The organism is Nocardia sp. KT25-26, from assembly GCF_056627695.1.
On record NZ_CM152813.1, the window covers coordinates 3,894,729 to 4,125,414 of the forward strand.

Consider the following 230,686-nt stretch of genomic DNA (forward strand, 5'->3'; position numbering starts at 1 on the left):
TGTACCCGGACCCGCGGCACGACCGGCGGGACTACACTGACCGCAGCGCGGCACAACGCAGTTCAGGGGACGGGATCGAGATGACGAACGACGGTCACGGCGATCTGAGGTTGCGCGAGCTCCTCGGTGAGGTGACCGATCGGGTCGAACTGATCATCGGGTCCCGCAACCGGATGGACGGCCTGGTCGAGGCGATGCTGACGGTGACGGCCGGACTCGATCTGGACGAGACGTTGCATGCGATCGTCCGTACCGCAGCCGAACTCGTCGACGCCCGGTACGGTGCGCTGGCGGTCCGCGGCCCGGGAAATCAGGTGGCGCGCTTCGTCGACGAGGGGATGGACGAGCAGACCCGGGAGCGGATCGGTCGGCTGCCGGCCGGGCACGGCGTACTCGGCGCGGTGCTGGCCGACCCGGTCCCGCTGCGTCTCGACGACCTGACGAAACACCCTGCCTCGGTGGGTTTTCCGGAGGGTCACCCACCGATGCACACGTTTCTCGGTGTGCCCGTGCGGATTCGCGAAGAGGTCTTCGGCACGCTCTATCTCACCGAGAAGTCCGGTGGCCGGCGTTTCACGGTGGAGGACGAGATTCTGGTGCAGGCGCTGGCGGCCGCGGCCGGTATCGCGGTCGACAACGCACAGCTCTACGAATCCGCGCGGACCCGGCAGGCCTGGATCGAGGCCACCCGCGATATCGCGACCGAGTTCCTGGCCGGTACCGAATCCGACCGGGTGCTGGGACATGTGGTCGACCACGCCCGCGCCCTCACCGGTTCCCAGCAGGCCTTCCTGGCCTCCGTGCCGGTGCCGGAGGAGGCCGGCGCGCAGATCGGCGAACTCGTGATCACCCAGTGGGCGGGGCCGGATGCCGCGCAGGACTGGGAGACGGTGCCGACCGCGGGTACCGCGGTCGGTGAGGTCTTCACCCGTCGCACTCCGGCGCGGTTCGACCGGCCCGGCGAGATCCCGCTCGGCATCGATCTGCCGGGGTCGGGTCCGGCGCTGGTACTGCCGCTGTGCACGCCCGATGCCACACTGGGGGTGCTCACGGTGGTCCGCCCGGCCGGATTCGAACCGTATTCCGACGAGATGCTCGAGCTGACCGCGGCGTTCTGTGATCAGGCCGCAATGGCGATGCGGCTGGCCGATACCCAGCACCGGATGCGCGAACTCGACCTCATCGCCGACCGGGACCGGATCGCCCGCGATCTGCACGACCATGTCATCCAGCGGCTGTTCGCCATCGGGCTGACCGTGCAGGCGGCGCTGCCGCGGGCGGCGGTCCCGGAAGTACGGCAACGGCTGTCCTCGGTGATCATGGACCTGCAGGAAGTGGTGCAGGAGATCCGTACGTCGATCTTCGACCTGCACAGCGGCGATCCCGGGCACCGGGCCGGGCTGCAGCAGCGCCTGGAGCAGGCGATCCGGCAGCAGACCGCCGATATCGCGTTGCGGGCCACCATGCAGGTCTCCGGGCCGTTGTCGGTAGTGGATGCGCAGCTGGCCGATCATGCCGAGGCGGTGGTCCGGGAGGCGGTGAGCAATGCGGCCCGACATTCCGGCGCCGACACCGTCGCGGTCGTGGTGGAGGTGGCCGACGATCTCACCATCGTCGTCACCGACAACGGCTGGGGAGTTCCGCATCATGTGGTGCGCAGCGGCCTGCGCAACCTCGAACAGCGAGCCGAGGCGGCGGGCGGGCGGCTGACCGTCGGCCCGGCAGCCGCGGCCGAGACGGACCGATTGCCCGGCACCCGGCTGTGCTGGTCGGTCCCGCTCCCCGCCGATGCGACACCGGCGGCGGGTTTCCCGGCGGTACCACAGGCGGCCACCGACACCTACGTCCTGGCGGCGGGACCGGCCGAGACGGGTCCCGGCCGGAGCGAATGAGCCGGGCCGATCAGGCTCCGGCCAGCACCAGCATGGAGTTGTTTCCCCCCATCCCCAGCGACAGCTTGACCGTCACACCCGGTTCCACGGCGGTGGGCCCGTCGAGCAGGCGCGGATGGGCCGGGGCGACGATCGGCGCCGCGGGCACCACACCCCGTTCGTAGGCCAGGGCGGTCACCGCCACCTCGACGCCGGCGGCGGCCCCCTGGCAGTGCCCGACCAGCGGTTTGAGCGCATACACCGCCGGCCGGTCCCGGAACAGCCGGGCCAGCAGGTCCTGTTCCGCCTCGTCGCACTGCCGGGTGCCGGTGCCGTGTGCGTTGTAGTACCGCACCTGTTCGGCCGGCACCCCCGCGACGGCCAGAGCTCGTTGCGCGCACGCCAGGATCTGGTGATGGTCCGGCGCCACCGAGACCACATGGTGTGCGTCGTTGGTCATGGCGCCGCCCAGTACCCGCGCATACGGTTCCGGCGCTGTGCGGCTCAGCACGAAGGCCACCGACGCCTCGGCCATGACGAAACCACGGCTGCCTTCCTGGAACGGGCGGCTGGCCTGGATCGGTTCGGTATCGGAGACCGCGGCGCCCAGCTGGACGAAATGGGCCACCATCTCCGGCGTCGCGGACAGGTCGGTGGTCACGCACACCACGTCGTCGGCCAGGCCGGCGGCCAGCCAGGTCTGCGCAGTGATCAGCGCGACGTTGGCGGAACTGCAGGCCGACGACACGTTCATCGCCGGGCCGTGGAACCCGAATTCCCGCATGACCCCGGCGACCGGTGTCGAGGGCAGCAACCGGAGGAACTCGCGGGAGCGGCGGCGGCCGTCGTCGACGAGGTAGAAGTCGCGCCACTGCCACACATCGCCGAGCACGATGGCATGGACGAGCCCGACCGTGCCGCCGGGCCGCCAGCCGCGGGCGCGGGCGTCGGCGACCGCTTCCCGGACCGATTCGTGGAAGGCACGCCCGTACCGGCCGGAACTCACCTCCGGATCGCCGCCGTCGGGCACCAGGCCGACCCAGCCGTAGCCGTCGCCGTAACCGGGCCGCAGACACGCCGCGGTCTTCCCGCTCAGCAGGCCCTCCCACAGGGCTTCTACGCCCCACCCGTATCCGGTGACCGCCCCGATGCCCGCGATCGACATATGATCGTCTCGATGGGCCGGGCTGTCCGAATGCATAACCGGCATCGATTCATCCTAGGACAATCCACGACCGGAGCATGCGGGATCGAGCGATGATCGGGGGTAGGCAGTGCGAGACGACACGACGAGCGCCGAGCAACTCGCCCAGCGGTACCGCTCGCTGGTCGAGCACACCCCGGATGCACTGTGTGTGCACGAGGGCGGCCGGATCGTCTTCGTGAACCCGGCCATGGTGCGGCTGCTCGGCGCCCGCACGCCGGCCGATCTGATCGGGTTGTCGGTCACCACGTTCGTCCACCCGGCATCGGTTCCGGGGATGCTGGACCGCATCGCCCAGCTCGCCACCGAGGGCGCCGCGTCCCCGCCCGCGGAGATGGACCTGGTGCGGGTGGACGGCCGCACCGTCCCGGTGCAGACGGTTTCGGTGCTGACCGAATGGCAGGACCGGCTGGCCTACCAGGTCGTGGTGCACGATCTGACGGCGCAGCGGGCGGCGGAGGAGGCCGCGCGCCGGGCCGAGGCGCATTTCACCACGGTGGTCTCCCAGCTGGAGGAGGGCGTGGTCGTGCTCGATCCACAGGGCCGGATCGAGTCGATCAACCCCGCGGCCCGGCGGATCTTCGGGGTGTCAGCCAATACGGCGCTGCTCGGGGTGCGGGTGGCCGATCTGAGTCCGGAACTGCTCGACCGCAATGGTGCACCGCTGGCGCCGGACCGGCACCCGATGGCACACACCCTCGCCACCGGCGAACCGGTCACCGGCGCCGTCTTCGGGGTACGGACCGCGGATGGGCGCGAGGTGTGGCTTTCGTGCAATTCCCGGCTGCTCACCCCGAACAGCCCCGAGTCGTCGGCGGTCGCATCGTTCTCCGACATCACCGAGTTCCGGGCCAGCCGCCGCCAGCTCGAATACCAGGCCACCCACGATCCACTCACCGGGCTGGCGAACCGGTCACTGATCCTCTCGCAGCTCAGCGGCGCCCTGGCGACCAGCGAGGAGCAGCAGGTCAGCACGGTGCTGTTCATCGACCTGGACGGCTTCAAGACGATCAACGACACCCTCGGCCACGCCATCGGCGACACCGTCCTGCAGATCGTGGCCCAGCGGTTGCAGCGGGCGCTGCGCGCCGAGGACCTGGTCGGCCGCCTCGGCGGGGACGAGTTCCTGGTCCTGCTGGCCGGGCATCCGCGGCCGGCGGATCTGCCCCGGCTGATGGAACGGGTGTCGACGGCGCTGGCCGAACCGATCCTGGCCCGCGGCCACCGCTTGGAGATCGGTGCCTCGATCGGCGTCACCGAACTGTCCACCGATGACCGGCGCACCCCCGAGGCCGTCCTGCACGACGCGGACCTGGCCATGTACCGTGCGAAACCGCACGGCCGCGGACTCGACCACCGCGACAGCTCGCACGCGTCCTGACAGACTCGGGCGATGATCGTCGAACACGCCCTGCTGCCGATCCGCCCCGGCACCGCCGCCGATTTCGAGGCGGCCTTCGCCGCGGCCCACCCGATCATCGCGGCCATGCCGGGTTTCGCCGGGCTGTCCCTGACGCGCTGCGTGGAACGCCCCGACACCTACCTGCTGCTGGTGCAGTGGCACACCCTCGCCGATCATGTCGAAGGTTTCCGCGGTTCGCCGCAGTATCAGCGCTGGCGAGAACTCCTGCACCCGTTCTACGAGCCGTTTCCCGTGGTCGAGCATTTCGCCCCGGTCGCCGGGACAGCACTGTTCGCGGGCTCGGCCGGCGCTCCGACCGCACCGGCTGCGGAACCGACCAGCTGACCCCAGCGACGAAGTCGCACCACCCCACCCCGGAGCGCCGCGCCTCGGACTCCGAAAGGGCCGCGACCCGAGCGACGAAGTCGCTCGATCCAACACGGAGGCCCCCAGGGGGCCGCGACTCGAGCAGCGGAGCTGCTCCATCCCACACTGTAAACTCGATAGCTCTGTTCTTTTGCCGGGTGCGGTCCCGGCTCGTCGCGCCCGACAAGGAGTTCGTTTTGCCCGACCACCGCGCGATGGAGCCCGGCCCCGAGTTGGCGCGGGAGCAGCAGTACCTGTCGGTGCTGTACGAGCGGCTCGACAGCATGCGCAGCTATGCGCGGGAACGACTACGTACGGTGCTGCTGGAGTCCGGAGGCACCCCGCAGGCCCGCAGTGAGCGGGAGTCGTTCAGCCAGCTCTACAACGAGGATCTGGCGAAGTACGACGCAGCCGAGCACGGGCTGTGTTTCGGCCGGATCGATCTGGCCGGCGAGGAGCGTCGCTATATCGGCCGCCTCGGCATTCTGGACGAAGCCGACGACTACGAGCCGCTGCTGCTGGATTGGCGCGCACCGCTGGCCCGCCCGTTCTATCTGGCGACCACCGCCGCCCCCGAGGGGGTGGTCCGGCGACGGCATATCCGGACCCGTAATCGGACGGTCACCGCGCTGAACGACGAGTTCCTCGACCTGGAGACCGCCCGGGCGGCGGGGGCGACCGACAGCGACGGCGGCGTGGGCAGCGAGAGTGCGCTGCTGGCGGCGCTGAATGCGGCCCGCACCGGCCATATGAACGACATCGTCGAGACGATCCAGAGCGAGCAGGATGCGATCATCCGCTCCGAGCACAAGAGCGTGCTGGTCGTGCAGGGCGGTCCCGGTACCGGCAAGACGGCCGTGGCGCTGCACCGGGCCGCGTATCTGCTGTACACGTACCGGCAGCAGCTGGCCAAGAGCGGTGTGCTGATCATCGGCCCGAATGCGACGTTCCTGGACTACATCGGGCAGGTGCTGCCCTCGCTCGGCGAGACCGGTGTGCTGCTGTCCACCATCGGGGATCTGTATCCCGGTGTGAAGGCTCGGCGGGAGGACAGCCTGCGGGCCGGGCAGATCAAGGGTTCGCTCGCGATGCTGGAGGTGCTGAAGCAGGCCGTGCGGGATCGGCAGCAGGTCCCGGCGCAGCCGATCACGCTGACCTTCGACGGATATCCGGTGACGCTGGACCGCAAGATCGTCAGCAAGGCCCGGGGCCGGGCCCGGTCGTCGCGCCGGCCGCACAATCTGGCCCGGCCGGTGTTCGCGGCGTCGGTGATCGATGCGCTCACCGATCAGCTGGCCGCGACCATGGGCGCGGACCTGTCCGGCGGGCCGAGCCTGCTCAGTTCGGCCGATCTGGCCGAGATCGGTGACGAGATGCGGGCCGATCAGCAGGTGCAGGCGGCGATCGGTGAGCTGTGGCCGATCCTGACGCCGCAGCAGGTACTCGCCGATCTGCTGGCCGATCCGGCGCGGGTGGACCTGGTCGCCAAGTCGCTACCGGAAGCCGACCGGGCGGCGCTGGTCCGCACCGACGACGGTGAGTTCAGTGCCGCGGACGCACCGCTGCTGGACGAGCTCGCCGAACTGCTGGGTGTGGACGACACCGCCGAACGGGAACGTGCCCGCAAGCGGTGGCGGGCACAATTGGCCGAGGCACAGGAGGCACTGGACATCCTGACCGGTTCCGCCCCGCAGGATCTGGAGGACGACCTGGATCCGGAGATCCTGATGGCCTACGACCTGATCGACGCCGGTCAGCTGGCCCAGCGGCAGGATGTGCGGGCCCGCCAGACCACCGCCGAACGCGCCGCCGGGGACCGCACCTGGACCTACGGCCATGTGATCGTCGACGAGGCGCAGGAGTTGTCGGAGATGGCGTGGCGGATGGTGATGCGCCGGATCCCGAACCGCTGGGTGACGGTGGTCGGTGATGTCGCGCAGACCGGCGATCCGGCCGGCGCGTCGTCCTGGCAGGAGATTCTGGAACCGTATGTGGCGCGCCGGTGGAAGCTGACCGAGCTGACGGTGAACTATCGCACCCCGGCCGAGATCATGGCGGTCGCGGCGCCGGTGCTGGCGGCCATCGATCCGGACGCCCCGACCCCGCAGTCGGTCCGGGACAGCGGCCATCCGCCGCGGGCCCACCGGGTGCCGGCCGGGCAGGTGCCGGCCGAACTCTCTCGGCTACTGGCCGATGAGCGCGGCCCCGGGACGGCGGCCGTGCTGGCCCCGGCGGCGCTGGTCCCGGCATTGGCCGAGCAGGCCCGGGAATCGGTGCGGGTACTGACCGTGCACGAGGCGAAGGGCCTGGAGTTCGACGCCGTCTATCTGGCCGAGCCGCAGCAGATCCTGGACGAATCACCACGCGGGATGAACGACCTGTATGTCGCGTTGACCCGCGCCACCCAGCGGCTGGCCGTGGTGCACAGCGATCCGCTGCCGGAAGTCCTGAGCATGTTGGATTGAGAGCCCTCCGGCATCCGAACGCGGTCCACTCCACCCGGAGCGGCCCCCGAAGGGGCCGCGACTCGAGCAGCGGAGCTGCTCGATCCAACACCTCAGCGCACGGTGTGCACGATCAGGACATCCGAACGCGACTTGCGCGCGACGTCGGAGGGGACCGAGCCGAGCAGCCGACCGGTCAGGGTGTTCAGGCCGCGGTTACCGACGACCAGCAGGTCCGCCTCGACCTCCTTGACCAGAGTCAGCAGCGATTCGACCGGTTCGCCGACGACGGCCCGCTCCACGATGTTCTCGGCACCGGCGGCGATCGCCTTGTCCCGGGCGACGTGCAGAATCTCGTTGGTCGGGGCGGAGCCGCGAACCTGGTAGGCCTCGTCCTTGAGCACATCGGCCGCGGCCGCGACGTCGCGGTCGTCGGTCGGGTAATACGCGCAGGCGATCACCAGCGTGGCATCGGACGCGCCCGCCAGGGCGGCCGCCTTCTCGACGGCCTTGTACGACGAGTCCGAGCCATCAGTACCGACGACAACGGTCCGGTAGGCGCTCATCTCTCCTCCAACTTCGGGTCGTATTTCGGGCACGGCAGGCCCGATGCTCGGGCAACCGTGCGGCGATTGGGTCGACCCTAGCGTCAAAACGGGCGGAAATCGCTGAAAACGCACCACATCACACCGGGGGTGTCAGATCGGCCACACCGGTCGCCGCGGCAACCGGAATTGCCCGGCACCGACGACCTGCACGAATACGAAACACCTGCACAACGGCTGTGACCGACAACAAATCCGGTGAACAACCTTGTCGCCGTGGGAGATCGGTCACGTCTCCGGTCCGTGGGTGACGCGGGCGCGCAGTATCGAACGGGTGTAGGCCGCCGGTGATATTCCCACCACATTCGGAAAAGGTCAGTCCAGTCCGGCCGCGTCCATACCGCGCAGCTCCTTTTTCAGGTCGGCGATCTCGTCCCGCAACCGGCCCGCGAGCTCGAATTGCAGCTCGCGGGCCGCGTTCATCATCTGTTCGGTGAGTTCGGTGACCAGGTCGGCCAGTTCGGCCCGGGGCATCGACTTGACGTCCCGGTCGACGACCACGCCGGCGCTGACGGCCCGGCCCGGTTCACCCTGGGCACGGCGGCCACGGCTGGCATTGCGACCGGATCCGCCGACCGCGACCTCGTCCTCGGCCTCCTGATACACCTGGTCGAGGATGTCGGCGATCTTCTTCCGCAGCGGTTGCGGGTCGATGCCGTGTTCGGTGTTGTAGGCAACCTGCTTGGCCCGGCGGCGCTCGGTCTCGTCGATGGCGTGCTGCATCGATTCGGTGACGGTGTCGGCGTACATGTGTACTTCGCCGGAGACATTGCGGGCCGCGCGGCCCATGGTCTGGATCAGGCTCTTGCTGCTGCGCAGGAACCCTTCCTTGTCCGCGTCGAGGATCGCCACCAGGGACACTTCCGGCAGGTCCAGGCCCTCGCGCAGCAGGTTGATACCGACCAGCACGTCGAACTCACCGAGCCGGAGCTGGCGCAGCAGCTCCACCCGGCGCAGGGTGTCGATCTCGGAGTGCAGATAACGCACCCGGATGCCGAGGCCGAGCAGGTAGTCGGTGAGATCCTCGGCCATCTTCTTGGTGAGTGTGGTGACCAGGACGCGTTCGTCGCGCTCGGTCCGCAGCCGGATCTCGTGCACCAGATCGTCGATCTGTCCCTTGGTGGGTTTGACCACCACCCGGGGGTCGACCAGGCCGGTGGGCCGGATGACCTGTTCGACGACCTCACCGCCGGTCTGCCCCAGTTCGTAGTCGCCGGGCGTCGCCGACAGGTACACCGCCTGGCCGATCCGGTCGGCGAACTCCTCCCAGGTGAGCGGCCGGTTGTCGACGGCGGACGGCAGCCGGAACCCGTACTCCACCAGGTTCCGCTTGCGCGACATATCGCCTTCGAACATGCCGCCGATCTGTGGCACGGTGACATGGGATTCGTCGATCACGAGCAGGAAGTCGTCGGGGAAGTAGTCCAGCAGGGTGGCCGGCGCCGAGCCGGCGGGGCGGCCGTCGATATGCCGCGAGTAGTTCTCGATGCCGGAGCAGAAGCCGACCTGCCGGATCATCTCCAGGTCGTAGTCGGTGCGCATGCGCAGCCGCTGCGCTTCGAGGAGTTTGCCCTGCCGTTCCAGCTCGGCCAGCCGCTGGGCCAGCTCGGCCTCGATATCGGTGACCGCGCGGGCCATCCGTTCGGGTCCGGCGACATAGTGGGTGGCCGGGAAGATCCGCAGTGAGTCCACCTGCCGGACGACATCGCCGGTCAGCGGATGCAGATAGTAGAGCGCCTCGATCTCGTCGCCGAAGAATTCGATCCGGACGGCGAGCTCCTCATAGGAGGGAATGATCTCGACGGTGTCGCCCCGCACCCGGAACGAACCGCGGACGAACGCCGTGTCGTTCCGGGTGTACTGGACATCGACCAGGAGCCGCAGCAGGGCGTCGCGGTCGATTTCGGCACCCACCTGCAGCGGTACCGAGCGGTCCAGATACGACTGCGGGGTGCCGAGGCCGTAGATGCACGACACCGACGCGACCACCACCACATCCCGCCGGGACAGCAGGCTCGACGTGGCGGAATGCCGGAGCCGTTCCACGTCGTCGTTGATCGAGCTGTCCTTCTCGATGTAGGTGTCGGTCTGCGCGATGTAGGCCTCCGGCTGGTAGTAGTCGTAGTAGGAGACGAAGTACTCCACCGCGTTGTTCGGCAGCATCTCGCGCAGCTCGTTGGCCAGCTGAGCGGCGAGGGTCTTGTTCGGCGCCATCACCAGGGTCGGCCGCTGCAGCCGTTCGATCAGCCAGGCGGTGGTGGCCGATTTGCCGGTGCCGGTCGCGCCGAGCAGCACCACGTCCTTCTCCCCCGCCGTGATCCGCCGTTCCAGCTCGGCGATCGCGGTCGGCTGGTCACCGGCGGGGCGATGGGGGCTGACCACCTCGAACCGTCCATCGGCCCGCTCGACCGCATCCACCGGCCGGAACTCCGAATGTGCCAGCGGTACGCCGGCCCGGTCGTCGTAGCCCTCGCCGGGGATCTCGGTTGCGAATGCCATGCCCACCAGCGTAGGCGGCACCACCGACATCTTCCGCGCTGCACCGCGCCGGGCATCGGCTCGGACACCCCGGACCGGTCGGGAACGCCGGAACCGGCCCGCCGGGCACGGTAGATTTCCGGCCATGACCGAGGCGACCGCTGTCGATGTCCACCCGCCCAAGGTCGAGGTGTTCGATCTGGCCGCACGGACCAATACCGATCCGAAGGGGTTCGTGCGGCCGGTCGACACCTTCACCGAGCGCCCCTGGGGCCTCTACATGGCACGGCGTTCCGATCATCGGCAGTTCGACTACATCGAATCGTGGTTGCTGCCGGAGCTGTCGGTGCGGATCACCCGGTTCCACGACACTCCGGGGCACGGTCGCGACTACGCCTTCTACCTCGATGTCGGAGCGTTCACCCGGGAGGTGCCGACCCGCTGGCGGTCGGTGGACCACTACCTCGACCTCTTGGTGCGGCCCGGCCGCGGGGTGGAGCTGGTCGATGTCGACGAACTACTGGCGGCCTGTGCGGCCGGGTACCTCGGGGTTGCCGCGGCCCAGCAGGCGGTGCATGCGGCCACGGCCGCGATCGCGGGGATGGCCGAGCACAGGTATTCGATGGACGACTGGCTGGCCACCCACGGCATCACCCTCACCTGGCGTTGACAGCCGCGACCGCCCGGTCCGTGCGGACCGGGCGGTCGGGTGTTGCGCGGGTTCTCGGCCGTCGCGGATCAGCCGGCCGAGAGGCTGGGCAGCAGACCGCCCAGGCCGCCACCGCAGCCCGCACTGCCACTGCCACTACCCTCGGCGACCTCGACCGTGATCGAGTCACTGATCAGCAGCTGACGGGCCACCAGCTTGTGCGTGCCGGTGGTCGACGGTGTCCAGTTGATGCTCACGGTCCCGGACAGCAGCGACGGCGAGACCGGGCTGCCGGGGATGTTCTCCCCGTTGTCGGTGAACTTGACCGAGGTGGCCCGGTCGATCTCGACCGCGGCCGTCAGCTTGTAGGTGCAGCCGACCTTGTGGTCGGTGCCGGAGACGCCGAGATCTCCGACCCAGGCGGAAGCGTGCGGCGCGGTGAGGATCGCGGTGGCCACCATGGCGCCGAACGCGCCCGCCCCGATACCGGACCGACGGAGAAGACGATGCTGTGCAGTCATGCCTTGTGAACTTTCTGTGCGGCAGATCCCACTACGTTGTGGCTGGGGCAGACTGTACGCATCGGGCGGACCACCGACGGTCATTTTTGAAATAATTATGTTTCACTACTGTGCCGCGCGAAGACCTCGTCGAACCACGACTCCTCGACAGCACAATAGGCAGCATCCGGCTCGCCGGACGCCCCGTCGGCCGCCGCCTGCGCTTTACGCTGCACATCGAGGTACTCCTGTCGGAGCGACTCGTCGGCACGCAGCCGGTCCCGAAGTTCGAGCGCGAAACGCTGCCCCGGCGCACCCTCGGCCCGCAGCTGCACCAGCGCCGGGCGGCCGGGGTCGGCATTGCCGTGCACCCGCTTCGCCCAGCGCTCCCGGTCGACCCCCTCGGGGTCATCGGGCGTGGGCTTCGGATTGTCCGAGGTGGTGCCGGTGGCCGGGAATCCCGCCGCCGCGAGCACCTCACGCAGCCCATCCGCGGCCGCCATATCCGCCACGGTGATCTGCACGTCGATCCGATCCTGCGCCGCCAGCCCGGGGACCGCCGTACCGCCGATGTGGTCGATGCGCCGGGCCGCAGCACCGCACACCAGCGACAGCCGTGCGATCAGCCGGGCCGCCTGCACTTCCCAGGCCGGATCCGGATCCACCGGCCGATACGGCGCCCGGGCGCATGCCCCCGCCCGGATATTCCGCTCGTAGGGCACGAGGCGTTCCTGCCACAGCCGATGCACCTGCCGGGTCACCTCCGCCGGCTCCCCGTTGTTGTCGAGCAGCACATCGGCCGCTGCCCGGCGCTGTGCGTCGGTGGCCTGCGCGGCGATCCGGGCCCGCGCATCGGACTCGTCGACACCGCGATGGGCCACCAACCGCCGGACCCGGGTCTCCGACTCCGCCTCGACGACGACCACCAGGTTCATCATCGGCGCCAATCCACCTTCGACCAGCAGCGGAATATCCTGCACCACAATCGCATCCGGATCCGCCGCGGCGATCAGCTCGGCGGTCCGAGCACCGACCAGCGGATGGGTGATCGAATTGAGGGTGGTCCGCGAGGCGTCGTCGGCGAACGCCCGGGCCGCCAGCGCCGGCCGGTCCAGGCTGCCGTCGCCGGCCAGAATCTCCGGACCGAAGGCGTCCACCAGCGCCGCCAGCCCCTCGGTGCCCGGCGCGACCACCTCGCGGGCGATCGCATCGGCATCCACGAGCACCGCCCCGCAATCGACCAGGGCGCGCGCTGCGGTGGACTTACCTGCTCCCATGCCTCCGGTGAGGCCGATCCGTAACATGCCCCAAGTCTCGCATCCGGCCCACGACGCCGCCGCCCGGTCTCGAAACGGCAACTTTTCCGACACACCGTGGAACGCGCGCGCAAAATGCCGGATTCCGGAGTTTGGTTCGGCTAATCTTCGCCGTGGCGAGCACGGCCGGAAGCACGAGTGAACGAAGGAAGACCATTGCGCACCAGAAACCACCAGACGGGTCGCCACCGTTTGGGTATGCCGGGCGGCGTCCACTGCGTCCGGATCCCGGCTGTCGCGGCGACTCTCGCGGAGTACCGTCGCCCCTGGCTGGCCACCGTGCTCAGCCCGGCCCGGCACAGTCTCGCGGCCATGCGCAAACGTTCGCTGATGCCCACCTCCCCCTGGGCGCCCGCCCCCGCCGCCGGCTAGACCCGGCCTCCACGCCCGGACACCACGGCCCGCGTGCTGCATGCACGCGGGCCGATTTGTTCTACGCTGCGCCCGGAGGGGGCGATCAGGCGGGTGGCGGCGGCGGACGGTAGTCCGCCCAGAAGATGCCCAGAATGGCACCGACGATATCCACGATCACTCCTCACTGCTACGGAATCGAGCGCAGTCCGAGATTTCGGCGCTGCCTCGGGATTCGACCCGACCCGGGCTCCGAACCTACCGGAAGCCGGTGCGGCGCGACCCGGATTCACCATCTCGGCAACAACACTGCGGCCCCGCTCCCTTCCGGAGCGGGGCCGCAGTGTTCGAATCAGCTTCGGATCAGCCGATCAGGCGTTGCCGGAGAGCTTCTCCCGCAGCGCGGCCAGCTGTGCGTCGCTGGCCAGCGAGCCGCCGGTCTCGGCCGGAGCAGCCGCCTGCGCGCCGCTCTCGGAGGAGTAGTTGGACGAGCCGCCACCGTTGGCCGCCTCCGCGGCAGCGTCGGCCGCCATCTTCTCCATCTGAGCGGTGTGCATCTTGTGACGACGCTCCGCCTCGGCGTAGCGGTTCTCCCACTCTTCCCGCTGCTTGTCGTAGCCCTCGAGCCATTCGTTGGTCTCGGGGTCGAAGCCCTCGGGGAAGATGTAGTTGCCCTGCTCGTCGTAGCTGTCGGCCATACCGTACTTCGAGGGGTCGAAGTCGGCGTGGTAGTCCTCGTTGGCCTGCTTCAGCGACAGCGAGATCCGGCGACGCTCCAGGTCGATGTCGATGACCTTGACCATCGCGTCGTCGCCCACGGCCACCACCTGGTCCGGCACCTCGACGTGGCGCTCGGCCAGCTCGGAGATGTGCACCAGGCCCTCGATGCCTTCTTCGACGCGGACGAACGCGCCGAACGGCACCAGCTTGGTGACCTTGCCCGGCACGATCTGGCCGATGGCGTGGGTGCGGGCGAACTGCCGCCACGGGTCTTCCTGGGTCGCCTTGAGCGACAGCGAGACGCGCTCGCGGTCCAGATCGACGTCGAGAACCTCGACGGTGACCTCGTTGCCCACCTCGACGACCTCGGACGGGTGATCGATGTGCTTCCAGGACAGCTCGGAGACGTGCACCAGGCCGTCGACGCCACCCAGGTCCACGAAGGCACCGAAGTTGACGATCGAGGAGACCTGGCCCTTGCGGACCTGGCCCTTCTGCAGCTGGTGCAGGAACTCGCTGCGCACCTCGGACTGGGTCTGCTCCAGCCAGGCGCGCCGGGACAGGACCACGTTGTTGCGGTTCTTGTCCAGCTCGATGATCTTGGCCTCGATCTCCTTGCCGACGTACGGCTGCAGATCGCGGACCCGGCGCATCTCGACCAGGGAGGCCGGGAGGAAGCCACGCAGGCCGATGTCGAGGATCAGGCCGCCCTTGACGACCTCGATGACGGTGCCCTTGACGGCCTCGTCCTTCTCCTTGAGCTCCTCGATCGTGCCCCAGGCGCGCTCGTACTGCGCACGCTTCTTGGACAGGATCAGGCGGCCTTCCTTGTCCTCCTTGGTGAGAACAAGGGCCTCCACCTCGTCGCCCACGGAAACGACCTCGTTCGGGTCGACATCGTGTTTGATGGACAGCTCGCGGGACGGGATGACACCTTCGGTCTTGTAACCGATGTCGAGCAGGACCTCGTCGCGATCGACCTTGACGATGGTTCCTTCGACGATGTCGCCATCGTTGAAGTACTTGATCGTGGCGTCGATGGCGGCGAGGAAGTCCTCGGCGGAGCCGATGTCGTTGACGGCTACCTGCGGCGAGGTGACGGTGGTGGGCATATGTCGGTGTGCTCCGGACGGATTGTGGTCGGTTGCGGACATTGGATCTTTCGGTACGCTGCGAGATCACCGCGCGGACGCGGTATGACCACGCTGACGCGACGACGGATACTCTTCCAGTATCGCATCGCCGGACATGCAGCGGCAGACACTCGCGTGGGTCAGCGTACGCGACCCGATCCCGGCCGGGCAAACCGGACCCGAGGCAGCCCGGATACCCTGGTCGCCGTGCCGCACGACGAACGCCATGCGCAGGCCGAGGCGCTGCTCGGAGCCTCCGCACCGGCCCGGGTCCGCCTCGATACGCCGGCCAGTCAGCGCGCCAGCCGCCGCTGGTGGGACGCCGACGCCGACGACTACCACCGCACCCATGCCGAATTCCTCGGCGTGGATTCGCCCGGCGGCGAGTTCGTCTGGTGCCCGGAAGGCCTGCACGAGGGTGATCACCGGCTGCTCGGCGAGGTCGCCGGTCGGCGGATCCTGGAGGTCGGGTGCGGTTCGGCGCCCTGTTCGCGCTGGCTGGCCGGCGCCGGAGCGCAGCCGGTGGGCCTGGACCTGTCGATGGGCATGCTGCGCCGCGGACAGCAGGCGATGGCAGCCGGCGGCCCGCAGGTCCCGCTGGTGCAGGCGGGTGCGGAGGCGCTGCCGTTCGCCGACGAGTCCTTCGATCTGGCGTGCTCGGCCTTCGGGGCGGTGCCGTTCGTCGCCGACTCCGCACAGGTGATGCGCGAGGTGGCCCGGGTGCTGCGCCCGGGCGGCCGCTGGGTGTTCTCGGTGAATCACCCGATGCGGTGGATCTTCCCGGACGACCCCGGGCCGGATGGGTTGCGCGCGGGGATCCCCTATTTCGACCGCACGCCCTATGTGGAGACCGATGCCGCGGGTGAGCCCACCTACGTGGAGCACCACCGCACCATCGGCGACCGGGTCCGTGAAGTGGTCGCCGCGGGTCTGGCCCTGGTCGACATCGTCGAACCCGACTGGCCGGAGTGGCTGGACCGCGAGTGGGGCCAGTGGAGCCCGTTGCGCGGTCAGATCTTCCCCGGCACGGCGATTTTCGTCACGGTGAAGCCACCGGCCTGACCGCACCGCGGAAGGGCGGCAGGGCGGCGAAGTCCGGATGGACCCGCACTCGTGGGACGGTCGCCGCGGTCCACCGCCGGGCCCGGGTGAGCGGGTGGTCGGGAAACATGTCGTCGTAGTGCAGTTCGTCGGCCGCCGAGTACGGCAGTCGACCACGCAGCCCGGGTGCGTACGGATGCGCGGGAAACATCGCGGCGGGCCCCAGCTGCGCACGCACCACTGTCTCCCGTTCCCCGGGGATCCCGGTTTCGGGACAGATGATCTGGAACACGGCGCTACCGCGGTCCCGGGGCACCACGATGGACGCCGCGAACACCGTGCCGGCTCCCGCACCGGGCATCGGGGTCTTCTCCACCCGCAGCAGCGCGGGCAGCCGGTCGACCCACACCACGAAGGCCTCGATCAGGCAGCCGCGGGCGGCGTGATGCTCGGCGAGGCGACGGCGCAGGGTCGGGACGTCTTCCAGCCTGGCCGGCAGATCCGGCGGTCCGGCAACGTAGTTCAGCGCGACGACGTCGCGGGTGGTCGGATCCCCCCAGGTCGTGCTGTCCAGCTGCCGCATTCCACGAATGTCGAACGTTATGGGCACGTGGACAATTTACCGTCCGGCGGGCGAACCCTCCGCCACCCCACTACCGTCCACGCGCCGGACCGGCCGAGCGCTCCGGCCGCACCCGGCCGCACGGGTGCGTCGTCGCGAGCCGACCGCTCGAGTGCCGAGATCAGGCTGGCCGACGGCCGGTTCTCATCTGAACCGCGGGGCCTCGGGGCCGCTCGCCCGCCGGCCCCGGTCCCGAACTACAGCAGGCGGGCGAGGAACGCCCGGGTGCGCTCGTGTTCGGGGGCGGTGAGCAGGCGTTCGGGTTCCCCGGCCTCCACCACCCGGCCACCGTCCATGAACACCAGCTGGTCGGCGACCTCGCGCGCGAATCCCATTTCGTGGGTCACGACGACCATGGTCATCCCGGAATCGGCCAGTTCCCGCATCACGGTCAGTACCTCGCCGACGAGTTCCGGGTCCAGCGCCGAGGTCGGCTCGTCGAACAGCATCAGTTTGGGGTCCATCGCCAGCGCCCGGGCGATCGCCACCCGCTGCTGCTGGCCGCCGGACAGCTGCGCCGGGTAGGCGTTGAACTTCGCACCGAGCCCCACCCGCTCCAGCAGGTCCCGCCCGCGCGCCAGGGCGTCCGCCTTGCGCATCTTCTTCACCTGGATCGGTGCCTCGATCACGTTCTCCAGCACGGTGCGGTGCCCGAACAGGTTGAAGTGCTGGAACACCATGCCGATATCGCGGCGCTGGCGAGCGGCCGTGCGCGGATGCATCTCGTAGAGTTTGCCGTTGCGCTCGTGGTAGCCGACCAGCTCGCCGTCCACGTAGAGCCGGCCGGCGCTGACCTGCTCGAGGTGGTTGATGCAGCGCAGGAACGTGGACTTCCCGGATCCCGACGGCCCGATCAGACACATCACCGATCCGGGCGTGACCTCGAGCGAGACGCCCTTCAACACCTGCAGGGCGCCGAAACTCTTGCAGACCCGGTCGGCCCGCACCATCGGCTCGGTCGTCTGCTGGTTCATTTCGCCTTCTCCGCCGCGCTCGCCGCCAATTCCTCCAGTTGTTTGGCCGTCAACTGCCGGCTGGCACCCCGGGAGAAGTACCGTTCCAGATAGAACTGCCCGATCATCAGGATGCTGGTGATCGCCAGGTACCAGGTGGCCGCGACGAGCAGCAACGGAATCGGCTGGAAGTTCACCCCGTAGATATCGCGGGCCCGGCCGAACAGGTCGGTGCTCAACGGGATCGCCGCCACCAGCGATGTGGTCTTGAGCATCCCGATCAGCTCGTTGCCGGTCGGCGGGATGATCACCCGCATCGCCTGGGGCAGCACCGTGCGCCGCATCGTCTGCCACCACGACATCCCGAGCGCGACGGAGGCCTCCCGCTGGCCCTCGCCCACCGAATTGATCCCCGCCCGCACGATCTCGGCCATATAGGCCGCCTCGTTGAGCGCCAGGCCCAGCACCGCGAATGCGAACACCGCCTGCAGGCCCTGCACGTCGATGTGGAACAACTGCGGCCCGAACGGCACCCCGAGGTCGATCTGCTTGTACAGGGACGGCACCAGGCCCCAGAACACCAGCTGCACGTACACCGGGGTGCCGCGGAAGACCCACAGGTAGATCCAGGCCGTCCAGCGCAGCACCGGGTTCGGGGACAGCCGCATCACCGCCAGCACTGCCCCCAGGGCCACGGCCAGCGCCATGGCGAGCACGGTCAGCTCGAGCGTCACCAGGGCGCCCTCGGTGATCCGCTTGTCGAACAGGTACTGGCCGTACACGTCCCAGCGGTACGCCGGGTTGGTGATCGCCCCGTACACGAACAACCCGGCCAGGCCGAGGATCACCGCGGCGGCGATCCAGCGCCCCGGCCGCCGCAGCGGTACGGCCTGGATCGGCTCCGGCTCGTCGGCCACCGGACGTTTCGCCATCGACTCGTTCGTCGTCATCGTCAGCCCTCCGCACCGTTGATCACGGAGGTGCCGATCGCACCCGCCTGGACGCCCCAGTTACGGGTGATCTCCGCATAGGGACCGGTATCGATCAGGTGCTGCACCGCCCGCTGCAGCGCGATCGCCAGCGACGCCCCCTTGGGAACCGCCCAGCCGTACGGCGCGGCGTCGAAGATCGGTCCCGCCGGTTCGATCCGGCCCTCGGTCTGCCGGATCGCGTAGGCGGTCACCGGGGAATCCGCCGACATCGCGTCGACCTGGCCGAGGACCAGCGCATTGGTGGCCCCGCTCTGCTCGTCGAAGGCCTTCATATCGATCGGTGGTTCACCGGCTGCCACGCAGGCCGCGCTCTTGGCCGGGATCTCCTCGATGTGCTCGATCGTGGTGGTCTGCACCGCGACCCGCTTTCCGCAGGCGTGTTCCGGATCGATCGGGCGGCCGACCGGTTGGGCCCACTGGATTCCCGCGCTGAAGTAGGTGACGAAGTCGACCTGCTTCTCCCGTTCGACGGTATCGGTGATCGAGGACATACCCAGGTCGTAGGTGCCGGCCTGGACGGCCGGGATGATCTTCTCGAACGACGACTCGGCGTAGTCGGCATGCACACCGAGGGTGGCGGCCACGGCGTCGAACAGGTCGACGTCGAATCCGACGATCCGGCCCTGCGAGTCCTTGTACTCGTTCGGCTGGTAGGGCACGTTCACCCCGACCACCAGGCGCCCCTGCTCCCGGATCCGATCGGGCAGCAAGGCCGCCAGCTCCGGCACCGGTTCGACGTGCACCTTCGGTACGTCGAGCACTTCGTCGGCCGTGTTGTCGACACAACCGGCCAGCAGCGCCACGGCGCCGGCCAGCGCAGCGACGGCGCGCAGCACCCGGCGACCGGGGACGGGTCCTGGGGTCACCGGGAAACCTCCGCGATCGGATCTCGAGCCCCTGTCGGGGACTTGCGTGGTGCGAGGGTAGCCGACCGGTCGCTGCACCGGGTGCACCGCCCGGCTATCGGCGGTGCACCCGCGCGCGGACCTGTTCGGTGAACTCACTCGTCGAAGCCAGCCCGCCCAGGTCCGCGGTCGCCACGCCCGCGGCCAGCGTGGCCGCCACGGCCCGGTCGATCCGGGCACCGGCGTCGGCCAGATCCGCCCGGGCACTCCGGTCTCCGAGCCACTGCAGCAGCATCGCTGCGGACAGCTGCAGCGCTGCCGGATTTGCCCGATTGTGCCCGGCCAGAGTGGGTGCGGCGCCGTGCACCGCCTGGGCCATCGCCCGGCTCTCCGAACAGTTCAGCGAGGCGCCGAGGCCGAGCGACCCACTCAGCTCACCGGCCAGATCGGACAGGATGTCACCGAACAGATTCTCGGTGACCAGTACGTCGTAGCCACCGGGATCGCGTACCAGGTGGGCGGCCATCGCGTCGACGTGCTCGTCGTCGACCCGGACACCCGGATACCGGGTTGCCACGTCGTAGCACACCTCCCGGAACAACCCCATCGTCATCGGCAGCACATTCGCCTTGTGCACGATGGTCACCCGGCCGCGCCGATTCGCGGCCAGCCGGAACGCGTGGTGCGCGATCCGTTCGCAGGCGGCACGGGTGACCACGCCCACCGAGAGGGCGACATCAGGGGTCGGCGCGAATTCCCCGGAACCGGCGAACATGTTCCGGTCGGCATAGAAGCCTTCGCTGTTCTCCCGCACGATCACCAGATCGATATCCGGTGCGCCAGCCCGTACCCCGGTGAATGCCCGCGCCGGGCGTATGTTGGCGTAGAGCCCGTACCGCTTGCGGATCGCACCGCCCGGCGCGATCCGCAGTTCCGGCGGATACGAGGCGTTGTCGTGCGGACCGAGAATCCACGCATCGAGGGAATCGAGCTGCTCCAGGGTGCAGTCCGGCAACGCCGCCCCGTGCGCCTCGATGGCCACCTGCCCCATCGGCAGCGCTACCCACTCGATGGACCGGCCGCCGGCCGCCGCCACTGCCTCGTCGACGACCGCCCGGGTGGCGGCCACCACTTCCGGGCCGATACCGTCGCCGTCGATCAGTCCCAGCCGCTGCCTCGTCTGCTTCTCGGTCACCCGGCCATCCTGGCAGTTCCGCCGGGCGCCCGGACCGTTCGGGCGGCCGGCGCGTCACTCGAGTGGCCGCCCCGGATCCCCCGGCCGCAGGTCACCATCGCATGTCCCCATCTGCTCGGCCCGGGGCAGCGCGGGACAGGCCATGACGCTCCAGCGGCCGTCCCGGCACATCTGGAAGGCCCCTGGCTCGCACCGGAACGGGCCCCTAAGCTCGGAAAGCATGGTGCAGTCGGTGGAACTGCTGATCGACGACGAGGCCGACGCGGAGATCCGGCGGCAGCGGCAACTGCTGGCGGATGCCGGGATCGGGCGGCCCGGCGCCCCGGAGCATCGACCGCACATCACCCTGGCGGTGGCCCGGGAGATCTGGCCGCGGATCGACCGGGAGCTGACGCGCCTCGCCTTCAGCCCGTTCCCGATCCGGCTGGGTGGACTGGTGGTGTTCGGGGCGCGACGGCCGATTCTGGTTCGTAGCGTGGTCCCGAACGACGAGTTGCTCGCCCTGCATCGGCAGGTGCATCGGGTGGTGCTGCCGTGCCCGGGCATTCCTGCAAATGTGACGCCGGGACTGTGGACCCCGCACGTGACCCTGGCCCGGCGGGTGCCCGCGGAACGGCTGGGCGATGCGATACACGCCGTCGCCGCGGACCACGATTTTCCGGCCGTTGCGGTGGGAATACGCCGTTGGTACGGCGATGAACGCCGCGAGGAGGTTCTCACCCGTGGAAGATAGGAGGACGGCCCGGCGTTACAGTCGGCAAGCCCGCTATTCCAACGAGAGGACGTCATGGCCACCCAGACGCTGACCCAGCAGAATTTCGATGAGGTAGTCACCGGAAACGACGTGGTTCTCGTCGATTTCTGGGCGGACTGGTGCGGTCCGTGCAAGAGTTTCGCACCGACCTTCGAAGCCTCGTCGCAGCAGCATCCCGACGTGGTACACGGCAAGGTCGACACCGAGGCCGAGCAGGGACTCGCCGCCGCGGCGAACATCCGCTCCATCCCGACCATCATGGCCTTCCGGGAGGGTGTGCTGGTCTTCGCTCAGCCCGGTGCCCTGCCACCGGCTGCGCTGGAAGATCTGGTGACCCAGGTCAAGGGCCTGGACATGGACGAGGTGCGCAAGCAGCTCGCCGAACAGCAGGACCAGCCCGCCGAATAACCGGCGAGAGGACGAAAAACCCACGGCCCGTTCGCATACCGGATGCGAACGGGCCGTGGTCTCGGTCGGCCGGGATCAGCCCCGGAGCCGGTTGAGACCGGCGATCATCGCCCGGACGGTCGATTCGGCGCCGTCACCGGCGACGGCCGCGCCCCAGCCGCGCTGCCCGTCGTAATCGCATTGCACGAAGGTGGCGACACCGTCGTTCGTGCGACGCTGATGGAACTGCAGAAGCTCGACCCGGTAGCCCTCCTCGTAGAGGGCGGAGGTCATGGCGGCCACCGGACTGCCGTCGGCGACGACAGTGCGCAGGTGGCCGGGGAATTCGAGGGTGGCGGTGAAGTCGGCGCAGGAGCCCGACTGCGACCATTCACCGATGCGGATCGGGCCGCCGGCGCCGCAGTAGCGGCGCTGGAATTCGGCCGGGGTCAGGTCGGCGCCTTCGGTACGCAGTCCGCGGGGCGCGGCGGCGGTGAAGGCATGCGGATCGATGGCAAGGATTGTCATTGCAGTGGAGGTCTTCCCGAGAATCGAGGGCGGTGGGGACCAGCAGAACAATCAAAGAGCCCGCAGCGGAGGGGCCGGTCCGAATCAGACCCCGCTACGGCGGGTTACTACGACGGTAAGTCGCCGATGTGCCGCCGGCGCGGTGAGCGCGGCTGCCACTGCGCGGTCGCGATCGGCGACCGGATGCGCAGCGCTACGCCCGAGGGCGAGGCGATCGGCAGAATTCGGCACGCCACAGACAATACGGCCGGCCCCGGCCCGCTGCAACCGCGTTCCCCGCGGAACACCCCGTACCGGCGGGTACTGTAACGGAACTCACGCGCGGCCGGGGCGCACGGCCGGTCAGTGCGCGGCCGCGTCCCAGCTGCGGCCCGTTCCCACCGACACATCCAGCGGTACGGACAGCTCGATCGCCGAGGCCATCTGTTCGCGAGCCAGCGCCTCGAGCGCATCGCGTTCCCCCTCGGCGACCTCGAAAACCAGCTCGTCGTGGATCTGCAGCAGCATCCGGGATTGCATGCCGGCCGCCCGGACGGCCCGCTGCACGTTGATCATCGCCACCTTGATGATGTCGGCGGCGGTGCCCTGGATCGGCGCATTCAGCGCCATCCGCTCGGCCGCCTCGCGCCGGTTCCGGTTGCTGGAATCCAGATCGGGCAGGTAACGGCGGCGGCCGAACAGGGTCTCGGTGTAGCCGACCTTCCGGGCGCGGTCCACCACGTCCTGCAGGTAGTCCCGGATTCCACCGAAGCGGGCGAAGTAGACCTCCATCTGCTCTTTGGCCTCGGCGGTGCTGATCTTCAGCTGGGCGGACAGACCGTACGAGCTGAGCCCGTAGGCCAGCCCGTAGGACATCGCCTTGATGCGGCGGCGCTGTTCGGCGGTGACCTCGGCCAACGGGATGTCGAAGGCCTTCGAGGCGACGAAGCTGTGCAGATCCTCCCCCGAATTGAAGGCCTCGATCAGGCCTTCGTCACCGGACAGGTGCGCCATGATCCGCATCTCGATCTGGCTGTAGTCGGCGGTCATCAGTTCGCGGTAGCCGGGACCCACGACGAAGGTGTCCCGGATCATCCGCCCGGTATCGGTGCGGATCGGGATGTTCTGCAGATTCGGCTCGGTCGAGGACAGCCGCCCGGTCGCCGCGATCGTCTGGTTGAAGGTGGTGTGGATGCGGCCGTCCGAGGCGATCGATTTGAGCAGTCCGTCCACGGTCACCTTGAGCCGGGTGGCATCGCGGTGCGCCAGCAGATGTTCCAGGAACGGATGCCCGGTCTTGGCGAACAGCGATTCGAGGGCATCGGCGTCGGTCGTGTAGCCGGTCTTGGTGCGTTTGGTCTTGGGCATGTCGAGCTCGTCGAACAGCACCACCTGCAGCTGTTTGGGCGAACCGAGGTTGATCTGCTTGCCGATCACGTCATAGGCGGCGTTCGCGGCCGCGGTCACCCGGTCGGCGAACTGCCGCTGCAGGTTCTCCAGCCGGTCCACGTCGACGGCGATACCGGCCTCCTCCAGGCCGGCGAGGACGCCGAGCAGCGGGAGTTCCATCTCGTCCAGCAGTGCGGTGGACTCGATCCGGGCCAGTTCGGCATCGAAGGCCGCGGCCAGGTCGAGGACGGCCCGCGCGCGCAGCATCTCCTTGCGCGCCGTCTCGGCGGCGACGGCGTCCTCGTCGTCCAGCAGCGACAGCTGGCCGGCGTCGTCGGACTCGTCACGCAGTTCGCGGTGCAGATAGCGCAGCGACAGATCGTCGAGGTTGAAGCTGCGCTGCCCGGGGCGCACCAGATAGGCGGCCAGCGCGGTGTCGGTGGCCAGGCCGCCGAGGCGCCAGCCGCGACCGCGCAGCGCATGCCCGGCCGCCTTCGCCTCGTGCAGCGCCTTGGGCACCTCCGGGTCGGCCAGCCACGCACCGAGTGCGGCCTCGTCCTCGGGCGTGAGCGTGGTGACGTCGAGGTAGCCGCCCTCGCCGTCGGCAGCCGCGATGGCCAGTGCCCGGACATCACCGTCGACCGGAGTCCCGGTCCCTGCGATCGAGATTCCGTGCCGCACTCCGGCTTTCGCATGGGTAGCCAGCCATTCGGCGACCGCTCCCGGCGGCACCGCAGCACCGCTGATGTCGAAACCGGATTCGGCCTCCGGCTCCGGTGAACCGAGCGTCTCGAACAGTCGGTCCCGCAGCACCCGGAATTCCAGGTCGTCGAACAGCTGGTGGATCCGGCCGCGGTCCCAGGGCCCCTGGGCGAGCTGGTCGGGGGTGTAGGGCAGCGGGACATCGCGCACCATTTCGGTGAGCTGACGGTTGAGCACCACGCTGCTCAGGTTCGCGCGCAGCGCGTCGCCGACCTTGCCACGCACCTGGTCGACCCGGTCCACCAGGGTGGCCAGGTCCCCGTACTCCCGGATCCACTTGGCCGCGGTCTTCTCGCCGACACCGGGGATACCGGGCAGATTGTCACTCGGGTCGCCGCGCAAGGCCGCATAGTCGGGGTACTGGGCGGGGGTCAGCCCGTACTTCTCCGCCACCTGTTCGGGAGTGAACCGGGTCAGATCCGAGACACCCTTGCGCGGGTACAGCACCGTGACGTCGTCACAGACCAACTGCAGCGAGTCCCGGTCGCCGGTGACCACCAGGACCCGGAACCCCTGGTCGACGGCCTGGGTGGTGAGCGTGGCGATGACATCGTCGGCCTCGTAGCCGTCCACCGCCATCACCGGGATGCCGAGCGCGCCGAGGACGTCCTTGGTCAGTTCGACCTGACCGCGGAACTCGTCCGGGGTGGCGCTGCGGTTCGCCTTGTACTCCGGATAGGCCTGGGTGCGGAACGTCTTACGGGAGACGTCGAAGGCGGCGGCCACATGGCTGGGCTTCTCGTCGCGCAGCAGATTGATCAGCATGGCGGTGAAGCCGTAGACCGCATTGGTGGTCTGACCGGTGACGGTCTTGAAGTTCTCCGCCGGCAGTGCGAAGAAGGCGCGATAGGCGAGCGAATGCCCGTCGAGCAGCAACAGGGTCGGGCGCTCACCGGCGGAGGCCGGGTCGGCGGCGGTCGCGGAACGCTGGGCAGTCGTCGGTGAACTCACATCGGTGAGTCTAGGGACCGGTACCGACACCGGTACCGGCCGACACCCGGTCACTGCGGCGTGAGGTTCTCCAGCACGACTTCGGCCACCGCCTTCATGGTCGTCCGCCGGTCCATCGCCGTGCGCTGGATCCATTTGAAGGCCTGCGGCTCGGACAGCCCCTGGGTCTGCATCAGCACACCCTTGGCCCGCTCGATGAGCTTTCGGGTCTCCAGCCGCTCCGACAGGCCGGCGACCTCGTTCTCCAGCGCGGTGATCTCGTGGAAACGGCTGGCGGCCAGCTCGATCGCCGGAACCAGATCGGATTTCGTGAACGGCTTCACCAGGTAGGCCATCGCCCCCGCATCGCGGGCCCGCTCGACCAGGTCCCGTTGACTGAATGCGGTCAGGATCACCACCGGCGCAACCCGTTTCGTGGCGATCTCAGCGGCCGCGTCGATACCGTCCCGGCGCGGCATCTTGACGTCCATGATCACCAGATCCGGCCGGTGCTCCTCGGCCAGCTCCACCGCCTGCTGCCCGTCCCCGGCCTCGCCGACGACCCGGTACCCCTCTTCGGTCAGCATCTCCACCAGATCCATCCGGATGAGCGCCTCGTCCTCGGCGACGATCACGCGCTTCGCCTCCGCCTCGCGCGAAGTTTCCGCGCCCCCTGCTGTTGTACTCATAGGTTCGAACCCCTCTGAATTTCGATGCTTGTCCCGCTGCCGGGTGGGTGCGACAGGTCCCACCGAACACCGCCGGCTGTCGGCCGTGATGATCTGGTGATGTAGAGACTACCGTCCACTACCGCCGCATACGGCACCCACCGAGAACCGGTACAACACCCCGGTGCAGCGCCGTGAACGCCCATTCCTGCGCACGCCCCATCCGCTCGGATTCGGCGAAAAAAGAAATCCCGGCGGATCGTGGTCATACTCACATCCGCCGCTCCCGAAACAGCGGCGCGGAACGCTTCGATTCCGGCACAGCGGACCCCGGATACCCCCGTCCGGGGGTGGCCCCCCATCCGTGATGTGGATCACCATCGGTTCGGTAAGCGAAGAGTTCTGCGGGCGCCGCACGGCGCCGGGAGAGGAACACCGATGAGCACCTACCGGACCGCCTACGCCTCGGGCGCCTGGGATGTCCCCCTGCTCGGCGACACGATCGGCGACAACTTCGACCGCACCGTCGCGGCGTACCCGGACCACGACGCCCTGGTCGATGTCGCCGGTGGCCGCCGCTGGAGCTACCGCGAGCTCGCCGACGAGGTGGCCGACCTCGCCGCCGGTCTGCTGGCCGCGGGCATCACCGCCGGGGATCGGGTCGGCATCTGGGCGCCGAACTGCCCGGAGTGGGTGTTCGTGCAGTACGCCACGGCGAAGATCGGGGCGATCCTGGTCACCGTCAATCCCGCCTACCGGGCGCATGAGCTGCAGTACGTCCTGCAGCAGGCCGGGGTCCGGATGGTGATCGCCGCATCCGAATTCAGAACCTCCGACTACGCCGCGATGCTGGCCGAGGTGCGACCGGACTGCCCGGATCTGGAACGAGTGGTGCTGCTCGGCAGCGACGACTGGCGGGCGCTGACCGCCGCGGGCCGCGCCGCCGGAACCGATGCGGTCGACACCGCGGGAGCAGGCCTGTCCGCGGACGACCCGGTGAACATCCAATACACCTCGGGCACCACCGGCTTCCCGAAGGGCGCGACCCTGAGCCACCACAACATTCTCAACAACGGATTCTTCGTCGGCGAGATCTGCGGTTATACCGAGCGGGACCGGGTCTGCATTCCGGTGCCCTTCTACCATTGCTTCGGCATGGTGATGGGCAATCTGGCCTGCACCAGCCACGGCGCCACCATGGTGATTCCGGGCCCGGCCTTCGACCCGGCTGCCACCCTGGCCGCCGTGCAGGCCGAGGGCTGCACGGCGCTGTACGGGGTCCCCACCATGTTCATCGCCGAACTCGCCGAACCCGATTTCGCCGGTTACCGGCTCGGCACCCTGCGCACCGGAATCATGGCCGGTTCCCCGTGCCCGGTGGAGGTGATGAAGCAGGTCATCGACCGGATGGGGATGACCGAGGTGACCATCTGCTACGGAATGACCGAGACCGCACCCGTTTCGCTGCAGACCCGGCCGGACGACACCATCGATCAGCGCACCGCCACGGTCGGCCGGGTGGGGCCGCATCTGGAGGTCAAGATCGTCGACCCGGACACCGGGCGGACCCTGCCCCGCGGTACCACCGGTGAGCTGTGCACCCGCGGCTATTCGGTGATGCTGGGCTACTGGAATGAACAGGATAAAACGGCCCAGGCCATCGATGCGGCCCGGTGGATGCACACCGGCGACCTCGGCGTGATGGACGACGACGGCTATGTGTCCGTCACCGGCCGCATCAAGGACATGGTGATCCGGGGCGGCGAGAACATCTATCCCCGCGAGATCGAGGAATTCCTCTACACCCACCCGGATATCCTCGACGCACAGGTGATCGGCGTTCCCGACGACCGGTACGGCGAGGAACTGATGGCCTGGCTCCGGCTGCGCACCGGCGCCCGGACACTGAATGCGGAGTCGGTACGCGCTTTCTGTACCGGAAAACTCGCCCATTACAAGATCCCCCGCTATGTGCACGTGGTCGACGAATTCCCGATGACGGTCACCGGAAAGGTGCGGAAAGTGGAAATGCGCGAGCAGGCTCGCGCGATCATCGAACAGCACGTCGATTCCTGAGCAGCTTCCGGCACCGGCGGTCCCGGCCGGGACCGCCACACGCCGACGGTCGACGCCCTCCGGCGAGCACTGTTACCGTTGCCGCCGAGGGCGGTGCCTACGGATCCCGCCGAGATATTCGAGCGGAACGAGGCGATGCCATGCGTGCCGTCGTACAGCCACGGTACGGGGACGCCGACGTGCTGGCGATACAGGAGATCCCGACACCCGCTCCCGGCCCCGGTGAGGTACTCGTCCGGGTGCACGCGTCCTCGCTCCATGCGGATATCTGGCACGTCGTGAGCGGCCGCCCCTATGCGATCCGGCTCCTCGGGGCCGGGCTGCGGGCACCGGCCACCGGCGTGCCCGGTACCGATGCCGCAGGCGTGGTGGCGGCCACCGGGACCGGATGCACCCGGTTCACCGAAGGTGATGCGGTATTCGGTGCGGCCGCCGGGAACCGGTGGCGGCACGGGGGCACCTTCGCCGAGTACGCCGTGCTGCCGGCCGACCGCCTGCTGCACAAGCCGGCGGACGTTTCGTTCGAGAAGGCGGCCGCGGTACCCACATCGGGCATCATCGCGCTGAACAATCTGCTCGCCTCGGACCGCCTCCGGTCCGGCGCCCGGGTGCTGATCAACGGCGCCGGTGGCGCGGTGGGCGCACTCGCCGTACAGATCGCCCGGGCATACGGGGCCACGGTGACCGCCGTGGACGCGCCGGGCAGACAGCAGCTGCTGGCGGACGTGGGCGCCGACCACCGCGTCGACTACACCCGCCGGCCGGTGACCGATCTGCCCGGCCCCTACGACCTCCTGTTCGACGTGGCGTCCACGCTGCCCTTCCCCGGCTGCACGAGCCTGCTCGCCCCCGATGGCCGCTACGTCCGCATCGGGCACGACCACTACGGCGCCGCCGGCAGCACCTGGTTCGGCAACCTGCCCGGATTCTTCGCGCTGCTGGCCCGTACGCCGTTCGACGATCGGCTCCCCCGATTGCGCGCCCCACTCGGCTACGAACGGCTGATGACCGAACTCGCCGAAATGCTCGCCGACGGCCGGATCGACCCGGTGATCGGCCGCACCTACCCGCTGGGCCGGGCCGCGGAGGCCCTGCGTGATCTGCAATCCGGCGGCACCGTCGGCCGGCTGATCCTCACCCCCTGACCGCCTCGACGGCGGTTCGGGCTCCGCGGTCGAGGCCCGGGCGGCACTCTGCCCGCCCGGGCCGTGATCACGGCTCCTGGATATACATCTCCGCGAGGAACCGTGCACGCGGATCCCGCAAGGCCGGATGAGTTCCGTACCAGATCTGTGGGCCGGGGGCATCCTCGATCACGTGCCGGAGCTGCGGCCAGTCGTCGCGCCGCCAGCCTGCGAGGAATTCGGCACCGGCGGTGCGATGGTCGGTACCGGCGTCGACCCGGCAGATGATCAGGGCATCGCGGCGATCACCGAAACACAGCAGCAGGTCGTCGGGCCGGGCGGCATCCAGCAGCCGGCGGGCGCTCGGCGCTCCCCGGCGTGCCGCCGGTTGAGCCAGATGCCACAACACCAGATCACATGCGGCCGCTTTTTCGAATTTGTCGAATACCCCTCCGGCAAAATGTATTTCCGCGGGCTCCGGGTCATTCCACGGGTCGCGAACCCACAGTGCCGTCCACTGTTCGGGCCCGCCATTGCGTCGTGTCGTCGTCACCGGCGCACCACCGCGGCCCCGAATCGGCCGGTGTGCACTGCCTTTTCGTATCTGCTTCCGGACATAGGCAAATCCCCTCGACATCGAGTCCCGAACCACTTGCACACGCGCCCGGACCGCGCCGACCTGCTGCACGTACCGGGCAGACCGATCACGACGACTCCACCCGGTAACGCGCCGGCCGACGGCTGCACCTACTCACACGAACCCGACCCGTGGATCACTCTTACATCGAATCAGAGCTCTATCTTCCGGCCACGCAACCGCATTCATACCGTGTCCCACGGTTGTGCGCCACCCCGAGAGCAGAACCCGCCGTGTAGGTCCATTTCCGAATGCGACGAACGGCGGCACAATGCCAGGATGCCGCAGCCGAGGATCCGAGTAGCCGCCTTTGTCATTCGTCATCGTCGGACTCCGGAGCTCCTGGTATTCGATCACATCGGGATGCCGGATGCGGGCACCCAGGTCCCGGCAGGAGGTGTCGGCCCCGGCGAGGATCTCGGCGCCGCGGTCCGCCGGGAAGTCGCCGAGGAGACCGGGCTGAGCGGCGCCGTGGTCCTCGGGCCGATAGCCGTCTGCGACCGTCCGCATCCGACGACCGGGCAGCCCCGCCGGACCACCTACTTCCATCTGTCGACCGGTCCGGACACCCCGGACGAGTGGACGCATCGGGTCACCGGTGCGGGTGCGGACTCCGGGATGCTCTTCGCCTGCCGTTTCGTGCCGCTGCCGCCGCCCGAACCACTCGCCGACGGGCAGGACCGGTGGCTGCACCGGCTATCGGTTCCGGCCGTCCGCTCCCGGGACACCGATCCGAAACGCGCGCACCCGCCGGAGCACACTTGACCTTGCCACGGTGTGAAGCCGTTCACTGGCGAGCGGAGGTGGTCCCCGATGGACACGACACAGACGAATCAGACCCTGCCCGCGGCCTTGACCGCCGGTACCCCGTCGACCCGGCTGCGGGCGGCCTTGGCGGCCGGGACGGCTGCCGACCCCGGCCTGCTCGAGCTACTGGTGCAGCGGTCCGGCACCGAACCGGACTTCTTCGTCCGCGACATGCTCACCTGGGCGCTGACCCGGTTGCCGGCCCGGATCACGGTGCCCCGGCTGCTCGCCGAGCTCGTTTCGGACCGCGCCCAGGCCCGCAGCCAGGCATTGCACACCCTGTCCAAGATCGGCGATCCGAGTGCCTGGCCGGCGATCACCCGGCCCCTGCTGCACGACCGGGACGACGAAGTGGCCCGCAGCGCCTGGCGCGCCGCCGTCGTTCTGGTGCCGGCCGGCGGGGAGGACGAACTGGCTGCAGAACTGATCACGCAGTTCGGCCGCGGCGACCGGCAGATGCAGCTCAGCCTGAGCAGGGCGATCGTCTCGCTCGGCACGGGTATCGAACCGGCCCTGCACCCGGCCCTGGCGAGTCCGGCGGCCGCGGTCCGTGCACATGCGCGCGCGACGCAACGATTGCTGCACGACCCGGAGGCCGGCTTCGAGCTCGCGGTCGACGACGCTCGCCGGGTCGCTGCCCTGGGCCCGGACCACTGCGAGGAGTAATCGTGTTGATCGGTGAGGTGGCGCGACGCTCGGGAGTGAGCGCCCGGATGCTGCGGCATTACGAGTCGCTCGGTTTGGTGCGGCCGAGCGGCCGGACCGTCGGCGGCTACCGGGAGTACTCCCCGGACGATATCCGGCGGATCTTCCATATCGAGGGGCTGCGGTCGCTCGGGCTCTCACTGCGCCGGATCGGGCAGGCGCTGGCGGATCCCGGATTCGCGCCGGCCGAACTGGTCGCGGACCTCATCCGGGAGGCCGAGCAGCGGGTGCGCCGCGAACAGGAACTTCTCGAACGGCTGCGGGCGGTCGCTTCGGCGGAACCGGCCGACTGGCACGAGGTGTTGCGGATCGCGGAGCTGCTGCACGGGCTCGGGTCGCCGAGCGCCGCGCGGCGCCAGCAGACCGTCCTGGGACCGGACGAGGCCGCGACACCCGCCGAACTGCTCGCGGAGGCGGTCCTGTCCGAACTCGATCCGAACGTGGCGGGCGCCCTGCGGTGGGCGCTCGAACGGGCCGGCGGTGACGGTGTCCCGCGCTTGGCGGCAGGACTGGCTGCCACCGATGTCGAGGTGCGCCGGCGTGCCGTGGTGGCGCTCGCCGAGATGCCGGCCCCGTCGGTGACCGGCCTGCTGGCCGGCGCGCTCGCCGACTCCGATCCGGTCGTCCGGCGGCGGGCGGCACTCGCGGTCGGGGCACGCGGCGACACCCGGGCGGTGCCCGCCCTGGTCGCCACGGTGGTCGACGGCCCCAACGATGTCGAAGCGGCCGAGGTGCTGGGGACGCTGGCCCGGGCGCCGGGCCGAGCGGACCGCATCGTCGCCGCACTGGTCGCCGAATCGGATGCGCACGCCGGCGACTCCGCGGTGCGGGTCCGGGTGACCCAAGCGCTGGCGGAGTTACCGGAAGCGGCGGCCCTGGGCGCTCTGGAACGTTTGGCCGGCGACGACGACCGCACCGTCGCGCTCATCGCCGCCTCCCTGGTCGCAGCGCATCGGCGCCACGGCGGCTGACTTCACCCAGGTGGCGCGGCAGGTTCGCGGTGGCGCTTCCAGATCGCGAGCCCGGCGATCAACGGCTTCACCACCGTCCATTCACCGAATCGGTAATCGGCGCCGCGGACCAGGTGGGCCGCCAGATCCGGCCGTTGCCGGGCGAGGTGACGCCGGGCCTGCTCGGCATGCGGCGGGTTGGAGACGATCACGATCCGGTCCGCGGATTCCAGCAACGGCGCCACGTTCGCGATGTTCTCCCAGGTGGTCCGGGACCGTGTTTCCAGCTCGGCGGGTCCACGGAAACCGAGGCTGCGGGCGTAGGCGGCCATCAGCTCGGCTTCGCTCACCGGCCCGGCCACCGCCCCGCCGGAGAACACCACCCGGCTGTCGGCCGACCGCGGATCCCGCGATCGCAACCCGGCCCGGACCCGCCATCGGTTCACCACATTCGCCGTGGTCTTCCGGTTCCGGTAGCCGAGCACGACCACGACTTCCCGCGGTCCCCGGACTGTGCCGACACCCCGGTGCGAGGACCGCCAGTTGGACCATTCGCCCCACAGCAGCACCGCCACACCCACCGCGGCCCCGATTCGCCACGCCCTCATACTTCGCGACCCTACCCGCGGTGCAGCCCCGGTGCGCCGGCCGACGCACCGGCCACCGATCCGCAGACCGAAGGCAGCCGGGCGCCGGATCCTTCCGCAGTCCGGCGGAAGATTGTGGACCGCCGGTCCACCACCTCGGGCGTCTGTCAGAGGCACTCCCACAGAGCGGGGGTATTCGGCGGGGTCCACCCCGGATCGTGCACCGTATACGCCTGCCGGCACCGGTATTCATCCGGCTGCGGCCGCCGAGGCGGTCAGGGACGCAACGGGGCGAATCGGACGGCCAGAGCCAGCTGCACAGCGGCGAGGGCCAGAGCTGCCACCGGGGACAGCTGCGCCGACAACACGATCGATGCCGCGGCGACGACACCGGCGGCGGCGCGGGGCAGGTTCCAGGCGCCCAGCACCCGGCGCTGCAGCGCGGTCAGGGCGAGCAGGTACACGGCCGGACCACCCTGCAGCAGCGCGGCGGCGAACCAGCCGAGCTGCGCATCATCGAGATGCGCGATCGCCACCTCCACGCCTGTCGCGGTGGTGATGATGCCCACCACCACCGGGAAGTGCAGGAAGGTGAACGCATCGATGGCGAGCTGCACCTGGGTGCGGCCGCGGGCCCGGACGAGAGCATGCTCGACGCGCTCGGCGATCCCGCCGAAGTACAGCCACCACAGGCCGAGCGCGATGAGCATCCCGAGCACGGCGGCCACGAGCAGTGCCGCGTTCATCGGCAGCTCTGCGGAGCCGACACCGATCGCCACGATCGATTCGCCGATGGCGAGAATCAGGAACAGCGCATGCCGCTCTGCGAAGTGCCCGCCGCTGCGGATCCGCCAGCCACCGCCCCGTGAAGTCAGGTAGGTCGCCGCCCAATCGATGGTGAGGCCGGCAGCGAACAACACCGTCTGCGCCCGGCCGCCCAGCAGCGCACCGGCAACCAGCAGCGACGACCCGCACAGCATCGGCGCCAGGGTGAGCGCAAGCTGCCGGACAAGCCCCGAATCACCCTGTGCAGCAACCGCATACACGACAAGATGCACAACCCGCGCCACGATGTAGGCGCCCACCAGCACCAGCGGCGCCGAGAGTTCCCCCGATACGGCATGCCAGGCATCCGGGATCGCCAGGGCCACCACGAAGATCGCGGTCACTGCCACGGCCAGGCCGACTTTCGCCGCCCCGGTGTCGGCGCGTGCCTGATTACCCAGCCAGGCATAGGCGATCCACAGCCACCACAGCAGCCCGAGCAGCAGCGCACCCTGCACCACGCCTTCGACGCTGTGGGCATGGCCGACGAATCCGGTGATCTGGATGAACGCGAAGACGAACACCAGATCGAAGAACAGCTCGAAAGTGGTGGCCCGATGATCTGTTTCGACGGGCGCAATGCGAGTCAGTACCCGGCGGACTCCGGGGGTGGTGAACGAAGACATATCTGGCACAGGCTTCCTCGGTCGGTCGGTGCACCTGTCGGCACCCGGCCGATCCATTAGACAGACAAGACTGTTCACCGTCCAGCCGAGTTCACCCACGGCGGAACAGCCACTCGGGTCAGATGGCGCCCTGCTCCCGCGCCCGGGCGACAGCAGCCGTCCGGGATCGCACCCCGAGCTTGGTGTAGACGTGCGCCAGGTGGGATTTGACCGTGGTCTCGCTGAGGAACAGCTCGCGCGCGATGTCCCGGTTGGACCGACCGGCGGCGACCAGGCGCAGCACCTCGATCTCGCGGGGGCTCAAGGAGGTATCGGGACGGCGCACCCGCGTCATCAAGCGGGAGGCGACCGCCGGCGAGAGCACACTCTCTCCGGCGGCCGCAGTGCGGACGGCGGCAAGGAGTTCGGCCGGCGGGGTGTCCTTGAGGATGTAGCCGCACGCCCCGGCCTCGACGGCGCCGAGAATATCGGCGTCGGTGTCGTAGTTGGTGACCACGAGGACCTCCGGCGGGTCCGGCCGGATGGCCCGCAGTTCCGCGGTCGCGTCGACCCCGGAGCGGCCGTGGCCGAAGCCGAGGTCCATCAGAACGACGTCGACGGGTTCGATCGCGCAGAAGGCGACGGCGGCCTCGGCCGTGGCGACTTCACCCACCACCGTCAGGTCGTCGCCGGCTGCCAGCAGCGCACGCAGCCCGGCCCGGACGATGGCGTGGTCATCGGCCAGCAGCAGGCGGATCACTGCAGCTCCTCCCGATCGCCGGGACGCGTGGCCAGTGGGAACGACACGGTCACCGCGGTGTGACCGGGTTCCGACTCCACCGCCAGCGTGCCGCCTTGCTGTTGTGCCCGTCGACGCATGGCCGCCAGCCCGAACGACCCCGCCGGCGGGCGGTCCAGTATCTCCGGTCCGATACCGACCCCGTCGTCGACGACATCGAGGAGCACCTCGGCATCAGCGTAGGTGAGGGTGAGGCGCATTCGCGTGGCCCGGGCATGCTGCACGACATTTGCCACCGCACCCTGTGCAATCCGGACCAGCGCGGCCTCGACCGGCATCGGCAACCGCTCCGGGACACCCTCGACGACCGATCGGGTGGCCAGCCCCGGCCGTTCGGCCCGGGCGCAGATTCGGTGCAGCGCCTCCGCCAGCGACTGGCCGTCGAGCGCGGCGGGAGCCAGTTCGGCGATCAGCCTGCGAGTTTCGGCGAGGTCCTGTGCGGCGGTGGTCCGGGCCAACCGGATCTGCGGCAGGGCCGGATGGTCGGGAGCCGCCTGTTCGGCGGCGTGCAGCAACAGCTGGATACTGCTCAGGCCCTGTGCCACGGTGTCGTGGATCTCCTGGGCCAATCGTTCGCGTTCGGCGAGTTTACCGGCGGTGCGCTCCTGCGCGGCCAACGAAGCCCGGGTACTGCGTAGTTCGCCGATGAGCCGGTCACGTTCGGCCGATTCCCGGAACAGCATCCGGTAGCCGAGCGCGATGCCGACCGCAACCGCGGCGCCGATCACCGGTCCGATCACACCGGCGACCGTCCAGCCCCGGTGCCCCCCGAAACCGACCACCGCAATACCGGTGGCCGCGACCACCGCCAGGTAGTTCACCGGCGGCGGAAGCAGGTGCAGGTAGAGGAAGAACAGGCCGAAGGCCAGGTAGATCGCGTCCGCGGACACCGTCACGAGCAGCAACCACAGCACAGTCAGAACGCCCAGCCAGATCGCTGCACCACCGAAGCGGCCGCCGAGGCCGGCCCCGGCGAAATACACGCCGACGAAGCCCACACACAGGACGATCACCACGGCCGGATACGCCGCACCCGGCAGCAGGGCCCGGACGACGACGACCGCGACCAGCGCCGTCACCAGCATATGCAGCCCCAGCCGCAGCGCCGTGACGACCGGAGTAAGCGGCGACGGATGCACCCGACCAGCTTATACCTGGCTATCAGCGTGCCATCCATCAAAAGTTGTAGTCACGCACCCACACTCCGTCGGACCGCCGGTGGTCTGCACGGGCGATGTAGGCGGCCACCGCCCACGGCACGGTGGTCCCATGTTCGTTGCACTCCGTGATCTGCGGGCCGCCCGCGGCCGCTTCGCGCTCATCACCTCGGTCGTCGCCCTGGTTGCACTGCTGGTGAGTTTCCTCAGTGGGCTCACCGCGGGTCTGGCCCACCAGAACATTTCGGCAATGCAACGCATCGATGCCGATGCCGTCGTGTTCGCCGACACCGGCGGCACCGCATCGTTCGACAATTCCGTGCTCACCGATGAGCAGATCGCCCAGTGGCAACAGGCCGCAGCGGCGGTCGAGCCGATCGGAATCAGCCGCGGCCGGGCCGACTCCTCGGCGGCACCGGCACCGACACAGGTCGCGCTGATCGGCGCCGCTCCGGAAGTATTCGGCGACCTCGCAGCAACCGACCCCGGCACTGTCGTACTCAGCGATGCGGCTGCCCGCGCGTTGGCGGCCGATGCCGGCGATTCGATCACACTCGGCGACCGAACAGTCGTCGTCGCCGCAGTACGCGGCGACGACTGGTACAGCCACACTCCGGTCGTCTGGATGACACTGTCCGACTGGCATTCGGTGAATCCACGTTCGGGTGCCGCCACTGTGCTGGCAGTGTCGGGCGTCTCCGATGCGGGCACTACGAACACCGCAGCCCGGACGGTAGCCCTCGGCGCAGCGGACGCGGCCGCGGCGATAGGTTCCTATCAGGCCGAGAACGGCTCGCTCACCTTGATGACCGCGCTGTTGTTCGCCATCTCGGCACTGGTGATCGGCGCCTTCTTCACCGTGTGGACCATCCAGCGGCTCCCCGATGTGGCCACTCTCAAGGCCCTCGGTGCTACTTCGTACGCGCTGGTCCGGGACGCACTGGGCCAGGCTGCGATCGTGCTGGCCGCCGGTGTCGCCACCGGCCTCGGGATCACCGTGGTCGCTGCGGGCCTCATCGGCGACACAGTGCCGTTCGTTCTCGATCCCACCACCACACTGCTCCCGGCCGGAGCGCTGATTCTGCTCGGCCTCTGCGGTGCGGCGTTCGCACTGCGCTTCCTGTTCACCACCGACCCGCTCACCGCGCTCGGCGCGGCCCGTTGACAACCGGAGCAACCTCGATGAACACGACCTTGTCAGTAAGCGACCTCACTGTGACCTTCCCCGACGGAATCGATCGGGTCACCGCTGTCGACCAGGTGGATCTCACCGTTCCCGGCGGAACGGTCGCTGCCATCACCGGCCCCTCCGGTTCCGGAAAATCCAGTCTGCTCGCGGCTGTTTCGACTCTCATCCGCCCCGACTCCGGCCGGATAATGCTCGAAACCGCGGCCGGCACGTCCGACCTGGCCGCACTGGGACGCCGGGAGGCGGCAGCAATGCGCCGGCGGTCGGTCGGGATCGTCTTCCAGCAGGCGAACCTGATTCCGGCCCTCACTGCCGTCGAGCAGCTCGAAGCGATGGACCACCTCGGACAACGGCTATCCGTCGGGCGAGCCGGACGCCGCGAAACCCGCCGCCGGGCCATGTCGTTGCTGGATTCGGTCGGCCTCGCCACCCATGCCCGGAAACGCCCTGCCCAGCTCTCGGGTGGTCAACGGCAACGGGTGAACATCGCCCGGGCCCTGATGCACGACCCCGCGCTGCTGGTGATCGACGAACCGACCAGTGCACTCGATTCCGAACGCGGGGCGGCGATCATCGATCTGATCCTGGATGTGGTGCGCACCCACCAAGCGGCCACGCTCCTGGTCACGCACGACTCCACGCACCTGTCACGAATGAACGCGGTGTACCGCATGATCGACGGCCGGCTCGAGCCGGCACCGGATCACATACCTGCGGCTCCGACGGCCCGCTCGGCCTGCTGAACCGGGCATGATCATCCCCGGTGCAACACCGCGGGTGCCGCCTCCACTGCCACCGATACGGCGGCCGGCGCGAACACCGGATTCTCGATCACGAAGATCAGCACCGATTCGTCGTCTGCGGCGACGCGAGCGGCATACCGGCCGATCGTTTCGCCCAGCCGCTGCTTCGCTTCGGCCGTGAAATTCGGCGGTAGCTGCCCGAGCAGCGGGCCGAGGCCGTGTGCCGCGATCACCCGGGCCTCGGCCGGGGCCAATGCGACGACGACTTCGTCGGAGGTCGCGCGGTATTCGGCGGCCGCTGCGGTGCCGCCGCCGAATACGACGGACGCACCGAGGGCGGTGGCGAGGGCAGCGAATGCGGCAGGGGCCTGCTTCATGAGTGATCGTGCTCCGTATCGGTGTCGGGATGTGCACGCCCCTGCCGCGTCGATCGGTTTCTCGGAACCGGGCAGGTGCAGCACACTGATTATCTACTATCTATGTACATAGATAGTAGATACACCGTCAAGGCCACGCCTACACGTTGGCACTGGTAGGGCCAACCGGAGTTATATACGTTCTATGTACGTAGAACGTAGTTTCCGGGCTCGTTGCGGTCGGTCCGGTGTCTGCCGACTGCGTACCCGTCACGCTCCGGCGATGCCCGGGCCGGCGCGCGCCGTTCGTCCCCTCGCCGACGTCCGCCCGCTATCCGGACATCGGTACCCGTACACCGGAGTCGTGACCGCGGCCCTCGGGTGTTGTCAGGTTCACCCGGGGGCCGCGCCACCGCCTCCGAACAGCTGCTGCGTACGTGGATCCTGCGGCAGTGGCGCGCCGCACCCGGTTATAGTTCGTGCCGTGATGCGCGACGGACCAGCGACCCGGCTCCGTCGGATGCTGCCGATCCTCCTCGTCGTCGTGGGAATACTGGCGCTCGGCGCGAGCTACTGCCCGCCCACCGAAGCAGGCACCGGCGCCGCACCGCGGGTCGCTGCCGAATCGGCGCACGGCGGGGCAGTTTCCGCCCCGGCACCCACAACGGTCGGTTCCCCCGACCCCGCATCCGCGCACGACTGCTCCCAGCCCGACGACACCGCGGCCGGTCACGCCGAGCTACGCGCGGGCTCGACGCGAACATCGGACCCGGCTTCGACACCCATCACGGACCGGCACCCCGGCGCACACAGCACCTTCGCCGGAGCCCGTTCCCGGCCTCCCGAGCACCGGACGGAGCCCGGCCGCGACATCCTGCTCCGAATCTGCCGATGCCGGCGCTGATCGGACCGCATCGGCCGGGTGTTCCACACCGGCCCGACGCCGCTGTCCGGATCTTCTGCGGCACTGCACCCGGCAGTGCATACCGAATCGAGATGTCTTGAGTTCCAGCCTTCACCAGCGCCCGATCCCGCGTTCCGGCCGGATCGGGGTGCACGGTTGAGCACCGCCGTCTGCCTGCTCCTGTACGGGTTCGTCCTCACAGTTCTGGCGCCGCCGATCCTGGCGCGGCTCGGCGACGGCTGCGCACCCCCTCGACTCGTCCTCACGCTGTGGTTCGGCGTCCTGGGCTCGGTACTCACCGCGTGGTCACTCGCCGTTGTCGTGCTCACCGTCGCCGTCCTCGACGATCTGCGCCGCAACGGCGCGGCCGGGATCGTCGATTCCTGCCTGTCCGATCTGCACGCCGCCGGTACCGGCGGGCACGGCCTGCTCGCTCAGCTCGTGCTCCTGGTGCTCACCGGTTTCGGGGCCGTGGCCGGGCTCGTCGGGCCGGTCCGGCTGGTGCGTGCACTCACCCTCGCCCGCAGCGCAACCCGGGAACATGCGCGGATGATCCGGCTCGCCGGGCGGCACCACACCGACTGGGACGCCGTCGTGGTGAACTATGACCGGCCGGCCGCCTATTGTGTCGCCGGTAAACCGAACACTGTGGTGGTCACCGAGGGCGCGGTGGCGCTGCTGCAACGAGACGAGCTCGCCGCGGTACTGGCCCATGAGCGGGCACATCTCGCGGGCCGCCACCATCTCGCCCTCGCCGCCACCCGCGCCCTCGCCACCGCGTTCGCCCGCATCCGGATCTTTCCGACGGCAGCCACCGAAGTCGCAGCCCTCATCGAGATGCTCGCGGACGACCGCGCGGCCGAAGCGCACGGCGGCGACACCGTGGTGCGAGCACTGCGGGCGATGTCCGCCGGTGCACGCACCGGCGAACCGGGCACCTCAGCCCTTCGGCACGACCTCCGGATCCGCCGGCTCACCGAGCGGATCCCCGGTACCGGGCCGGCTCGATATCGACATCGGCGGCTCCTGGCTGTCACGACGACAGTGGTCGCGGCCGGTCCGGTGGCGACCGTGCTGATCGGCGCCACCGGGCTCGCGCTCTGCACGCAAGCGCTCACCTGAGCTCCCCCACACCGGTCCCGACCGCGGGGGGCGTTCACCGAGTTGAGGGCGCCTCGCCGCGGTCGTACCATCGAGCCCTACGTAGTAGTGCAGTAGTCGACGCAGTTCGCCCCCGACGGCGATAGACGAGAGGTCCGGCGGTGCGTACACGAGGGTTCGGCGAACTCGAGGCGGTGGTGATGGACCGCGTGTGGAACCGTGACGAGCCCACCACCGTGCGGGACATCTTCGACGAACTCGCCGCCGAACGGGAGATCGCCTACACGACCGTCATGTCGACAATGGACAATCTGCACCGTAAGGGGTGGCTGGACCGGGAGCGCGCCGGCAAGGCCTACCAATACTGGCCGGTGCTGACCCGCGAGGAATACAGTGCGCACCTGATGCGCGAGGCCCTGACCGGCGGCGGCCGGTCCGATCTGATCCTCGCCCATTTCGTCGATCAGATGGACGAGGAACAGTCGGCCGGTCTGCGTGCCGCACTGCGCAGGCTCACCGGACGCCGCGGCCGGCCCGGCGGCGCCTGATCGGCTACCAGTCGAGCTCGGCACAGCCGGACCGGTCGGTCGGTTCGACCTGGAGGGTCGCATGCGCGAGCCCGTGCCCGTCCCGGAGCCGCCGGCGCGCCTCGGCCAGCACGCCCGGCATCGCCTGTTCCGCCGGCACCACGAGATGCGCCGTCGCCACGTTCATTCCGGAGGTGAGCGTCCACAGGTGCAGGTCGTGTACCTCGGCGACGCCCGGGATATCCGCCAGATCGGCTTCGACCGCCACCGGATCCATCCCCTCCGGAACATGCTGGGCGAGGACCGTCAGCACCTGACGGCCGAGCAACATCGCCCGGACGACGACGAAAGCACCGATCGCCAATGCCACCACCGTGTCCCAGACCGGAGCGCCCGTGACGATCACCAGCCAACCGGCGACGATCACACCCACGGACCCGGCGGTGTCGGCCACCACCTCGAGGTAGGCGCCCTTGACGTTCAGGCTCTCCGACGCCCCGGAACGCAACAGCAGCAAGGCCACGATGTTGACCAGCAGACCGAGCGCACCCACAACGAGCATCGGACCGGTCTGCACGTCCGGTGTCGCACCGATCCGGCCGATCGCTCCGACGACGATGTATCCGGACACTCCGAACATCACCAGCACGGCGAATCCGGAGGCGAAGACCTCCGCGCGATACGAACCGTAGGTGCGGCGGCCGGTGGTGTCCGGACGGGTCGCGATCCTGGTCGCCGCCAGTGCGGCCGCCAGGGTCACCACATCGGCCGCCATATGCCCGGCATCCGAGATCAGCGCGAGCGATCCGGACAGCAGGCCGAAGATCAACTCGACGACGAAGAACCCGGCAATCAGCACGAAGGCGACTGCCAGGCGCCATCGATGCCTGCCGCCCGCATGTCCCGCCACCGCACCGCCATGGTCATGCCCCACCGGAGCTCACCTCCCGACCGCTGTTACATATATAATTGCGCATATCTACATATTAACGTAGTGCTCGAGCGTGGTGAAGCGGCACGCCGAGCACCGGCGACAAACTCCCGGCAGTGCAGGCACCCCGCGAGCCCGATCGTGCAACAGAACACCAGATTCGATGTAACATCGCAGACGTCGCATACCCACCGGGAAGGATCGCCGATGGCGAATCCATCGATCGCCGTCATCGGCGCCGGATTCGGTGGGATCGCCGCCGTCATCGCACTGGAACGGCGCGGATTCCACGACATCTCGGTCTTCGAGAAGGCCGACCGGGTCGGCGGAGTCTGGCGTGCGAACACCTACCCGGGCGCCGCATGCGATATCCCCTCCCCCTTCTACAGCTATTCCTTCGCCCCCAATCCGCGCTGGCCCCGCCGGTTCGCCCGGCAGCCCGCGATTCTCGACTATCTGCGTGGCGTCGCCGACACCTACGGTGTGCAACGGCACATCCGTTTCGGCACCGAGGTCGTCGGCCTGCGGTTCGACCGGCCCAGCGGGTCCTGGACGGTCGAGTTCCGGGACGGCACCCGCCGGAGTTTCGACATCGTGGTGTCGGCGGTCGGGCAGCTCTCCCGGCCGGTTGTCCCGGATCTGCCCGGCCGAAGCAAGTTCACCGGCACCGCATTCCACTCGGCCGAATGGGACCACGACTGCGATCTCGCCGGAAAGCGCGTCGCCGTGATCGGCACCGGCGCGAGCGCCGTCCAGTTCGTCCCGGAGATCCGGCGGCAGGCCGCGCACGTCACCGTGTTCCAGCGCAGTGCCCCGTATCTGCTCCCCCGCCCGGATCGGGAATTCACCCGCCGGCATCACGCCGCCTTCACCCGGTTCCCGATCACCGAACTGGCCGAGCGTGCGCTGTGGTACCTCATGGTGGAAGGCCTGTCCGTGGCATGGGTCTATGCACCGCCACTGGCCCGGCTGGTACGCGCTATCTCGTATATCCACATGCGCCGGCAGACCCGGAAGACACCCGGTCTGTTCGACAAGGTGCGACCCGACCACCCGATCGGATGTAAACGGGTCCTCTTCTCCGACGACTATCTACCCGCCCTCACCGAGCCGAACGTCGAGGTGGTCACCGCCCCGATCGATCGGATCACGCCGACCGGCATCGCCACCCGCGACAGCGGGCACCACCGCGCGGATGTGATCATCTGGGCCACCGGATTCGCCACCACCGAGTTCCTCGCACCGATGTCGATCCACGGCACCGACGGCACCGATCTGCGTGCGGAATGGCAGGCCGGCGCGCACGCCTACTACGGCATGACCGTTCCCGGCTTCCCGAACCTGGTCATCATGTACGGGCCGAACACCAATACCGGTGGCGGTTCGATCATCTATTTCCTGGAGGCGCAGGCCGCTTATCTGGCCGACTACGTGGCCCAGGTCGGCCGCATCGGCCGCCCGCTGGACATCAAGCGCTCGGTGGAACACGCCTACGACGAGCAGCTACAGCGCCGGCTCGCCCGCAGCGTCTGGAGCCGATGCTCGTCCTGGTACCGCACGGCTTCCGGCCGAGTAGTGGCGAATTGGCCACTGCTGGGCTTCCAGTACCGCAAACGCGCGGTATTCCGCGCCGCGGACTACGAGGTGCTGCCGCCCCGACCGGTGGCCGTGAACCTCAGTGCCCCGGAAGCGGTTTCGGGAACGGCGGGCTGTTTCGGAACTACCGGCGGCACCATCCGATAGCGGGCTCCCAGCGGCGGCCGGGGGTCCCGGTCACCCCGATTCGGCCAGAACGCCATCGCGCGCTCGGCCTGTGCGGTGATGGTCAGTGAGGGATTCACCCCGAGATTGGCGGTGATGGCACTGCCGTCGGCGATGTGCAGCCCCGGATATCCGTAGACCCGCTGCCACGGGTCGATCACCCCGGTGGCGGGCGAATCACCGATGGTGCAGCCGCCGATGTAGTGCGCCGTCGCCGGTATGTCGAGGATATCGGTGATGACATTGTGGGTATCGCCGTCGATCCGGTCCGCGTACTCCCGTGCGATCCGGTGCGCCAACGGAATCCAGCTGGGATTCGGTTCCCCCGACCCCTGCCTGGTGACCAGCCTGCGGCCGGACAGGTAGGAGGTCAGCGAGTTGTCCAGGGACTGCATCACCAGCAGGATCACCGAACGTTCCGAGGCTCGATAGGAGTTCTGCGAGCGCAGGAATGCGACCGGGTGCCGCAGCGCGGACAGCACGAGACGCAGCGCCCGGAACGCCCCGCCGTCGACCATCGGCACCGTCTGCACGGTCAGGGCATTCTGCCCTTTACCGTACGAGCACACCTCCACGTGTGTCTGCGGCTCCGGATGGATCGACGACGTGATCGCGACCCCCTGTGCGAAGTCGTACCGGTCGCGGCCGGACACGGCGATGATCGCCTCCGAGTTGCTCCGGGTGAGTTCACCGAGTCGCGGGGAGAGCTGCGGGAGCACACCGTCGCGGCGCAGCCGATGCAGCAACCGCTGCGTCCCCAAGGCGGCACCGGCGAAGACGACCTGTTCGGCCGCGAAGGTGCGCCGACCTTTCCGGAGCGTGCGGTCGGCACGCACGGTGTCGACCAGATATCCGCCGCCCGCGGCCGGTCGCACGGCAGTGGCCAGGGTCAGCGGATGTACCTCGGCGCCGTTGCGTTCGGCGAGGTAGAGGTAGTTCAGCGTGGTCGTGTTCTTCGCATTGTGTTTGCACCCGGTGAAGCATTCCGAACAGTGGATACACCCGGACCGCCGCGGGCCCGCGCCGCCGAAATAGGGATCGTCGACCTCGGCGCCCTCACGCCCCTCGTTGAAGAACACGCCCACATCGGTGCGGTGAAAGGTATCGGCCACGCCACGGTCGCGGGCGATCTGCAGCAGCACCTCGTCCTTGGGCCCGATCCTCGGGTTGGTTTCCACGCCCAGCATCCGCTTGGCCTGGTCGTAGAACGGCGCCAGCTCGGTGCGCCAGTCGGTGATACCTGCCCAGGCGCGGTCGGTGTAGAACTCGGGCAGCGGTTCGTAGAGGGTGTTGCCGTAGATCAGCGAACCGCCGCCCACACCGACACCGCTGAAGACGAGACACTTCCCGAGGGCGCTGATCCGTTGCGGGCCGGTCATTCCCAGCCGCGGCGCCCAGATCGACTTGCGGATATTCCAGTTCGTCTTCGGATAGTCCGCGGCGTCCCAGCGCCGACCGGCTTCGATCACCCCGACCCGGTAGCCCTTCTCGGTCAGCCGCAGCGCGGCGACGCTGCCGCCGAATCCGGAGCCGATGACGATCACGTCGTAGTCGCCACTGTTTTCGGTTGCCATCAGACACCACCCGAGACGTTGCAACAATGCCGATGCATCGTCGCACTACCGAAGGTCGCTGACAAGCCCAGTACCGTGAGCAGGTGCCCGCAGTGCAGACAGAGCCCGCGCCGACGCCCACCGAGGCCGATGCCCCGATCCTGGACATCGCCCTCGAACTGTTCGCCGAAGTGGGCATCAAACGAACCTCACCGGACGACATCGCCCGGCGCGCCGGGATCAATCGAGCCACCCTCTACCGCCGGATCGGCGCCAAACCGGATATCGTGCGTGCCGCGATCCTGCGCGAGGTCGGCCTGGAGCGCGACCGGATCACCGACCAGGTCGATCGAGTGGCCGACCCGGCCGAGCGGATCGCCTACGGCTTCGCCTGGACGGTGCTCGCGCTGCGCACCAATCGGATCCTCGTCAAGTCACTGGTCGTCGACCCGCGGGAGATCGTCGAATCCCTGACCCTGGACGCCGGCCGGATCCTGGACAGGGCGACCGAGTTCACGAAGGATTGGCTCCGCAAGGCCGCTCCGGACCTCCGGGACGCCGACGAGATCGCCGGCTTGATCGTCCGACTGATGCACTCCCTGGTGCTCACCCCGGACGCTCCGCCACGCCTCGCGGACACCGCGGAGTTGCACAGCTACGCCACCCGATGGATCTGCCCTCTGGTACTGCCGCGCTTCGTCGCGCACGAGAATCCGTGACGTGTGCCATACTGCCGTGAATTGGTCACCCGACCAAATCAGTGTGCGCGCAGAGGAGCCACGATGAACCTGCCCCGGCGAACCGTTCTGACCGGTGCGGTACTGTCCGCCGCGGCAACGAGTTTCACCGGAACGGCCGCCCGGGCCGATGCGGCATCGGAGCCGGACTATCTGGTCGGCTGCGGTCTCGCGGATATGACCGGTTCGGTCGCCGGTCAGGCGATGATGGGCTACTCCGATGCCGAACAGATCGCCGAGGGCCTGCTGCAGCGCTGCTGGGCACGGGCCTACATCGTGGCCGACCGGGTCAGCGGGGCGCGAGTAGTGTTCGTGACCGCCGACGTCGCCTGCCTGTTCCAGTCGGTCCACCTGGGGGTGGTCGCCGAACTCGGCCGCCGGTTCGGCGACCTCTACACCGAGACCAACGTCAACCTCAATGCCACGCACACGCATGCTTCGTGCGGCGGCACCGCCTGGGACTACGCCTATACCCTGGCGGCCCGGGGTTTCAAGGCACGCTCGTACCGTGCCGAGGTGGACGGCATCGTCGACGCCGTTGTGCGCGCACACGAGTCGCTCGCACCCGGCACGATCACCCTCGGCCGCGGTGAACTGTTCGATGCGAGTGCCAACCGGTCGCGCAGCGCCTTCGACCGCAACCCGGCCGAGGAACGCGAACGGTTCCCGGACGGGATCGATCCCGCGATCACCGTGCTGCGGTTCACCCGCGCCGGCCGGGACATCGGCGCGATCACCTGGTTCGCCACGCACGGCACCTCGCTCACCGACCGCAACCGCCTGATCGCCGGCGACAACAAGGGTTATGCGAGCTATCGCTGGGAGCACGACGAACACGGAGTTCGCCATGCCGCGGGTGCGGCAGCCTTCGTCGCCGCGTTCCCGCAGACCAACGCCGGCGATCTCACACCGAACCTGAACCTCGCCTTCATGCATCCGTCCGGCCCCACCGAGGACAACCGGCTCAACTGCGCAATCATCGGCGAACGCCAATATCGTGCGGGCCGCACCGCATTCGCGGCCACTCGGCCGATGCACCGGTCCGGTGTCGCCGCCGTCACCCACTACATCGATCTGGCCGCGATCGAGATCGACGGCGCCTACACCCCCGACGGGCGGCCCGCCCGGACCGGCCCGGCCATGATGGGGGCCGCCGCCGCGGCCACCAGCACCGAGGACAACTGGCGCTCCCAGTTGGGTTTCCTGCGCGAGGGCACCGCCGATCCGCTGGTGGCCGCCCTGGGCGGCGTGCACGCACCGATTCCGCAGTGGATCCGGGATGTGCAGGCACCCAAGCTGATCGTCGCCCCGCTCGGCCTGCTCCCGGCGGGCCCGTGGATCCCGCAGATCGTCCCGATCCAGCTGCTGCGCATCGGTGACCTGGTCCTGGCCGCGGCACCCGCGGAATTCACTGTGGTGGCCGGACTGCGCGTGCGGCGCACCGTCGCCCGCGCACTCGGCACCACAGTGGAGAACGTGCTCCTGCAGGGCTACGCCAACGGCTACACGCAGTACGTGACCACCCCCGAAGAGTATGCGGCGCAGCAGTACGAGGGCGGGGCGACCCAGTTCGGGCGCTGGACGCTGCCGGCGTATCTCCAGGAGTTCGACCGCCTCGCCCGCGCGCTGGCCGCGGGGGCCACGGTCGACCGCGGGCCCGCCCCGCTGGACAAGTCCGGTTTCCAGCCGGATCTGACACCGCCCGTCCCGGCCGACACACCGCACCCGGGAACGGCCTTCGGCGACGTCCTCACCCAGCCCGCCCCCGCCTGCCGTCCCGGCGACATCGTCGTCGCCGATCTCGTCGGCGCCCACCCGGACAACCACCTCCGGCACGGCGGCACCTACCTGGAAGTGCAGCGCCGCGACGGCGACCGGTGGCACACCGTCTTCGACGACAACGACTGGTGCACCGAATTCCGCTGGACCCGAATCGGTTCCGCCGCCTCCACGGTCACCCTGCGGTGGACCGTGCCCGCCGGCAGCACCGGCACCTTCCGGCTGGTCTACTCCGGCGACGGCAGAGATCCGGCCGGGCGGCTCTTCCCGATCACCGGCACCACGGCCGAGTTCATCGTTTCCTGACCCGCACCGGGGAGTAGCCGGCCCGAACTCGGCAACCCGGCGGCCCGGGTACCGCACCACGCCCTGACACACCCGGCATCCGGGCCGTGACGAAGAGGCCCCGGCGCGGCGTTCGGCCCGGCACCACCGGCGGAGCCCCCGGTACCCGAACACCTGTCGCCGCCCGAAACCTGTACCCGCCACCGGCCGATCTGTTCCGCGGCGCCGGCCAGCGGGGCCAGACACATCGCCACGTTCGGCGATCACCACCCGCCGACCTCGCCCATGCCGCTATATGTTTAGGCCTATTCTTACAATTGCCGGACGCCGACGCCCTTTGTTCAGAATACGGCGGCCGGGTGAATATATTCCAGCAGACACCCGCATTGGCCTGTAGGTTTGTTGACCTATCCGGAGGTGGAGCACAGCCGCATCCAACCTTGAAAAAATCCGGAACACCCTCAAAGGATTGTGCTATGTTACTACCCATTCTTCTCTGTAACACGATTACGCGAGGCAGATCCGACTCGACGAGGAGTGGTCACCATGGATCGACTCAACAGACGCAACGCATTGAAGGTCGGTGGGGCGGTGGGAGCCGTCGGCGCGCTGGCCGTGACGACCCCCGCCCGGGCGCAGCCCTGGACCTGGTCGCCGGAGGGCTCCGTCGCCGGATCCGGATCCGGGGCCGACCCGAGAACCGTGTGGGACCCCGAAGCGGACCCGGTGGTCGCCGACCTGCTCGACAACGGCGACGTCCCCCGCGTCAACGAACTGCTGCGGACCTGGACCGGCAACGGCCAGCCGCTGCCCGCCGGGCTGCCGCCGGACCTGCGCGACTTCATGGAGTATGCCCGCCGGCTCCCGCAATGGACCGACCGCGGCAAGCTGGACACCGCGATCCAGTTCAATAAGAAACGCGGCCTGTACCTCGGCGTACTGTACGGCTTCGCCAGCGGCATGATGAGCACCGTCATTCCCAAAGAGGCCCGGGCGGTCTACTACTCCAAGGGCGGCCACGACCTCGAGGACCGCATCTCCAAGACCGCCAAGCTCGGCTACGACATCGGCAGCAACAACGCCTACGCCCCCGACGGGGAAATGGTCGTCACCTGCGTCAAGACCCGTCTGGTGCACGCCGCGGTGCGGCACCTGTTGCCGCAGTCGCCACACTGGGTGCATTCGGCCGAAGAGGACATCCCGATCAGCCAGAACGACATCATGGTCACCTGGCACAGCCTGCCGACCACGGTGATGAAACACCTGAAATCCTGGAACGTGCCGATCCCGCCGCACGAACAGGAGGCGTTCCTGCATTCGTGGCAGGTGGCCGCGCATCTGCTCGGAGTGCGCCACGAGTACATCCCGAAGTCGTGGCCCGAGGCGAACTCCCAAGCAGCGCAGGTCCTCGACCCGATCATCGCGGCCACCCCCGAGGGCGCGAAACTGGCCCACCGGCTCCTGGGACTGGGCGCGAATATCGACTTCTCGATCCTCACCAGACCGGTACTCGGGTCGTTCACCCGCTTCCTGCTCGGCGACCGGATCGCCGATGAACTGGCCATCCCACGCGAACCCGTCTGGGATCCTCTGCTCCAGTTCAGCTGGGGCCCGTTCATTGCCGTACGGGAGGGTCTGCTCACCGCCGTCCCGCCGACGGCCGAGGTCTACTGGCTGTTCGACGAGTTCCTCCGCAAGGCGGCGCTCACCTACCTCGCCGAGCTCCGGATGCCGATCAGCATCGAGTTGCCGACGATGAACCGTGATATGAGCAAGCCGCCGCGCTGAACCGGCCCTGAGTCCGTGCCGCACTCGGCGGTCCGGAACCATACACCGGCGCTCTCCTACAGCAGATACATCGTGGCCGCGGCATCGGCCGGCGACGCTTCGAACTGGTCGCCGGGCATCTCACCAAGGCCTTGCAGACCGCCGCCGTCCCGGCAGATCTGGTGGCCCGGATCCTGGCCGTCGTCGCCCCACCGGCCGACGACACCGTGTCGACGCCCCGACCGCACCGATTCATCGACCCTCGAGCAAAGGAACCCGACGATGCGTAACCCTGTCCCGCTCGCCGCCACCATGGCAGCAGCGGCAACCCTGCTCGGCACCGCGGCCGCCACCGCCGCTCCACCAGCGGAGCCGGCGCCGGCGGTGATCGCCGAGTCCGGCACCGGCTCGGCCGCCGCCGATTCCGGATCGGCCGCGATCCAGTCGGTGCCGATACTGGTCCAGCGCGGCGACCTCATCGGCATCATCGTGCTGCTCGGCATCACACCGATCCACATGTTCACCGGCGGCGTCTGCGATCTCGCCACCTTCTCGGCCCTACCGAATCCGTGTGCCCCGCAGGTCTATTGACACCCATCGGCAACGAAGTACGCACGCGGGCGCGGCCGGGCCGCTGCCCGGGCCCGCCGCACCGCCGATGCACAGTTCCGGCGCCGGGTGGGACCGGGTGCGGCGGCCCGCACGTCAGCTCAGCCGGACCGGGAAGTTCGCCAGGTCGTTCTGGGTCAGAACCGGCAGGTTGCGGATCTCACCGTCCGGCACCGCGAGCTGCAGCTCCGGGAACCGGTCGAACAGCGCCGGCAGGGCGATGGCGGCCTCCAGCCGGGACAACGCCGCACCCGGGCAGATGTGCGGGCCGTGCCCGAATGCGAGATGCCGGCTCGCGGTGGGCCGGGTGATGTCGAACTCGTCGGATCCGTCGCCGTGTACGGCGGTGTCCCGGCCGATCGCACGGTAGGACATCACCACTCCCTCACCGCGGGTGATCACGGTGTCGGCCACCTCGATGTCCTCGGTCGCGAAGCGCATCAGCAGGTGGGTGACCGGACTGTCCCAGCGCAGTGTCTCCTCGACGGCATCGGCCCAGTCGGCTGTCCCGTCCCGGAGCAGGGCCAGCTGATCCGGGTGCCGCAGCAGCGCCCGCACGGTGTTCAGGATCAACCCGATGGTGGTTTCGTGGCCGGCGGCCACCAATGCCTTCAGATTGCCGACGACCTCCTCCTCGGTGAGCGGGGCGCCGCCCTCGTCGGCCTGGATGAAGGCCGTGGTGAGATCGTCGGTGGGGGTGGCGGTCTTGGCGCGGACGAGGCCGGTGAAGTACTCGTCCATCGCCTCGATCACCCGCAGCCGCTCGTCCTGCGGGGTGAGTACCGAGAAGAACGCCTTGTACCAGTCCAGCAACATCGGATGGTCGGCGCGGTCGACCCCCATCAGTTCACCGATCACCCGCATCGGCAGCGGGTAGGCGAACACCGATTTCAGGTCGACCGGGTCGCCGGCCCGGCCCGCCTCGGCCAGGTCGTCGAGCAGTTCGGCGGTGAGCCGCTCGATCACCGGACGCAATTCGGCCAGGCGCCGGGGTGCCAGTGCCTGGGTGGTCTTGATCCGCAACCGGCGGTGTTCGGCGCCGTCGACGGTGAACATGGACCGGCCGGCATCGATCATGCCGATCAGCGGCCATTCCCGGGTCACCGTGCCCGATTCCCAGAGGCTCCAGGCGTTGATGTCCTTCACCAGGCGGGTATCGGTGAGCAGCCGGCGGGCCACGGTGTGCTCGGTGATCGTCCAGGCGGGCACCCCGAGCAGGTCGATGCGGACCATCGGTCCCGCGGCCCGGAGCCGGTCGGTCTCTGCGGTGAGGTCGGCGACCATGGGGTCGATGGCGAACGGGCATTGCTGACTCACGAGATACCTCCGAGGGGTGCTACCGGTGTGAAACTGACGGGCAAGTCGGTGAGTCCCCGCAGGAACGGCGACGGCCGGCGCACCATCCGGTCCGCCGGTACCGCCGGCTCCAGATCGGGCAGCCGGTCCAGCAGCACTTCGATACCGGTCCGGGCCACGACCTCGGCGATCTGCTGCGCCGCGAACGGGCAGCGGTACTCGCCGTGACTGAACGCGAAGTGGGCGTGGTTACCGGTCGGCACGGATGGCACGGGACCGGTGATCGACTGCCGCACATGCGGATCGGCATTGGCGGCGGCCAGTCCGAGCAGCAGCATGTCGCCTGCCCGGATGGCGCGATCGGCCAGCCGGGTGTCCTGCGCTGCCCACCGTCCGGCCAGGATCTGGGTGGGCGTGTCCTCCCACAGCACCTCGTTCATCGCCTGACCGACGCTGCGCCGGCCGCCGCCCAGCGCCACGGCGAACCGTTCGTCGGTCAGCATCAGCCGCATCGAGTTGCCCAGCCAATCCGCCGTCGGCAGATGCCCGGCGGCGACGATCGCCATCAGATCGAGGATGTACTCCTCGTCGGTGAACGGTTCGGGATGGGTGAGCAGCCCGGAGACCAGATCGGCGCCCGGCCGGGCCTTCTTGTGGGCCAGCAACCGACCCATCAGCTCGCCGAACCGGGCGTGCCCGGCCTGGGCTTCGGCCCCGCCGTCGGCCAGCTGCTTCATGGTCGCCGCCAGTTCCGGACCGTCGGCGTCCGGGAATCCGAGCATCCAGGCCAGCGCCAGAACCGGCAGCGGCTCGGCGAACTCGGCGATCAGGTCGGCCCGGCCGCGACCGCAGAACGCGTCGATCAGCCGATCGGCGAGTTGCTCGACGACATACCGCAGTTCGAACTCGTCGACGGCTTCCAGTGCCGGCTCCACCATGCTCAGATGCCGCCGGTGCTCGGCGCCGGCGGTGAAATAGATCGACGGCATCGGCCGGCCCACCATCGGCAGCAGCGGCCAGTCGTCCGGCACCGCACCCCACTGATTCCACAGCGCCACATCACGCGGAAACCGTTCCGGGTCACTGGTCACCTGATGCAGTTCCCGGTACCCGATCACCAGCCACGCCGGGAACCCGCCCGGCAGTTCCACCGGTACCACCGGCCCGTGCTCCCGGCGCATGCGGTGGTAGAGCCGGTGCGGGTCGTCACCGAATTCCGGTCCGCTCAGCGGGACCGCCGACTGGACCGGGCACGTCGCAGGTGGTGGATTCGTCGTCATGACCTGGTCTCCGCATCCAACTCGGTCGCCGCATCCAGTGCCACGGAATACAGTAGTTCGACGAGCGCGATGAGCACCTGTTTGCTCGAGTCCCGGGATCGGGCGTCGCAGATCAGCAACGGCACCCCGGCGTCCAGGTCCAGTGCCGCACGCAGCTGCGCCGGATCGTGTCCGGTACCGAAGTCGTTGCAGGCCACCACGAACGGAGTTCCGCGCTGTTCGAGGCGGTCGATCGAATGCCACGATTCGGTGATCCGCCGGGGATCCACCAGGACCACCGCACCGAGCGCACCGCTGAACAGGCGATCCCACAGGAACCAGAATCGCGGCTGTCCGGGTGCGCCGAACAGATACAGGACGTGTTCGGCGTCCAGGGTGATCCGGCCGAAGTCGAAGGCCACGGTGGTGGTCGATTTCTCCGGGACCGCGCTCGGGTCGTCCACGCCGGTACCGGCATCGGTGAGGACCGCCTCGGTGTCGAGGGGGCGGATCTCGCTCACCGAACGCACCAGCGTCGTCTTGCCGACCCCGAACCCACCGATCACCACGATCTTCAATGCGTCGGTGGCGGTGCCGGCCAGCGGCCGATCGGCGCGCCGCGGTGAGACGTACTCAGAGTGTGCGGAGTCCAACGAGCACCTTCTCCAGCGTGGCGACATCGACGGCCCGACGATGGCCGTCGACGGGTTCGGATCGAGGATGGCGGACCGTGATCCGGCCGGTGTGCAGCAGATCGGCCAGCAGGATGGTGGCGATCCCGACCGGCAACCGCAGTTCAGCGGCGATCTCCACCACCGCGGTCGGGGCGCGGCACATGTCCAGGATCGCGCGATGCTCCGAGGACATGCCGGCGGCCGGTTCGCATTCGCTCACCACCAGGGTCACCAGGTCGAAGACATCCGTATCGGGCCGGGATCGGCCGCCGGTGACGGTGTAGAGCCGGTCGGGCGTCTCCGCCCGGAGCGGCCCGGTCACGGGGTGTTCCGGGGCGGTGCGGTGAGATGCTCGCCGAGCTGTTCGACCAGTTCGCGCATCATATGCCCGACCAGGCCCGCATCGGAGTCCTCGGCCGCAACCACCGCGATATGGGCGCCGAGCCCGGCTTCCACCACGAACAGGATGCCGCCGTAGAACTCGGTCATCGACTGCCGGACTCCGCCCCGTCCGTCACCGAACTCCGCGGAGGCGCCGTGCGCCAGGCTCTGGATCCCCGCCGCGATCGCGGCCAGCTGATCCGCGCTGTCGACACCGAGTTCCGGGGTGTGGCAGATCTTCAGCCCGTCGCCGGAGAGCAGCAGCGCGTGCCGGGCCCCCGGGGTCCGATCGAGTAGTTGTTCCAGCAACCAGCCGAGTTGCGCGGGTGCGGTACTCGTCATCGATCTTCCTCCGTCGCTGTGGGTGATGAAGCGGCGCCCTGGGGCGCCCGCCCGGAGAGGGCCTGCTGGAACGCCGCGAGCGACGTCGGCCGCGGCGCCGGTGGTGTCCGGTCCGGTGGCGCCTCGTTGCGCACCGGAGCGGCCGGGGGCAGCGTGCTTCCCCGGCGTCGCTTGGGAAGTGCGGCCGGTGTGGTCGCCGCGGCGTCGGATACCGGTTGCGGGGTCGGCCGGCCCGGCGCATCGGGCGACGGTGGCAGCGGCCGGGGCTCGGGCTCGGGTGTCGCCGTGATGAGCTCGCGCGGGATCACCACGATCACCGCGGTACCGCCGATGGCCGAGGGCCGGTAGGACACCGACAGGCCGTGTTTGCGGCCGAGCTGCCCGACCACCGCGAGTCCCAACCGGGTGCCACGCAGCAGGGCCAGCCCGGTGAGTTCGCGGCCGCGTTCGTCGCGACCGGCGACGGCGGCCTCCGCGCGACGCAGTGCCGTTTCGCCCATCACCAGGCCGCTGTCCTCGATCGTCACCACCACACCGGCCGGGACCTCCGCCGCGTACACATGCACTTCGGTGGTGGGTGGCGAGAAGTTGCAGGCGTTGTCGAGCAGTTCGGCCAGCGTGTGCATGACGCCTTCGGCGGCATGCCCCGCCACGTCGGCGGCCGCGATCGCCCGCAACCGGACGCGCTGGTATCCGCCGATCCGCCCCATCGCACCGCGCAGGATCGACTCCATCGCAATGGGTTTGGCCCACCTGCGACCGGATCGGGCGCCGCTGAGCACCGCAATGCTGTCGGCCAGCCGACCGGCCTGTGCCGTGCGGTGGTCCAGTTCCAGCAGATCGGCGAGCACGTCCGGGTTGCCGTGCCGGTTCTCCATCTCCCGCAGTTCGGCCAGCATCGCCGTGGTCATGGCCTGGATGCGGCCGGCCGCGCCGGCGAATGCCGCCCGGGCCGCCGCCTCCCGGCGTTCGACCACCGCCACCGCCCGCACCCGCTCGGCAACGGCCTGCTCCGCGGCATGGGTCCGCGAATCGGCGGCCGCCACCGCATGATCGGCGGCTACCCGGGTATCGTCGGCAGCCTTCGCGGACTGCTCGGCCTCGACCCGGAACAGCCGCGCGGTGAGCACACCGGCGACCACGGCCACCAAAGCCGTGACGATCGCAGTGCCTGCGGTCCGCGCCGCCGCGTTGATCGGTAGCAGTCCGGCCGACGCGACCAGCGCCGCCCCCGAGATACCGACCAGCACGACGGTGGCAACCGCCACCCCGATCGTGCGACGCCCACCCCGAACCGGATACCGGACCTGTGACAACTGCGCTCTTCCGCCGAAACTGCGGGTGGCCCGACCCCCTGGCGAACAACCAGACATCCCGTACGGCAACCCGATTCCGCGCACCAAGGTAGCCCGCTTCACCTTCGGCCGCCACTCGGCGAAACCGGACCGGTGGCGGCGCGCACCGCCACACGCCATCGGCGCTTCGAGCGATTCGAGCCGGACCGCCGTATATGCGGCCGTCCGCTGTCCGCAAATACCGCGAGGCTCGGAGTACCCCACCGAAAGGAGACACCGTGTCCACTTCTCCCGCAGTGCCGCCGGCACCCGCCGGTTCCGCTACCGTCGACCCGTTCGTCTGGACCGATGATGCGGCCGGTCTGATCGACTTCCTGGTCGAGGTATTCGGCGCGGTCGAGGTTCCGGAGGCGCGCACCGCCGATTCCGATGGCCTGGTCCTGCATTCCGAACTGCGGATCGGCGATTCGACGATCACGATCGCCGATCGCAAACCTGGCTGGCTCTACACGCCGGCGTTCATCCGGGTCTATGTCGAAGATCCGGACGCCACATCGGCCCGCGCCGCCGCAGCCGGAGCCCGGATCGTCACCGAGCCGACGGATTTCTGGGGCGATGTCCTCGCCCGATTCGCCGACCCCTTCGGGCATCTGTGGTGGGTCTACCGGCACCATCCGGAGGCGAGTTCCTGGGATACGGATACAGCGGGTTCCTCCGCCGCCACAACGGACGAGCAGTCCTGGGAACAGTTCGCGAATCCCGAGCTGGACAGCATCTACACCTCGCTGATGGAAGCGATGGCGGCACTAAGGGATCCACGACTGCCGTGATCACTGTCCGAGAGTCGCGCGAAGGGCGTGCCGGACGAGTTCGGCCGGCACGTTCTTCGCCGACTCGCGGTCATGGGCATCGCACAGCACGAGCGGACGTGCGCATCCAGATCAGGTGCCGTCCGTACCGCTTCGACGGTGCAGGGCTGTTCGCCGTGGAAGTCGTTGTCCCGCGGCAGCGACCCGATCTGCCCGGCGCAACCGTCAGCTCATCCGGTCGACCACGGCGCGGGTGGACTTCTCGATGTCCTCGGCCGAGAACGGCTCCGCCAGTGCCTCGAACCGGAGGTTCGCCAGTCCACGGCCGACGCGGACGGTCACCACATCCAGCGACACTCCCCGGCCGAGCGGCATCCCGCCCATCGAGAGCTGCATCGTGACGCGATAACCGACGGCTTCGTCCCCGAAGTCGGCCGGATCACGCCGTTCGACGACGAGATCGTCGAGGGTCACCTGCTTCGCCTGCTCACTCGCACCGAGCTGGTCCGCAACGGTCTCCTCCAGGCAGTCCACGTACCGTTGATCGGCCAGCATGTCCATATACCGTTCCGCAGCGGCGACGTCGGGTTTGAAGGCCACCGACGAGGTGATCCCGTCGGCTGCCGCATTGCTGAAACGGGGCGAACGCGCGTGCGGGACGGCCTCATTGGTGAGAAAGTCCTCGGCCACCCCGAGACATTCGGCGATCGCCCGCTGATCCCGCCGCACCTCGGCGGCGACGATCGGCTCCCAGCCCGGCGCAAAGTCGGATTTCACCAGCATCGCCGCGTCGGCCGCCCGCTGATCGGCCGCCCGCTGCGCCGCACTCCCCGGCTCCGGGGCCCCCGTACACCCGGCCACCAGCCCGGCCACCGTCAGGGACAACAGCACTGTCGGCCGCACCCGCATCTGATCCACCTCCCGCCGCCGATCGGCGGCAGCCGAGCGACGCTGTCGCGGCCGAAGCTACCCGGCACGGATCGCCGGCTCGCCGAACGACGACCGCGCTGGTCGGATCCACAACAACGGGTGGCCATGGATGGTGGGATGCCCCCGCGCAGTCAGTCGGCGAGTTCGTCGGCCGATTCGGAACCCGCCGCGCAGGTCCGCTGCAGGAAATCGGCGATCACCGCGAGCTCGGCGTCGGAGTAGCCCTCGCACAGGGCGTCCGTCCGGCTGTTCATCCCGGCCAGCGCGCGATACAGCTCCGGGGTGCGCTCCGGCAGGGCGCGTACCGTCACCGCCCGGCGATCCGCGGCGTCCGGGTCGCGTTCCCGGACGATCCAGCCCGCCCGCTGAAGGCGGTCGAGCACTCCGGTCAAGGTGGCGGGATGCAGGCCCGCACGGTGCGCCAGGGCGCTGGGGGTGAGCGGACCGTACCGATGGATCAGATCCAGGCAGGTCCAGTCGCCGTCCCGGACCTCGACGTGCGAATCACCGTCTTCGGCGCCAACGGCCCCACCGGCCGCCTGCTCACCGGACAGGCACTCGCTGCCGGACACCGGGTCGCCGCCGTCACCCGGAATCCCGATGCGTTCCCGCTGCGCCACACCCACCTGACCGTGCACGGCGCGGACGTACTGGATGCGGATGCCGTCGACACCGCGGTGGCCGGCAGCGAGGCCGTCCTGTCCGTCCTCGGCGTGCCGTTCAGCAAGGAACCGATCACCACGTACTCCCGTGGTGTCGCGAATATCGTCGCCGCGATGCAGGTCCACGGCGCACGACGGCTGGCGGTCGTCAGCTCCAGCGCGGTCGACCCACACCCCTACCCCGGCGCCGGATTCCTGTTCAACCGGGTGTTGCAGCCCTACGTCACCCGTGTCCTGGGCCGCACCCTGTACGACGATATGCGCGCCATGGAGGACCTGGTTCGCGCCACCGATCTGGACTGGACCATCGTGCGACCCAGCGGCCTCTACGACCTGCCCGCCGTCACCGACTACACGATCACCGAAGGCCGCACCGACGGCCGATTCACAGCACGATGCGACCTGGCCGCAAGCCTGCTGCACATCGCCGGCGACGACCGATGGCTGCACACCACCGCCGCCGTCGCCACCACCGTGGACAACCCGACCGTGCTGCAGTTGATCCGGAGGGAGGCATTCGCGAAGAGCTGACGCAGCGCGCACTCGCCGACACAGCCGGCGTGGCCCAATCGACAGTTGCGGAGATCGAGTCCGGCCGACGTCAACCATCGGTCGCAATGCTCGAGCGCCTCCTCGGGGCGGCAGGTTTTCGCCTGCATACCGAGCTGGAGAATCCGTCGCCTGATGGACCTGCGAACGGCCCGAGCGCCGCAGACCTTGCCCGGCTCGGCGAGGAGTGGCTGCAAGCGCACCCCGAAGTACCTTGCCGGCTGATAAAAGGGATGCGCAATCGCCTCGCGCACAACTACTGGACAGTCGACGACGACATCGTCTGGCAGGTTGTCCACGAGCATGCGCCCGCCCTGCACCGTATCCTGGCGACGGAGTTCGCCGATGCTCGCGCCGTGCTGGATTCGGAAGCGCCGGAGACCGGCTCTCCCTCGGATACCCAAAATGACCCGCTCGACCGCGCGGCAGCGGCAACGGGTGAACAGTGACCGCAACCGCAGTGGCGAGCGCGGCAGAACCAGCGAGGGTTGAAGCGGGCACCGTCGCCGCGTAGATCACCGGCGGGTGAGCCCCGCCTGCATACCGAGGGCGGCGGCCTGGCCGCGGGTGGATACGTCGAGTTTCTTCAGCAGCCCGGCGACGTGGAACTTGACGGTGCTTTCGGCGATGCCGAGAGCGGCAGCAATGTCCTTGTTGCGCAGTCCGTCGGCGATCAGAGCCAGTACCTCACTTTCACGTGGGTTCAGGCGCGCGAGCCCGGGCCGGTCGGGCGGGGCAGCGGGTGGGTCGAGGGGAAGCCGGATCGACACCCGGCTCCCCCACCCCGGAAGTACTTCGATCTCCAGCTCGGCGCGCAACGTCCGGGCCCGGCCGTCGAGGCTTTCCCGCAGTGCCGCGAAATCCAGTGTCCCCGCGGCACCGTCGCGGACGTCGACGACGAGTGCGCCGTCGGTACAGTTCCACGCGACCCGTACCCGGTCCAGGTCGGGCTGGGCCAGAAGCGCCAGCACCACGGTCTGGGTCATCGCGCGGGCGCCGTGCGCGACCTCGCCCGGCAGCGGTGGCCCGTCGGCCGGAGGCGCACCGAATTCCGCATCGACCTCCCGGTGGTTCAGGGTCGGCCCGATCTCGCGGCGCAGGCGTTCGAACGCGGCGATCGGTCGTTCTGCGGACAGTTCCTGGTCGGCGGCCTGACCGGAACGGAGTGCGATCAACGCATCCGAGGCCGCCGATGTCGCCAGGGTGCGTGCCCGCCGATCATCCAATCCGGACGAACGCAAGGTGCTGAGCAAGCCCGCGAGGACCGTCTCCTGGGCGGCGGTCAGTTCCGCGATCGTGCGGGCCCGCGCGGTCGACGCCGCCCGCGATTCGGCAAGATAGTCGGGGCTGGCCTGCGCCACCTGCTGCCGAATCGAGGTCGCCACCATGCCGAACCAGGCCGCCAGTTCGGCCGGACGGGGTAGGTCCTCCGAATCCCGGCTGGGAAACAGGGCCAGCAACGTGTCCGAGCGGTCCCGCACCGCCCAGACCCGGCGCCGCTGCCCGGCCACCACGGCCGCACCGGAAAAGCTGTCGCCCGGTTCGAGGGTTCGCTGGATCCGTTCGAGCTCGGCGATCGTGACCCGATCGACGATGTCACGATCACCGGCCACTTTGCGCGGGCGGCCGGTACATTCCCGGGTGAAGATCACCAACGCCCGATGCGGCCACCCGTCACTCAGGAACCGGGAGAATCGGGCCGCGATCTCCACGAGCGGCCCGTCGACCACGGCACGCAGGCCGGCCAACGCTGCCGGGCGTTCCGCTGCCGGGAGCTCTGCCGGGGTCCTCACCACATCGAGTGTAGGACGCCTCTCCGAGTGGATAGGTCGACCCCGCCTTCCGGCCGGGTTCGCGACCACCCGAGGGGTCATAACGTGGTGCGCACATGCGATCGATCGCATGGTTCACACTGTCCACACCCCTCGGAGGATCATCCCGTCATGCCGCAGCAGGTCCGCGGAGTCATCGCCCGTCAGCCGGGCGCTCCGGTCGAACTGACCGATATCGTCATCCCCGACCCCGGGCCGGGTGAGGTCGTCGTCGACATCGCCGCATGCGGCGTCTGCCACACCGACCTCACCTACCGGGAGGGCGGTGTCAACGACGAATTCCCGTTCCTGCTCGGACACGAAGCAGCCGGCACCGTCGAAAGCGTCGGCGACGGAGTCGACTCCGTCGCGGTCGGTGACTTCGTCGTCCTGAACTGGCGCGCCGTCTGCGGCAGCTGCCGCGCCTGCCGGCGAGGCCGACCGCAGTATTGTTTCGACACCTTCAACGCCACCCGGAAGATGACGTTGACCGACGGCACCGAACTGACCCCGGCGCTGGGAATCGGCGCCTTCGCCGACAAGACCCTCGTCCACGCCGGCCAGTGCACCAAGGTCGACCCCGCCGCCGATCCCGCCGTCGCCGGACTCATCGGCTGCGGTGTGATGGCCGGTCTGGGCGCCGCCGTGCATACCGGCAATGTCGGCCGCGGCGACTCGGTGGCCGTGATCGGCTGCGGCGGGGTCGGCGATGCCGCGATCGTCGGGGCCCGGCTGGCCGGCGCCGCCACCATCATCGCCGTGGACCGCGACCCCCGGAAGCTCGACTGGGCCACCGACCTCGGTGCCACCCACACTGTCGACGCCACCGCCACCGACACCGTCACCGCCGTCCAGGAGCTCACCGGTGGATACGGCGCCGATGTCGTGATCGACGCGGTGGGCCGCCCGGAAACCTGGGAGCAGGCATTCTATGCCCGCGACCTCGCCGGCACCGTCGTCCTCGTCGGCGTCCCCACCCCCGAGATGCGCTTGGACATGCCGATGATCGACTTCTTCTCCCGCGGCGGCGCACTCAAATCCTCTTGGTACGGCGACTGCCTCCCCGAACGCGACTTCCCCATGCTGATCGACCTGTACCGGCAAGGCCGGCTGCCGCTGGAGAAGTTCGTCACCGAACGGATCACCCTCGACGACGTGGAACAGGCGTTCCGCACCATGCATCGGGGCGACGTACTGCGGTCGGTGGTCGTGCTGTGAGCGGGGAGCTGAGAATCGACCGGGTCGTCACCTCCGGTGTCTTCGAACTCGACGGCGGCGCCTGGGAGGTCGACAACAACGTCTGGGTGGTCGGTGACGACGACGAGGTCGTCGTGATCGACGCGGCCCACGACGCCGAACCGGTCCTGGCAGCCATCGGCGGCCGTAACGTCAGGGCCGTCGTCTGCACCCACGGCCACAACGACCACGTCACCTTCGCGCCGCAACTCGGTGCGAACACCGACGCGCCCGTCCTGCTCCATCCGGGTGACGACCCGTTGTGGCAGCTCACCCATCCCGGCGTCGGGTACCAGCCGCTCACCGACGACCACCGCATCACCATCGCCGGCACCGAACTACAGGCAATCCACGCACCCGGCCACTCCCCGGGATCGGTGTGCCTGCACCTTCCGGAAGCCGACGCACTGTTCTCCGGCGACACCCTGTTCGCGGGCGGCCCGGGAGCCACCGGCCGGTCCTACTCCGACTTCCCCACCATCATCGGATCCATCCGCGACCGCCTGCTCACCCTCCCCGAACACACCCGCGTGCACACCGGCCACGGCGACCCCACCACCATCGGCACCGAGGCACCACACCTCGCCGAATGGATCGCCCGCGGATACTGACGCCACCCGGCGCCGACGAGCGTGACCGAGTGCGCGGCCGACCGTGCACTCGGTTACCGCACCGCAACGCCGCATCGGCCTCGGACCGGTCCGGGGCCCGGGGTCAACCGCGCAATCCGTCCAGTGACACCGCGCCCGCACCGAACACCGCAACCGCACCGGCCAGGGTGAACAGCATCAGGTCGTACTCCCAGCCCCCTCGGTCGGCCCAGTACGGGCTACGCCATTTGACGATGTGCAAGGTCGTCGTGGCAGCCATGAGCAGCATCGCTCCGACCGCCGCGGCCGGGGCCAGCAGGCCGATCGACAGGCCGAGCGCACCACACGCCTCGGCGACCGCGACGACGTAGGCCACCGGGAGTGGCACCCCGTTGTCGGAGGCGAATTTCTTCATATCCCGGAACTTGTTCCGCGAACTCACGAAGAACGCGACGCTCACCAGAATTCGGGCCAGCAAGAGGACCAGGTCCTGCGCGAGATCGACCATTTCCGCATGGTAGGTGCGCCACGGGTCCGACCACCCGACATCCGAAGTCCGGAAGGCACCGATGCCCGGATCCGGGCCTGTGGGCGGGACCTGTGATGCACCCCGGCGTGTCGCACCGGTCGGCACCCCATCCACGAGAGTGCCCGCCGGCAGATCGCCGGCTGCGCGTTTTCGGCTCTCCCGTCCGGGCACGGCACCGGCAGCCGGCGGACACCCGCGGACACACCGACGGCAGGTCCACCGGTTCCGAGTCCCGGCACGCAACACTGCTGGAGCGGTCCCGCAAAGCGCCACTGCGCGAACTCACCGGTGCTCCGTGTTCTCCCGCACTCTGTGTTCCCCCCCCGGAAAGGATGCTGTGATGGCGGACCCTGACGACAACCGATGCCCGGTACGTACCGGCGCCTTCACCCGCCCGGAAGCGGTGGGTGGTGTCCCCGACTGGTGGCCGGCACAGCTGAACCTGCGTATGCTCCAGCAGAATCCCCCGGCCATCGACCCGATGGACGAGGGGTTCGACTACGGTGCCGCCTTCGAGACCCTGGACCTGGACGAGGTGCGCGCCGACCTCGAAGCCGTGTTCACCGACTCGCAGGACTGGTGGCCCGCCGATTTCGGCCACTACGGGCCGTTCATCATCCGGATGGCCTGGCACGCCGCGGGCACCTACCGGATCGAGGACGGACGCGGCGGCGCCGGACACGGCATGCAACGGTTCACCCCTATCAACAGCTGGCCGGACAACGCCAACCTCGACAAGGCCCGCCGCCTGTTGTGGCCGGTGAAGCAGAAGTACGGCGAGAAACTGTCCTGGGCCGACCTGATGGAGTTCGCGGGTAACTGCGCACTGGAGTCCATGGGCTTCGAGACGATGGGCTTCGGTGGCGGCCGCATCGACTGGTGGCAGGGTGACGACACCTACTGGGGCCCGGAGCGGACCTGGATGGACAACGAACGCTTCTCCGACACCCGCGAACTCGAACAACCCCTGGCGGCGGCCCAGATGGGCTTGATCTACGTCAACCCGGAAGGCCCCGACGGCAACCCCGACCCACAGGCCTCCGCCGTCGACATCCGCGAGACATTCCGCCGGATGGCGATGAACGATATCGAGACCGCGGCGCTGATCGTCGGCGGGCACGCCTTCGGCAAGACCCACGGCGCCGGCCCCCAGGACAAGGTCGGCCCCGCCCCCGCCGCCGCTCCACTGGAGGAGCAGGACCTCGGCTGGAAGAACTCCTTCGGCACCGGCGTCGGCGCCGACGCCACCAGCAGCGGGATCGAAGTCACCTGGACGCAGACTCCCACGCAGTGGGACAACGCCTTCCTGGAGAACCTGTACGGGTTCGACTGGGAGGTGTACCGCGGCCCGGGCGGACTGTGGCAGTGGCGGCCGAAGGACGGCGCCGGTGACGGCACCACACCCGCGCCCGACGACCCGAACCGCAAACACCAGCCGAACATGCTGACCTCCGATATCGCCCTCAAGGTCGACCCGATCTACCAGGAGATCACCCGGCGCTGGCTGGACAACCCCGAAGAGCTGGCCGAGGAGTTCCGCAAGGCCTGGTTCAAACTGATCCACCGCGACCTGGGGCCGCTCACCCGCTACCGTGGCTCCCTCGTCCCGACCACACCGCAGCTGTTCCAGGACCCCATCGAACCGGTGGACCACCCGTTGATCGGCGCCGACGACATCGAACAGCTCAAGGGGGAACTCCTCGCCGCCGGCCCCACCCAGCGGGAGTTGATCTACACCGCATGGTCGGCCGCGTCGACCTTCCGCGGCAGCGATATGCGCGGCGGCGCGAACGGCGGCCGGATCCGGCTCGCCCCGCAACGCAACTGGCAGCGCAACCAGCCCGACCAGCTGGCGCGGGTCATCACCGCCATCGAGGGCGTCCAGCAACGGTTCAACGACAGCCGGACCGACAACGTCCGGGTCTCCTTCGCCGACCTGGTGGTACTCGGCGGCTGCGCCGCCATCGAACAGGCTGCCCGGGCCGCCGGACACGATCTCACGGTCCCGTTCACGCCGGGCCGCGGCGACGCCGTCCAGGAATGGACCGAGATCGAATCCTTCGATGCACTCGAAGGCGTCGCCGACGGCTTCCGCAACTACGTCGCCAAAGGCGCTCCGCTGGAACCGGAATACCTGCTCATCGACAAGGCGAACCTGCTGAACCTGACGGCGCCGGAGATGACCGTCCTGCTCGGCGGATTGCGCGTGCTCGACATGAACTACGAACAGTCCCAGCTCGGAGTGCTGACCGCCACCCCCGGCGCCCTGACCAACGACTTCTTCGTCAACCTGCTCGACATGCGCACCGAATGGAAACCCTCCCCCGCCGACGACGGCACCTATATCGGCGTCGACCGCAGCACCGGGGACCGCCGATGGGTCGCCGGACGCGTCGATCTCGCCTTCGGCTGGGACGCGCAACTCCGGGCGGTCTGCGAGGTCTACGCCGCCCGCGACGCCGCCCCGAAGTTCCTCCGCGATTTCGTGCGGACCTGGGACAGGGTCATGAACCTGGATCGATTCGACCTGCACTCCTGACCTGTCGCACGGAGGGCGTGGGTGCTGCGGCACCCGCGCCCCTCCATGCCTCGGGCCGGACGAACCGGTGCTACCCGGGCCGCGGGGTCCCCGGCCACAGCGGCACGGCGCAAGGGGAGGCTGCGGTGCGCTGGTGCGCGGCGACCGACGGCGTCACGCCACCATCATCCTCGATCTCATGCAGGATTCGGGTCTGCGCCGGTGGGCAGCGCAAGCCGACCTGCAGGGCAACGCCCGCGAAGTGTCGGCCGCCGAGCTGCTCAACGTCGCGTTGACACGGGCCAGACGGCACCTGTGCATCAGCGGCGATCGGGCCTTCGTCCGCCGCACACAAACCCCGGGGATGATGGCACTCGCGACGTTGCACGGGCGCCCAGAGTCCCAACTCAGCACAGCCGCATAGACTCTCGGGAATTCGCCGCACACTCGCCGAGCACTCTGCGCGGTTCGGACGGCCACCCGGGTGGGAGCATCCGATTCCACCGTGCATCGGGGTGTGCGGTCGTGCATCGCGGGCGATGCATGACCGCACGTTCTCGTGAAAGGTTGACCCGGCGCCTGTCGAGTCGGCAGAGCTCCGGGGCCAACCGCAGCCGCCTGGGCTGGCAAGGAGGCGCCGACGGACCGATTCAGGATATGCCGAGCCCCGATATGGTGCCGAGAGTGGGACTCGAACCCACACGTCCTTGCGGACAACGGTTTTTGAGACCGTCGCGTCTGCCAGTTCCGCCATCCCGGCGCACCGCGGACCACTATAACCGGTCACCCTGCCGGACCGCGAACCGGCTGCCCGCCGGGGTTGGGCGGGGCCGGCACCACCTCGGGCCGGACTCCGGCATCCGCCGGGGGCGGACATCCCGCCGGTCACACATTCAGTTGTCGAATCATCGTTCCGCGGTGGAAGTGACCGCGCGCACAATTTCGTGTGATAGCGTTCGGATTCGGCCGACGGAATGATTCACCGGATCGGATACCTTTGTGTACGGAATACGACGTACAGGTGAATAAATGACCGCATCGCCGCGGAATCCACATTTGCGGTCACCACAGCGCATTCGGCGCAACTAACGTATTCGCCATGCACGTCCTGTTCGTCTGCAATGCCAACGTCTGCCGATCGGTTATTGCCGAACGGATCACCCGGGCCTATGCAGCCGAACACCGCCTACCCGGGCTCACCGCCGAGAGCGCCGGCACCCGGGCACTCGTCGGGTTTCCCCCCGATCCCATGGCCGCGCAGACGATTCTCGGACTGGGTGGCGACCCGGAGGGGTTCCGGGCGCAGCGGCTGGCCCCGGAACATGTGGACCGGGCCGATCTGGTGCTGACGATGACCGAACACATCCGCGACGAGGTGAACGAACTGGTTTTGGGCGCAGCACCACGGACGTTCACGCTGGTCGAGGCGCACCGGATCGCGAAGGTCACCGGCGCCCGGACGGTGGCGGAACTGCACCGTTCGCGGCACGACCTGACCATGGTGGGCCGGGAGAACATCGCCGATCCGATCGGGTTGTCCCCCCGGGTGATCCTCGCAGTCGGCGACCGGATCGCGGAAGTGCTCTTTCCGCTGCTGGAGGCACTGGGCCCGCACGAAATCCGGCCCGCCGAACCGAAGCCGGGACGCCCGGGACTGGTCATCGGGCCGGGACATCGCCCGCCGGCGGCCGACTTTCTCGCCGCCCAGCACCGGCGCTGACCGGCCACCCACTACACTCCCCGGCGAAGCTGATCCACTTTCGCCCGTGCCGGTTCGACCGACGACAGGACTTCGAGATGCCGGAACGAATTTCGGATGTATCGCTGCATGTTTTCGTGACGCCGCGAATCCTCGACCGCATCGTCGAGAATGTTCGTTCGATCCTGGATCAATACATTGCCGAACGGGATGTTTTCGCTTGGCAATGTACGGTTCCGGCAGAATCGACGGGACCCATCCAGGAGAACCTCGAAAATTATTGGCGGGCAACGCATGACGATGCCGACCCGGAGGATAGGGCGACGTTCGAGATCGCCCTGAGCCTGGCGGGTGCCGCCGAGGAACTCACCGAATCCGATCTGACGGCCCTGGAGAGCAGGCTGCGCCGCGGACTGCGCAACGCCGCGGACGACACCTCGATCCCGCATGTGCTGCGGGCCAGCCGACGTGACGCACCGGACGTCGAGCACGATCTCGCCCGCCTCACGATGCTCTGAGCGTTCCGAATCCACCCGCCGGCGGGCCGGCCCTCCGGCACCCGGTCTGCCGAACGTCGGCTGCCGCGCCCCCGGGGCGCGGCAGCCGATCTCTCAGCCGCTCTTGCGGGCCGGGAAGTGCCGGATCAGCCCCTCCTGGACGGTGGTCGCCAGCAACTCCCCGTCCCGGGAGTAGAACCGGCCGGTCGCCAGGCCCCGGGACCCGGCGGCGACCGGCGACTCGGTCGCGTACAGGGTCCATTCGTCGAAGCGCAGCGGCCGGTGGAACCAGATCGAATGGTTCACCGTCGCAGCCACGATCCGGTCCAGGCCCCAGGACAGGCCGTGGGTGGTGATGATCGAATCCATGACGGTGGTGTCCGACGAATAGCCCAGGGCCGCGACGTGCAGCAGCGGGTCGTCGGGCAGCGGCCCGTCGGTCCGCATCCAGACCCGGTTGTGGTTCAGGCGTTCCCCGCTGCCTTTGAGAATCCAGGCCGGATCGTTCGCGTACCGCATATCCACCGGATGCGGCGCTTTGATGAACATCTCCAGTTCGTCCTCGAAACCGGCGAAGCTCTCCTCGATCCGCGGCAGGGACTCCGGGTCGGCGACGGCCGGGCCCTCGTGCGCGTGCTCCAGGCCCTTTCCCCAGTCCTGGAAGGCGGCCAGCATGACGAACAGTTCCTGGCCGTCCTGGCTCGCGGTGACCGTCCGGTTGGCCAGCGCGCGACCGTCTCGGTGCCGTTCCACTCGGTATTCGATCGGCTTCTTGACGTCGCCGCCGCGCACGAAGTGTGCGTTCACGGCATGCAGCGGCCGCCCGCCGGCGGTCCGGCCGGCGGCAATGATCCCCTGCGACACCAGCTGCCCGCCGAAGGTCCGGCTCCACACTTTTTCCGGATGCCGGCCGAGGTAGACGTCCTCGCCGATCTGCTCCAGATCGAGCAGATCCAGCAGCACCGCCAGATCCGGTGCGATCGGGCGCTCCCGCTCCGTGGTGCCGACGGGTCCGCCTACCGAGCTGCTCACGACTAGTGGTCCTCCTCACCGATACGGTGCACGTGGATCAGGTTGGTGGAACCGACGGTACCCGGTGGGGAGCCGGCCACGATCACCACCAGGTCACCCTTGCGGTACCGCTCCAGCGACAGTAGCGCCTGATCGACCTGCCGGATCATCGCATCGGTGGATTTCACAGTCGGCACGATGAACGTTTCGGTACCCCAGGTCAGCGCCAGCTGGCTGCGCACCTCGGGCAGCGGGGTGAAGGCCAGCAGCGGCAGCGGGGTGTGCAGCCGGGCGAGCCGGCGCACCGTATCGCCGGACTGGGTGAAGGCGACCAGCGCCTTGGCACCGAGGCGTTCCCCGATATCGCGGGCCGCGTAGGAGATGACGCCGCGCTTGGTGCGGGGCACATGGGTCAGCGGCGGTACCTGCGGGGATTCGGTCTCCACGGCGTGCACGATGCGGGCCATGGTGCGCACCGTCTCGATCGGATACCGGCCGACCGAGGTCTCCCCGGACAGCATCACCGCATCCGCACCGTCGAGCACCGCATTGGCGACGTCGGAGGCCTCGGCGCGGGTCGGCCGGGAGTTCTCGATCATCGATTCGAGCATCTGGGTGGCGACGATGACCGGCTTGGCGTTCTCCCGGGCCATCTGGATGGCCCGCTTCTGCACGATCGGGACCTGCTCGAGGGGCAGTTCCACGCCGAGGTCGCCGCGGGCGACCATGACGGCGTCGAAGGCCAGCACCACGGCCTCGAGATTGTCGATCGCTTCGGGCTTCTCCAGCTTCGCGATCACCGGCACCCGGCGGCCCACCCGGTCCATCACGTCGTGGACCAGCTCGACATCGGCCGGGGACCGGACGAACGACAGGGCGATGAAATCGACACCCAGTTTCAGGGCGAACTCGAGATCTTCGATGTCCTTGTCCGACAGCGCCGGCACCGAAACATCCATACCGGGCAGCGAGACGCCCTTGTTGTTGCTGACCGGGCCGCCCTCGGTGACCCGGCAGACGACGTCGTTGCCCTCGACGCGGTCGCAGACCAGACCGACCTTGCCGTCGTCGACCAGCAGCCGGTCGCCCGGTTTGGCGTCGGCGGCCAGCTGCTTGTAGGTGGTGGAGACGCGATCGTGGTCGCCTTCGATATCGTCGACGGTGATCCGCACCTGTTCGCCGGTGGCCCACATGGTCCGGCCTTCGGCGAACCGGCCCAACCGGATCTTCGGCCCCTGCAGATCGGCGAGGACCCCGACCGCGCGGCCGAGGTCGTCCGAGGCCTGGCGCACCTTCTTGTAGTTGTCGGCATGGTCGGAATGCTCACCGTGGCTGAAGTTCAGCCGCGCTACATCCATGCCGCTTTCGACGAGTTCCCGAATCCGCTCCTCGGTGGCGGTAGCCGGCCCGAGGGTGCACACAATCTTCGTCCGTCGCATCACACACCGAGCCTAGCCTGCCCGCCTCTCCGCGTCTTTCGGCCATACCAGTAGCCACGTGCGGATTCGGTCACAGGTCCCACCAGAGTGCCGCGGAAGTCCGGGCGTACCCGGCGAGTTACCCATGTACTCACGAAATCAGTCGTTCCGTGCCGTAGCCACTGGGCAGCTCGCCGGGTGTGCCGTGGTCGTCGACTCAGTCGCGCAGCGGGCGACCCTCGGCGTCGGGGACCTTGCCGGTCAGCATCATGATGCCGTCGATCAGCGCCCAGAAACCGCAGCCACCGCAGGTGACCAGCTGCAGGATGCCGATGGTGGTGTGCCCGGTGTAGAACCGGCCGACACCCAGCGTGCCGACGAACAGCTGCAGCAGGCCCGCGGTCAGCTTCTGCTTGTCCGACAGCGGAACGCCGTACTGGTCACGGCCGTAGGGTGCCTCCGGGTCGGGGTAGCCGGGCGCGCCGGCCGGGTACCCCGGCTGCGGCTGGGCGTAGGGATCCGCGGGGGTGCCGTACTGCGGCTGACCCGGCGCCGGCTGCCCGTACTGCGGCTGACCGTATTGCGGTTGCCCGGGCTGCGGCGGCATACCCGGCTGCTGGCCGTACTGCGGCCCCCCGGCCCCGGGCTGGTTGTGGTACGGGTCGGTCACTCATGTCCTCCATCATTAGTGCGGGCACCCTCGTTTCGGCCCCCGGTCAGGTTGGCGATCGGCCGAACACCGTTGTGCGCCCGTGACGATCGCGACCATTCTTACGGGAGAACATGCGTTGAGGCCAACCGAGATGACCGATTCGCCCGATTATTTCCCGGTCGGCTTCGCGGATTCCGACTCGGCGTCGCCCCGTTCCGCATCCACCGGTCCGGCCTCGGCGGCCGGCTCCGGCGCTGCCGCCGCTGCGGTGTCTTCGCCCGCGTCCGGGCCGGTCGTGGCGGTCGCCGACTCCGTTTCGTCGGAGGATTTCCGCAGTTCCGGCCCGGTGTCGGCCGCGGCCGCGGCTGCAGCGCGCAGCTTGCCGAACTGCCACGGCCAGGGCCGCGGTTCCTCGGCGGGCTGCAGTTGCCCCGGGGCCTCCCGGCCCTTCGTCGCCAGCAGGAAGTAGGCCATCGCGCCCAGGAACACCAGGGCCGAGGTGAACGAGTTGATCCGGATACCCAGCAACTGGGTCGCCTCGTCGTCGCGCATCAGTTCCACGAAGAACCGTCCGAAGCTGTAGCCGGCGACGTAGAGTGCGAACAACCGGCCGTGCCCGATCCGGAAGCGCCGGTCCACCAGCACCAGCAGCACGACGACGAGCAGGTTCCAGATGATCTCGTACAGGAAGGTCGGGTGTACGACGTCCTGAACCTGACCGGTGGAGACGCCGTTCATCATGTCCGGGGCCCCGGTCTCGGGATCGAACCGGTAGTACAGTTCCAGCCCCCAGGGCACGTCGGTGTGGCGCCCGTACAGTTCCTGGTTGAAATAGTTGCCGAGCCGGCCGATCGCCTGCGCCAGCAACACGGCGGGCGCGAGGGCGTCGCCGAGCGCCGGCAGCGGGATCCGGTTCACCCGGCAGCCGATCCAGGCGCCGACACCGCCGAGGAACACCGCACCCCAGATGCCGAGCCCGCCCTGCCAGATGTAGAGCGCCTCGATCGGATTCTTGCCCTCGCCGAAGTATTTCTGCCAGTCCGTGGCCACGTGGTAGAGCCGCCCGCCGATCAGGCCGAACGGCACCGCGAACATCGCCACATCGAGGACCGCGCCGGCCCGGCCGCCCCGGGCCTGCCAACGGCGTTCACCCCAGAACAGGGCGACGATGATGCCGACGATGATGCACAGTGCGTAGGCCCGCAAGGGGAACGGACCGACGTGCCAGACGCCCTGCGGCGGGCTGGGAATGTAGGCCAGAACTGGGTTGGTCACGGCCACCACCGTAGCGGACGGACCAGGCCCCGGCGCGGCCCGCACGACCGGGCCGGTCCGGTCAGACCTGCACCGCGCTCCGCACGCCTTCGGCGAGCTCTGCGGTCAGCTTCCGCACGGCCGGCAATCCGTCGGCGGCGGCGGTCACCAGCGCCGAACCGACGATGACACCGTCGGCGTAGCCGGCGATCTCGGCCGCCTGGGCACCGGACCGCACCCCGAGGCCGACCCCGATCGGGATATCGGAATGCGCGCGCACGCGGGCACACAAGGCCGGTGCCGCCGACGATACGGCGTCCCGGGCCCCGGTGACACCCATGGTGGAGGCCGCGTACACGAATCCCCGGGATGCTTCCAGGGTCTTGACCAGCCGTTCCTCGGTCGAGGACGGGGCCACCAGGAAGATCCGGTCCAGGTTGTGGGTGGCCGAGGCGACGAACCAGTCGTCGGCTTCCTCCGGAATCAGGTTCGGCGTGATCAGGCCCGCACCGCCGGCTGCCGCGAGATCGCGGGCGAAGGTGTCGACACCGTATTTCAGTACCGGGTTCCAGTAGGTCATCACGACGGCCTGGCCGCCGGCCTCGGTGACCGCCTCGACCACCGAGAACACGTCCCGGACCCGTACGCCGCCGCGCAGGGCCTGTTCGGCGGCGACCTGGATGGTCGGGCCGTCCATCACCGGGTCGGAGTAGGCCACGCCGACTTCCACGATGTCGCAACCCGATTCGACCATGGCGCGGCACGCCTCGATCGAACCGGCCAGATCCGGGTACCCCGCCGGCAGATAGCCGATGAGGGCGGCGCGGTTCTCGGCCCGGGCCGCCGCGAAGGTGTTGGCGAGGCGGGACTGCTGACTCACTGCTGCGGCTCCTCGCTCGCGTCGTCGAACAGACCGAACCAGCGGCCCGCGGTATCCATGTCCTTGTCGCCCCGGCCGGACAGGTTAACCAGCACGACGGCGCCCTCGCCGAGTTCGCGGCCCAGTTTCAGGGCGCCGGCCACGGCATGGGCCGATTCGATGGCCGGGATGATGCCCTCGCTGCGGCTGAGCAGCAGCAGCGCATCCATCGCCTCGGTGTCGGTGATCGGGCGGTATTCGGCGCGGCCGGTGTCTTTCAGATAGGCGTGTTCCGGCCCGACGCCCGGGTAGTCCAGGCCCGCGGAGATCGAATGCGATTCGACGGTCTGGCCGTCCTCGTCCTGCAGCAGGTAGGAGTAGGCGCCCTGGAACGCGCCCGGTGTGCCACCGGTGAAGGTAGCCGCATGGCGTCCGGTCTCGACGCCGTCGCCGGCGGCCTCGAAACCGACCAGCCGCACCGCCCGGTCGGCGAGGAACGCATGGAAGATGCCGATGGCATTGGAGCCGCCACCGACGCAGGCCGTCACCGCGTCCGGCAGCCGGCCGATGCGTTCGGTGATCTGCTCCCGGGCCTCCAGACCGACGACCCGCTGGAAATCACGCACCATCAGCGGGAACGGATGCGGACCGGCGGCGGTGCCGAAGCAGTAGTAGGTGTCGTCGGCATTGGTGACCCAATCCCGGAGCGCTTCGTTGATCGCGTCCTTGAGCGTCCGGGAGCCGGTGGTCACCGACACCACCTCGGCGCCCAGCAGCCGCATCCGGGCCACGTTCAGGGCCTGCCGGGCGGTGTCGACAGCACCCATGTAGATGATGCAGTCCAGGCCGAGCAGGGCGCAGGCGGTCGCGGTGGCGACACCGTGCTGCCCGGCGCCGGTCTCGGCGATCACCCGGGTCTTACCCATCCGCTGGGCCAGCAGCGCCTGACCGAGCACGTTGTTGATCTTGTGCGAGCCGGTGTGGTTGAGGTCCTCGCGCTTGAGGAAGATCCGCGCGCCACCGGCGTGCTCGGCGAGCCGGGTGCACTCGAAGATGGGGGACGGTCGGCCGGTGTAGTCGCGCTGCAGCCGGTCCAGCCGGTCCAGGAAGTCGCGGTCGGTGCGGCACTTCTCGTACTCGGCGGTGACCTCCTCGATCACCGCCATCAACGCCTCGGGCACATGCCGGCCGCCGTAGGCGCCGAAGTGGCCGCCGGCGTCGGGCTCGTAGTCGCTGTGCTGGGCGACCCCGGCGCTGGCGGGGGGAAGTGCGTGCGAGCGGGTCACCGGATGCTCCGGCGGGCCGGCTTCGGGCAGGACGGGTGGGTACCGGCGGTCACCAGCTCCGAGACCGCGGCTCGCGGATCACCGCTGGTCACCAGGCCCTCGCCGACGAGTACCGCATCGGCACCGGCGCCGGCGTAGGCCAGCAGGTCGGCGGTACCGCGAATACCGGATTCGGCGACCCGGATCACCTCGGTCGGCAGGCCGGGCGCGATCCGGGCGAAGACGTCCCGATCCACGTCCAGGGTCTTGAGGTCGCGGGCGTTCACGCCGATCACCGAGGCACCGGCTTCGAGGGCGCGGTCGGCTTCCTCCTCGGTGTGCACCTCCACCAGCGCGGTCATCCCGAGCGATTCGGTGCGGTCGATCAGCGAGGCCAGGACGTCCTGCTGCAGCGCCGCGACGATCAGCAGAATCACGTCGGCGCCGTGCGCCCGGGCCTCATGGATCTGGTAGGGGCCCACCACGAAGTCCTTGCGCAGGATCGGGATGTTCACCGCGGCGCGGACCGCGTCCAGATCGGCCAGCGACCCACCGAACCGGCGACCCTCGGTCAGTACGCTGATGATCCGCGCACCGCCGTCGGCATAGGACTTGGCCAGATCAGCCGGATCGGCGATATCGGCCAGCGCCCCCTTCGAGGGGCTGGCGCGCTTCACCTCGGCGATGACACCGATTCCGTCCTCGTGCAACGCAGCGGTCGCGTCGAGCGGGGCCGGGGCGGCGGCCGCCGCAGCCTTGATCGCCGGGAAGTCGAGGCGGGCCTCACGGGCGGCCACATCCGCCCGGACCCCGTCGAGAATCGAGTCGAGTACCGTCATCTGGCTCGAATCCTTTCTGGGGAGACGGACTTCTCACCTGAAGAATCCCCCCAGGCGCTGTCTCACCGATGCTGACAAAGAATAAATGGGCTCACCGCGCCGTCCGGAGGCGGGGTGCCGATCGTCACCTCAGTCCGGCCGGTCGCTCCGGCGACCGGCCGGGCCGTCACCGGCGTCGTCCGCGGCCGGCCCCGGGGCAGGCGGCCGGTCGTCGGCCCGGTCCTCGGTGGGATCGGTGCCGGCGTCGAGCGCATCCCACAGCACCCGCTCCGACAGCGGTTCGGCGCCGGTGCCGGCACCGGCGCGCTGCCGGCCGACCTCTTCGGTGGCCGCTGCCCGGCGGGTCACCGGATTCTCGTAGCGCCCGGACAGGGCTCGGGTACCCGCGGGCATCCGGGCCAGCAGCACCCCGGCGACCAGCGCCAGGGCGGCCGCCAGCACCGACAGCAGGGCCGGTGCGGGCATCGTCTGTACCTCGGTGACCACGGCCCGGCCCGGCAACTCCGCGAGCGAGCCGGCCCGTGCGGCGGGGTCACCGGCGTCCACCAGGATCGCGAACCCGGGCACGGCGGCGACCGCGGCCACCAGCGCCACCAGCCCACCGAGAATCCGGCGCAGGACCCCACGGGTGGCCAGGACCGCGGCGATCGACGCCAGCAGCACGAGGGCCAGCGGTGTGAGCGCGCCGAACCAGACCGACCCGTTCAGGTCGTCGGTCCGGGGCCGGGTGAGCCCGTCTTCGGAAGCGACGCTGACCCAGGTCATCCGGGAGGAGGCCCACAGGCCGGCCGCCGCGAGCGCGAGCAGCACCACCGCACCGACCGGGCGGCTGCGCCGGTCGTTCTCCGGCGCCGGTGTCGCCGGGCCGGAGGACGCTGTCGCGCCGGCTGCCACGTCGTCGGGATCTCCCGGCGCGGCGCCGGCCGGCTCCGTCCCGGTCACGAGGCACCCGCGGCGCCCGGGCCGCCGGTCTCGCCGTCCGCCCCGACGGCGCGCATCGTGCCGGCCGCGGCCACCGCCCGCAGCACCGCCATCGCCTTGTTCTTCGACTCGGTGTCCTCGTAGTCGGGGTCGGAATCGGCGACCACGCCGGCACCGGCCTGGACATAGGCGATGCCGTCCTTGAGTAGCGCGGTGCGGATCGCGATCGCGGTATCGGCATCGCCGGCGAAGTCCAGATAGCCGACCACGCCGCCGTAGACCCCGCGCCGGGTGAGCTCCAGCTCCTCGATCAGCTCCATCGCCCGCACCTTCGGTGCGCCGGAGAGGGTGCCGGCCGGGAAGCAGGCCCGCACCGCGTCCAGGGCGATCTTGCCGGGCGCCAACTGCCCGGACACCGTCGACACCAGATGCATCACGTGGCTGTAGCGCTCGATGTGCCGGTATTCGCCGACCCGCACGGTGCCCGGCCGGCAGACCCGGCCCAGATCGTTGCGCCCCAGATCGACGAGCATCAGATGCTCGGCGTTCTCCTTCTCGTCGGCCAGCAGGTCCTTCTCGAGCAGGATGTCGTCCTCCTCGGTGGCGCCCCGCCATCGGGTGCCGGCGATCGGATGAGTGGTGGCCACCCCGTCGTGCACCGTCACCAGGGCCTCCGGACTGGACCCCACGATCGAGAACGCGGTCGTACCATCGGCGTCCGGGATGTGCATGAGGTACATGTACGGGCTCGGGTTCGAGGCGCGCAGCATCCGGTACACGTCCAGCGGGGAGCCGCTGTAGTCCATTTCGAAGCGCTGGGAGAGCACCACCTGGAAGGCCTCACCGGCCTCGATCTCCTTGACCAGCTGCCGGACGTCGGCCCCGAATTCGGCGGTGGTGCGCTGCCGGCGATAACTCGGATCGGGCCGGTCGTACACCGACACCGTGGACGGCGCGGGCGCGGCCAGTGCGGCGGTCATCCGGTCCAGCCGGGCCACCGCATCGTCGTAGGCCGCATCGACGCCCTCGGTGGTGCCGTTCCAGTTGACCGCGTTCGCGATCAACGTGATCGCGCCCTCGTGATGGTCGAACGCGGCGAGGTCGGTCGCCAGCATCAGCACCATGTCGGGCAGCTGCAGATCGTCGGTGGCCAGTTCCGGGAGCCGCTCGATCCGGCGGACCGCGTCGTAGCCGAGGTAGCCGACCATACCGCCGGTCAGCGGCGGCAGATCGGGCATCCGCTCGGTCCGCAGCAGTTCGAGGGTCCGGTGCAGCACCTCGAGCGGGTCACCCCCGGTGGGTGCGCCGTCGGGGACGGTGCCGAGCCAGGCGGCTTCCCCGGCGGCCACGGTCAGCGCGGACGGACTACCCGCGCCGATGAAGGACCAGCGCGACCAGGAGCGGCCGTTCTCGGCGGATTCGAACAGGAAGGTCCCGGCCCGGTCGCCGGCCAGCTTCCGGTAGGTCGAGAGCGGAGTTTCCGAGTCCGCCAGCACCTTTCGGGTCACCGGGACGACCCGGTGCTCCGCCGCCAGGTGCCGGAACTGTTCGCGGGTCGTGGTGGTGGGTGTCGGCGCGGCGTGCATGTCCCCATCATCCCAGGCGCGTCGAATCCGGCTCCCGCAGGGCCGCCACCCTCACCGCACCGGGCGGTGATCGATATCACTACACTCGCGACGTTCCATGTCGCATGCGGTAATCCATTCGAGAGGAGACCATCGATGTACCCCTCGCACCAGGCCGCGCCGGAAATCCCCCGGCACGTTCCCGGGCAGCAGGCCCCGATCGCCACGAATCCGGTGTCCGCCCCCAGCAGCGCCCTGACCGCCTTCGTCGGTTACGCCCGGGAGCTGCAGACCCTCGACAAGGCCCGGTTCCCCGAGGTCTATGCCTGGAACGCCGACCGGATCCGGGAGCTCGAACCGCTGTTGCGGGTGCACGGCATCCTCGATGTGATGCAGATCCGCAATCCGGAGATCGCGGCGCTGGTCTCGTCCTCCTGATTTCGGGGCACTGCTGTCGGCGGGTTCCGAAGGCATTCGCGCCGGTGACACACCGGCGCAGCCGCCGGGTCGGAGGCGGCGCCCGTCGAACACGGCACCGAGTCCCATGCGGCCGACCGTCCGGACCTGCCGGCATCCGGTCGCTGCGGAGCCGGAACGACCGAGCTCGCCCTGTCCGCAGCGCGGCGGACGGGGCGAGCACGCAGTCCGGCAACCGGACCGGTGCCTGCGGCTCGGTTAGTCTCGGCTCATGCAGCAAGGTCAGCGCGCCCCGCAGTTCGAACTCCCCGATCAGTCCGGAGCCTCCCGCTCCCTCGACGATCTCCTGACCGACGGCCCCCTGGTGCTGTTCTTCTACCCTGCCGCCAACACGCCCGTCTGCACCGCCGAGGCCTGCCATTTCCGCGATCTCAGCGGTGAGTTCGCCGAACTGGGCGCCCGGTGCGCCGGAATCAGCACCGATTCGGTCGACGTCCAGTCCGGTTTCGCGGAGAAACAGCGGCTCGGCTATCCGGTGCTGTCCGATGCCGACGGCACGGTGGCCGCGGCATTCGGCGTGAAGCGCGGCCTGCTGGCCCGCATCGCCCCGGTGAAACGGCAGACCTTCGTGATCGACACCGACCGCACGATTCTGCAGGTGATCTCCGGCGAGTTGCGCGCCGCCGTGCACGCCGACGAGGCGCTGGCCTTCCTCCGCAGCCGCGGCGCCGCCTGATCCGACACGCCTCGGGTTCACGGCCGCTGTGCCCGTCGGCGCCTAGCCTGGCGGTATGACGACCGGCGAAGCTCGACCGGAAGAGAGCAAGCCCGCGATCAGCTGGCGCAACCGCGCGATCGGTGCGGTCGCGGTGGCCGTGGTGCTGGTGATCACCTACTTCATCCTGGCGGCGTTCATCCCTCGCTGGTGGGCGCAGCAGATCGGCCGCACCGTGCACGGCAGCTTCACCCAGGGCATCTGGTGGGGCCTGGTGTACGGACTGGTCTGCACCCTGGTCCCGCTGGTGCTGATCCTGTTCGCGGTACGGGTCTGGAAGAAGCGCGGCGGCAAGTTCCTCGCGGGCGTCGCGGTCCTCGGCGCGGTGGTGTTCGCGATCCCCAACCTGATGACGCTGACCGTCGTCCTCGGCGCCAACAGCGCCTCGCACGCCGGCCAGCGGATCATGGACGTCGATGCCCCGGCCTTCCGCGGCGCCTCCCTCGTCGGTGCGGTGGCCGCGGCGGCGCTGTTCGCGCTCGCGCTGATCTGGCTCGGCCGGCGGGCCCTGCGCCGCCGCCGCGCCACCGAACCACCGGACCAGGCACCGCCGCCGAGCACCGAGTGACGGGCGGATTCCCACCCATCGCCAGCGACGCCGTGGCAAACTCGGATCAGTGAGTGGCGCAGTACCCGACCCGCCGCTGGCTGTGAAGGATGGCATCCGGTGACGAAGTGGCTCGATCCTGTCGAACAACGCGCATGGCAGGCCATGGTGGCGCTGATGACCCGGCTGCCCGGGGCACTCGACACCCGCCTGCAGCGCGATTCCGGGCTGACGCATTTCGAGTTCCGGGTGTTGAGCCTGTTGTCCGAGGAAGCCGGGCACCGGCTGGTGCTGCGGGAACTGGCATACAAAGCAAATGCCTCGCTATCGAGGCTTTCACATGTGGTGTCCAAACTCGAAGGCGTAGGCTGGGTCCGCCGTGAGACGATCACCGGTCGGCGCGGTGTCCACGCGATACTGACCGATGCCGGATTCGCCAAGGTCGTCGAGGCGACGCCGGGATACGTCACCGCGGTCCGGGAGCTGGTCTTCGACGGGCTTACCCCGGCGCAGACCGCCGAACTGGCCGACCTGCACGCCGGGCTGGCCGACCGTCTCGCCCGGGCGCTGGCCGCCGACTCTCGCGGCTGACCCGCCGCGGCGTCAGGGCAGGGGCAGCAGGACGTCGGTGTCGAAACAGGTGTGGGTACCGGTGTGGCAGGCCGCCCCGACCTGGTCCACGACCAGCAGCACGGTGTCACCGTCGCAGTCCAGGCGCACTTCGTGCACGTACTGGGTGTGGCCGGAGGTCTCCCCCTTCACCCAGTACTGCTGCCGGGAGCGCGAGTAGTAGGTCGCCTTCCGGGTGTCCAGGGTCCGGGCCAGCGCCTCGTCGTCCATCCAGGCCATCATCAGCACGGCACCGGTGGCGCGCTCCTGCACGACGGCCGCGATCAGACCGGCTTCGTTGCGCTTCAGGCGGGCGGCGATCGCCGCGTCGAGGCTCATCGGACCGTGATCCCTTCGGTGCGCATGGCATCCTTCACTCCCCCGATGGTCAGATCGCCGAAGTGGAAGACGCTGGCCGCGAGCACGGCATCGGCACCGGCCCGGACGGCGGGCGCGAAATCGCCGACCGTGCCGGCACCGCCGCTGGCGATCACCGGGATCGATACCGCCCGTCGGACCGCCTCGATCATCGGCAGGTCGAAACCGTTCTTGGTGCCGTCGGCGTCCATCGAGTTCAGCAGGATCTCGCCGACACCGAGTTCGGCGCCCCGCACCGCCCATTCGACGGCGTCGATCCCGGTGCCGCGTTTACCGCCGTGCGTGGTCACCTCCCAGCCGGACGGTGTCGCGGACCGTCCTTCGGCCGGCACCACGGTCCGGGCGTCCACCGACAGCACGATGCACTGCGAGCCGAACCGCTGCGACATCTCCCGCAGCACCTCGGGGCGGGCGATCGCGGCGGTATTGACCGACACCTTGTCGGCGCCCGCCCGCAGCAGCCGGTCCACATCGTCGACGGTGCGGACGCCGCCGCCGACGGTGAGCGGGATGAAGATCTGCTCGGCGGTGCGAGTGACCACATCGATCATGGTGCCGCGGTCCCCGGTGGACGCGGTGACGTCGAGGAAGGTCAGTTCGTCGGCGCCCTGGGCGTCGTAGGCGGCGGCCAGGGCGACCGGGTCGCCGGCATCCCTCAGGTTCTGGAAGTTCACGCCCTTGACCACGCGGCCGGCATCGACATCCAGGCACGGAATCACGCGTACGGCCAGTGTCATGTGCTTCGTCCTCGTTCCTCGCTGGTCTCGTCCATCCCGGCGCCGCCCGGGTCGCCGAGTGGGCCGGGCGCGGTCACCGCGCGACCGTGCCGATCATGTCGAGCAGTTCCTCGTGTACACCGGGCGCCGCGGCCAGCACCGAACCGGAGGTGATCGTCCACGGCTCGCCGGCCAAGTCGGTGACGACCCCGCCTGCGGCCCGCACCAGCGCCACCCCGGCGGCGTTGTCCCACGGATGATGTCCGAACACGATCGCCCCGCCCAGCACGCCCGCCGCGGTATAGGCCAGGTCGATCCCGGTGGCGCCGTGCATGCGCACCCGGGAGGACAACCGGCTCAAGGCACCGAGCAGGTCGAACCGGAACTGTCCCGGGATCCGGCCGGCCGAGTCCAGGTTGAACGCACCGAAGCCGATCATGGCGTCGGCGAGCCGCCCCTTCGGCAGCGGCGGCAGCGGTTCCCCGTTGCACAGCAGCGGCCCGTCGGCGACGGCCGCGTACCTCCGGTTCAGCAGCGGCAGCCAGGTCAGGCCGAGCACCGGTGCGCCGTCCCGGACCAGCGCCAGCAGAGTGCCGGACAGCGGATGCCCCGCGGAATAGTTGAAGGTGCCGTCGATCGGATCGAGCACCCAGGCCGTGCCACTGCTCAGCTCGGGGCCGCCGAACTCCTCGCCGTGTACTTCGATCCCGGTGCGCCGCTCCAGCTCCGCGGAGACGAACCGTTCCAGCTCCAGATCGAGTTCGGTGGCGAAATCGTTGCTGCCCTTGGCGACCGCACTGGGCGCACCGACACCTTCGACGAAGCGGGGAACGGTCGCATCGAGCACCCCGCTCGCGATATCGAGCAGGCCGGTCAGGTCATCGGGGCGGGCGAGCGCAGTCACCGAATGCCTCAGCGGACCGCGTCGAGCGCTTCGGGCAGGGTGAACCGGCCCGCGTACAGGGCCTTGCCGATGATGGCACCCTCCACGCCCTCCGGTACCAGCCCGGCGATCGCGACCAGATCGTCGAGTGCGGAGATCCCACCGGAGGCGACCACCGGGGCTTCGGTGGCATTCGCCACCTCGCTCAGCAGGTCGAGGTTGGGCCCGGTGAGCGTGCCGTCCTTGGTGATGTCGGTGACCACGTAGCGGGAGCAGCCGTCGCGTTCCAGACGTTCCAGCACCTCCCACAGGTCGCCGCCGTCGCTCACCCAGCCGCGGCCGCGCAGCCGGTACTCACCGTCGGTGAGCCGCACATCCAGGCCGACCGCGATCCGGTCGCCGTATTCGGCGATGGCCCGCGCGCACCACTGTGGGTTCTCGATGGCGGCGGTGCCGAGATTCACCCGCGCGCATCCGGTGGCCAGGGCGGCTTTCAACGAGTCGTCGTCGCGGATTCCGCCGGACAGCTCCACCTGCACGTCGAGTTCCCCGATCACCCCGGCCAGCAGGTCCCGGTTCGAGCCCCGGCCGAACGCCGCGTCCAGGTCGACCAGATGCACCCACTCGGCGCCGGCCTCCTGCCAGGCGAGTGCGGCATCGCGGGGCGATCCGTAACCGGTTTCGCTACCGGCCTCACCCTGCACGAGGCGCACGGCCTCTCCGTTCGCGACATCGACCGCGGGCAACAGCACAAGACTCACTCCGACCAGGGTAGTCGGCCGCCCGGATCCGGCCGACTCCGGGCGCCGCCGGTGCGAGCTGCACCACGCCCCGCCGACGCCGGGCGGTATACCGCGGGCAACCTGCCGGGACCGGGGCGCCGTAACGCAGGCCACCTCCGCCGCGACGTTCCGGGTGGCGCACGGCCCGTCGGGGGGCCTGCCGAGTCCGGTCGTCGACAGAAACGGAATCTGGACATGGCTCTAGGCGAGTTCGTGGCGCGGCATCGAATTGCCGCCGCCGCGGGTGCATTGGCAGTCCTCGGAACCACCGCGGTGGTCGCCGCCTCGTTCGGCCTGGTGTCAGGACCGCGCACCGAGGAAACCCGGTTGACCACCTCGGTCACCGAATGCCACGACATGGTGACCATCTCGGTCGCCGGACGGCGCGACACACCCGATGCGGCGACGACGAAACTGCTGCTGGACGCGAACGGCAACGAACTGCCCGCGGCACTGTCGGACGACTACAGCAGCGAATGGGTGGACCCGGTGGTGAACGCACCGGACGGCGCCGTCGATCCGGATTCCTACGCCGCGGTGTACATCGCCTACCCCGCGAACATGGCCTCCTACGAGGACGCGGTGAATGCCGGGGTGGCCAACACCCAGCAGGTGATGCGCGAGATCTCGGCCGCCTGCCCGGACACCCGCTTCGCGATCGTCGGCTACAGCGAGGGCTCCGATGTGGTGCGGCGGGTCGCGCAGGAAGTGGGACACCAGGAACCCGCCGCGGACGGCAGTTACGAGACGGTGAATCCCGACCAAGTGGTCGGTGTGGTGATTCTCGCCGACCCGGGCCGTTCGGCCGGTGACGGCACGTTCATCGGCGCCGACGACCCGTTCAGCAACCCGGACAATTTCGATCAGGCCTATCAGGACGGCCGCACACCGGTGTCCGGGCGCGGCGTATCCACCGACACCAGTGGCGGGTTCGGCGCCCTGGACGGCAAGGTCGCCTCGTTCTGCAACGAGGGCGATCTGACCTGCGCGGCGCCGGAGAACATCTCGCTGCTGCAACTGGCCGCCAATGTCGGCCGGCAGCTGAATGTCGATGCGCTCGAAGCGGAGGGACTCACCCCGGCGACCGGCCAGGACGTCGCGGTCACGCTGGCGAATGTCGGATTGGCCGCGCTGGCCGATATCTCGGCGCAGCCGAACTGGATGGCGAGCGACGAGACGTTCCTGGAGGTGCTGCTGCGGGTGTCGAGCCCGTCGTACGACGGACCGCCGGAGACGCCACCGGAAACCGAACCGGCCGACACCGTCGCTGCCGAGGAGCTCTCCGGGCTGGCCTATCTGCCGCAGAAACTGTTCAACGAGGTCGTGGGCCTGATCGTGACCAACCAGAACACCATTCCGGTGATCATGAGCGACCCGTACAACCTGACGCTCGGCCCGAACGCCAGCGGCCACCATTTCGACTACTGGCGCGACGCCGCACCCGAGGACGGCAAGCCGCTGACCTCCGCCGAATACGCTGCCGCATGGCTCACCCACCTGGCGAAGCAGGCTCAGGCGGGTGAGCCGGTCGACACCACCACGGCCCCCGACGAATCCGATGTCGCCACCCTGGCGACGGTGGTCGAGGAGCAGACCCGGCCGGCCCAGGAGAAGTGGGAGGACGATTCGGAGCCCGCGGCGACGAGCACCGCCCCGGCCACCACCTCGGCGTCGACCACGTCGGAGTCGGCCACCTCGGCGACCACCGAAACCTCTGCGACGCCGTCGACGACGACCGAATCCGATGCCGCGGCGGAATCGGCAACCGAGACCGCCACGCCGTCCACCACCCCGGGCACTCCGGCGGCCACGACGACATCCGAATCCGAACCGGCCACCACGGCACCGGAATCCGAACCGGCCACGTCGTCGTCGAGCGCCGTACCGGAGCCGACCGAGACGGAGACCCCGGAATCCGGCACGGATCCCACCCCGGCGTCGACGGTCACCCCGACACCGACCGTGACGACCACGGCGGAGGCCGCACCGGCCCCCGCCGAATAGAAGCCTGCCGTCCGGGTGCTGGGGTAGCGCACCCGGGCGGCGGCACCATCGACCGGCTGTCCCCGATCGGTTGCACCGATTACATTGCGCATACGACGAATACGTGTCACTGCGTACCGGGGTACGGTGGTCCCGGCGCGTACGGTGCGCGTCCGGCATCCACCGGGATGCGGTACGCCCGGGGGTGATCATGCTCGAGTCCGGAGCGGTGTTCGCTGGGCACCGCATCGAACGGCTGCTGGGCCGCGGCGGTATGGGGTCGGTGTACCTCGCCCGGCACCCGCGGCTGCCGCGCCTCACCGCGCTGAAGGTGCTGGACCCGGACGGTTTCGCCGACGAGGTATCCCGGGCCCGGTTCGAGCGGGAAGCCGCGGTCACCGCCCGGCTGGACCATCCGAACATCGTGACGGTTTTCGATCGCGGGTTCGAAAAGCACCGGCTGTGGATCTCGATGCAGTACGTCCGCGGTGCGGATGCGGCCGGTCTCGACCCGGACACCGCCGCGCCGGAACGGATCGGGCGAATCATCACCGATATCGCCCGGGCACTGGACTTCGCTCATCGGCGCGGCATTCTGCACCGCGATGTGAAACCGGCCAATATCCTCATCGCCGCCGAACCGGACGAGCCGGAGCGGGCGCTGCTCACCGATTTCGGAATCGCCTGGCTGCGCGACGGTTCGGCACAGATCACCCGGACCGGGACCGTCGCCGCCACGCTCGCCTACGCCGCACCGGAACGGCTCGGCGGCACCGGTACCGACGCCCGATCCGACCAGTACTCCCTGGCCTGCACCATGTTCCGGATGCTGACCGGCACCACCCCGTTCGCCGCCGACAGCCCGGGCGCAGTGGTCCGTGGCCATCTGGACGCGCCGCCACCGCGGATCACCGAGACCCGCAACGATCTGCCCGCCGCCCTGGACGATATCGTCCTTCGCGCGCTCGCCAAGGACCCCGCCGAACGCTTCCCCACCTGCACCGAATTCGCGAATGCCGCGGTCGCCGCCCTCACCGGGACCGACCCCACCCGGCCGCAGCCGGCCCAGACCCCCGCCTCCCCGGACGGGGATTCCCCGACCCGCCCCTCGCAGGCGATCCGGCACCCGTCCGGCAGCACCCGCGCGCCGGGCACGAACCTCGGCGGTTCCGCCCGCCTCGGCAGTTCTGCTGCCGCTCTGCCCTCCGTATCCGGCGGCCCCGATGTCACGCGAACGCCCCGACGCCCGGAACCCGACGTTCCTTCGCCGACGCGAGACCGCTCGGCACCGGACGGCACCCGGCCCGGGGCTCCCGGCAAGACACCCCGATCGGGCCCCGCGGAACGACAGGGTCACCCCACGGGATTCCGGTCGGCGCCGGATGCACCGCATCCGGGCACCCCGCGGTCGACCGCACCCGAGCGGAGGGCGTCGGGTCAGGCCGGCCCGGCCGCTGTCGGACACCGCGAGTCCGAGCGCGCCCCGGCCGGTCCGGAACAGCACCTACCGGTCCCGGCGACCCCGCCCCGGACCCCAACCGATGCGGTGCCACCCGCCCCGGCTGCTGCGCCGGTTCCACGGGCAACACCGTCCCCGGGTTCCGATACCGGGACGGAACCACCACCTTCCGCGGCACAGCCCAGGCCCGGACCGTTCTCGGTGCGGCTACCGCCGATGTCGGTGGCCCCGGCAGCGGATGTACCGACACCCGGCCCGGCGGTTGCCGAGCGGCCATCACAGGCCGCGGCCGCCGACCGGCCATCGCCGGCAATGGGCGCTGCGCGACGCGGTGCGCCGAACACGGAACGGGGTGGCGCTCGGGCCGGCGGCCTCGGCGAGCCCGGCAGTTGCCGCGCGTTCACCGGCCCGAAGCGCTCGGGACCGCCACCGCGGGCGGACGAGACATCGGCGGGTGCCCGGCGCGGTCGCTCCGAACCGACGTCGCGCCGGGCACCGCAGACCGGTCGCGGCACAGGTGCGGTACAGCCGTTCCGGTCTGCCCCGGAAGCCGCGGCCACCCCGGCACCGACCGATTCGGCCACTGCCCGGCCGGCAGGTTCACCGCGGATGGGAGCGGTCGACCACACCGTCGGCGGGAACGTGAACGATGCCGGGGAACGGGCGCGGAGCGACCGGCTCGCCCGGACCGATCCGGCGCCCGCCCACGCCGCGCTGCAGGTCCGCCCCGGCGCACCGAGCGCGGGCTCCGGCGTGGGCCGATCCACCGGTGCCGACGCAGCACCGCGGCAGCCGAAGCATCCGGATGCTCGCCCGCCGACCGGCCGAGGGCCCGGGGCCTCGGCATCGGTGAGCCTGCCGGTCACTGCACCCGGACCGGATGTCACATCCGGCACCGAGGCCGCACCACAGCCCGCGGCACGCGGCGGACCCGGCCACGGACCGAGCGCGGGGACGCCGGACCCGGCGGTGAACCTGACGAAGGCGGGCGGCGCCGCGCCCGGGCAGTCGTCCGGTCCCACGCGGCACCGGACGCAACCACCGCAGACGAAGCCACTGCCCGAGACCGTCCGGCCACAGCAGCCGCACAAATCCGGCAAGTGGAAATCGAAACGGCGCCGGTTCCGGTCCGCCGCCTGGCTGATCCTGATCGTGCTGGTCACCACCGCCGGAACCGGTGGCTATCTGCTCTACCGTCACCTGTCACCCACCCCGCACGAATTGATCCGAAGCGCCTTCCCCACCCTGATCCCCGCCACCGCCGGCGGATCGGGGTACCAGGGCGCGCAATGCACCCATGCCGCGCCCGGACAGACCTTCCGTGGCCTCGATCTCGGTAATTGGACCGGTGGCTGGCTGTGCGTCCCCCGCCCCGGAACGGACCGGCCGAGGTACGCCATCCTCGCCTATGCGTCGCGGGCCGACCGGGAATCCACCGCAATCGGCCTCGATGCCGACTGGTTCCGGGTCGAGTACGTCGCCGGTGGCTCGTCGGGCTGGGGAACGTCGTACTACGTCGCCGAACCCCGGATCGTGTCCGCACCGCCCGGCAAGGACCGGAACCGGCTGCTGCTCTACGCCGACCACGGCGGAACGGTCGACGACTTGCAGGCATGGTTGTGGGAGCTACCGGTGGGCCCAGGAACCCGACCCGGGTAATACTACCGGTGGTAGCATTAAGTCATGGGTGACACCAAGAAGTACTCGATCAGCATTCCGGAGGCGTTGGCCGAAGCCATCCGGGCCCATGTCGGCCCGGGAGCGTTCTCGGCCTATGTGACCGAGGCGCTCGAACAGCGTGTTGCGATGGAGAAACTGGACGCGCTGGTCGACAGCTATGAGCGCGACCACGACCCCATTACCCAGCAAGAGGTCGACGATGCCGCCGCAATCCTGCGCCATCAGAAGCGAGGCTCTGGCGGGGCTGCTGCCTGATGGGCGGAACACTGCTCCTGGACTGCGAGGGGCTGTCGAAACTGTACTCGGACGACCGCCGAATCCTCACGTTCGTGAAGGCGGCCCGCCACGAGGGCATGCGCGTCGCGACAACCGCCATGACCCGGCTGGAAGCCGAGTACGGCAAAGTCCCCGTTGCACGGGTGCGCTGGGCGCTGTCCCGCTTGGACATGCACGACATCACCCGCGATGTCAGTGATGCTGCGGCAGCACTACTGCGCAGCCACGGCCTCAACGGCCACAAGTACGCCATCGACGCGACCCTCGCCGCTGTTGCCCGGTCTGCCGACCGACCGGTGACCGTATTGACGTCGGACCCCGAGGATCTGACGATGCTGTGTGGACCCGAAATCTCGATAGTCGAGATATAGCCGTCATTACCTGATGCGATCCCCGACCCGACGACAGGGCGCTACAGCACCCCGATCCAGTTGCGCAGCAACTCGGCCCCCGCATCCCCGGACTTCTCCGGGTGGAACTGAGTGGCCGACAATGCCCCGTTCTCGACGGCCGCGAGAAATTTCGAACCGTGCTCGGACCAGGTGAGTTTCGCGGGGGCGATGTGCTCGTTGTCGGGCAGCTGCCACTCCTGGGCAGCGTAGGTGTGCACGAAGTAGAAGCGGGTGTCCGGGGACATGCCGGCGAACAGGACACTGTCGGCGGGGGCGGCGACGGTGTTCCAGCCCATATGTGGCAGCACCGGGGCCTGCAGGCGGGCGACGGTGCCGGGCCACTCCCCGCAGCCCTCGGTTTCGACGTCGAACTCGACGCCGCGGTCGAACATGATCTGCATGCCCACGCAGATGCCGAGGACCGGGCGACCCCCGGCCAGCCGCTGGCCGATGATCCGCTCACCGCGGACGGCACGCAGCCCGGCCATGCAGGCGGCGAAGGCGCCGACACCGGGCACGACGAGGCCGTCGGCGGCCAGCGCGGCCTGCGGGTCGGCGGTGACCTCCACCTCGGCGCCGGCCCGGACCAGGGCCCGCTCCGCGGAGTGCAGGTTGCCGGAGCCGTAGTCCAGCAGGACGACCTTCTTCGCGCTCACAGCACACCTTTCGTGGACGGCACACCACTGGTGCGCGGGTCGATCTCGACGGCGGCGCGCAGGGCCCGGGCCACCGCCTTGAACTCGGCCTCGGTGATGTGGTGCTGGTCGCGGCCGTACAGCACCCGCACATGCAAGGCGATCCGGGCGTTCTGCGCGATCGATTCGAATACGTGTTTGTTCAGCACCGTCGAATACGAGGCACCCGGCCCGGCGCTCGGAATCACCGTGTGCACCAGGTGATCCGGCTCCCCGGTGAATACACAGTAGGGGCGACCGGAGACGTCGACGACCGCGTGCGCGAGGGTTTCGTCCATCGGGATGTAGGCATCACCGAAGCGGCGGATGCCCGCCTTGTCGCCGAGGGCCTTCCCCAGTGCCTGACCGAAGACGATCGCGGTGTCCTCCACGGTGTGGTGGGCCTCGATCTCGATATCGCCCTCGGCCCGCACGGTGAGGTCGAACCCGCCGTGCGCGCCGAGCGCGGTGAGCATGTGATCGTAGAACGGCACACCGGTGCTGATATCGGTTCTGCCGCTGCCGTCGAGATTCAGCTCGACGAGGATATTCGATTCCTTGGTGGCGCGCTCCACCCGCGCAGTTCTCCCGGTCATTGTTCCTCCACAGGCGGATTCGGTGGGCTGGCGAAGTGTCAGTGGGATACGAGTTCGGTGGCCGCGATCTCCCGGCTCACCCGCAGGAACTCGTCGTTCTCGGCGGCCAGGCCGATGGTGGCGCGCAGGTGGCCGGGGATTCCGACGTCCCGGATCAGCACGCCCCGATCGAGATAGTGCTGCCAGGCCCGCGGCGCCTCGGCGAACCGGCCGAACAGTACGAAGTTGGCGTCGCTGGGTACGACGTCGAACCCCAGCTCGGTCAGTTCCGCGATGACCCGGTGCCGCTGCGCCACCAGCGCTGCCACGCTGCCGAGCGTCTCGTCGGCGTGCCGCAGCGCCGCCCGGGCGGCCGCCTGGGTGACCACCGACAGGTGGTACGGCAACCGGACCAGCAGCAGGGCATCGATGACCGCGGGGGCGGCGACCAGGTAGCCCAGTCGGCCCCCGGCGAAGGCGAAGGCCTTGCTCATCGTGCGGCTCACCACGAGTTTGGCCGGGAACCGATCGATCAGCCCGACCGCGCTGGGTGCGGCCGAGAATTCACCGTAGGCCTCGTCCACCACCACGATGCCGGGCGCAGCTTCGAGCAGCCGGGCCAGATCGGCCGCCGGGATGCTGTGCCCGGTGGGGTTGTTCGGGCTGGTCACGAACACCACATCGGGCCGGCGTTCCCGGATCGCCGCGACGGCGTGGTCGATGTCCAGGGAGAAGTCGGCGCTGCGTTTCGCCTCGATCCATTCGGTGTCGATGCCCTCGGAGATGATCGGATGCATCGAATACGAGGGCACGAACCCCAGCGCGGTCCGGCCCGGCCCGCCGAACGCCTGCAGCAGCTGCTGCAGGATCTCGTTGGAGCCGTTGGCCGCCCACAGATTCGCGGTGCCGACGGCCACCCCGGTCTCCCGGGTCAGGTAGTCGGCCAGGTCGGTACGCAGGGCGACCGCGTCCCGGTCCGGATACCGGTGCAGATCGGCGGCGGCCGCCCGGACCGCCTCGGCGACATCGTCGACCAGCGCCCGGGTCGGCGGGTGCGGATTCTCGTTGGTGTTGAGTTGCACGGGCACACTCAGCTGCGGGGCGCCGTATGGAGATTTGCCGCGCAGGTTCTCCCGCAACGGCAGATCGGCCAGGGTGGCGCCGGCGCCGGGCAGCGTATCCGACGCGGCGGTCACGACAGTGCCTCGAACCGTGCGCGGACGGCCTGCCCGTGTGCAGGCAGGTCCTCGGCATCGGCGAGCGCCACCACATGCCCGGAGACATCCTTCAGCGCCGCTTCGCTGTATTCGACGATGTGGATGCCGCGCAGGAAGGTCTGCACGCTCAGCCCGGACGAGTGCCGGGCACAGCCGGCCGTCGGCAGTACGTGGTTGGAACCGGCGCAGTAGTCACCGAGGCTGACCGGGGCGTACGGGCCGACGAAGATGGCGCCGGCGCTGCGCACCCGGGCCGCCACGGCGGCGGCGTCGGCGGTCTGGATCTCCAGGTGTTCGGCGGCGTAGGCATCGACCACCCGCAGGCCCTGGGTGAGGTCGTCGACCAGTACCGTCCCGGACTGCTTCCCGGTCAGCGCGGTGCGGACCCGTTCGTCGTGCTTCACGACGGCGAGCTGCCGGGTGAGCGCGGTATCGACCGCATCAGCCAGTTCGGCACTGTCGGTGACCAGCACGCTGGCGGCGAGCACATCGTGCTCGGCCTGGCTGATCAGGTCGGCGGCCACATGCACCGGGTCGGCGGTGGCGTCGGCCAGGATGGCGATCTCGGTCGGGCCCGCCTCGGCATCGATGCCGACCAGGCCGCGGCACAGCCGTTTGGCGGCGGTGACGTAGATGTTGCCGGGCCCGGTGATCATGTCCACCGGTGCGAGCGGTGCCGCGTCGGTGTCGGTACCGCCGTAGGACAGCAGTGCCACCGCCTGGGCACCGCCGACCGCCCACACCTCGTCCACGCCGAGCAGTTTCGCCGCGGCCAGCACCGTCGGGTGCGGCAGCCCGCCGAACTGTTCCTGCGGCGGGGAGGTCACCACCAGGGATTCGACCCCGGCCGCCTGCGCGGGCACCACGTTCATGACGACGCTGGACGGGTAGACGGCGTTACCGCCGGGCACGTACAGGCCGACCCGTTCGACGGGCACCCACTTCTCGGTGACGGTACCGCCCGGAACGACCTCGGTGACGGTATCGGTGCGCCGCTGATCGGCGTGCACCTTCCGGGTGCGCTCGATCGCCACCTCCAGGGCGGACCGCACGGCCGGGTCCAGGTCGGTGAGGGCGCGATCCAGCTCCGCGACCGGCACCCGGACGGTGGTCGGGCGCACCTTGTCGAACCGTTCACCGTACTCGAGGGCGGCCTCGGCACCGCGTTCCGCCACCGCCTCCACCACCGGCCGGACCTGATGCAGCACCGAGTCGACGTCGACTCCCCCGCGCGGCAGCGCGGTGCGCAGCTCGGCAGCGGAAGGAGTACGACCGCGCAGATCGACGCGGGCGAGCTCGAGGCGACTGGTCATATCGGTGTGCAGTCCTGTCTGTGCTGATCGGTTTCACCGCGGCGCGCCGGACCGGCCCGCCTGCACTACCAGCCTATCGGTCCGCGTCCAGCAGTTTCCGGGCAGATCCCCTCGACCGGCGAATCCGCGCGGCCGGTGCCACCGGGCGGCACGGCGACCGGGGTACCGCCCCGAGGGCGCCCCAGCACCGGCACACCGGCGGACTACTCGGCCACCAGGCGTTTCACCACCATAGGCTCGGCCAGTACCTCGTCGAGCACGTCCCGCACCCGCCGGAAGTACTCGGTGCCGAAGTGCTCGTCCAGGGCGGCACCGCCGGTCCACTCCTCCACCAGCACCATCGACGCGGGGTCATTCGGGTCGGCATACGGACGGTAGGCGAGACACCCCGCCTCGGCCAGCGACGGCTCGATCATTGCCTCCAGCGCGGTGCGCAGCCGATCCTCCCGGCCGGGCGCCGCCCGGAATTCGGCCACCACGTGCAGCGTCATCTGTTCTCCTCGAGGGTCGTCCACCGGTCAGGGGCGGATGGGTCCGGTGCCGGCACCGGTCTCGGTCAGGGCGGTGGCGATATCGGCACGGTCCTCGTCGGTGAGGTCGAGGGCGAGCCCGCCGATCCATCCGTCGATCTGTGCCGGGGTGCGGGCTCCGGCGATCGCCCCGGTGACACCGGGCCAGCCGGTGACCCAGGCCAGCGCCACCTCGGCCACCGTGCCGCCGCGCCGCTCGGCGACCGGCCGCAACGCATCGACGAGCGCCAGGTTCGCAACCAGGCCGGTGGTGAAGTCGGGATGGGTCGCGCGCCAATCGCCGTCGGACAGCGAGGCGGCCCGGTCGGCGGTGAAGGCCCCGGTCAACAACCCGGACTGGAGCGGCGAATAGGCGATGACGCCCGTCTCGTGCTCGGCTGCCCAGGCGATCTGCGCGGCAGCCGACCGATTGATCAGCGAGAACGGCGGCTGGATCGCGTCGACATGGGCGATCGCCTCCGCTTCGTCGAGCGCGGCCACGTCGTGGTTGGACAGCCCGATGGCTCGTACCTTGCCCTCCTTCTTCAGGTCGGCCATCACCTGCCAGTACTCGGCCAGCGGGGTGGCCGACTCGGACGGGGCCGCATCCGCGCCGTAGACGAACACCGCGCCGGTGTCCGGCCAGTGCACCTGATACAGGTCGAGATGGTCGACACGCAACCGGCGCAGCGAATCCTCCAACTCGGCGCGCACCGTCTCCGGCCGCATGATCCGGCGCGGTGGACCGCTGCGGTCGTCGCCGTCCGCCCAGATCAGGCCGGTCTTGCTGAACAGGTACGGGCGGTCGGCGGCCGGGAGGTCCGCGAGTGCGGTGCCGACGAGTTCCTCGGCATGCCCCAGGCCGTACGCCGGGGCGGTATCGATCCAGTTCAGGCCACCGGCCACGGCATGCCGGACGGCGGCCACCGACTCGGCGTCGTCGGTGTGCCCCCAGGAGTACTGCCACCCGGCACCGGCGATGACCCAGGTGCCGAGCCCGAGCGGGGTGAGGTCCATCCCGGTCGAGCCCAGCGGACGCGCGCTGTTCACGGCGTCTCCTCTCGCACTGCACCGGAACCGTTCCGGCGCGGAACCGACTCTGCGCCGCGGAGCCGCGACCCGGCAGTGCTGGTCGTTCCTGGTCAGCGCATGACCACCCGTATCGGGACCGCCACAGCGATACTGGACCGGTGCGCCCGAATCGACGTGTCGAACTGGCCGAATTCCTCCGATCCCGCCGCGCCCGGCTTCGGCCCGAGGAAGTGGGGTTGCCCAGCGGGGGCAGCCGGCGCCGGGTGCCGGGACTGCGCCGGGAGGAGCTGGCGCTGGTCGCCGGGGTCAGCGTCGACCACTACATCCGGCTGGAGCAGGGCCGGACGTTGCAGTTCTCCGAATCCGTCCTGGACGCGGTGGCCCAGGCATTACGACTGGATCCGCTGGAACGGGAGCATCTGCATCGGCTGGCCCGCCCGTGGGCGGGGCCGGAGATCCCGGCCGCGCAGCAGGTGCGCCCGGGGCTGCGGCGGCTGCTGGATTCGACGCCCGATGTGCCCGCCTACGTCGTGGGCCGGGCCACCGATGTCCTGGCCTGGAACGATCTCGCTGCGGCCCTGCTCACCGATTTCGGCGCCCTCGCCCCGGCCGAGCGGAATCTGGCCCGGCTGGTCTTCCTCGACGAGGGGATGCGGGCGCTGTTCGCGGACTGGCCGGGTAAGGCCGCCGACGTCGTCGCCTACCTGCGCCTGGACCTCTCCCGCCACCCCGGGGACCCGCGGCTGACCGGACTGCTCACCGAACTCGCCGATGCGGCTCCGGAGTTCCGCCCGCTCTGGGATCGCCACGAACTACGAGACAAGACCCACGGCCGCTACCGCTACCGGCATCCGGTGGTCGGCCCGCTCGAACTCGCCTTCGAGACCCTCCGCCTGCCCGACGACCCGGATCAGGCGCTCATCGCCCAGACTGCCGCAGCCGGTTCGCCTTCGGAAGTGTCCCTGCGGCTGCTGGCCCAGTGGGGCACGAAACGGGTGCCGTCCTGCTGATCGGCAGCGTCGTCAGCGCGTGTCGCCGTCGATCAGCAACCGGCCGCCGCTGTCCACGACCCGCAGCGTCAGGCCCTTGGTGCGGTCGCCGATGGTGATGCTGTAGATCTGCATATCCACCGAACCGTCGGGATTGTTCCCGTTGGAGGCCTGGATGTTGGCGAAGGCGAGCACCTGGTGCTCGCTCCAGTAGTCCCGAAACGCGGACTCACTGCCGTACACCTGTTGCGCGGCGGGGGTGAGCGACGACCACGAGCCGGCCGGGTTGCTGTAGAAATCGGCCAGCAGCTGCCCCGCGGCGCCCCAGTCGACGGTGCCGGTGCTCTCTGCCTGGCCCAGCGTCGCCGGGGTGGCGGCGGTGCTGGTCGACCCGTCGGTGACCTGCACCGTGGTCGGGGTGGCGGCCTGGATATCCGGATTCTCGGATCCGCTGTTGGTCATGGCGCTGATCGATAGCGCCACCACCGCCGCCGCAGCGCCGACACCGGAACCGATCAGGATCGCCCGGCGCTTGCCCGACGCCCCGGACCGGGACGGGGCACGGTGCGCGGCCGTCGCGGGATGGGCCGCGGTGGCCGGATGCGCAGTGGTCGGCGGATGTGCGGGAGCCGGGCGATGCGGTACGGGCGGCCGGGGGGCCGGAGCGGTTTCCGGGTGGGCGGCCGGCCGGGCCGGTGAACGGCGGATCACCTCGGTGGATCCGGCGGCATTGCGGCGTTCCACGGCCTCGTGGGCCGGCACGAATCCGGCGGGCATCGCGTCGGCATCGGCGAAGGCGGCCAGCCGGGCACGGGCCTCCGACATGCTCGGCCGATCCTCCGGCTCCGGGTTGAGCAGCTCGATCAGGAAATCGGTCGCCGGTCCGGCGTTGCGCGGCGTGCGGATCTGTCCGTTCGCCGCGGCGTACAGCACGGCGAGCGGGTTGGCGTTGGCGCCGTAGGGCGGCTCGCCCTCCAGCGCATGGAACAGGGTCGCCCCGAGCGCGAAGACATCCGCAGCGGGCGTCGGATCGGCACCGCGGGCCACCTCGGGGGCCAGGTAGGCGGCAGTGCCGCAGATCAGGCCGGTCTCGGTGAGGGTCACGTCGCCGGTGGCGCGGGAGATCCCGAAGTCGGTGATCTTGACCTCGCCGTGCTCACCCAGGAGCACGTTGCCCGGCTTCACATCGCGATGGACCAGGCCGGCGCGGTGCGCGGCGATCAGCGCGGACGCCACCTGTTCACCGATCCGGACCACATCGTTCACCGGCAGCGGACCGTTGTGGCCCAGCTCGGCGGCCAGGCTGCGGGACTCCAGGTACTCCATCACCAGGCACGGGTCGCCGTTGTGCTCGGTGATGTCGAAGACCACGATCGCGTTCGGATGCTGGAAACGAGCGGCGTTCCGGGCCTCCCGGATCGCCCGCTGGCGCAGCACGTCGCGTTCGCCTTCGGGGAGGCTGGGTTTGATGTGGATCTGCTTGACGGCCACCGACCGCTGCAGGCGCTCGTCGATCGCACGCCAAACCACGCCTGTGCCGCCGCTACCAATACGTTCGACCAGGCGGTAATGCTCCGCGATCATCTGACCGGTATCGATGGCGCCTACTCCGAACCTTCTCGAAATTGTGACATCCCGCGTATTGACCATTTACACGGTCCGCCGACGAGTGTAGCGGGCGGAGGGGACTCCCGGTGCAGCAGCGGGCAGATAGCTCGCCCGCCGGCCCGTGATCTGCGTCATCGACACCACCGCAGCATACGGGCGGGACCGCCGGGGCGCCGCCCCGGGGTTGCGCGGACGGCCCGGCACCGGTTCACCGCCAGGGCAGGGTGACCAGCTCGGCGGCGTCCGCGGATTCCAGTTCGATATCGAATACCGTGGTCAGCACCTCCGGCAGGGCATCCGCCGTGATCTCCCGGGTCTCGGCGGAACCGTCCGGGTACTCGGTGATCAGGGTGAGGTCGTCGAGGATGTGGTGCGCCGGACCGGTGAACCGCTGCACGAACGGCCGGGAGGTGAACGGCGAGCGCGGCGAGGTGGACACGAAATGGTTGCCGACGGCGTAGTCGATTTGGTACTGCGGTTCCAGGGTGAAGGTGTACCGGTCGAGCCAGCCCTGCCGGGCGAACTGATGCAGCACCCAGATATCGGAGCCGAGCGCCCCTGTGGTGCGTTCCAGCCGGAACCGCCAGCCACCCAGGGTGAGTTCCCCGCGCCCGGCGGCGAGCTGGAACGGTTCGGCCGGGCCGGCGCCGAAGCCGACATCGCAGATCCACACCCGGTCGTCGTCGCCGGTGGTGACGCGCAGCAGCGCATGGGTGGCCGGCAGCAGTTTGCCCGCGCGGTAGGCACCCATGGTCACCCGGCCGCTGAGCCCGGTCACGCCGAATCCCAGCCGTTCCAGGGCCGCGGCGAACAACCCGACGTTCTCGTAGCAGTAGCCGCCCCGGCGACGCCGGATCAGTTTGTCCTGCAACACCTCCAGGTCCAGCGGCACCCCGCGCCCGAGCACCACCTCCAGGTTCTCGAACGGGATCGTGGTGGTGTGCCGCCGCACCAGCTCCCTCAGCACCGCAACGGTCGCCGCGCGCGGCCCGACATACCCGATCCGGGTCAGGTACGCCTCCAGATCCAGCGCATCGGACTGCCAGCCCTGGACCGGAGCCATCTGCCGAGTAGACATCGATCCTCACTTCCGTCGGGTCCTGCGGTATCCAACTCCGCTGCCACCGATCTTGTTCCTGCAGCCCGTGATCCGCGCCGGGTCAGCTCGGATCGGTCCGTGATCCCGACCGGGTCCGCCACGATCTGCCACAGGTGGCCGTCAGGATCGGCACAAATGGCCGAGTAGCCCCAGGACACCGCAGCGGGCGGCGCGTGAACCGTCCCACCGGCCCGCTCGACCGCGGCCGCCGCCCGGTCCACGGCCGCGGTGCCGGTCACCGACGGGACCGGTGCGCCGCGATCATCGCAATCGTTTCGGGTCGCTCCGCTAGGATTCGCATATGCGTTCGATCGACAGCGCGCAGCGGCGGGCACGGCTGGCGTCCCGGCATCGGCTCGCCCCGGCCGCCCGGGGCACCGACCCCACCGAAATCGCCCGGTCGATGGTCGTGTTGCACGCGACCGATCCGGCGACCGTGTTCCTCTCGGTGGCCGCGCGCAGCATCGGCCTGGATGCCGGTGCTGTCGAGCGGGCGCTGTACCGGGACCGGACGCTGCTTCGGATGCTGGCGATGCGACGGACGATGTTCGTCGCACCGGTGGATCTGGTACCGGCTCTGCAGGCATCGTGCGCCGATGCGCTGGCCGACAAGCAGCGCCGCACCTACGGCAGGTTCCTGGAACAGGCCGGCATCGGCGACGGCGATATCCGGGCCTGGCTGGCCGACGTCGAAGAGCGCACCCACGCGGCGCTGCTGGCGCGCGGTGCCGCCACCGGCGCCCAGTTGAGCAAGGCGGTGCCGCTGTTGCGGACCCAGGTGGACACGGCGCCCGGTAAGGCGTATTCCCGGCCCACCAACATCACCACCTGGGTGCTGACCATACTCGGCGCGGAGGGCCGGATCGCCCGCGGCCGACCCGACGGTAGCTGGGCGAGCAGCCGATACACCTGGGTGCCCATGCAATCCTGGCTGCCGGACGAGCTCGTCTCGATGCCCGCCGAGGCAGCCCGCGACGACATTGTCCGGCAGTGGCTGTATGCCTTCGGACCGGCACCGATCGGTGATCTCAAATGGTGGACCGGTTGGACGCTCGGTGAGGTCCGCAAGACCCTGGCCCGTCTGCCGGTGGCCGAAGTCGAACTCGACTCCGGGACCGGGGTGGTTCTCGCCGACGACCTGGACCCGGTGCCGGACCCCGAACCGTGGGCGGCGCTGCTACCCGCGCTGGACCCGACCCCGATGGGCTGGCAGTCCCGCGACTGGTTTCTCGGCGAGCATGCGCCCAGGCTGTTCGACCGGAACGGCAATATCGGCCCGAGTATCTGGGTGGACGGCCGGATCGTGGGCGGCTGGGCCCAGCGCCCGGACGGTGAAATCGTCACCCGGCTGCTCGAGGATGTCGGCGCCGCCTCCCGCGAGCTGATCGACGCCGAGGTCGCGCGGCTCGCCGCCTGGTACGGCGACGTCCGCGCCGTACCGCGATTCCGCACGCCGCTGGAGCGGGAGCTCACCTCTTGATTCCGGTCTACATGTCCAGCCCCAGGTCGAGCACCTGCACCGAATGGGTGAGCGCACCGACCGCGAGGTAGTCGACGCCGGTGCGGGCGTAGTCGGCTGCGACGTCGAGGGTCAGGCCGCCGGAGGATTCGAGTTTCGTGGCGGGCGATTTCGCGTCGCGCCGCTGCACCGCGGCCTGGGTCTGCCAGAGCGGGAAGTTGTCCAGGAGCACCAGATCGGCCTGTTCGGCGAGCACCGCGTCGAGCTGTTCGAGGCTGTCGACTTCCACCTCGCAGGTGATGCCGGGCGCGTATTCGCGCACGGCCCGCAGTGCCGCCGCCACCGAACCGGCGGCGACGACGTGATTGTCCTTGATGAGGGCCTCGTCACCGAGCCCCATCCGGTGGTTGACCCCGCCGCCGGCCCGTACCGCGTATTTCTGCAGGGCCCGCAGGCCGGGCAGCGTCTTGCGGCTGTCCCGGATCCGGCATTCGGTGCCGGATACGGCATCCACCCAGGCCGCGGTGGCCGTCGCGATACCGGACAGGTGGCACATCAGGTTGAGCATGGTCCGCTCGGCGGTGAGCAGCCCTCGGGTGGGGGCCACGATGTCGAGAACCACGGTCCCGGGCGTCACCCGGGTGCCGTCGTCGACGCGCGCGGTGACCTGGTAACCGTTGCTGCCCAGCACCTCGTCGAGGGCCAGCAGGCCGACGTCGATTCCGGCGACGGTGCCGGCCTGCCGGGATACCACCGCGGCCCGGCCCACCGCGGCCGGGGGCACGGTCGCCAGCGTGGTGATGTCGGGTCCGAACCGCAGATCCTCGACGAGCGCGGTACGGATGAGCGCCAGCGCCTCGTCACGGTCCAGCACGGAATCCAGGGCCATCAAACGTTCTCCTCGTTCACTGCGTGCCTCGTGCACGCAGTACTTCCAACTCCGGTCCGCACGGACACACCGGATTCGCGGGGCGTACTCCTGCACCCGCGCTTTTCGACTTGCCGGCGCGGCGGCACCGCGGCCGGGTCCCGGCTCCGCTACTCGGCGGCTACGGGTCTTGTTCAGGCACGATAGTGGGCGCGACCGGGTACTGCAGGTTCCGGGTCACGGCAGCCGGGCGACCGTCCCGGGCTCGGGCATCTCGGCAGGCACCGGCCGGCCATCGATCAACCGGAGGGTCCGGCTGTATTGCTGTCCCGGGTCCGCATCCGGGTGGTCGGCCCGCGTATGACAGCCACGGCTCTCGGTGCGCGAGGCCGCGGCGGTGAGCAGTACCCGGGCAGTCGCCGTGATCGCGGCGTCCTCGATCCGCCGAATCCGCTCCGCCGCCGAACTTCCCGATCCGCCGCTGCACCGATCGGCGGCGGATGCCGCAACGGCACCGCTCGGGTCGCCGTCCCCGAGTTGCCGCGGTTCCCCGCCGTGCACCCGGTATCCGGCGGACTCCGGTCGTGGTCCGGTGACCGGCCGCTGCACGGGTACACCGGCTGCCGCCGGACTCGTGCCGGCCTGCAGGCGGCGCAGCGCCGAGGCGAGTCCGGCGCCGTCACGCACCACCGACGCGTGCTCGGTCAGCAACTGCTGAACGAGGGCGCGGTCGGCGATCGGGCGAATCGGCAGTTCGGCCGCCGCGACCCGGGCGCGCACGGCCTGCCGTTCGGCAGCGGCGACACCGGCCCGCTCCCCCACGACCAACCCTTCCAGCAGGCTGTTGGATGCCAGCCGGTTGGCACCGTGCAGACCGGTTCGGGCGACCTCACCGGCCGCATACAGCCCGGGAACCGCAGTGCGCCCGTGTGGGTCGGTCACCACACCGCCGCACTGGTAGTGCGCGGCAGGCGCGACCGGGATCAGCTCGCGGACCGGATCGATACCGGCGATCCGGCAGGAGGCGGTGATGGTCGGGAACCGGCGGGCGAACCCGTCGACCGCTCGGGCATCGAGATACACGTGATCGGTGCCGGATTCGCGCATCCGCAGGGCGATGGCCCGCGAGACGACATCACGCGGCGCGAGGTCACCACGCGGATGCACTCCGGCGGTGATCGAGCGGCCGTCCCGGTCGACCAGGACGGCACCCTCGCCGCGGACCGCTTCACTGATCAGCGGCCGCCGGCCCAGACCGCCGGGTGTGTGCAACACGGTCGGGTGGAACTGGACGAACTCCAGGTCCGCCACCTCGGCACCGGCCCACAAGGCCACCGCAACGCCATCCGCCGTCGCCCCGGGCGGATTGGTACTCAGCGCGTAGAGCTGTCCGAGCCCGCCGGTGGCGAGCAGCACCGCCGGCGCATGGACGACACCGAACCCGCGCTCGGAGACCGCAATGACCCCCTGGACTCCGGTGGGCCCGGTGACCACCCGGCAGACCGCCGTGCCGAACAGCACGGGCAGCCCGGCCGCCTGCAAGGCGCGCTGCACCTCGGCGCCGGTGGCATCGCCGCCGGCGTGGATGATCCGCCGGATACTGTGCCCGCCTTCACGAGTGCGGGCGATCTGCCCGTCCCGGCCACGATCGAACACCGCACCGAGTCCGGTGAGCGCCGAGACGGCTTCCTGCCCGCCCGCGACGATGGAATGCACCGCGCCCGGATCGCACAGGCCGGCACCGGCCATCACGGTGTCCTGCAGATGCGAATCCACCGAGTCACCGTGCGGCGCCACCACGGCGATCCCGCCCTGGGCGTACTGGGTGGCGGTATCGGCCGGTCCGCCCTTGCTGAGCGTGAGCACCCGCAGACCGAGCTGCGCTGCGGTCCGCGCCGCGGTCAGGCCGGCGACCCCACCACCGACGACGACCAGGTCGGCCGCCGCCTCCCAGCCGACCGGCACCGTGTCGGTCATCGCCGGCTGCCGATCACGGCTGCCATACTCGGCCGGTGAACGGAACCGTCGCTTTCTTCCGGCCGGACGAGGGCTGGGGCGCGCTCGACTCCCCGGACCTGCCGGACGGGCACCGGGCCTGGGTGCACTACAGCGAGATCGAGGGCACCGGCTTCCGGATGCCGGCCGCCGGTGAGCATGTCACGTTCGACGCCGAACCCGCCGACCAGGACTGCTTCCGGTACCGGGCCCTGCGGGTACGCCGGCACGCGGGTCCGGCGTAGTCCGGTCATTCCCCGCCGCCGGGGTTACCGATCTCGATCATCCGCTGCACCGATGCCCGGCCCGCCGCCGCCATCTCGGGGTCCACATGTACTTCGTCGGCGCCCTCGGCCAGACAGCGCAGCAGGGCGGCCGGAGTGATCATCTTCATGTACTTGCAGGACGCCCGGTCGTTGACCGCCTGGAAGTCCACGCCCGGCGCGGCCTTGCGCAGCTGGTGCAGCATGCCGACCTCGGTCGCCACCAGGACCTCGGTGGACTTGGCCGCCTTGGCGGCGTCGATCATGCCGCCGGTGGACAGGATGTGCACCCGGTCGGCCGGGAACGCGCCCTCGCCCGCGAGATACAGCGCCGAGGTGGCACAGCCGCATTCGGGGTGCACGAACAGCTCGGCATCCGGGTGCGAGCGCGCCTGCTCGGTGAGTTCATCACCGTTGATTCCGGCGTGCACATGGCATTCACCGGCCCAGACGTGCATGTTCTCCCGGCCGGTGACCCGCTTGACGTGGGCGCCGAGGAACTGGTCGGGCAGGAAGAGCACCTCGCGATCGGGGTCGATGGAGGCGACCACGTCCACGGCGTTGGAGGAGGTGCAGCAGATGTCGGTGAGCGCCTTCACCTCGGCGGTGGTGTTGACGTACGACACGACCAGCGCCTCCGGGTGCTCGTCCTTCCATGCCTGCAGCTCGGCGGCCGAGATCGAGTCCGCGAGCGAGCAGCCCGCGCGCTGATCCGGGATGAGCACCGTCTTGGCCGGGCTGAGGATCTTGGCCGTTTCGGCCATGAAGTGCACCCCGCAGAACACGATGGTGTCCTCGGGCGCCTCCGCAGCGATGCGGGACAGCGCCAGGGAATCCCCGACGTGATCGGCAACGTCCTGGATCTCGGGCAGCTGGTAGTTGTGCGCCAGGATCGTGGCATTACGCAGCTCGGCCAGCCGGCGCACTTCCTGCGCCCATTCCGGTGTCGCCTCGACGCCGAAGTAACCGCCCGGCCCGTCGTAGACCTGTTCGGACAGCGGCTGTGCGCTCGTCGTCGCCATGATGGCTCCTTCCTCATGCGAGCCGGCCACTCCACCGATTCGCACCAAACCTGGTTTTCGACTTATGATCGAAAACGTGCCCCATAGTATCACCATCCACGAATCGCTCACCGCGGTGTTCCAGGTTCGCCGCTTCCCCGCCGACGTTTCCGCAGGTGATGACGCCGCCGCCGGACAAAGACCGGGCGGCCGGGGCTCCCATCGCCGGCGGGAACTGGCCGTACTGCTGTGGCAGCGGGCCCTGCCACCCCAGGAGGGCACCTGGTCGCTACCGGGTGGCCGGCTGCGCGACGACGAGGACCTCGACACTTCGGCCCGCCGCCAGCTGGCCGAGAAGGTCGATGTCCGCGAACTCGCCCACCTGGAGCAGCTGTCGGTGTTCAGCGCCCCGGATCGCGTGCCCGGACCCCGCCGGATCGCCTCCGCCTATCTCGGCCTGGTGCCACTGACCACCGAACCGGAGCTGCCGTCGGACACCACCTGGCATCCGGTATCGGCACTGCCGGAGATGTCGTTCGATCACCGCACCGTCGTCGACCACGCCCGCACCCGGCTGGCCGCGAAACTCTCCTACACCAACATCGCCTTCGCGCTGGCCCCGGACACCTTCACCATGTCCACCCTGCGGGCCATCTATTGCGCCGCACTGGGCTACGAGGTCGACACGACGAACCTGCAACGCGTACTGACTCGGCGGCGGGTGATCACCCCGACCGGCGACACCGCCGCACCCGGCCGCACCGGCGGCCGCCCCGCCGCCCTGTACCGGTTCACCGATTCCGGGCTGCGCGTCACCGACGAATTCGCCGCCCTGCGTCCCCCCGGCTGAGCCACCGGGCGCCGCCGGGATCATCGGATGTGGCAGGTGTTGCGTACCGGCGGCCGGACGGGCATCGTCACACCCGGAAGGGGAAGCCGTTCAGCTCCGCCGAGGAGGTACCGAATGCATTCCGTGTTCCGCCGTGGTTTCGCCGCCGCTGCCGTCACGCTGGCGGCACTCGCCGGGTTCGCGCCGGGTGCAGCCGCCCGGCCCACGTACTACGACCCGGTACTCACACCGTGCAACCACCTGTTCCGCACCCCGCTGGAGGCACCCCGGCCGGGGACGAACGTGTACTGGAGTCCGTTCGGCACCTCGGACATCGCCTGTTACGACGACGGAATCGGCGGGCCGTCCTTCTTTCAGCGCGATCCCTGGGGCAGCTGGCATCCGATGAACGAGCTGACTCCCGGACACTTCTTCTACGTGATCTTCCGGTCCCTGGTACCCGATCAGGCCACCTGGCAGTAGGCGAACCGGCTCCGGATCAGCGTTCCACGAACCGATCCCGGTGTTTCGGGCGGCGCCGATAGTCGCGGCCGCTGCGCACCGGGACGGCAGCATTCGACCGCCGCAACTCGTGGCGGCGGCGCCAGGCGGCGAGCTCCGGACGCTCGGCCGGCGTCTCCGGTGGTTTCGGCTGTCGGCGGCGCATGGAATCCCTCCCCGGGTCGGTGACCGAGCCACGGTAACGGCCGGAAGCACCGGCGGGCGAACGGTTTTTCACCCACCGCTGGAACCTGTTGCAGTATGGTGCCCGCCATGCGCGTTCCCGGCACCGGTGCCCGATTCGCCCTACCGCTCCTTGCGGCTGCGCTGCTGGCCGGCCCGGCGCCCGCGACTGCGGCCCCGGCCTGGGGCCCGCCCGCGGCACCGAACCCGTTCCTGGGGCCGGACGGCACCGCGGCGATGCACGGGGATGCCGCTTCCTCGGATACGACTCCGCTGGCGGGCCCGGGCAGCGGGCCGGTACAGGTGTCCGCGGTGCCCCTGCCGGCCGCCTGCCCCACCGTCCTGCAGGCCGCCGACGGGCTGGTCCTCGCGGTGTGCACTGCGATCGCCGGCCGCACCCCGACCGTCTACCTGCTCGATCCGGACCGGACCGGTCCGCATGCAGTCCTGGCGTCCCTGCCACTGGCTCGAGGCAGCCTGCTCGGTGGGGTCTACGCCTACCTCGATCAGGCGGACCGGCTCGTGGTCGTGGACGGGGACCGCCGGTTGCTGCGCATCGCACACCCGGTGGACGAGACCGGCGGGCGGCGACTGGAGGTCGTGTCGACTACCGACCTGTCGGCGGCCGTTCCGGACGACGACGCCGTGACCGGGCTGGTTCCGGACCACACCGGAAACGTCTGGTTCGCCACGGGGGCCGGACTCGTGGGTACGGTGACACCGGACGGCGCCGTTGCCACCCTCGGCTTGCCCGAAGGCGAACGGATCGCCAACACCATCGCCGCGTCCCCGGCCACCGTATCGGTGGCCTCGACGCACGCCCTGTACGAGTTCCGCGCCGACGCCACGGGCGCGCCCCGGCCGATCTGGCGGGCGGTCTACGATCGCGGACCGGCCCGCAAACCGGGACAGCTCAGCTGGGGTACCGGCTCCACGCCGACCTACTTCGGTCCCGGCAACGGTGCCGAGTACCTGACGATCGTCGACAATGCCGCCGACCGGGTGAACCTGCTCGTCTTCCGTTCCGGCACCGGCGAACGCGTCTGCCGCGAACCGGTTCTCGGCAGCGGCGGCCCGGGCAGCGAGAATTCGCCCATCGCCATCGGCCGATCGGTCTTCGTGGCGAGCACCTACGGCTATCCCTATCCGGCGGTGCCCGACGATGCCGGACCGGCCGTGCCCGCCACCGCACCGTTCACCGGCGGAATGACCCGGGTGGACGTCGAACCGGACGGCTGCCGTGTCGTATGGGACAACGGCGTCCGCAGTGCGGCGGTTCCGCAACTGTCCCGCGCCGACGGCATGATCTACACCGTCGTGCGGCTCGGCGCCGACCACACCACCCCGCTGGACGGTTTCGCCTACGGCGTCGTCGATCCCGATACCGGCGAGCTGCGCACCCGGCGGCCGATCGCCGCCACCCTGGCCGCCGATACGCTGCAGACGGCCGGGCTGGTGACCGCGGCGGGCCGGCTCTGGCAGGGCACGGTCACCGGACTCCTGCGGATCGAGCGGGGGCGGCTCACTCCATCCTGAGATGCGGGCGCGGCACCGGACTCGACCGCATCCGCAGCACCCGGCCCACTCCCCAGAACAGGATTTCGACCAGCCAGAACAGCATCTGGAAGAACAGCACCACGACGACCGGGACCGCCAGGAACAGCACCGCCGGTACGGCGATCGCCAGCCAGCGGAGCAGAAATCCGGGGCTGATCCCCGCCCAGCGGGTGCCCAGCCGCACCGCAGCCCACATCAGCCATCGACGGGTCCCGGAGACGCCCAGTTCGCGCATGCTGCGGCGGAAGATCCCGTCGGCGTCCGCCGGGGTGACCGCCCCGCTGCGCAACAGATGGTCGTGCAGAATCGCGGCTCGGGTATAGATTCCGTACCGCGGAATGAGCCAGATGAGTGCACTGGGCACCGAGGCGAAGTCGGTGCGGAATCCTTCCGGCACCGTGAACTCCTCGGTGGCCCCCTGGTACACCAGCGGCTGGGCCAGCCGCCAGAACTCCGCGTCGTCCTGGCGGACCACCGGTCCGGCACCGACGAATGGCATCTTCGATTCCTCCCCCGCGCCCCACCGCGCGCTGCTCGTCGTCCTGTCGACGACGCGCAGCCTACCGGTCGGTGCCGACGACGAAAACGCTACGCCCGAACTCGATCCGGATCGCTCGCTCCGGCCCGGATCAGTCCCGGCGTGGTGGTGCGTCCGACGGACCGGGTGGTGTGACGAGGTAACCGGCCTCCGCCACCGTGGCATCCGGAACAGGGGCCATCGGATCCGGCGGGTACGGCTCGTCCATCCCGTCCGGGAACCGGTCCCCCAGCAGCCCGGCCGCACCGGAACGCAGATCTGCGGCCGGATTGAGACCGGCGAACAGCACCAGCAGCATCGCGGCCAGCAGGGGCTGCACCAGCAGCGCGAGTCCGGTGCCCACCTCGGCCGGCAGCGTGACCACCACGGCGATCGGCGGATCGTCGGGGCGCGGAAAACGAGCGGCGGAAACGGCTTCCCCGACCACCACCATGGCGGCCGCCCCGGCACCCGAGGCGAGCACCAGCGCAACCGCCAGGGCCGGACCGCGGGCATACCGGACGCGCCAGGCGGCCACCACCGTCAGCAATGCGACCAGAGCGGCGAGGCAGACGAAGATGGCCAGCGAATCGAACTCGTGCAGGCTCTCCCCGGTCAGCGGGATCCCGCGCCCGGGCGCGGTCACCCGCACCCGTTCGGGCGGTGCCAGCAGGCCCCAGGCCACCCCGGCGATACCGCTCGCCACCAGCACCGCCGCCGCGAGCAGCAGCACCCCACGCAGTTCCCGCCGCAGCACCTCCGGACGGTCCGGGACGGTCCGGACCGCCACTAGCGGCGTTCCAGTTCGGCCGATTCGGTGACCCCGTGCCGGGAGCACTTGGCCCACCAGCCGTCCGGGCTCACCTGCACGATCATCCGGCGGCCGCACTGCGCGCAGTACCGCGGCGGCTCCAGCCCGAGCGCGGCGGCGGCCGGCAACGGTTCGTCGCCGCCCGGCACGACCGGTTTGCCGGTGAACGGGTTGTAGAGGGTGTGCATATCCATAATGTACTGGTCGCCGACCGCTCAGATCGTTTCGTTGAGCGCCTTGATCGGCATCTTCAGCTCGCCGAGCAGATCCAGATCGGATTCGGCGGGGCGGCCCAGAGTGGTCAGGTAGTTGCCGACGATGACCGCATTGATGCCGCCCAGGATGCCCTGCTTCGCACCGAGATCGCCGAGGGTGATCTCCCGGCCGCCGGCGAACCGCAGGATGGTCCGCGGCAGCGCCAGCCGGAACGCGGCAACCGCCTTCAGCGCCTCCGCGGCCGGCAGCACCTCCAGGTCCCCGAACGGGGTACCGGGCCGCGGGTTCAGGAAGTTCAGTGGCACCTCGTCCGGCTCCAGGGCGGCCAGGTCGGCGGCGAATTCGGCGCGCTGTTCCAGGGTTTCGCCCATGCCGAGGATGCCGCCGCAGCACACCTCCATCCCGGCCTCGCGCACCATCTTCAGTGTTCCCCAGCGCTCTTCCCAGGTGTGCGTGGTGACCACGTTCGGGAAGTGCGACTTCGAGGTCTCCAGGTTGTGGTTGTAGCGGTGCACCCCCATCGCCGCGAGCTGGTCGACCTGCTCCTGGGTGAGCATGCCGAGCGAACAGGCCACCTGGATGTCGACCTCGTTGCGGATCGCCTCGACACCGGCGGCCACCTGCGCCATCAGCCGCTCATCCGGGCCGCGCACCGCGGCCACGATGCAGAATTCGGTGGCACCGGTCTTGGCGGTCTGCTTGGCCGCCTCCACCAGGCTCGGAATATCGAGCCAGGCCGCCCGGACGGGCGATTCGAACAAGCCCGACTGGGAGCAGAAGTGGCAGTCCTCCGGGCAGCCGCCGGTCTTCAGGCTGATGATGCCCTCGACCTCGACCTCCGGGCCACACCACTTCATCCGCACGTCGTGGGCCAGCTGCAGCAGTTCCTCGAGGCGGTCGTCACCGACCTGCAGCACCGCGAGGGTCTGCTCCTGGGTCAGCCCCTCACCGCGCTCGAGCACCTGCTCACGCGCGATGGCCAGAATGTCGGTCCGGGCGGGTGCCTGCGTCACGTTCGGAGTCCCTTCTCCTGATCGGCGCCGTACTGCATCGACGAATCGGCAGCCGGGCGATGCGGGCCGCACCCCGGCTCCCGGGGTGCACGGCCGTGCAACTTGAACGGTGTTCAGGCTAGGGTAGCGACCGAGAGTGAGTCAAAGCACGCCGCGGTGGCGGGCCGGATACGGATGTGGAGGGTGACGGGTGCAGTTGCGCAGGGCCGACGTCGTGGCGGCGGCGATGCAGATCCTCGACGAGTACGGTCTGGCCGATCTGACCATGCGGCGGCTGGCCACCTCGCTGCACGTCCAGCCGGGGGCGCTGTACTGGCATTTCCCGAACAAGCAGGCGCTGCTCGGCGCCGTCGCGGACCGCATTCTGGCGCCGATGGACGAACCCGTCCCCGCCGCCGAGTGGGCCGATCAACTCGGCGCGCTGGCCCATCGCCTGCGCAACTGCCTGCTCACCTACCGGGACGGCGCCGAACTGGTGTCGGCGACCTACGCCTCCCGGCTCACCACCAGCAAGGCCCGGGAACGTTTGGCCGGAACGGTGATCCGGGCCGGGATGAATCGGCGCGAGGCCGAATACACCGCGTCCACCCTGCTGTACTACGTCCTCGGCCACACAGTGGACGAACAGTCCCGGATGCAGCTGGACTCGGCGGGGGCCCTGACCGCGGAGAACTCACCCCTCACCGAGGCCCCGGATGCCACCGACCGGTTCGATTTCGGCCTGCAGTTGTTCGTCGGCGGCGTCCGGCATCGGCTCGGCAGCCGGGTGCGCTGATCGCTGGAGCCGCGACACCGGCAGATCAGTGTTCCGGGCTACCGGCGCGGTGTTCGGCGGCCAGCACGGTCAAACCGTGCCGGACCCGGCGGAAATAGGTGGCCCGGCTCAGATGCCGTCGCGCCGCCACCTGCCGGTGCGTGGTGGACGGGCGCAGGAAGTAGGCGCCCAGCACGGCTCCCGATTCGGCGGTGACCGGATCCGAATGGGCAGCAAGGCGTTCGAGGGCGGAATGCAGCCAGCCGCGCAGTTCGGCCGGTCCCGCGGTATGCGGCGCGGTGCACAGCGGGCTTGCCGCCAGCGCGGCCGGATCGCCGAGATGGCGCAGGGCCCAGCCGATCTGCTGGGCGGTCGCCCCGCCGAGCGCATCGGCCCCGGCCAACCGGTCGGCCCATCGGGTGGCGGCGTCGGCACCGAAGTCGTTGCTGTATATCTCCGGATGCCGCCCGCACCGGTACACATCTTCCGCCAGCCGGCCGTGTGGCCGGAACCGCAGTGCGCGCAGCAGCGCCAGATAGTCCGGATTCGCGGTGGACACCAGCAGATTCCGGGCGCGGACCCCGACCAGCAGGGTATGCCGCAGGATCGCCGCATGCGTGGCACGGTCGGCGCCGAAGGCGGCACCCAGCACCAACCCGCCGGAACGCTTCGCGGTGAGGGTTTCGCTGTGCTGCTGCAGCAGCAGTTCCACACTGCCCGCGGTGTGTTCGACGACCGGGACCAGATTCGCGAGCCCGACCGCCCGGCCGTCGGCGTCCCGGGCCAGATGGAATCCGGTGATGTCGTCGCTCACCCACTGCTCGACCATCCGCGCGGTGCGCTGCCGGTGGAAACCGTTGCGCCGGGCCCAGATATCCATCATCGCCGCGACAGCACCGGCGTCGGCGGCAGTCGCGGGCGCAATGGTCACCGGCCGGTCCACCGGCGGGAACAGGGTTTGCCGCACCAGCTGGGGCGGTGCCAGGAACAAGGCCTGCTCGGCTACCTGCGCCCGGTCCGCCGCCGATTCGCTCCGGGCCAGCTGGGCCCGCCGATAGCGGGCGGCGCGGGATCGGACGTCGCGATATCGTTCGGGCCGGCGCCAACGATAGGCGGTGTCGAGCACCGTGCGGTAGGGCTCCGGAACGGACAGGCCGAGCGGTCCCCGTTCGACGATGCTGAGCCCGGCCAGTTCGTCGAACAGGTCCGGGCCGCCGGCGAGCAGTGTTTCGTCGGCGGCACCCACCGCGGCGACCGCGCGCAGCGCATGCCGGATCCGCGGGCCGGGCCGTTCGCGGTCCAGCCGCTCCAGCAGTTCCGCCGCGACCCGGTCGGCGACCGCACCGGATCCCGGATCGTCTGCCCCGGAGCGCAGCGCCCGGATCGCGGCCCACGCCAGCAACGGGATACCTCCGGCCACCTCCACGACGCCCGCCCGCCGGTCCGGATCCTCGATACCGGCGGCCAGCAGCAGATCATCGAGCTCCGAATCCGGCAGCGCCGATAGTGCAACGGTGACCGGGTCGGCTGCCCCGCGGCCCGCACTCCACTGCGCCGATGCCGCCAGCGGCCGCCTGCTGACCACCACGACACCGCCCGGGGGCACCGTTCCGGCCGCCGTCCGGATCGCGGCCGCGGTGTCGACGTCGTCGATCACCGGCACCGCCTCGGGCAGGTACCGGGTCAGCCAAGTCTTGCCGACCCCGAGTGGACCGGTCAGGTTGACCACTCGTCCCGCAGATACACCCGCCTGTACCCGTTCCAGGTGCGGACGGTGCGCGGGCGGCAGCTGCCGATCGACGGTCATCCGGGCACTCCTATCCCTCGGCCGGCTCGGGCCGGAGATCATGAGACCACAGTGAGACCCAGGTGCGCCGCCCGATGCCTAGTCTCGTCGACGAGCTACCCATGTTCTGGAGGTTTCATTGAGGCGCACGCTCACCACCACGACGCTGGCGGCGGCCGTGGTACTGATCGCCACCGCCGGGTGCAGCGACGAAGCGGACACGACGGCGACGACCCCAGCGGCGACCACCACCGCTGCCGCTACCGCCACGGCCGGTCCGTCGACCACCGAGCCGGCCCCGGCGTCCGGATTCGACCCGGAGTCGGTACCGTTGTCCACCGCCGAACTCGGCACCTTCCCGTATCTGACGATGCCCGAAGGGTTCGAGAACCCGAACTCCGAGGAGCCGATCGTGCCTCGGGACCGGATTCCGGTGTGGACCGGTGCCGGGCTGTACTGGGCCACCGGCCAGGTGTACGAGTCCTTCATCCACGCAGTAGCGGATGTCGGCTACGCCAAGTTCGCCATGCTGGAGGCGGTCGACGACCAGATCACCGCGCTGGGCGGGGTCCGGATCACCGCGTCCGAGGTGCCGAGCGAACTCGTCGACGAGATCGACCACGATCTGATGGTTGCGCACAACACCGGGCTCGGCGGAATGTACGGCGACGAGATCAACACCTACCTGATCCGCACCGCCGATCGTTCGGTATGGATCATGGTCTCGTCCGATACCGCGGGCGGGCGTTGGCTGGTCATCGAGGAGCAGGCCGATCCGGCCGGGGCACCGAGTGCACCTGCCGCAGCATCCTCGGCACCGCTGCCGCAGAACTGACCGCCCGGCGGGCGGCGCCCCCGCACCGCGGCGACCGGCGTCGGCCGCCATCCGGTCAATCCGGAAGTTCCCTGGCCTGCTCCCGATAGCGGTCGATGAACGGCGCCACCTGCGAATCGATGATCGCGTTGTATTCCTCCGGCCGCTGCCGCGGGTTGGCATGCCCGGTATTGCGCGGCAGGACCACCAGAAGTGTGCCGTCGACACCACCGGCATGTTCGATCAGCACCTCGTGGGAGTACTCGACGTCGACAATGGGATCGTCCATCGGATTGCGCGGCCGGATGAACACGACCGCGGGCCGCATCTTGCCCGGTACCGGTTCGGCCAGCACCGCCAGATCCCGCACCACACCGCCGGCGACTATCGCCGCGAACTGCGATTCGATGAGCCCGTTGCTGGCGGCATCCGAGGAAAAGATCTTGTCGCGCAACACTTCCGCGATCACATCGCCCAGCTCCGGGAGCCGGACGCCTGTCAGCGGACCGAACGCGTCCATGAAACGGTCCCGGCGGGCGTAGGCCTCCACCACGAAACGCAGAGTCCGGCTCTCCCGGGCGCCGGGCACCCACCCTGCCCAGCGCACCATCCCTTCACCGCGCCGACGGCTCTCGGGTCGCACAGCATGCAGGTTCACCGGCGTGCAGTCCAATACGACCGCCACCAGGCGGCGGTCACTGTCCAGCCGGATGTGGCGCGCGACCTCCAGTGCCACCACCCCACCCATGCTGTGCCCGATCAGCATCACATTCGCGATACCCGACATCTCCGCGGTGCGCACGACGAGATCGGCGATCACCTGCGTGTCGATACCCTGGTTGTCGTATCGGACCGCCCACACCGACCCGAAGTCGCGCAGCGCCGGCAGGGATTCCGCGGTATCGGCGGCATTGAGCCCACCCAGCCCGACCAGGTCGACGACCGCGGTGTCCCGATCCGCCGGGTCGACGGGATCGGCCACCCGGAGCAGTGCGGGCTCGGTCCGGGACAGCCGGTACCGCTCGGGCGCCACATCGTAGGTCCAATACTGCATGCCGAGCACCAGTACCGCGATTATCACGGCCGTCAGCCGCACCAGCAGATACCGCAGGCGCCGGCCACGGCGCGCACCGTAGCCGAACCCGGTCTGCCGCAACCGAGCCCGGCGGCGAGCATCGTCGTAGTCCGCAACGGTGGAGGGGCAACGGTCCACCGGAGACATCTATCCACTGTAGGAGCAGGCCGTCGGCCCGGCTACCGAACCGGCCGATGGTGTGGCAACAGGATGCAGACACACCGATGGCCCCTGCCCGAAACCGTCCAGGTTCCGCACAGGGGCCATCGTGAATGTATGTTCCGGCGGTGTCCTACTCTCCCACACCCTGTCGAGTGCAGTACCATCGGCGCTGGTGACCTTAGCTTCCGGGTTCGGAATGGGACCGGGCGTTTCCCCACCGCTAAAACCGCCGTAACTCTATGAAACTATCCAACAAACCACCACACCCCCCAACGAGGGAGTGTGCCGGACCCGGAACATCCCGGACCCCAGCAATGGTTCGTGTGTTGTTTCAGACACCACACAGTGGACGCGTAACACCTTCATCTTTTATAAGCCCTCGACCTATTAGTACCGGTCACCTACACACATTACTGCGCTTCCAGTTCCGGCCTATCAACCCCATCATCTGTAGGGGGCCTTACCCACTCGAAGGTGGTGAGAAACCTCATCTAGGAACAGGCTTCCCGCTTAGATGCTTTCAGCGGTTATCCCTCCCGAACGTAGCCAACCAGCAATGCACTTGGTAGCACAACTGACACACCAGAGGTTCGTCCGTCCCGGTCCTCTCGTACTAGGGACAGCCTTCCGCAAGTTTCTGACGCGCGCGGCGGATAGAGACCGAACTGTCTCACGACGTTCTAAACCCAGCTCGCGTGCCGCTTTAATGGGCGAACAGCCCAACCCTTGGGACCTACTCCAGCCCCAGGATGCGACGAGCCGACATCGAGGTGCCAAACCATCCCGTCGATATGGACTCTTGGGGAAGATCAGCCTGTTATCCCCGGGGTACCTTTTATCCGTTGAGCGACACCGCTTCCACACGCCGGTGCCGGATCACTAGTCCCGACTTTCGTCCCTGCTCGACCTGTCGGTCTCACAGTCAAGCTCCCTTGTACACTTGCACTCGACACCTGATTGCCAACCAGGCTGAGGGAACCTTTGGGCGCCTCCGTTACCCTTTAGGAGGCAACCGCCCCAGTTAAACTACCCACCAGGCACTGTCCCTGAACCAGATCATGGTCCGAAGTTAGAAGCCCAATACGACCAGAGTGGTATTTCAACGACGACTCCACAAACACTGGCGTGCCCGCTTCACAGTCTCCCACCTATCCTACACAAACCGTACCGAACACCAATACCAAGCTATAGTGAAGGTCCCGGGGTCTTTTCGTCCTGCCGCGCGTAACGAGCATCTTTACTCGTAATGCAATTTCGCCGAGTCTGTGGTCGAGACAGCAGAGAAGTCGTTACGCCATTCGTGCAGGTCGGAACTTACCCGACAAGGAATTTCGCTACCTTAGGATGGTTATAGTTACCACCGCCGTTTACCGGGGCTTAAATTCTCAGCTTCGCAACCCAAAAGGTCGCTAACCGGTCCTCTTAACCTTCCGGCACCGGGCAGGCGTCAGTCCGTATACATCGTCTTACGACTTCGCACGGACCTGTGTTTTTAGTAAACAGTCGCTTCTCTCTGGTCTCTGCGACCCAACCCAGCTCCCCGAGCAAGTCGGTTCACCGGATCGGGCGCCCCTTCTCCCGAAGTTACGGGGCCATTTTGCCGAGTTCCTTGACCACAGTTCTCTCGATCGCCTCGGTATTCTCTACCTGACCACCTGTGTCGGTTTGGGGTACGGGCCGTGTACCAACTCACTAGAGGCTTTTCTCGGCAGCATAGGATCACTGAATTCACCACAACGGCTACGCATCACCTCTCACCCACAAGAACCACGGATTTACCTATGGCTCGGGCTACAGGCTTACACCAGTACAACCACTGACTGGCCCAGCTACCTTCCTGCGTCACCCCATCGCTTGACTACTACCACGAGGGTCCCGCGCAGCACTTTTGGGTCTCCCGAAGGAGATCCCGCCAGATTTGGGCGGTTAGCACCATGGATTCACCATTGGGCGCGGATACACGGGTACGGGAATATCAACCCGTTGTCCATCGACTACGCCTGTCGGCCTCGCCTTAGGTCCCGACTCACCCTGGGCGGATTAACCTGCCCCAGGAACCCTTGGTCATCCGGCGGACGAGTTTCTCACTCGTCTTTCGCTACTCATGCCTGCATTCTCACTCCCATAGCCTCCACAGTTGGATCACTCCACCACTTCCACGGCTACAGGACGCTCCCCTACCCACCCCAACCACTGCCCCGAAGGGAATGTATATGTTGGAGTGCCGCGGCTTCGGCGGTGTACTTGAGCCCCGCTACATTGTCGGCGCAGGACCACTTGACCAGTGAGCTATTACGCACTCTTTCAAGGGTGGCTGCTTCTAAGCCAACCTCCTGGTTGTCTCAGCGATCCCACATCCTTTTCCACTTAGTACACGCTTAGGGGCCTTAGCCGGCGATCTGGGCTGTTTCCCTCTCGACTACGAAGCTTATCCCCCGCAGTCTCACTGCCGCACTCTCACTCACCGGCATTCGGAGTTTGGCTGACTTCGGTAAGCTTGTAGGCCCCCTAGGCCATCCAGTAGCTCTACCTCCGGCGAGAAACATGCGACGCTGCACCTAAATGCATTTCGGGGAGAACCAGCTATCACGGAGTTTGATTGGCCTTTCACCCCTACCCACAACTCATCCCCTCAGTTTTCAACCTAAGTGGGTTCGGGCCTCCACAACATCTTACTGCTGCTTCACCCTGGCCATGGGTAGATCACTCCGCTTCGGGTCCATAATGTGCGACTCAACGCCCTCTTCGGACTCGCTTTCGCTACGACTACCCCACACGGGTTAACCTCGCCACACACCGATGACTCGCAGGCTCATTCTTCAAAAGGCACGCCATCACCAAACAAGTCGGCTCTGACGGATTGTAAGCGCACGGTTTCAGGTACTATTTCACTCCCCTCCCGGGGTACTTTTCACCTTTCCCTCACGGTACTAGTCCGCTATCGGTCACCAGGTAGTATTCAGGCTTACCGGGTGGTCCCGGCAGATTCACAGCAGATTCCACGGGCCCGCTGCTACTCGGGCATCACTCACGCCAGCCGCCATGTTTTCAGTTACGGGACTCTCACCCTCTACGGCAGACCTTTCCAGGCCACTTCACCTAACACAACGGTTTCTGACTGACGCTCACCACGGCAGTGATGAGAAGAGCAACCCCACAACCCCACACATGCAACGCCTGCCGGCTATCACACACACATGGTTTAGCCTCATCCGCTTTCGCTCGCCACTACTCACGGAATCACATATTGTTTTCTCTTCCTGTGGGTACTGAGATGTTTCACTTCCCCACGTTCCCTCCACACACCCTATATATTCAGATGCGGGTAACACGACATCACTCGTGCTGGGTTTCCCCATTCGGAAATCCTCGGATCACAGCTCGGTTGACAGCTCCCCGAGGCATATCGCAGCCTCCCACGTCCTTCATCGGCTCCTGGTGCCAAGGCATCCACCGAACGCTCTTAAACACTTACAAAGACAAAGATGCTCGCGTCCACTGTGCAGTTCTCAAACAACACACCCACCAGACCAACACCCTGTCGCCGGCCGGAGCACACACCCCGCGGTACGAACCAGAAAACCTGGCGGATCGTTTCTTGCCTAGAAAGAACGCCTGTTCTTTCAGGACCCAACAGTGTGCCGACTACAATCCCCACGAACGAACCGATCACGGCCCGCCCCGATATGAGGCGCATGTCAGTGTTCCACCCATGAGCAACCACCGAACCACATTCGAGTTCGTAATGGCCTCTGCCAGAACGACATCCACCCTCTGGTGGCACGTCTGGAGAATGCTCCTTAGAAAGGAGGTGATCCAGCCGCACCTTCCGGTACGGCTACCTTGTTACGACTTCGTCCCAATCGCCGATCCCACCTTCGACAGCTCCCTCCCACAAGGGGTTAGGCCACCGGCTTCGGGTGTTACCGACTTTCATGACGTGACGGGCGGTGTGTACAAGGCCCGGGAACGTATTCACCGCAGCGTTGCTGATCTGCGATTACTAGCGACTCCAACTTCACGGGGTCGAGTTGCAGACCCCGATCCGAACTGAGACCGGCTTTAAGGGATTCGCTCCACCTCACGGTATCGCAGCCCTCTGTACCGACCATTGTAGCATGTGTGAAGCCCTGGACATAAGGGGCATGATGACTTGACGTCGTCCCCACCTTCCTCCGAGTTGACCCCGGCAGTCTCTCACGAGTCCCCGCCATAACGCGCTGGCAACATAAGATAAGGGTTGCGCTCGTTGCGGGACTTAACCCAACATCTCACGACACGAGCTGACGACAGCCATGCACCACCTGTACACCGACCACAAGGGAACCGACATCTCTGCCGACGTCCGGTGTATGTCAAACCCAGGTAAGGTTCTTCGCGTTGCATCGAATTAATCCACATGCTCCGCCGCTTGTGCGGGCCCCCGTCAATTCCTTTGAGTTTTAGCCTTGCGGCCGTACTCCCCAGGCGGGGTACTTAATGCGTTAGCTACGGCACGGATCCCGTGGAAGGAAACCCACACCTAGTACCCACCGTTTACGGCGTGGACTACCAGGGTATCTAATCCTGTTCGCTACCCACGCTTTCGCTTCTCAGCGTCAGTTACTTCCCAGAGACCCGCCTTCGCCACCGGTGTTCCTCCTGATATCTGCGCATTTCACCGCTACACCAGGAATTCCAGTCTCCCCTGAAGTACTCAAGTCTGCCCGTATCGACCGCAAGCTCGAAGTTGAGCCCCGAGTTTTCACGATCGACGCGACAAACCGCCTACAAGCTCTTTACGCCCAGTAATTCCGGACAACGCTCGCACCCTACGTATTACCGCGGCTGCTGGCACGTAGTTGGCCGGTGCTTCTTCTACAGGTACCGTCACTCTCGCTTCGTCCCTGTCGAAAGAGGTTTACAACCCGAAGGCCGTCATCCCTCACGCGGCGTCGCTGCATCAGGCTTCCGCCCATTGTGCAATATTCCCCACTGCTGCCTCCCGTAGGAGTCTGGGCCGTGTCTCAGTCCCAGTGTGGCCGGTCGCCCTCTCAGGCCGGCTACCCGTCGTCGCCTTGGTAGGCCATTACCCCACCAACAAGCTGATAGGCCGCGGGCCCATCCCGTACCGATAAATCTTTCCACCAACCCCCATGCGAGAGATGGTCATATCCGGTATTAGACCCAGTTTCCCAGGCTTATCCCAGAGTACAGGGCAGATCACCCACGTGTTACTCACCCGTTCGCCGCTCGTGTACCCCGAAGGGCCTTACCGCTCGACTTGCATGTGTTAAGCACGCCGCCAGCGTTCGTCCTGAGCCAGGATCAAACTCTCCGTTGAAGACTCACGAAACACCCGAAGGTGAATCAGCAGTATCTAACTAGAGTCCGAAAACCTAGCAAAACGCCAGCCGGAAATTAGCTGACTATAAATGTCCGACACCCACACGGGGGTGCAAGCATCGGAACCAAAAACAATTTTGGCACTGACATTCATCGACACACTATTGAGTTCTCAAAGAACACACGCACACACCGAAAACAACCGAACCGAATCCGGTGCCTCAGTGAAGCAACTTTCCGAAGCTTAGCCGACCACAGTCCCCGACACAAAATCGGGTCCCGGATCAACCAGTGTGATCGTCAGGCGCTCATCGTCCTACCTCGTTTTCCCGCACCGTGGCGTACCCTGTGTTCAAGGCCGCGTTCGGCTCCGGGTCGGAGTCCGTGTCGCTCTGACTCGAATAAAGTTACGCATGATCGAGAACGAAGTCAAATCGCCTGGTCAGACGGCGTAGTTCGCGGACAGCGGCAACGACCGAACCGGTCGCCACGGCTCCCATCCGGAAACGAACCAGTCGGTTGCTCGATTGGTGAACGCAGCCCGGTCCCACGCACCCACGCCGGCCGGTAATGCACCGACGATTTCCGCACCGGTGACCCGGGGCAGATCGGTGCGATTGCATTCGGCCGCCAGATCCGGAAGTTCCGGCCAGGAACCGATGAGCAGACCGGCACACGGGACGTCGGCGGATGCCAGGGCTCGGGTGGTCAGCTCACTGTGGTTGAGGGTGCCGAGGCCCGCGGCGGTCACCACGAGCACCGGGGCGCCCAGTGCACCCGCCAGCTCGAGCAGGGTGAACTCACCCATCCGCACCAGCAGTCCACCGGCGCCTTCCACCAGGACCAGATCGGCATCCGTGAGCGTCTCGATCCCGGCCACCGTCTGGTCGAGCGTGAGCAACGGCTGCCCGGCCCGGCGAGCGGCGGTATCCGGTGCGAGGGGTTCGGGGTAACGCGCCAGTTCCAGGGTGCGGGTGATTCCGCTGAGCCTGGTCACCTCGGCGAGGTCGCCGGGCGCACCGGGCGCGATGCCGGTCTGGGCGGGTTTGCAGACCGCCACCGAACGTCCCGCCGCGGCGGCCCGGGCGGCGACGGCGGCCGTCGCGACGGTCTTGCCGACATCGGTCGACGTGCCACTGATCAGCAGAATCGTCATGAGCGGGCGAACTCCGGGGCGGTTCCGGCAACGCAGGCATCCGCAGCGCCCGGGGCGGGCAGGCCGGCCTCGGCGAGAACGCCGCGCAGCACGGTCTCGATCCGGTCAAGTTCGGTCTCGGTGAGGTCGGCGCGAGCGGTGAGCCGCAGCCTGGACGTGCCCTCGGGCACCGACGGCGGCCGGAAGCACCCCACGTCGAGACCGCGGGCGCGGCACGCCTGCGCTGCGTCGAAGGCCCGTTGCGCCTCACCCAGCACCACCGACACCACCGCCGATTCCGGCCGGGCGACCCCGGCGACGGCGGCGATCCGAGCCGCACGGTCCAGGACCCGGCCGGCCATGGCCGGCTCGGCCTGCAACAGGGCCAGCGCAGTCCGCGCGGCGCCGACGGCCGCGGGGGCCAGGCCGGTATCGAAGATGAATGTGCGCGCCGCGTCGATCAGGTGGTCCCGCACCCGGGCACTCGCCAGCACGGCGCCGCCCTGGGCGCCGAACGCCTTCGACAGGGTTGCCGTGACGATCAGGTCGGGTTCCCCGGCCAGTCCCAGTTCGTGCACCAGCCCGCGGCCGCCGGCGCCCCGTACCCCGAGTCCATGCGCTTCGTCGACGACCAGCACCGCGCCGTGCGCCCGGACGACCCGGTGCAGCTCCGCCAGCGGCGCCAGATCACCATCCGCACTGAATACCGAATCGGTGAGCACCAGGGCGCGGTCCTCCGAACGTCCGGCCAGCAGCCGCTCGACCGCGGCCACATCGCGATGCGGAGCGATCTCGATCCGCGAGCGGGACAACCGGCACGCATCCACCAGCGAGGCATGGCTTCCGGCATCGGACACGATCAGTGCGCCACGCCCGCCCAGCGCCGTCACCACCCCGAGATTGGCGGCATAGCCGGAGGCGAAGACCAGCCCGGCCTCGGTGCCGGTGAACTCGGCGAGCTCGGTTTCGAGCAGTTCGTGATCGGCCGTGGTCCCGGTGACGAGCCGGGACCCGGTGGACCCGGCACCCCACCGGCGCACGGCCGCAACCGCTCCCTCGATCACCTCCGGATGCCGGCTCAGCCCCAGATAGTCGTTGGAGGCCAGATCGATCGCCGCAGACTCGGGTACGCGGGCGCGTAACTGCCGGCGCAGACCGGCCCGCTCACGTTCGGCGGCTCGTTCGTCCAACCAACTCAGCGGATCGTGCGTCACAGCTCCGCAGCCTACTTGAACGCCGTTCAGGGCGCTTTGTCAGCCCAGTTCACCGTGCCCGGCAGACTACCGATGCCATCGAAGCCGGGCAGCGGTCGCCGTCGTGCGCAGACCCCGCGGCGGGAAGGCCCGACGGTGCTCCTGCCTGCGTTGCCGGAACCGCACCGGAGTTCGCCCACACCGGCATCGCGCCCGGTGCGCCCGGCGACCTCGCCGACGTGACCAGCCTCAGCGGAATCACCCGCACCACAGACAACCGCCTTCGACGGGTGTGCCACACAATCCGTTGGAGGTGAGGCGGCTGCGGGACCACCGGGAGGGTTACCTGCACGGGATCCCGGCAGCCATCCAGGGGTGTTCGGCGGGCCGACCCACGGACGCGGCTACCAACGCTGACTGCTCGCCCTAGAGCGGACCCGGAACGCCTGGACTCCCGGCGGCGGGAATGCTGCTCCGTAGCCGGGCTGTATCGACCACGTCACCCGGGCCAGTGACCTGCCCGCGGGCACTGCTGTCGGACAACCCGGGCCGCGAGTGCCGGTAGCCGATGCGGTCGACCCGATTCAGGACGGCGTCGGCACGCTCGCCTGGGCGGCGACCACGGCGTGTGCGGCCCGGGCGATGGTGGCGATGTCCACGGAGTCGCTGATGAACGGCGGCATCGTGTAGACGAGGTTGCGGAACGGGCGCAGCCAGGCCCCGGCTGCGACGGCGGCGTCGGTGGCGCGCTGCATATCCACCGGGCGGTCGAGTTCGACGACCCCGATCGCACCGAGCACCCGGACGTCGGTCACCCCCGGCAGCTCGCGGATCGGGGCGAGGCCGACGGACAGCTCGCGCTCGATGCGCGAGACCTCGGCGCGCCAATCCCGGGAGAGCAGCAGTTCCACCGACGCGACCGCGATCGCGCAGGCCAGGGGGTTGCCCATGAAGGTGGGGCCGTGCATGAGCCCGCCGTGGGCGGCGCTGATGGTTTCCGCGATCCGGGTCGTGGTGAGCGCGGCCGCCAGGGTGAGGTACCCACCGGTGAGGGCCTTGCCGACGCACATGACATCCGGGGCGATACCGGCATGGTCGGCGGCGAACAGTTCACCGGTGCGACCGAACCCGGTGGCGATCTCGTCGAAGATCAGCAGCACCCCGTGCTCGTCGCAGAGCCGGCGCAGTTCGGTGAGGTAGCGGGGATCGTGCCAGCGCATTCCTCCCGCCCCCTGGACCAGTGGCTCCACGATCACGGCGGCGAGTTCGTCGCGGTGGGCGGCCAGCGCACGGTCCAGTTCCGCGACATAGGCCGGATCGAAATCGCGCGGCGGGGCGGGGACGAACACCTGCTCGGCCAGGATGTCGGTCCACAGCGAATGCATGCCACCTTCCGGGTCGCAGACACTCATCGGCGTGAAGGTGTCACCGTGGTATCCGCCCCGCCAGGTGAGCAGCCGGCGTTTGGCGGGCAGGTCCCGGCTGCGCCAGTACTGCAGGCACATCTTCACCGCGACCTCGACCGATACCGACCCGGAATCACACAGGAAGACCTTGTCCAGACCGGCGGGCGTGTGCTCCACCAGCAGCTGCGCCAGCCGCGCCGCCGGTTCGTGGGTCAGCCCGCCGAACATCACATGGCTCATCCGCTGGGCCTGTTCGGTGAGCGCGCGGTCCAGGACGGGGTGCCGGTAGCCGTGCACCGCCGCCCACCAGGAGCTCATCCCGTCGACCACCTCGCGTCCGTCCGCCAGGCGCAGGCGGGTCCCGGATGCGCTCGACACCACGAGCGGCTCGGTGGTCGCGGGAAACCCCCCATAGGGATGCCAGACGTGCGCGGCGTCGACAGCGGTGATCTGTTCGGGAGTCAGTGCCACGGAGGTCCTCTCCGGTCGTGGTCGGCCGCCCGGGCGAACCGGGATTGAACACCGTTCAAGTTACACCCCGGCCGTCGGCGCAGCCTACGTGGAAACCCTGATCTGCGAATTGCAGGGCGGCCGCATGACGGGTTCGGCCGAGACCCAGCCACGCGAATGCATCATGCCGACCGGCGTGTGATCCGGCAGGCGCGCCGCCGTGGCCGCGCACGACAGCTGCCCACCGCACAGCAGGCACGCACCGCCACCGTGGCTCGGCGATACGATCGGCACGCGCCGCCGGTCGCGCTACTGTCGTCGGCATGGTCCTGCCCGATTTTGCACCCGGTGTCGTGGGGGCACCAAGGGTCCGTCCGGGTGAGCCCTGCCCCCTCGGCGCTACGTTCGACGGCGCCGGAACGAATATCGCCGTCTTCTCCTCGGTCGCCACCGCCATCGACCTGTGCCTGATCGACGCGGCCGGCCGTGAGGAGCGGATCCGCCTGGACGAAATGGACGCCGGTGTGCGGCACGGCTTCCTGCCCGGCGTCGGCCCCGGGCAGCGGTACGGATTCCGGGTGCACGGCCCCTACGACCCGGCGCAAGGACTGCGCTGCGATCCGGCGAAGCTACTGCTCGACCCCTACGGCAAGGCGTTCGAGGGCACCGTTTCCGCCGATCCGGCGCTGTACCTGCCCGGCGCGGATACGCGCGGGCACACCATGACCGCGGTGGTCGTCGACCCGGCGTTCGACTGGCGCGGTGACCGGCCGCCCCGACATCCCCGGCACGAAACGGTGCTCTACGAGGCACATGTCAAGGGAATGACCATGACCCATCCGGCCGTGCCACCGGAGTTACGCGGCAGCTACGCCGGGATGGCGCATCCGGCGATCATCGAACACCTGCGGAAGCTGGGCGTCACCGCGGTCGAGTTGCTGCCGGTCCAGCAGTTCTGCCACGACCGGCTGCTGCGGGACCGCGGCCTGCGCAACTACTGGGGCTATCAGAGCATCGGATATTTCGCCCCGCACAACGAATACGCCGCCGGCGCCGACCCGGTCGCCGAGTTCAAGGCGATGGTGCGCGAGCTGCACGCCGCGGGAATCGAGGTGATCCTGGATGTGGTCTACAACCACACCGCCGAAGGCAACCAGTTCGGTCCGACCCTGAGCCTGCGCGGGTTCGACAATGCCGCCTACTACCGCCTCGTCGATGACGATCCCGAGCACTACCGCGACTTCTCCGGCACCGGGAACACCCTCGACGTGCGCCGGCCGCAGGCCGTGCAGCTGATCATGGACTCATTGCGGTACTGGGTACAGGAGATGCACGTGGACGGGTTCCGGTTCGACCTGGCCGCGGCGCTGGCCCGGGACCCGGGTGTCTCGTTCTTCGACCTGGTGCGACAGGATCCGGTCCTCGGCCGGGTCCGGCTGATCGCCGAACCGTGGGATGCCACCGGAGACGGCTACCGGGGCGGCACACTCACGGCGCCCTGGGCCGAATGGAACGACCGATTCCGGGATACGGTCCGCGACTACTGGCGGGGTACCCCGGGCGTACTCGGCGACTTCGCGGCCCGGCTCACCGGCTCCGCCGACCGGTACGGCCGGTCCGGGCGCGGGCCCGCGGCGGGGGTGAACTTCGTGACCGCCCACGACGGCTTCACCCTGCGGGATCTGGTGTCCTACAACCACAAACACAACGGCGCCAACGGCGAGCAGAACCGGGACGGCGAAACCCGGAACCGCTCCTGGAACGGTGGTATCGAGGGGCCGACCACCGATCCGGAGGTCCTGGCACTGCGCGCCCGCCGGCAGCGGGCCCTGCTCGCCACCCTGCTGCTGAGCCAGGGCACGCCGATGCTGTCGCACGGCGACGAACTCGGCCGCACCCAGTACGGCAACAACAACGCCTATTGCCAGGACAACGACCGATCCTGGATCGACTGGTCGCCCGAATCGATCGATATCGATCTGCTCGACTTCACCCGGGAGGTGATCGCCCTGCGTACCGCGCACCCGGTGTTCCGGCGGGACCGATTCCCCGTCGGCGGCGAAGTCCGGTGGCTGACCCCGGCCGGCGCTACGATGACGACGGCCGACTGGCACAACGGTTTCGGCCGGGCACTGACCGTGCTACTCGACGGGTCCGCAATTCCGGAGCCGGGGCCGGGGGGCGGACCGATCGTCGACGACACGTTCCTGCTGTGCTGCAACGCCCACGATGCCGCCCTCGACTTCGTCCTGCCGGATCCGCCCGGCGACGCACCGTGGTCGGTGGCGCTGGACTGCTCCGTACCGGACGGGCGGACCGACCTGCGGCTGCCCGGCGGCGCCGTGCTCACCGTGCCCGACCGCTGCCTCATCGTCCTGAACCACACCGCAGGATCGCCGAATCGATGACCGAGACCGCCACCTACGTGACCGACCCGCTGACCCTGCTGCACCGGGCGCCGATCCGGCCGACCACGGTACGCAGCACCTACCGGCTCCAGCTGCGTCCCGACGGGCTGACCTTCGCCGATGCCCGGGCCATCGCCGAATACCTGCAGCAGCTGGGTATCTCGCATCTCTACCTGTCGCCCGTGATGACCGCGGTACACGGGTCGACCCACGGCTACGACGTGACCGACCCGACGTCGGTCTCCGCCGCGCTCGGCGGGCCCGGCGGATTCAAGGCGCTGTCGGACGAAGTGCGCAGCCGCGGTATGGGACTCATCGTCGACCTGGTGCCCAATCATGTGGGTGTGGCCGACCCGCAGCAGAACCCCTGGTGGTGGGACGTGCTGCGGCACGGCCGCGATTCGCGGTACGCACACTATTTCGACATCGATTGGAGTCCGGGCAACGGAGCGGGCGGACGGCTGGCCCTGCCGGTGTTGCAGAGCGAGAACGATCCCGCCGCGCTGACGGTCGACCGGTCCGGACCGGAACCGGTGCTGGCCCTGCACGATCTGCGCTTCCCGATCGCGCCCGGCACCGACGGTGACCATGCGCTGCGCATCCACGATCGCCAGCACTATCGTCTGGTCAGCTGGAAGGCCGGGGTGTGCACGTATCGGCGGTTCTTCGCGGTGAGCGACCTGGCCGCGCTGCGCCAGGAGGACAACGAGGTCTTCGACGCGACCCACCGGGAACTGGCCGCATGGTGCGAGCACGACCTGATCGACGGGGTGCGCGTCGATCACCCCGACGGCCTCAGCCACCCCAGCGCCTACCTGTCCAAACTGCGTCGGGTGATCGGCCCGCACCGGTTGCTGCTGGTGGAGAAGGTGCTGGCCGACCGGGAGCCGCTGGACGCCACCCTGCCGGTCGACGGCACCACGGGCTACGACGCGCTCGCCGATCTCGGCGGGGTGCTGATCGACCCGGCCGGGGAGGCAGCCCTTACCGAGCTGTCCCAGCAGGTGATCGGCCACGGCAGCGACCGTTCCTGGGTCGGTGAGACCGAGCACCGGATCAAACGCGCGGTCGCCGAGACCATCCTCGCGCCGGAGATCCGCCGCCTGGTCGCCGCGATCAAGCGGGACGGTAATGCGGCGAGCTTCGACACTCTGGCGCTGACCAATGCCACCATCGAGGTGCTGTCGTTCATGCCGGTGTACCGCGTCGACTACGCCCCGCTCGCCGGGGTCGCCGCCGCCGTGGTCGCCGAGGTCGAGAAGCGCAACGCCGAACTCACCGCGCCGCTGTCGGTGCTGGTGGCCGCGCTCACCGCCGGTGGTGAGGCGACCACGCGGTTCGGCCAGGTGTGTGGTGCGATCACCGCGAAGGCGGTGGAGGACACGATGTACTACCAGGCCGCCCGCCTGGTCTCGCTGCAAGAGGTGGGCGGCAGCCCGGCCCGGTTCGCCACCACCGTCGGCGAATTCCATCTGGCCAACAGCGAACGCGCGCAGCGCTGGCCGGCCACGATGACCACCCTGTCCACCCACGACACCAAACGCGGTGAGGACGTCCGCGCCCGGATCGGGGTGCTCGCACAGGTCGCCGATGCCTGGGCCGACCGAGTCCCGGGCTGGCTGGAACAGACCCCGGCGCCGGACGGTGCGACGGCACTGTTCCTGCTGCAGAACATGTTCGGCGTCTGGCCGGCCGACGGCCGCCCGGCCTCGTCGGTTCCCGGCCTGCGCGTGCGGCTGCACCGGTTCGCCGAGAAGGCGATCCGGGAAGCGGGGACGAAGACGTCCTGGGAGGAGCCGGACGCCGAGTTCGAGCAGGCCGTGCACACCTGGGTGGATGCGGTGATCGACGGTCCGGTCGGCACCGGGATCGGGGATCTGGCCCATGAGCTGGCCCCGCACGCCTGGTCGGATGCACTGGCCCAGAAACTGCTGCAGCTGTGCGCACCGGGTATCCCCGACCTCTACCAGGGGTGCGAACTGTGGGAGGACTCGCTGGTCGACCCGGACAACCGGCGGCCGGTGAACTTCGCCGCGCGGGCCGCCATGCTGCAGTCGCTGACCGGCACGCCGACCCTGGACACCACCGGCGCCGCCAAACTGTGGGTGGTGGCCTATGCGCTGTGGTTGCGCCGGGAACGGCCGGAATGTTTCGTCGGCGGCGACTACCGGCCGCTGTATGCGAGCGGCGAGCACGCCCATCGGGTGGTGTCGTACGCGCGCGGCCCGGCCGGTGAGCCGCCGGAGATCATCGTGGCGGTCACCCGGTACAGCGTGGGGCTGGCCGCCACCGGGTGGACCGACACCACCCTGGTGCTCCCACCGGGCAACTGGACCGACCGGCTCACCGGACACGGCTACCAGCGGCGGGCACAGCTGGACCGCCTGTTCAGCCGGCTACCGGTGGCCCTGCTGGTGCGCGCGTAGCGCCGAGCGGCGGACCGGGGCGACCGCGAGGACCCAGCGGGCCGCGGCGGCCGCGGCGCCGGTGAGCACGGCCACCTGCGCCGATCCGGTGACGAGCAGCAGCAACGCAGCAACGAGCAGCCCGGCGACCAGTGCTTCCAGCTTGAAGACCGGCCAGGCAGTGCCCGCGAGGTCCACCGTCGCGGGCCGGGACGTCGAAGGGGTCACCACAGCCACCCCCACAGGATATACACACTCCAGAGTTCGGGCCACCTAACTCTTCCCGGTGGGAACAACACGCCGGGCACCGCGGGTTACCCGGTTGTTGCCGACCGACAGGAGAATGTGCACCATGCCACTGACTGGAGAATACGCACCGAGCACCTCCGAATGGGCCCGCGAACAGGCCGAGACCTACGAGAACTCCGGCGGCACCGCGGGCACCACCATGCAGGGCAAGCCGATCGTCCTGCTGACCACCCGCGGCGCCCGGACCGGCAAACTGCGCAAGACCCCGTTGATGCGGGTGGAACACGACGGCGAGTACGCCGTGGTGGCGTCGCTCGGCGGCGCCCCGAAGAACCCGGTCTGGTACCACAACATCAAGGCCGACCCGCATGTCGAGCTGCGGGACGGGACGGTGACCCGGGACTACACCGCCCGCGAGGTCACCGGCGCGGAGAAGGACCGGTGGTGGGAACGCGCCGTCGCCGCATGGCCCGACTACGCGGAGTACCAGAAGAAGACCGACCGCGAGATCCCGGTCTTCGTGTTGACGCCTCGCGCCGGCTGACGTCCGGCCGGCCGAACCGGCCACCACCCGCTGTGACCTCCGGGTCCGGCGGGTGGCAGCATATTCGGGGTGTCCCATTCCGTTGATGTCGCCACCGTGCCCGTGTCCCGTCCCCCGCTGACCGCGGACGAGATCGACGCCGCCGCGCAGCGCATTGCCGACATCATCGAGCCGACACCGTTGCAGTACAGCCAGCGGCTGTCCGAGCGCACCGGCGCGCAGGTCTACCTCAAACGGGAGGACCTGACCGCCGTGCGTTCCTACAAGCTGCGCGGGGCCTACAACCTGATGGTCCAGCTCACCGACGCCGAACGGGCCGCCGGTGTGGTGGCGGCGAGCGCCGGAAACCATGCACAGGGCGTGGCATTCGCCTGCCGGGTGATGCAGACCCGGGGCCGGATCTACGTGCCCACCACCACCCCGAAGCAGAAGCGGGACCGGATCCGCGTGCACGGCGGCGAATTCGTGGAGCTGATCGCCGTCGGCGAAACCTTCGATGCGGCCGCGGCGGCCGCCGCCACCGATGTCGCCCGGACCGGCGCGACGATGGTGCCACCGTTCGACGATCCGCGCACCGCCGCCGGACAGGGCACCATCGCCCGTGAGTTGCTGCAGCAGTTGGATTCCCCGCCCGATCTGGTGATCGTGCCGGTCGGCGGCGGCGGCTGCCTGGCCGGCATCGGCACCTATCTGAAGGAGCGGTCGCCGAAGACCGAGATCCTCGGTGTCGAACCGGCCGGGGCAGCCTCGATGACGGCTGCCCTGGTGGCCGGCGGGCCGGTCACGCTGTCGGAGATCGACCCGTTCGTCGACGGTGCCGCGGTACGCCGGATCGGCCGGGTCCCCTTCGACGCGATCACCGAGTTCGGTGGGCACATCCGCTCGCACGCCTCGCTCCCGCTGCTCACCACCACCGGCAACCGGTCGGGCACCGGATCGTTCTGGATGCGGGTGATCGACGAGGGTGCGATCTGTACCGCGATGCTCGAGCTGTACCAGAACGAAGGCATCATCGCCGAACCTGCCGGGGCGCTCGCGACGGCCGGGCTGGCCGACGCCGATGTCGACCCGGGTTCGACCGTGGTGGTCCTGGTCTCCGGTGGCAACAACGATGTGTCCCGGTACGGCGAGGTGATCGAACGGTCTCTGGTCCATCAGGGGCTCAAGCACTACTTCCTGGTGAACTTCCCGCAGGAACCGGGTGCGCTGCGCCGGTTCCTCGACGACGTCCTCGGACCCGACGACGACATCACCCTGTTCGAGTACATCAAACGCAACAACCGTGAGACCGGCACCGCCCTGGTCGGTATCGAGCTCGGCACCCCGGCCGATCTGGATCCGCTGATGTACCGGATCGAGCAGTCACCGATCCAGGCCGAACGGCTGGACCCGGATTCACCGGCCTACCGCTATCTGACCTGAGCCGGGTCCGGTCCGCTCGGCGCCGCCGACCCCGGCCGGCGCCGAGCGGTGCCGGGGTCAGGCCGCGGCAGCGAGCCGGCGATCCGCACTACCCATCGACCGGACACCGGCCATCACCAGTGGCAGCAGCCAACCGAGCGCCAGCTGGTCGTAGGGCAGCATCGCCTGGTCCAGGCGGTTGTGCACGAACCCCACGGCGATACCGGAATGCGGGTCGGCCCAGCCGAACGAGCCGCCCAGGCCGATATGGCCGAACCCGGCGCGGGCGCCCGGAACGGGCAGCGAATGGAAACCGAGACGCCACATCATCGGCAGGAAGAACAGTGCGTGGTCGAGCCGCCGGCTGCGGATCCGGCGGATCGCCGAACGGGTGTGCGGCTGCAGGTACGGGCTGCCGTCGACGGTGGTGGCCGAATCGTCGGCAAGTGCGGCATACATCCGGGCCAGCCCGGTGGCCGTGCACACTCCGTTGCCGGCGGGCATCTCGGTGTCCAGGATCGGCGGGTTCGGACCGTCCAGGATCGTGTCCAGACCGGGCAGGAACAGGCAGCGACTCGCACCGCCGAGCGGGCTGGGCAGCCGGTAACCGACATGTTCCAGGAAACCGGCCGTGACCGGATGCCCGAACAGGCTCAGATGCCGGCCTGCGAGACCGCCGAACCGGATGCCGCTGGATTCGGGCGGCCGACCCAGGTGGATGCCGTCGATGCCGAGTGGCTCGGTGACCTCGGTGCGGATCAGCTCGCCCATTCCCTGCCCGGTGACGGCGCGGGTGATGCCGGCCAGCAGCCAGCCGTAGGTCAGGGCGTGATAGGCCGGGGTGCCGAGCAGCCGGTCCGGCGCTGCCAGCGCGAGCCGGTCCTCCATCAGCTCGTGGTCGAGCACCTCGTCGGCACTGGTGGCGATCGCCGGTAGCGACGACAGCCCGGAGCGGTGGGTGAGCACATCCGCCACGGTGACGGCGCCCTTGCCGCGGGCGGCGAACCGCGGCCAGTACTCGGCGACGGGCGCGTGGTAGTCGATCAGCCCGCGATCGGCCAGCCGATGGACGACGGTGGCCGCGATGCCCTTGGTCGCGGAGAACACGATCGCGCCGGTGTCCGGAGTCCACGGCCGGTCACCGGCGCTGCCGGCGTGCAGTTCCAGCAGCGGGGCGCCGTTCCGGTAGACGGTGAGGGCGCCGCCGGCGCCGCGGCGATGTCCCAGCAGTGTGGCGAAAGTTCGCACCAGGGGGCCGAACTCGGGCGGCGCGTAACCGCCGGTGCCGGCCGGGAGGACGACGGTGTCCGCCCCGAAAGCGTCGTTGCTCATCGCTATACCGTACGGTGTAAGATTATCGATGGCAATGGTTGCTATCCGGCTGTGACCTCCGGACCCGGCCCGCTACCGGCGGTGAACACCTCGGCCGGCCGTGTGCCGTTCTCCAGGACAGCGAAGCTGTGCCCCGGAATCCGCGTTCCGGCATCGGCTTCCGTGGCCGGCGACCAGGCCAGCAGCACCCGCCCGTGCACCGGGACGACCACGGCGTCCTCGGACAGATTGCACGCCACCGTGATCGGTCCGCGACCCAGTACCAGCCAGCGGGCCGTCTCGTCGTAGTCCGCCCAGACCCGGTCCAGCCACGGATCGGTGAGTTCGGGCCGGGCCCGGCGCAGCGCCAGCAGCGCCCGGTAACAGGCCAGGATCCGGGAATGCGGCTCCCGTACCGGCTCCGACCAATCGAGAATCGATCGGGCGAAGGTGTCCGGGTCCTGCGGGTCGGCCACCTCGGCGGCGGACCAGCCCAGTGCCGCGCAGTCCGCGCGCCGCCCCGCCGTGGTCGCGGCCGCCACCTCCGGATCGGTGTGCGCGGTGAAGTACCGGAACGGCGTGCGCGCACCCCATTCCTCCCCCATGAACAGCATCGGCGTACCCGGTCCCAGCAGAATCAGCGCCGCCTTGATCGCCAGCTGCCCCTCGGTGAGATAGGCGGCGGGCCGGTCACCGCGGGCCCGGTTGCCGATCTGGTCGTGATTGCAGGTGAAGGCGATCAGCGCGCTGCCCGGGACCAGGTCACGAGGCAGCGGCCGGCCGTGTATCCGCCCCCGGAAAGCCGAATAGGTGGCGGCGTGGAACCAGCCGTGCACCAGGGTGTGCGCCAGACAGCCCAGCGATCCGAAATCGGCGTACCAGCCGTGCCGTTCACCGGAGACCGCGGAATGCACGGCGTGGTGCAGATCGTCGTTCCACTGGGCAGTCAGCCCGAACCCGCCCGCCGCCCGGGGCAGGATCAAGCGCGGGTCGTTGCTGTCACTCTCCGCGATCAGCGTCAACGGCCGGCCCAGGTGCGCCGCCAGGGACTCGGTCTCCACGGCGAGTTGCTCGAGCAGCGGTACGGCGGTGTCGTCGGCGAAGGTGTGCACGGCATCCAGCCGCAATGCATCGATGTGGAACTCGCGGAACCAGCGCAGCGCATTGTCGACGATATGGCGGCGCACGGTGTCCGAACCGGGACCGTCCAGGTTGATCGCCGCACCCCAGCCGGTGCTCGCCTCCGTGAGGTAGGGGCCGAACCTGGGCAGGTAGTTCCCGCTGGGACCCAGATGGTTGTAGACCACGTCCAGGCAGACCGCCAGGCCGCGGGCATGACAGGCGGTCACGAACCGGGCCAGCCCGTCCGGACCCCCGTATCCCTCGTGCACCGAATACCACAGCACGCCGTCGTAGCCCCAGTTCCGGTGGCCGTCGAAGGAATTCACCGGCAGCAGCTCGACCGTCGTCACACCCAGTTGCACGAGGTGGTCCAGGCGTTCGATCGCGGTGTCGAAGGTGCCGCCGGCGGTGAAGGTGCCCACATGCAGCTCGTAGAGCACCGACCCGGCGAACGAGCGGCCGGGCCAGCCGCGGTCGGCGGCGAGCTCCCGATCCGGATGATGGACGGCGGACCGGCCGTGCACGCCGTCCGGCTGGCGCGGCGACCGGGGATCCGGCAGCACCTGCGGGTCGTCGTCGAGCAGATAGCCGTAACGGGCCCCGCTGCCGGCCGGGTGGTCGCCCAGCCACCAACCGCCACCGGAGCGGATCATCGGATACACGGTCCCGTCCAGCTCCAGCCGGACCTGCCGCGCGGCCGGCGCCCACACCCGGAACTGCGTCATGCACTCAATATGACACGGCGCCGGCGATGGCGCGCGGCATCACCGGCGCCGCAGCGCTGCGGCTGCCGTCAGCCCGGCACTCCGGCGCGTTCGACATCGCGTCCGAGGCGTTCGATATAGCCACGCACCGTCGCCGAATCCCGGTCCGGGAGACCGAAGACCGTCTCGGTGACCCCCGCATCCGCCCACTTCGCCAGCCGACCGGCGTCGTATCGCCCCGCGAGCGCAATCACCCGGGGACTGCCCGACCGGCCGTGTTCCGCCCAGACCCGGTGCAGTAGTTCGATCTTGGCACCGAGGTCGTCTTCGCCGGGCGTGGTGATCCAGCCGTCGGCCTGCCGGGCCAGCCAGCCGAAGCTCTTCTCGGTACCGGCCGCACCCAGCAGCACCGGCACCCGGCCGACGGGTTTCGGCCACGACCAGGACGGGCCGAACTGCACGAACTCGCCGTGGTATTGCGCTTCTTCCTCGGTCCAGACGGCCCGCATCGCCTCGAGGTGTTCGCGGAGCACGGTGCGCCGTTTACCTGCCGGGACCCCGTGATCGGCGAGTTCGTCGGTGTTCCAGCCGAACCCGACACCGAGCTCGACCCGGCCGCCGGACAGATGATCCAGTGAGGCGATGGTCTTGGCGAGCGTGATCGGATGGTGCTCGGCGGGCAGTGCCACCGCGGTCGACAGGGTGATCCGCTCGGTCACGGCCGCGGCGGTGGCCAGTGCCACCCACGGATCGAGGGTGCGCATATAGCGGTCGTCGGGCAGGGTGGCATCCCCGGTCTGCGGATGCGCCGCGGTGCGCGCGACCGGAATATGGGTGTGCTCGGGGACATAGAGCGCATCGAGCCCGGCCGCTTCCGCTGCCCGCGCGGCATCCGCCGGAGTGATTCCCCGGTCACTGGTGAACAACACGATCCCGTGGCGCACGATCGGCCTCCTGCTTCGCCGGACTACTAGAACACGTTCTACCAGAGTCGGCGGACGCGGGGAAGACTTCGGCACCGACCGGACCGGCGCGACGCTATTCGAAGGCGGCCACCCCGACCGGACCGGCACCTACGCACAGGTCCAGGTCCGGGGTGAGCGACCGGATACGAAGCGTGTCACCGCTGCCGAGCAGCCGGACGAACACCGGGTGGAGCCCGGCACGGACGGGTACCTGAACTTCCCGGCCGCCGTCGAAGGACACTGCGATCCGGCCGTCCCGGTCGGCCAGATAGTTGAGCTGCGCCGTCCAGGACCGCATCGCCATCGGGCCGTCCAGAGGCAGCCGCAGCGAGGCGCCGGTGAGCCGGTGGCCACAGCCGGGTTCCGGACCGGCGACGATGCTGCGGTTCCACCACACCTGCGCCGGGACGAACCGGCCGTCCGGGGCGATCATCCGCAACCGTGGCGTGGAATCGGCGAACAGGCCCGGCGGTGCGATCGGGGCGAGGACCTGTTCCGCCCGGTTCTGCGGGTAGGTGAGCGGATTGAGAACCTGCCACGGCACCTCCTGTCCGAGCAGCGGGTCGCCGTCCCAGGCGGCCAGTTCCGCCTGTACTCCGGTCAGGTACGTCCGGGCCGGGCTCACCGACCACGACCGGGTGAAGGTCACCGTCGACCAGATACTCCCGGCGCAGCACACCACTGCGAGGGCCAGACAGGCCACGGCTTCCGGGCGCCGGACCGCCCGGCGCGGCGCGGCACGCAGGATCAAGGCGCACCCGACGGCGGCCGGCACGGCGACGTCGGCGTAGTACCGCAGTGACTGCACCAACTCCGGCGCGGTGCCCGGCCCGGAACGCAGCACCAGCACCGGGAGCAGCGCCGGCAGGGCATACATCGCCGCGGCCGCCCAGACGACGCCGACCCGCCGCCGCCACCGCATCGTTGCCACGACGAGAACGCCGAGCGCGGTCCAGCACGCCACCACCGCCCAGGCCGGCGGGTCCGCCCACGGCGTCGCCGGCAGCCAGCGCTCCCACTGCCACGGGCCGCCGAACAAGGCCGGAACCAGGCTCAGCGAGGTGGCGCTGTGCAGCAGTTCACCGAGCCCCGGGGCCCCATCCGCGGCGGCCGGCGGTCGCTGGGCCACCAGCAGATAGCCGGCGGCCCAGGCGAGCACGACGACCCCGCATGACGCCCACAGCGCGGCGGCCCGGTTCGCCACCGCGCGGATCGGTCCGCTCGTGCCGTCGACGTACCGGACCAGCACGGCCACCACGAAGGCGAACGGCACCACCAGCACCGCCTTCTCGAACGACAGCAGCGCCACCGCGAGTACCGCCGCCGCCGATCCGGCGTACCGGCGCCGTCCGGTGCCGATCATGCGCAGTACGTCGGCACTCACCCAGGCCATCGCCGCCTGCATCGGAAGCGTATTCAGCGCAGCGGTCCACCAGGCGAATGCGGGCAGGCCCAGTGGTACCAGCAGGTACAGGGCCAATGGCACGAGCAGCCGCCACCGGGGTCCGAGCAGAACCAGCAGCAGCCGCAACACCGCGACCGCGGCGATCGCCTGCCATACCAGCGCGGTGGCGGCCGCGGCCGGCCAGCTCAGCGGCGCGACCTCGGTGACCAGCCAGGCGGTGGCGAACACCAGCGGCATGAAGTGCCCGTCGTGGCTGTACCACAGCAGCTCCGCGGACCACAGCGGGACCGTGGCGGCCCGCCCGGTGAGGACCAGATCGTCCCAGTAGAAGTAGCCGGACCCGGCCACCCACCCGCGCAGCAGCAGCTGTCCCGCGATCAGGCCCAGGGCTGCACACAGCACCCGCCGCCCCGTCCGAACGGGTGCAGCCGGTTCTCGTTCCGCGCCCGCCGTCCGGACGTCCGCCACATCCACGCCCGCCAACGCTATCCTGTCCACCCCGGACATGCGACGACCGCAGATCGATTGCCGAATCCACCCACTTTTCGGCGCTGAATGATGATTCCGGGCAGTCGGGACAGCCGAGTGGGTGAAATCGGCAACCCTGCTGCGGCCCTGGTGCCACAGTGGTGTCGTGGGTGTCTACGACGATCATGTGGTGCCGCGGCTGGTGAATCTGACCTGCGGGATCGAACCGCTCCGCCCGCTGCGGGAACGGGTATGCGCCGGTTTGTCCGGCCGGATGGTGGAGATCGGGTTCGGGTCCGGGTTGAATGTGCCGTTCTACCCGGACGCGGTGACCTCGGTCTGCGCCGTCGAGCCGGCCGATCTCGGATGGCGGCTCGCGGGAAAACGCCTGGCGGACGCCCGGGTTCCGGTCGAACGATCCGGACTGGACGGGCAGGCACTGCCGTTTCCCGATGACAGTTTCGACAGCGCGCTGTCCACCTGGACGTTGTGCACCATCCCGGATGTGGCCACCGCCCTGGCCGAGGTGCGACGGGTGCTGAAACCCGGCGGCACCCTGCATTTCGTGGAACACGGACTCGCGCCGGCGGCCGATGCCGGGGTCCGCAGGTGGCAGCACCGGCTCACTCCGGTGCAGAAGCGGATCGCCGGCGGCTGCCACCTCGATCGCGATATCCGCGGGCTGATCGAGGAAGCCGGATTCACCGTCCGCGATATCGACGTGTTCTACGGCGAGGGGCCCCGATTCCTGGTCGCCCTGTCACTCGGCGTTGCGGTCGCCTGACCGGCCCACGGCCGGGGCGGCCCGGACTCACCCGGTGAGGCATCCCGGGCCGAGCAGCGCCTTCAGGTCGCCGAACAACGCCGACGACGGCGACACCCGCCAGCCGTCGTCCAGTTTGAGCAGGGTGGTCTTCTCCCGGGCACCGACATGCCGGACATGCACGTCGGAGGTGCCGGGATGCCGGTTCAGCACCTTCTTGAGCTCGCTGATCTTGTCCGGGGTGCACATCCGCGTGGTCATGGTGACCGACAGCGGTTTGGCCACACCGATCGACGACAGGTCCGGAACGGCGAGATCGTTGGCGATCAGCGAGATCCGGTCGTCCCGCACCGAGACCCGGGCCTTGATCAGCACGACGGCATCCTCGACGACATCCATGCCGTACACCGAGTACGCCTGCGGGAAGAACAGCACCTCGACCCCACCTGTGAGGTCCTCCAACTGCACCGACGCCCAGGCCAGACCGTTCTTGTTGATCCGGCGGTTCACCGAGGCGAGGATGCCGCCGATGGTCACCTGGGCGCCGTCCTTGACCTCACCCTCAAGGATGGCCGGGATGGGCGTATCGATCTGCGCGGCCAGCACATGCTCGACACCGTTGAGCGGGTGCCCGGAGACGTACAGGCCGAGCATCTCGCGTTCCAGCGCCAGCTTGTGCTTGGTGTCCCATTCCTCGTCGGGCACCTTCACGTCGAACACCGAGGACACCGATTCGTCGGCGTCCACCCCGCCGAACAGATCGAACTGGCCGACCGCCTCGGCCTTCTTGGTCGCCATCACCGCGTCGATCGCATCCGAATGCACCAGCATCAGGCCCTTGCGCGGATGTCCGAGCGAATCGAATCCGCCGGCCTTGATGAGCGATTCGGTGACCTTCTTGGTGCAGGCCACGGCGTCGATCTTGTTCAGGTAGTCGGAGAAGTCGGTGAACTTCGACTTCTCCTTGCGGGCGGCGATGATCGCGGAGACCACATTGGTGCCGACATTGCGGACCGCGCCCAGGCCGAACCGGATGTCGGTGCCCACCGAGGCGAAGTTGACCTCCGACTCGTTGACATCCGGCGGCAGTACGGTGATGCCCAGTTTGCGGCAGTCCGACAGGTAGATCGCAGCCTTGTCCTTGTCGTCGCCGACGGAGGTGAGCAGGCCGGCCATGTACTCGGCCGGGTAGTTGGCCTTCAGGTAGGCGGTCCAGAAGGACACCAGCCCGTACCCGGCGGCGTGCGACTTGTTGAATGCGTACCCGGCGAACGGGAGGATGGTGTCCCACAGCGCCTTGATGGCCGCCTTGGAGTAGCCGTTGTCCTGCATGCCCTTTTCGAAGCCCTCGAATTCGGCTTCCAGGACCTCGGCCTTCTTCTTGCCCATGGCGCGGCGCAGGATATCGGCTCGGCCGAGCGAATACCCGGCGACCTTCTGCGCGATCTGCATGATCTGCTCCTGATAGACGATCAGGCCGAAGGTGTCGGCCAGGATCTCCTTCAGGGGTTCCTCGAGTTCCGGATGGATCGGCTTGACCTCTTGCCGCCCGTTCTTGCGGTCGGCGTAGTCGTTGTGGGCGTTCATGCCCATCGGGCCGGGCCGGTACAGCGCCAGTACCGCGACGATGTCTTCGAAGCCGGTCGGCTGCATGCGGCGCAGCAGGTCGCGCATCGCACTGCCGTCGAGCTGGAACACGCCCAGGGTGTCACCGCGGGAGAGCAGTTCGTAGGTGGGCGGATCGTCGAGCGGCAGGTTGTCCATATCGAGATCGAGGCCGCGGTTGGCCTTGATGTTGTCCAGCGCGTCACCGATGACGGTGAGGTTGCGCAGGCCCAGGAAGTCCATTTTGAGCAGGCCGATGGCCTCACACGACGGATAGTCCCAGCCGGTGATGATCGCGCCGTCCTGGGCTCGTTTCCACACCGGGATCGCGTCGGTGAGCGGCTCCGAGGACATGATGACCGCGCAGGCGTGCACACCCGCATTGCGGATCAGGCCCTCCAGGCCGCGAGCCGTCTCGTAGATCTTGGCGACATCGGGGTTTGAGCCGATCAGCTCGCGGACCTCGGTGGCTTCCTTGTACCGCTCGTGTTCGGGATCCATGATCCCCGACAGCGGAATGTCCTTCGCCATGATCGGCGGCGGCAGCGCCTTGGAGATCTGGTCGGCGATCGCGAAACCCGGCTGGCCGAACTGGACGCGGGCCGAATCCTTCAGCGCGGCCTTGGTTTTAATGGTACCGAAGGTGATCACCTGGGCGACCCGGTCGCTACCCCATTTGTCGGTGGCGTAGCGGACCATCTCACCGCGGCGGCGATCGTCGAAGTCGATATCGATATCGGGCATCGACACGCGCTCGGGATTCAGGAACCGCTCGAACAGCAGCCCGTGCGGGATCGGATCGATGTTGGTGATCCCCATCGCGAACGCGACCAGCGAACCGGCCGCCGAACCACGCCCGGGACCGACCCGGATGCCGACCTCGTGTGCGTGGCCGATGAGGTCGCCGACGACCAGGAAGTAAGCGGGAAAACCCATTTCGATGATCACGCCGAGCTCGAACTCGGCCCGGTCGACGTACTCGCGCGGCACCCCGGCGGGGAAGCGGCGCTCCAGGCCGCGCATGACCTCCTTGCGCAGCCAGCTGGCCTGGGTTTCGCCCTCGGGCACCGGGAAGATCGGCATCCGGTCGCGGTGGGTCCAGATCTCCTCGTAGGACTGCACCCGCTCGCCGATCAGCACGGTGTTGTCACAGGCGCCGGGCACCTCGGCGTCCCAGAGCGCCCGCATCTCGTCGGCGCTCTTGAGGTAGTAGCCGGACCCGCCGAACTTGAACCGGTTCGGGTCCGAGAGCGTCTTGCCGGTCTGCACGCACAGCAGTGCCTCGTGGTTGGTCGACTCCGATTCGTGCACATAGTGGCAGTCGTTGGTGGCCAGCGGCGGGATACCGAGCTGCTTGCCGATGTCGAGCAGCCCTTCCCGGACCCGGCGTTCGATGGACAGGCCGTGGTCCATCACCTCGAGGAAGAAGTTGTCCTTGCCGAAGATCTCCTGCCACTTCGCGGCCGCCTCCAGGGCCTCCCGGTCGTGCCCGAGGCGCAACCGGGTCTGCACCTCACCGGAGGGGCAGCCGGTGGTGGCGATGATGCCCTCGGCGTGCTGCGCGATGATCTCTTCGTCCATCCGCGCCCATTTGCCGAGCTGGCCCTCGATGGAGGCGAGCGAGGACAGCTTGAACAGGTTACGCAGCCCGGCCGCGGTCTCCGCGACCATCGTCATATGGGTGTAGGCACCCGAACCGGAGACGTCGTCACCCTTCTGGCTCGGATCACCCCATTTGATCCGTTTGGTGTCGAACCGGGAACCGGGCGCGATATAGGCCTCGATGCCGATGATCGGCTTCACCCCGGCCGCGACCGCCGAGTTGTAGAACTCCGACGCGCCGTACATGTTGCCGTGGTCGGTCATGCCGACGGCCGTCATGCCGAGCCGGTTCGCCTCCGCGAACAGCGGCGATATCTTCGCCGCACCGTCGAGCATCGAGTACTCGGTGTGGTTGTGCAGGTGAACGAACGATCCGGCCAAGACGTTCTTCCTCCCAAGGTGTCGGCGAGGGTTGGCCCCGCGATTCTATGGGTTGCCGCCGACATTGCCGGCATCGCCACGAACCCGGCCGGGGGTGTCGTCCGGGCCTCGGCGTGTCGGACGACGGCGATAATCGGACCATGTCGATATCCGGTGGCACCGTGCCGGCCTGGGTGGTGGTGGCCGCCGCCGTGCTCGCGGTGCTCGTCGTCGCAGTTCCGGTGTGGCGGCGCACCCAGCGCCGGGTGACCACCCCGGCCCAGCGGGCCGCACATCAGGTACTGCATACCGCGGCCCTGGCCGCCGTCCCGCTGCGCCGCGGGCTCTCGGCGGCATCGGCCCGGGAGGCCGCGCCGCATCTGCGGACACTGGCCTCGGCCACCGCACTGGGCGTCACCGACGCCGAGGCGCAGCCGCTGGCCTGGGCCGGGCCGCGCACCGATCTCGCCGACGAGCTGGCGGCGGCGGCCCGGCGGTCGCTGGACGAGCAGCGGCCGATCCTGGTCGACGGCACGCACGGCAGCCTGATCGCGGTGCCGTTGCTGCTCGAGCAGGGTGCGCCGGTCGGCGCGCTGGGTGTGGTCACGCCGGAACGGCCCGGACCGGGCACGCTGGGTGCGGCCGCCGAGGTGGCCCGCTATGCGGCCGGACAGCTGGAACTGGCCGACCTCGACGCCTCCCGGGCCCGGCTGGACCGGGCCGAGGTCCGGGCGCTGCGGGCCCAGATCAGCCCGCACTTCATCTACAACGCGTTGAACACCATCGCCTCGTTCGTGCGGACGGATCCGGCCCGGGCCCGCGAGCTGATCCTGGAGTTCGCCGACTTCACCCGCTATTCGTTCCGCACCACCGGCGAGTACACGGTGCTGGCCGACGAACTGCGCAACATCGAGCGCTATCTGGCGCTGGAACGGGCCCGGTTCGGCGACCGCCTCGCGGTGCGGCTGCAGATCGCCCCGGAGGTGCTGCCGGTGGTGCTGCCCTTCCTGGCGTTGCAGCCGCTGGTGGAGAACGCCGTGCGGCACGGACTGGCCGGGCGGGGCGGCACGATCGATATCGTCGCCGCCGATGCCGGCACCGACTGCCTGATCAGCGTCGAGGACGACGGCACCGGCATGGACCCGGAGCTCTTGCGATCCGGCACGCTGGATGCGGTGGCCACCGGATCCGGCACCGGCGAGGCCGCCCATATCGGACTGGCCAATGTCGACGACCGGCTGCGGGCCGCCTTCGGCAACGACTACGGCCTGGTCGTGGACACCGCGCCCGGCGCCGGTACCAAGGTCAGCATGCGGATCCCGAAATTCCGGACCGGGATCCGGCCGTGACCACCACCGGCACCGGAACGCCGACGCGGCGGATACCATGAGTCCGCTGTGACGCAGGACACGAGAGGGGCCGGCATGCTTGAGGTGCTGGCCGTGGACGACGAGAAACCCGCACTCGACGAACTCGTCTTCCTGCTGCGCGAACAGTCGGCGGTCGGGCTCGTGCACCCGGCCCCGGATGCTGCCGACGCCCTGCGCATCCTGCGGGACCGGCCGATCGATGCGGTCTTCCTGGATATCAACATGCCCGGCCTGGACGGATTGGAACTGGCCGGGATCCTGGCGGCCTTCGCGGATCCCCCAGCGGTGGTGTTCGTGACCGCGCACGACGACCGGGCCGTGGCGGCCTTCGACCTCGGCGCGGTCGACTATCTACTGAAACCGTTGCGCAGCGAACGGCTCGCCGAGGCGGTCCGGCGGATCGGCGTCCGTGATCCCCGCGCCGAGCCGGCCACGGCCGCCGGCTCCCCGGGGCCGGCACCGTCCGCCGCCCCGGACGAGGTGATCCCGGTGGAGCTGGCCGGAGTCACCACCCTGGTGCACCGGTCCGAGGTGGCCTGGGTGGCGGCCGACGGCGACTACGCCCGGCTGCACACCCGCTCCGGTGCGCATCTGGTGCGGATCCCGCTGGCCGCACTGGAGACCAGATGGCGCGATGCCGGGTTCTTCCGGGTGCACCGCTCCTATCTGGTGGCGTTGCGGCTGGTGACCGGCCTGCGCAACGAGGGCGCGGCGACGGTGGTCTGCCTGCGGGGCGACGGCCGGGCCGAGCCGGTCGAGCTGCCGGTGAGCCGGCGTCAGGTCCGCGAACTGAAACAGCAACTCGTGCACGGTCCGCGCCGCCGGTGGAGTCGGCGATGATCGGACCACCGCGCCCGCCCCGGCAACGGGTGGTCCTCGCCGAACGCCGTGGCGCCCGGCCCGCCCGGACCCGCCGCGAGGTCGCCGACCAGACCGAATTGGGCACCGCATTCGTCGGTGGGCTGATCCGCGCCCAGCTGGGCCTGGCGCTGCGGCTGACCCTGGCGGTGGTGGTGCCGCTCGGCTCGCTGCCGCTGCTGTTCGGCATCGATGCGGTGGCCGAGTTCCGGATCGCCGGGGTCGCGGCACCCTGGCTGATATTGGGGCTCGGTGCACCGCTGCTGATCTATCTCGTCGGCCGGGGCTTCGTCCGGCTGGCACAACGCAACGAGGACGACTTCCTCGAGCTGGCCGGGGAATGACACCGTGACCACCTCGGCGGGTGCCACCGTGGTGCCGACAGTCGCCGCGCTGCTGCTGGTGGCCGCGGCGACGCTCGGTATCGGCCTCTACGGGGTCCGGGTCGCGCGGACCACCTCCGATTTCCTGGTGGCCTCGCGCAGTGTCGGGCCGCGCTGGAACGCCGCGGCGATCTCCGGGGAGTACCTGTCGGCAGCCTCGTTCCTCGGGGTGGCCGGCCTGATCGCCAAGTACGGTGCCGACGCCCTGTGGTATCCGGTCGGGTTCACTGCGGGCTACCTGGGCCTGCTGATGTTCGTGGCCGCACCGTTGCGCCGATCGGGCGCGTACACGGTCCCGGATTTCGCCGAGTTCCGGCTGGGGTCACCGCGACTGCGGCGCCTGTCGGCCGCGCTGGTGGTGCTGGTCTGCGCGATCTATCTGATCCCGCAGTTCCAGGGCGCCGGGCTGACCCTGCGGCTGCTGCTCGGGGTGCCCGAGTGGGTGGGCGCGGCGTCGGTCGGCGGCATCGTGCTGGCCAATGTGGTCGCCGGTGGGATGCGATCGGTGACCCTGGTACAGGCCTTCCAGTACTGGCTGAAACTGACCGCCGTAGCGGTTCCCGCGCTGGTCCTGGGCTGGCATTTCCTCGCGGCACCGGAGCCGGTGGCCGGGCCGGTGCCGCCCACCGTCACCGAGCGCACCACCGTCGACATCACCACCGACGTGGTGGTGCGCGTGGACGCACCACTGCCGGTGACCGTCTCCGGGATGCTGGACGGCCGTCCGCACGACGGCCGGATCCGGCTCACCCCCGGCGACCACGAACTCGCGGCCGGCACCACCCTGGAACTGGCTGCCGGTTCGGCGGTGCCGGTAGTGGCCGGCGCCCCGGCGACCGGCGCCGACTGGGCCCGGGCCGGCGGTGGTTTCGGCGGCGACCATCCGACCTATCAGGTGCTCTCCCTGATCGTGGCCACATTTCTCGGCACCATGGGGTTACCGCATGTGCTGGTGCGCTTCTACACCAACCCGGACGGCCGAGCCGCCCGGGCCACGGCGCGGGCGGTGATCGGCCTGGTGGCTGTCTTCTATCTGTTCCCGGTGCTGCTCGGCGTCTTCGCCAGGTTGTCCGTTCCGCAGCTGCTGATCACCGGTAACTCCGATGCGGCCGTCGTGCTGCTGCCCGGTGCGGTGCTGTCCGGGCCGGCCGGGCAACTGCTCACCGCCCTGGCCGCGGCCGGCGCGATCGCGGCATTCCTGTCCACCTCGTCGGGACTGCTGGTCAGCCTCGCCGGTGTCCTGAGCACCGATGTCCTGCGTGGCCGGATCCGGGATTTCCGAGTGGCTGCGCTGGCGGCCGGGATCGTCCCGCTGCTCGCGGCGCCCCTGGTCACCTCCCTGGACCTGTCCCGCACCGTGGCCCTGGCCTTCTCGGTGGCCGCGTCCACGCTGTGCCCGCTCCTGCTGCTGGGCATCTGGTGGCGCGGTCTGACCGTGGCGGGTGCGGCGGCCGGGATGCTGGCCGGTGGCTGCGCCGCCGGCGGTGCCACGATCGTCTCGGTACTGGGTGGCTTCGCGGGGCCGGACGGTGGCTGGCCGGCGGCGATCGTCGGCGCCCCGGCGGCGGTCAGCGTCCCGCTGGCGTTCGCGGTCACCATCGTGGTGAGCCTGTCGACCAGGCGGCCGGAACGGGCCGACATCACCCGCGCCTTCGTCCGGATGCACGCACCGGAACGGCTCGGCTTCGGCACCGATCGCGAGCCCGCCGACCGGACCGGACGGCACCGCTGAGCCGACCGTTCGTCGCGCAGCACCGACCGTTCACCGCACCGGCGGCCCGGTTCGCCGAGTGACCCGACACACACCGGTGGCTCACAGTGTCCGGGGTCATACCGTCGAGGAACTGCTGATCCACTCACGCTAGGACCCAGGCATGACCGAAACCGATCTCGACGACGCGCCCGACCGGCGCGGGCCGAGCGCCGCGGAATTCCTCGCCGCACAGGCCAGTCCGCAGTTCCAGGAGTTGCGAACCCGGCTGCGCCGGTTCGTGTTCCCGATGACCGCACTGTTCCTGTGCTGGTACCTGTGCTACGTGCTGCTGAGCACCTACGCACCCGACTTCATGGCCACGAAGGTGGCCGGAAACATCAATATCGGTCTGTTGCTCGGCCTGGGACAATTCGTCTCGACCTTCCTGATCACCTGGGCCTACGTCCGTTTCGCCGATCGTGAGCTCGATCCCCGGGCGGCAGCGATCCGGGAGCAGCTCGAGGAGGGCCCCGCATGAGCACCACCATTCTGTCGGCGTCGGACAGCACCGCGGGCAACCCGGTCGCCAATATCTCCATCTTCCTGCTGTTCGTCGCGATCACCATGGTCGTGGTCGTGCGAGCGGGCCGCAAGAACAGCGGGGCCGCCGACTATTTCACCGGCGGCCGGGGATTCAGCGGACCGCAGAACGGGGTCGCCATCGCCGGTGACTACCTGTCCGCCGCCAGCTTCCTCGGCATCGCCGGCGCGATCGCGATGTACGGCTACGACGGCTTCCTGTACTCCATCGGATTCCTGGTGGCCTGGCTGGTCGCCCTGCTGCTGGTGGCCGAGATGCTGCGCAACACCGGCAAATTCACCATGGCCGATGTGCTGAGTTTCCGGTTGAAACAGGGCCCGGTACGAACCGCGGCCGCCCTCACCACGCTGACCGTTTCGCTGTTCTATCTGCTGGCGCAGATGGCCGGCGCGGGCGGCCTGGTGGCACTGCTGCTCGACATCTCCGACCGCGCCGGGCAATCCGTCGTGATCGCGGTGGTCGGTGCGCTGATGATCGTGTACGTACTGGTCGGCGGGATGAAGGGCACCACCTGGGTGCAGATCATCAAGGCCGTACTGCTCATCACCGGCGCCGCCCTGATGACGGTGATGGTGCTGGCGAAGTTCGGCTTCGATCTCTCCGGCATCCTCGGTGCCGCCCAGAGTTCGATCGGCGAGTCGGCGAACGAGACCGTCGCCGCGCGCGATGTGCTGGCGCCCGGTGCGCTGTACGGCGCCGACGGCACCTCGAAACTGAACTTCCTGTCGCTGGGGCTGGCGCTGGTGCTGGGCACGGCCGGCCTGCCGCATGTGCTGATGCGGTTCTACACGGTGCCCACCGCGAAGGAGGCCCGGCGCTCGGTGGTGTGGTCGATCAGCCTGATCGGCGCGTTCTACCTGTTCACCCTGGTGCTCGGCTACGGCGCGGCGGCGCTGGTCGGCCCGGACCGGATCCTCGGCGCCGCAGGCGGCCAGAACGCTGCGGCCCCGCTGCTGGCCTTCGAACTGGGTGGGGTGCTGCTGCTGGGCATCATCTCGGCGGTGGCGTTCGCCACCATCCTCGCGGTGGTGGCCGGACTCACGATCACCGCATCGGCGTCGTTCGCCCACGATATCTACGCCAATGTCATCAAGAAGGGCCGGGTGGACGAGCACCGGCAGGTGCGGGTCTCCCGGATCACCGCCGTCGTGATCGGGGTGCTGGCCATCGGGCTCGGCATCCTGGCCAACGGCCAGAACATCGCCTTCCTGGTGGCGCTGGCATTCGCGGTGGCGGCGTCGGCCAACCTGCCGACCATCGTCTACTCGCTGTTCTGGCGGCGGTTCAACACCACCGGTGCGCTGTGGAGCATGTACGGCGGGCTGATCTCGACGCTGGTGCTGATTGTGTTCTCCCCGGCCGTGTCGGGTACCCCGACGTCGATGATCAGCGGCGCCGACTTCCACTGGTTCCCGCTGTCCAATCCCGGGATCGTGTCCATTCCACTGGCCTTCGTGCTGGGTATCGCGGGCACCTTGTTCGGGGGGCGGGGCGCCCCGGAGGATCCGGCCAAGGCCGCCGAAATGGAAGTGCGGGCGCTGACCGGCGTGGGCGCCGAGAAGGCGATCGCCCACTGACCGGATGGTCCCGGGTGGCCGTGCCCCCGCCCGGGACCATCCTGATTTCGTTGCTGTTTCCCTCATCACAAGGAGTCCCACCGTGACCGGTGCCGTCACCGAATCCGTCCAGCAGGCCGCGCAGGGCTATCCTCCGTCGCCGGAGTTCGCGGCCGCTGCCAACGCCAACGGCTCACTCTACGACCGCGCCACCGCCGACCGCGACGCCTTCTGGGCCGAACAAGCCAAACGCCTGCACTGGCACACCCCCTTCACCCGAGTCCTCGACTGGACCGACCCACCCGTCGCGAAATGGTTCGACGACGGCGAACTCAACGTCGCCTACAACTGCCTCGACCGCCACATCCACGACGGCCACGGCAACCAGATCGCCATCCACTGGGAAGGCGAACCCGGCGACACCCGCACCCTCACCTACCACGACCTGCACACCGAAGTCTGCCGCGCCGCCAACACCTTCACCGACCTCGGCCTGACCCCCGGCGACCGCGTCGCCGTCTACATGCCGATGGTCCCCGAAGCCATCATCACCATGCTCGCCTGCGCCCGCCTCGGCCTGCCCCACTCCGTCGTGTTCGCCGGCTTCTCCCCCACCGCACTACGCCAACGCATCGACGACGCCCAAGCCCGACTCGTCGTCACCACCGACGGCCAATACCGCCGCGGCACCCCCACCCCCCTGAAAACCGCCGTCGACGAAGCCGTCGACGGCGCCGCCACCGTCGAACACGTCCTCGTCGTCGACCGCACCGGCCTCGACACCCCGATGACCGACGGCCGCGACCTGTGGTGGCACGACACCGTCACCACCGCGTCACCCGAGCACACCGCCCAACCCTTCGGAGCCGAACACCCCCTGTTCATCCTCTACACCTCCGGCACCACCGGAAAACCCAAAGGCATCCTGCACACCTCCGGCGGCTACCTCACCCAAGCCGCCTACACCCACCACTACGTCTTCGACCACAAACCCGACACCGACATCTACTGGTGCACCGCCGACATCGGCTGGGTCACCGGCCACTCCTACATCGTCTACGGCCCGCTCGCCAACCGCGCCACGCAAGTCGTCTACGAAGGCACCCCCAACACTCCCACCCGACACCGCCACTTCGAGATCATCGAAAAATACGGCGTCACCATCTACTACACCGCCCCCACCCTCATCCGCACCTTCATGAAATGGGGCCGCGACATCCCCGACACCCACGACCTCACCTCACTGCGGGTCCTCGGCTCCGTCGGCGAACCCATCAACCCCGAAGCCTGGCGCTGGTACCGCACCGTCATCGGCAACAACACCACCCCCATCGTCGACACCTGGTGGCAAACCGAAACCGGCGCCATCATGATCTCCCCCCTCCCCGGCGTCACCGCCACCAAACCCGGCGCCGCCATGACACCACTACCCGGCATCAGCGCCCAGGTCGTCGACGACGACGGCAACCCCGTCATCCCGACCGACGACGAACCCGTGGTCGGCTACCTGGTACTCGATCGGCCGTGGCCGTCGATGCTGCGCGGCATCTGGGGCGACACGGACCGCTACCGCTCCACCTACTGGGAACGCTACGCCGAACAAGGCTGGTACTTCGCCGGTGACGGCGCCACCCTCGACACCGACGGCGACCTCTGGATCCTCGGCCGCGTCGACGACGTCATGAACATCTCCGGCCACCGCATCTCCACCGCCGAAGTCGAATCCGCCCTCGTCGCCCACCCCGCCATCGCCGAAGCCGCCGTCGTCGGCGCCACCGACCCCACCACCGGCCAAGCCATCGTCGCCTTCGCCATCCCCACCGGCAACAACACCCACACCCCCGACCTCACCAACCAACTCAAAGAACAAGTCGCCCGCGAAATCAGCCCCATCGCCCGACCCCGCGACATCCACATCGTCCCCGAACTCCCCAAAACCCGCTCCGGAAAAATCATGCGCCGACTCCTCCGCGACATCGCCGAAGGCCGCGAACTCGGCGACACCTCCACCCTCGTCGACCCCACCGTCTTCGAAGCGATCGCGCGCAGCTGACCGGTCCGGCTAGGCTCGGCACCATGACCACCGACCCCGTGCCGCCCCGGTTCGGCCGCCGCACCGTGCTGGCCGGGGCCGGTGCGGCCACCGCCACCGCCGCGCTGTCCGCGTGCTCGGGTGCCGAACCGGAGCCGGCCCAGCCGCCGGGCACAGTGCTCGCCCCCGCAGCCGACGTTCCGGTCGGCAGCGGCCTGGTCGTGGACGGCACGCTGATCACCCAGCCGGAGGCCGGTGTCTTCCGCGGGCTCGACCGGACCTGCACCCACGCGGGCTGCCAGGTCGGGGTCGCGGGTGCCGCACTCGCTTGCCCGTGCCACGGCAGCCGGTACGACCTGAACGGCGCGGTGACCAACGGTCCCGCGCAGCGGCCCCTCGCCGAACGCCCGATCCGGGTCGTCGACGGAGATATCGTCGTCGCCTGAGTGTTGCCCGGTCAACCGGTGAACCGGGCCACCTGAACCGCGGTGAGATCGGCGAGCACCCCGGGGTCCACCTCTTCCGGTGCGCTGACCGCCAGCTGGATCAGCGTGTTCCCGGCCTGCACCAGGGCCACCACCGAATGCAGGATGACACCCGCACTGCCGGTGCGTATCTGGAACGCCGTCGAGGCCTGCCCGGCCGGGGGCTGGTCGAGGGGCAGCACCCGGTAGTCGACGGCCGGTTCGGCGCCGGCGGCGGGGGTGCGGTATTCGGTGCAGCGGCGCAGCAGCCGTTGCAGGCTGGTGAAGGCGGGTGACAGGGCGGATTCCGGATAGCCGGCGGCATCGATATCGATCGTGGCGAAACCCGGTCCGGCGAAATGCACCGCGGCGGCGGTCTGTGCGCCCGACCGCTGCTGCGCGAGTGGCATCAGGATCTGGGCGCACTCCCCGGGGTCTGTTTCCGGTGGGATCGGCGACACACCCGCGGCCGGTTCGACCACGGTGAATTCACCCGGCAGATCACCGGGGCCGAGCAGCGCGGCCGCCAGCTCGATATCGGTCGGCACGACACCCGTACCGGGTTCGGCGCGGACCAGCGCGCCGAACGCCGACGGCTCCGGCGCGGGCTCGTCCACCGTGACCTCCGGACCGGCGCAACCGACCGCCAGCACCGCCCCCAGGAGCAGCACCGACCCCCGCAGCACCGTATGTCCGCCGATCACTGTCCCCACGTCACCCGGGTGTCCAGATCCTGGGTGAGGCTGCTCTCGGTGCGCGGGTCGAAATAGGCCTGATGTCCGCCGACCACCACGCTGCCGGAAACGGGCAGCGGCAGCCCGAGGTCGACGATGACGGTGCCGGAACCGGCCATCGCGTAATCGGTCACGTTCAGGATTCCGGCGTCGTTGGGCAGCGGCCATTCCTGCGCGGTCGGGGTCTGCTGGATCTGCAGGTCCAGGGTGAGCCGATTGCCCTCGCGGGCCACCAGCGTCGCCGTGGTGACCTGGTCGAGATCCACCCCACCGGTCACCTTCTGCTGCATGGTCCACACCGCGCCGACACCGATCGGCTGATCCGGCAGCGCGACGGACCGATAGACCGCCTGATAGAAGGCGCGCTCCAGGGCGGCCCGGGCGGCGTTCGAGGTGTCCGGCGACGGATCGAGGCGCAAGGCGGTGATCGCGCCGCGATCACTCAGATCGAAACCGGCGTGCGAGCCGTCGGCGGTCGTCAACGCCTCGGCCAGTTCCGGGTCCGGCGAGGTGACCGCGCCGATCGTCAGCCCGACACCCTGCCGGTCGGTCACCGCGGTCAGCGGGATGGTCATGGCGGGAGCGGAGAAATCGCGGGCCGGGGCCTGGTCGATCTGCTGCTCGATGCGGTACTCGGTGTGCAGCGTCACGTCCTGGCGGACACCCGGCGGGTAGTGCGGGAGCAGCAGTTCGCGGGGTTCGGCGCCGGCGTCGAGCACCGTGCTCACCGGCGCCGCGATCGGCACGGTGACCTGCCGGCCGAGCCCGAGCGGCTCGGTGCCCTCGGCGTCGGCCTGCGGCGTCGCCGGTTCGGCGCACCCGGCACCGAAGGCGGCGAACCCGACCACGAGCGCCACGACGAGCATTCCGGGACGCGCCGATCGGGGTACGCGAGAAGAACACAAGACCGTCACAGCGATCAGGGTACGACCGCTTCCTGAGGATCAGCTGGGACATGCGCACCACCTCGACGCCTGCCCGGCGGGCCCTCGAGCGATGATGGTCGGGTGAGTGATGACCGGCCAACCGACAACAGCGCCGCCCGGGCCACCGAGGAATCCGCCGCCGACCCGGTCGACGGCTCCGGCGATGCGGCGACCGGCGCGGAGCCCGACGTGCCTGCCCGGGCCCGGCGGCTGCACACCCTGCTCGCCGTGGCAGCGGTGCTGTTCGCCCTCGACCTGCTGACCAAATCACTGGCCGTCGCCCGCCTCACCCCGGGGGACCCGGTGCCGATCATCGGCGATTTCGCCCGGCTGAGCCTGGTCCGCAATCCTGGTGCGGCCTTCTCCATGGCCACCGGCATGACCTGGCTGCTCACCCTGATCGCGGTGGCAGTGGTGATCGGCGTGATCCGGATCGGCCGGACCCTGCGCTCGCTGTGGTGGGCGATCGGCCTGGGCATGGTGCTCGGTGGCGCACTCGGCAACCTGGTGGACCGGATCTTCCGGTCGCCCGGGCCGTTGCAGGGACATGTGGTGGACTTCGTCGCGATCGGCTGGTGGCCGGTGTTCAATGTCGCCGATTCGGCCATCGTGTGTGGTGCGGTGCTGCTGGTGGTGCTGACCGTTTTCGGGTTCGAACCGGACGGCAGCCGCAGCGGCCGCAGCAACACCGCCGGGGACGAGGAGCACGGCCGATGAGGGAAACCAGGACGATGCCGGTGCCCGACGGGCTCGACGGCATGCGGGTCGACGCGGGACTGGCCCGGCTGCTGGGACTGTCGCGGACCGCGGTCGCCGCCCTCGCCGAGGAGGGCGCCGTCGAACTGGACGGCGTCGCCGCCGGCAAATCCGATCGGCTCACCGCGGGCGCCTGGCTGGAAGTGGTGTTCCCGGAGCCCAAACGGGAGCTGGTTGTGGAGGCCACCCCGGTCGAGGGGATGAAGATCCTCTACGCCGACGACGACATCGTTGCGGTGGACAAGCCGGTCGGGGTCGCCGCGCACACCGGGGTCGGCTGGTCCGGCCCCACCGTCGTCGGTGGGCTGGCCGCCATGGGATATCGGATCTCGACCTCCGGTGCGCACGAACGGCAGGGCATCGTGCACCGGCTCGACGTCGGCACCTCCGGAGTGATGGTGGTCGCCCAGTCCGAGCACGCCTACACCGTGCTCAAGCGGGCGTTCAAGCAGCGCACCGTCGACAAGCGCTATCACGCACTGGTGCAAGGGCACCCCGACCCCAGCAGCGGCACCATCGATGCGCCGATCGGGCGGGCCCGCGGCGGTGAATGGAAGTTCGCCGTCACCGCGGACGGGCGGCCCAGCATCACCCACTACGACACGGTCGAGGCGTTCCGGGCCGCGAGCCTGCTCGACATCCACCTGGAAACCGGCCGCACCCATCAGATCCGGGTGCATTTCTCGGCGGTTCGGCACCCCTGCTGCGGCGATCTGACCTACGGAGCCGATCCGAAGCTGGCGCAGCGACTGGGCCTGGAACGGCAGTGGCTGCATGCCTGCAAGCTCGGTTTCGCGCATCCGGCCGACGGCCGGTGGCTGGAGATCACCAGCGAGTACCCCGCCGATCTGGAACACGCCCTGGACGTGCTGCGGGATGGCTGATCCGGCACCCGGTGAAGCGCCGGACCGGGACGCGCCGGACGCCGGCACCGGCCCGGTGCGGCGGTTCGGGCCCGGCGGATGGCTGACCCTGGCAGCCGCGGCGGCCGTCGTGCCGATCGTCGTCGCCTTGGGTGTGGCGAACCCGCGGCCACCGGACCCGATCGGCACCGATCGGCTCGGCCCGGTGCCCGGAGAGCAGGTGGCCGACTATCTGGCCGACGCCCGCGACTCGCTCACCGTCGCCGACGAGGAGCCGCGGTGGGCGCTGGTGTCGTTCACCGGCTACCTGACCCCGCAGCAGATCCCGGAACACGATGGCGGGCTACGCATCGCCGGGGTGGTGCAGCACGTCCCGATCCCGCGGGTGCAGACCCCGGTGGTGCTGGTGGCCACCCCCGCCGGCGATGCGGCGGCCGTCGCCTCGGCGGCCGCGGCGGCCGGCCTGATCACCGAACAGCAGCAGGCGACGCCGCGCGCCGCGGAGGTCGCCCGGGTGAGCGCGGCCCGGCTCCGCGACGGCTGTGCCTGCACCGCGGGGCTGGTGGTCCGCGGCACCCCGGCCGAACTGCGCGAACTGGCCGGACAGCCCGGGATCCGGGCGGTCGAGGCGCTACCGGCCGATGCGGTCGCCGGCCGGTACGCGGTGAACGCGCTGCTGCCCGATGCCGAGGGCAGTATCGAGCCGCAGCCGGACGACGGGCCCGTTCCGGGCCGGTGATCCGGCCCGGACCACCCGGGCGGTGCCGTCAGCGCTCGTCGAGCACCACGACACCGTCGAGATAACGCCGGCAGCGGCCGAACAGGCGGACCCGGTCTCCGTCCAGTTCGGCGCGCAGGGCACCGCCACGCCGGGAGAGCTGGCGGGCGGTCAGCGAGGTCCGGCCGAGTTCGGCGCTCCACAGTGGCACCAGCTGGGCGTGGGCCGACCCGGTGACCGGGTCCTCGGGCACTCCGATCCCCGGTGCGAAGAACCGGGAGACGAAATCGGCGGACGTGCCGGCCGCGGTGAGGATCACGCCGCGCGGAACCTGTGGAAACGCACCGAAGTCCGGGCGAGCAGCGCGTACCTGCTCCTCGTCGGCGACGACGATCACCTCGTCGCGCCCGGTCCACGCGCGCAGCGGCACCACTCCGAGCGCAGCGACCAGCTCCGGATCGGGTTCGGTCGGCTGTGCGGGGCCGGCGGGCAGGTCCAGCACGTATTCGTCGTCGTCGGTGCGGTCGACGTGCAGCCACCCGGAGCGGGTGTAGCAGCTCACCCGGTCCGCTCCGGGCCGGATGTCCTCGAGCAGTTGTGCGGCGGTGGCCAGGGTGGCGTGCCCGCACAGATCCACCTCGGCTTCGGGGGTGAACCAGCGCAGGTGCACGGCGGGCCAGTCGCCGGGCGGTCCGCCGGCTTCCGGAGGTAATTCCCAGGTGTAGAACGCGGTCTCGGCCAGGTTGTTCTCCTCGGCCAGGTGTTGCAGCAGCGTATCCGGCAGCCAGGCCGGCAGCGGCATCACCGCGGCCGGGTTGCCCGAGAACGGTGCGTCGGCGAACGCGTCGATCTGGTGCAGCAGAACCTCCATGACCCGCAAAGGTACTCCATCGGTGAAATCTTGCGCGGTGCAAGGGTTCTCGAGGCAGTACCGGGGCAGCGACCGGGCCGGGTCAGTCGTCGGTGGCCACATCCGGCAGCAGTTTGCCGTGATGCCCGGTCGCCGCCGCGGTGAGCCACCACGCGGCCTCTACCAGGACGATGCCCACCAGCCCGCAGACGACCGCGGCCGTGGTCAGGCTCGGATTCGAGGGATCCAGTTTGAAGAACTCCTGGGTGAACGGGATCGTGAACAACAGCACGTAGGCCAGCACCGAGCCGACGATCAGCACGATCTTCCACCAGACGTACGGCCGCGCCACCAGGGCGAGCACCCACACCGCGATCATGATCAGGGTGATCAGGGCGGTGGTGCCCGCCTGCACCTTCTGGGTCTCGGTGGCGTCCGGGCCTTCGTAGGCGATCAGGTAGGCGACGAAGGTCGCGACACCGATCACCACTCCCGACGGGATCGCCAATCGCATCACCCGGCCGACGAACCCGGTGCGGGCGCGTTCGTTGTTCGGCGCCAGGGAGAGGATGAAGGCGGGGATGCCGATGGTGAACCAGGCGGCGATGGTGACGTGCCGCGGCAGGAACGGATAACCGATCGGTTCGTAGTCGAACAGCTGCGATCCGACGCCGGCCAGGCCGACCAGGAAGGCGAGCAGCACCGAGTACACCGTCTTGGTGAGGAACAGATTCGAGACCCGCTCGATGTTGCCGATCACCCGGCGTCCCTCGCCGACCACATAGGGCAGCGTGGCGAACTTGTTGTCCAGCAGCACGATCTGGGCCACCGCACGCGTGGCCGGACTGCCCGAACCCATCGCCACACCGATATCGGCGTCCTTGAGCGCGAGCACGTCGTTCACCCCGTCACCGGTCATCGCGACGGTGTGGCCACGCGATTGCAGGGCGCCGACCATGGCCCGTTTCTGGTCCGGCCGGACCCGGCCGAAGGTGCTCTCACGGTCCAGCACGCCGGCGAGTTCGGCGGCGTCGTCGGGCAGTTCCCGGGCGTCCACCGGGTGGTCACCGCCGGGCAGATCCAGGGAGGAGGCGACCGCACCGACCGATACCGCGTTGTCGCCGGAGATCACCTTGATATCGACCTGCTGGCTCTCGAAGTAGCGCAGCGTGGGCGCGGCGTCCGGGCGCACCTTCTGTTCCAGCACCACCAGGGCGGCGGGCGTCACCCGGCCCGGCGCGTCCGCGGCGTCCACCGCACCGTCACTGCGGGCCAGCAGCAGCACCCGCAGGCCCGCCGAACCGAGTTCCTCGGCGCGGGCGGCCGCCGCCGAATCCGGGTCGAGCAGCACATCGGGGGCGCCGAGCAGCCAGTTGCCGTGCGCGCCGTAGGAGATACCGCTCCACTTCTTCGCCGAGGAGAACGGCGCGACCGCCGTCTGCACCCAGCCGGGGCCGTCCGGCAGGGCTTCGGCGATCGCCTGCACGCTCGCATTCGGCCGCGGATCGTCGCTCGCCAGCGCCGCGAGGGCGGTCCGGACCTCGGACTCGTCCGCGGCGTCGAGTGTCTCGATTTCGGACAGCCGCATGCCGTTCTCGGTCAGCGTGCCGGTCTTGTCCGCACACACGACGTCGACGCGGGCCAGCCCCTCGATCGCCGGTAGCTCCTGGACCAGGCATTTCCGTTGCCCCAGCCGCACCACGCCGACGGCGAAGGCGATCGAGGTCATCAGCACCAGACCTTCGGGAACCATCGGCACCAGCGCGGCGACCATCCCGGCCACCGCCGGCCGCCACGATTCGCCGCTGGAGAACAGCTGGTTGTAGATGATCAGCAGCCCGGCCGGGATCAGCAGATAGGTGATCAGGGTGAGGATCTTGTTGATGCCGTTGCGCAGTTCCGAATTCACCAGGGTGAATTTGCTGGCCTCTTCGGCCAGTTTGGCGGCATAGGCGTCGCGGCCGACCTTGGTGGCGCGGTAGGCGCCGCTGCCGGAGACCACGTAGCTGCCCGACATCACCTGCGTGCCGACCGGTTTGTCCACCGGATCGGCCTCGCCGGTCAGCAACGATTCGTCCACCTCCAGCAGCGCCGACTCCTCGACCTCGCCGTCGACCACGATCTGGTCGCCGGGACCGAGCTCGATCAGATCGTCGAGCACCACCTCCCGGGGCGCGACCTCCTGTGCCGCCCCGTCCCGGCGCACCACCGGCTTGGCCTGGCTGACGATCGCCAGCTGATCGAGGGTGCGTTTGGCCCGCACCTCCTGGATGATGCCGACCGCGCTGTTCGCGATGATCAGCAGTCCGAACATCCCGTCGATGATCGACCCGGTCGCCATCACCAGGACGAACAGCACACCGAGGATCGCATTGATCCGGGTGAACACGTTCGCGCGGACGATATCGCGCACCGACCGGGTGGCACGGTCCGGCACATCGTTGGACAGCCCGTCGCGCTGCCGCTGCGCCACCTGCGCCGCGGTGAGCCCGGTGGCCGGATCCTGCACGGTGATCGACATGCCTGCCAGCCTAAGCGGTCGCCGGCCGAATCCCAGGTTCCGCGTCTCCGATGGACTAGACTTGCTTGTCGACTGACCGCACCGTCGGCCCGCGAGCTGCGGAACCAGACCGCTGACGTCGCTGAGCGGGTCGAATTCGGCGAAGGGATCGATATGCTCGACGACGATCGCCAGGGCGAAACGACCATCGCCGCGCCCCGGCGCCGGCAGTGGATCCCTGCCCAGGAGATCGTCGATGAACTCGTGCGCCTCGGCCCCGACCCCACGAGACTGCGTGCAGAGCTGCGGAACACCTTGGCGCACACAACGGACGATCTGCGGTGGTGAGCGTGCGACGCTCAGGCCTCGATGTTGCGCTCCGACAGTTCCGGGAGCACCTTCGCCACGGTGGCGAAATCCTGATCGGCGTGTAGCACCGTGAGGCCATGGTGGACGGCCGTTGCGCAGATCACCAGATCCACCGGTCCGGGTCCGCGGCGCTGACCTCTCCTGGTCACCATCTCGGCCCATCGCCAGGCTGTCTTGGGCACTGCAACGTCGGCGAATGCCGAAAGCTCGTCCTCGAACTCGACTCTATCGGCTGGGCCGGTGGCCGACACCAGCAGTTCGAGCCGGGGAGGAATGCACAGGCCGATCAGCCCGGACTCGATGGTTCCGAGCCATCGCATCCCGATCGTCTCCGATCGCAGGATCCGCCATACAGCGGAGGTGTCCACCAGGTAGCTGGTAGTCGTCACACCGGTCCCCGGGTGGTGCGCTTACGCGCTTCGTATGCCGTGATCGCCCCATCCAGGCCGCCCCGTTCCGCACGTTTCACCAGTTTGTCGAGCGCCTCCAACCGCTTGAAGCGGTAGACGTAGTCACGCAGGGCACCGTTGATGGTGTCCTTCTTGGTCTTGGTACCCATCAGTCGCATCGCCTCGGCGAGAGTCGTGTCGTCCACGTCTACGTTCATCGTGCCCACCTGGTCTGCTCAGTCGATCTTGACATAGTTGATCAGCTCTGCCGCCAGCTCGCTGCCGAGCGTGCAGGAGGTCTTTTCCGGGTCAGTGCCGAAGTCGCCGTCCAGGATCAAGGTACCGCCCGGAACTTCGACGACTACAGAGCACAGTTCACTGTCCGGCGGCCCCAACGGGCCTATCAGTCCGTGTCCCTTTTGCTATACCCCGCGAGGTGCATATACTCGGCCCGCCGGGATGTATCCTTCTCCTGTCATGTCTTTCCAGCGCTGCAGCGCGGCTTCTGTTCCTAGTTCGGCCCGAGCACTGGGATTCTCCGTATAGAAGGCCAAGAATCTATAGAGAGTGGCTCGGTCGACGCTAAACCGTGGACATTCGATACGGATGGTTCCTTGTATGTGTTCGCGGTCCAGCATCCAAATACGCATACGCGTCGAGCCGATATTCAGTATCGGGACGTTAATAATAGAGCGCCAGCGAGATCCGTGATTTCCGGCAATATCAATCAATTGGACACGGTCGAAGGAAGTGCCCGCGTTTGCAACGTCGGCCCACGGTAGTACCGTTTCAGAGCTCCAACCATACAGCCTGATTTCCTCGGCGCTCAGCAGGATAGCCCCAGGTCTCAGGCGCCCCACTAGCGCCAAAACGGGAACCGATGCTACGGGTAGTCCCAGAAAGCTGAATACTATGGCGAGCGGCGATATTTCTGGCCATGCGGTAACGAACAGCTCGATCGAACCCAAGCCGAAAAGGAACAAAAACGAGATCCAGATCGCCTGGAATAGCCAGAAGTAGGTTCTCGACCCGGGTATTGTTGTGACGTAGCCGTTTCCTTTACGGCTGAGTCGTGCGGAACTGCGGTACCCTATCCGAACTCGGGGGAAACCTCCGAAGAGGACCGCCGAAAACAAGGTTGAGCCAAAAAGTGCTACGTACTTCGAAACTCGATGAGCTGCGTTGTCGACGCTGAACCACATCGCGAATGCGAAAGATTCGAGAAGAACTCCGACCAGGAGTATTGTCAACGCTGACAGAATCCACCTCCTGGTCGATCCAGGTGGTTCACTCCACATAGGCTTCCGATTTGGATAAGAAGTTTGCATCCAGGTCTTAGTCGATCCTGACGTGAGGAAGTATCGCTGCTGCTACCTCGCTGCCGAGTTCACACGCATCCTTGTCCGGGTCGGTGCCGAAGTATCCCTCCAACTTTAGCGTCCCGTCATCGATTTCGACAATGACGGTACACTGGTCGCCGCCCCAAGCTCCCACTAGCGCCTTTCGTCCCGATATCTTTACATCAGGGTTGTTCGACAACGTTACTGAGTTGAATTTGAATCGGTCTCTCACCCAAGGGTAACTTCGATTTGTTATACCAATTATAAATCCTTCAGTTCGGCTCGGAAGGAAGTCGGCCGAGCATCCGTTGCTCGAGCTATTTGGTAGTTGTGGATCTGAATCCGGATACCAGGAGGTCTCTCTTATGGCTAGATTACTTCTCGCGAAGAAAGAAGCAGGTATATCGTCGCACGGGTTTGCAATCTCCGCTCGCACATAAGGTTCAATGACGGATGTAGAACTTTCACTGGGTTGATTGTCGCTATTGGGGGGAGCACCGCATCCGGAGAGCATTAATGCCAGTGGAACAGAAGCAATGTAAGGCCACTTGTATGTCAATTTCCGCCCCCAGGTTCCTCTACGCCTCCGGTGAGCCATCGGCGAAGATCGTCCTGACTACGTGCAACGGTAAGAGAGTACGACGAGTCGTATGCTGCTCCATACCGGTCTCGATAGTCCTCCAGTTCTTGAGGTGATAGGGGGGATTCTTGCTTACTATTCAAATATTTGATGTGCTCTCGGAAATCCTGGGACGCTGTTGCGCTATCCCCGTAGACGTCCGGTAGTTGAGTCCCATGCTTGTCGGGTACAGGGTTCCACGTCTCGATCACGTTGTCCATGCCAGTGTCTCGGAGGCTGCCGACCAGTCCGTGAACCATCGGGCCTCCAGGGAGGCGTGAAATTCCTGCATCCGTGCCGTCGGCTATTAGACCTTTAACGATTTCGGCGCCCTTCTGCTTGGTTTCCCACTGGTCTTGAACATGTTGGTTATGGCTCTCGGCGTCCAAGGAGTCGCGGTAGAGCGCCGCGTTCTGAGCGGCCGCGTTCATGTGGGCATCAATGTTGGCGAGATACTGGGTTGTGGTCAGAGGAGCTGGATCCGAACCGTTGACCATGGTCTCGACTACTTCGGTATGCATCAACTGCCGAGAGGTTTCCATCGTCAACGCGCCCTCATCGGAAAGATTGGCAAGGAAGGCCATCCGGCGCCCATCGTCCGGGGACAGGTGCAGCTCGCCGTTCTCTGCGCTGGTAACCACCGGGTAGGTTCCTCCCTGGCCGTCCGGCTCTACCGGGGGAAGATGCATAATGTCCACATTGGGTGCGAGAGCAAGCGCCATCCCCGAGGCGAGTTCGGGATTCTCCACGAAGGCTTGGGAGTTGAGTTCGAAGCTCGTTGTACCATCGCCGGCGTCCTTGGTGATCGGACGCCCGTCGTCCATCAGGAGAGTTCCATTGGGGTCGGTGGGTGCGAGCTGCTCAGGCAACGTTGCGATCACCTCGCGTGCCCTGTCGCCGGTTTCGCCGGAGGTATGACTGTACTCGCCGCTCCAGTCGTACAGGCCCGCAGCTGCTTTGCCGTCATCTGGCCATTCGTGCCGGACGATATTTGTAACGAACTCGTCGGGGTTGTACTTCTTCGGTCGATAGTCCTCGCCGAGCGCACCATGGGACATATCGGCCTGCACACCATCGCCGGTTATCAATGCGTGGGATGACTCATGGTTTCTACTACCTATATCCAGGAATTGCTGAGCCGCTCCGTTGATCATCTTGTCATCGTCGGCCTTGAATGTTGGTGGAAGTTCACGCCCCCAGGTCTCCTTATATTCGTCTAGATAGTGAGATAGAGACTCACCTTGACGAGCCATTTCGATGCAGAATTCTTTCCCGGGCACGAAAGCAGGGTTTGCCTCGCCTACCAATTCGGCGAACCGTGCGCGATCGAGGAAATCTTCACGATTATGATAGCCGGAATCTCTGATACATTCTTCCGCTCGGCCAGAAACGAGTTTTCGAATATCCTCGGGGAGGTCTTGGTATCCGCCCTGAGATATGATATTCCCTTCGGCGTCGCGGGATACGATATTTTCGTTGCTCACGATCATTAGGCCATTGGCCAGGTTGTCCCGCTGTTGTTCTGCAGCTTCACGCTCTGCCGGGCTCCGATTGTGCGAGTCGTTCTCGATAGTCGACAGATGGTCATTCAGATCGAGAAGACCTTCCTTGCCCAAGCCCTGGTAGAGGTCTCGGTAGTATTCCTGCACGGCGGCTGGAACGGTCGTTACCTCTTCGCCATTCGCGAGTGCCTGCTGTTCCTCGACAGTGAGAGGATAGTCGGGCATGTTGTCGAGGATCTCGCTGATGGCTGCTTCGTCGTCGTCGCTCAGGGCCTTCGCCAGTCCCTCACCATCTTGTTTTCCTAGCCGCTCAGCAGCAGCGGCTGTTTCGGAGACATCGATACTCGACTCGAGGAGGTCACCGGCTGTGCGGATCAGCAGGCTGTTCTCGGTGAGTGCCCGTTTCTGATTGTCGAGCTCACCCAACAACGCATAGAAAGCGGAACGAATGGCTTCCTGGTGTATGTCGCAAGTTTCGCGGTCGACGGTCTCACTGTCAGGTATCTGCCAAATGTTATCGACCCACAGTCCGAGGGCTTCGGCCTCGGTGATCTTGTCCAGCACAACTTGTTGATAGCTGGCCAGGCTGTCACCGGCCTTCGTCAGAAGATCATCAGTGTCTTCTGTCTCGAAGTAGACCTTTCGAGCCTGCGAATAGTCTTCATCGACGCGGTCGTATGCGGCATTGTACGCTTGTCCCTGCCAGTCGGTGCCGATGTCGGTGAAATGCTTACGGGTTCGATCGATCTGCTCCTTTACAAGTTCGTTTGCAGACCGTACAACGGTGGCCCAGTCCTTCAGGGCGTGAAAGTTCCACTTCCGAACTTCGGGTGGTGTTGGAAGTCCTTGAGAGTTCGGCATCATTTCCCCCCGAGTGCATGAACGTCAAACTTGTCCAGTTCTCGCCCGAACTTTTCATCCGTCATATTATAATCGGAAGCGCATCCTCTGACTTTCTTGGCTACGGCACGTTGCCGTTCGGCGATGTGCAGGAAAGCGACTTCGATGAATTCCCCAGCCTGTTCGCAGGTGGCTACCAGGTCGCATTCGGGTAATGCGGCCACGAGATCGGAAAGTGCGGTTCGTACGTCGGCTGCGTCAATGTTGTCGGCCACATCGTCCAACACGGTGGCCAGCGAGTTCAGCTGGTCGATATCTGCTTGTAGCATTCCCACGTAACTCTAGTCCCTTAATTCATGTCATCTAGTGCATGTTTTAAATTCCTGGCGCATCCCACAGGCTGTTTGGTTATGCGTGCCTGCTTGGCTCTCCACCGGTGTAGCTGGAAACGATCGCACGGCGGTAGGGGATCACGTCCGCCTTCTGGTCACCCATCCGGTGTTAATTCCTCAATAGACTCGGCCGCTTCGGTGACATGGTCGCAAGCGACCCAGTCGGTCAAGACTGGTTCGCTGGATACCCCCACGGTCACCGATCCATCGGGGCCGGGGAACGAGATACTGCAGGCATGTGCTGCCGTCTCGGTCGAGAACACAGCTGAGGTTCCGTTCAGGTCGATCGCCCGGGTGTTCTGGAGCTCCTGGTCTTTCAGCTCCGATAGGGTGATATTCGATGATCGTATAAGCAGCGACCCTACGCCGATTGGGTTGTCGGTGAACCGTCCCTTCTGGACCCTGTCGAAAGTGCAACCGATGAGTGCGTAGTCATCTGAAACGTAGTCGATCCGCTCCCGTGTCTTCGGGTCGAACCCAGAGGCGGCTACAACCGAGTCGGGTATCGTGAAGCATGGATCCCATTCCACCGGAGGTCGGGACCTATCGGGTTGGTGCGGTGCCGCTTCCACTGTCACCGCGATCGCAACAGGTTCTGGCTTTATTGAGGTTGGCAGTTCGGCAGGGGGCTGCGAATCGGTCTCTGTCGTGCATGCCGATGAGGCCGCGACGAGTATGAATGACGTCAGCGCCGTCATTTTCTGGGCCCACTTGCTCATAATCATCGCTTGGAATCCAAACGCTCTTCCTGCATGCGGAGTCTTTGCTGGTTCAGCGCGTCTGCATCTTGAATCCGGCCAGCGGACCGCAAATAGGCTTCCTGCAAGTGCGCGACGCCGTAGATCAACTGGTCCAAGACGTCGAGTCCCTCTGCAGCTTTGTTGACGAATCCGCGCCTCAGTTCGCCTGCTGACTGGAATCCCCCGAATGCGCACCCCTCCTTCGCGGCATTGAGGTCCTTTTTGACCTCCCGCAGTTCGGCGACGACAGTTTCATAGTGTTCCACGATCTCGCCGACCTTGTCCGAATCCAGTTTCAAGTGGCCGCTTCGCGCACCTTCGAGGAGGGCGTTGACTTCGGCTTTTCCATAGTCCAGGGCAGGGGGATTTCCGGTCATTGTGGGACCTTTCAACTGATGTGGCTGTGCAAGCCGATCCCGGCTCGGTTGCGAAGCTGCTCGGCGATGTGGTCCGCAGAAACCGGGGTGACGATGGTCTCAGTGTTGATCACTTCTACGAGGTAACGGCCTGAGGCGAACTGTCCCGGTGGGATGTCGATCCAGGAGAGGTACTGGATCGGGTATGGCCTGTCGGTGAGTCCGCGTTCGATGATCAGCTGCCCCTCTGCACTTCGGCGTAGGTGGGCGAGTTTGCGGATTCTCTCGTCGACTGGGAGGCGGCCGTCTTCCGATCGTCGCCAGGTGGTCGGTGGTTCCTCGCCGAAAACGCGGGGTGTGTAGCCGAGCATCGGGCCGGCGCCGCCGGGCTCGGCGGGTGGCATTGTGGCCGCTACGTGCAAGGGGGCGGCGTGTGGTGGGGTGGGGATCAGCCGGATCGGGCCGCTATCTTCTGGCGGCCCGGGCTTCTGGGTCAGAACAACTGCTGTGGTGGGCCCCAGCGCGGCATGTGTTCGTACCTCGCGGCCATCGGACAGAGTGCCGTAGCACCGTAGCCGGACGTCGGGATTCGCCAGGGTCGTGAACGCAGGTGTCAGTGTTTGGGTGAGCTCTGGGGTGAAGCGCTGCTGGAATTGGGGTACCTGGCGTACGTATTCATCGCTGGTAGTTGCTGTTTCCTGGATGCGGAGCGGGTCCGGCCAGGCGAAATCGTCGAGGTCGGTGAGGCGACGCCACAACCATGCGAATTCGTCGGGGGTGAACGTGATGTGGTCGAACGCAGTCACCGGACTTCACCCTCCGACCGGCCGGTTGGGCGTTGGGGTGCCGTTTCGTCCGGATCCCAGGTGTGCTGTGCGAGCAGGGCGGCGACTTCTGGTGACAGGGTCGGGGACTGGGGCTCCATCGGAGACTGTGGCTCTGCCGCAGGCTGTGGTGTTCGAGCTTCCGGGGGCACCTCCGAGGTATCGGTGGTTGGGACAGGAGCATCGTGGTTGGGTGCTTGGATTCGGGCAGGCGTGCCGGCCTCATGTTCAGCCGGCGGCATGGGCCGGTAGGGGTTGTCGTCCTGCGCTGCCACCGACTCGGCGCCGATCACCCCATCGGCTGTTGTGATTCCCTCGAGCCAATCCGGTTGAACACGGCGGAGGTAATCGGGAATGCTTTGATCAGGGTCGTCTTCACCGCGGCGCTGGCCTGCTCCCGCACCCATCGGTCCCATTGCGGCGGGCATTCCGCTGCGAGGGCGGCCACCGCCGGGTCCGGCAGTGGCCGCCGGTGCCGCCGTGTTACCAGTGCCAGGAGTAGACCCGCCGGGGCCCGGTGCCGATGGGCTACCGGGGCTACCGGTGCCGCCGGTGGGGGATCCGGGCACACCTGCCCCGGGAGTTCCTGAGCTCGGGCCTGGGGCCGCAGGCAGGGTGGCCGCCGGGGTCGTCGCTGCTGGGCTGGCCCCTGTCGGGCTGGTCGACTGCGGTGGCGATTGGTCGGACGCAGGTGTGGAGCTCTGTGGACTCTCGGGATTGCCGGCAGACTGCGAGTCGCCAGGTTCCGGCTCGCCAGCGTTCTCGGGCTTTTCCTCGGACGGACCGGTCGGCGAATTCTGCGGGCTGGAAGGGGAAGCGCCGGTCGGGGAACCGCTGCCCGGGCCGGCCGGGCTGTCGCCGGGGCCTTCTAGTGCCTCGGGCACGGAAACAAACGATGGGACGCCGGAGCCGGCCGGAGGATAGCCGGGCTTGTAGATCGAGTTCAGTGCGGCGACGGCCTGCCGTTTGGCTTGTTCTTCGGCCTGTCGCGTGTCCGTGACGAAGGCAGGATTCGGGATACCGGGGATGACAACTTGCTGCGGGTCATCGGGGTCCCGCGGCCGGAGCGCCATCTGCATAGTCGGCGGCTGCACCGCGATTTTTGTGGCTTCGCCGGTGTGGTAAAGCTGCGCGGTTCGGCTGGCCATGTCCGAGAAGACGCTCGAGACTTCGTTTGCTACATGACCCAACCGCATCGACGCAGCACGGGCAGCGTCTCCGGCTGCACCGACCAAGGCGTCATCGTCCAATAGCGTCTTGATCCTTGCGATCATCCCGAAGGTGGAGATGAGCGACAGATGCGATGAGGCGTCCAACCACGCCTTGGCCATTGTGTTCAGCCCGGAGGTATCGATGCCGCCCGGGCCGTGGACCGCGTTGTAGAGGTCGGGCCAGGTCCAGCCTTCGAAACGTTCATCGGTGTGGACGTAGTCTGGATCCGTGCCGGCGCCGCCGTCGATCAGTTCCCGGGAATGTTCGCGGACCTGGTCCTTGATGTGAGCTGCCGCTTCGACGGCTTCGGTCGGGTCCTTGGCCTGGTCCGGCGTCAACAGCATCGTGTTCAGATCAGGTAATGCCTGCTCAGGAACCGTTGGTGCCTGGTCGTCGTATGCACCCAAGATTTCGCCCCTCGTGTCCCGACTGTGCCCGCCCCCGGGCCGAACTGGGCACAGTTTAGCCGACCCGGATTGCCGGGCTGCGCGCCTCGTGCACGGAGGTACTCCGGCATCGCGAGCCGATGTCTCGTACTGCGAGGTGGCACCGCGCAGGTCGCACTGACCGCCTCAGTAATCGGTGATGCGGTAGCGCTTGTTCTTCGTGTCCGGCGATGCCTCCGGAAAGTCGCCGAGCAGCGACAGCTCTCCCGCCACCAGCAGCGGGGACAACGGGTTCGTGGTGGCTGCCCGCAGGAAGTCGGTTGCAGCCCATCCCCGGCTGCCAGGTTTCCCACCGCTCGACTGATATCGAGTCTTAGTATGACCGAATCCAACTTAGATCCGATCTATGTCGGATAGGCAGGATGTAGTCGACCCGGATCGGACGTTCGGCCGATACTCCTCGCCGGTCACCGAGGCGAATGCGGTGCGGCAGCGCCGGACCGTAGCCTGGTCGGGTGCGGCGTGCTGGTGGTGTTCCGGGGGCGGTGTTCGGGGCCGGGGCCTACGGGATCTGGGGCGCCTTTCCGGCGTTCTTCGGGCTGCTGGCGTTCGCGAGTCCGGTCGAGGTGCTGGTACAGCGCATTCTGTGGACCCTGGCCGGATCGCTCGCCGTGCTGTGGGCGATCGGGCTGCTGCGCGGGCTCCGGGAGATCGACGGCCGGACCTGGCGGCTGGCCGCGGCCGCCTCGGCGGCCATCTCGGTGAACTGGGGTGTATACGTCTACGGAGTGTTGTCGGGACGGGTCGTCGAATGCGCGCTCGGCTACTTCATCAATCCGCTGGTGACGGTGGCGTTCGGGGTGGTGCTGTTCCGGGAGCGGCTGACCCGGGCGCAATGGGTGGCGCTGGGTCTCGGCGCCGCCGCTGTGCTGGTGCTGACCGTCGACTACGGACGCCCGCCGGTGATCGCCCTGGTGCTGGCCTGTTCGTTCGCCCTGTACGGGTTGACCAAGAAGGTGATCGGCCTCGATCCGCTGCGCAGCGTGGCGGCGGAGGGGATCACGGCGGCACCCGTGGCACTGGCCGTGCTGGCGGGCCTGGTGGTCACCGGAAACAGTTCGTTCGGCTCCGGCCCCGGCCACACCGCGTTGCTGATCGCCACCGGTCCGGTCACCCTGGTGCCGCTGCTGCTGTTCGCCACCGCCGCCCGCCGGGTGCCGCTGTCCACCATGGGGCTGCTGCAGTACCTCACCCCGGCCCTGCAGATGGCTTGGGGAGTCGCGGTATTGCACGAGCCGATGCCGGCCTCCCGCTGGGCCGGCTTCGCACTCATCTGGCTGGCGCTGGCTGTGTTCACCGCCGACGCGTTGCGCCGGGGCCGCTCGGCCCGCAATTCCGCGGCGGCAGCACCGCCGGAACAGGCGGCCGAACCGGCTGCTTTCGGCCGCACCGGGCCCGCCGCCCCGTAGCCCTCGCCGGGGCCGGCTGCCGCCCGGCAGCAGGAACATCCGGCTCCCGTCCTCGACGGGGCCCGCCGCGGTTAGCATTCGGGTGTGCTCAATCCCGCGATCTCGCGCACGGACGAACCCCTGGACCTGCGGCGGCTGCAGCAGTTCCTCTGTGTCGCGGAGGCGGCCGGTTTCAGCCGGGCCGCCGAGCGCCTGCATCTGAGCCAGCAGGCACTCAGCAGCTCGGTCGCCCGGCTGGAGACCCAACTGGGCGTGCGCCTGTTCGACCGCACCAGCCGCCAGGTCCGGCTGACCCCGGCCGGTGAGGCCCTGCGCGACGGCGCGACGGCGCTGCTCGCGGCCGGCCAGGTACTCACCCGCCAGGTGCGTGATATCGCGACGGCCCAGCAGCGGCCGTTCGTGGTGGCGCACACCCCGGCGGTGACCGCCGAGGAAGTCCACGAACTGCTGGCTCCGATCCGATCGGATCGCGTCGACGTCTCCGTGACCGTGATCCAGATGTTTCCCGGCGAGCTGGAACCCGCGCTGCTGGACGGCCGGATCGATCTGGCGTTGCGACGCGGAGTGGCCACCTCGCCCAGGGTCACCACCGCGGTGATCGGATACCACCGGTTGCGGATCGCGGTGAGCCGCAGGCATCGCCTCGCCGAGCGCACCTCGATCGACATCCGCGAACTGCGCGAGGAACGCATTGTGGTCTGGGCCCCGCCGGGCTGGTCCTTCTACACCGATTTCGTGCTCGGTGCCTGCCGCCGCGCCGGCTTCGAACCGGCCCTTGTGGTGGACCGGATCCAGGGCACCACACCGGTCACCGCGGTCCTGGACTACCCGGAAGCCGTCGCCTTCGTGACCGGCCACGCCGGTCCTACGCTGGGCGGTGCGGTGCAGGTGATCGACCTGGACGATGCCCCGCTGGCCCCCATTCAGGCGCTCTGGCTGCCGCATTCGCGCTCCGCGATCCGGGACCTGCTGACCACCCGGGGCGGGTCGGGCGAGTTCGGCACCGAGGATGTCCGGCACACCGCCCCGATCGCCCGGCCCGCCCCGGCGATGGCTTCGGCCGCCGATCCGGTGACCGCCGACAACGGAACTGTGACAACCGGTAGCAGCGCGTCGGACCCGCGGCCGAACGGTCCCGAATCGTACCCACCGGCAACGTAGCGTCCTGCGCAATACGGATACGGAGGTGGACCTGCCGACGGCGGCACCCACGTCGCCACCGGGGACGGCAGGTACCGGCCCGGCGCACGCCGGGTGTCGGTACCGGCGCGTACCTTCTCGGCTGTGACCGGTGACTTCGCGGATCCGGCCGCTGATCGGGCGGCCCGGTGGGTGCTGCACATCGATCTCGATGCCTTCTTCGCCTCCGCCGAGCAGCTGACCCGGCCCACCCTGCGGGGCCGGCCGGTCCTGGTCGGCGGCACCGGCGGGCGCGGGGTGGTCGCCGGCGCCAGTTACGAGGCGCGGGCCTTCGGGGCCCGTTCGGCGATGCCGATGCATCAGGCACGCCGCCTCGTCGGCGGGACCGCCGTGGTGGTGCCACCGCGCGGCGTCGTGTACAGCGCGCTCAGCGAGCGGGTGTTCGCCACCCTGCGCGAACAGCTGCCGATCCTGGAGACACTGTCGTTCGACGAGGCGTTCGCCGAACCACCCGAACTCGCCGGGGCCGGTGTCGAGGAGGTTCGGCGGTTCTGCATGCAGTTGCGCGCCCGGGTGGCCGATCGGACCGGTCTGATCGCCTCGATCGGTGCGGGTACCGGCAAACAGCTGGCCAAGATCGGCTCCGGGCTGGCCAAGCCGAACGGCATCCGGGTCATCGGCCCCGCGGAACAGCAGCACCTGCTCGCCGGACTGCCGGTGCGGGCCTTGTGGGGAATCGGCCCGGTCGCCGAGGGCAGATTGCGTGGTCTGGGGATCGAAACCGTCGGCGCCTTCGCCGCGCTCCCCGAGGCGGAGGCCGCGTCCCTGCTGGGCGGCAGCGTCGGGACGGCGCTGCACCGGCTGGCCCGCGGGATCGACGACCGGCCGGTCGCCGAACGGGCCGAGGCCAAGCAGATCAGTGCCGAGACCACCTATGAACGCGATATCGTCTCGCTCGCCGGATTACGGCCCGCCATCGCGGCCATGGCGGCCGCGGCGCATCGCCGGCTCGCCCGGGACGGTCGCGCCGCCCGGACCGTGGTACTCAAGCTCAAACGGGCGGATATGAGCATCGTGACCCGGTCGACGACGCTGCCCTATGCCACCACCGACGCCACCACGCTCACGGCCGCTGCCCAGCGCGCCGCCACCGACCCGGCCGACCTCGGCCCGATCCGGCTGGTCGGGGTCGGGTACGGCGGATTGTCCAGTGTGCAGCAGGAGTCGCTGTTCCCGGAGCTGGATCAGGCGCTCCCGGACGATCCGGCGCCGGCCGCCGAACCGGGCCGCGCCCCGCACCGCCCGGACCCGGTTGCGCCGCAGTGGTCCCCGGGGCTGGACGTGGCGCACCCGGCGTTCGGGCACGGCTGGGTGCAGGGCGCCGGATACGGCGTGGTGACGGTCCGCTTCGAAACCCGTTCGACCGGACCGGGGCCCGCGCGCACCTTCGCCGCCGACGACGAGCAGCTGGACCGGGCGGATCCGCTGGCGAGTCTCGATTAGCGGTAGCCTCGTGCCCACCCTGAACCCACTCGAAGCAAAGGACGAGCAGTTGAAGTTTCGGAGGACCGGACGTGTCGCGGTGGCGGGCCTGGCCGTGTTGGCTGCCCTGGGCATGAGCGCATGCAGTGACGACAACAAGGGCGGTTCGGAGCCCGCAACCACGACCAGTGCTGCCGCGGAGGCGACGACGACGGCCGAGGCGGCCGCGGAGCTGCCGCCGGTGCCGACGGTGGAGGAGCTGAACGCGCAGCTGACCCAGGCGCTGGATCCGTCGGTGCCCAACGAGGAGAAGCTGAACTTCGTCCAGGGCGGCGAAGCCGACCCGGAACTGCCCAACCGGCTCGCCGTAGCCGCCCAGGACGCCGGCGTGCAGGTCGTGGTCACCGACGTCACCGCATTCGGTGACGCCGTCAGCGCCAAGGCCGACTTCACCATCCCCGGCCAGGCCACCAACGTCGTCGACGTCCCCTTCGTCGCCGAGGACGGGGTGTGGAAGGTCCAGAAGGACTGGGCCTGCACCATGCTCACCAACCTCGGCGAAGAGTCGGTGGCCTGCGCCCCCGCCTGACCCCGGCGGGGGCGCAGGCGGTAGCGGAGGGCCTGCCGGCCCCCTCGGGGGGTCAGGCGCATCGGACACCGCCTGATCCTGTCTAGGCATCCCGTGCCCGGTCCCGGTTCGCCCGGGGCCGGGCACGGCCGCATTCCGGTGGCTACTATCGACCGTCGTGGTCGATACCTTGGTGCAGCCGCCTCGTCAGGAGCCCGCGTCCGAAGCACCCCGATCCGGGGCTGCTGCGGCGCCTGCCCGGCGGGTGCGGATCGTGGCGGTGGTCGCCGCAGCGGTCGCCGTGCTGTGCGCGGTCGCGCTGCCGCTGCTGCCGGTGCAGCACGCCGATGCGAGCCTGAGCTGGCCGCAGGATCCGGCCGCCGCCGATATCGAAGCACCGCTGATCGCCTATGCCCCGACCGAGTTGACGGCGGCCGTTCCGTGCACCGCCTTCACCACGCTGGCCGGCACCGGCGGCGTGGTCGCCGCGACCGTCCCGCCGCAGTCCGGCCAAGCCGAACGCTACGGGTTCGTGCTCAAGGTGGTGGCCGATACTCCGGAGCGCCCGGGCCGGGTCGATGCGGTATCGCGGAATACCCTGTTGTGGTCGGCTCCGCTGGCCGACGTGCTCGGCGGCGATTGTCTGCTGACCGCCGAGATGTCGCCGGGGCGTAGCGCATTCACCCTGACCGGCCCCGATGGGACGGTCCTGTCGGAGCAGGTGCACGACCGGGATATCCGTCCGCAACTGGTCGGCGTCTTCAGTGATCTGTCCGGCCGGGCGCCGGCCGGTCTGCGAGTCGACGCCGACGTCGACTCGCGCTACATCTCCTCCCCGACCGCACTGAAGCTGGCCGGTGTCGCCGGCTGCCTGCTGGGCACGGTGATCGCACTGCTGGCCCTGCATCGTCTCGACCGGATGGACGGTCGCCGCACCCGGCGGATCCGGTGGGCTGCTGCGCTGCGCCCCTCCCGGTGGCGGCTGTCCCCGGTCGACTGGGTGGTGTTCGGCACGCTCACGATCTGGCATTTCCTCGGCGCCAACACCTCCGACGACGGCTACATCCTGGGCATGGCGCGCGGGGCGCAGAGCTCGGGGAACATGTCCAACTACTATCGCTGGTTCTCCGTCGACGAGGGGCCGTTCTACACCCCCTACACCGATGTCATCGGCTGGCTGGCGCAGTTCTCCGCCGCCGGCCCGTGGGTGCGGATCCCGACCACCCTGGCGGCGGTGCTGGCCTGGTGGGTGATCAGCCGGGAACTGCTGCCCCGGCTCGGCGTCGCCCTGCGGTACGACCGCACGGTCCGGTGGACCGGGGCACTGGTCTTCCTGGCCTTCTGGCTGCCCTACAACAACGGTCTGCGCGCGGAACCGTTCGTCGCCCTGGGCGTGCTGCTCACCTGGGCCGCCACCGAACGTGCCGTGGCGACCCGCCGGCTGGTCCCGGCCGCGGTGGCGATCCTGTGCGCGGCCTTCACGCTGACCGCCGCACCCTCCGGCATCATCTGCGTCGCGGTGCTGCTGGCAGGCGCCCGCGCGGTGCTCCGTACCATCGGCGACCGCGCTCGCACCGTCGGCTATCTGCCGCTGCTGCTGCCCCTGCTGGCCGCAGGGACGGCGGTCATGGCCGTGGTATTCGCCGACCGCACCCTGGGCGGAGTGCTCGAATGGCAGGCGGTGCACAGCGAGATCGGCCCCGGTGAATCGTGGTTCCTGGAGTTCCTGCGCTACCAGTTCCTGCTGCAGCTCAACGCCGACGGCTGGCTGACCCGCCGGTTCGGGGTCTTCGTGATGCTGCTCGGCCTGGCGGTATGCGCGCTGACCATGCTGCGCCGCGGCGGGCACATCCCGGGCACTGCGGTCGGGCCGTCCCGGCGCCTGATCGGCATCACGGTCGGGGCGATGCTGCTGATGATGTTCTCCCCCACCAAGTGGACCCACCAGTTCGGCGTGTTCGCCGGCCTGGCCGCCTGTGTGGCCGCCCTGACCGCGGTCGCGGTGAGCCCCCGGGTGATGCGGCCACTGCGGAATCGGGCGCTGTTCGCCACGGCATTGTTCTTCGCGCTGGCCCTGACCTTCGTCGGCATCAACGGGTACTGGTACGTCTCGGCCTGGGGCATCCCGTTCTGGGACAAGCCGCCCACCCTGGCCGGGTTCGGCTGGTCCAGTTTCGCCGTGCTGCTGGTCGCCGCGACCGGCGCACTCGCCGCATGGTGTCATCTCCGGCCGGACCGGCAACCGCGGCCGGGGTCGCCGCTCGACCGGATCGCCCGGACCCCGATCCTCGCCGTGGTGGCCGCCGCCATGGTGCTGTTCCTGCTGGCCACCTTCGCCAAGGCCGCGGTCGCCCAGTACCCGGCGTATTCGCTGCTGAAGGGCAATATCGACGCGGTCGGCGGTGGCTGCGGCCTGGCCGACGAGGTGCTGGTGGACACCGATCCGAACGCTTCGATGCTCACCCCGCTGTCCGGCCCGGTGGCCACCGGGCTCGGCGGCGCGGCGGCGGCCGGCTTCGGCCCGGACGGAGTGGCGCCGGTCCTGGTGTCCGATGAGGTGGAATCCACCACCGGCCGCGCCAACTCGGTCTCCGACGATCCGGACGAGCTGCGCGATGCGGCCAGTTCGGCCGGTTCCGGAACCCCGGACGGGCGCACCGCCCAGGTCGGCGTCAACGGCAGCAGTGTCGCTCTGCCGTACGGCCTCGACCCGGCCGGCACCCCGGTGCTGGGCAGCTATCAGGAGGGCGATCAGCGTCCCGCGACCCTGACCAGCGAATGGTATGGGCTGTCCGGTACGGAGGGCCCGCTGATCACGGTGGCTGTGGCGGGCCGGATCCGCTCCGTCGATGCGGACGGCATCGAACACTACGGGCAGCGCCTCGAACTGGAGTACGGCCGCACCCGCCCGGACGGCGGCGTCGACCCGCTCGGCACCGTGCTGCCGATCGATATCGGCCCGGCGCCGATGTGGCGGGATCTGCGGGTGCCGCGGGAGCTGCTGCCCGCCGAGGCCGATGCGGTACGGCTGGTCGCCGAGGACCGGGATCTGAACGCCGATCAGTGGCTGGCCGTCACCCCGCCGCGGGTGCCGCAGACCAGCACCCTGAACGATCTGGTCGGCAGCGAGACACCGGTGCTGCTGGACTGGTCGGTCGGGATGCACTTCCCCTGCCAGAATCACCTGCCCACCCGGTACGGCGTCGCCGGCCTCCCGGAATACCGGATCCTGCCGGACCGCAACGGCGCCACCATCACGAATCTGTGGCAGGGCCACGACGGGGGCGGCCCGCTCGGCTGGACCCAGCTGCTGTTCACCACCCGCACCCTGCCCGCCTACCTGAACCACGACTGGGACCAGGACTGGGGTTCGATCGAGCAGTACCTCCCGCGCGATCCGGACGCCGTTCCCGCGGACCTCACGATCGAGCCGGTGACCCGGCCGGGAACCTGGACCCCCGGGCCGATCATCACGTCCTACTGAGCGATTCCGGGCCTGACCACCGGCACCCGGCACAGCGCAACCCGAAACGCCGGCTCGTTGCACACGCAACCCCGTCGGGAGCGAGTCTTATGAGCGACGTTCCGGGCCGGAACACGCGTAGGCGGAGCCTGCGCCATCGGACACAGCCGGATCGGTATGTGATGATCACAGGATGAAGATCCGCAAGGCCGTCATTCCGGCAGCCGGTATCGGCTCCCGGCTGCTTCCGCTGACCAAGGCGACTCCGAAGGAGATGCTGCCGGTCGGCGACAAGCCGGTGATCGAGCACACCGTCCGGGAACTGGTCGCCTCCGGTATCACCGACATCACGATCGTCGTCAGTGGCGGGAAGTCGTTGATCCAGGATCACTTCCGGCCCAATCCGGCACTGGTCGCCCAGCTGCGCGCCGACGGCAAGACCGCATTCGCGGACGCCGTCGAGGAGGTGGGCGAGCTGTCCCGGCTGGGGCACATCACCTACCTGGATCAGCACGGCCCGTACGGCAACGGCACCCCGGTGCTCAACGCCGCCCGGAACCTGGGCGACGAGCCGATGCTGGTGCTGTGGCCCGACGACGTCTTCGTCGCCGACGTCCCGCGCGCCCAGCAGCTCATCGACGCCTACGAGGCGACCGGCGCGCCGGTACTGGCGCTGATGCCGATGGACCCGGCCGATTCGCAGCGGTACGGCGTGCCGGTGGTCACCGACGATCGCGGCGACGGACTGCTGCGCATCACCGGTCTGCAGGAGAAGCCGAAGCCCGAGGACGCACCGTCCGGTTACGCCGCCATCGGCGGCTACGTCGTGACACCGGGGATCATCGACCAGCTGCGCAAGCAGACCGAGGCCTGGTACGAGCATCGCACCGGCGAGGTGTACCTGACCGATGCCATCAATGCGCACGCCGCCGAGAACCCGGTCTTCGGTCAGGTGATCAACGGCCGCTGGTACGACACCGGCAACCCCGGCGACTACCTGGTCGCCCAGTTCGCCTCCGCCCTGGCCCATCCCACCTACGGTCCGCTGCTGCGTGATCTCGCCGCCGAACTGGACGGCAGCCGCCCCGCAGCGGACTGAGATCGCCACCACCCGTATCGCTACCGGTCTGCCGCACGATACGGGTGGGCGCTGCCTCGGCGTCGATCGACGGCGGCGTGCCTATCGATCGCTCGGGAAGGTGCGGCTTGTCGATGCAGTGGCCCGCGCACGCGAGCCACTGCACGCATCGGCTACACCTTCGTCAAAGACACCCGGACCCCGCCGGCGATCTCCGCGGCATCCGCCCCGGCGGCACCGAACTCCAGGCTCGTCGCGAGGATTTCACCGGCGATCAGATCACGGTGGGTCTGCGCCCAGGCGAGCTGTTCGGCAGGCACCTCGAGCACGACCGAAATCCGGTCCGAGACGTCCAGCCCCTGCGCTTTCCGGGTCTCCTGCAGGTCGCGGATCAGATCGCGGGCCCAGCCCTCGGCCTCGAGTTCGGCGGTGACCTCGGAATCGAGCACCACGAGACCGGCATTGCCGGGCAGCGCGGCGGTGGATTCCGGCTCGGCGGCCACCAGGCGCTGGGTGTATTCCTCGGGCAGCAGGGTGATACCGGCCGCACTCACCACACCGTCGGGCGATTCGGTCCAGTCGCCCGATTTGACCGCCTTGATCACCGTCTGGACGTCCTTGCCCAGTCGCGGCCCGGCGGCCCGGGCGTTCACGGCCAGCTCGAACCGGCCGTGCACGGCGACGTCGGTGGTCAGGTCGACCTTCTTGACGTTGACCTCATCGGCGATCAGGTCGGTGAACGGGGCCAGCCGGTCGGCATCGCCCGCCGCGACGGTCAGTTCGGACAGCGGCAGCCGCACCCGCAGGTTCTTCGCCTTGCGCAGGCCCAGCGCCGTCGAGCAGACCATCCGGACCTCGTCCATCGCGGTGACCAGGTCCGCATCGTGCGGCAGCTCGTCGGCGGCCGGCCAGTCGGCCAGATGCACCGAGCGCTCGCCGGTCAGACCGCGCCAGATCACCTCGCTGATCAGCGGCAGCAGCGGCGCGGACAGCCGGGTGGTCACCTCCAGCACGGTGTGCAGGGTGTCCACCGCATCGCGGTCCTCGCTCCAGAACCGCGACCGGGACCGCCGCACGTACCAGTTGGTCAGGGCGTCGGCGAATCCGCGCAGCTCCTCGCAGGCACCGGCGATGTCGTAGGCATCCAGGGTCTCGGTGATGACATCCCGGGTCTGCGCCAGCTTGGCCAGGATGTAGCGATCCAGGACGTTCGGCGAATCGGTCCGCCACTGCCCCGGCTGCGCGGCATACAGCTGCAGGAAGGTCCAGGCGTTCCACAGCGGGCGCAGTGCGTGACTCGCCCCTTCGCGGATGCCGCGCTCGGTGACGATCAGGTTGCCGCCGCGTAGAATCGGCGAGCTCATCAGGAACCAGCGCATCGCATCGGAACCGTCCCGATCGAACACCTCGTTCACATCCGGGTAGTTGCCCTTGGACTTGCTCATCTTGAGCCCGTCCTCACCCAGCACGATGCCGTGGGCGGCGACCGTCTCGAATGCCGGGCTGTCGAACAATGCGGTGGCCAGCACGTGCAGCGTATAGAACCAGCCCCGGGTCTGCCCGTTGTACTCGACGATGAAATCACCCGGGAAGTGGGCGTCGAACCACTCCTTGTTCTCGAACGGGTAGTGCACCTGGGCATAGGGCATCGACCCGGACTCGAACCAGCAGTCCAGCACTTCCGGCACCCGGCGCATCGTCGACTGCCCGGTCGGATCGTCGGGGTTCGGCCGGGTCAGCTCGTCGATGTAGGGGCGGTGCAGATCGGTGGGCCGCACCCCGAAATCGCGTTCCAGTTCGTCCAGCGAGCCGTAGACATCGACCCGCGGATGGGCCGGGTCGTCGGACACCCAGACCGGGATCGGGCTGCCCCAGTACCGGTTCCGGCTGATGTTCCAGTCCCGGGCGCCCTCGAGCCACTTGCCGAACTGACCGTCCCGGATGTGCTCGGGCACCCAGGTGATCTGCTTGTTCAGCTCGACCATCCGGTCCCGCACCTGGGTGACCGCGACGAACCAGGACGGCACCGCCATATAGATGAGCGGCTGACCGGACCGCCAGCTGTGCGGATACGAGTGTTCGATCGTCTCGTGCCGCAGCAGCTTTCCGGCCGCCTTCAGGTCCTTGATGATCACCGGATTGGCGTCGAAGACCATCAGCCCCTCGTACGGAGGAACCATCGAGGTGAACTTGCCCGCCGGATCGAGGGGCTGTACCAGCTCGATGCCGTGCTCGGCGCAGGTTTCCATGTCCTCTTCACCGAAGGCGGGTGCCTGGTGCACGATGCCGGTGCCGGAATCGGTGGTGACGTAGTCGGCGGTGAGCACCCGATGCGCATGCGGATGTCCGGCGAAGAAGTCGAACGGCGGCGTGTAGGCCAGATCGGCCAGCGCCGCACCGTCGTATTCGCCGAGCACCTCGGGCTGTTCGCCCAGCTCCCGGGCGTAGTGCGACATTCGCTCCGCGGCCAGGACGTAGCGCTTACCGTCCGCACCGCGCAGGTGCACGTACCGCACGTCCGGATGCACGGCGATCGCCAGGTTGGACGGCAGCGTCCACGGCGTGGTGGTCCAGATCAGCGCGTTCGCACCGTCCAGCGCGGCCAGCGGATGCGAGGCCGGGACCTGCAGCGGCATATCGACGGTGATCGCCGGATCCTGCCGCATCTTGTAGGCGTCGTCGAGCCGGGTCTCCTGGTTCGACAGCGGCGTCTGCTCGTACCAGCTGTACGGCAGCACCCGGAAACCCTGGTAGATCAGCCCCTTGTCGTAGAGCGACTTGAACGCCCACATCACCGACTCCATGAAGTCGATGTCCAGGGTCTTGTAGTCGTTGTCGAAATCGACCCAGCGGGCCTGCCGGGTGACGTAGTCGCGCCACTCGCCGGTGTAGCGCAGCACCGACGACTTGCAGGCAGCATTGAATTCGGCCAGCCCCATCGCGTCGATCTGCGACTTGTCGGTGATGCCGAGTTGCTTCTCCGCCTCGATCTCGGCCGGCAGTCCGTGGCAGTCCCAGCCGAACCGGCGATCCACCTTGTTCCCGCGCATCGTCCGATACCGCGGGATCAGGTCCTTGACGTACCCGGTGAGCAGATGGCCGTAGTGCGGCAGCCCGTTCGCGAACGGCGGGCCGTCGTAGAAGACGAACTCGCCTTCCGCACTGCCTGCCGACGAACCGGTCGCCCGGTTCTCGATACTGGCCCGGAAGGTGTCGTCGGCTGCCCAGTAGTCGAGCACCCGGCGCTCCAGTTCGGGGAACCCGGCCCCGCCGGTCTCGCCGAAACCGGCACGCGGGTACGCGCCGGTCGTTTCCTCAGTGGACGTCTCGTCCGCCATCGCGGATTGCTCCTCGTGCCGCCGCGCCCTCGGCGCGATACCTGGGGCACGGGGACGATTCCGGCGCCCGGTGCGCCGATACCGCGGTACCACCCCGTTTGCCCGCCCGGCGCCGGTGCGACGAGGCGGACCTCTCGTTGTGCGAGCTGTGACGGGCTCACCCGTTCGGTTCTACTGAGCGCCACCCCGCGGGCCGGGATGCACCGTTCTTCCGAAGACTCCCCGGTGATGGCCGGATCGTTGTCGTATTAACTCGATTCTAGTCCCGCCGGGCGTGCCGGCCCGACGGCGGTCCGTCCGGCTCGTCCGTGCCGCGCAACGACAGTGCACTGATCAGCAACAGCACCGCACCGACCAGGCACACCACGATACAACCCCAGGCCCAGATCACCGAGCCGGTGGTCACCGCCGCCACGAGCAGTGCGAAACCGATCGCGGCGAGAACTAACGTCGCAACGAGCATCTGGACCCCCGAGACGGACCGGCGGGGCCGGACCCGTCGGTACGGGCCGGAGGACTCCGGGTGAGCGGACTCTACTTACCGCCCTTGGCGAACGAGGCCGGGGCGAGATTGTTGTTTCCGGCGGAACCGTTGCTCTCCGCGGCGAACGCCTCGCCGTCGACGGGCACCGCCGAACCACGGTTCTCCAGCTCCTCGAGCTGCGACTCCAGGTAGGACTTCAGCCGGACCCGGTATTCCCGCTCGAAGGTCTTGAGCTGCTCGATCCGGCTTTCCAGGACCGTGCGCTGCTGGGTGATGGTCGACATGATCTCGGCGTGCTTGCGTTCGGCGTCCGCGGTGAGCGCATCGGCCTTGTCCTTGGCCTGCCGGATCTGGGTGTCCGAGCGGTTCTGCGCATCCTCGAGCATCGCGTCGGACTTCTCGCGGGCCTCGGCCACCATCGTCTCGGAGCGCGTCCGAGCATCGCCGACCAGTCGCTCCGAGTTTGCCCGGGCGTTCGACAGCAGGCTCTCCGCCTCGGTCTTGGCATCGCTGGTGAGCCGGTCGGCCATCTCCTGCGCGAGCGTGAGCACCTTGGCGGCCTGCATATTCGCGTCCGGACCGGCGCCCGGGACCGTGGGGGCCGCGGGCATCGGGGCCGGTGGCGCGGCCGGAACCGGTGCGGGAGCCGGCGTCGGAGCCGGTTCGGGCTGCGGCGCCGGGGCCGGGGCCTTGGCCGCCGGGGCCGGCGCCGGGCCGGTGGCGCGGTTGTTCTTGGCATCGGCCAGCTCGGTGTCGAGCTCGGCGACCCGCTGCCGCAGGTCGGCGTTCTCCTCGATCAGGCGCGACAGCTCCTGCTCCACCAGGTCGAGGAAGGCGTCTACCTCGTCCTCGTTGTAGCCGCGCTTCCCGATCGGCGGTTTGCTGAACGCGACGTTGTGCACATCGGCTGGGGTCAGCGGCATCGAAGGGTCCCTTCACGCGTCTGGTGGAGAACTAGCAGTGGTCTTCTCTACCGATTATGTCACACGTTGGTCACGATGAAGCCAGTCCACCCACGATCGAGGTCAGCACCAGCACGATGATCAGCAGGACCATGATCGACAGATCCAGGCGGACTCCGCCCAGGTTGAGCGGGGGAATCACCCGCCGCAGCAGCTTCACCGGCGGATCGGTCACCGTGAATATCATCTCGAGTACGACGGCGACGGCACCACTGGGACGCCAGTCACGCGCGAAGCCCCGGATGATCTCGACGATCACCCGAGCCATCAACAGCAGCCAGAACAGCTGCAGCACAAGGTAGAGAACTACGAAGAATACGCCCACGTTCCCACTCTGCCGCAAGAACGCCCGGGTGCAAAATGGCCGCGCCGCGCTGAGCGCGGGCGGCCATCGGCACCGGTTGTGGCCGGGGTCATTTCTGGTTGTAGAAACCGGTTTCGGCGATCCGGCGGCGCTCCTCCGCGGAGACGTCCACATCGGCCGGCGAGAGCAGGAACACCTTCGTCGCCACCTTGTCGAACGAGCCGCGCAGGGCGAAGGCGAGCCCGGCGGCGAAATCGACCAGACGCTTGGCGTCGGCGTTGCTCAGATCGACCAGGTCCATGATCACCGGGTTGCCCTCACGGAACCGTTCCCCGATGATGCGGGCCTCACCGTAGTCCCTGGGACGCAACGTGGTGATCTTGGACAAGGGGCCTCCGTCCTCGAAGATCCCGGGACGTCGTGCGGAGACCGGCTCGGGACGCATCCGCTCCTCCAGCCGCCGTTCCTCCACCTCCGGGTCGACGGCGAGCGCACCCCGGGTCGCACCACGCAGACTCGGCGCCACGCCACCGGCCCGATACCGTGCCGACGACGGTGCCGATTCGATCCGGGTCGGCCGCCGCGGCGCCTCGTACCGATCGTCGCCGAACGTATCGGCGGTGTAGTCCTCGCGGCGAGCCTTGTACGCCGGCTCCGGGTAGTCCCCCGGCTCGTCGTCGTAGCGGTCGGCACCGAAACGATCGGCACCGTACCGATCTTCGACATACCGCTCGTAGCCACGGGAGGTCGACCGGCGGCCGACCCGATCGTCGGCGCGGGGCGCGGGATCGTCGACGTAGTCGTCTTCGTACTCGTCGAGCGGCACCATACCGAAGTACGCCTTGAACTTGTGCAACGTACTCATGCCATCACCTCGCAGACGCTCGGCGCTGCCATGAGCACTCGGGTTGCTGCGCCCACGGTTCGCTCGTTCGCGGCCGTCACCTCACAGACACTCGGCTCCGGCAGGACCACGATGGTGGCGGTGTCGAGATTTCGCTCGCTCATCCTGGTCGACCTCCCTTCGGCCCCGGTGGCGGCCGGGTGTTGAAGTTCTTGCTCAGCCCTCGTCCAGCGCAATCCTATGTGTCGAATGTGACTGCTGAGGTTTCTTTGCTACTCCGAGGTTATCGGTCGCGCGCCCATCAAGGCGGTTCCGACACGCACACATGTCGATCCGTGCGCGATCGCGGACTCCAGATCACCCGACATACCTGCGGAAAGTTCTCCGGCGCCGGGGTGGGCACGCAACAGCGAAGTGTGCAACGTCGCAAGATTCGCAAACGAGCTATCGATCGCCGCGTCAAGGGGTGGAATCGCCATCAGGCCACCGAGCCGCAACCCGGGCGCGTCCGCCACCCGATCGGCGAGTGCGAGCATGTCGGCGGCGGCGATCCCGCCGCGGGCCGGATCCGCGTCCAGGCTCACCTGGAGCAGCACCGTCAGCGGAGTGTCCCGCTCCCCGGCGTCCAGGGCGGCCTGTGCACCACGATCCAGAGCGGTTGCCAGCCGTTCGCTGTCGACCGAATGCACGGTGTGCGCCCACCGGGCCACCGCGCGCGCCTTGTTCCGCTGCAGCCGCCCGATCATGTGCCACTCGATACCCGCGAGGCTCGCCGACGCCCGGACCTTGGCAGCGGCTTCCTGCTCCCGTGACTCACCGAACGCTCGTCGGCCCAGCCGGTGCAGGATGGCCACATCGGCGGCCGGGAAGAACTTGGTGACCGGTAGCAGGCGCACCGCATCCGCCGGCCGCCCGGCCGCCGCGCAGGCCGCCTCGATCCGGGCCTGCAGCGCCGTCAGCCGTTCGGCGAGGTCCGCGGTCCGCGCCGACGCCTGCGGGCCGGAGGCGGCGAGGTCGCCCGGAATCCGGTTCACTGCACCGCCTCCCGCCAGATCACCCCGGCGAACCGGCCGGTCGGAGCACTGCGCCGGTGACTGAACAAGGTCTCGTCCTCGATCGTGCAGCGCGGATCGACGGCAACTCCGGCGACGCCGGCGTCGAACAGCTGGCGCTGCAACCCGGCTCGCAGATCCAGGCCGGGGGTGCCGCGCACCGTGGTCGTGGCGCTTCCGGGCAGATGGGCTTCCACATCGGCCCGCATCTCGGCCGGCACCTCGTACTGCCGGCCCGAGGCCGCCGGCCCGAGCAAGGCGCCGATCCGGTCCACCCGGGCACCCACCGACACCATGGCCGCGAGTACCCGGGGCACGATGCCGATCCGGGCACCGACCCGGCCGGCGTGCACGGCCGCGATCACGCCCGCCTCGTCGTCGGAGAGCAGCACCGGAACGCAGTCGGCGGTAAGGACCACCAGGGCGAGGCCCGGCTCGGTGGTCACCAGGGCGTCGGTGGCCGGGACCGGCGCACTGCGCGGGCCGTCGACGATCTCGACCGACCGGCCGTGGATCTGTTCCATCCAGACCAGGTGATCGGCGGGCAATCCGATCCCCGCGGCCAGCCGTTCCCGGTTGCGCCGTACGGCCACCGGATCGTCACCGACATGGTCACCCAGGTTGAACGAGTCGTACGGCGGCGCGGAGAACCCGCCGGCCCGGGTGGTGGTCACCCGGCGGACGGTACTGGTCGATGCGGCAGTCATGACCCGAGCCTATCCGGGCCGGGCGGGCGCCCTGCCGCGGTCAGCGCCGCATGAACGAGGGCACGTCCACGTCGTCGTCATCGTCGGTGTCCGGCGGGTCGGTGGGACCGGTCCGGTTGATCGACGGTTCCGGCAGCCGGGGCCGCTCGGAGTCCCGGTAGCTGGGCACGGCAGGGCGGGTCGGCGCCGCGGGCGCCGCCGGTTCGGCCGACCGGGACGGGGGCTCTGCCGGACGGCTCTGTCCCACCTCGCCTGCCCGTGCCGAACCGATCGCGGTCCCGGTGGAACCCTGCTGCCGGGTGCCCGGCTCGAAATTGCGCCGCGCCGGACCGCCGCCGTCGAAGCCGGCCGCGATCACGGTGACCCGGACCTCGTCGCCGAGGGAATCGTCGATGACCGTGCCGAAAATGATGTTGGCCTCGATATGCGCGGCCTCCTGCACCAACGAAGCCGCCTCGTTGATCTCGAACAACCCGAGGTCCGAACCGCCCGCAATCGAGAGCAGCACGCCGTGGGCGCCGTCCATCGATGCTTCCAGCAGCGGCGAATTGATCGCCGCCTCGGCGGCCTGCACGGATCGGCCGTCACCGCGCGCCGAGCCGATACCCATCAGCGCCGACCCGGCACCGGACATCACACTCTTGACGTCGGCGAAGTCGACGTTGATCAGGCCCGGTGTGGTGATCAGGTCGGTGATGCCCTGAACACCGTTGAGCAGCACCTCGTCCGCCGAGCGGAACGCATCCATCAGGCTCACGGCGGCGTCGCCGAGCTGGAGCAACCGGTCGTTCGGGATGACGATCAGCGTGTCGCAGGATTCGCGCAGCATGTTGATGCCGACCTCGGCCTGATTGCCGCGGCGCTTGCCCTCGAACGAGAACGGGCGGGTGACGACACCGATGGTCAGGGCACCCAGTTTGCGCGCGATGCTGGCGACCACCGGCGCCCCGCCGGTCCCGGTGCCACCGCCCTCACCGGCGGTCACGAACACCATGTCGGCGCCCTTGAGCACCTCTTCGATCTCGTCCTTGTGGTCCTCGGCCGCCTTGCGGCCCACCTCCGGATCCGCACCGGCACCCAGGCCACGGGTGAGTTCCCGGCCGACGTCGAGCTTGACGTCGGCATCGCTCATCAGCAGTGCCTGCGCGTCGGTATTGACGGCGATGAACTCGACTCCCTTGAGTCCCTGTTCGATCATCCGGTTGACGGCGTTCACGCCGCCGCCGCCGATTCCGACGACCTTGATCACTGCAAGGTAGTTGTGCGGGGGCGTCATGGGCTCTCGCCTTCCTTCGATCCAAAGCCTGTCATTTGCGGATACCCTCAACCCTGAACCTCAACCATAGGGTTAGCGTTATGTCAAGTATCCGACTGCTGCGGAACGCTATTCGCGCACCGCCCGATCCGCGCGCAGGCGCGCCGAGACAAGAGCAGAATCTTGTGTGATCCGCGCGCTCGTCCCGCCCCGCCACACCCGCGGTGTCGTGGGCAGATACCCCCGAACCCGGCGCGGGAATTCGTCCCGGGCACAATGGGTGTCACTCACCTTACCGTTACCAGATTCGGGCTCGAAACATCGAACACCGTGCCTTCACGGGTGAGCAGCGGCATGACGACGGCAGCCTTGCGTTCACCGTCGTCCACACCACCCCACAGTACCGTCCGGCCGTCCCGCAAAGTCAACGAGACATCCGAGATCGATCGCGCGGCAATCTCATCCACCTGAATTCCCAGTTCGGGAGGCAGGACGGCCAGCACGCCGACGGCCGCCCGGGTCGCCGCATCCGCGCTGCCGGGATGCTCGGTGACCAGCTTCGGCACCCCGATCGGCGGCGGTTCCACTGCGAATTCGACGGCATCGGTATCCATCAGATGTGTGCCGTCCGGCGCTTCGAAATACAGCACTGCGCGGCGTTCTTCCACACTCACCCGGACCGTCGACGGAAACGCCCGGGTCACCTTCACGGTACGTACCTTCGGAATGGCGGCCACCCGGTCCGCGATTGCCGCGGTATCGATCCGCAGCATCGATCGGCCCTCGGGAATCTCGAGCCGTTCCCGCACCTGTTCCTCGGGTACCGCCGCGAGTCCGTTGATCTGAATGGTTCGTACCGAAAGCACCGGGGTGAACCAGGCGATCAGCACGACAGCCGTCAGCAGCGTCACTGCAGCCACCGACCAGATCCGGTAGCCCCGCCACCCGCGCGCGGCGGGCATCCGCCATTTCACCGCGCCTGCGGCCGGGCGCGTAATCCGTCCAGGATCTGCCCGCCCAGCATCGTCACATCGCCGGCGCCCATGGTGATCACCACATCACCGGGCAGCGCCAGCCCGGCCACCTGCCGGCCGACCTTCGACATATCCGGCTGATAGTGCACGGGAACCGTCACCGACTGCGCCACCAGCGCCCCGTTCACCCCGGGCAGCGGCTCCTCCCGGGCGCCGTAGACGTCGAGTACCACCACCTCGTCGGCCAGGCTCAACGCCGCCCCGAATTCGGCGGCGAAAGCCGCCGTCCGGCTGTACAGATGCGGCTGGAAGACCACGATCACCCGGCCCGGGCGCTCCCGGGCCCCGTCCCGGGCCTCCTGCCGGACCAGTTCCCCGGAGGCCTCCAGCACCGCGCGGACCTCGGTCGGGTGGTGCGCATAATCGTCGAACACCCGGACCCCGTGTTCCCGGCCGGTGAACTGGAAACGGCGATGCACCCCACCGAATCCGGCCAGACCCTGGATCACTTCATCGATATCGGCGCCGGTGGCGCGGGCGGCGAGCAGTGCGGCCAGTGCATTGAGCGCCATATGCCGACCGGGTACCGACAGCCGCAGCGTGCGCGAGGCGGGTTCCCCGGCGAGTTCGAACTGCACCACGCCACCGATATCGCGCGGTTCCCAGCCGATCAGCCGTGCCCCCACCGGGACCGGGGCGTCGGCGAGCCGGCCGGAACCGTAGCCCAGCACCTGCACACCGCGTTCGGCCAGGCGTGGCCCGACCCGTTCGGCCAGCGCCCGGGCACCGGGGTCGTCCAGGCACACCACCAGCAGGCCACCGGGCGCGAGCCGGTCGGCGAAGTCGTCGAACACCTGGACGTAGGCCTCGTCGGAGCCGAAGAAGTCCAGATGATCGGATTCGATGTTGGTGACCACGGCGACGTCGGGGTCGTACTGCAACAGCGACCCGTCGCTCTCGTCGGCCTCGGCGACGAAGATCGCGCCACTGCCGTGGTGGGCGTTGGTTCCCGATTCGTTCAGCTCACCACCCACCGCGAAGGACGGATCCGCGCCGCAGTGCTGCAGCGCGACGATGAGCATCGAGGTCGTCGACGTCTTGCCGTGCGTCCCCGAGACCAGCAGCGTCTGGTGTCCCCGCATCAGCGCGGCCAGGACGACCGGGCGCATCAGCACCGGGACCTCCCGCCGGGCCGCCTCGACGAGCTCCGGGTTGGTCTTCGGGATGGCCGCGAAGGTGGTCACCACGGCCGTCGGCCCGCCGGGCAGCAGATCCAGGGCCGCTGCATCGTGGCCGATGCGGACCTGCGCACCCCGGGCCTGCAGCGCGAGCACACCGCGGCTCTCCCGGGCATCCGAACCGGATACCGCACCACCGCGGGCGAGCAGGATCCGGGCGATCCCCGACATCCCGGCACCGCCGATACCGACCATGTGCACCCGGGCGAGCTCCGGTGGCAGTTCCGACCGGCCGGCCACCGGTTCCGCATTCGTTCCGGTCATCGCCCGGCCACCTCTCGCACGATCCGGGCCACCGTCTCGGCGGCGTCACGATGGCCGGCGCTCGCGGCGTCGCGGCCCATCTGCGCAATGCGGGCGGGGTCGGCCAACAGCGGAATCACCTCATCGATCACATATTTCGGCGACAGTCGATCATCCGCCACGATTCTGCCACCGCCGGCCGCCACCACGGGCCGGGCGTTGAACTCCTGCTCGCCGTTGCCGTGCGGCAGCGGGACGTAGAACGCCGGCAGGCCGACCGCGGACACCTCGGCCACCGTCATCGCGCCCGAGCGGCAGACCACCGCATCGGCGGCCGCATAGGCCAGGTCCATCCGGGACAGGTAGGGCACCGCGACATAGGGCGCGGCCGGATCACCGGGCTCCGGGTCCAGCGAGTTCTTCGGCCCGTGAGCGTGCAGAACCGAGATGCCGGCCGCCGCCAACTGCGGCGCGGCCCCCGATACGGCGTCGTTCAGGCTGCGGGCTCCTTGCGAGCCGCCGAACACCAGCAACACCGGCCCCCGGTCCGGGAGGCCGAAGTGCGCGCGCGCCTGCGCGCGCAACGCAGCCCGATCCAGGCCCGTGATCGCGGCGCGGACCGGAATGCCGACCACCTCGGCGCCGGGCAACCCGGAGCCGGGTACGGCGGCGAGCACGCGCGCGGCCCGCCGCGCACCGACCTTGTTGGCGATCCCTGCCTTGGCGTTGGCCTCGTGCACCACGACCGGCACCGCCCGTCGCCGGCGGGCGATCCCAGCGCCGGCCGCCAGGTAGGCGGGCAGGGCGACATAGCCGCCGAAGCCGACGATCACATCGGCATCGACCTCATCGAGGATCCGGCGCGTCCGGGCCACCGAGGCCCGGACCCGGGCGGGCAGGCGCAACAGATCGGCGGTCGGCTTGCGCGGCAACGGCACCGGCGGGATCAGCTCCAGGGGATAGCCCCGTTCCGGCACCAGCCGGGTCTCCAGTCCGCGTTCGGTGCCCAGCGCGGTCACCCGCACGGATTCGTCGGATGCGCGCAGGGCATCGGCGACCGCCAGAGCCGGCTCGATGTGGCCGGCGGTGCCACCGCCCGCGACGACCACCGACAGCCCCGATCGTTGCGAACGCGCAGTCGCGTCACTCACCTGGATCTACCTCGTTCTCTCGTCTGGCGATGGGCGGGTTCGCACAGGCCGCGCGCGGACAGGCCGGCACGGCCTACCGGCGCCGCGTCGGCCGGTGCGCTTCCCGGGCCCGTGTCGACCGTAGCGAATCCCCGCCGCGCCGGTCGGATGGACGTCCGGGCCGCCGGCCCCGGGTGGCGGACGCCCGGGACCGCGCGGCCGGATCGGGGCGGCCGGAACGCGGCCCGGCCGGGCGGGGCCGGACCGGGGCGCGCGGCGGGGTGTAGATCTCGGGCACCGGCAACCGCAGGATCCGGCTCAGGCGGCCCTCCTGGCCGTTGCGCAATGCCGAGACGGCCTCGGGTTCGTGCCGGGCCGCGCTGGCGATCAGGCCGAACATGAACAGCGTGATGGCCAGCGACGAACCGCCCGCCGACACCAGCGGCAGCTGCAATCCGGTCACCGGCAGCAGTCCGACCACATAGCCGATGTTGATCAGCGCCTGGGCGGTGATCCAGGTGGTTGCGGTCGCGGTCAGCAGGCGCAGGAACGGGTCGGCCGACCGGGTCGCGATCCGGATCCCGGTGTAGGCGAACAGCGCCAGCAGCACCAGCACCAGCCCGCAGCCGAGGAAACCGAGCTCCTCACCGATGATCGCGAAGATGAAGTCGTTGTGCGAGTTGGGCAGATAGCTCCATTTGGCCCGGCTCTGCCCGAGGCCCCGGCCCAGCAGGCCGCCGTCGGCGAGCGAGAACTTCGCCTGGCGGGCCTGATAGTTGATGCCCTGCGGATCGTCGGTGGGGTTGAAGAAGGCACGCATCCGATCCGAGCGGTACCCGGCCGACAGCGCCAGCACCATCGCCGCGGTCAGCCCGGTCACCACGATGGCGATGAACATGCGCACCGGCAGCCCGCCGAACCAGAGCAGTGCGGCAAGCAGGATGCCCAGCGCGATGGTGGTGGACAGATTCGGCTCCAGCACCACCAGCAGGCAGACCAGCAGGGCCGCCGGCACCAGCGGAACCAGGATCTCCTTGGCCTGGCCCGGGCGCCGCGAGGCCAGCAGGTGCGCACCCCACACCACCAGGGTGACCTTGACGACCTCGGACGGCTGCACCGAGACCGGGCCCAGGTCGATCCAGCGGCGGGCACCGCCGACGGCGGTACCGATCCCCGGGATCAGGACCAGGAACAGTGCCAGCACCGACAGTGCGAACACCGGGAACGACCAGGTCCGCAGCACCCGCAGCGGCAATCGCAAGGCGATGTAGAACAGCACACAGCCGATCGCCGCGAACACCGCCTGCTGGATGAACAGCGAATACGCCGAACCACCGCCGGCATAGGACTCGACGCTGGAGGCCGACAGCACCATCACCAGGCCCAGCACGGTGAGCAGCGTCGCGATCGTGATCACCAGGTGGAACGATGCGAGCGGCCGGGCCAGCCAGGCCCCGAAGACCTCCCCCGCCCGGCTCCGGGCGACCGGCGACCCCCGCCCGTCCCGGGGTCTGCGACCTCCCGGTGTCACGAACTGCCTCCTCCGGGCCGGGACGGTACGAGCAGGGTCCGGATCACAGGCTCCGCCCGATGTCACCGTCTTCCAGTGCGGCCACCGCGGTGGCGAAACTGCGGCCACGGTGGGTGTAGTCGTCGAACATGTCCAGAGAGGCCGCCGCCGGCGCCAGCAGTACGGTGTCGCCGGGACCGGCCAGACCCGCGGCCGCCCGCACCGCCTCGGCCAGCACGGCCTCGGCGCGGTGGCTGCGCGACATGTCCACCGTGGCATCGTCCCCCGGCTCGACCATGAGGACGGGGACTTCCGGGGCGTGTCGGGCCAATGCGGCGGCGATCACCGGGGCATCGGCGCCGAACAGCACCGCCCCGACCAGCCGCTCGGACACCTCCTCGATCAGATCTTCGACCCCGGCACCCTTGAGTTGACCGCCGGCCAGCCACACCACCCGGGCATACGCGGTGATCGAGGCGCGTGCGGCATGCGGATTGGTGGCCTTGGAATCGTCCACGAAGTCGACACCGGCGATCTCCCGCACGAACGCGGTCCGGTGCGGACCGACCTTGTGTTCGATCAGGCCTTCCCGGACGAACTGCGGTGCCACATCGATCGCCCGGGTCAGCGCGGCCGCGGCGAGCGCGTCGGCGACCCCGGCCGGCCCCTGCGGGCTGACATCGCGGGTCTCGGCCAGGATCGCGGCCTTGGTGAAGGCCCGGTCCAGGAGTTTGCCGTCCACCACGCCGAGTTCGCCGTCGGCAGGCACGCCGATCCGGAAACCGACGGTGCGGCGGGCCTTCGCGCGCCGGGCCAACGAGGCGGCCACCGCGTCGTCGAGCCCGACGACCCCGATCCGGCCGGTCAGGGCCCGTGCCTTGGCGGCCGCATACGCGTCCAGGCCGCCGTGCCAGTCCAGATGGTCCTCCGCGACGTTGAGCACCACACCCGCTTCGGGGCGCACCGACGGTGCCCAGTGCAGCTGGAACGACGACAGTTCGACCGCCAGCACCTGCGGACTCGGATTCCGGCGCAGCGCATCCAGAATCGGCAGGCCGATATTGCCGCAGGCGACGCTGGAGATACCCGCGGCCCGCAGGATCGCGTGCGTCATCTGCGTGGTGGTGGTCTTGCCGTTGGTGCCGGTCACCACCAGCCATTTGCGGGCGGGGCCGTACAGCCGGGCCTGATCCACCCACCAGGCGAACTCGACATCGCCCCAGACCGGGATGCCCTCGGTCACGGCGGCGGCCAGCACCGGCGAATCCGGGCGCCAGCCCGGGCTCGTGATCACCAGCGCGAAGCGGGTCAGGTCGGCGGTTTCCAGCTCGGCGCTCGGTGCGACCTCCAGGCCGAGTTCGGCCGCCTCGGCGAGGGCCTTGGCCCCGGCATCGGTCACCACCGGATGGGCGCCGATATCGCGCAGCGGTTCGATCAGCGAACGTCCGGAGACGCCCCAACCGGCGACCAGGACGTCGCGGCCGCGCAGGAATTCGAGCATCGGGCCGGGTGAACGCAGGGCCCGTGGCGTAGGTTCGGTCATCGTCGCCTCACCCGACCTGCGCGAGGTATTCGCTGTAGAACAGGCCCAGGCCAACCGCCGCGGCCATGCCCGCCAGAATCCAGAACCGGATGATCACCGTGGTCTCCGCCCAGTTGCTGAGCTCGAAGTGGTGGTGCACCGGCGCCATCTTGAACAGCCGGTTCCGGGTGGTACGGAAGACCGCCACCTGCAGCATCACCGACGCCGCCTCGGCGACGAACAGCGCGCCGATGACGACCATCAGCAGTTCGGTGCGGGTGGTGATCGACAGCCCGGCGATCAGGCCACCCAGCATCAGCGAACCGGTGTCACCCATGAAGATCTTGGCCGGTGCGGCGTTCCACCACAGGAAGCCGATACACGCGGCGCCCGCGGCGGCGCACACCAGCGCCAGGTCCAGCGGGTCGCGCACGTCGTAGCAACCCGCCTCCGGCGTGCTCGAACAGGCATTTCGGTACTGCCAGAAGGTGATGATCACGTAGGCGCCGAGCAGCAGGCTCATCGACCCCGCGGCCAGCCCGTCCAGGCCGTCGGTCAGGTTGACCGCATTCGACCAGGCCACCACGAGGAACAGCACCCAGGCGATGAAGACGATCGCGCCCATCGACCAGAAGGTGTAGTCGCGCACATAGGACAGATGCTGGCTGGCCGGAGTCAGCCCGTCGGCATTGCGGAACTGCAGCGCCAGCACCGCGAAGATCACCGCGGCGCCCAGCTGGCCGATGTACTTGCCCGCGGCGGTGAGGCCGAGGTTGCGCTGTTTGCGCAGTTTGATGAAGTCATCCAGGAAGCCGACCCCACCGAGCGCGGTGGCCAGGGCCAGCACCAGCAGACCGGACGCGGTCGGGCCCTCGGCGTCGTAGCCGATGCCGATCAGATGCGAGCCCAGATAGCCCGCCCACATGCCGATCAGGATCGCCACGCCGCCCATGGTGGGCGTACCCCGCTTGGACTGGTGGCTGGCCGGGCCGTCGACCCGGATCTCCTGACCGAAACCTTGTCTGGCGAAGATTCGGATCAATAACGGCGTCAACAGGATCGACACCGCCAGTGCGATCCCCGCCGCGAACAGAATCTGCCTCATCCAGCTGCCTCCGTGCTACTTTCCCCTGCCCTGGTCAGGTGCTCGGCGACGGCCCACAGGCCGACTGCCTTCGACGCCTTGACCAGCACCACATCGCCTGCCGCGAGCTCTTCGTCGAGCAGTGCGACGGCCGCATCGATATCGGGTACGAGAACCGATTCCTCGCCCCATGAGCCTTCCATCACCGCGCCCTGGTGCATCGCGCGGGAGGGGCGTCCGGTGCCGACGACGATCAGCCGGTCCACATCGAGCCGGACCGCCAGGCGGCCGATCGCATCGTGCTCGAGCACCGCGTCCTCGCCGAGCTCGCCCATCTCACCGAGCACGGCCCAGCTGCGCCGCGGCGCATCGGCCCCGCGCGACAGCTGGACCAGCGCCTTCAACGCCGCCCGCATCGAATCCGGGTTGGCGTTGTACGAATCGTTGACGACGGTGATCCCGGTGGCGGTGGTATGCACTTCCATCCGCCGGGCCGAGGCGGCGGCGGCCCCGGACAGTGCTGCGGCGACACCGGCGAGATCGGCGCCGCACTCCAGGGCGACCGCGGCCGCCGCCAGCGCATTGCCGACGTGGTGCTCACCGTGGACGGCGAGCTGCACCTCGACGCTGTCGCCGTTCGCGTGCAGCACGAACCGGGCCCGCGCCTGCTCATCGGTCCGCACGTCGGTGGCCCGGATATCGGCCCCGGCGGCGAGGCCGACCGTGACCACCCGGGCCCGGGTGCGGCTCGCCATCGCGGCGACCTGCGGGTCGTCGAGGTTGAGCACGGCCACGCCGTCCGCGGGCAGGGCTTCCACCAGCTCGCCCTTGGTGGCGGCGATCGCCTCGCGGCTGCCGAACTCACCGAGGTGCGCGGTGCCGACGTTGAGCACCACCCCGATCCGGGGCGGGGCGATCTCGGCCAGGGCGGCGATATGGCCGGGGCCGCGCGCCGACAGTTCGAGGACCAGGAAGTCGGTGTCCGGGCGAGCCCGCAGGGCGGTCCACGGGTGGCCCAGTTCGTTGTTGAACGACCCGGGCGGGGCGATCACCGGGCCGAGCGGGGCGAGCACCGCCGACAGCAGATCTTTGGTCGAGGTCTTGCCGGAGGACCCGGTGACGCCCACCACGGTCAACCCGGTCTGCGCCGCCAGCCGGTCGGTGCTGGCCCGCGCGAGTGCGGCCAGGGCGGCCAGGACGGCGGCGCCGGAGCCGTCCGCATCGTGTTCCAGGGCCATCGACCCGGCGGGCACCGAGCCCGGCGCCGGTTCGACGACGATGGCGGGTACCCCCACCGGGCGGGCGGCCAGGACGGCGACCGCCCCGGCCTCGATCGCGGTGCCGGCGAAATCGTGGCCGTCGGTCTGCGCCCCCGGCAACGCCAGGAACAGGTCACCGGCTCCGATCCGGCGCGAATCGAACTCGACCGTGCCGGTCACCCGCGCCTGTGGGTCGGCGGCGTCGTGCAGCGTGCCGCCGACGACCTCCGCGATCTCCCGCAGTGTCATCTCGATCATGGAACCGTCAAGTCCTCCGCGTCCGTGGGCGGACGTCGCCGTGTGCGAAGAGATTCCAGCGCCTCGGCGACCACGGCACGGTCGTCGAAGGGGTGCTTGACCCCCTGGATCTCCTGTCCGGCCTCATGGCCCTTACCGGCGACCAGCACCGCATCACCCGGATGCGCCCAGGCCAGTGCCGCCGCGATCGCCGCGGCCCGGTCGCCGATCTCGCGGATCTCCCCGCGGTCACCATCGTGCAATTCTTCGGCACCGGCCACCACGGCGGCGCGGATCGCCGCGGGGTCCTCGGTGCGGGGGTTGTCGTCGGTGACGATCACCAGGTCGGCGCCGTGCGCAGCGGCGGCACCCATCAGCGGGCGTTTCGCCGCGTCCCGGTCACCGCCCGCCCCGATCACCACCGCCAACCGGCCGGAACCGGCCTCGGCGAGATATCCGCGCAACGTGGCGACCACCGATTCCACCGCGGCGGGCTTGTGCGCATAGTCGACGACGGCGAGGAAGTCCTGGCCACGGTCGATCCGCTGCATCCGGCCCGGCACATCCACCTCGGCCAGTGCGGCGGCGGCGACGGCGGGATCGGTGCCGGCGGCCGCACACACCGCGACCGCGAGCAGCGCGTTGGCCACGTTGTACCGCCCGGGCAGCCGCAGCTGCACCGGCAGCGCACCGGCCGGGCCGACCGCCCGGAACGACTGTCCACCGCCGGCCGTGGTCGCCGGATCCTCCGCCCGCCAGTCCGCGGGGCCCGTCGTGGACACGGTGACCGGCTCGGGCAGCCCGTCCGCCAGCCGCCGGCCCCACCGGTCGTCGACGCAGACCACCGGGGTCCGGGCGGCGACCGGCGAACCGGGCTCGAACAGGCGGCGCTTGGCGGCGAAATAGTCCTCGAAGTCGGCGTGGAAGTCCAGATGATCCCGGGACAGGTTGGTGAAGGCCCCGACATCGAACCGGACACCGTCGACCCGGCCGAGCGCGAGCGCATGACTGGAGACCTCCATGACCACCGCCTGCACCCCCTGCTCCACCATCGCGGCGAACATCGCGTGCAACTGCGGGGCCTCCGGGGTGGTCAGCGCGCTGGGTACCCGCCGCCCGCCGATCCGGGTCTCGATGGTGCCGATCAGTCCGGTGGTGGCGCCGCCGGCGGCCAGACCGGCCTCCACCAGGTACGCGGTGGTGGTCTTGCCGGAGGTTCCGGTGATGCCGACGATGCGGAGCTCGCGGCTGGGGTGCCCGTACACGGTGGCCGAAAGCTCCCCGAGCACGGCCCGGGGCCGGTCGGTGACCAGCACCGGCACCGATATCGCGCCGATCAGCTCGGCACCGGCCGGATCCGTCACGATCGCAACGGCACCGGCGGTGACGGCCTGTTCCGCGTACCGGGCGCCGTGCGAGGTCGCGCCGGGTAGTGCGGCGAACAGATCACCGGCTCGCACCGCATTCGATCGCTGTTCGATCCCGGTGACCGACACCTCGGCCGGCAGCTCTGCCGTCGTGGTGGCACCGATCAGGTCCTGCAAGGCCCGCAGCGGCGTCGACGGCGGGTTCACCGGCCGGAGCGCCTGCGGGCTGGACTGCGCGGGCACGAGGCTCCTCTCTGGTTATTCGAGCGCGTGAGCAAGACGACGAGTCAGGTTACCGATAGCCCGCACGGTGTGCCCACGGCGGCCCGGCGCCGGCCTGCGGCAGGCGCATCGGCGAAAGCCCTCCGGGGCAGGCGCACCCGCACCGGTCACACTCCCGCCTGCAGGACGAAATGCTGCGGTTCGGGCGACGGGGGCACCCGATCGCGCTGCAGCGCCCACGAGGCGATGTTGTGGAACAGCGGCGCCGCCGACTGACCGCCGCCACCGTCCGAGCTGCGGACCGGGGCGTCCAGCATCAGGCCGATCACGTATCGCGGATCGTCGGCCGGGGCCATCCCGGCGAAGGTGATGTAGAACGACGAGGTCGAATAGCAGGCACACGCCGGATCCACCTTCTGCGCGGTGCCGGTCTTACCGGCCACCTGGTAGCCCTCGATGGCGGCCGGGGTGCCGGTGCCCATCTGCACACCCATCGGATCGTCCTGGACCACCGCCTGGAACATGGTGCGCAGCGTCGCCGCCGTCTCCGGGCTCACCACCCGGACTCCCTCGGGCGGCTCCTGCTCGGTCCGGGTCCCGTCCGGAGCGATAGTGGCCCGCACGATGCGCGGGGGGATGCGCAACCCGTCGTTCGCGATCGCCTGGTACATCCCGGTCATCTGCAGGGTCGTCATGGAAAGCCCCTGCCCGATCGGCAGGTTGGCGAAGGTGCCGCCGGACCACTGGTCCCGGGCGGGCAGCTGCCCCGGGCTCTCACCGGGGAGTTCGATTCCGGTGCGGCGCCCCAGCCCGAAGCGGTCCAGCATGTCCGCGAAGCGGTCCTCGCCGACCCGCTGGGCCAGCATCAGGGTGCCGACATTGGAGGACTTCCCGAACACGCCGGTGGTGGTGTACGGCATGACATCGTGCGACCAGGCGTCGTTGACGGTGACCCCGGCCATCCGGATCCGGCCCGGAACCTGATGGACCTCGTCCGGCGTGGTCAGCCCGTATTCGATGGCCGCGGCGGCGGTCACGATCTTGTTCACCGATCCGGGCTCGAACGGCGCGGACACCGACGGATTGCCCATGCTCCCGTCGGACCAGTGCTGCGGCCCCAGCGCCGGGTTGAACGTGTCGTCGTTGGCCATCGCCAGCACTTCACCGGTCCCGGCATCGAGGACGACCGCCGAGGCCGAGGCGGCGCCGGACAGCTCCTTGGCCTGCTGCACCTGCTGCTGGACGTAGTACTGCAGGTCCGAATCCAGGGTCAGTTCCACCCCGTCGCCGTCGACCGCGGGCTGCTGGTCACGATAGCTGCCGGGGATCACCGCGCCGTCGGAACCGCGATCGTAGGTGCGGGACCCGTCGGTACCGGCCAGCACCGAGTCCATCGCGGCCTCCAGGCTGACCTGACCGTGACCGTCCCAGCCGGTCGCGCCGACCACATTGGCCGCCAGCGATCCACCCGGATACTCTCGCAGGTCCTGCCGTTCCGCGCCCACCTCGGGGAAATCCGCGGTGATCTCGCCGGCCACCCGTGGATCGACATTGCGGACCAGATATACGAACGGTTTGTCGCTGCGCAGTTCGGCCAGCAACTCGTCCTCGGTGGGTGCGGCGGCACCGAGTTCGGTGTGGATTCGCTTCGCGATCTGCTCGAGCCGGGTATCCGGATCGGGCGCGGACGGGTCCAGCTCGTGTGCCTCGCGCATCCGCTCGCGTTCCCGGACCGGCTGGAAGGTCAGCGCCTCGGCGGTCACCGTGAAGGCCAGCGCGCTGCCGTATCGATCGGTGATCGGGCCGCGCAAGGCGGCCTGGGTCTCGGTGGTGGTGCGCTGGCTCGCCGCCTGGGCGGACAGTCCCGGGGCAGCGATGCTCTGCACGTACAGCAGCTGCAACGCCACCACTGCGAGGGCGATCAGCAGGAAGACCCGGCCGACGCCGAGGCGCCGGAGCTGCCGCCGGTCGGGCCCGGGCGGCATCCCGGCCGGCCGGCGCCGGCCCGGAGACGACGCGGGCCCGCGCCGCGACTGCGACGTGGGCCGGCGCCGGGTCACGGAGTCTCCTCCGGCGGTGGTGCCGAATCGGCCGGCGGCTGGTCATCGTCGGGTGCCGGTACCGGCGCGGCTGCCGGTGCCACCGGTAGTTCCGGCGGCAGACCGGGAGCCGGGGCGGCGAGTATCGCCCGTGGTGCCGGCGAGGCCGGAGCCGGTGGCTCGGCTTCCGGCGCGGGCGTACCGGTCGGCGTCACTCCCGTGTTCGGCGCGCTGCCCACCGGTGGCACTGCGGTTTCCGGTTCCGGCAGCGGTGCCGGCACCACCCGCTCACCCTGGCCACCGCCCGGCTCCGCATCGGCCGGTGGCGCCGGTGGCTTGTTGAGCGGCGGCGCCGGCGCGCCCTGCGCCGGCGCGGGCGTTCCGATCACCTCGACCGATCCGTCCGGGTGAAGTACCAGCCGGGCCGGATCCACCGCCGGAATCATGCCGAGTTCCCGGGCGCGCGAGGCCAGTTCGGGGGCGGAGTCGGCCGTGGCGACCTCCCGCCGCAGTGCCGCCACCTCGTCCGCGAGTGCCTGGTTCGCCGCGCGGGCGTCACCGAGTTGGTAACTGTCCTCGGCGGCCCGGGTGGTGAGCAGTAGCGTCAACGCCAGTCCGCAGCCGAGCAGCCCGATGATCGCCGCCACGAACGGGATCCGGCCGGCCATCCGCTGCGACTCCGGCGACGGCAGTGCCGGACCACTGGGCGACTGTTCGGCCCGGTTGCGCCGGCGTGCGTATGCGCGCTGGGCGGCACCGGATTTCGCCCGGTCCGACTCCGATGCCCGGTGTGCGGTGCGGCGTGGTACCGCCGGAACGGCCGTCTGCACGCTCATCGTTTCCCCTCCTCTGCACTCCCACCCGCGGCCGGCTCGATCCGCTCGGCCGCGCGCATCCGCACCGGTGCGGCGCGCGGGTTCTCCTCGATCTCGGCGGCGGTCGCCTTCTCGGCCCCCCGGGTCAACGCCCGGAATTCCGGTCCCATCCCGGGCAATTCGACCGGCAGATCCACCGGGGTCCGCGAGGCCGTCCGCGCCGCCAGCTCCTGTTTGACCACCCGGTCCTCGAGCGACTGGTACGACATCACCACGATCCGGCCACCGACCCGCAATGCCGCAACGGCCGCGGGCAGGGCGGCACGCAGCGAATCCAGTTCGCCGTTGACCTCCACGCGCAGCGCCTGGAAGGTCCGCTTGGCCGGATGCCCGCCGGTCCGGCGGGTGGCCGCCGGAATGGTGTCGTAGAGCAGCTCGACGAGTTCGCCACTGGTGGTGAACGGCTTCCGGCCGCGGCGCCGGATCACTTCGGCAGCGATCCGGCCGGCGAATCGTTCCTCGCCGTAGGTCTTCAGAATCCGGGCGAGGTCACCGTGGCTGTAGGTGTTGAGCACATCGGCCGCGGTCGGCCCGGTGGTCGGATCCATCCGCATGTCCAGCGGCGCATCCACCGAGTAGGCGAAGCCGCGGTCGGTCTCGTCGAGCTGCATCGAGGAGACGCCGAGATCCATCAGGATGCCCGATACGGAGCCGACGACCGGCAGTCCGGCCGTGCGCAGTGCCTCGGCGATACCGTCGTATCGCGTATGCACCAACGTGATCCGATCGGCGAAGGGGGCCAGCCGCTCTCCCGCCAGCCGCAGCGCCGTGGTGTCCCGGTCCAGGCCGACCAGCCGGCATTCCGGGTAGGTGCGCAGGAAGTGTTCGGCGTGTCCGCCGAGGCCGAGCGTCGCATCCAGATAGACCGCGCCCGGCTCGGTCAGTGCCGGACCGAGCAGCTCGTCCGCCCGGTTCAGCAGTACCGGCACGTGCCGGGGGGTCTCGGTTGAATCGTTCACCTCGACCTCCCACCGGTCCGCACCTGGTGTGGCACTGCACACGGGTCGCTTTGTCATAACGTTCGGTTCGCAATGCAGCGGTGCCACTGTTCGCAGTGACACCGGCGAATGCGACGGGGTCTCTGACCGAGGCGTGGCACCTGGCGTCGGGGAAGTACGTCAGGGTCCACACCCGGGCAGAGGCCGCGTAGCACTCGCGTGCTCCGGGCTAGAAGATTCCGCCCAGCGACTCGTCTCCGGCTTGCGCGTAGTCCTCCTCGTGTTCGGCGAGGTAGGACTCCCACGCCTGCTTGTCCCATATCTCCAGGAAGTCGACCGAACCGATCACCGCGCAGTCCCGGGTGAGTCCCGCGTAGCGACGATGGTCCGCCGACAACGTGATCCGGCCCTGAGCGTCCGGACGTTGTTCGTCTGTCCCGGCCGCCAGCGCCCGGACGAACGCCCGTGCCTTCGGATTGCTTCGAGAGGCCGCCGCGGCCCGGCGGGCGAGCGCGGTGAACTCGTCCTTGGGATACACGGCCAGGCTGTGGTCTTGCCCTTTCGTGACCATCAACCCTCCCGCCAGATCGTCTCGAAACTTCGCAGGCAACGTCAGTCGACCCTTGTCATCCAGACGGGGGGTGTAGGTACCGAGGAACATCTCGGCCACCTCCCTACTGGATCACCTCGCCTGCGGCCTCTCCGGTAGTGCGCGACCCACATTACCCCACTTTCCCCCACTTTCAATCGAAACACCGGGTGATCTGGCTCCCCGAAAACACAACTGGCCAGGTCATCACAGCTATCACTGAGATTCGCCGCTCCCAGCGTGTTCCGCCGGGAAGTCACCACCCCGGCCACCGCCACCCGAAAACTTTCAGCAAACACCCTGGTAGCCACGACTCTCGGCGGGGCCCGTGGCGGATCCACCCGCCGGGTGGCGGAAGGTGGGGAACGTGGGGGTGAGTGGGGCACCGCGGAGCCGGGCAGACAGACGGCTGCGGCGCCGCACCGACTTCGGTGCGGCGCCGCAGCGCGCTGTGACCTCCCGGCCCGGACCGGGCGGAGGGGCTACTCCTGCTCGAATCTCCGGCGGAAGCGGTCCTCCATTCGCTCGGAGAAGCCACCGGACTTCCGCTGCTTACCGCCGCCACCGGCGGCGGAGCCGCCGGAACCACCCGGCGAATCGTCCGACTCCTCGGCCTCGGCAGCGGGCTTGCCCGAACCGCCGAGCAACAACAGCACGCCGGCACCGAACATGACGATGAAACCGATCAGGCTGATAATCGGGAAGCCGCCGGGCTTCACCGGAACGGCGATACCGGCGACCAGCAGAAACAGGCCGACAGCGAACAACGCCGCAGCCTGGAGTCTGCGGCGACTCGACGTGGAACGCAACCGTCCGCCGCGAACGGACGATGCGAACTTCGGATCCTCAGCATAGAGCGCGCTCTCGATCTGTTCGAGCATGCGCTGCTCGTGCTCGGAGAGTGGCACGGTACCTCCCCCGGCACTAGGACGTGGCGGTCGCCTCCGGGTAGACGACGGGTAGCCGACCTTGGCGGCTATCTGACACCAATGATACGAGTTCGATCAAACCCGTACCACCTACTCCACGATAACTAAGCGGACATGTCCCGGTCGCGGCCCGGTACCGGGCGTGTCTGCACCCCTGCGGCCAGCAGATCCGCCACATCGTCGAGGAAGGCGCCGACCCGCGAGCAGAATTCGTCCGCCTCCCGTTCACCGACCACCCGGTCCGATCCCGCCTCCAACGCGGCCCGCAACGGCGACCGGCCGGCGAAGTAGTCCGCCCACATCAGGAACTCCGAGGCCGCCCGTGGCAGCAGCACCCAGGCGTTCCGGGACCGGGCCCGGGCGGCGGTGTCGGCGCCGGTGTGGGCGAGCACCGCCCCGGCACCCCGCAGGGCCGCCAGGTAGGCGGTCCGGAACCGCTCGGGCGCATCCCCTTCCCAGGCGGCATCGGTGAGCAAGTGGTAGGCCTGGGTCAGCAGCCGATCTGCCCGGCCCCCGGGACCGACCGGCCCCCGACGTTCGTTGCGAGTGGCCATCGGCCGCCCCTTTCGCACTCCGGTTGCTGCTCGAGCTTGAATATAAGGACACCCACCGACAAACTTCCGCGCCCACGGCGCGGCCGACGAGAGCCATGACTGCCGTCTCACCGAATCAGACCCCCGCCCCGGTCGTCGTCGACCTGTCGCCCGGCGCCCTGCGTATGCGGCTGCACGACGCACTGTCGGTGTACGTCGCCGCCATGGACTACCCGCGCGGTACCGAGCACCATCGGGCACCCATGTGGTCGGAGCACACGACCCGCCCCGGCTGGCAGGCCGTCGCCGCGGTACTGCCGGACGACAACGGTTCGGTGGATCTGCGCACCGCCCCGATCGTCGCGATCGCGTACGGCTACCACGGCGCCCCCCGGCAATGGTGGCATCAGCAGGTCCAGCACGGGATGCGCCGCCGGGGCTGGCCGGAACCGGCCGCCCGAGAGCTGCTCGCCGACTACTTCGAGCTCACCGAACTGCATGTGCACCCGACCGCCCAGGGTCGCGGCATCGGCGTCACCCTGCTCAACCGGCTGCTGCAGGACCGGGGCGAGTCGGCCGTGCTGCTGTCCACCCCGGAGGTGCCGGCGGAGGACAACCGGGCCTGGCGGCTGTATCGCCGCTGCGGCTTCTCCGACGTGATCCGCGGGTTCGTGTTCGCCGGTGACCGGCGTCCGTTCGCCGTCCTGGGCCGCCGGTTGCCGCTGTGAACGTCCTGATCGTCGGGTCCGGCCACAATGCGCTGGTCGCGGCCTGCTATCTGGCGCGGGCGGGGCACCGGGTGCAGGTCGTCGAGCGGGACCGGGTGCTGGGTGGCGCGGTCTCCACCGTCGCCCGCTTTCCCGGTCACCTCGTCGACCGGGGCTCCTCGGCTCATCTGATGATCCGGCACACCGGCATCATCTCCGAGCTCGGGCTCGACCGCTTCGGCCTGCGCTACATCGACTGTGACCCCTGGGCCTTCGTACCGTCCGACGGCGACCGCGCCCCGATCGTCTTCCATCGCGACCTGGAGCGCACCTGTGCGGCCGTCGCGGCGGCCTGCGGTGCCCGTGATGCCGCGGCGTATCGCCGGTTCGTGGCCGAATGGGGGCCGCGCAGTGCGCGGGTGATGCGGGCCTTCGCGGGACCGCCGACGCCACCGGGGCTGCTGCGTTCGTTCTGGGGACTCGACGCCCGCGCCGGCGGCAGCGCCCTGTCCCGGGAATTCCTGCAATCCGGCGATGCACTACTGGACACCTGGTTCGACGACGAACGACTCAAGGCCGCCCTGGCCTGGTTCGGCGCCCAGTCCGGACCACCGATGTCCGAACCGGGTACCGCCCCGATGGTCGGCTTCGCCGCCCTGATGCATACTCTGCCACCGGGGCGGGCAGTCGGCGGCAGCGGCGCCCTGACCGCCGCGCTCGCCGCCCGGCTGCGCGCCGACGGCGGCATCGTCCGCACCGGGGATGCGGTCACCGAATTGCGCCGGACCGGCCCCGGCTGGCAGGCCCGCACCGAATCCGGCGCCGTGCTGGCCGCCGATGCGGTGATCGCCGGAACCCATGTGCTCACCACCCTGGACCTGTTGCGCGCCGGTGGATTCGACGCGCCGGTGATCGACGACTGGCAACGCCGGATCCGGGTCGGGCCCGGCATCGGGATGGTGGTGCGGCTGGCCACCACCGCACTTCCCGTCTATCCGGGTGCCGAACCGCGCGACGCCACGCGCGGTCTGCAACTGCTGGTGCGCGACCGCAGCCGGCTGCGACTGGCGCACGGAGCGGCACTGGCCGGCGAGCTGCCGCCGCGTCCGGTGGTGCTGGCGATGAGTTTCAGCGCACTCGACCCGAGTATCGCCCCGCCCGGTGAGCACCAGCTCTCGTTGTGGGCGCAGTGGCACCCGTACACCCTGGCCGACGGCAGTTCCTGGGAATCGCACCGGGACAGCGAGGCCGATCGAATCATCGCCGAGCTGGAGTCCTACGCACCGGGTTTCACCGGCTCGATCCGGCAGCGGTATGTGCAGACACCGGTCGATCTGGAACGTGAACTCGGTCTGCGCGGCGGCAATGTGATGCACGTCGAGATGTCGCTGGATCAGATGATGTTGTGGCGTCCGCTCCCGGAACTGTCCGGTCAGCGGGTGCCCGGCGCGCCGGGGCTGTACCTGACCGGCGCCTCCACCCACCCGGGCGGCGGCGTGTCCGGAGCGAGCGGCCGCAGCGCGGCCCGGCTGCTGCTGCACGACCGGCGCAACCCGCTGCACCGGCTCCGGCGGCGCCGATGACGCCCGGTACCGTCCGCACCTTCGCACCCGCCGGAGCCGCGGCGCTGATGGTCGCGGCCCAGATCGCCTATCCGCTCAGCAGCGGCACCGCCCGGGATCGGCTCACGGTGCTCATCGTGCTGGCGGCGGCCGGCACCGCGTTGCTGCATGCGGCGACCACCCGCGGCATCCGGTACGCGGCGACCTTCGCCGGCATCGTCGCCGGCCTGGGCCTGCTCGCCGAGATCGTCGGCACCGCCACGGGTTATCCGTTCGGGTGCTACGCCTATACCGGCGGCCCGGGTCCGGAACTGGCGGGAATACCGATCGTCGTGCCGCTGGCCTGGACCGGCGGGCTCTATCCGATCTGGATCGTGGCCGGCTACCTGACCGGCTCCCGCACCGGCCGGGTCGCGCTGCTGGCGGTGGGTGCGGTGGGCTGGGATCTCTTCCTCGACCCGCAGATGGTCGCCGACGACCGTTGGCGCTGGTGCGTCACCGATGCCGGACTGCCCGGGCTGCCGCAGATCCCCTACACCAACTACCTCGGCTGGTTCCTCGTCACCATCGTGATGGGCATCCTGCTCACCGCGGCCGAACGCCACCGACCGGCCCACGTCCGACCGGGTGAGCTCGCCGTGCCGGCCGCGCTGCTGCTGTGGACCTGGCTCGGCTCGGCGCTTGCGCATGCGGTGTTCCTCGGGCTGCCCGCCTCGGCGGCGTGGGGGGCGGCCGGCCTGTCGACGATCGGGATACCCCTGCTGATCTCGCTGTATCGAGACCGGCCGGGCCCGCGACCGCGGCGATCGGACCCGCGGGCGGCGGCACGGGTGGGCACGGTTCTGGACTGAGCGCCCGATGCTGGCACGATATGTCTCGTGCAGCCCAGTCTCGTTCCCGATCAGACCGATCCGATTCCGGCCCGGCGCAGGCCCGGCCGGGCCGTCCGCACCGCGGCCCTGCTGGCCGTGCTGGCCCTGGCCGCGCCACTGCTGGCCGGCTGCCTCCGGGTGCAGGTCACCATGGGTGTGTCCTCGAACGACCGGGTCTCCGGGCAGATCGTCGCCGCGGCGGCCCGCACCGGTCCCGACGATCCCGGCCCGCAGTTGAAAGCGCCGGATTCCCTGGCTGCCAAGATCCGGGTCGATTCCTACGACCGGGACGGTTATGTCGGCAGCCATGTCTACTTCGACGACCTCACCTTCGGTGAGGTGTCCCAGCTGGGCGGCCTGTCGGAACAGACCCAGGGCATGTTCGACCTGAAGTTCTCCCGCAACGGCGATCTCGTCACGCTGTCCGGGCGGGCCGATCTGAAATCGGTGCCCCCGCACGGCTCGGATGTGCAGTTGTCGGTGGCGTTCCCGGCCCGGGTCGTCGAGACCAACGGCACCCGCGACGGCGACAACACGGTGTCCTGGCAGCTCTCCCCCGGGGAGATCTCGATCATCCGGGCCGAAGTGAAATACGCCGACCCGAACACCCGATCCTTCGCGGGCTGGGCCGGCATCGTCGGCGGCATCACCCTCGCGGTGGCGGCGGTGGTCGCCGGGCTCGCGTACCTGAACCGCAACCCGGCCGCACCGGGCGCACCGGCGGCACCCACCGTCGGCGAGGTGTGGCGGCGGATCACCCGGAAGAATTCGGAGCGCTGAGATGCGGATCGGCACCGTGGTATCCCGCACCGGCACTGTGGCTTTGCGGGCCGGCACCGGCCTGGCAGTAGCCGGTGCCGGTACCGCGCTGTACAACCTGGTCACCCTGCCGGTGCTGCCGATGCGGGCAGCGGGCGCGCTGGAACCGGTGACGGTCTGCGTCCCGGCCCGCAACGAGGCGGCCCGGCTGCCGGAGTTGATCGCCGATCTGCGGGCCCAGGTGGGGGTGCCGCGGCTGCGGGTGCTGATCCTCGACGACGCCTCGACCGACGACACCCATTCCACCGCGGTCGCCGCCGTGGGTGACGACCCGCGGTTCACCGTGCTGCGTTCGGCGGCGCATCCGGCGCCCGGCTGGACCGGGAAGTCCGCTGCCTGTGCCCGGCTGGCGGCCCGGACCGACGATCCGGTTCTGGTGTTCCTCGATGCCGATGTGCGGCTGGCCCCGCAGGCAATCGCGGGCGCGGTCACCGAACTGCGCCGGTATCGGGCCGGACTGGTGTCGCCCTGGCCGGTCCAGGTGGCCGATTCCGCAGCCGAACGCCTGATCCAGCCGCTGCTGTGCTGGTCTTGGGCCGCCACGCTGCCGATCCGGTCGGCCGATCGCACGCGGCGCCCGGCCGCCGCGGTGGCCTGCGGGCAGTTCCTCGTCTTCGATGCGCAGGCGTACCGGGAATGCGGCGGGCATGCGGCCGTCGCCTCGAGTGCCACCGAGGATCTCGATCTGGCGCGGGAGATGCGCCGCAGCGGCCGGCGCAGTGTGCTGGTGGCGGCCGGTCCGGGCGCCCGCACCCGGATGTACCGGGACACCACCGAGCTCGAGGCCGGGTACACCCGCTGGCTCTGGTCCGCCTATCGGGGCAGTTTCGCGGCCGGGGCCGGGGTGGGTCTGGCCGCGGCACTGGCGTATTGGCTGCCGCCGCTGGCGGTGCTGGCCGGTCGCGGCCGACAGCGCCGGATCGGTTTGCTCGGGTGGGCGGCCGCGGTCGCCGGGCGGCTGCTGGCCCGGACCGTCGAGACGCGGCGGCGCCCGGATGTCACGGATCTGCGTTCGGCACTGTCGCATCCGCTGGCGGTCGGTGCCTACCTGCGGCTGTGGCTGCGCTCCCATACCCTGCACCGGCGGGGCGCGCTGGAGTGGAAGCAGCGACCGGTCTTCGAGGCCGGGCCGGCCGGGTCCGCCGACCGCGGCCACACCGAGCGGCGCGATATCGCCGCCGGTACCCGCTGAGTCCGCCCGGCCGTCAGGGCACCGTGACCAGCCCGACGGTGGGCAGGAAGAAGCAGGATCCGACGGTACCGAATACGGCGGCCAGCACGGTGCCGTGACCGGTGTCCACCGGGACCGCCCGGACACCGCCGACCGGCAGCGCGGCCCGGAAGAACTCCCGGAGTGCCTGTTCGGCGACCGGCCGCAGTTCGGCGGGAACTTCCGGCGGTAGCAGTCCGGCCACGAGGTCGCCCAAGGTGCCCATCGCTTCGATTCCGCCGCGGCCGGTGTCCAGGTTGAGCCAGGCCACCTGCATCCCGGTATCGGCGGCCGGACCTTCCGGGGCGAGCCCGACCGGGAGGAAGGTGAACATCGTCTGTCCGGCGTGCACGGCGGCGAGATCGACGCCCGGGATCCGGAGCTCGGTCCGCGGCCACGGCCCGGGCGCGGCACCGGCCACGGCCATCGGGGGCATCCGATCGGTGCCGGCACACAGCGGCGCCACGGTCGGGTAGAGGAACGGCTGGATGCCGGCGGCTTCCAGGGCCGCGAGCACTGTTTCCAGGGCGGCGCCGGGGTCGGCGACCGGCCGGGCACCGGTGGCGGTGTGGACGAGCTCCGGAGTCGGTGGTTCGGCCGGTCCGGCCAGCGCGACCGGCGCGGGGAGTACCGTCACCGCAGCGAGCGCGGTACTGCAGAGGATCCGACGCAGTTGCGGCACAGCGCACCTCCTGATCGGCCCCGTGGCCGGGGTGCGGCCGTTCACCGGGACGTCGTCGCTCGAACGTTACCGTGCTCGCCGCCACCGGCCGGACAGCCGCCGATTACGGCGCGTCGCGAGCGTTTTCGTCATCGCCTCGGCCCACCGGTCGTCGGGCCGTCGCGGCAGGCAGTGGCCGAGCCGGTCTACCGGAGGGCGAGTGCGGCCAGGATCGTCTCGACAGCATCGGCCGGGGTGTCGGCCACCGCCCCCGCATCGATCGGCCGCCCATCGGCGTCGCACAGCTGCCAGCCACCCAGTGACACCACCGGCAGCCCGCTGCGATGGTTCGCCAGGGCGAGCTCGGACAGGGTGCCCCACGATCCACCGACGACGATCACCGCGTCGGCCGAGCGGACCAGCACGGCGTTACGTGCCTCACCCAAGTTCGTGTACAGCACGGCGGACAGACCGGCACAGACGGCGGAGCGGTCCTCGTCCGGCCGGATCCCGACGACCAGCCCGCCTGCCGCGGCCGCACCGGCGGCGACCGCCGCCATCACCCCGGTCCCGCCGCCGCACAGTACGGTGCAGCCGGCGTCGGCGAGCAGCCGCCCGATCTCCCGGGCGTACCCGGCCTCGGCCGGTGTGCAGTCCCGCGGACCACACACCGCCACCTGTGCCGGTACGCCGGGCATCCGGGTCAGGCGCTGATCGGGGCGGCCGTGACGCCGTAGCCCAGGTTGGTCAGCACCTCGCTGGTCGCCTTCGCGAAGTTCAGCGTGATGAAGTGCAGACACGGCGCGCCCTCGGCGATCAGCCGTTCGGCCATCTCGGTGGCGATCTCGATCCCCGCGGCCCGGACGGCGGCGCGATCCTCCTCCGGACCGGTACCGGCGGCGACCGCCAGCCGGGCCCGGACGCGTTCCGGCAGCGGGCGGCCGCACAGCTGCTCGGCCCGTTCCACGGTGCGCAACGAGGTGATCGGCATCAACTCCGGAATGATCGGCTTGGCACCCTCGACCGGGTCGAAGGCGGCGATCCGATCCCGCAGCCGCAGATAGTGCTCGACGTCGAAGAACATCTGCGTGATCGAGTACTCGGCCCCGGCCCGCAGCTTCGCCGCCAGGTAGCGGGTGTCGTGGTCCAGGTCGGGCGACCGATGGTGCCCCTGCGGGAACGATGCCACACCGACGTGGAAATCACCGAGGTCGCGCACGATACGCACCAGCTCCTCGGCGTACTCCACCCCTTCGGGGTGCTTCTCCCATTCGCCGAGCGGGTCACCGGGCGGATCGCCGCGCAGGACCAGCACGTTGTGGATCCCGGAACCGGCATAGGCACCCACCAGGGAGCGCAGCTCACCGATGCTGTGCCCGACGGCCGTGAGATGCGCCACCGGCAGCAGCGTGGTCTCCTGCGCGAGCTCCCCGGTGATCCGCACGGTGCGGTCCCGGGTGGAACCGCCGGCCCCGTAGGTCATCGAGACGAACGCCGGATGCATCCGCTCGAACTCCCGGACCGCGCGCCACAGCCGGGCCTCGCCCGCCTCGTCCCGCGGCGGGTTGAACTCCACCGAAAACGGCACCGACCTGCCCGAATGCGCACGCAGGCTCTGCACCACGGACCGTGCCGGGGTGAGCCGTGCCGGGGTCGGGAGTCCCCCTCCGTCATCGAAAGTCACCCGCCCAGTCTAGGTGGTGGGCGCCGCCGGGAAGGCGTGGACCGGTGGACGCGTATTCTGGCCGGGCGTCTGTACCACGACCTTGGAGGCTGTTCTGTCCGCCGGAATCGGTACCACCGGAATCGGTACCTCACTGCCCCGGCCCCCCGCCGATCCGGTCGGCCCGGTGCCGGGCACACCGGCGTTCGCGGCCGAGGTGGAGCGGGTCCTGGCCGCCTTCTTCGACTCCCGTGCCGAACTGGTGGAGCCACTGGGGCCGGTCTTCGTCGACGCCGCCGCAGCGCTGCGGGAGTTCACCCTGCGCGGTGGCAAGCGCACCCGGCCCGGTTTCGCCTGGACCGGCTGGCTGGCCGGCGGCGGCGCCCCGGAGGGCCCGCGCGCGGAGGCGGTGTTCACCGCCGCCGCTGCGCTGGAGCTGGTGCAGGCGTGTGCGCTGATCCACGACGACATCATCGATTCCTCCCGCACCCGGCGCGGATTCCCGACCGTGCACGTCGACTTCGCCGATCGGCATCGGATCCTCGGCCGCACCGGCTCCGGCGATCAGTACGGCATGAGCGTGGCGATCATGATCGGTGATCTGGCCCTGGCCTGGGCCGATGATCTGGTGCGTTCGGCCGGTCTGCCGGCCGCGGCACTGACCCGGTTCGCTCCGGTCTGGGCCGCGATGCGCACCGAGGTGCTGGGTGGGCAGCTGCTCGATATCGATGCGGGCGCCGGGGGCGACGAGTCGGTCGCCGCCGCGCTGCGGATCAACCGGTACAAGACCGCCGCCTACACGGTGGAACGCCCGCTGCATCTGGGTGCGGCGCTGGCCGGCGCCGATGCCGGGTTGATCGCCGCACTGCGCACCTACGGCACCGATGTCGGGATCGCCTTCCAGCTGCGCGACGACCTGCTGGGCGTGTTCGGCGATCCGGCGGTCACCGGTAAACCGTCGGGTGACGACCTGCGTGAAGGCAAGCGCACCGTGCTGATCGCGGAAGCCCTGCACCGGGCCGACGAGCACGACCCGGCCGCGGCCGCCCTGCTGCGGTCCGGCCTGGGCACCGATCTGGACGACACCGCGGTGGACCGGCTGCGCGCGGCACTGGTCGATGTGGGTGCCGTCGACGAGGTGGAGCGCCGCATCACGGCGCTGACCGAATCCGGGCTGGCCGCCGTCGCCGCCAGTACGGCGGCCCCGGCTGCGGCCGATCTGCTGCGCAGCATGGCCCGGTCGGCGACCCGGCGCACCGCATGAGCCTGCGCCACCGCACCGTCGTAGCACCGGCCGACCGGATCGTCGTGGTGGGCGCCGGGCTGGCCGGCCTGTCGGCGGCGCTGCACCTGCGCGGCGCGGGCCGCGAGGTGACGCTGCTCGAACGGGCGGACCACCCCGGCGGCCGGGTCGGGCGATATCGGTTCGACGACTACGAGATCGACAACGGCGCGACGGTCCTGACCCTGCCCGGCCTGATCGACGACGCGTTGGCCGCGGTCGGCCGCAGCCGCGACGATGCCGTGCCGCCGTTGCGGATTCACCGGCTCGATCCGGCATATCACGCCCGATTCGCCGACGGCAGCGATATCCGGGTGCACACCGATCCGGAGGTGATGGCGGCCGAAGTCGCCCGGACCTGCGGCGCGGCGGAAGCCGACGGCTACCGGCGGCTGCGCGACTGGCTGGCGGACATCTACACCGGTGAGTTCGATCACTTCCTGGATGCGGACTTCGATTCACCACTCGACCTGGTCCGTACCCGGCCGGCGGCAACCGCGCTGGCCCGGCTGGTCCGCCTCGGCGGCTTCGGCCGGCTCGGCCCCCGGGTGCGCCGTTTCCTCACCGATGAACGCCTCACCCGGCTGTTCACCTTCCAGGCCCTGTATGCGGGCACGGCGCCCGATCAGGCGCTGGCCGTCTACGGTGCGATTCCGCATATGGACACCGGGCTGGGTGTCTATTTCCCCGAAGGCGGGATGCGTGCGGTCACCGCCGCATTGGCCGAGGCGTTCACCGGCGCCGGTGGCCGGCTGGCGCTGGATACCGAGGTCACCGGATTCGAGTACACCCCCGGCACCCGGCGGGTGCGGGCCGTCCGCACCGCCGGCGGCGACCGTTTCCCGGCCGATGCCGTCGTGCTGACCGCAGATCTGGGCGAGCTCGACCGGTTCGGGATGCGGCCCCGCCGACGGTTGCGAGCTTCCCCCTCGGCCGTGGTGGCACACGGCACGATCCCGGTCGAGGTCGCGGCGGCCTGGCCGGTGCAGGCCCATCACACCATCGACTTCGGCGCCGCCTGGGCACGGACGTTCGCGGAGCTCACCGGCCGCCGCCGGACCGCCCGGACCATGAGCGACCCGTCGCTGCTGCTCACCCGCCCGGCACTCAGCGACCCGGGCCTGTTCCTCGACCGGCCGGACGGCCGGTACGAACCGTTCTCACTGCTGGCGCCGTGCCCGAATCTCGATGCCGCGCCGATCGACTGGGACCGGACCGGCCCCGGATACCTGCGGGAACTGCTCGATCTGCTGGAACGCCGCGGCTACCGCGGGATCGCCGCACATTTCCGCGTCGACCGGATCGACACCCCGGCCACCTGGCGGGCACAGGGCATGCTGGCCGGCACCCCGTTCTCGGCCGCCCACCTGTTCCGGCAGACCGGGCCGTTCCGGCCGCGAAACTTTCCGACCGGCAGCGACAATGTAGTTATCGCCGGTTGCGGCACTACGCCGGGTGTCGGGGTGCCGACCACCCTGCTGTCCGGAAAACACGCGGCATACCGAATTCTGGCCGGTTCCGGGACCGACGCGCGTACCTGTGCTGGGTCTGCGAAGGACCACGCCGTAAACTGACCGCCGACCTATTCATCCGCGGTTGCGGCCGCCGACCTTTCGGGGGGACCGACAGGACATGCCGCCCCCCGAGACTTCTGCAGGCACCATGGACAGCACCCGTGCAGGCACCGACGTCACCGAGCGACCCGTGACGGCCGGGGCACCGCGCACCCGGCTGCAGCTCGCCGCCGATTTCGCCCGCAGCCCGGAGGGGCATGCCGCCCTGCTCGGCTTCGCCGGCGCGGCGATGATCACCTTCGGCGGGCTCGGCGCGGGCGCGGTCCGCACCCGGGATCCGCTGCTCGAGGCAATGCACCTGTCCTGGCTGCGATTCGGGCACGGTTACGCCCTGTCGACGATCATCATCTGGGCCGGTGTGCTCGCCATGATCACCGCCTGGGTGCGGCTGGGCCGGGCCACGCTCGGCACCGGCGGCACCGGGTCCCGGATCACGCTGGGCGAACTGCGTGGCATCGTCTGCATCTGGACGTTCCCGCTGCTGTTCGCGGTGCCGATGTTCAGCCGGGACGCGTACTCCTATCTCGCCCAGGGCGCCCTGCTGCGGGACGGGTTCGACCCGTACGCGGTGGGCCCGGTCGCCAACCCCGGGGTGCTGCTGGACAATGTCAGCCTGGTCTGGACCACGACCACCGCACCCTACGGCCCGGCGTTCCTGCTGCTGGCCCGCGGGATCACCGCGATCACCGGTGACAGTGTGGTCGCGGGCACCCTCGGCCTGCGGCTGGTGATGCTGCCCGGTCTGGCGCTGATGATGTGGGCGATCCCGTATCTGACCAAGCATCTCGGCGGCAAGCCCACCGTCGCGTTGTGGCTGGCGGTGCTCAATCCGCTGGTGCTGATCCATCTGATCGGCGGCGTGCACAACGAGATGCTGATGGTCGGTCTGATGTGCGCCGGTATCGCGCTGGTGCTGGAACGCCACCATGTGGCCGGGATCGTGGTCGTCGCCATCGCGGTGGCGATCAAGGCGACCGCGGGCGTCGCGCTGCCGTTCCTGGTGTGGATCTGGATGCTGCACGAGAAGGAGCGCCGCACCGCCCAGTGGACCCGGGCACATCCGGACGCCGCGCCCGCGGAGGATCCGAAACATCCGGATGCCGCCCGGCGCAGCCCGGTCATGCCCCATCCGGCGCTGATGTTCGCGAAGATCGCCGGACTCGGCCTCAGCGTCTTCGCCGTCGTGTTCATGGCCGCCACCGCGGTGGCCGGGGTCGGCATCGGCTGGCTGACCGCGTTGTCGGGTTCCAAGAAGATCATCCAGTGGCTGTCGCTGCCGACCGGCTTCTCGCATGTCATCACCTGGGTCACGCCGTGGGGCCAGGATTCGGTGCTCGGCATCATGCGCACGTTGTGCGCGGTCGCGCTGGTGGTGATTCTGGTGGCGACCTGGTGGCGGTTCCGCCATACCGAACGGGAGGCGGTGCTGGGCATCCTGGTCGCGTTCGTCGCGATCGTGCTGCTCTCCCCCGCCGCCCTGCCCTGGTACTACTCGTGGCCGCTCGCCCTGGCCGCCGCGTTCGCCCTGTCGCAACGCACGCTGATGGTGCTGGTCGGGTTGTGTACCTGGTTGATGCTGGTGTTCCAGCCGGACGGTGCGAACGGCCTGTACAACTTCTGGCACGTCGCGCTGGCGACCGCCGTCGCGGTGGTGGCGGCGGTATCGCTGCGCACGGTGGATCCGCTGCGCCTGCGCTCGTCCACACCGCGGCGGCGCACGGTGGCCGCGTCGCCGTCGTGACCGCGGATCCGCTCGACGAGCACTACCGGACCTGCCGGCGCATCGCCGCCGAACACGGCCGCACGTATTTCCTCGCGACCCGGCTGCTCACCGCCCGGCGCCGCCCCGCCGTGCATGCGCTGTACGCCTTCGCCCGGCTGGTGGACGATATCGTCGACCACGCAGATGATCCGGACCACGTCCTGGCCCCCGGCCCGCCCCGGACCTCCGGCGACGGCCCGGCGGTCGTGCCGGATCCCGCCGCCGAACTCGACCTGATCGAGCAGCAGCTGCAGATCACGCTGGCCGCGGACGCCGTGGACACCGGCGATCGGGTCCGCGACCACGTCCTGACCGCAGTCGCCGACACGATCCGACGTTTCGACATCGATCCCGGGCATATCGCCACCTTCCTGGAATCGATGCGGATGGATATCCCCGGCACTGTCGGATATCGCAACCGCTATGCGGATCTGGCCGAGCTTCGCGAGTACATGCGCGGTTCGGCGGCCGCCATCGGCCTGCAGCTGTTACCGGTGCTCGGCACCACGGTGCCCCGGGCGGCGGCGGAACCCGCGGCCGCCGCGCTGGGCGAAGCCTTCCAGCTGACCAATTTCCTCCGCGATCTGGGTGAGGACCTGGACCGCGACCGGATCTATCTGCCCGCCGACGAACTGGCCGCCGCCGGGGTGGACGAGGACCGGCTCCGGCACTGCCGGCGAACCGGCAGCACCGACCCGGCGGTACGGGCCGCACTGGCCCGGCTGATCGCGGTGAATCGCGACGTCTACCGGCAGGCCGCACCCGGTATCGAGCTCCTGGAGCCCCGAGTCCGCCCGGCGATCCGCGTCGCCACCGTGCTGTATGCGGACATCCTCGACCGGATCGAGCGGCTCGACTACCAGGTCTTCTCCCAGCGAGCAACGGTCCCGCTCCCCCGCCGCCTCCGGCTGACCGCAGCGAACCTGCGCCGCCCGACACCCGGACTCACCTGGAATCAGCCACACCCCCACTGACGCCCACGACCTCGCCCGGAGCGGCCCCGCGCCGATTCGGGCTGACGAAATCGAGGCCCCCGAAGGGGCCGCGACTCGAGCAGCGGAGCTGCTCAATCCAACACAGAGCTGCTCCAAGTTTCAGAAGGGTTCGGCGGCGGCGCGGCGGAGGACTTCGCGGGCCAGGTGGCCGTGCAGGGCGTCGACGGGGCGGCCGGGCAGCGAGTCGTCGGCGGTGAAGATCCATTCCAGGATCTCCTCGTCGGTGTACTTGCTGTCCCGCATGACGGTGATCAGCCCGGGCAGGTGCCGGACGATCTCGCCCTCGTCGTCGAAGAATCGTTCCGGAACGCCCACCACTCCGGCCCGGCGGACGGCCAGGATCTGGTGGTCACGCAGCATCTGATGCACTCGGGTGACCAGGACGCCGAGCCGCTCGGCCACGTCGGGTAGCGGGACCAGGGTCTCCGCCGCGGGGAGGACGTCGTCACTGCAGGGAAAGGAACTCACGGAACAACGGTAGCGGCCGGTGTGGAATCGCCACCAACGACATCGCAGTTGGCGCGCACCGGTCGGCCCCGCTGCTGCGCCCGGTTACGATCGGGGGGCCGCAACAGGGCGGCGTCGCTTGTCGCTGGGTTCGCGAGGGGTGAGAAGTTTGTGAGAGCCGGAGGACATCACTTGATCGGCCAGATGCTGGAAGGGCGCTACCGGATCGACGCCCCGATCGCCCGGGGCGGAATGTCGATGGTGTTCCGAGGTACCGACACCCGGCTGGACCGTCCGGTCGCGATCAAGGTGATGGATCCGAAGTTCGCCGGGGACCCGCAGTTCCTGACCCGCTTCGAATTCGAGGCGCGCGCCGTCGCCAAGCTCAAACATCCGTCGCTGGTGGAGGTCTACGACCAGGGCGTCGACGGCGACTACCCGTTCCTGACCATGGAGCTGGTCGAGGGCGGCACGCTGCGCGAACTGCTGCGGGAGCGCGGCCCGATGCCGCCGCATGCGGTGCGGGCGGTGGCCGAACCACTGTTGCGGGCCATCGGCGTGGCCCATTCGGCCGGTCTGGTGCATCGCGACATCAAACCGGAGAACGTCCTGATCTCCGATGCCGGTGAGGTGAAGATCGCCGATTTCGGCCTGGTGCGTGCGGTGGCGGCGGCGAACACCACCTCGGCGAGTGTGATCCTGGGCACCGCCGCATATCTTTCGCCGGAGCAGGTGACCACCGGTTCCGCGGATGCCCGCAGCGATGTGTACTCGTTCGGGGTGCTGGTCTTCGAGCTGCTGACCGGGCAGGTGCCCTTCTCCGGTGACACCTCGCTGTCGGTGGCGTACCAGCGGGTCGAGAACGATGTTCCGCCGCCGAGTTCGTTCATCGCGGGGGTGCCACCCGAGTTCGATGCGCTGGTCGCGCGGGCCACGGCCCGCGATCCGGAGCAGCGGTTCGCCGACGCCGACGAGATGGCGTTCGAGCTGAATTCCATCGCGCAGCTCCTCCAGCTGCCCCCGTACCGGGTGCCGGCGCCGCGTGATTCCGCCGAGCATCTCAGCGAAGCCTACCGGGCCGCACCGGCAGCGCCCCCGCCCCCGCCACCTGCTCCACCACAGGCACCGCCGGCGACACCGCCACCGGGACCGGCGGTGCAGCAGCACACGAAGATGGTGACCGCGCCGCGTGGGCGCGCCGAGGAGTACACGGCGACCCGGGCGGCGGCCCCGCCGTATGCCCCGGAGCCGGAGAACGCCCGCCGCACCGGGTTGATCTGGGCGGCCGCGGTCGTGGTGCTCACCCTGGTGGTGGGTGTGGGCGGCTGGTGGCTGGGGGTGGGCCGCTACGCGCCGGTACCCGATATCGCCGGTAAGGATTCCGACACCGCCGTGAGCATGCTGGCGGAGGCCGGTTTCGAGACCGAGATGCGGTCCAAGCCGTCCGATACCGTCCCGGTGGGCGGGGTTGTGGGTTCGGATCCCTCGGCGGGTTCCAAGGTGCCGAAGGGCAGCCGGGTCGCGGTGTTGATCTCCAGCGGCAATCCCCGGGTTCCGGAGGTGACGGCCGGCAGTTCGTTCGAGGAGGTGTCGGACGCCATCCGAGAGGCCGGGCTGCAGCCGGTGGATGCCGGTGAGACGTCCAGCACCGCGCCGGAGGGCACGGTCGCCCGGGTTGATCCGGCGCCCGGGACGGTGCTGCCGATGGGGGCACATGTGCAGGTGTTCCGGAGCAACGGTTCGGAACCGGTGAACGTCCCGGACGTGCGCGGCAAGACCGAGGAGAACGCCGTGGCGGCGCTGGAGAAGGCGGGGCTGACCGTGCGCAGCACCAGTACCCGGTTCGATTCCGAGGTGGTGGGCGGCGATGCGATCGGCACCGACCCGGAGGTCGGCACCACTGTGCAGACCGGTGACAGCGTAACCCTGCTGGTGTCCAATGCGGTGAAGGTGCCGTCGCTGATCGGCAAGAAGGTCAGCGATGCCCGCGAAATCCTTCAGGAGCTCGGTCTGCAGGTGGAGGTCAAGCAGCTGATCAGCAGCGATTCCGGGCATGTGATCGGCCAGGCACCGGGCATCGGCGCCAATGTCGAACCGGGCAGCACGGTCACGATCAACGCACTGCCGATCTGACGGTCCGCCGGCTGCGGCCGCCTCAGCGAGCGGCCGCGGTCCGCCGCGCGTTCTCGATCGCCTCGAACTTGGCCAGATTGTGCCGGGCATCGGCGAGCGCATCGTGCGCATTGTCCGGCACCGGCGGCAGATCGGGGCGCCCGGCGGCCTCCCAGTGCTGCTTGAGTTCGTGGGTGAATCGCGGCAGCGCCTGCGGCAGTGCGGGCATGTCACCCCACAGCTGGCACAGCGCCACATGGTCGTAGGCGGCGACCCACGCCCACAGTTCCGGCTGGATCCCCGGGCGCGGCAGGAAGAACTTCAGCAGGTCGTCGCGAATCTGCGCCCGCGTCCGCCACAGCGGCGAATCCTGCGGTGGCAGCTGCGGCAGCACGTGTTTGCGCACCCACGCCCCGGCCCGCTCCGCATCGAACTCGGTGGACACCGCATAGTATTCGCGGCCGTCCTCACAGGCGACGCCGATCGAGATCAGGTCGATCGTCAGACCGTCCTCGACGAACTCCGTATCGTAAAAGTAGCGCAGCGAGATCGCCTCTCTCCAGGGTCGTAGCGGACATACGTCACGGCGGAGCGGGACGTCGTCGCCATCTCGCAGCCGGTCGCCGTCGCACAGCAGGTCACCAACTCAAAGCCAACGGTTCACCCTACGGGGACGGCGCGGCGTGCGGCCACCGGGTACCCGCACCGACCACCGGGTACGTATTCTGAACTGGTGAACTGGACCGTCGACGTACCCATCGATAGCCTGCCGGAACTCCCGCCGCTGCCGCCCGATCTGCGCAAGCGTCTCGACGACGCGCTGGCGCGGCCGGCCTTGCAGCAGCCGTCGTGGGATCCCGAGCCGGCCGCGAAAATGCGCACCGTCCTCGAAAGCGTGCCGCCGATCTGCGTGCCCGCCGAGATCGAGGAGCTCAAGGGACAGCTCGCCGAGGTCGCGCGCGGTGAGGCCTTCCTCATGCAGGGCGGCGACTGCGCCGAGACGTTCGCCGACAACACCGAGCCGCATATCCGCGGCAACATCCGCACCCTGCTGCAGATGGCGGTGGTGCTGACCTACGGCGCCAGTCTGCCGGTGGTGAAGGTGGCGCGGATCGCGGGCCAGTACGCCAAGCCGCGGTCCTCCGATACCGATGCGCTCGGATTGAAGTCCTATCGGGGGGACATGGTCAACTCGCTGGTGGCGGACGAGGAGCTGCGCGCGCACGACCCGTCGCGGCTCGTCCGCGCCTACGCCAACGCCAGCGCGGCGATGAACCTGGTGCGGGCACTGACCGGCGCCGGAATGGCCGACCTGCACCGCGTGCACGACTGGAACCGCGACTTCGTGGCGCAGTCGCCGGCCGGTGCCCGGTACGAGGCCCTCGCCGAGGAGATCGATCGCGGCCTGCGGTTCATGTCGGCCTGCCGGGTCAACGACCCGAGCCTGCAGTCCGCCCGGATCTACGCCAGCCACGAAGCGCTGGTGCTGGACTACGAGCGGGCGATGCTGCGGCTCAGCGAGAGCGCCTCCGGTGAGCCGCTGCTCTACGACCTGTCCGCGCATTTCCTCTGGATCGGCGAACGGACCCGCCAGCTCGACGGCGCCCATATCGCCTTCGCCGAACTGCTCGCCAACCCGATCGGCCTCAAGATCGGCCCCGGCACCACGCCGGACCAGGCGGTCGAGTACGTGGAGCGCCTCGATCCCAACAACGAACCGGGTCGGCTGACCATCGTGTCCCGGATGGGCAACACCAAGGTACGCGACGTGCTGCCCCCCATCGTGGAGAAGGTGCAGGCCACCGGGCATCAGGTGATCTGGCAGTGCGACCCGATGCACGGCAACACCCACGAGTCCTCCACCGGCTTCAAAACCCGCCACTTCGACCGCGTGGTCGACGAGGTCCAGGGCTTCTTCGAGGTGCACCACGGCCTCGGCACCCACCCCGGCGGCCTGCACATCGAACTCACCGGCGAAAACGTCACCGAATGCCTGGGCGGCGCCCAGGACATCTCCGACCTGGACCTGGAAAGCCGCTACGAAACCGCCTGCGACCCCCGCCTGAACACCCAGCAATCCCTGGAACTGGCCTTCCTGGTGGCCGAAATGCTGCGCTGACGGCCGAGAGAGCTGTGGTGGCGGAAACGCCCGGCAGCGGCCGCCACCACAGCTCCCGCACCGGAAAAAGTAGGGCCCCGAGTCGGATGACTCGGGGCCCTACTTCTGTGCGGCTCAGTGTTCCTTCGAACCGCTGGATGCCTCTTCCTGCACCTTCGACAGCGCTTCGAGCATCTTGTGCTCCTCGGCGTGCTCGATCGCGAAGTGCTCGTCGGACTCCGACTTCGGGTCGGCCCGCATGAAGCTGCCGGTACCCGGGCGGCCGGCCGAGCCGAGGCGGTTCATCTTCTTCGGCACCGCCGCACCCTGGTACTCCAGCGGGATCGGGTGGCCGTGGTCGTCGACCGGGCCCAGCGGCTGGTGCACCTCGATGTACTCACCGTGCGGCAGCCGCTTGATCACACCGGTCTCGATGCCGTGCTCGAGCACTGCCCGGTCGCTGCGCTGCAGGCCGAGGCAGAACCGGTAGGTGATGAAGTACGCCAGCGGCGGGCCGAGCAGCAGGCCGATCCGGCCGATCCAGGTGGTCGCGTTCAGCGAGATGTCGAACTTGTACGCGATGATGTCGTTGACACACGACAGCGTCAGGACCACGTAGAAGGTGATGGCCATGGCGCCGATCGCGGTGCGGACCGGCACGTCGCGCGGACGCTGCAGCAGGTTGTGGTGCGCGGTGTGGTCACCGGTCAGCCGCTTCTCGATCCACGGGTAGGCGATCAGCACGGTGAACACCAGGCCCATCACCAGGGCCACCCAGAACACCGCCGGAACGGTGTAGTTGCCGATGTAGATCTCCCACGGCGGCATCAGGCGCGCCATACCGTCGGTCCACATCATGTAGAAGTCCGGCTGTGAACCGGCGGACACCTGCGACGGGTTGTACGGGCCCAGGTTCCAGATCGGGTTGATCTGCAGCAGACCACCCATCAGGCCGACGATGCCGAGGGTGAAGGCGAAGAACGCGCCCTGGTCGGCGGCGAACACCGGCACGATCCGCGCGCCCACCACGTTGTTCTCGGTGCGGCCGGGGCCGGGGAACTGGGTGTGCTTCTGGTACCAGACCAGCGCGACGTGCGCACCGATCAGCGCCAGGATGATGCCGGGCAGCAGCAGCACGTGTGCGACATACAGGCGCGGGATGATGATCTCGCCCGGGAAGTCGCCGGCGAAGATCAGCCAGTGCATCCAGGTGCCGATCACCGGAATGGAGATGGTGATGCCGGAGAACGCGGCGCGCAGACCGGTACCGGAGAGCAGATCGTCGGGCAGCGAGTACCCGAAGAAGCCCTCGAACATCGCCAGGATCAGCAGCAGCGAGCCGATGACCCAGTTCGCCTCACGCGGCTTGCGGAACGCACCGGTGAAGAAGATGCGGAACAGGTGGACGATGATCGACGCCGCGAACAGCAGCGCCGCCCAGTGGTGCACCTGGCGCACGAACAGGCCACCGCGCACCTCGAAGGAGATCTCCAGGGCGGTCTCGTAGGCGCGGGACATGCCCACACCACGCAGCGGCTGGTAGGCACCGTCGTAGACGACGTGCGCCAGCGACGGATCGAAGAACAGCGTGAGGTAGACACCCGACAGCAACAAGATGATGAAGCTGTACAGCGCGATCTCACCGAGCAGGAACGACCAGTGGGTCGGGAAGACCTTGTTGATCGACCGTTTCACGAACGCCGCGGCACGATACCGCTCGTCCATCTCGTTTGCTTGGGCTGCGACAGAAGGACTCATGAGCGACGCTCCCAGAAGGCCGGTCCGAGCGGCTCGATGAAGTCGCCGTTGGCGACCAGGAAGCCCTCGGAGTTGACGGTGATCGGCAGCTGCGGAAGTGCCCGGGCGGCCGGACCGAAGATCGGCTTACCCCATTCGGTCGCGGAGAACTGCGACTGGTGGCAGGGGCACAGGATCCGGTTGGTCTGCTGCTCGAACAGCGAGGTCGGGCAGCCGAGGTGGGTGCAGATCTTCGAGTAGGCGTAGTAGTCGCCGAAGTTGAAGCTCTCCTGGCCCTTGCGCTTGATCGCACTCGCAGCGTCGGCGGGCCGCAGCCGGATCAGCATGACCGAGTTACGGATGCCGCGCAGCGACTGCAGGGTCGCGTGCGAATCCCCGCGCCACTTCTCCTTCCACGGGAACACCGTCTCCATGCCACCCGCGTCCAGGTCTTCCGGACGGACCAGCACGATGTCCTCCGGGCGACCGGTGTCACGCCGCAGGTAGATGGTTTCGCCCTCGTAGTCTGGGGTCCAGCCGGACACCCACAGCGGCGACTTGTCGCCCTTGGCCCACGGGTTCTTGATCATGCCGCCGATGAACACCAGCGCGGCACCGATACCCAGCACGCCGACGCCGGCACCCGCGGTGCCCAGCATCATCTTGCGACGGCCCAGGGTGGAGGTCTCCAGGGCGTCCTGCAGTTCCGCGGCCAGTTCCCGGCGGGCCGACTCGGGCGAGGGCCCGTCGTGCCGCTGCTGCACCGAGATCTCGTTCGGGATGAACTTCTTCCGGATCAGCACCGCGGCGATACCGATGACCAGCACCGAGATACCGAAGGTGAGACCCACCAGCGGGGTGAACAGCGCGTACGCAGCGTGCCCGTCCTCGTTCTTGCCCTTGAACTCCCAGGGCCAGAACAGGAACACGCCGATCAGTGCGGCGGCGGCGAGCCCCGAGATGGCGAACCACATCGTCACCTGACGCTCGGCGCGCTTCTCCGCCCGGGTGCCCGGGACCGGCCAGCGCTCACCGCGGTAGACGACATCGACATCGTCGCCCTTGGTACCGCGCTCGACCAGCTCGTCGCGGGTCATCGCGTCCAGTTCGTCTTCGGTCGGTTCCCGACCCATGTCGTTTGGCTCCTTCTCACTCATGACCGGGATCCGATCCACATCGCGGCGCCGACCGTCGCGGTGATGCCGATGACCCAGATCACCAGGCCCTCGGTGGCGGGACCGAAGCCACCGAGACCCCAGCCGCCCGGGTTCGCCTCTTCGCGGGCGTTCATCACGTAGGCGATGATGTCGCTCTTCTCCTCCGGAGTCAGCTGCCGGTCGGAGAACTTCGGCATGTTCTGCGGGCCGGTGAGCATGGCGGTGTAGACCTGCTGCTCATTGGCCGGGTCCAGGATCGGCGCGAACTTACCGCTGGACAAGGCGCCACCGCGGCCGGTGAAGTTGTGGCAGGACGCGCAGTTCATCCGGAACAGTTCCGAACCGCGGCCGATGTCGTCGCCCCGCAGGGACTCCTGGGCGATCTCACCGTTCGCGTCGCGGACGACCGTGGGGCCACCGCCGTTGGCGGCGACGTATGCGCTGAGCGCGTCGGTCTGGTGGGCGTCGAACTTCGGCGGCTTGCGCTGCGCCTGCGCCTCGTTGCGCACCATCGGCATCCGGCCGGACGACACCTGGAAGTAGACCGCGGCTTCACCGACGCCGACCAGGCTGGGCCCGCGATCGGGCACGCCCTGCAGGTTGGCGCCGTGACAGGTGATGCAGGAGGTCTCGTACAGCTGCTTGCCCTCGCGGATCAGCGCCGACTGATCCTCACGTGCGGTCGCGACCTGCGCCTCCGGGGTGAGGGCGGTCGCCAGGAAGCCGGCTCCGACCAGACCCACCAGCAACGCGAGACCGCCCGCGATCCGGCGGCGCACCCGACGCTGCTTGCGTGTCCTGGCAGCCTGGCCGTGACCGGGGCCGGCGGGCTCTGGGGCTGACGGGGGAGATGAACTCATCTGTGTCCCTTTGGAGTAGACGGAACCGACTTGTGCAAATGCTGGGGGCGTCCGGCTAACGGACGAAGTAGATCGTGGCGAACAGCCCGATCCAGACGATGTCGACGAAATGCCAGTAGTAGGACACCACGATCGCCGCGGTCGCCTGGGCCGGCGTGAACTTGCTCAGCGTGGTGCGCACGAGCAGGAATACGAAGGCGATCAGACCACCGATGACGTGCAGACCGTGGAAGCCGGTGGTGATGAAGAACACCGAACCGTACGAGCTGCCGGCGATGGTGGTGCCTTCGTGGGCGAGCGCCCAGTACTCGTAGCCCTGGCCGAGCACGAAGAAGGTGCCCATCGCGAGGGTCACCATGTACCAGCGGCGCAGGCCGAACACATCACCCTTCTCGGCCGCGAACACGCCCATCTGGCAGGTGAACGACGAGGCGATCAGCACCGCGGTGACCGGCACGGCGAGTGTCATGTTCAGATGCGTCGGCTCCGGCGGCCACTCGGTGGCCTGCGCACGGGCGACGAAGTACATGGCGAAGAGGCCGGCGAAGAACATCAGCTCGCTCGACAGCCAGATGATGGTTCCGACGCTGACCATGTTGGGCCGGTTCAGCGAATGCACTCGCTGAGTAATGGCCGATCCTGGGGTCCCTACTGCGGTCGTCACGGGGTAAGTATGACTCTTCGTAGTACGACACCGGTACCCGGGTACGAAACTCGTGCCCGGGAGTCGGAAAACCCACGTACAGACGGGGTCTGCGGGGACCTTCGGCGTGTTGTGCCGCAACACCGCCCGATGCCCGCCGCGGCACCACGATGACCTGCGAAGACCTCCGCGGGCGGGTGATCGGCACCGGCGGGGCGGCGTGATCCGTACCAGGATGACACGCTTGGATAAGCAGAACCTGAGACCCGGGAGGCGGACATGGTGGTGGTGCGGATGTGGCGGCGGCTCACCGGACGGGGCGGATCTGCCGCCCTCGATCCGGCGCGCACCGATCTGGTGGTCGTCGCCGAATGCTTCGACGACGCCGAAGCCTGCTCGGCGGCCCTGGACCGGGCCACCGGCCTGGACCGCGAGGCCCCCGCGGTGTTGCGCCACCATCTGCGTATCCCCGCCGACCGGCTGACCGAGGTCTGCGAGATCGCCGCCCAGGACGGGTACGCCCCGGCCGGACCGCCGGCGTCGGAACTGGCGGGCGGGCTCGTGCCGCTGCGGCTGCAACGGGTCCAGCAGCTCGATCCGCTGCACTGTTCCCAGGAACGCTCCCGGATGACCGGCCTGGCCCAACGCCACGACGGCGTCGCCGACGGCTGGGACGCGCTGCAACCACCCCGGTGAGGACTCGGGCCCCGGAGCACGATGAACTACGCTGCCTGGCAACGGACAGACCGGTGCGCGGAATCGGTGGGCGACGGGAGAAGTGACGAATGAGCGTGCGCAGCTGGCCCCAGATCCTGGGAACCCTCGCCGACGGCGGCGACCTGGCCGCGGACGACACCGCGTGGGTGATCGACGAGATCTTCACCGACAACGCCACCTCGGCCCAGATCGCCGCCTTCGGCGTCGCGATGAAGATCAAGGGCCCGACGCCCGCCGAACTGACCGGCCTGGCCGCGGGCATGCTCGGCCACGCCCGCCTCGTGCACGTCGACGGTGACGCCGTCGACATCGTCGGCACCGGCGGCGACCGATCCGGCTCGGTGAACATCTCCACCATGTCGTCGGTGGTGGTCGCCGCGGCCGGGATCCCCGTGGTCAAACACGGCAACCGGGCCGCCTCCTCGAAGAGCGGCGGCGCCGACGTCCTCGAGGCCCTCGGCATCCGCCTCGCCCTGGGCCCCGAATCGGTGGCGCGTTCGGTACAGGAGGCCGGCATCGGCTTCTGTTTCGCGCCGCTGTTCCATCCCGCCCTTCGGTTCGCCGGTCCGGCGCGCAAGGAGATCGGGATCCCGACCGTGTTCAACGTGCTGGGACCGCTGACCAATCCGGCGCAGCCGCGGGCCGGGCTGATCGGCTGCGCTTTCGCCGACCTGGCACCGGTGATCGCCGGGGTATTCGCGGAACGGCAGGCGAGCGCGCTGGTGGTACGCGGGCGGGACGGGCTCGACGAGATCACCACCTGCGATCTCACCGATGTCTGGATCGTCTCCGGCGGCGAGATCCGGCAGACCGTCATCGATCCGGACCGGCTGGGGATCGAACGCGCCGAACTGGACGCGCTGCGCGGCGGCGATGCGGAACACAACGCCGAAGTGGCGCGCGCAGTCTTCGCCGGTGACACCGGCCCCGTCCGGGACGCCGTGCTGCTCAACTCGGCCGCGGCGATCGTCGCCTACGACCTGTCCCGCGGCCAGGGCGGTGTCGACCTGGACCTGGACGCCGCACTCCGCGACGGCCTGATCCGCGCCGCCACGGCGATCGATTCGGGCGCAGCCACCCGCCTGCTCACCAACTGGGCCACCCTGACCGGCACCCTCGACGACCGCTGAACCGGCCGCCGCGGGATTGCGGCGGCCGCAGCGGCGGTCACTCGCCCAGCGAGAACCCGGCTTCCACCTCTGCACTGGCATACGACTTGAAGGCGATGTGGGTGGTGGTGGCCAGCACCCCCGGCACCTTGTCGATCCGGTGCGTCACCACTTCGGCGATCTGCTCGAACTCACGCACTTTCACCACCGCGATCAGGTCGATGTCACCGGCACACGAGTACACCTCGGTGACGCCCGGCGTATCGGCGACGGCCTGCGCGGTCTCGGGGATGCGGCCGCTGTCGGCCTGAATCATCACGATCGCAGTAATCATGCGGTCAGCCTAGCGAGCCGGCGCCGTCAACCGAGTGCCTCGAGGTACGCCTGTTCCGGTGTCCGCTCCCGGGCGGCGGCATCGGCGCGATCCAGCCAGCCGGACCACCGGGCGGCCGCACACCGCGGCTCGGCATACCCGATATCGGTACGGACGATGCGCACGCCGGGCCGCGCCAGCCATCGCACCAGCAATCCCACCTCTTCCGGCGGCGCGCCCCGCAGCGGCGGACCCGTATCCGGGACGACCGCGTCCCCGGAATCCGGCAGCACCGGATCACCGAGATCGGGCAGCACGGTTTCCGCCGCGGCCACCAGCCGATCGACCACCGGCATCGGCGCCACACCGCGCACCGCGGTACCCGCGGCGGCCAGCCGGCCGTACCGGATCACCGCGAACTCCCATCCGCCGGCGCCGTCCGGCCCGGCCGCGATCAGTTCCGGAATCCGGGCCAGCGCGGCGAGACGCTGCATCCGGTGCAGGGCGCGCAGCAACGCCACCGTCCGATCCCGCAGCCGGGCTGCCCCCTCGAACTGTTCCGCCGCGGCGAACCCGTCGATCCGGTCCAGCATGGCGCGGATCGGCGCGTCATCCGTTCCGGCGAACAACGCACGAACCGCAGCCGCCGTCGGCGCATACTCCGCACCACCCGTCCCACCGGGCCGAGCCGCCGGGCAGCCACCCACCACCGCCGGCGGGCATTCGTGCCGCGCCGTCCGCGACAATCGGGGCGTACAGGTGCGCAGACCGCAGTACTCGGCCACCACCAACCCGGTGTCGACCGCATCGGCCCGCGCCCGGAACGGCCCGAGCGCATCCCGCGCCGGCTCCCGCACCACCGCGAATCGCGGGAACGGTTCATCGGTCAACGTCAGCCACCAGCCCCGGCGCGGAAATTTGGATCGCCGGTTGTACGGCGGCGCGTGGGCCGCAAGTAACCGCAGTTCCCGCACCCCCGCCTCCAGACCGTGTGCGCACACCACATGGTCCACCCGGGTGGCCAGCGCCACCATCTCCTTCATCCGGCCCCGCGTCTCCGACCCGGTGAAGTAGGTCCGCACCCGCCGGCGCAGGTTCACCGCCGTCCCGATATAGAGGACCTCGTCGGACGGGCCGCGGAAAAGGTAGACCCCGGGCTGGGCAGGCAGATCCGCCGCCAGCACTCGTTTGGCTCGTTGCCGCCCGGTCACCCCGGGGAGATAGTCGAGCAACTCCGGCAGGCTGTGCACCCCCTGATTCCCGACCCGGGCGATCAACGCATGCAGGACATCCACCGTCGCCCGGGCATCGTCGAGCGCCCGGTGGGTCGGCGTCGTCCCGGCCCCCAGCACCCGGGCCAGCACACCCAGCCGATGCGACGGCGTCTCGTCCCGGGTCAGCACCCGGCGAGCCAGTTTCACCGTGCACAGCACCTGCGGCGCCGGCCAGGCCAATTCACACCGCTGCGCCGCTGCCTTCAGGAAGGCGATGTCGAACCGGGCATTGTGCGCCACCAGTACCGCCCCCGCCGCGAACTCGAGAAACCCCGGCAACACCGCCTCGATCCGCGGCGCAGCGACCACCATCGCCGTCGTGATCCCGGTGACCCGGACGACCGCCGGCGGAATGTCGCGCCCCGGATCGACCAGCGTCCCGAACTCCCCCAGCACCTCACCGCCCCGCACCTTCACCGCACCGATCTCGGTGATCGCATCCCCCTCCGGACTGGTCCCGGTGGTCTCGAGGTCCACCACGACGAACGTGGTGTCGTAGAGCGGAGCATCGAGCTGATCGAACGCCAACTGCCGCGCACCGGCCCCGGATGAAGACACCCGCGCAAACTAACGACAGGGTCCGACAGGGTCCGATGGCGCCGCTTCCGGCGTCGCTGTTCGCGGCCCCCGAGTTTCCGGTGCGGGAGCTGTGGTGGTGGTAGCTACTCGGGCGATACCGCCACCAGAGCTCCCCCGGCTGCGCGATGCCCGGGCTTCGGGTCGGGGTGGGATCTTCGGAGGCATGCTGCGAGCTCGCGGTGACCGCTCGCTCGGATGGTCCGGAGAAGTCCTGGACGTCGGGTTGTCGGCCAGGGTGGCGCGGCGTGGATGAGAGCTCGTGCAGTGGCGTGGGTGCTACGGCGCGGGTGATTCGGTGACCGTGACTCGCTACGGACCTCGCTATGCGGCGGCTGCAGGGTGGATCGAGGCGCGGATCACACAATCGCTTGCCGTGCATTACCGGGCGGAAGTGGGCGGGTGGGTGGATTCGACGCTTCGGGCGGACCAGCCGGGTGCCGCGCCCGGGCGGGTGCAACTCCCGGACGAGCGTCCACCTACCGCGCGGCAGGGAGGGTTCACCTCGTTCTTCGATGATTCATGGGGCGAATGACAGCAGGTGAACGAGCTGCCGACACGCCGGAACCGAGGCGACCGGACCACCATCCGACAAGCCTCCGTAACCGTTTCGTTATCGGTGTGAGGCACCTCGCAGCTGAACGCGAGTGTTTCCGATCCACACAACCCGCCGACGGCACGCGGCTTTACAAACACCTGTGACATCTTCGTAACCTTTTCGAGACCTCACGGAGTCCGCCGAGCCGCCCGGCCCGGTACAGCGCAGTCCGCCGCGTCACACGGATGTGGCGCCGTGGGGCAGATTGGAAGTACCCGCATCATGGCGACCAACACCGTCAAGCGACAGGCGCAGCGTGCCGTTGCGGCCGGAGCCGTCGGCGCTGCCACCATCGGCGCGTTCCTGCTCCCGGCTGCCCCCGCCTCGGCCCAGCCGGTGACCATCCCCGGGGTGGGCACCTTCGAGGTTCCGAACGAGATCCCGATCCCCGCGGGCATCCCGGGCATCGAGACCCCGGGCGCCGGCGCCCCGCCGCCGTTCGTCGCCCCGACCCGCACCCTCGGCGAGGTCGCCCTGGACTTCGCGCTCAGCAAGGTCGGCTCGCCGTACGTCTACGGCGCCGCCGGACCGAACGCCTTCGACTGCTCGGGCCTGGTGCAGTGGTCCTACCGGCAGGCCGGCCGGGAGCTGCCGCGCACCAGCGGCGCCCAGCTCGCCGCGGGCACCCCGGTGTCGATCGACCAGCTCCAGCCCGGCGATATGGTCTCCTTCTACGGCGGCGGCCACTCCGGCCTGTACGCCGGTGACGGCAACGTCGTGCACGCCGCGACAGCCGGCAGCCCGGTGCACGTCGCACCGATCTCGTCGATGCCCTTCGCCGGCGCCCGCCGCTACTGATCCACCCGGTCCGACGCCCCGCGCAACCACCGCGGGGCGTCGAATCGTCTGTACGGCCGGAACGGTACGGGCACTGGACAGCAACCGAAGCCGTTCCGTAATCTGATCGAGACCTTTTCGTGCCGCCCGGCACGCGGGCCCGGCAGACACAGCTCGATATCCAGCGCATCCACCACGAGAACAGGCAGGCTTGTGACGGTTGACCATCGCAGGACGCGGATCATGCGACTGCTCGGTGCACCACTGGTGGCGACCGTACTGGCCTGCACGGTCTGCGGCACGGGCCCGGCGACGGCAGACCCGGCCGCGATGCCCACGAATGCCACCGATGCCGTCCAGCAGCTGATCGATCTGTCCCGCCAGTCCGAGCGCCTCAACCAGCAGGCGCTGGACGCGCAGGCCGACCTGGACACGAAACTGGCCGAACAGCATGCGGCCGAGGCCGCCCTCGCCGAGCGCACCGCGGCCGTCACCGCGGCCCGCGCCGCGGCGGATGCCTTCCAGCCGATGGTCGATCGCACCGTCATCGCCGCCTACACCGGCGCCCGGACCGACCGGATGTTCGCGGTGCTGGCCAGCCGATCCCCGCAACAACTGCTCGACCAGCAGTCGGTCCTCAATGTGCTGGCCCAGCAGACCGGTGAGCAGATGGCGGAGTTCGGCCGGGTCTCGGCGGCCGCCACCGCCGCCGAAACGGCCGCCCGGAAGGCCGCCGACGCCGCCCGCGACGCTGCCGACGCCGCCGCCGAGATCCGCCGCGAGGTGGAGCGCAAACAGAACGAACTCTCCGGCGCGGTGACCTCGGTGATCGAGGCCTGGGGACAATTGTCCGCCCAGGACCGCACTGCGCTGGCCGGTTCACCGTTCCCGCCGGGCTTCGACCGGGATTCGCTGTTGCGCGATCTGGTGCCCGGCAGCGGGACCAGCGCCCTGGCCGCCGGGATGACCCGGATCGGGGACCCCTATGTCTGGGGCGCCACCGGACCGGATGCCTTCGATTGCTCCGGCCTGGTGCAGTGGGCCTTCGCCCAGGTCGGCATGCAGGTGCCCCGGACCAGTTCCCAGCAGGCGGCCTTCGGCACACCCGTCGGGCAGGACGACCTGCAGCCCGGCGACGTGGTGTTCTTCTACCCGGACATCTCGCATGTCGGCATCTATGCCGGCGACGGGCTGATGCTGCACGCCTCGACTTTCGGCGTCCCGGTGGCCGTCGCCCCGATGGGGTCGACGCCGTTCCATTCGGCGCGACGCTATTGACCGAGCACCAGGCACCGGAACATCGCCGGGCCGGCCGGCAGCACGGCCGGGTCGGTGTCCCCCGGCGGCGGCTGCAGTTCATCGTCACGGTCGCCGCCCTGCTCACCCTCACCGCGGTGGCCGGTGCCCTGCTGTTCTTTCCGCGGTCCGGGACCGCCCCGGCGGCCGCCACTGCCCCGGCAGCCGCCATCGGCCCGCCGGATACCGTCGCTGCCCGGCCCTACCCGACCGGGCACCCCGGCCTGCGCCGGCTGCTCGGACAGTACGGGCCGGTGCTGGAACGGTCCATCGACACCGGCGCGAGGGCACCGGCCCGGCTGCTGACGCATCCGGAGCACCGGGACGAACTGTCGATCCTCGCCGACCAGCTCGGACCGGCTATCGCGGCCGTCGACGATATCTGGGACGGGGACTGGAATCGTGCCCCGGCCATCGTCGTCGCCGGGTCGGCCGCCGAATTCACCGAACTCAGTGGCAGCCGGACACCATTGCGGGCCGACGTCGCCGCCGTCACCGTCACCGAGCCGTTCGCCCCCGGTACCCGGCCCGACCGGCAACGGGTGGTGTTCGGCCCCGAGACCGGGCGGCGGCTGGGCTCCGACGGTCTCGGCATGCTGCTGCGCCATGAACTCACCCACGTCGCCACCCGGGCACAGACCCACGACGACGCGCCGCTCTGGCTGGTGGAGGGCTTCGCCGATTTCGTCGCCCATGCTGCGCCCGGCCCTGCCGGGCCCACAGCACAGCTCGCCCCGTCCGTCGCCGACGCCGCCCCGACCCTGATCGCACGGGTCCGGGCCGGAACGCTGCCGGCCGGACCACCCGCCGATGCCGACTTCGCCGGGCCGGACGCGGCCTACGCGTACGAATCCGCCTGGTCGGTATGCGCGTTCGTCGCCGGGCGATTCGGTACCGACCGGCTCGTCGCGCTGTATCGGATGCTGGCCGGCGCCCCCGCCGATCCGGGCGCCCTGTCGGCGGCGCTGTCGACAGTCCTCGGAATCGACCGGAGCCGGCTGGTCGCCGACTGGCAGCGCACCCTCACCGAGGCCGCCCGGTGACCACCCCCGCCCACGGAAACCGTTAGGTTGGTGTCATGGCCCGAACTCTGCTGGTGACCAATGATTTCCCGCCGCGGCCGGGCGGAATCCAGTCCTATCTGCAGGCACTGTCGAATCAGCTGCCCCCGGACGACCTGGTCGTCTACGCACCGCGGTGGAAGGGCGACAGCCACGAGAAGTTCGACGCCGCACAGAAATATCAGGTGGTCCGGCATCCGACGACGCTGATGCTGCCCACCCCGGCAGTGGCCCGCCGTGCTCGCCGGCTGCTGCGGGAACACGATTGCGACACCGTGTGGTTCGGTGCCGCCGCCCCGCTGGCGCTGCTCGCGCCCACCCTGCGCCGAGCCGGGGCCGAACGCATCCTGGCCAGCACCCACGGACACGAGGTGGGCTGGTCGATGGTGCCGGGCGGGCGACAGGCGCTGCGCCGGATCGGCGACCACACCGATGTGGTGACCTATGTGAGCGAGTACACCCGGCGCCGGTTCGCCGCGGCGTTCGGACCGGATGCGGCGCTGGAGTATCTGCCCCCTGCCGTCGACCCGGACGAGTTCCGGCCGGACCCGGCCGCCCGCGCGGAACTGCGCACCCGGTACGGCTTGGGCGATCGGCCCACCATTCTGTGCCTGTCCCGGCTGGTGCCGCGGAAGGGCCAGGACATGCTGATCGTGGCGATGCGGGAGATCCGCGAACACATCGACGGCGCGGTACTGG

210 protein-coding genes, 1 tRNA gene, 3 rRNA genes and 2 pseudogenes (1 of these 216 running past the window's edge) are annotated in these 230,686 nt (G+C 69.2%); 90 read left to right on the top strand and 126 right to left on the bottom strand.

Annotated features, from left to right (window positions below; translation table 11 throughout):
• Window positions 1-80: 80 nt before the first annotated feature.
• The gene (locus AC1HFH_RS17745) at window positions 81-1,892 is read left to right on the top strand and encodes a sensor histidine kinase (RefSeq protein ID WP_480243907.1); all 1,812 of its coding nucleotides are present in this window, start codon (window positions 81-83) and stop codon (window positions 1,890-1,892) included.
• A gap of 10 nt (window positions 1,893-1,902) precedes the next feature.
• Here AC1HFH_RS17745 and AC1HFH_RS17750 read toward each other — a convergent pair whose 3' ends face one another.
• Window positions 1,903-3,081, bottom strand: coding sequence for a beta-ketoacyl synthase N-terminal-like domain-containing protein (locus AC1HFH_RS17750; protein ID WP_480243908.1), 1,179 nt, complete (start codon window positions 3,079-3,081; stop codon window positions 1,903-1,905).
• Between the two features lie 64 nt (window positions 3,082-3,145).
• On the opposite strand from AC1HFH_RS17750, the gene AC1HFH_RS17755 reads away from it, so the two are divergent.
• From AC1HFH_RS17755 to AC1HFH_RS17765, 3 genes are all read left to right on the top strand, one after another.
• Complete coding sequence (locus AC1HFH_RS17755; RefSeq protein WP_480243909.1) at window positions 3,146-4,456, top strand: diguanylate cyclase domain-containing protein; 1,311 nt, start codon at window positions 3,146-3,148, stop codon at window positions 4,454-4,456.
• Between the two features lie 12 nt (window positions 4,457-4,468).
• Entirely contained in the window at window positions 4,469-4,822 is a 354-nt protein-coding gene (locus AC1HFH_RS17760) for an antibiotic biosynthesis monooxygenase family protein (protein ID WP_480243910.1), read from the top strand.
• A gap of 218 nt (window positions 4,823-5,040) precedes the next feature.
• The gene (locus tag AC1HFH_RS17765; RefSeq protein WP_480243911.1) at window positions 5,041-7,308 is read left to right on the top strand and encodes a HelD family protein; all 2,268 of its coding nucleotides are present in this window, start codon (window positions 5,041-5,043) and stop codon (window positions 7,306-7,308) included.
• Window positions 7,309-7,400: 92 nt separating this feature from the next.
• Here AC1HFH_RS17765 and AC1HFH_RS17770 read toward each other — a convergent pair whose 3' ends face one another.
• The gene (locus AC1HFH_RS17770; protein WP_480243912.1) at window positions 7,401-7,853 is read right to left on the bottom strand and encodes a universal stress protein; all 453 of its coding nucleotides are present in this window, start codon (window positions 7,851-7,853) and stop codon (window positions 7,401-7,403) included.
• 354 nt (window positions 7,854-8,207) lie between these two features.
• Window positions 8,208-10,391: an excinuclease ABC subunit UvrB gene (gene uvrB / locus AC1HFH_RS17775; RefSeq protein ID WP_480243913.1), complete on the bottom strand. Its 2,184-nt coding sequence runs from the start codon at window positions 10,389-10,391 to the stop codon at window positions 8,208-8,210.
• 124 nt (window positions 10,392-10,515) lie between these two features.
• Here uvrB and AC1HFH_RS17780 point away from each other — a divergent pair, with 124 nt between their 5' ends.
• Window positions 10,516-11,040, top strand: coding sequence for a ribonuclease FAU-1 family protein (locus tag AC1HFH_RS17780; RefSeq protein WP_480243914.1), 525 nt, complete (start codon window positions 10,516-10,518; stop codon window positions 11,038-11,040).
• 68 nt (window positions 11,041-11,108) lie between these two features.
• On the opposite strand, the gene AC1HFH_RS17785 is transcribed toward AC1HFH_RS17780, so the two are convergent.
• Together AC1HFH_RS17785 and coaE are read right to left on the bottom strand one after the other, a co-directional pair.
• A complete protein-coding gene (locus tag AC1HFH_RS17785; protein ID WP_480243915.1) occupies window positions 11,109-11,540 on the bottom strand; it encodes a hypothetical protein in 432 nt (143 codons plus the stop codon).
• A gap of 95 nt (window positions 11,541-11,635) precedes the next feature.
• The gene (coaE, locus tag AC1HFH_RS17790; RefSeq protein ID WP_480243916.1) at window positions 11,636-12,823 is read right to left on the bottom strand and encodes a dephospho-CoA kinase; all 1,188 of its coding nucleotides are present in this window, start codon (window positions 12,821-12,823) and stop codon (window positions 11,636-11,638) included.
• A gap of 210 nt (window positions 12,824-13,033) precedes the next feature.
• Between coaE and AC1HFH_RS17795 the strand changes: the two genes are divergently transcribed.
• Window positions 13,034-13,207, top strand: a complete 174-nt coding sequence (locus AC1HFH_RS17795) for a hypothetical protein (protein WP_480243917.1) — start codon at window positions 13,034-13,036, stop codon at window positions 13,205-13,207.
• A gap of 350 nt (window positions 13,208-13,557) precedes the next feature.
• Here AC1HFH_RS17795 and rpsA read toward each other — a convergent pair whose 3' ends face one another.
• Entirely contained in the window at window positions 13,558-15,018 is a 1,461-nt protein-coding gene (gene rpsA / locus AC1HFH_RS17800) for a 30S ribosomal protein S1 (protein ID WP_480247884.1), read from the bottom strand.
• A gap of 228 nt (window positions 15,019-15,246) precedes the next feature.
• Between rpsA and AC1HFH_RS17805 the strand changes: the two genes are divergently transcribed.
• Window positions 15,247-16,101 carry a class I SAM-dependent methyltransferase gene (locus tag AC1HFH_RS17805; RefSeq protein ID WP_480243918.1) on the top strand — a complete coding sequence of 285 codons (855 nt, stop codon included), beginning with the start codon at window positions 15,247-15,249 and terminating at the stop codon, window positions 16,099-16,101.
• Here the strand turns inward: AC1HFH_RS17805 and AC1HFH_RS17810 are convergent.
• From AC1HFH_RS17810 to AC1HFH_RS17830, 5 genes are all read right to left on the bottom strand, one after another.
• The gene (locus AC1HFH_RS17810; protein ID WP_480243919.1) at window positions 16,079-16,690 is read right to left on the bottom strand and encodes a hypothetical protein; all 612 of its coding nucleotides are present in this window, start codon (window positions 16,688-16,690) and stop codon (window positions 16,079-16,081) included. The two genes, AC1HFH_RS17805 and AC1HFH_RS17810, sit on opposite strands and share 23 nt — an antisense overlap.
• Before the next feature lie 209 nt (window positions 16,691-16,899).
• Window positions 16,900-17,652, bottom strand: a complete 753-nt coding sequence (locus AC1HFH_RS17815) for an amino acid ABC transporter ATP-binding protein (RefSeq protein WP_480247885.1) — start codon at window positions 17,650-17,652, stop codon at window positions 16,900-16,902.
• Window positions 17,653-17,672: 20 nt separating this feature from the next.
• Entirely contained in the window at window positions 17,673-18,605 is a 933-nt protein-coding gene (locus AC1HFH_RS17820; protein WP_480243920.1) for an amino acid ABC transporter permease, read from the bottom strand.
• Between the two features lie 2 nt (window positions 18,606-18,607).
• A complete protein-coding gene (locus tag AC1HFH_RS17825; RefSeq protein ID WP_480243921.1) occupies window positions 18,608-19,513 on the bottom strand; it encodes an ABC transporter substrate-binding protein in 906 nt (301 codons plus the stop codon).
• A 94-nt stretch (window positions 19,514-19,607) separates the two neighbouring features.
• Window positions 19,608-20,687 carry an isocitrate/isopropylmalate dehydrogenase family protein gene (locus AC1HFH_RS17830; RefSeq protein ID WP_480243922.1) on the bottom strand — a complete coding sequence of 360 codons (1,080 nt, stop codon included), beginning with the start codon at window positions 20,685-20,687 and terminating at the stop codon, window positions 19,608-19,610.
• 220 nt (window positions 20,688-20,907) lie between these two features.
• Between AC1HFH_RS17830 and AC1HFH_RS17835 the strand changes: the two genes are divergently transcribed.
• Window positions 20,908-21,420 carry a 2'-5' RNA ligase family protein gene (locus tag AC1HFH_RS17835; RefSeq protein ID WP_480243923.1) on the top strand — a complete coding sequence of 171 codons (513 nt, stop codon included), beginning with the start codon at window positions 20,908-20,910 and terminating at the stop codon, window positions 21,418-21,420.
• A gap of 54 nt (window positions 21,421-21,474) precedes the next feature.
• On the top strand, window positions 21,475-21,849 hold the full coding sequence (trxA, locus tag AC1HFH_RS17840; RefSeq protein WP_480243924.1) for a thioredoxin: 375 nt from the start codon (window positions 21,475-21,477) through the stop codon (window positions 21,847-21,849).
• A 75-nt stretch (window positions 21,850-21,924) separates the two neighbouring features.
• Here the strand turns inward: trxA and AC1HFH_RS17845 are convergent, their stop codons facing one another.
• The 3 genes from AC1HFH_RS17845 to AC1HFH_RS17855 form a co-directional block, all read right to left on the bottom strand.
• On the bottom strand, window positions 21,925-22,356 hold the full coding sequence (locus AC1HFH_RS17845; protein WP_480243925.1) for a 2-keto-3-deoxygluconate kinase: 432 nt from the start codon (window positions 22,354-22,356) through the stop codon (window positions 21,925-21,927).
• 342 nt (window positions 22,357-22,698) lie between these two features.
• Window positions 22,699-25,437 carry a DNA polymerase I gene (gene polA, locus AC1HFH_RS17850; RefSeq protein ID WP_480243926.1) on the bottom strand — a complete coding sequence of 913 codons (2,739 nt, stop codon included), beginning with the start codon at window positions 25,435-25,437 and terminating at the stop codon, window positions 22,699-22,701.
• Between the two features lie 50 nt (window positions 25,438-25,487).
• On the bottom strand, window positions 25,488-26,105 hold the full coding sequence (locus AC1HFH_RS17855; RefSeq protein ID WP_480243927.1) for an ANTAR domain-containing response regulator: 618 nt from the start codon (window positions 26,103-26,105) through the stop codon (window positions 25,488-25,490).
• 417 nt (window positions 26,106-26,522) lie between these two features.
• Between AC1HFH_RS17855 and AC1HFH_RS17860 the strand changes: the two genes are divergently transcribed.
• Together AC1HFH_RS17860 and AC1HFH_RS17865 are read left to right on the top strand one after the other, a co-directional pair.
• A complete protein-coding gene (locus AC1HFH_RS17860; RefSeq protein WP_480243928.1) occupies window positions 26,523-28,160 on the top strand; it encodes an AMP-binding protein in 1,638 nt (545 codons plus the stop codon).
• A 140-nt stretch (window positions 28,161-28,300) separates the two neighbouring features.
• Complete coding sequence (locus AC1HFH_RS17865) at window positions 28,301-29,305, top strand: NAD(P)-dependent alcohol dehydrogenase (protein ID WP_480243929.1); 1,005 nt, start codon at window positions 28,301-28,303, stop codon at window positions 29,303-29,305.
• A gap of 67 nt (window positions 29,306-29,372) precedes the next feature.
• On the opposite strand, the gene AC1HFH_RS17870 is transcribed toward AC1HFH_RS17865, so the two are convergent.
• The gene (locus AC1HFH_RS17870) at window positions 29,373-29,837 is read right to left on the bottom strand and encodes a hypothetical protein (protein ID WP_480243930.1); all 465 of its coding nucleotides are present in this window, start codon (window positions 29,835-29,837) and stop codon (window positions 29,373-29,375) included.
• Between the two features lie 363 nt (window positions 29,838-30,200).
• Here AC1HFH_RS17870 and AC1HFH_RS17875 point away from each other — a divergent pair, with 363 nt between their 5' ends.
• The 3 genes from AC1HFH_RS17875 to AC1HFH_RS17885 are packed head-to-tail and all read left to right on the top strand — an operon-like array spanning window position 30,201 to window position 32,404.
• On the top strand, window positions 30,201-30,686 hold the full coding sequence (locus tag AC1HFH_RS17875) for an NUDIX hydrolase (protein WP_480243931.1): 486 nt from the start codon (window positions 30,201-30,203) through the stop codon (window positions 30,684-30,686).
• A gap of 48 nt (window positions 30,687-30,734) precedes the next feature.
• The gene (locus AC1HFH_RS17880; RefSeq protein WP_480243932.1) at window positions 30,735-31,394 is read left to right on the top strand and encodes a HEAT repeat domain-containing protein; all 660 of its coding nucleotides are present in this window, start codon (window positions 30,735-30,737) and stop codon (window positions 31,392-31,394) included.
• Window positions 31,395-31,396: 2 nt separating this feature from the next.
• Window positions 31,397-32,404, top strand: a complete 1,008-nt coding sequence (locus AC1HFH_RS17885) for a MerR family transcriptional regulator (protein ID WP_480243933.1) — start codon at window positions 31,397-31,399, stop codon at window positions 32,402-32,404.
• A 2-nt stretch (window positions 32,405-32,406) separates the two neighbouring features.
• Here the strand turns inward: AC1HFH_RS17885 and AC1HFH_RS17890 are convergent, their stop codons facing one another.
• The 5 genes from AC1HFH_RS17890 to AC1HFH_RS17910 all read right to left on the bottom strand — a co-directional run bounded on the left by AC1HFH_RS17890 (window position 32,407) and on the right by AC1HFH_RS17910 (window position 36,338).
• Window positions 32,407-32,991 carry a YdcF family protein gene (locus tag AC1HFH_RS17890; protein ID WP_480243934.1) on the bottom strand — a complete coding sequence of 195 codons (585 nt, stop codon included), beginning with the start codon at window positions 32,989-32,991 and terminating at the stop codon, window positions 32,407-32,409.
• 146 nt (window positions 32,992-33,137) lie between these two features.
• On the bottom strand, window positions 33,138-33,194 hold the full coding sequence (locus tag AC1HFH_RS17895) for a hypothetical protein (protein ID WP_480247886.1): 57 nt from the start codon (window positions 33,192-33,194) through the stop codon (window positions 33,138-33,140).
• A 51-nt stretch (window positions 33,195-33,245) separates the two neighbouring features.
• Entirely contained in the window at window positions 33,246-34,421 is a 1,176-nt protein-coding gene (locus AC1HFH_RS17900; RefSeq protein ID WP_480243935.1) for a low temperature requirement protein A, read from the bottom strand.
• Window positions 34,422-34,539: 118 nt separating this feature from the next.
• The gene (locus AC1HFH_RS17905; protein ID WP_480243936.1) at window positions 34,540-35,160 is read right to left on the bottom strand and encodes a LuxR C-terminal-related transcriptional regulator; all 621 of its coding nucleotides are present in this window, start codon (window positions 35,158-35,160) and stop codon (window positions 34,540-34,542) included.
• A complete protein-coding gene (locus tag AC1HFH_RS17910; RefSeq protein WP_480243937.1) occupies window positions 35,157-36,338 on the bottom strand; it encodes a sensor histidine kinase in 1,182 nt (393 codons plus the stop codon). Before AC1HFH_RS17910 ends, AC1HFH_RS17905 begins: the two co-directional genes overlap by 4 nt.
• A 130-nt stretch (window positions 36,339-36,468) precedes the next feature.
• On the opposite strand from AC1HFH_RS17910, the gene AC1HFH_RS17915 reads away from it, so the two are divergent.
• Window positions 36,469-37,521: an FtsX-like permease family protein gene (locus tag AC1HFH_RS17915; protein ID WP_480243938.1), complete on the top strand. Its 1,053-nt coding sequence runs from the start codon at window positions 36,469-36,471 to the stop codon at window positions 37,519-37,521.
• A gap of 17 nt (window positions 37,522-37,538) precedes the next feature.
• Window positions 37,539-38,288: an ABC transporter ATP-binding protein gene (locus tag AC1HFH_RS17920; RefSeq protein WP_480243939.1), complete on the top strand. Its 750-nt coding sequence runs from the start codon at window positions 37,539-37,541 to the stop codon at window positions 38,286-38,288.
• Between the two features lie 11 nt (window positions 38,289-38,299).
• Here AC1HFH_RS17920 and AC1HFH_RS17925 read toward each other — a convergent pair whose 3' ends face one another.
• Window positions 38,300-38,665 (bottom strand): hypothetical protein, encoded by a 366-nt coding sequence (locus AC1HFH_RS17925; protein WP_480243940.1) that lies wholly within the window; start codon window positions 38,663-38,665, stop codon window positions 38,300-38,302.
• Window positions 38,666-39,704: 1,039 nt separating this feature from the next.
• On the opposite strand from AC1HFH_RS17925, the gene AC1HFH_RS17930 reads away from it, so the two are divergent.
• Together AC1HFH_RS17930 and AC1HFH_RS17935 are read left to right on the top strand one after the other, a co-directional pair.
• On the top strand, window positions 39,705-40,670 hold the full coding sequence (locus tag AC1HFH_RS17930; protein ID WP_480243941.1) for a M56 family metallopeptidase: 966 nt from the start codon (window positions 39,705-39,707) through the stop codon (window positions 40,668-40,670).
• Between the two features lie 140 nt (window positions 40,671-40,810).
• Window positions 40,811-41,197, top strand: coding sequence for a BlaI/MecI/CopY family transcriptional regulator (locus tag AC1HFH_RS17935; RefSeq protein ID WP_480243942.1), 387 nt, complete (start codon window positions 40,811-40,813; stop codon window positions 41,195-41,197).
• 4 nt (window positions 41,198-41,201) lie between these two features.
• Here the strand turns inward: AC1HFH_RS17935 and AC1HFH_RS17940 are convergent, their stop codons facing one another.
• The gene (locus tag AC1HFH_RS17940; protein WP_480243943.1) at window positions 41,202-42,110 is read right to left on the bottom strand and encodes a cation diffusion facilitator family transporter; all 909 of its coding nucleotides are present in this window, start codon (window positions 42,108-42,110) and stop codon (window positions 41,202-41,204) included.
• Window positions 42,111-42,314: 204 nt separating this feature from the next.
• Here AC1HFH_RS17940 and AC1HFH_RS17945 point away from each other — a divergent pair, with 204 nt between their 5' ends.
• Window positions 42,315-43,850 (top strand): flavin-containing monooxygenase, encoded by a 1,536-nt coding sequence (locus AC1HFH_RS17945; RefSeq protein ID WP_480243944.1) that lies wholly within the window; start codon window positions 42,315-42,317, stop codon window positions 43,848-43,850.
• Here AC1HFH_RS17945 and AC1HFH_RS17950 read toward each other — a convergent pair.
• On the bottom strand, window positions 43,745-45,442 hold the full coding sequence (locus AC1HFH_RS17950; RefSeq protein WP_480243945.1) for a GMC oxidoreductase: 1,698 nt from the start codon (window positions 45,440-45,442) through the stop codon (window positions 43,745-43,747). The genes AC1HFH_RS17945 and AC1HFH_RS17950 overlap by 106 nt on opposite strands.
• A gap of 83 nt (window positions 45,443-45,525) precedes the next feature.
• Here AC1HFH_RS17950 and AC1HFH_RS17955 point away from each other — a divergent pair, with 83 nt between their 5' ends.
• From AC1HFH_RS17955 to AC1HFH_RS17975, 5 genes are all read left to right on the top strand, one after another.
• On the top strand, window positions 45,526-46,140 hold the full coding sequence (locus AC1HFH_RS17955; protein ID WP_480243946.1) for a TetR/AcrR family transcriptional regulator: 615 nt from the start codon (window positions 45,526-45,528) through the stop codon (window positions 46,138-46,140).
• A gap of 63 nt (window positions 46,141-46,203) precedes the next feature.
• Window positions 46,204-48,243: a neutral/alkaline ceramidase gene (locus tag AC1HFH_RS17960; RefSeq protein ID WP_480243947.1), complete on the top strand. Its 2,040-nt coding sequence runs from the start codon at window positions 46,204-46,206 to the stop codon at window positions 48,241-48,243.
• Between the two features lie 525 nt (window positions 48,244-48,768).
• Window positions 48,769-50,010: an oxygenase MpaB family protein gene (locus tag AC1HFH_RS17965; protein ID WP_480243948.1), complete on the top strand. Its 1,242-nt coding sequence runs from the start codon at window positions 48,769-48,771 to the stop codon at window positions 50,008-50,010.
• Window positions 50,011-50,075: 65 nt separating this feature from the next.
• Window positions 50,076-50,279, top strand: a complete 204-nt coding sequence (locus tag AC1HFH_RS17970; RefSeq protein WP_480247887.1) for a hypothetical protein — start codon at window positions 50,076-50,078, stop codon at window positions 50,277-50,279.
• On the top strand, window positions 50,272-50,580 hold the full coding sequence (locus tag AC1HFH_RS17975) for a hypothetical protein (RefSeq protein ID WP_480243949.1): 309 nt from the start codon (window positions 50,272-50,274) through the stop codon (window positions 50,578-50,580). The genes AC1HFH_RS17970 and AC1HFH_RS17975 overlap by 8 nt, the downstream gene beginning before the upstream one ends.
• 114 nt (window positions 50,581-50,694) lie before the next feature.
• On the opposite strand, the gene AC1HFH_RS17980 is transcribed toward AC1HFH_RS17975, so the two are convergent.
• The 6 genes from AC1HFH_RS17980 to AC1HFH_RS18005 are packed head-to-tail and all read right to left on the bottom strand — an operon-like array spanning window position 50,695 to window position 55,818.
• The gene (locus AC1HFH_RS17980) at window positions 50,695-51,915 is read right to left on the bottom strand and encodes a cytochrome P450 family protein (RefSeq protein WP_480243950.1); all 1,221 of its coding nucleotides are present in this window, start codon (window positions 51,913-51,915) and stop codon (window positions 50,695-50,697) included.
• Window positions 51,912-53,174, bottom strand: coding sequence for a cytochrome P450 (locus AC1HFH_RS17985; RefSeq protein ID WP_480243951.1), 1,263 nt, complete (start codon window positions 53,172-53,174; stop codon window positions 51,912-51,914). Before AC1HFH_RS17985 ends, AC1HFH_RS17980 begins: the two co-directional genes overlap by 4 nt.
• Complete coding sequence (locus AC1HFH_RS17990) at window positions 53,171-53,806, bottom strand: GTP-binding protein (RefSeq protein WP_480243952.1); 636 nt, start codon at window positions 53,804-53,806, stop codon at window positions 53,171-53,173. The genes AC1HFH_RS17985 and AC1HFH_RS17990 overlap by 4 nt, the downstream gene beginning before the upstream one ends.
• Entirely contained in the window at window positions 53,787-54,149 is a 363-nt protein-coding gene (locus tag AC1HFH_RS17995) for a DUF742 domain-containing protein (protein WP_480243953.1), read from the bottom strand. The genes AC1HFH_RS17990 and AC1HFH_RS17995 overlap by 20 nt, the downstream gene beginning before the upstream one ends.
• Complete coding sequence (locus AC1HFH_RS18000; RefSeq protein ID WP_480243954.1) at window positions 54,146-54,550, bottom strand: roadblock/LC7 domain-containing protein; 405 nt, start codon at window positions 54,548-54,550, stop codon at window positions 54,146-54,148. Before AC1HFH_RS18000 ends, AC1HFH_RS17995 begins: the two co-directional genes overlap by 4 nt.
• Complete coding sequence (locus AC1HFH_RS18005; protein WP_480243955.1) at window positions 54,547-55,818, bottom strand: ATP-binding protein; 1,272 nt, start codon at window positions 55,816-55,818, stop codon at window positions 54,547-54,549. The genes AC1HFH_RS18000 and AC1HFH_RS18005 overlap by 4 nt, the downstream gene beginning before the upstream one ends.
• A gap of 305 nt (window positions 55,819-56,123) precedes the next feature.
• Between AC1HFH_RS18005 and AC1HFH_RS18010 the strand changes: the two genes are divergently transcribed.
• Window positions 56,124-56,675: a VOC family protein gene (locus AC1HFH_RS18010; protein WP_480243956.1), complete on the top strand. Its 552-nt coding sequence runs from the start codon at window positions 56,124-56,126 to the stop codon at window positions 56,673-56,675.
• 204 nt (window positions 56,676-56,879) lie between these two features.
• Here AC1HFH_RS18010 and AC1HFH_RS18015 read toward each other — a convergent pair whose 3' ends face one another.
• Window positions 56,880-57,563, bottom strand: coding sequence for a hypothetical protein (locus tag AC1HFH_RS18015; RefSeq protein ID WP_480243957.1), 684 nt, complete (start codon window positions 57,561-57,563; stop codon window positions 56,880-56,882).
• A 152-nt stretch (window positions 57,564-57,715) separates the two neighbouring features.
• Complete coding sequence (locus AC1HFH_RS18020; protein ID WP_480247888.1) at window positions 57,716-58,051, bottom strand: MarR family transcriptional regulator; 336 nt, start codon at window positions 58,049-58,051, stop codon at window positions 57,716-57,718.
• Between AC1HFH_RS18020 and AC1HFH_RS18025 the strand changes: the two genes are divergently transcribed.
• The 3 genes and pseudogenes from AC1HFH_RS18025 (at window position 57,986) to AC1HFH_RS18035 (ending at window position 59,244) form a co-directional block, all read left to right on the top strand.
• Window positions 57,986-58,777 (top strand): NAD(P)-dependent oxidoreductase, encoded by a 792-nt coding sequence (locus AC1HFH_RS18025; RefSeq protein ID WP_480243958.1) that lies wholly within the window; start codon window positions 57,986-57,988, stop codon window positions 58,775-58,777. The two genes, AC1HFH_RS18020 and AC1HFH_RS18025, sit on opposite strands and share 66 nt — an antisense overlap.
• Window positions 58,762-58,836, top strand: a pseudogene (locus AC1HFH_RS18030) (hypothetical protein); the annotation flags it as partial. The gene AC1HFH_RS18025 and the pseudogene AC1HFH_RS18030, both read left to right, overlap by 16 nt.
• A 27-nt stretch (window positions 58,837-58,863) precedes the next feature.
• Entirely contained in the window at window positions 58,864-59,244 is a 381-nt protein-coding gene (locus AC1HFH_RS18035) for a HepT-like ribonuclease domain-containing protein (protein ID WP_480247889.1), read from the top strand.
• 66 nt (window positions 59,245-59,310) lie between these two features.
• Here AC1HFH_RS18035 and AC1HFH_RS18040 read toward each other — a convergent pair whose 3' ends face one another.
• Window positions 59,311-60,588, bottom strand: a complete 1,278-nt coding sequence (locus tag AC1HFH_RS18040; RefSeq protein WP_480243959.1) for a helix-turn-helix transcriptional regulator — start codon at window positions 60,586-60,588, stop codon at window positions 59,311-59,313.
• Window positions 60,589-60,738: 150 nt separating this feature from the next.
• Between AC1HFH_RS18040 and AC1HFH_RS18045 the strand changes: the two genes are divergently transcribed.
• Both AC1HFH_RS18045 and AC1HFH_RS18050 read left to right on the top strand, forming a co-directional pair.
• Window positions 60,739-61,824: an S-(hydroxymethyl)mycothiol dehydrogenase gene (locus AC1HFH_RS18045; protein ID WP_480243960.1), complete on the top strand. Its 1,086-nt coding sequence runs from the start codon at window positions 60,739-60,741 to the stop codon at window positions 61,822-61,824.
• Window positions 61,821-62,453: an MBL fold metallo-hydrolase gene (locus AC1HFH_RS18050; protein ID WP_480243961.1), complete on the top strand. Its 633-nt coding sequence runs from the start codon at window positions 61,821-61,823 to the stop codon at window positions 62,451-62,453. Before AC1HFH_RS18045 ends, AC1HFH_RS18050 begins: the two co-directional genes overlap by 4 nt.
• 103 nt (window positions 62,454-62,556) lie before the next feature.
• On the opposite strand, the gene AC1HFH_RS18055 is transcribed toward AC1HFH_RS18050, so the two are convergent.
• Window positions 62,557-62,940, bottom strand: a complete 384-nt coding sequence (locus AC1HFH_RS18055) for a DoxX family protein (protein ID WP_480243962.1) — start codon at window positions 62,938-62,940, stop codon at window positions 62,557-62,559.
• A 361-nt stretch (window positions 62,941-63,301) separates the two neighbouring features.
• Between AC1HFH_RS18055 and katG the strand changes: the two genes are divergently transcribed.
• Together katG and AC1HFH_RS18065 are read left to right on the top strand one after the other, a co-directional pair.
• Window positions 63,302-65,500, top strand: coding sequence for a catalase/peroxidase HPI (gene katG, locus AC1HFH_RS18060; protein ID WP_480243963.1), 2,199 nt, complete (start codon window positions 63,302-63,304; stop codon window positions 65,498-65,500).
• A 133-nt stretch (window positions 65,501-65,633) separates the two neighbouring features.
• Window positions 65,634-65,903, top strand: a complete 270-nt coding sequence (locus tag AC1HFH_RS18065; protein ID WP_480243964.1) for a hypothetical protein — start codon at window positions 65,634-65,636, stop codon at window positions 65,901-65,903.
• Window positions 65,904-66,152: 249 nt separating this feature from the next.
• On the opposite strand, the gene AC1HFH_RS18070 is transcribed toward AC1HFH_RS18065, so the two are convergent.
• Window positions 66,153-66,239 (bottom strand) — tRNA-Leu (locus AC1HFH_RS18070).
• Window positions 66,240-66,578: 339 nt separating this feature from the next.
• On the opposite strand from AC1HFH_RS18070, the gene AC1HFH_RS18075 reads away from it, so the two are divergent.
• Window positions 66,579-67,199 carry an arsenate reductase/protein-tyrosine-phosphatase family protein gene (locus AC1HFH_RS18075; protein WP_480243965.1) on the top strand — a complete coding sequence of 207 codons (621 nt, stop codon included), beginning with the start codon at window positions 66,579-66,581 and terminating at the stop codon, window positions 67,197-67,199.
• A gap of 77 nt (window positions 67,200-67,276) precedes the next feature.
• On the top strand, window positions 67,277-67,696 hold the full coding sequence (locus AC1HFH_RS18080; RefSeq protein ID WP_480243966.1) for a hypothetical protein: 420 nt from the start codon (window positions 67,277-67,279) through the stop codon (window positions 67,694-67,696).
• 93 nt (window positions 67,697-67,789) lie between these two features.
• On the opposite strand, the gene AC1HFH_RS18085 is transcribed toward AC1HFH_RS18080, so the two are convergent.
• The 9 genes from AC1HFH_RS18085 to AC1HFH_RS18125 form a co-directional block, all read right to left on the bottom strand.
• Window positions 67,790-68,707 (bottom strand): acyl-CoA thioesterase, encoded by a 918-nt coding sequence (locus AC1HFH_RS18085; protein ID WP_480243967.1) that lies wholly within the window; start codon window positions 68,705-68,707, stop codon window positions 67,790-67,792.
• Between the two features lie 2 nt (window positions 68,708-68,709).
• Complete coding sequence (pyk, locus tag AC1HFH_RS18090) at window positions 68,710-70,128, bottom strand: pyruvate kinase (RefSeq protein ID WP_480243968.1); 1,419 nt, start codon at window positions 70,126-70,128, stop codon at window positions 68,710-68,712.
• Between the two features lie 193 nt (window positions 70,129-70,321).
• Window positions 70,322-70,774, bottom strand: a complete 453-nt coding sequence (locus AC1HFH_RS18095; protein WP_480243969.1) for a TM2 domain-containing protein — start codon at window positions 70,772-70,774, stop codon at window positions 70,322-70,324.
• Window positions 70,775-70,924: 150 nt separating this feature from the next.
• Entirely contained in the window at window positions 70,925-72,037 is a 1,113-nt protein-coding gene (lgt, locus tag AC1HFH_RS18100; RefSeq protein WP_480243970.1) for a prolipoprotein diacylglyceryl transferase, read from the bottom strand.
• Window positions 72,038-72,092: 55 nt separating this feature from the next.
• Complete coding sequence (gene trpA, locus AC1HFH_RS18105; protein WP_480243971.1) at window positions 72,093-72,890, bottom strand: tryptophan synthase subunit alpha; 798 nt, start codon at window positions 72,888-72,890, stop codon at window positions 72,093-72,095.
• The gene (gene trpB, locus AC1HFH_RS18110; protein WP_480243972.1) at window positions 72,887-74,155 is read right to left on the bottom strand and encodes a tryptophan synthase subunit beta; all 1,269 of its coding nucleotides are present in this window, start codon (window positions 74,153-74,155) and stop codon (window positions 72,887-72,889) included. Before trpB ends, trpA begins: the two co-directional genes overlap by 4 nt.
• Complete coding sequence (gene trpC, locus AC1HFH_RS18115; protein WP_480243973.1) at window positions 74,152-74,973, bottom strand: indole-3-glycerol phosphate synthase TrpC; 822 nt, start codon at window positions 74,971-74,973, stop codon at window positions 74,152-74,154. Before trpC ends, trpB begins: the two co-directional genes overlap by 4 nt.
• A 129-nt stretch (window positions 74,974-75,102) precedes the next feature.
• Complete coding sequence (locus AC1HFH_RS18120) at window positions 75,103-75,915, bottom strand: TIGR02234 family membrane protein (protein ID WP_480243974.1); 813 nt, start codon at window positions 75,913-75,915, stop codon at window positions 75,103-75,105.
• Entirely contained in the window at window positions 75,912-77,480 is a 1,569-nt protein-coding gene (locus tag AC1HFH_RS18125) for an anthranilate synthase component I (protein WP_480243975.1), read from the bottom strand. The genes AC1HFH_RS18120 and AC1HFH_RS18125 overlap by 4 nt, the downstream gene beginning before the upstream one ends.
• Window positions 77,481-77,615: 135 nt before the next feature.
• Here AC1HFH_RS18125 and AC1HFH_RS18130 point away from each other — a divergent pair, with 135 nt between their 5' ends.
• The 4 genes from AC1HFH_RS18130 to AC1HFH_RS18145 all read left to right on the top strand — a co-directional run bounded on the left by AC1HFH_RS18130 (window position 77,616) and on the right by AC1HFH_RS18145 (window position 79,789).
• Window positions 77,616-77,897, top strand: a complete 282-nt coding sequence (locus AC1HFH_RS18130; RefSeq protein WP_480243976.1) for a hypothetical protein — start codon at window positions 77,616-77,618, stop codon at window positions 77,895-77,897.
• 250 nt (window positions 77,898-78,147) lie between these two features.
• Entirely contained in the window at window positions 78,148-78,612 is a 465-nt protein-coding gene (locus tag AC1HFH_RS18135; protein WP_480243977.1) for a peroxiredoxin, read from the top strand.
• 55 nt (window positions 78,613-78,667) lie between these two features.
• The gene (locus tag AC1HFH_RS18140; protein ID WP_480243978.1) at window positions 78,668-79,219 is read left to right on the top strand and encodes a permease; all 552 of its coding nucleotides are present in this window, start codon (window positions 78,668-78,670) and stop codon (window positions 79,217-79,219) included.
• A gap of 144 nt (window positions 79,220-79,363) precedes the next feature.
• Window positions 79,364-79,789, top strand: coding sequence for a MarR family winged helix-turn-helix transcriptional regulator (locus AC1HFH_RS18145; protein ID WP_480247890.1), 426 nt, complete (start codon window positions 79,364-79,366; stop codon window positions 79,787-79,789).
• Between the two features lie 12 nt (window positions 79,790-79,801).
• On the opposite strand, the gene hisI is transcribed toward AC1HFH_RS18145, so the two are convergent.
• The 4 genes from hisI to priA form a co-directional block, all read right to left on the bottom strand.
• Complete coding sequence (gene hisI / locus AC1HFH_RS18150; RefSeq protein ID WP_480243979.1) at window positions 79,802-80,146, bottom strand: phosphoribosyl-AMP cyclohydrolase; 345 nt, start codon at window positions 80,144-80,146, stop codon at window positions 79,802-79,804.
• Entirely contained in the window at window positions 80,143-80,922 is a 780-nt protein-coding gene (hisF, locus tag AC1HFH_RS18155) for an imidazole glycerol phosphate synthase subunit HisF (RefSeq protein WP_480243980.1), read from the bottom strand. Before hisF ends, hisI begins: the two co-directional genes overlap by 4 nt.
• Before the next feature lie 73 nt (window positions 80,923-80,995).
• Window positions 80,996-81,805 carry an inositol monophosphatase family protein gene (locus tag AC1HFH_RS18160; protein WP_480243981.1) on the bottom strand — a complete coding sequence of 270 codons (810 nt, stop codon included), beginning with the start codon at window positions 81,803-81,805 and terminating at the stop codon, window positions 80,996-80,998.
• 8 nt (window positions 81,806-81,813) lie between these two features.
• The gene (priA, locus tag AC1HFH_RS18165) at window positions 81,814-82,545 is read right to left on the bottom strand and encodes a bifunctional 1-(5-phosphoribosyl)-5-((5-phosphoribosylamino)methylideneamino)imidazole-4-carboxamide isomerase/phosphoribosylanthranilate isomerase PriA (RefSeq protein WP_480243982.1); all 732 of its coding nucleotides are present in this window, start codon (window positions 82,543-82,545) and stop codon (window positions 81,814-81,816) included.
• A 216-nt stretch (window positions 82,546-82,761) separates the two neighbouring features.
• Between priA and AC1HFH_RS18170 the strand changes: the two genes are divergently transcribed.
• The 4 genes from AC1HFH_RS18170 (at window position 82,762) to AC1HFH_RS18185 (ending at window position 88,335) form a co-directional block, all read left to right on the top strand.
• Entirely contained in the window at window positions 82,762-84,570 is a 1,809-nt protein-coding gene (locus AC1HFH_RS18170; RefSeq protein WP_480243983.1) for a cutinase family protein, read from the top strand.
• 190 nt (window positions 84,571-84,760) lie between these two features.
• Entirely contained in the window at window positions 84,761-87,667 is a 2,907-nt protein-coding gene (locus AC1HFH_RS18175) for a serine/threonine-protein kinase (protein WP_480243984.1), read from the top strand.
• Between the two features lie 24 nt (window positions 87,668-87,691).
• Window positions 87,692-87,943, top strand: a complete 252-nt coding sequence (locus tag AC1HFH_RS18180; RefSeq protein WP_480243985.1) for a hypothetical protein — start codon at window positions 87,692-87,694, stop codon at window positions 87,941-87,943.
• Complete coding sequence (locus AC1HFH_RS18185) at window positions 87,943-88,335, top strand: DNA-binding protein (RefSeq protein ID WP_480243986.1); 393 nt, start codon at window positions 87,943-87,945, stop codon at window positions 88,333-88,335. Before AC1HFH_RS18180 ends, AC1HFH_RS18185 begins: the two co-directional genes overlap by 1 nt.
• Window positions 88,336-88,376: 41 nt before the next feature.
• Here the strand turns inward: AC1HFH_RS18185 and hisH are convergent, their stop codons facing one another.
• The 6 genes from hisH to AC1HFH_RS18215 all read right to left on the bottom strand — a co-directional run bounded on the left by hisH (window position 88,377) and on the right by AC1HFH_RS18215 (window position 93,694).
• The gene (gene hisH, locus AC1HFH_RS18190) at window positions 88,377-89,012 is read right to left on the bottom strand and encodes an imidazole glycerol phosphate synthase subunit HisH (RefSeq protein ID WP_480243987.1); all 636 of its coding nucleotides are present in this window, start codon (window positions 89,010-89,012) and stop codon (window positions 88,377-88,379) included.
• Window positions 89,009-89,626 (bottom strand): imidazoleglycerol-phosphate dehydratase HisB, encoded by a 618-nt coding sequence (hisB, locus tag AC1HFH_RS18195; protein ID WP_480243988.1) that lies wholly within the window; start codon window positions 89,624-89,626, stop codon window positions 89,009-89,011. The genes hisH and hisB overlap by 4 nt, the downstream gene beginning before the upstream one ends.
• 38 nt (window positions 89,627-89,664) lie before the next feature.
• Window positions 89,665-90,801, bottom strand: a complete 1,137-nt coding sequence (locus tag AC1HFH_RS18200) for a histidinol-phosphate transaminase (protein ID WP_480243989.1) — start codon at window positions 90,799-90,801, stop codon at window positions 89,665-89,667.
• Complete coding sequence (gene hisD / locus AC1HFH_RS18205; RefSeq protein WP_480243990.1) at window positions 90,798-92,135, bottom strand: histidinol dehydrogenase; 1,338 nt, start codon at window positions 92,133-92,135, stop codon at window positions 90,798-90,800. Before hisD ends, AC1HFH_RS18200 begins: the two co-directional genes overlap by 4 nt.
• A 203-nt stretch (window positions 92,136-92,338) precedes the next feature.
• Window positions 92,339-92,626: a putative quinol monooxygenase gene (locus AC1HFH_RS18210; RefSeq protein ID WP_480243991.1), complete on the bottom strand. Its 288-nt coding sequence runs from the start codon at window positions 92,624-92,626 to the stop codon at window positions 92,339-92,341.
• Window positions 92,627-92,653: 27 nt separating this feature from the next.
• Window positions 92,654-93,694: an aldo/keto reductase gene (locus tag AC1HFH_RS18215; RefSeq protein WP_480243992.1), complete on the bottom strand. Its 1,041-nt coding sequence runs from the start codon at window positions 93,692-93,694 to the stop codon at window positions 92,654-92,656.
• Between the two features lie 140 nt (window positions 93,695-93,834).
• On the opposite strand from AC1HFH_RS18215, the gene AC1HFH_RS18220 reads away from it, so the two are divergent.
• Window positions 93,835-94,686 carry a helix-turn-helix transcriptional regulator gene (locus AC1HFH_RS18220; RefSeq protein WP_480243993.1) on the top strand — a complete coding sequence of 284 codons (852 nt, stop codon included), beginning with the start codon at window positions 93,835-93,837 and terminating at the stop codon, window positions 94,684-94,686.
• 12 nt (window positions 94,687-94,698) lie between these two features.
• Here AC1HFH_RS18220 and AC1HFH_RS18225 read toward each other — a convergent pair whose 3' ends face one another.
• The 3 genes from AC1HFH_RS18225 to AC1HFH_RS18235 all read right to left on the bottom strand — a co-directional run bounded on the left by AC1HFH_RS18225 (window position 94,699) and on the right by AC1HFH_RS18235 (window position 97,707).
• Window positions 94,699-96,195 (bottom strand): serine/threonine-protein kinase, encoded by a 1,497-nt coding sequence (locus AC1HFH_RS18225; protein ID WP_480243994.1) that lies wholly within the window; start codon window positions 96,193-96,195, stop codon window positions 94,699-94,701.
• A gap of 286 nt (window positions 96,196-96,481) precedes the next feature.
• A complete protein-coding gene (locus tag AC1HFH_RS18230) occupies window positions 96,482-97,351 on the bottom strand; it encodes an arylamine N-acetyltransferase family protein (protein WP_480243995.1) in 870 nt (289 codons plus the stop codon).
• Window positions 97,282-97,707: a VOC family protein gene (locus AC1HFH_RS18235; protein WP_480243996.1), complete on the bottom strand. Its 426-nt coding sequence runs from the start codon at window positions 97,705-97,707 to the stop codon at window positions 97,282-97,284. The genes AC1HFH_RS18230 and AC1HFH_RS18235 overlap by 70 nt, the downstream gene beginning before the upstream one ends.
• Here AC1HFH_RS18235 and AC1HFH_RS18240 point away from each other — a divergent pair.
• Window positions 97,674-98,852: a winged helix DNA-binding domain-containing protein gene (locus AC1HFH_RS18240; RefSeq protein WP_480243997.1), complete on the top strand. Its 1,179-nt coding sequence runs from the start codon at window positions 97,674-97,676 to the stop codon at window positions 98,850-98,852. The two genes, AC1HFH_RS18235 and AC1HFH_RS18240, sit on opposite strands and share 34 nt — an antisense overlap.
• A gap of 7 nt (window positions 98,853-98,859) precedes the next feature.
• Here the strand turns inward: AC1HFH_RS18240 and nadC are convergent, their stop codons facing one another.
• Window positions 98,860-99,720, bottom strand: a complete 861-nt coding sequence (gene nadC / locus AC1HFH_RS18245) for a carboxylating nicotinate-nucleotide diphosphorylase (RefSeq protein WP_480243998.1) — start codon at window positions 99,718-99,720, stop codon at window positions 98,860-98,862.
• 216 nt (window positions 99,721-99,936) lie between these two features.
• On the bottom strand, window positions 99,937-101,676 hold the full coding sequence (locus AC1HFH_RS18250) for an L-aspartate oxidase (protein ID WP_480243999.1): 1,740 nt from the start codon (window positions 101,674-101,676) through the stop codon (window positions 99,937-99,939).
• Window positions 101,677-101,711: 35 nt separating this feature from the next.
• Here AC1HFH_RS18250 and AC1HFH_RS18255 point away from each other — a divergent pair, with 35 nt between their 5' ends.
• Entirely contained in the window at window positions 101,712-101,939 is a 228-nt protein-coding gene (locus tag AC1HFH_RS18255; protein WP_480244000.1) for a cold-shock protein, read from the top strand.
• A gap of 5 nt (window positions 101,940-101,944) precedes the next feature.
• Here the strand turns inward: AC1HFH_RS18255 and nadA are convergent, their stop codons facing one another.
• Entirely contained in the window at window positions 101,945-102,979 is a 1,035-nt protein-coding gene (gene nadA, locus AC1HFH_RS18260; RefSeq protein WP_480244001.1) for a quinolinate synthase NadA, read from the bottom strand.
• 76 nt (window positions 102,980-103,055) lie between these two features.
• On the opposite strand from nadA, the gene AC1HFH_RS18265 reads away from it, so the two are divergent.
• Together AC1HFH_RS18265 and AC1HFH_RS18270 are read left to right on the top strand one after the other, a co-directional pair.
• Window positions 103,056-103,808, top strand: coding sequence for an NUDIX hydrolase (locus AC1HFH_RS18265; RefSeq protein ID WP_480244002.1), 753 nt, complete (start codon window positions 103,056-103,058; stop codon window positions 103,806-103,808).
• A 114-nt stretch (window positions 103,809-103,922) separates the two neighbouring features.
• Window positions 103,923-104,270, top strand: a complete 348-nt coding sequence (locus AC1HFH_RS18270) for a hypothetical protein (RefSeq protein ID WP_480244003.1) — start codon at window positions 103,923-103,925, stop codon at window positions 104,268-104,270.
• A 16-nt stretch (window positions 104,271-104,286) separates the two neighbouring features.
• Here AC1HFH_RS18270 and AC1HFH_RS18275 read toward each other — a convergent pair whose 3' ends face one another.
• Complete coding sequence (locus AC1HFH_RS18275) at window positions 104,287-104,454, bottom strand: hypothetical protein (protein WP_480244004.1); 168 nt, start codon at window positions 104,452-104,454, stop codon at window positions 104,287-104,289.
• A gap of 107 nt (window positions 104,455-104,561) precedes the next feature.
• Between AC1HFH_RS18275 and AC1HFH_RS18280 the strand changes: the two genes are divergently transcribed.
• Complete coding sequence (locus AC1HFH_RS18280) at window positions 104,562-106,007, top strand: SMP-30/gluconolactonase/LRE family protein (RefSeq protein ID WP_480244005.1); 1,446 nt, start codon at window positions 104,562-104,564, stop codon at window positions 106,005-106,007.
• On the opposite strand, the gene AC1HFH_RS18285 is transcribed toward AC1HFH_RS18280, so the two are convergent.
• From AC1HFH_RS18285 to bioB, 4 genes are all read right to left on the bottom strand, one after another.
• Complete coding sequence (locus tag AC1HFH_RS18285) at window positions 105,994-106,527, bottom strand: DUF1353 domain-containing protein (protein WP_480244006.1); 534 nt, start codon at window positions 106,525-106,527, stop codon at window positions 105,994-105,996. The two genes, AC1HFH_RS18280 and AC1HFH_RS18285, sit on opposite strands and share 14 nt — an antisense overlap.
• Before the next feature lie 130 nt (window positions 106,528-106,657).
• Complete coding sequence (locus tag AC1HFH_RS18290) at window positions 106,658-107,335, bottom strand: DUF2567 domain-containing protein (RefSeq protein ID WP_480244007.1); 678 nt, start codon at window positions 107,333-107,335, stop codon at window positions 106,658-106,660.
• Entirely contained in the window at window positions 107,335-107,544 is a 210-nt protein-coding gene (gene bsaP, locus AC1HFH_RS18295) for a biotin synthase auxiliary protein BsaP (RefSeq protein WP_480244008.1), read from the bottom strand. Before bsaP ends, AC1HFH_RS18290 begins: the two co-directional genes overlap by 1 nt.
• Before the next feature lie 27 nt (window positions 107,545-107,571).
• Window positions 107,572-108,585 carry a biotin synthase BioB gene (bioB, locus tag AC1HFH_RS18300; RefSeq protein WP_480244009.1) on the bottom strand — a complete coding sequence of 338 codons (1,014 nt, stop codon included), beginning with the start codon at window positions 108,583-108,585 and terminating at the stop codon, window positions 107,572-107,574.
• 190 nt (window positions 108,586-108,775) lie between these two features.
• Here bioB and AC1HFH_RS18305 point away from each other — a divergent pair, with 190 nt between their 5' ends.
• Entirely contained in the window at window positions 108,776-109,360 is a 585-nt protein-coding gene (locus AC1HFH_RS18305; RefSeq protein ID WP_480244010.1) for a TetR/AcrR family transcriptional regulator C-terminal domain-containing protein, read from the top strand.
• 25 nt (window positions 109,361-109,385) lie between these two features.
• On the opposite strand, the gene AC1HFH_RS18310 is transcribed toward AC1HFH_RS18305, so the two are convergent.
• A complete protein-coding gene (locus AC1HFH_RS18310; RefSeq protein ID WP_480244011.1) occupies window positions 109,386-111,146 on the bottom strand; it encodes a hypothetical protein in 1,761 nt (586 codons plus the stop codon).
• Between the two features lie 118 nt (window positions 111,147-111,264).
• On the opposite strand from AC1HFH_RS18310, the gene AC1HFH_RS18315 reads away from it, so the two are divergent.
• Window positions 111,265-111,960: a hypothetical protein gene (locus AC1HFH_RS18315; protein ID WP_480244012.1), complete on the top strand. Its 696-nt coding sequence runs from the start codon at window positions 111,265-111,267 to the stop codon at window positions 111,958-111,960.
• A 55-nt stretch (window positions 111,961-112,015) separates the two neighbouring features.
• Here the strand turns inward: AC1HFH_RS18315 and AC1HFH_RS18320 are convergent, their stop codons facing one another.
• The 7 genes from AC1HFH_RS18320 to AC1HFH_RS18350 form a co-directional block, all read right to left on the bottom strand.
• Entirely contained in the window at window positions 112,016-113,161 is a 1,146-nt protein-coding gene (locus AC1HFH_RS18320; protein WP_480244013.1) for an alpha/beta fold hydrolase, read from the bottom strand.
• Window positions 113,162-113,293: 132 nt separating this feature from the next.
• A 5S ribosomal RNA gene (rrf, locus tag AC1HFH_RS18325) occupies window positions 113,294-113,410 on the bottom strand.
• Window positions 113,411-113,543: 133 nt separating this feature from the next.
• A 23S ribosomal RNA gene (locus AC1HFH_RS18330) occupies window positions 113,544-116,653 on the bottom strand.
• A 327-nt stretch (window positions 116,654-116,980) separates the two neighbouring features.
• Window positions 116,981-118,499 (bottom strand): 16S ribosomal RNA (locus AC1HFH_RS18335).
• Together the 16S, 23S and 5S rRNA genes form the textbook arrangement of a ribosomal RNA operon.
• Before the next feature lie 444 nt (window positions 118,500-118,943).
• Entirely contained in the window at window positions 118,944-119,657 is a 714-nt protein-coding gene (bioD, locus tag AC1HFH_RS18340) for a dethiobiotin synthase (RefSeq protein ID WP_480244014.1), read from the bottom strand.
• Window positions 119,654-120,850, bottom strand: coding sequence for an 8-amino-7-oxononanoate synthase (locus tag AC1HFH_RS18345; protein ID WP_480244015.1), 1,197 nt, complete (start codon window positions 120,848-120,850; stop codon window positions 119,654-119,656). The genes bioD and AC1HFH_RS18345 overlap by 4 nt, the downstream gene beginning before the upstream one ends.
• A gap of 563 nt (window positions 120,851-121,413) precedes the next feature.
• Window positions 121,414-122,706, bottom strand: a complete 1,293-nt coding sequence (locus AC1HFH_RS18350; RefSeq protein ID WP_480244016.1) for an adenosylmethionine--8-amino-7-oxononanoate transaminase — start codon at window positions 122,704-122,706, stop codon at window positions 121,414-121,416.
• 302 nt (window positions 122,707-123,008) lie between these two features.
• On the opposite strand from AC1HFH_RS18350, the gene glgX reads away from it, so the two are divergent.
• Window positions 123,009-125,093 carry a glycogen debranching protein GlgX gene (gene glgX / locus AC1HFH_RS18355; protein ID WP_480244017.1) on the top strand — a complete coding sequence of 695 codons (2,085 nt, stop codon included), beginning with the start codon at window positions 123,009-123,011 and terminating at the stop codon, window positions 125,091-125,093.
• The gene (treY, locus tag AC1HFH_RS18360; protein ID WP_480244018.1) at window positions 125,090-127,519 is read left to right on the top strand and encodes a malto-oligosyltrehalose synthase; all 2,430 of its coding nucleotides are present in this window, start codon (window positions 125,090-125,092) and stop codon (window positions 127,517-127,519) included. The genes glgX and treY overlap by 4 nt, the downstream gene beginning before the upstream one ends.
• Here the strand turns inward: treY and AC1HFH_RS18365 are convergent.
• Window positions 127,490-127,735: a hypothetical protein gene (locus AC1HFH_RS18365; RefSeq protein ID WP_480244019.1), complete on the bottom strand. Its 246-nt coding sequence runs from the start codon at window positions 127,733-127,735 to the stop codon at window positions 127,490-127,492. The genes treY and AC1HFH_RS18365 overlap by 30 nt on opposite strands.
• Window positions 127,736-127,850: 115 nt before the next feature.
• Between AC1HFH_RS18365 and AC1HFH_RS18370 the strand changes: the two genes are divergently transcribed.
• Together AC1HFH_RS18370 and ilvA are read left to right on the top strand one after the other, a co-directional pair.
• Window positions 127,851-128,291: a nitroreductase family deazaflavin-dependent oxidoreductase gene (locus AC1HFH_RS18370; protein WP_480244020.1), complete on the top strand. Its 441-nt coding sequence runs from the start codon at window positions 127,851-127,853 to the stop codon at window positions 128,289-128,291.
• A gap of 69 nt (window positions 128,292-128,360) precedes the next feature.
• The gene (gene ilvA, locus AC1HFH_RS18375; protein WP_480244021.1) at window positions 128,361-129,713 is read left to right on the top strand and encodes a threonine ammonia-lyase IlvA; all 1,353 of its coding nucleotides are present in this window, start codon (window positions 128,361-128,363) and stop codon (window positions 129,711-129,713) included.
• Between the two features lie 57 nt (window positions 129,714-129,770).
• Here ilvA and AC1HFH_RS18380 read toward each other — a convergent pair whose 3' ends face one another.
• From AC1HFH_RS18380 to AC1HFH_RS18395, 4 genes are all read right to left on the bottom strand, one after another.
• On the bottom strand, window positions 129,771-131,024 hold the full coding sequence (locus AC1HFH_RS18380; RefSeq protein WP_480244022.1) for a serine hydrolase domain-containing protein: 1,254 nt from the start codon (window positions 131,022-131,024) through the stop codon (window positions 129,771-129,773).
• Window positions 131,025-131,065: 41 nt separating this feature from the next.
• The gene (gene treZ / locus AC1HFH_RS18385) at window positions 131,066-132,850 is read right to left on the bottom strand and encodes a malto-oligosyltrehalose trehalohydrolase (protein ID WP_480244023.1); all 1,785 of its coding nucleotides are present in this window, start codon (window positions 132,848-132,850) and stop codon (window positions 131,066-131,068) included.
• Between the two features lie 68 nt (window positions 132,851-132,918).
• Window positions 132,919-133,773, bottom strand: a complete 855-nt coding sequence (locus tag AC1HFH_RS18390; protein WP_480244024.1) for a TIGR03619 family F420-dependent LLM class oxidoreductase — start codon at window positions 133,771-133,773, stop codon at window positions 132,919-132,921.
• 94 nt (window positions 133,774-133,867) lie between these two features.
• A complete protein-coding gene (locus AC1HFH_RS18395) occupies window positions 133,868-135,697 on the bottom strand; it encodes a hypothetical protein (protein ID WP_480244025.1) in 1,830 nt (609 codons plus the stop codon).
• A 136-nt stretch (window positions 135,698-135,833) separates the two neighbouring features.
• Between AC1HFH_RS18395 and AC1HFH_RS18400 the strand changes: the two genes are divergently transcribed.
• On the top strand, window positions 135,834-136,451 hold the full coding sequence (locus tag AC1HFH_RS18400) for a class I SAM-dependent methyltransferase (RefSeq protein WP_480244026.1): 618 nt from the start codon (window positions 135,834-135,836) through the stop codon (window positions 136,449-136,451).
• Between the two features lie 27 nt (window positions 136,452-136,478).
• Here the strand turns inward: AC1HFH_RS18400 and dnaE are convergent, their stop codons facing one another.
• Complete coding sequence (gene dnaE, locus AC1HFH_RS18405) at window positions 136,479-140,018, bottom strand: DNA polymerase III subunit alpha (RefSeq protein ID WP_480244027.1); 3,540 nt, start codon at window positions 140,016-140,018, stop codon at window positions 136,479-136,481.
• Between the two features lie 140 nt (window positions 140,019-140,158).
• Between dnaE and AC1HFH_RS18410 the strand changes: the two genes are divergently transcribed.
• The 8 genes from AC1HFH_RS18410 (at window position 140,159) to AC1HFH_RS18445 (ending at window position 148,936) form a co-directional block, all read left to right on the top strand.
• Window positions 140,159-141,346, top strand: a complete 1,188-nt coding sequence (locus tag AC1HFH_RS18410; RefSeq protein ID WP_480244028.1) for a sensor histidine kinase — start codon at window positions 140,159-140,161, stop codon at window positions 141,344-141,346.
• Window positions 141,347-141,421: 75 nt separating this feature from the next.
• Window positions 141,422-142,207: a LytR/AlgR family response regulator transcription factor gene (locus AC1HFH_RS18415; RefSeq protein WP_480244029.1), complete on the top strand. Its 786-nt coding sequence runs from the start codon at window positions 141,422-141,424 to the stop codon at window positions 142,205-142,207.
• Window positions 142,204-142,569 (top strand): hypothetical protein, encoded by a 366-nt coding sequence (locus AC1HFH_RS18420; protein WP_480244030.1) that lies wholly within the window; start codon window positions 142,204-142,206, stop codon window positions 142,567-142,569. The genes AC1HFH_RS18415 and AC1HFH_RS18420 overlap by 4 nt, the downstream gene beginning before the upstream one ends.
• 4 nt (window positions 142,570-142,573) lie before the next feature.
• Window positions 142,574-144,340, top strand: a complete 1,767-nt coding sequence (locus tag AC1HFH_RS18425) for a sodium/solute symporter (RefSeq protein ID WP_480244031.1) — start codon at window positions 142,574-142,576, stop codon at window positions 144,338-144,340.
• Between the two features lie 142 nt (window positions 144,341-144,482).
• Window positions 144,483-144,839 carry a DUF485 domain-containing protein gene (locus AC1HFH_RS18430; protein WP_480244032.1) on the top strand — a complete coding sequence of 119 codons (357 nt, stop codon included), beginning with the start codon at window positions 144,483-144,485 and terminating at the stop codon, window positions 144,837-144,839.
• The gene (locus AC1HFH_RS18435) at window positions 144,836-146,479 is read left to right on the top strand and encodes a solute symporter family protein (RefSeq protein WP_480244033.1); all 1,644 of its coding nucleotides are present in this window, start codon (window positions 144,836-144,838) and stop codon (window positions 146,477-146,479) included. Before AC1HFH_RS18430 ends, AC1HFH_RS18435 begins: the two co-directional genes overlap by 4 nt.
• 82 nt (window positions 146,480-146,561) lie before the next feature.
• The gene (gene acs, locus AC1HFH_RS18440; RefSeq protein ID WP_480244034.1) at window positions 146,562-148,511 is read left to right on the top strand and encodes an acetate--CoA ligase; all 1,950 of its coding nucleotides are present in this window, start codon (window positions 146,562-146,564) and stop codon (window positions 148,509-148,511) included.
• Between the two features lie 23 nt (window positions 148,512-148,534).
• Window positions 148,535-148,936 carry a QcrA and Rieske domain-containing protein gene (locus tag AC1HFH_RS18445; protein WP_480244035.1) on the top strand — a complete coding sequence of 134 codons (402 nt, stop codon included), beginning with the start codon at window positions 148,535-148,537 and terminating at the stop codon, window positions 148,934-148,936.
• A gap of 11 nt (window positions 148,937-148,947) precedes the next feature.
• Here AC1HFH_RS18445 and AC1HFH_RS18450 read toward each other — a convergent pair whose 3' ends face one another.
• A complete protein-coding gene (locus tag AC1HFH_RS18450) occupies window positions 148,948-149,667 on the bottom strand; it encodes a hypothetical protein (protein WP_480244036.1) in 720 nt (239 codons plus the stop codon).
• Window positions 149,655-150,554, bottom strand: a complete 900-nt coding sequence (locus AC1HFH_RS18455; RefSeq protein WP_480244037.1) for a hypothetical protein — start codon at window positions 150,552-150,554, stop codon at window positions 149,655-149,657. Before AC1HFH_RS18455 ends, AC1HFH_RS18450 begins: the two co-directional genes overlap by 13 nt.
• A 141-nt stretch (window positions 150,555-150,695) precedes the next feature.
• Here AC1HFH_RS18455 and lspA point away from each other — a divergent pair, with 141 nt between their 5' ends.
• The 3 genes from lspA to AC1HFH_RS18470 are packed head-to-tail and all read left to right on the top strand — an operon-like array spanning window position 150,696 to window position 152,972.
• A complete protein-coding gene (gene lspA / locus AC1HFH_RS18460; protein WP_480244038.1) occupies window positions 150,696-151,331 on the top strand; it encodes a signal peptidase II in 636 nt (211 codons plus the stop codon).
• The gene (locus AC1HFH_RS18465; RefSeq protein WP_480244039.1) at window positions 151,328-152,254 is read left to right on the top strand and encodes an RluA family pseudouridine synthase; all 927 of its coding nucleotides are present in this window, start codon (window positions 151,328-151,330) and stop codon (window positions 152,252-152,254) included. The genes lspA and AC1HFH_RS18465 overlap by 4 nt, the downstream gene beginning before the upstream one ends.
• Complete coding sequence (locus AC1HFH_RS18470; RefSeq protein ID WP_480244040.1) at window positions 152,247-152,972, top strand: hypothetical protein; 726 nt, start codon at window positions 152,247-152,249, stop codon at window positions 152,970-152,972. The genes AC1HFH_RS18465 and AC1HFH_RS18470 overlap by 8 nt, the downstream gene beginning before the upstream one ends.
• 28 nt (window positions 152,973-153,000) lie before the next feature.
• On the opposite strand, the gene AC1HFH_RS18475 is transcribed toward AC1HFH_RS18470, so the two are convergent.
• Together AC1HFH_RS18475 and AC1HFH_RS18480 are read right to left on the bottom strand one after the other, a co-directional pair.
• Window positions 153,001-153,822, bottom strand: coding sequence for a PhzF family phenazine biosynthesis protein (locus AC1HFH_RS18475; protein ID WP_480244041.1), 822 nt, complete (start codon window positions 153,820-153,822; stop codon window positions 153,001-153,003).
• Window positions 153,823-153,904: 82 nt separating this feature from the next.
• Complete coding sequence (locus AC1HFH_RS18480) at window positions 153,905-156,322, bottom strand: cation-translocating P-type ATPase (protein ID WP_480244042.1); 2,418 nt, start codon at window positions 156,320-156,322, stop codon at window positions 153,905-153,907.
• Window positions 156,323-156,475: 153 nt separating this feature from the next.
• Here AC1HFH_RS18480 and AC1HFH_RS18485 point away from each other — a divergent pair, with 153 nt between their 5' ends.
• Entirely contained in the window at window positions 156,476-156,649 is a 174-nt protein-coding gene (locus tag AC1HFH_RS18485) for a type II toxin-antitoxin system Phd/YefM family antitoxin (protein ID WP_480244043.1), read from the top strand.
• 11 nt (window positions 156,650-156,660) lie between these two features.
• Here AC1HFH_RS18485 and AC1HFH_RS18490 read toward each other — a convergent pair whose 3' ends face one another.
• The 10 genes from AC1HFH_RS18490 to AC1HFH_RS18535 all read right to left on the bottom strand — a co-directional run bounded on the left by AC1HFH_RS18490 (window position 156,661) and on the right by AC1HFH_RS18535 (window position 165,291).
• Entirely contained in the window at window positions 156,661-157,059 is a 399-nt protein-coding gene (locus tag AC1HFH_RS18490) for a PIN domain-containing protein (protein WP_480244044.1), read from the bottom strand.
• Window positions 157,056-157,277: a type II toxin-antitoxin system VapB family antitoxin gene (locus tag AC1HFH_RS18495; protein WP_480244045.1), complete on the bottom strand. Its 222-nt coding sequence runs from the start codon at window positions 157,275-157,277 to the stop codon at window positions 157,056-157,058. Before AC1HFH_RS18495 ends, AC1HFH_RS18490 begins: the two co-directional genes overlap by 4 nt.
• Window positions 157,278-157,295: 18 nt before the next feature.
• The gene (locus AC1HFH_RS18500; protein WP_480244046.1) at window positions 157,296-157,454 is read right to left on the bottom strand and encodes a hypothetical protein; all 159 of its coding nucleotides are present in this window, start codon (window positions 157,452-157,454) and stop codon (window positions 157,296-157,298) included.
• Window positions 157,455-158,394: 940 nt separating this feature from the next.
• Window positions 158,395-158,997 carry a DUF3558 family protein gene (locus tag AC1HFH_RS18505; RefSeq protein ID WP_480244047.1) on the bottom strand — a complete coding sequence of 201 codons (603 nt, stop codon included), beginning with the start codon at window positions 158,995-158,997 and terminating at the stop codon, window positions 158,395-158,397.
• A complete protein-coding gene (locus tag AC1HFH_RS18510; RefSeq protein ID WP_480244048.1) occupies window positions 158,955-161,381 on the bottom strand; it encodes a TPR repeat domain-containing protein in 2,427 nt (808 codons plus the stop codon). The genes AC1HFH_RS18505 and AC1HFH_RS18510 overlap by 43 nt, the downstream gene beginning before the upstream one ends.
• Complete coding sequence (locus AC1HFH_RS18515) at window positions 161,381-161,689, bottom strand: hypothetical protein (protein ID WP_480244049.1); 309 nt, start codon at window positions 161,687-161,689, stop codon at window positions 161,381-161,383. Before AC1HFH_RS18515 ends, AC1HFH_RS18510 begins: the two co-directional genes overlap by 1 nt.
• A 158-nt stretch (window positions 161,690-161,847) precedes the next feature.
• Window positions 161,848-162,477 (bottom strand): DUF3558 family protein, encoded by a 630-nt coding sequence (locus AC1HFH_RS18520; protein WP_480244050.1) that lies wholly within the window; start codon window positions 162,475-162,477, stop codon window positions 161,848-161,850.
• Window positions 162,474-162,869 carry a hypothetical protein gene (locus AC1HFH_RS18525; RefSeq protein WP_480244051.1) on the bottom strand — a complete coding sequence of 132 codons (396 nt, stop codon included), beginning with the start codon at window positions 162,867-162,869 and terminating at the stop codon, window positions 162,474-162,476. Before AC1HFH_RS18525 ends, AC1HFH_RS18520 begins: the two co-directional genes overlap by 4 nt.
• Window positions 162,870-162,880: 11 nt before the next feature.
• Window positions 162,881-163,654, bottom strand: a complete 774-nt coding sequence (locus AC1HFH_RS18530) for an ESX secretion-associated protein EspG (protein WP_480244052.1) — start codon at window positions 163,652-163,654, stop codon at window positions 162,881-162,883.
• The gene (locus tag AC1HFH_RS18535) at window positions 163,651-165,291 is read right to left on the bottom strand and encodes a hypothetical protein (RefSeq protein ID WP_480244053.1); all 1,641 of its coding nucleotides are present in this window, start codon (window positions 165,289-165,291) and stop codon (window positions 163,651-163,653) included. Before AC1HFH_RS18535 ends, AC1HFH_RS18530 begins: the two co-directional genes overlap by 4 nt.
• Before the next feature lie 494 nt (window positions 165,292-165,785).
• On the opposite strand from AC1HFH_RS18535, the gene rarD reads away from it, so the two are divergent.
• From rarD to AC1HFH_RS18565, 6 genes and pseudogenes are all read left to right on the top strand, one after another.
• On the top strand, window positions 165,786-166,739 hold the full coding sequence (gene rarD / locus AC1HFH_RS18540) for an EamA family transporter RarD (RefSeq protein WP_480244054.1): 954 nt from the start codon (window positions 165,786-165,788) through the stop codon (window positions 166,737-166,739).
• Between the two features lie 84 nt (window positions 166,740-166,823).
• Window positions 166,824-167,717, top strand: a pseudogene (locus tag AC1HFH_RS18545) (LysR family transcriptional regulator); the annotation flags it as partial.
• A 354-nt stretch (window positions 167,718-168,071) separates the two neighbouring features.
• A complete protein-coding gene (locus AC1HFH_RS18550; protein ID WP_480247891.1) occupies window positions 168,072-169,382 on the top strand; it encodes a DNA polymerase IV in 1,311 nt (436 codons plus the stop codon).
• Window positions 169,383-169,431: 49 nt separating this feature from the next.
• Window positions 169,432-169,950 (top strand): WKL family lipoprotein, encoded by a 519-nt coding sequence (locus AC1HFH_RS18555; protein ID WP_480244055.1) that lies wholly within the window; start codon window positions 169,432-169,434, stop codon window positions 169,948-169,950.
• A 157-nt stretch (window positions 169,951-170,107) separates the two neighbouring features.
• Window positions 170,108-173,413 carry an arabinosyltransferase domain-containing protein gene (locus AC1HFH_RS18560; RefSeq protein WP_480244056.1) on the top strand — a complete coding sequence of 1,102 codons (3,306 nt, stop codon included), beginning with the start codon at window positions 170,108-170,110 and terminating at the stop codon, window positions 173,411-173,413.
• A 172-nt stretch (window positions 173,414-173,585) separates the two neighbouring features.
• Window positions 173,586-174,491: a UTP--glucose-1-phosphate uridylyltransferase gene (locus tag AC1HFH_RS18565; RefSeq protein WP_480244057.1), complete on the top strand. Its 906-nt coding sequence runs from the start codon at window positions 173,586-173,588 to the stop codon at window positions 174,489-174,491.
• A gap of 152 nt (window positions 174,492-174,643) precedes the next feature.
• Here AC1HFH_RS18565 and ileS read toward each other — a convergent pair whose 3' ends face one another.
• From ileS to AC1HFH_RS18680, 23 genes are all read right to left on the bottom strand, one after another.
• On the bottom strand, window positions 174,644-177,808 hold the full coding sequence (gene ileS, locus AC1HFH_RS18570; RefSeq protein ID WP_480244058.1) for an isoleucine--tRNA ligase: 3,165 nt from the start codon (window positions 177,806-177,808) through the stop codon (window positions 174,644-174,646).
• Window positions 177,809-178,067: 259 nt separating this feature from the next.
• A complete protein-coding gene (locus tag AC1HFH_RS18575) occupies window positions 178,068-178,271 on the bottom strand; it encodes a hypothetical protein (RefSeq protein ID WP_480244059.1) in 204 nt (67 codons plus the stop codon).
• 71 nt (window positions 178,272-178,342) lie between these two features.
• Window positions 178,343-179,215: a DivIVA-like cell division protein Wag31 gene (gene wag31 / locus AC1HFH_RS18580; RefSeq protein WP_480244060.1), complete on the bottom strand. Its 873-nt coding sequence runs from the start codon at window positions 179,213-179,215 to the stop codon at window positions 178,343-178,345.
• 70 nt (window positions 179,216-179,285) lie between these two features.
• Window positions 179,286-179,522, bottom strand: a complete 237-nt coding sequence (locus AC1HFH_RS18585) for a YggT family protein (protein WP_480247892.1) — start codon at window positions 179,520-179,522, stop codon at window positions 179,286-179,288.
• 145 nt (window positions 179,523-179,667) lie between these two features.
• Complete coding sequence (locus AC1HFH_RS18590; protein WP_480244061.1) at window positions 179,668-180,423, bottom strand: cell division protein SepF; 756 nt, start codon at window positions 180,421-180,423, stop codon at window positions 179,668-179,670.
• Window positions 180,420-180,566: a hypothetical protein gene (locus AC1HFH_RS18595; protein WP_480244062.1), complete on the bottom strand. Its 147-nt coding sequence runs from the start codon at window positions 180,564-180,566 to the stop codon at window positions 180,420-180,422. Before AC1HFH_RS18595 ends, AC1HFH_RS18590 begins: the two co-directional genes overlap by 4 nt.
• Before the next feature lie 108 nt (window positions 180,567-180,674).
• A complete protein-coding gene (locus tag AC1HFH_RS18600; RefSeq protein ID WP_480244063.1) occupies window positions 180,675-181,436 on the bottom strand; it encodes a YggS family pyridoxal phosphate-dependent enzyme in 762 nt (253 codons plus the stop codon).
• Window positions 181,433-182,161, bottom strand: coding sequence for a peptidoglycan editing factor PgeF (gene pgeF, locus AC1HFH_RS18605; protein ID WP_480244064.1), 729 nt, complete (start codon window positions 182,159-182,161; stop codon window positions 181,433-181,435). The genes AC1HFH_RS18600 and pgeF overlap by 4 nt, the downstream gene beginning before the upstream one ends.
• A gap of 40 nt (window positions 182,162-182,201) precedes the next feature.
• Window positions 182,202-183,437, bottom strand: coding sequence for a cell division protein FtsZ (ftsZ, locus tag AC1HFH_RS18610; RefSeq protein WP_480244065.1), 1,236 nt, complete (start codon window positions 183,435-183,437; stop codon window positions 182,202-182,204).
• 266 nt (window positions 183,438-183,703) lie between these two features.
• A complete protein-coding gene (locus tag AC1HFH_RS18615; RefSeq protein ID WP_480244066.1) occupies window positions 183,704-184,336 on the bottom strand; it encodes a cell division protein FtsQ/DivIB in 633 nt (210 codons plus the stop codon).
• A gap of 50 nt (window positions 184,337-184,386) precedes the next feature.
• Entirely contained in the window at window positions 184,387-185,892 is a 1,506-nt protein-coding gene (gene murC / locus AC1HFH_RS18620; RefSeq protein WP_480244067.1) for a UDP-N-acetylmuramate--L-alanine ligase, read from the bottom strand.
• Complete coding sequence (gene murG, locus AC1HFH_RS18625; RefSeq protein ID WP_480244068.1) at window positions 185,889-187,022, bottom strand: undecaprenyldiphospho-muramoylpentapeptide beta-N-acetylglucosaminyltransferase; 1,134 nt, start codon at window positions 187,020-187,022, stop codon at window positions 185,889-185,891. The genes murC and murG overlap by 4 nt, the downstream gene beginning before the upstream one ends.
• A gap of 73 nt (window positions 187,023-187,095) precedes the next feature.
• Window positions 187,096-188,598, bottom strand: a complete 1,503-nt coding sequence (gene ftsW, locus AC1HFH_RS18630) for a putative lipid II flippase FtsW (RefSeq protein ID WP_480244069.1) — start codon at window positions 188,596-188,598, stop codon at window positions 187,096-187,098.
• Entirely contained in the window at window positions 188,576-190,012 is a 1,437-nt protein-coding gene (murD, locus tag AC1HFH_RS18635; protein WP_480247893.1) for a UDP-N-acetylmuramoyl-L-alanine--D-glutamate ligase, read from the bottom strand. Before murD ends, ftsW begins: the two co-directional genes overlap by 23 nt.
• A 49-nt stretch (window positions 190,013-190,061) precedes the next feature.
• Entirely contained in the window at window positions 190,062-191,138 is a 1,077-nt protein-coding gene (gene mraY / locus AC1HFH_RS18640; RefSeq protein WP_480244070.1) for a phospho-N-acetylmuramoyl-pentapeptide-transferase, read from the bottom strand.
• Window positions 191,135-192,634 carry a UDP-N-acetylmuramoyl-tripeptide--D-alanyl-D-alanine ligase gene (locus tag AC1HFH_RS18645; RefSeq protein ID WP_480244071.1) on the bottom strand — a complete coding sequence of 500 codons (1,500 nt, stop codon included), beginning with the start codon at window positions 192,632-192,634 and terminating at the stop codon, window positions 191,135-191,137. The genes mraY and AC1HFH_RS18645 overlap by 4 nt, the downstream gene beginning before the upstream one ends.
• Complete coding sequence (locus tag AC1HFH_RS18650) at window positions 192,631-194,223, bottom strand: UDP-N-acetylmuramoyl-L-alanyl-D-glutamate--2,6-diaminopimelate ligase (protein WP_480244072.1); 1,593 nt, start codon at window positions 194,221-194,223, stop codon at window positions 192,631-192,633. Before AC1HFH_RS18650 ends, AC1HFH_RS18645 begins: the two co-directional genes overlap by 4 nt.
• 146 nt (window positions 194,224-194,369) lie before the next feature.
• Window positions 194,370-196,187, bottom strand: a complete 1,818-nt coding sequence (locus tag AC1HFH_RS18655) for a peptidoglycan D,D-transpeptidase FtsI family protein (RefSeq protein WP_480247894.1) — start codon at window positions 196,185-196,187, stop codon at window positions 194,370-194,372.
• Window positions 196,188-196,258: 71 nt separating this feature from the next.
• Complete coding sequence (ftsL, locus tag AC1HFH_RS18660) at window positions 196,259-197,077, bottom strand: cell division protein FtsL (protein WP_480244073.1); 819 nt, start codon at window positions 197,075-197,077, stop codon at window positions 196,259-196,261.
• Window positions 197,074-198,075, bottom strand: a complete 1,002-nt coding sequence (rsmH, locus tag AC1HFH_RS18665) for a 16S rRNA (cytosine(1402)-N(4))-methyltransferase RsmH (protein ID WP_480244074.1) — start codon at window positions 198,073-198,075, stop codon at window positions 197,074-197,076. Before rsmH ends, ftsL begins: the two co-directional genes overlap by 4 nt.
• 208 nt (window positions 198,076-198,283) lie before the next feature.
• A complete protein-coding gene (gene mraZ / locus AC1HFH_RS18670; RefSeq protein WP_480247895.1) occupies window positions 198,284-198,715 on the bottom strand; it encodes a division/cell wall cluster transcriptional repressor MraZ in 432 nt (143 codons plus the stop codon).
• Between the two features lie 410 nt (window positions 198,716-199,125).
• Window positions 199,126-199,551: a DUF3040 domain-containing protein gene (locus tag AC1HFH_RS18675; protein WP_480244075.1), complete on the bottom strand. Its 426-nt coding sequence runs from the start codon at window positions 199,549-199,551 to the stop codon at window positions 199,126-199,128.
• 125 nt (window positions 199,552-199,676) lie between these two features.
• Entirely contained in the window at window positions 199,677-200,126 is a 450-nt protein-coding gene (locus AC1HFH_RS18680; protein WP_480244076.1) for an SAV_6107 family HEPN domain-containing protein, read from the bottom strand.
• A gap of 95 nt (window positions 200,127-200,221) precedes the next feature.
• On the opposite strand from AC1HFH_RS18680, the gene AC1HFH_RS18685 reads away from it, so the two are divergent.
• From AC1HFH_RS18685 to AC1HFH_RS18705, 5 genes are read left to right on the top strand one after another with little or no spacing between them, the layout of a single operon-like run.
• Window positions 200,222-200,833 carry a GNAT family N-acetyltransferase gene (locus AC1HFH_RS18685; RefSeq protein WP_480244077.1) on the top strand — a complete coding sequence of 204 codons (612 nt, stop codon included), beginning with the start codon at window positions 200,222-200,224 and terminating at the stop codon, window positions 200,831-200,833.
• Entirely contained in the window at window positions 200,830-202,395 is a 1,566-nt protein-coding gene (locus tag AC1HFH_RS18690; RefSeq protein ID WP_480244078.1) for a phytoene desaturase family protein, read from the top strand. The genes AC1HFH_RS18685 and AC1HFH_RS18690 overlap by 4 nt, the downstream gene beginning before the upstream one ends.
• The gene (locus tag AC1HFH_RS18695; protein ID WP_480244079.1) at window positions 202,392-203,225 is read left to right on the top strand and encodes a carotenoid biosynthesis protein; all 834 of its coding nucleotides are present in this window, start codon (window positions 202,392-202,394) and stop codon (window positions 203,223-203,225) included. The genes AC1HFH_RS18690 and AC1HFH_RS18695 overlap by 4 nt, the downstream gene beginning before the upstream one ends.
• 27 nt (window positions 203,226-203,252) lie before the next feature.
• Entirely contained in the window at window positions 203,253-204,026 is a 774-nt protein-coding gene (locus AC1HFH_RS18700) for an LppM family (lipo)protein (RefSeq protein ID WP_480244080.1), read from the top strand.
• A gap of 1 nt (window position 204,027) precedes the next feature.
• On the top strand, window positions 204,028-205,257 hold the full coding sequence (locus AC1HFH_RS18705) for a glycosyltransferase family 2 protein (RefSeq protein WP_480244081.1): 1,230 nt from the start codon (window positions 204,028-204,030) through the stop codon (window positions 205,255-205,257).
• Window positions 205,258-205,270: 13 nt separating this feature from the next.
• Here the strand turns inward: AC1HFH_RS18705 and AC1HFH_RS18710 are convergent, their stop codons facing one another.
• The 3 genes from AC1HFH_RS18710 to AC1HFH_RS18720 form a co-directional block, all read right to left on the bottom strand.
• A complete protein-coding gene (locus AC1HFH_RS18710) occupies window positions 205,271-205,957 on the bottom strand; it encodes a hypothetical protein (protein WP_480244082.1) in 687 nt (228 codons plus the stop codon).
• A 185-nt stretch (window positions 205,958-206,142) separates the two neighbouring features.
• The gene (locus AC1HFH_RS18715; protein ID WP_480244083.1) at window positions 206,143-206,634 is read right to left on the bottom strand and encodes an SLOG cluster 4 domain-containing protein; all 492 of its coding nucleotides are present in this window, start codon (window positions 206,632-206,634) and stop codon (window positions 206,143-206,145) included.
• Window positions 206,635-206,639: 5 nt separating this feature from the next.
• A complete protein-coding gene (locus AC1HFH_RS18720; RefSeq protein ID WP_480244084.1) occupies window positions 206,640-207,620 on the bottom strand; it encodes a methylenetetrahydrofolate reductase in 981 nt (326 codons plus the stop codon).
• Window positions 207,621-207,702: 82 nt separating this feature from the next.
• Between AC1HFH_RS18720 and AC1HFH_RS18725 the strand changes: the two genes are divergently transcribed.
• The 4 genes from AC1HFH_RS18725 (at window position 207,703) to AC1HFH_RS18740 (ending at window position 213,191) form a co-directional block, all read left to right on the top strand.
• On the top strand, window positions 207,703-208,863 hold the full coding sequence (locus AC1HFH_RS18725) for a polyprenyl synthetase family protein (RefSeq protein ID WP_480244085.1): 1,161 nt from the start codon (window positions 207,703-207,705) through the stop codon (window positions 208,861-208,863).
• Window positions 208,860-210,455, top strand: a complete 1,596-nt coding sequence (crtI, locus tag AC1HFH_RS18730; RefSeq protein WP_480244086.1) for a phytoene desaturase family protein — start codon at window positions 208,860-208,862, stop codon at window positions 210,453-210,455. The genes AC1HFH_RS18725 and crtI overlap by 4 nt, the downstream gene beginning before the upstream one ends.
• 88 nt (window positions 210,456-210,543) lie before the next feature.
• A complete protein-coding gene (locus AC1HFH_RS18735) occupies window positions 210,544-212,196 on the top strand; it encodes an alpha-(1->6)-mannopyranosyltransferase A (RefSeq protein ID WP_480244087.1) in 1,653 nt (550 codons plus the stop codon).
• Window positions 212,193-213,191, top strand: a complete 999-nt coding sequence (locus tag AC1HFH_RS18740) for a phytoene/squalene synthase family protein (protein ID WP_480244088.1) — start codon at window positions 212,193-212,195, stop codon at window positions 213,189-213,191. The genes AC1HFH_RS18735 and AC1HFH_RS18740 overlap by 4 nt, the downstream gene beginning before the upstream one ends.
• A 120-nt stretch (window positions 213,192-213,311) precedes the next feature.
• Here the strand turns inward: AC1HFH_RS18740 and AC1HFH_RS18745 are convergent, their stop codons facing one another.
• Window positions 213,312-213,680: an Rv2175c family DNA-binding protein gene (locus tag AC1HFH_RS18745; RefSeq protein WP_480244089.1), complete on the bottom strand. Its 369-nt coding sequence runs from the start codon at window positions 213,678-213,680 to the stop codon at window positions 213,312-213,314.
• A 183-nt stretch (window positions 213,681-213,863) separates the two neighbouring features.
• On the opposite strand from AC1HFH_RS18745, the gene pknB reads away from it, so the two are divergent.
• Window positions 213,864-215,792, top strand: coding sequence for a Stk1 family PASTA domain-containing Ser/Thr kinase (gene pknB / locus AC1HFH_RS18750; RefSeq protein ID WP_480247896.1), 1,929 nt, complete (start codon window positions 213,864-213,866; stop codon window positions 215,790-215,792).
• 22 nt (window positions 215,793-215,814) lie between these two features.
• Here pknB and AC1HFH_RS18755 read toward each other — a convergent pair whose 3' ends face one another.
• Entirely contained in the window at window positions 215,815-216,315 is a 501-nt protein-coding gene (locus AC1HFH_RS18755; protein WP_480247897.1) for a polyadenylate-specific 3'-exoribonuclease AS, read from the bottom strand.
• 189 nt (window positions 216,316-216,504) lie between these two features.
• On the opposite strand from AC1HFH_RS18755, the gene AC1HFH_RS18760 reads away from it, so the two are divergent.
• Window positions 216,505-217,890, top strand: coding sequence for a class II 3-deoxy-7-phosphoheptulonate synthase (locus AC1HFH_RS18760; protein ID WP_480244090.1), 1,386 nt, complete (start codon window positions 216,505-216,507; stop codon window positions 217,888-217,890).
• A 114-nt stretch (window positions 217,891-218,004) separates the two neighbouring features.
• On the opposite strand, the gene qcrB is transcribed toward AC1HFH_RS18760, so the two are convergent.
• The 4 genes from qcrB to ctaE are packed head-to-tail and all read right to left on the bottom strand — an operon-like array spanning window position 218,005 to window position 222,287.
• Window positions 218,005-219,627, bottom strand: a complete 1,623-nt coding sequence (gene qcrB / locus AC1HFH_RS18765; RefSeq protein ID WP_480244091.1) for a cytochrome bc1 complex cytochrome b subunit — start codon at window positions 219,625-219,627, stop codon at window positions 218,005-218,007.
• Window positions 219,624-220,739: a cytochrome bc1 complex Rieske iron-sulfur subunit gene (gene qcrA, locus AC1HFH_RS18770; protein WP_480244092.1), complete on the bottom strand. Its 1,116-nt coding sequence runs from the start codon at window positions 220,737-220,739 to the stop codon at window positions 219,624-219,626. The genes qcrB and qcrA overlap by 4 nt, the downstream gene beginning before the upstream one ends.
• A gap of 20 nt (window positions 220,740-220,759) precedes the next feature.
• Entirely contained in the window at window positions 220,760-221,623 is an 864-nt protein-coding gene (gene qcrC, locus AC1HFH_RS18775) for a cytochrome bc1 complex diheme cytochrome c subunit (protein ID WP_480244093.1), read from the bottom strand.
• Between the two features lie 55 nt (window positions 221,624-221,678).
• Complete coding sequence (gene ctaE, locus AC1HFH_RS18780) at window positions 221,679-222,287, bottom strand: aa3-type cytochrome oxidase subunit III (protein WP_480244094.1); 609 nt, start codon at window positions 222,285-222,287, stop codon at window positions 221,679-221,681.
• Between the two features lie 258 nt (window positions 222,288-222,545).
• Between ctaE and AC1HFH_RS18785 the strand changes: the two genes are divergently transcribed.
• Together AC1HFH_RS18785 and trpD are read left to right on the top strand one after the other, a co-directional pair.
• The gene (locus tag AC1HFH_RS18785) at window positions 222,546-222,962 is read left to right on the top strand and encodes a hypothetical protein (RefSeq protein WP_480244095.1); all 417 of its coding nucleotides are present in this window, start codon (window positions 222,546-222,548) and stop codon (window positions 222,960-222,962) included.
• A gap of 89 nt (window positions 222,963-223,051) precedes the next feature.
• A complete protein-coding gene (trpD, locus tag AC1HFH_RS18790) occupies window positions 223,052-224,113 on the top strand; it encodes an anthranilate phosphoribosyltransferase (RefSeq protein ID WP_480244096.1) in 1,062 nt (353 codons plus the stop codon).
• 37 nt (window positions 224,114-224,150) lie between these two features.
• On the opposite strand, the gene AC1HFH_RS18795 is transcribed toward trpD, so the two are convergent.
• Complete coding sequence (locus AC1HFH_RS18795; RefSeq protein ID WP_480244097.1) at window positions 224,151-224,426, bottom strand: Lrp/AsnC family transcriptional regulator; 276 nt, start codon at window positions 224,424-224,426, stop codon at window positions 224,151-224,153.
• A 26-nt stretch (window positions 224,427-224,452) separates the two neighbouring features.
• Window positions 224,453-226,237: a DEDD exonuclease domain-containing protein gene (locus AC1HFH_RS18800; RefSeq protein WP_480244098.1), complete on the bottom strand. Its 1,785-nt coding sequence runs from the start codon at window positions 226,235-226,237 to the stop codon at window positions 224,453-224,455.
• An 838-nt stretch (window positions 226,238-227,075) separates the two neighbouring features.
• Here AC1HFH_RS18800 and AC1HFH_RS18805 point away from each other — a divergent pair.
• The 4 genes from AC1HFH_RS18805 to AC1HFH_RS18820 all read left to right on the top strand — a co-directional run.
• Complete coding sequence (locus tag AC1HFH_RS18805) at window positions 227,076-227,651, top strand: C40 family peptidase (RefSeq protein ID WP_480244099.1); 576 nt, start codon at window positions 227,076-227,078, stop codon at window positions 227,649-227,651.
• Between the two features lie 222 nt (window positions 227,652-227,873).
• Window positions 227,874-228,908 (top strand): NlpC/P60 family protein, encoded by a 1,035-nt coding sequence (locus AC1HFH_RS18810; protein ID WP_480244100.1) that lies wholly within the window; start codon window positions 227,874-227,876, stop codon window positions 228,906-228,908.
• Window positions 228,905-229,969, top strand: coding sequence for a hypothetical protein (locus tag AC1HFH_RS18815; RefSeq protein ID WP_480244101.1), 1,065 nt, complete (start codon window positions 228,905-228,907; stop codon window positions 229,967-229,969). The genes AC1HFH_RS18810 and AC1HFH_RS18815 overlap by 4 nt, the downstream gene beginning before the upstream one ends.
• Window positions 229,970-230,004: 35 nt before the next feature.
• Window positions 230,005-230,686 carry the 5' portion of a glycosyltransferase family 4 protein gene (locus AC1HFH_RS18820; protein WP_480244102.1) on the top strand. 467 nt of this gene lie beyond the right edge of the window, so 682 of the gene's 1,149 nt are visible here — the first part of the coding sequence; its start codon is at window positions 230,005-230,007; its stop codon lies beyond the right edge, outside the window.

Coding starts and splice junctions, on each gene's coding strand:
- AC1HFH_RS17985 (WP_480243951.1), bottom strand. CDS start 53,174: ATGACGACGAATCCACCACCTGCGACGTGCCCGGTCCAGTCGGCGGTC.
- AC1HFH_RS17780 (WP_480243914.1), top strand. CDS start 10,516: ATGACCGAGGCGACCGCTGTCGATGTCCACCCGCCCAAGGTCGAGGTG.
- AC1HFH_RS17890 (WP_480243934.1), bottom strand. CDS start 32,991: ATGAGGGCGTGGCGAATCGGGGCCGCGGTGGGTGTGGCGGTGCTGCTG.
- AC1HFH_RS18515 (WP_480244049.1), bottom strand. CDS start 161,689: ATGCTACAAGCAGATATCGACCAGCTGAACTCGCTGGCCACCGTGTTG.
- nadA (WP_480244001.1), bottom strand. CDS start 102,979: ATGGCGACGACGAGCGCACAGCCGCTGTCCGAACAGGTCTACGACGGG.
- AC1HFH_RS18655 (WP_480247894.1), bottom strand. CDS start 196,187: ATGCCGCCCGGGCCCGACCGGCGGCAGCTCCGGCGCCTCGGCGTCGGC.
- AC1HFH_RS18230 (WP_480243995.1), bottom strand. CDS start 97,351: ATGTCTACTCGGCAGATGGCTCCGGTCCAGGGCTGGCAGTCCGATGCG.
- AC1HFH_RS18810 (WP_480244100.1), top strand. CDS start 227,874: ATGCGACTGCTCGGTGCACCACTGGTGGCGACCGTACTGGCCTGCACG.
- trpD (WP_480244096.1), top strand. CDS start 223,052: ATGAGCGTGCGCAGCTGGCCCCAGATCCTGGGAACCCTCGCCGACGGC.
- AC1HFH_RS17815 (WP_480247885.1), bottom strand. CDS start 17,652: ATGGTGCGGGCCGACCGGGTCTGCAAGAGTTTCGGCGCCCTGCAGGTG.
- AC1HFH_RS18805 (WP_480244099.1), top strand. CDS start 227,076: ATGGCGACCAACACCGTCAAGCGACAGGCGCAGCGTGCCGTTGCGGCC.
- qcrB (WP_480244091.1), bottom strand. CDS start 219,627: ATGAGTCCTTCTGTCGCAGCCCAAGCAAACGAGATGGACGAGCGGTAT.
- bsaP (WP_480244008.1), bottom strand. CDS start 107,544: ATGCACACCCTCTACAACCCGTTCACCGGCAAACCGGTCGTGCCGGGC.
- AC1HFH_RS18270 (WP_480244003.1), top strand. CDS start 103,923: ATGCATTCCGTGTTCCGCCGTGGTTTCGCCGCCGCTGCCGTCACGCTG.
- AC1HFH_RS17920 (WP_480243939.1), top strand. CDS start 37,539: ATGAACACGACCTTGTCAGTAAGCGACCTCACTGTGACCTTCCCCGAC.
- hisI (WP_480243979.1), bottom strand. CDS start 80,146: ATGAGCCTCGACGCGGCGATCGCCGCCCGCCTGAAGCGCAACGAAGCC.
- AC1HFH_RS17865 (WP_480243929.1), top strand. CDS start 28,301: ATGCGTGCCGTCGTACAGCCACGGTACGGGGACGCCGACGTGCTGGCG.
- AC1HFH_RS17760 (WP_480243910.1), top strand. CDS start 4,469: ATGATCGTCGAACACGCCCTGCTGCCGATCCGCCCCGGCACCGCCGCC.
- AC1HFH_RS18505 (WP_480244047.1), bottom strand. CDS start 158,997: ATGGCTCACCGGAGGCGTAGAGGAACCTGGGGGCGGAAATTGACATAC.
- crtI (WP_480244086.1), top strand. CDS start 208,860: ATGAGCCTGCGCCACCGCACCGTCGTAGCACCGGCCGACCGGATCGTC.
- AC1HFH_RS18430 (WP_480244032.1), top strand. CDS start 144,483: ATGACCGAAACCGATCTCGACGACGCGCCCGACCGGCGCGGGCCGAGC.
- ftsL (WP_480244073.1), bottom strand. CDS start 197,077: ATGAGCGTGCAGACGGCCGTTCCGGCGGTACCACGCCGCACCGCACAC.
- ftsZ (WP_480244065.1), bottom strand. CDS start 183,437: ATGACGCCCCCGCACAACTACCTTGCAGTGATCAAGGTCGTCGGAATC.
- AC1HFH_RS18140 (WP_480243978.1), top strand. CDS start 78,668: ATGACGACCGGCGAAGCTCGACCGGAAGAGAGCAAGCCCGCGATCAGC.
- qcrA (WP_480244092.1), bottom strand. CDS start 220,739: ATGGGTCGGGAACCGACCGAAGACGAACTGGACGCGATGACCCGCGAC.
- AC1HFH_RS18310 (WP_480244011.1), bottom strand. CDS start 111,146: ATGACCGTCGATCGGCAGCTGCCGCCCGCGCACCGTCCGCACCTGGAA.
- AC1HFH_RS17820 (WP_480243920.1), bottom strand. CDS start 18,605: ATGACGACGAACGAGTCGATGGCGAAACGTCCGGTGGCCGACGAGCCG.
- AC1HFH_RS18590 (WP_480244061.1), bottom strand. CDS start 180,423: ATGAGTACGTTGCACAAGTTCAAGGCGTACTTCGGTATGGTGCCGCTC.
- AC1HFH_RS17875 (WP_480243931.1), top strand. CDS start 30,201: ATGCCGCAGCCGAGGATCCGAGTAGCCGCCTTTGTCATTCGTCATCGT.
- AC1HFH_RS18495 (WP_480244045.1), bottom strand. CDS start 157,277: ATGAACGTAGACGTGGACGACACGACTCTCGCCGAGGCGATGCGACTG.
- qcrC (WP_480244093.1), bottom strand. CDS start 221,623: ATGAGTTCATCTCCCCCGTCAGCCCCAGAGCCCGCCGGCCCCGGTCAC.
- AC1HFH_RS18715 (WP_480244083.1), bottom strand. CDS start 206,634: ATGCCCGGCGTACCGGCACAGGTGGCGGTGTGTGGTCCGCGGGACTGC.
- glgX (WP_480244017.1), top strand. CDS start 123,009: ATGGTCCTGCCCGATTTTGCACCCGGTGTCGTGGGGGCACCAAGGGTC.
- hisF (WP_480243980.1), bottom strand. CDS start 80,922: ATGACACTGGCCGTACGCGTGATTCCGTGCCTGGATGTCGATGCCGGC.
- AC1HFH_RS18240 (WP_480243997.1), top strand. CDS start 97,674: ATGCGTTCGATCGACAGCGCGCAGCGGCGGGCACGGCTGGCGTCCCGG.
- katG (WP_480243963.1), top strand. CDS start 63,302: ATGGCGGACCCTGACGACAACCGATGCCCGGTACGTACCGGCGCCTTC.
- AC1HFH_RS18410 (WP_480244028.1), top strand. CDS start 140,159: ATGTCGATATCCGGTGGCACCGTGCCGGCCTGGGTGGTGGTGGCCGCC.
- coaE (WP_480243916.1), bottom strand. CDS start 12,823: ATGTTACGGATCGGCCTCACCGGAGGCATGGGAGCAGGTAAGTCCACC.
- AC1HFH_RS18025 (WP_480243958.1), top strand. CDS start 57,986: ATGCAGGCCCGCACGGTGCGCCAGGGCGCTGGGGGTGAGCGGACCGTA.
- AC1HFH_RS17855 (WP_480243927.1), bottom strand. CDS start 26,105: ATGAGTACAACAGCAGGGGGCGCGGAAACTTCGCGCGAGGCGGAGGCG.
- AC1HFH_RS17950 (WP_480243945.1), bottom strand. CDS start 45,442: ATGGCAACCGAAAACAGTGGCGACTACGACGTGATCGTCATCGGCTCC.
- AC1HFH_RS18695 (WP_480244079.1), top strand. CDS start 202,392: ATGACGCCCGGTACCGTCCGCACCTTCGCACCCGCCGGAGCCGCGGCG.
- AC1HFH_RS18000 (WP_480243954.1), bottom strand. CDS start 54,550: ATGACGAGTACCGCACCCGCGCAACTCGGCTGGTTGCTGGAACAACTA.
- AC1HFH_RS18510 (WP_480244048.1), bottom strand. CDS start 161,381: ATGCCGAACTCTCAAGGACTTCCAACACCACCCGAAGTTCGGAAGTGG.
- AC1HFH_RS18145 (WP_480247890.1), top strand. CDS start 79,364: ATGGTGGCGCTGATGACCCGGCTGCCCGGGGCACTCGACACCCGCCTG.
- AC1HFH_RS18595 (WP_480244062.1), bottom strand. CDS start 180,566: ATGAGCGAGCGAAATCTCGACACCGCCACCATCGTGGTCCTGCCGGAG.
- AC1HFH_RS18275 (WP_480244004.1), bottom strand. CDS start 104,454: ATGCGCCGCCGACAGCCGAAACCACCGGAGACGCCGGCCGAGCGTCCG.
- AC1HFH_RS18645 (WP_480244071.1), bottom strand. CDS start 192,634: ATGATCGAGATGACACTGCGGGAGATCGCGGAGGTCGTCGGCGGCACG.
- AC1HFH_RS18210 (WP_480243991.1), bottom strand. CDS start 92,626: ATGACGCTGCACGTGGTGGCCGAATTCCGGGCGGCGCCCGGCCGGGAG.
- AC1HFH_RS18685 (WP_480244077.1), top strand. CDS start 200,222: ATGACTGCCGTCTCACCGAATCAGACCCCCGCCCCGGTCGTCGTCGAC.
- trpC (WP_480243973.1), bottom strand. CDS start 74,973: ATGACGGTACTCGACTCGATTCTCGACGGGGTCCGGGCGGATGTGGCC.
- trxA (WP_480243924.1), top strand. CDS start 21,475: ATGGCCACCCAGACGCTGACCCAGCAGAATTTCGATGAGGTAGTCACC.
- AC1HFH_RS18575 (WP_480244059.1), bottom strand. CDS start 178,271: ATGCTCGTTGCGACGTTAGTTCTCGCCGCGATCGGTTTCGCACTGCTC.
- AC1HFH_RS17750 (WP_480243908.1), bottom strand. CDS start 3,081: ATGCCGGTTATGCATTCGGACAGCCCGGCCCATCGAGACGATCATATG.
- AC1HFH_RS18735 (WP_480244087.1), top strand. CDS start 210,544: ATGGACAGCACCCGTGCAGGCACCGACGTCACCGAGCGACCCGTGACG.
- AC1HFH_RS17795 (WP_480243917.1), top strand. CDS start 13,034: ATGCCGGGCGGCGTCCACTGCGTCCGGATCCCGGCTGTCGCGGCGACT.
- AC1HFH_RS17785 (WP_480243915.1), bottom strand. CDS start 11,540: ATGACTGCACAGCATCGTCTTCTCCGTCGGTCCGGTATCGGGGCGGGC.
- murD (WP_480247893.1), bottom strand. CDS start 190,012: ATGCTCGAATTCCTGCGCGGCCGCGACGTCCTGGTCGCCGGTTGGGGC.
- AC1HFH_RS17945 (WP_480243944.1), top strand. CDS start 42,315: ATGGCGAATCCATCGATCGCCGTCATCGGCGCCGGATTCGGTGGGATC.
- AC1HFH_RS18280 (WP_480244005.1), top strand. CDS start 104,562: ATGCGCGTTCCCGGCACCGGTGCCCGATTCGCCCTACCGCTCCTTGCG.
- AC1HFH_RS17860 (WP_480243928.1), top strand. CDS start 26,523: ATGAGCACCTACCGGACCGCCTACGCCTCGGGCGCCTGGGATGTCCCC.
- AC1HFH_RS17965 (WP_480243948.1), top strand. CDS start 48,769: ATGGATCGACTCAACAGACGCAACGCATTGAAGGTCGGTGGGGCGGTG.
- AC1HFH_RS18285 (WP_480244006.1), bottom strand. CDS start 106,527: ATGCCATTCGTCGGTGCCGGACCGGTGGTCCGCCAGGACGACGCGGAG.
- AC1HFH_RS17900 (WP_480243935.1), bottom strand. CDS start 34,421: ATGTCTTCGTTCACCACCCCCGGAGTCCGCCGGGTACTGACTCGCATT.
- AC1HFH_RS18795 (WP_480244097.1), bottom strand. CDS start 224,426: ATGATTACTGCGATCGTGATGATTCAGGCCGACAGCGGCCGCATCCCC.
- pgeF (WP_480244064.1), bottom strand. CDS start 182,161: ATGACTGCCGCATCGACCAGTACCGTCCGCCGGGTGACCACCACCCGG.
- AC1HFH_RS18415 (WP_480244029.1), top strand. CDS start 141,422: ATGCTTGAGGTGCTGGCCGTGGACGACGAGAAACCCGCACTCGACGAA.
- AC1HFH_RS18125 (WP_480243975.1), bottom strand. CDS start 77,480: ATGCACGCCGCGCCGACACCCACCACCACGACCCGCGAACAGTTCCGG.
- AC1HFH_RS18455 (WP_480244037.1), bottom strand. CDS start 150,554: ATGCTCGTCGTGGCGCTCGTGGTCGGGTTCGCCGCCTTCGGTGCCGGG.
- AC1HFH_RS17845 (WP_480243925.1), bottom strand. CDS start 22,356: ATGACAATCCTTGCCATCGATCCGCATGCCTTCACCGCCGCCGCGCCC.
- pknB (WP_480247896.1), top strand. CDS start 213,864: ATGCTGGAAGGGCGCTACCGGATCGACGCCCCGATCGCCCGGGGCGGA.
- AC1HFH_RS18170 (WP_480243983.1), top strand. CDS start 82,762: ATGGCTCTAGGCGAGTTCGTGGCGCGGCATCGAATTGCCGCCGCCGCG.
- AC1HFH_RS18180 (WP_480243985.1), top strand. CDS start 87,692: ATGGGTGACACCAAGAAGTACTCGATCAGCATTCCGGAGGCGTTGGCC.
- AC1HFH_RS18435 (WP_480244033.1), top strand. CDS start 144,836: ATGAGCACCACCATTCTGTCGGCGTCGGACAGCACCGCGGGCAACCCG.
- AC1HFH_RS18015 (WP_480243957.1), bottom strand. CDS start 57,563: ATGCGGGTGCGGCCGACAGTGCTGTTGTCCCTGACGGTGGCCGGGCTG.
- AC1HFH_RS18680 (WP_480244076.1), bottom strand. CDS start 200,126: ATGGCCACTCGCAACGAACGTCGGGGGCCGGTCGGTCCCGGGGGCCGG.
- wag31 (WP_480244060.1), bottom strand. CDS start 179,215: ATGCCGCTGACCCCAGCCGATGTGCACAACGTCGCGTTCAGCAAACCG.
- AC1HFH_RS18035 (WP_480247889.1), top strand. CDS start 58,864: ATGCTCGAGCGCCTCCTCGGGGCGGCAGGTTTTCGCCTGCATACCGAG.
- hisB (WP_480243988.1), bottom strand. CDS start 89,626: ATGACCGGGAGAACTGCGCGGGTGGAGCGCGCCACCAAGGAATCGAAT.
- mraY (WP_480244070.1), bottom strand. CDS start 191,138: ATGAGGCAGATTCTGTTCGCGGCGGGGATCGCACTGGCGGTGTCGATC.
- hisD (WP_480243990.1), bottom strand. CDS start 92,135: ATGACCAGTCGCCTCGAGCTCGCCCGCGTCGATCTGCGCGGTCGTACT.
- AC1HFH_RS18525 (WP_480244051.1), bottom strand. CDS start 162,869: ATGACCGGAAATCCCCCTGCCCTGGACTATGGAAAAGCCGAAGTCAAC.
- AC1HFH_RS18445 (WP_480244035.1), top strand. CDS start 148,535: ATGACCACCGACCCCGTGCCGCCCCGGTTCGGCCGCCGCACCGTGCTG.
- AC1HFH_RS18185 (WP_480243986.1), top strand. CDS start 87,943: ATGGGCGGAACACTGCTCCTGGACTGCGAGGGGCTGTCGAAACTGTAC.
- AC1HFH_RS18480 (WP_480244042.1), bottom strand. CDS start 156,322: ATGTCGATCACCGTGCAGGATCCGGCCACCGGGCTCACCGCGGCGCAG.
- AC1HFH_RS17770 (WP_480243912.1), bottom strand. CDS start 7,853: ATGAGCGCCTACCGGACCGTTGTCGTCGGTACTGATGGCTCGGACTCG.
- AC1HFH_RS18250 (WP_480243999.1), bottom strand. CDS start 101,676: ATGACCGACACGGTGCCGGTCGGCTGGGAGGCGGCGGCCGACCTGGTC.
- AC1HFH_RS18055 (WP_480243962.1), bottom strand. CDS start 62,940: ATGGTCGATCTCGCGCAGGACCTGGTCCTCTTGCTGGCCCGAATTCTG.
- AC1HFH_RS17880 (WP_480243932.1), top strand. CDS start 30,735: ATGGACACGACACAGACGAATCAGACCCTGCCCGCGGCCTTGACCGCC.
- AC1HFH_RS18520 (WP_480244050.1), bottom strand. CDS start 162,477: ATGATTATGAGCAAGTGGGCCCAGAAAATGACGGCGCTGACGTCATTC.
- AC1HFH_RS17835 (WP_480243923.1), top strand. CDS start 20,908: ATGGTGCAGTCGGTGGAACTGCTGATCGACGACGAGGCCGACGCGGAG.
- nadC (WP_480243998.1), bottom strand. CDS start 99,720: ATGGCCCTGGATTCCGTGCTGGACCGTGACGAGGCGCTGGCGCTCATC.
- AC1HFH_RS18075 (WP_480243965.1), top strand. CDS start 66,579: ATGCACGTCCTGTTCGTCTGCAATGCCAACGTCTGCCGATCGGTTATT.
- AC1HFH_RS18585 (WP_480247892.1), bottom strand. CDS start 179,522: ATGGCTCGGGTGATCGTCGAGATCATCCGGGGCTTCGCGCGTGACTGG.
- rpsA (WP_480247884.1), bottom strand. CDS start 15,018: ATGCCCACCACCGTCACCTCGCCGCAGGTAGCCGTCAACGACATCGGC.
- AC1HFH_RS18470 (WP_480244040.1), top strand. CDS start 152,247: ATGGCTGATCCGGCACCCGGTGAAGCGCCGGACCGGGACGCGCCGGAC.
- AC1HFH_RS17925 (WP_480243940.1), bottom strand. CDS start 38,665: ATGAAGCAGGCCCCTGCCGCATTCGCTGCCCTCGCCACCGCCCTCGGT.
- mraZ (WP_480247895.1), bottom strand. CDS start 198,715: ATGTTCCTCGGTACCTACACCCCCCGTCTGGATGACAAGGGTCGACTG.
- AC1HFH_RS18175 (WP_480243984.1), top strand. CDS start 84,761: ATGCTCGAGTCCGGAGCGGTGTTCGCTGGGCACCGCATCGAACGGCTG.
- AC1HFH_RS18785 (WP_480244095.1), top strand. CDS start 222,546: ATGGTGGTGGTGCGGATGTGGCGGCGGCTCACCGGACGGGGCGGATCT.
- AC1HFH_RS18485 (WP_480244043.1), top strand. CDS start 156,476: ATGCTCGACGACGATCGCCAGGGCGAAACGACCATCGCCGCGCCCCGG.
- AC1HFH_RS18045 (WP_480243960.1), top strand. CDS start 60,739: ATGCCGCAGCAGGTCCGCGGAGTCATCGCCCGTCAGCCGGGCGCTCCG.
- AC1HFH_RS18420 (WP_480244030.1), top strand. CDS start 142,204: ATGATCGGACCACCGCGCCCGCCCCGGCAACGGGTGGTCCTCGCCGAA.
- AC1HFH_RS17975 (WP_480243949.1), top strand. CDS start 50,272: ATGCGTAACCCTGTCCCGCTCGCCGCCACCATGGCAGCAGCGGCAACC.
- AC1HFH_RS18705 (WP_480244081.1), top strand. CDS start 204,028: ATGCGGATCGGCACCGTGGTATCCCGCACCGGCACTGTGGCTTTGCGG.
- uvrB (WP_480243913.1), bottom strand. CDS start 10,391: ATGGCATTCGCAACCGAGATCCCCGGCGAGGGCTACGACGACCGGGCC.
- AC1HFH_RS18130 (WP_480243976.1), top strand. CDS start 77,616: ATGTACCCCTCGCACCAGGCCGCGCCGGAAATCCCCCGGCACGTTCCC.
- AC1HFH_RS18475 (WP_480244041.1), bottom strand. CDS start 153,822: ATGGAGGTTCTGCTGCACCAGATCGACGCGTTCGCCGACGCACCGTTC.
- ileS (WP_480244058.1), bottom strand. CDS start 177,808: ATGGCGGACGAGACGTCCACTGAGGAAACGACCGGCGCGTACCCGCGT.
- AC1HFH_RS18380 (WP_480244022.1), bottom strand. CDS start 131,024: ATGAGCAACGACGCTTTCGGGGCGGACACCGTCGTCCTCCCGGCCGGC.
- AC1HFH_RS17745 (WP_480243907.1), top strand. CDS start 81: ATGACGAACGACGGTCACGGCGATCTGAGGTTGCGCGAGCTCCTCGGT.
- AC1HFH_RS18135 (WP_480243977.1), top strand. CDS start 78,148: ATGCAGCAAGGTCAGCGCGCCCCGCAGTTCGAACTCCCCGATCAGTCC.
- treZ (WP_480244023.1), bottom strand. CDS start 132,850: ATGACGCAGTTCCGGGTGTGGGCGCCGGCCGCGCGGCAGGTCCGGCTG.
- AC1HFH_RS18080 (WP_480243966.1), top strand. CDS start 67,277: ATGCCGGAACGAATTTCGGATGTATCGCTGCATGTTTTCGTGACGCCG.
- bioD (WP_480244014.1), bottom strand. CDS start 119,657: ATGACGATTCTGCTGATCAGTGGCACGTCGACCGATGTCGGCAAGACC.
- AC1HFH_RS17915 (WP_480243938.1), top strand. CDS start 36,469: ATGTTCGTTGCACTCCGTGATCTGCGGGCCGCCCGCGGCCGCTTCGCG.
- AC1HFH_RS17960 (WP_480243947.1), top strand. CDS start 46,204: ATGAACCTGCCCCGGCGAACCGTTCTGACCGGTGCGGTACTGTCCGCC.
- treY (WP_480244018.1), top strand. CDS start 125,090: ATGACCGAGACCGCCACCTACGTGACCGACCCGCTGACCCTGCTGCAC.
- AC1HFH_RS18465 (WP_480244039.1), top strand. CDS start 151,328: ATGAGGGAAACCAGGACGATGCCGGTGCCCGACGGGCTCGACGGCATG.
- AC1HFH_RS18320 (WP_480244013.1), bottom strand. CDS start 113,161: ATGTCTCCGGTGGACCGTTGCCCCTCCACCGTTGCGGACTACGACGAT.
- AC1HFH_RS18565 (WP_480244057.1), top strand. CDS start 173,586: ATGAAGATCCGCAAGGCCGTCATTCCGGCAGCCGGTATCGGCTCCCGG.
- AC1HFH_RS18370 (WP_480244020.1), top strand. CDS start 127,851: ATGCCACTGACTGGAGAATACGCACCGAGCACCTCCGAATGGGCCCGC.
- murC (WP_480244067.1), bottom strand. CDS start 185,892: ATGACCGGAACGAATGCGGAACCGGTGGCCGGCCGGTCGGAACTGCCA.